Below are 230686 nucleotides of genomic sequence, written 5' to 3' on the forward strand. Positions count from 1 at the left end.
TCTATTCCGTTGAGCCGGTAATAATAATTGGTTTGCTGAAGGCTTGAAAAATTCAAAGCTGAAAATTCTACAGTAAAAAAATTTTCTTTGTAGGAAAGCCGTACAGGATTATTTTGATAAATTAAAGAATCGATCAGCAAAGGGTTATCAAAAATTTTAAAGCCTGTTATCTCTATTTTGGACTGTGAGTTACCCGGGTAATTTGTCCTTTCCGGTGGAAAGATAATTGCCTCAGAATATGTAAATGTAAGCCACTGGCTATCTTTCAACGGATAAAAATCAGCTGATTTAAAAGGGGAATTAATAAGCCCGCTTTCCATACGGTATGGAATAAATTTATTATCGCTGTAAATAAATTTATATAGATTGGATTCTGTAGTAAACCACACATAACCTGCAGCATCTTTCTTTATGGCGTAAATGTTGTTGGACGGCAGGCCATCAGCCACATTTATGTGCGAAAAATTTTTTGTTTTATTATTGAAAAAATTCAGGCCTCCGTTATTTGTACCTATCATCAGTGTACTGTCATTGTATTCTTCTATCCCTGTACAGATCTTTGCGGAAATACTCTTAGTATTATTTTTATCCGGCTGCCAGGTATTGATGTATACCATTTTTTTAAGATCAAATTCTTTAAAGCCAGCTTCAGTAGCTATCCAGCAATGTTGCGCTTTGTCAATAAACATATTAGTTACAGGCGCAGGTATTTTTAAGCTATCCTTACAGGAAAAAAAACGTTGCTGTTGCTTGTCCCATTTCGCTATCTCACCACTATGCAGCCCGAATAATATATTTCCGTTGTTGTCTTTCTTCATGCAGCGGATAGTGTATCCCTCCATTTCCGGTGGGTGTAATGTTTGTGTATTGCCAGTAAGTATATTATACACCAGTAAATAACCATGCTGGCATCCTATCCATAAGGTCTGTTCGTCAACCTGTTGAAAACTCCATATAAAATTCACTTCAGAAGGTCCTTTAAAAACTATGTTCTTTTTAAATTTAAGTTGTTGATCATACACAGCAATACCTCCACCCCAGGTACCGATATACATGTCTCCAGTAGAGGCTTGTATAAAACTTTCCAATTCAATTTTACTTATCGAAAGCGGATTATCTTCTTCGTGCCGGATGGATTTAAAATACTGCCGGTAAGGATTAAAGATGCTGATGCCTTTATCTGTACCTACCCATATATTCTGTTCCACATCCTGGAAAAGACTGAATATTTTAAAATTGTATTCAATTCCTTCGTTGTTTTTTTTACTGGAGATACAATAATCAAAATTATCTTTCCCCGGATTGTATCGTAATAATCCTGCTCCTTCTGTCCCTATCCAGATATTATGAGCATCGTCTTCCAGCATACAATCAATAAGGAGGCCTGCAACTGCGGTCTTATCTCCTTCTTCCCTTTTTTTTATAACTGATAAAGAATACGTGCTTACTTTTTTTGTGCTGTCATCATATTTGTATAATTTATCGGACCAGGTGGTAACCCAGATATTGTGCCTGCTATCGATCATCAGGTACCTTACCGAAGTATTTCTTGTTCCATAAAATAATGCCTGCAAAAGAGGATGGTAAGCGGGGTCAAAAGTACTTGACCAAACCGTCCTGTCTTTCCTGTTAAATAAATATAAGTCCCTGTAATTAGCTATCCATAAGTTGTTATTACGGCTATCTAAAGCAATGTAAGAACTTTGATAAGGGTTTGCGGCATGGGTATCCAGGTATCCGAAATTGAATTTTTTCTTGCTGGTATCCTTATAGTAAACTGAATTCTGTGAAACCAACCACTCCTGGTTATTTGATTCCCGATAGGAATTGAAGAGATGTGCAGAATCTTTTAATATCTTGTCAACATTATAAATATTAAAGCGGCTTTTCCCTAATTGCAATTTTTCGATGTAATTCTTATTTCTGATCCACAGCAGGTCATTTTTTTTATCAGCACTCATGTCAATGCCCTGGGTAAGCCCTTCGGCAGGATTACTAAGAGCCGCAGTGTAATTAATAAAACTCACACCATCATACCGCTGTAATCCATTGGTTGTAGCTATCCAGATAAAACCTTTTTTATCCTGTGTTACTGCAAGCACCTGTTTGTGTAATAATCCATCTGCTTCGCTGAGGTGACGAAAAGAATAACTAAAACTTTCCTGCGCCTTTGTTCTTGTTGTAATAGCAGCAATAAACCCAATCAATAAAATAAGGCGGCAATAGCTCATGTATTAAAGTTACTTATCGTTTTTGAACATATTGATTTTATAATTTTAATAGTAGTGTATCGTAAGGTAGCCAGGATATTGGAGTCAATACCTTTTAATTTGATATGGCCATGTATCCTGCCTTCATCCCCACTTATTTAAACCCTTGGCCAATGCAGACACAATAAAATCATTTCTTTTCATACGCCGTATATTATTTTAGTTTAGAAAAGTAATTATTGTTTTACAAACTTTATAGTTACTCTTCCTGTATTCCCAGTCAATTCCACCAGGTATATACCTGCAGCCAGGCGGCTTACATTGATCTCCTCTGTGTTTTTTACAATACTTTTTTGTTGCTGAAGTTTTCCTGTAACATCAATTATTCTTACAGTATGATAATTGTTCACGTCTTTAAGTATAATAAAATGGTTTGCTGGGTTTGGTGAAAGAGTAACCAATTGCGGTTTATCAAGTGTTACTTTAATAATATCACTATACTTCACCATACCATTAATATCAACCATTTTTAACCTGTAAAAAATAATATTGCCTGTGGCATTTACATCTGTTGATATATAGCTGTTCTGTACAGCATTATTTTTTGCAGGGATGCTGTAAAATCCATTAAAATTTCTGCCATCAATGCTTTTTTCAATTTCATAGTGTGAGAAATTTATTTCATTTGCTGTGATCCACAATAAACACACATCAGTATTGCATCTTGTTGCAGTAAAGCTTAACAGGTTTACCGGTAAAGGATTTAACAAGGTTGCAGAAGCTAAAGTAAATGGGCTAAAATTAGTAACTGCACCCAGTGATGTAATAGTACCGCTTGTATTAGTACCGGTAGTTTGGCTGTTGCCTTCATCTTTCCACAAACTTCCGTTCCATCTTGCTACTCTAAGATCGGGGATGTTATTTACTGTACCGCTGCGGCTGGCATCCCAGCTTAAAGTTACCGATACACTGGAGCTACCAACAGTTCTGTCCAGTATCCAGTATTCCGATGAAGACAAATGATTTAACGAAACATCTTTTAAACTGGTATTGTAGCCACTGCCAGAAGGATCAGTTGTAAAATACTGTGCCCGGAATGCATCAGTTAAATTTAAAGGAGCAGAAATGCTGATGGGTGCATATGCACCTGGTTTACCAACCGGAAATACAAATGCAGTATTGCCTATTTTAGTTACCGGCCCATCCAGGTAGCTGGCTGCGGAAGCGCCTGTTTGTGTAGCATTATTAGCAAAAGTGAGACTGTTGGTGGTACTACTGTAGATAATACCGCTGATAAAAGTTACGTTGCCGGATATGGTAACCGGATCATTCAAAGTAATTTTACCGGCGCCAGTTTTTTCAATTACGAGTTGCTCTACAACTATAGGTTGTGTACCCAGCTGTTCTATTATACTGTTTCCAGTGCATATAAATTTTATCTTACCAATTAAAATATTATTTGCAGAATTTATTGTAAAATTTTGGCAGTACTCATTAGTATTGGCTGAAGAACCCCCAATACCAATGTATATATCACCGTTAGTTCTGGTATAGGTTACATTGCCGTTATATTTATTGTGGTAATCAGATGAACCCGGATTATATGCATCAAATAATGCACTGTTAGCGTTATTTGAAAAGTTACAATCACCGGTAATGGTATTATTGCGCATGTCAGTATAGAAGCCTCCGTTATTACCGGCATCATCACCAATGGTAACATTGCCGGTAATAGCATTATTAAAAAACTGTGCAAAAAGATTGCTGTACCCTGTCACACTAAATGAGTTTACCAGGAGTGTATCTTTTTTTATATTAAACCCTTTCGAATTAAGTACATCAATATTACCTCCACCGGTTTGATTCATTATTTCATCCATGGCAAAAACATCAGGCGTTATGTAATGCGCTGTAATATTTACAGTACCGCTGATGATTGTTTTTCTATTGGTAAAATCAAAAAAATTGCCAAGATGTGTATCACCAGCAGTGTTATTAGTATAAGAAAAATTACCATTTATAACAGCACCGTAAGTAAATGCTTCCGTATAACCGGCAATAGTTCGGTTGATGGTAACGTTGCCATCAAACTGTGATGATGCACTATAACAGATCTGCACCGGGCCAGATCCGTCGCAATTAAAAACAACATTGCCTGTATAATGATTACCAGATTCATAAAGCGGGTAGCCTACAGCGTTTTTTGTTATGGTTACATTACCGGCAAATAAATTATTGGTAAAATAAGTACTGGCGTTGCCCAAAGGAATGGGATTGTTGCTGAAGTTAATTGTTCCTGTTATATCATTATTGGATGCCTGGCCATTTACATTACCCCTGTAACCCGTCATATTGAGGGAAGTTATTTTAAGGGTGTCTTTTTCCAAAAAAAATCCTGCAGTATTCTGAACAGTAATATTACCGCCTGTTGTTTGATTAATAATACGATGCATCTCGAAAAATGCGGTGGTTGTACCTGGAGAAGGATCAGTTGCTGCAACATTAACTGTGCCGGCAATACTGGTTTTTGCATTGTTATTTCCCATAAATATAATACTGCCTGTATTATCAGTAAATGTATAATCACCCGCAATATTACCCCCTCCATTACATACATGTGTCTCTCCTTTTACAGTACGGTTTACTGTAAGGTTTCCATTAAATTGAGAAGGAATAATATGTGAAATATCTACTACCAGCGTACCTGTGATATTATAAGTAACATCTCCGTTAAATTGATTAACTGTTCCTGCATCCCCGTCTAAAAAAGTATTGAAGCCGCTGATGTTAAAGATGATGGCATCATTAACGATATTGTTTTTAAAATAAGTGGTATAGCCATTGTTACCGGTAGCAATGTTGAGTACGATATCGGTAGCTGCATTACTGTTGTTAATAGTAGCGCCGGTAAAACGGACATCATAATTGCTGTTAATGGTAATGTTGAAACCGTTTACATCTATCTGGCTGCCTGCCTGCATATCAATAGATCTTACCAGAATATTATTGGTTAACACTGGATAATTTGTTGCTCCTGCAGGAATGGTGGCTATATCATTACTTCCCGGAACCGTTATAGGGTTCCAGTTGCTGGCAGTATTCCAGTTGGTGCCGGAACTGCCCGTCCAGGTTTGTGCATTTGCTGTAATACAAACTATCATTAGTAGGATGAAGAAATAAAAAAATTTCATTGGTTATAAATTAATTATTGCAATATTGAAACCTGTAGCTGTTGTTTTTAAAAAGAGCGGACCGCACGTACGTAGTATAGGCCTGGCCGGGAGTTGGCTGCTACCAACCCGAGTGCCATATCTTCCCGCCATGCGGTACTAATGGCATCTTCGCTGGATGCCCAGTACCTGTAATTGGCGAAACCTCCAATAGCGGCTTTGTTGAGGTATAATTTGTTCAATTCATCTTTGCTTGGAAGATACCAGTCGGTGTACCCGTTCAAACCCAGGTCGTAACAAAGCCGGGCAGCATAATTACCAGCACCGAACGCTGACACTATTTTATTGGTGTTATCATTGCCAGACCCAACGGACGTTTCCGTTCCGATTAAAGACACTGAGTTAGGCCCCCAGGTAACTGTAGTGCTTTGATCAGTTGTTGCTATTATTATTCCGTGTTGTATATTGGCATCAAAGCCAACGTCGCCGCTTTGTAAAATATAGGCCACTCGCCCACCCTGGAAGCTGTCGCCGATGGCGTGAACTATGGGGGTGTCTTTACTGTTCTTTTTACAACCTGCTGTAGCTGATAAAAATAACACCACTATCAGCGACAATGGTATTATTGATTTGTAGTTTTTCATTTAATTACTTTTATTGTTGTTTAATGATATATTATTTTTTCGCTTCCAATGCTGTCAATCTCTTCTCCAACGATTCAATTAGTTGTTGCTGATTTTGTATAGTTACCTGCTGTTCCTGCATAGCTTTTACCAGGGGAACCACAAATTCCGCATAGCGTATGGTATATAGTTGTTGCGCATTGGCTGGTTTAGTGTAACCGCTAAAGTTATACCCAGCTGCTTTAGCGGCTTTTTCTACTTCCTGAGCCAAAAAGCCAGTGTAGGTAATTTTTTCGCCGTCGTATTTTTCGGGGAAATTAACTGTATCTTTTGCGCCTGTTACTTCATTGATGGCGCTATTACTGATATGATAAGTTACAGGCCGGAGCTTTAAAATAAAATTGAGTCCTTTTACATCTTCCTGTACATTTTTTTTAATCCGTTCATCAGAAACCACCCCCCAGTTTACTTTACCACCAATAAAAGCGGTGCTGGCATTTCCGATGATGACCTGGTTAGAAGTACCATTTAAAAAACTGCCATCATTGCCAATACCGATGCTGTTATTTACATTAGGGGCACCTGTATTTGTACCAGAGGCGTACCCAATTCCTATATTATTGCTGCCGCCTGTATTATTAACAAGTGCCAGATGTCCTGTCGCTGTATTTCTTGAGCCATTGCTATTATCATGGAGTGCCGAAACACCAGTTGCAACATTAAAAGACCCATTGTTGTTTAAATACAACGCCGCATTACCGGTTGCGATATTAAAACTCCCGGTGCTGTTGGAATATAAAGTTACAGTGCCGTTAGCCGTGTTATTTGTTCCTATAGTATTGGAAGACAGTGACTGAAATCCTGCGGCTGTATTATCATTTCCTGTCGTATTAGCATTTAATGCATATGCGCCATTAGCTGTATTATTGTCTCCTGTTGTGTTCGAAGTAAGTGCATTACTTCCAGTAGCAGTACTGTAATTACCTATAGTATTATGAAAAAGTGCCTGAAATCCATTGGCTACATTAAAATTTCCGGTGGTATTGTATACTAGCGCTACACCTGAAGCAGTATTGTAACTACCAGCTGTATTTAACAACAATGATGACTGGCCTATGGCGGTATTATAACTACCGATGCTATTGTTAAGCAGAGACTGGAAGCCAGTTGCAGTGTTAAAGGTTCCTGTGGTATTAGCACGAAGTGCCCAAGTTCCAACAGCCGTATTATAAGAGCCGCTCAAATTACTAGAAAGAGCATCCGCTCCGTTCGCTGTATTTTGAAAACCTGTAGTATTGCTTCCCAACGCATAACTGCCAAGGGCTGAATTACTATATCCAGTGATATTATTCTGCAATGCATTGGCACCAGTGGCTGTATTTTCGGATCCTGTAGAATTAGATAAGGCGAGAAAGCCGCTGGCAGTATTAAAATTACCAGTTGTATTACTGGACAATGCCTGTTCTCCAAAACCGGTATTGTGAGTGCCTGTGGTAACGGATTCCCCTGCGCCGATTCCTAAAAAAATATTAGTATTAGTTGGATGTATTTCGCCCGCCCAAAGATTATTAATCCTGAAACGTAAAGGCTGGGCATCAGTGGTGCCAATAAACTGTGTTACCGGGTTGGTTGCCGAATTGCCATTGATGTTCCAGGCACTGGCAATACTGCCGGTTGCACCATTACAAATATATTTAGTAAGTACGGGATCAATTTCCGGGGCATCCAATATGCCATTACTATTGGCGTCAATACCATATTCCTGTTTTACGCCTCCTGTCGCACAAATGGCACCTGCAGGCTCTGTTGTTGTTTTTATTAAAGTATTTTTTCCGGGTATGCCTTGCTGACCAATTGGCCCGGTAGCGCCAACAGGTCCTATTGGTCCCGTTGAGCCTGGTACTCCCTGTATACCCTGCGGCCCTGTTGCGCCTGTTAAGCCGATTGGCCCTTGTGGACCAGTATTACCGGTTGGTCCTGCTGCCCCGGTGGGTATGGTAAGATTTAATATTTGTGAAGGGCTGGTACCCGTAATCGTTACATTTGCTGATGAGCCGGGAATTCCTGTTGTTACTGTTCCGACATTTAAAATATTCGCCGGGCCTGCAGGACCGGTTTTTCCATTTACAGCGTATAATGCATAAGGTACACTCAGCATTTCGGTGTTACCTAACAGGCTGAAGCTGTTGCCGCCTAAAGGATCGGCTTCCACTTTGATAAATTTTTTGCCCGTGCTCCAATCAATAGTGGCAAAGTTTCCTGTTGTACTTACTGCACCCGTGCCGCCAATAGCTGCAGTAAATAAGCCCAGCTGGTTGGTAGTGGTTTGCCTTACTTCACTATACACTACTGTTCCCGTAGCACTGCCATCTACAATAGATAAGCGTAATTTTATATTGGCATTGCCAATGCTTTGTCCCTGGCTGTTACGGGCCACCGCCTGGTAATTAAACTGGTTGGGTACCTGTGCCTTTACAAGGTTTAAGTAAAAAAAAGAAAACATAAAAAGGAACAATTGTTTCATAATGCCGTCATTTTTTATTGTAGCTGTAACTTTTTAGTTGCCGGTTAAAATGCTTTCCTGCAAATTCATTTTAAAATAATCTCCTTTAGATAATGCCGTATTACTGCTGTTCAATTTAAACACACCCTGGCCGCAAGGACCGATCAATGCATGCAGGTAAGCGTTATTTTTTATGCTAAAGCCAGGCTTGAGAACGATTTTTACTGGCGACCGATATTTAACTGAATTACCTAACGATCCGGGTATATCCTGGATACTCTCTACATTTCCGCCTGATTGATAAAAATTATTTCCCTGCGTAATACCGCTGAGTAAAAGCAGAGGGCCGCAATCTGCATAAAGATCGCTTTGCCATATACCACGGCCAAAAGTGCCGGCACGGATACTCCCGTCAATCTCATTAACAAACAGGTCTGCTACAGGTACAACCGGCAATCCATTGTAAAAAGGTACCCAGTCGTTCATTGCAAAGTCCATGAAATATACACCGATATCGGTTCCTATATAGGCATCTCCGTCGCTGGTATATTTAATGCAGTAAACCGGTAGGTTTGGTAATGATCCGGAGAAATTAGACCAGCCTGCCCCACCATTGGAGGAGTAGTAGACTTTCCTTGCCGAAGTGTAACCTCCAAATGTAACCCATATCTCATCTCCGTTATTAGGGCGGCTGCAGATATCTGTAATGGGCATAGCTACAGAAGCTCCCGGCCATCCAGGGGTACCGGAAATAGTAGTCCAGTTGTCTCCTTTATTATCGCTTCGCCATAAAGTGGTGTTACTTGCTGCGTACACACGGTCGGGTGTGTTGGCACTAACTGCCAGCCCGCCGGCCGGGCCGCCGTTAACAGAGGCCTGGTTTCCTTTATTAGCCCAGGTGGCACCATCATTATCGGTTCTGAATATTCCATTTGTAAAGCCGGCATAAATAACCTGGTCATTGGCAGGGTGTATGGCTACTGAAGGGTAAAAACCTGTTGCACCGGGTGGCGTTTTAGTAGCATTAAAAGGAGGACTGGTAGTGCCCTTGATCAGAAAGGTATTGATACTAAAATAGAAAGCATTGGTATTACCATTCAGGTAAGCGGATTCGTAGCCATCCCCACCCAACACCTGCTGGTATCCGCCTGCGTTATTGGTAGATTGAATAAGACCATTATCCTGTGCACCACCAAGAATTAAATTATTATTGCCATTAACACCTGTAAAATGATAGAACTGTGAATTTTGAATACCATTGAACAGGGAACTCCAGTTACCACCTTCATCTGTACTGCGGTAAACACCTCCGTCGCAGGCTGCATACAGCAGGTTATTTAAAGGATTGTATTGCAGTTCATGCACATCTGCATGAACAATGCCGGTTCCTACAACTGCAAATGCAGGTCCGCCAGTCAACGACCGTTGCAGGGTAACTTCACCCATTTGCACAATGTTACCATTGGCCGGACTTACCGCCAAGGCGGCCATATAAGACTGCGTAGGAGGAGCCGCCGCATTGACCAATGTAAAGGAAGTGCCATTATTATCAGACCTGTACAACAGGCTATGCACAGCATCTACTCCAAAGCTTACGTACAACCTGTTAGGAATGTTTGCAGTTACGGCCAATGCTGCCCTGCCACTACTGACAGGCACACTCGAAAAAGCGGTGTTGGGAACTGCCACAAACGGGTTGCCAAAATTGGTTGAAATATATACCCTTGAAGCAGTACATGCATATACGTAACTTGGCGGTCCTAATTCAACGTCATATACTGAAGTGATGCCAATCGTGGCATCTCTTGTCCAGGTTACACCATAGTCTGTACTCCTGTATAATCCGTCTGATGTACACGCAAAAAACCTGTTGTGAAAGTCTTGTGATTGCACCAGCTTAAAGCCATAAAACGTTGTGCCGGGTACAACAATATTGGATAATTTACTCCAACTTATCCCTCCATCAGTAGATTTTAAAACACCGATACTAGGACGTATATAACCAAAGGTTTCTACAAATCCGTTGATATTTGAATCGCCGTCCCCTGTAAGTACATATAGCGTATTGACATTATCACGGTCAACAACAATTCCCGAAACACCAATATTGGGAAGATAGCCATTCAATGCTCCCCAGTTGGCACCGCCATCAAGTGTACGCCATAACCCACCTGCAGGGGTACCCGCATATATTATATTAGGGTTAACAGGATCAAAAGCCAAACGGTCTACCCTGCCCACTCCGCTGGAAACTGAAAAGGGCCCTACTGGTGACCAGTAACCTGAATTAGAGGCAGGGCTGTTAGGCGTATTGAAATTACCAGGATTTCTTTGTACTGAATTTTGATGAACAGCTTCCCATGTTTTTTCTGAAATGTTTACTGCATGTCCCTGGTCATCAAGGTGTATACCCATATACCAGGCCCAGCGGTTCCATTTTTTAAACTGCGAGTATAATTTCTTATCAGTAGCATAATCTTTCTGTACATAATAATCAGTTATGGTTTTTACTACTTCTTCAAAACCGGATTTATTATTTAATGCAGTTTTCAATTCGGGGCTGATTGTCTGTTGTGCCATGCAACACATAAAAGCAACTATAAAACATATTGTTGTTACAATTTTCTTTTTCATCGTTGAAAATTTTTAGTGATTAAAAGAAAGTAGTATTAATGATCTGTGCCTGCGTTTTTTTTTAATGCATCAATTTCTTTTTGTTGCTGAATAATGTATAAGGTGAGTTCTTCTATTTTCTCCATCATTCTTTTTTGTATATCGCCTACATGTAAGCCTTTTTCTTCCACGTCTTTCGCCGAAGGGATATTGGGCAGGTGCTTATTTTGCTGAATGAATTTTTCTACTTCTGTTAAAGGAAGGAGTTTATATTTTTTATCAAACACATAATCGGCCCAGTTATTTTCTACCACCAGTTCATAAGCCCGTATGTTACCCACTACCGAAAGTTTATAGGTGGGGTTGTCTGTTCCTATTCCAACATTACCTGTTGCTTCTGCAACTAATATCCTGCTAAAACCGCCGCTAAAAATACGCATATTGGTAGCAGAGAAAGTTCCAATACCTGCAGAACTACCCCCCATCCTGGTAGCCAGTATATTGCCTCCTTCTCCTAAATGTGATATACCGTAGGCATTGTTTGTGGTTTGAACGGTAAGCCTGCCAAAGGGGGAAACGAAATTATCACCGATGATCACTTCACCTGTTGGTATTACCTGTATTCTGCCAAGTGCACCGGCTGTTAAGCGAAGTATATGTTCTGTTGCTGTTCCGATGGCTGCAGAAACGCCTCCGATAGTTTCCCTGGCAACAATTGAATCAGTTCCATTTCTTCCAATATGCATCCATCCGTTGGTGTTATATCCCGTTTCGATAGTTAATTTTGAGCCCGGGTTATTGGTGCCAATACCTACATTTCCCGTGTTATTGTTAAAAATAGCTGTTCCGTTGAGGTCCCAAAAACCAGTTGCTGCGCCGGCAGTGCCGTTACAAACGTATTGCGTGAGTGTAGCATTTATTTCAGCGGGGTCCAGTATACCATTGCCATCGGCATCAATTCCATATTCCTGTTTTACCCCACCATCGGCACAATTAGGCCCAGAAGGTTCTGCTGTTGTTTTTATCAATGTATTTTTTCCGGGTATACCCTGCGGTCCTGCGGGGCCGATAGCACCTGCAGGGCCTGTAGCGCCAATAGGTCCTGCTACTCCCTGTATACCCTGCGGACCTGTTGCACCTGTTAAGCCTATAGGGCCTTGCGGACCGGTAGCACCAGTTGGCCCTGCAGCCCCGGTTGGTATGGTTAAATTTAATGTTTGTGAAGGGCTGGTACCCGTAATTGTTACATTGGCTGCTGAGCCCGGTGTTCCGGTAGTTACTGTTCCAATATTTAAAATATTGGCAGGACCTGCAGGGCCAACTTTTCCATTTACTGCATATAATGCATAAGGTACACTCAGCATTTCGGTATTTCCCAGTATACTAAAGTTATTTCCTCCTAAAGGATCTGCTTCTACTTTTATAAATTTTTTGCCGGTACTCCAGTTAATTGTGGCAAAGTTGCCGGTAGTACTTACTGCACCTGGACCGCCAATGGCAGCAGTAAAAATACCGAGTTGATTAGTGATTACCTGCCTCACCTCACTATATACGTTAACCCCGGAAGCACTGCCATCTAAAATGGTTAACCGTAATCTTATATTAGCATTGCCAATACTTTCGCCTAAACTGTTACGAGCTACAGCCTGGTAGTTAAACTGGTTAGGTACCTGTGCTTTTATAGTATTTACAAAAGCAATTACAATAATGAAGCTAAATAATGATTTCATAGTTATTATTTTAAGGCGGTTAATTCGATTTCTGAATTGTGTAAATACATTTTTTTGCTTTACTGTTTCCGGCTTCCGTAAAAAATAATTGCAGGTAATATATGCCCGCCGCCAGCTTCATGATATTGTATTGCCTGGTGGTGAAAGTGATATAATCAAATTCATCCTGCTGTATTTGCCTGCCTGTTGCATCAAACAAAATAATTTTTGCACTGCCTGGTTTTAAAATACTTAGTTGCAGGGAAAAAATACCGGGATTGGGATTAGGATATACTTTTACTTCAGTATGGCTAAAGCATTCATAAACTGTATCTGCTATAAATGTCAGTGGCTGTATTATACCCTGCGTTATCAGCAAACCATTACTTTGCCAGCTTTGAACCATTGGCATTTCACCGATCGTGTAGCTGATCACAAATTTACCTGCCGTACCCTGGGATGAAGTAGTACATGATGTTTGCACACCGGGTACGTTTTGGCAGAATACATTTTGCCAATAGCACAACAGCATAATTACTACCAATACATATTTTTTCATGTCTAAAAATTATTGATGCAGGTACAAATTATTTGTAAATGGAGTTAGTAAAAACAGCCAATATGCAGACGGGGGTGTTTTCTGATTAAACGGGCATATACCTGTATATTTTTATCCTTATCACACAGTATAAAGGCTAAGAGGAAGGCTGGCAGGGAAGATGATTACTGTCAAAAAAAAAATTGTGCTGTATAAGATTCTATAGTCTAATACGAGGAAATAAATTAAATCATGGCGATAATCTTATTTTCTCAACTATGATTTATTTTTTAACTGATGGATAGTCTTACAATCATAAAATCAATCTTTTGAAAATAATACCGGGATGACAAGATTCGAACTTGGGCCAATTTTACCAGATCCCGTTATGATTTGTCAACAGCAACAATCAAAATGTGCTAAAGGATGAATGATACAAGGTTCTAGTTTAGCATATAAGAATCGTAACAATGAAAGGATTTTTCTCATATTTTGTTTCACCGAAAGAAATGGCGTAGTTAAATTATTGACATACAGGGATATAAGAAAGTAGTAAGGATCCAATCCGGATCGCAAAATCAGAATTAAGGTAATCTTCATCAGGATTACCTTTCTTTTTTTGTTACAAAACCTTACCATGAAGGATAAATTGCTTTCCCATTTTATCCATTGGCTTATTTCTCGGATAATTTGCTTTTTAGCGGACTGATTGCATACTCCGGTTTAGCTAACCTTTAGTAATTCACCTAACAATAATTTTTAAATCCTTTTTTTCGTTGGCTGAAATAAATAATGCAACAGCTGCTGTAACTTAAAACCTATATTCAATAGCGAGTACCACATAACGAGAGAATAATTTTATGCAACAATCAATAAAAAGTTGCATAAACCTTTGTGAAGATAATGAGTTGCAGTTAGTTGCATTTTTTAACGATGAATATAATTATTGTGTTGTCATTTTTTTTATAATAACAATTATAAAAGCTGAATTAAATTTCCTACTTTGGTTGTGGATTTACCAAAACTTTACGGTTAAGTAAACATGTCTATACTTTGAACAGTGATATGTTTCACCGTGACCAGATAAGATTTTTACTTGATTACTTTTACGATTGCTTATGAATAATGATGATAACTTGTGGCTGGGGCTAAGACAGGGCGATAAGGAAATGTTTTTAGCCTTATACAAAAAATACTACCATACTCTTTTATTTATCGGGCTTAAAGAAATGAAAGACGCCCAGCTGGTAAAAGATACCATACAGCAATTATTTTTATACTTGTGGGAAAAAAGGGAAACAATTCAGGAGGCCAACAATGTTAAATGTTACCTGGTTACTTCATTTTTAAGAAAGCTTACTTCTGATTGGAAAAAATCTAAACAATCAGGCGTACTGCAGGTGGTATGGAACAGTTATGCCGAAGATTCCCAACTCAATCCAGAGGAAAAACTAATCAGGAAAGACGAACAGAGCCATCTATTCAAACTATTAATGGATCGCATTAACGAACTCCCGAACCGGCAGAAGGAACTGATAGTGCTGAAATTTTACGAAGGCCTCAGCTACGAAGAAATTGTACAAAGAACCGGTTTATCCCACCGCACGGTATATAATAAAATTCACGAAGGATTAAAAAAACTGAAATTAGATATGGCAGCAAGCCAATATCCCCGTAGTGCCGCACTCCTGTCCCTGCTTACTCTTTTAGCAGCTGCGGCCACCATTGCCCCTGCCCGGTAACTATCAAAGTGGTTTTTTGTTGCCAGTTTAATACTAATCTCCCTGTTTAGAAAAAAAAATCAAAAATAACGGGTAAAAAATACCTGCTGCACACTCTGTTTTAAGATTGATACACTAATACTATATTATGAACGCTGATAAAATGAGCATCGAGGATCTGTTGTCTGACGAATCTTTTATTAATTACTGCAAAGGGATTTCTCCTGATGATATTACTTTTTGGGAGAATTATGTAAAAGTGAATCCCACCAGGAGCTTATTGGTGAACCATGCAAAAGAAAAATATATTCAATTGTTCAATGCCTTGGCATTGGCCGACCTGGAGGAGCAGGCTACCCGTTTAAAGAATAGCATCAGCGAAGGGGAAGTTGCTCCCGTTATTCAGATGGAACAGTTTGAAAAAGTAAAACAGCGGAGGATGTTGCCTTTGCTGTTTAAAATTTCAGCTGCAGCCATACTGATAGCTGGATTGTTTTTTGCTAGCCGTTATTTTGTTGCAGGCAAAAACAATGACATTAAGACCTATATGGCGGCTTATGGCGAAAGAAAGAATATTCAATTACCGGATGGGTCTATAGTAACCTTAAATGCCGGAAGCAATATTAAGATCAACGAAAAATTTGGAACAGCAACACGTGATGTTTACCTGGAAGGTGAAGCATTTTTTGAGGTAAAGCATGATACCAGCCACCCTTTTATTGTGCATACACCTGCAATGGACGTAAAAGCACTGGGTACAGCATTCAATGTAAAGGCTTACCTGAATGAAAAATCTACTGAAACATCTTTAATAAGAGGACTGGTAGAAGTAACACTTAAAGAAGACAATAACCTTAAGATGTTGCTTTATCCTAATCAGAAAATTGAATGGCGACACCCGAATGAAAATACAAATTCATCATTGGCAAAAAAAGTAACTGCTATAAATGTACCCGATAGCCTTAAGAAAAAGCTTGTGGTAACCCACAACGGCGATATTAAAGAAATAGCCTGGAAGGAAAACAAATTAATATTTGACGATGAGGATTTTGATGGCATTGCGGTATTACTGGAAAGATGGTACGGTGCAAAAATTAATTTCAAGGATAGTGTTATCAGAAATTACCGCTTTACAGGAATTTTTGAAAAGGAAGACCTGAATACAGTGCTTGATTATTTAAAAGAAGCCAGAAATTTTCACTATACCATTGAGAGAGGCGAAACATTAATAATAAACCTGTCAAAATAAAAATACAGGGAAGAATGCGGCAACATTCCCCCTGTACTAAAAACTTTGAAACACCTTTTATAAGAAAAAAGTGGTTTCTATTTTTTAATTAAAAACCAAAATAAAGGTATGAAAAAAAATCATGCTTACAGATGGAGTTTTGCACCTCCATCTTTAGCGAAGCTGCTTAAAATTATGAAACTAACCTCAATTCTGCTGTTTGCCTGCGCCATGATGGTACACGCCGGCGGGTTCTCCCAGGACGTGAAAGTAACCCTTTCGTTAAAAGGAGTAAAAATGACGACGTTTTTCAAAGCAATCGAAAAAGAAACCAAATACCGGTTTACGTTTTGCAATGACATTATTCCGGCAGGAAAGATTGTAACCGTAAATGCAAAAGAAACCCCGTTATTAGAGGTAATGGATGCCGTAATACTGCAAACCAGGCTTAAATACAGGTTTGATGAAACCTCTGGTGTTTTTATTATTTCAGAGAAAAGAGACCCGCTTTCAGATGCTGGCATAATGCGAACCATTACCGGTACAGTGACCCAGGAAGGTGGCGAGCCACTTGTTGGCGTGTCAGTGCAGGTAAAAGGCAATACCAAAACCACTACAACAGATAAAAATGGTGCATTCTCAATTGAAGTGGATGATAATGCAAAAGTGCTGGTATTTTCTTTTATAGGTATGGCTACACGGGAAGTAAATATTGATGGCAAAACAACCGTAACAGTAGCAATGTCTTTATTAAATAAGGCACTAAACGAAGTGGTGGTAGTAGGTTACGGTACACAAAAAAGAACTTTGGTAACCGGGGCGGTGTCCAGCGTTAACAGTAAAACACTGAATGAACTGCCTGCCTTATCCATTTCGCAGGCTTTGCAAGGCCGTATTGCCGGTTTACAGGTAACCAATAACGGTAGCCCGGGTACCGAACCTATTGTTCGTATCAGGGGTATCAGTTCCATCAGTTTTGCTTCGGATCCATTGTACGTAGTTGATGGTTTTCCTACAGGGGATCTTGCTGCCATTGATGTAAAAGATATTGAGTCTGTGGATGTATTGAAAGATGCTTCAGCTGCCGCAATATATGGTTCAAGGGCTACCAATGGTGTAATTATGATTACCACCAAGAAAGGTAAACGAAGTGGAAAAATAAGCGTAACCCTTGATTCGTACCTGGGTACACAGGAAGTTACTGAACGGCTTTCGCTGTTGAATACTGCGCAATTTATGCAATACGCAGTTGCTTACAGAGGTAGCCAGGTACCTCGCCTTACTGCACCGGATATTAACCAACCCATCTATGCAGGGGCAACACAAACCTACGGACAAACCAATACCGACTGGCAGGATGCGTATTTTAAAAAGGGAGCAATGAACCAACACAATATTGGTTTAAGCGGCGGTAATGACGTATCACGTTTTTATGCTTCTGCCGGTTATACCAACCAGGAAGGTACTGCGCCAGGTGTGGCTTATCAACGTTATAATTTCCGCATTAACTCCGATCATGTTATAAGCAAAATATTCACTTTTGGTGAAAATTTGTATGCCGCCTCCGGCGATCAGGCTTATGATAATAATGAAACCGGTTCCAGGACCAACCTGGTGAATGTTATAAGAATGATGCCACATATACCCGTTTATGACCCCACTTCTAATGGTGGTTACCGAGGTGTAGATGCTACTAAAGACGGGGGTGATCCAACTAACCCTGTAGAAGATGCCGCATTAAAAAATCCCGGTAACAGAACTACGGCAAAAATTTTAGGAACAGCATTCCTTGAAGTAAATCTTACAAAATGGCTTAAATACAGATCCACTTTCGGGATAGACTATGCCAGTAGTTTAAACTATCGTTTTGCACCGATTTTCAACGATAATGGGGCTATTGCCGGTTCAAGCGCTACACAGGCAACAGTTACCAATAACCGAAATATTTCCACTGTGCAATTATTTACGCAGCAATTGTCATTTGATAACACATTTGGCAATCACCACATAAATGCTATTGCAGTGTTTGAGGACCAGGGCCAAAAAACAAAGCAGGAAAATGCCAGTGGCAACCAGCCATCTAACGAACTGAGAACGTTAAATAACGCTACTAACGTTTCGGCACAAACGCTGATTGGAGAAAACACCCTACTATCTTACCTGGGCCGTTTGAACTATGATTATAAAAGCAAATACATGTTAAGTGTTGCTGTTAGACGTGACGGACTTTCAGTTTGGGCACCTGGTAAAAAATGGGCTACTTTCCCTTCTGCATCTGTAGGCTGGAGAATTGACCAGGAAGATTTTATCAGGAGCATGCCTGATATTTCAGAATTAAAATTAAGGGCCGGGTATGGCCTTACCGGCCTTAACGGCCAGGTACTGGGTAATACGCCGTGGTTAGTAAGTGTTGCTTCTAATAGTGCTTATTATCCATTTGGCGGATCAATTACCGGAGGTGCTGCCTCTTCAATACCAGGATTGGGAAATACCGACCTGGAATGGGAAAAAACCAAGCAGATCAATATCGGGTTAGATTTAGGGATACTTAAAAATAAGGTTACTCTTACTGCCGAATATTACCAGAGAAAAACTGACAACCTGATCTTAAGTGTTCCGCTTCCTCCTTCTTTTGGATACCTGACCAGCACAGTAAATCAAAATGTTGGCTCAATGAAAAACAGTGGCTTTGAAGTGCAATTGGGTTATAATGACAGGGAAGGCGCTCTTAAATGGTATGTTAGTACTAACCTGAGTTTTGTAACCAACCAGGTAACCCGTTTAGCCGAAGGCGTTAGTAATATTGAAGCAGGTGGTAATGCAGACTTTGGTTCTTATAATATTACCAATACCCAGGTTGGTCACCCTATCCAGGCTTTTTATGGCTGGGTTACTGAAGGTATTTTTCAAAACGCAGCAGATATCAGCAAGCATGCTAAACAAAATGCAGGTACTGCTCCCGGTGATATTATGTTTAAAGACCTGAACGGTGATGGGGTGATTGATCTTAATGACCGCCAGTTTTTAGGTAGTTTTATTCCTAAAGTAACTTATGCTTTTAACCTGGGGGGAAATTATAAGAATTTCGATGCATCGCTTTTCTTCCAGGGAGTACAGGGTAATAAAGTATTTAATGCCACCAGGGTAATTACTGAAGGTATGGTTCGTTTTTTCAATGCCGGTACACAGGTATTAGATGCCTGGACACCAACGCATACCAATACTAACATCCCACGTGCTATTTCTTCCGATCCCAATGAAAATGCACGCCCTTCAACAAGGTTTCTTGAAGATGGGTCATTTATGCGCCTGAAAAATATAATGATAGGTTACACTGTTCCTGTAAAATCTTTGAGTACTTACACCAAAGGAACAGTAAAGAGTTTGCGCATTTATGTATCAGGACAAAATATCCTGACGTTTACAAAATACACTGGTTATGATCCGGAGGTTGGTAACCGAACTCCTAATTCTTCATTAACCAATGGTATCGACTTTGCGGTGTATCCTCAACCTAAGTCATTCCAGGCAGGTATACAGGTTAATTTTTAATAGTATTGAAACTATAAGTTTTTATAAAATAAATATAATTGTTATGAAACAAAACATAAATAAAATAACTATAGCGGTGGCACTGGTATTTACCAGTATGCTAAGCTGTAATAAAAAACTGGATGTATTGGATAAAAATAATCCTACTACAGAAAGTTATTTTAAAACTGCATCGGAATTGCAGAATGGAGTAAATTCTGTTTACTCTATATTACGATCAGCGGAACTGGTTGGCAGAGAATGGTTTTTTACGCATGATATGAGAGGCGGGGAATGTGCTTCCGGTGGCTCACAGTTAGAAGCTCCAAGGGCAGAGCTACTCAAGCAGCCATCTCCTGCCCCGGCCAATGCAGTTATGTCTAATGTATGGTCTGGCTGTTATCAAATGATCAACAGGGCCAACCTGGTATTAGGAAAAGCACCGGCAATTACCGATAACATTGCACTTAGAGACCGTACAGTGGGAGAAGCCAAGTTTTTAAGAGGATGGGCTTATTTTGAACTGGTATCTCAATGGGGGGATGTTCCTCTGTATACCGAAACAGTTACTTCTGCTTCCGGTTTCAGAGGCAAGTCGCCTGCTGCAGATATTTATGCATTTATTATTAAAGATCTGAATGAGGCTGCTTTGGCATTACCTGCTACTTACAGCTCATCAGATAATGGCAGGGCTACAAGTGGTGCAGCCAATGCTTTGCTGGGCAGGGTGCTGATGCAAAAAGGCGATTATGCTGCAGCCAAAACTGCTTTGCTGAAAGTATATGGTAAATATTCACTTGCGGCAAATTATTCGTGGAATTTTGATGGTGATACTAAGGATGACAATAATATAACAGTAGCGACAGGCCATGAATTTAATGCTGAATCAATTTTTGAAGTGGTATTTGTTGACAAAGGTGATAACAATTTTAACTGGGGATATAATGGAGAAGGTTCTACCAGTCCTTTAAGTACAGTTCGCAACCAGGAGTATGGCATTACCTGGGGTAATGTAATTCCTTCTGACAGATACCTGAATGAATTTGAAAATAATGACCCAAGGTATAAGCTATCCATATACGAAGAAGGCGATAATATCCTTACCGGTGTTCCTTCGGGGCCATTAAAATTAACAGCAAGTATGATGAATATTGCCACCAGTATAAAAGGTGGAGTAACGCTGAAAAGATTTTTCCGTAAGTATAACATCTACGAATACGTGAATTCAGGTTTTCACCCGGGAGGTATCAATCAGCGAGTAATTCGTTATGCAGATGTATTGCTGATGCTTGCCGAATGTGAAGCAGAAGTAGGAACACCTGCACTGGCTGCAGGCTATATTAATGAAGTGCGTAGCCGCCCGGGGGTAGCAATGCCACCAGTTACAGCGGCAACTAAAAACGATGCGTTAAAAGCAGTAATGCATGAGAGGTCGGTTGAATTAGGTGCCGAAGAAGTATCGAGTATAGATAATTTGCGTTGGAGAAAGAAAGGGTATTTTCCTTCGCTGATACCAGAAAGGGTACCGGGCCAGGTTGACCTGTTTCCTATTCCGGCAATTGAAACATCTACAAATCCTTTAATAAAATAAGCAGCGTTGTTTTGGGTAAATAGGGGCTATTCCGGTAGCCTCTATTTTTTTGCCCACTTATTCAATGGCTGTTTTTAAAAGTATAACTTGTAAGCAGCATGAAAAAGCTTTTTACTTATTACACCTTTAGTGCTTTTTTGGGCACTATCTTTTTTTTGGTATCGTGTAAGCAGCAACAAAAAAACACTTTGTTTACTTCACTGCCTGCATCAGCATCGGGCATTACTTTCAGTAACGATATCCACGACAATGATTCTTCATACTCTTTCATCAATGAGTTTGGTTATATGGGGGGTGGTGTTGGTATTGGTGATTTTAATAATGACGGGCAGAAAGATATTTTTTTTACCGGCAACCAGGTAAGCTGCAGGTTGTACATTAATAAAGGCAATAACCAGTTTGATGATATTACTGAAAAAGGAGGCATTGGTACAAATGTTTGGTGTACCGGTGTAAGTATTGTTGATATCAACCAGGATGGTTATGATGATATCTATGTTTGTGTATTTGGCAAAGACCTGATGCACCGCTCAAAAAATTTGTTATTCATTAACCAGCACGACCTTACTTTTAAAGAAGAAGCCGAAACATACGGCCTGGCTGACACAGGCTTTTCAACACAGGCTGTTTTTTTTGATTATGATAAAGATGGCGACCTGGATATGTACCTTACCAACTACTTATTAACGTCAAACAATTCCAATACAATTTTCCCCCGTGATAAAAGCGGGCACTCCCCTGCCAATGACAAACTTTTAAGAAATGATGGAGACAGTGCTCACACAGGTCACCCTGTTTTTACAGATGTTTCAATGCAGGCAGGCATTAAAGAAGATGGGTATGGGCTTGGCGTAGCCGTTAGTGATTTTAATAATGATGGCTGGCCGGATATTTATGTTGCCAATGACTTTGTATCTAATGACGAACTATGGCAGAATAATCATGATGGTACATTTACCAATTGTATAGCCAAAGCAATTCAGCACCAATCTTATTCCAGCATGGGTGCCGATGCAGCAGATATTAATAATGATACACTAACAGATATTATTACCCTGGACATGCTGCCGGAAACCAACGAACGTAAAAAGACTTCGTTTTCGTTTATGAATTACGAACGTTATGAGTCGGAACGGGCAATGGGGTACGAACCGGAATTTATGCGCAACATGCTGCAGCTGAATAATGGTAACAGGGTAAAAGGTGATACCAGCGTTCCTTTTTTTAGTGAGATAGGAAGGCTAAGTGGTATACAAGCTACTGACTGGAGCTGGAGTGTATTGTTAGCAGATTTTAATAATGATGGCTGGAAAGACATGCATATTACTAATGGCATAGGAAGAGATTTTATTAATGCCGATTTTCTTGAATTCAGCAACAATATTTTCAACAGCGTACAAAGCAAAGAAGACCAGCAAAAGACGATCAGGAAAAAACTAGCTTCGTTAAAAAATGTAAATCTGCCCAATTATTTGTACCTCAATAACCAGGACCTCACTTTTACTGATGATTCAGAGAACGGCGGGATTAATGAGCCATCAATGTCAAATGGTGCTGCTTATGCCGATCTTGATAACGATGGCGACCTTGACCTGGTGGTGAACAATATTAATAAAGCAGCGTTTGTTTTTATCAATAATACCAATCAAAAAAACAAAACTTCTGCTACACATTATTTAAGCCTGCAGTTAAAAGGAGATAGTGTTAACCGGAAAGGATTTGGTTCAAAAGTATTGGTATACAATAACAGCAACGCTCAGTTGCAGGAAGAAAACCCGGTACGTGGATATTTTTCATCTGTTGATCAGCAGCTGGTTTTTGGATTAGGAAAAAATGACCATGCCGATTCATTGGTAATTGTATGGCCCGATGGAAAAAAGCAATCATTAAAAAATATAAAGACCGATACTACCCTTACTCTCTCATGGACAAATGCCGGCTTTAGCCTTGCTGCAAATAGTATTGAACCATCGTTGCTGTTTTCAGACATTACAGGATCTTCCGGCTTGTTATACAAACACCAGGATTTTCCATTTAACGATTATACCATTCAAAGATTACTGCCGCAAAAGTATTCGCAGCTTGGGCCATTCATTACCACTGGTGATATTAATAATGATGGAGCAACCGATTTTTTTATTGGTGGTGCATTTAATTTTTCCGGGCAATTGTTTACACAAAAAGCAGGACAAACATTTACTTCAAAAAACATTACCGATAGTATAAAGTTTGAAGAAGACCAGGATTGTATTTTGTTTGATGCCGATAAGGATGGAGATAGTGACCTGCTGATCACTGGTGGTGATATGCAATTTGAAGAAAATTCAGTTTATTATAAACCCCGTTTGTACACCAATGATGGCAAAGGCAATTTTAGTTTGCAGCCCTCTGCGATTCCTGATTCAATAAGAACCATTGCTGGTTGTGTAAGTGCCGGTGATTATGATGGCGATGGAGATCTTGATCTATTTATCGGTGGCAGAGTTTCAAAAAAATATCCTTTATCACCCAAAAGTTTTTTACTGCAAAATAACCATGGCGTTTTTACTGATGTAACAGCAAAAGTTTGTCCCGCTTTGCAAACACCCGGAATGATTACGGCTGCAGTATGGACAGATTTTGATAACGACGGGCAAACTGATCTCATCATTGCAGGCGAATGGATGCCGCTGAAATTTTTTAAGAACGATCATGGACATTTGGTTGATATCACAGCAAGTACCGGCCTTGTTCAAATGAATGGCATGTGGCGAAGTCTTATTGCAACTGATATTGATAACGATGGTGATATTGACCTTGTAGCCGGTAATCTCGGTTTAAATTGTGAGTACCGGGCAAGCCCGGCTGAACCTATGCAGTTATTTGCTACCGATTTAGATGGTAACGGAAGTGTGGACCCTTTTTTCTTCTATTATATAAAAGGCGAAGATGGTAATAAACATTCCTTTCCATCCATCAGCAGAAGTCGTTTTGCCGACCAGGTGCCCGCAATAAAAAAGCAATTCCTTTTAAATGAAGATTACGCACATGCTACATACCAGGATATTTTTAAAGGGAAAGCAACTGAAAATATTTTAAAGCTGTATTGTGATGAAACCCGTACTTGTTATTTTGAAAATACAGGTAAAGGGAAATTTATCAAGCATGTTTTGCCAATGGAAGCGCAATTTTCACCAGTAAATGCCATTATCTGCGACGATATAGATAATGATGGATTCAAAGACCTTGTACTGGCAGGTAATGAATACCAGGCAGAAGTAATGACTGGAAGATACGATGCTTCTTATGGTTGTTTTCTTAAAGGCAGCAGTAAAAAAATCTTTACCTCAGTTCCCCCGCTTACCAGTGGTTTTATTGTGAATGGCGATGTAAAAGATATGTCGCTTATTCGTTTGTTAAACGGAGAAAAAATATTGCTTGTTGCAGTAAACAATGATTCTTTAAAGGTATTCAGAATAAGTACTGCTTTAAAAAAGCCAAAATAAAATTATCAGTATCACTGCCTTTGGTCTGCAAAATGTAATAACAGCTTCTTGTTGATGAACAAGAAGCTGTTGTTTTTAAGTGCTCCCATTTTGTTCCTGGTGAGCCTTGCAGGAAAAGTTTCTGATCATTTTCCCTTTACACTAATTTTTAACTGTGTAAAAGAGTGAGGGGGAAAAGTACATGTAAGCTTATTGTTTTTAGTATCAATAGCTGTCTTTACCGGGATATACTCATTTTGTTTATCAAACGTAAATCCTTCCTGCAAATCTTTGCTGTTTATCAGGCTGGATTCGGCATTGCCGGCAAAGTCTCCCGAGGTATTGATAATATCAGCAGTAATAGCTTTATCCTTATGCCTGTTTACCACATTGATAAAAACAGTATTGGTTTCTTTAGAGTAAGTTGTGGTTACATCTAAATAAGGAATGCCTTTATATTTTTCTGTATTGAAAGTATCGCAATCCACATAAGTATCAACAGCACTGCCAAGGCAATTATTGGAGTATGCTTTAAAAATATAAAACAAAGGAGATTTAAACGTACCCTTTTTAGGATCACTGGATAATAAACCTGTTAGCATGGTGAAGTTGCCCATTTTTACCACATCGGCGTGCCGGATAAAAGAATTGAAAGATTGCGCCACAGGCAAAATGCTCATGAAATTACGTCCGAATGCGCCCCATTCATCCACAGAAAGATAAATAGGATTTTTAAAAGCCTGTGTATTGGAAACAGCTTCACTCATTCCCCGGAAATACACTTTGTATTTACGTCTTTGATTTACACCTTCCCAATAACTAAACCAATTATCAAATTCATCAAATGTTCTGATGCAATTGTTTTCATATTTATCGCTCTTCAGGAAGCATTCACTTTTTTCTTCGAGTGATGCATATTCAGATAAGTTTATTTTCATCCTGTTGTTTGGCATGACTTTAAATTTTTGTTGCAAAAAATTATTGTTTTCAAAAGGGGAAGAAGAAATAGTGATTGATTTGCTGAGTGGTTGAGTAAAGTAAATATAACTACTACCTTAAAATTTTGCAATACCCTAAACCGGGCATTACGCATGAGTTTGTTTGCACTTACTAGTGGATTTTATGAGCAACATAAGATAAGCATTATATAAAAGCGGCGATATTTAGAAGCTTTTGTATTTTTATGCAAATCTGTAATTTGATGGAGGTAAAAATTGAAGCTTCGTGGGCTGCTGTTTTAAAAAACGAGTTTACCAAACCGTATTTTGAGCAGGTGGTTACTTTTTTAAAAACAGAAAAAGCGGCAGGTAAAACAATCTATCCGCCGGGGGCACTTATTTTTAATGCCTTTAATCAAACACCATTTGATAAAGTTAAAGTGGTTATACTTGGCCAGGATCCTTATCATGGCCCCGGGCAGGCACATGGATTAAGTTTTTCTGTACCCAATGGTATTAAACCCCCTCCTTCTTTAGTAAATATCTTTAAAGAAATTCAAACCGATATTGGTATTGCCATGCCTCTGCAATATGGTAATCTTACCCGCTGGGCAGAGCAAGGTGTATTATTATTAAATGCAGCACTAACCGTAAGAGCAAACGAACCTTTTAGCCATGCTAAATTTGGTTGGGCCGATTTTACAGATGCGGTGATCCAGAAAATATCAGATGAAAAAACCGGGGTTATTTTTTTATTATGGGGAAAATTTGCACAGGAAAAACAAATACTGATTGACGAAACCAAACATTTTGTTTTAAAAGCTGCACACCCCTCTCCTTTTTCGGCTCATATGGGTTTTTTGGGGTGCAAACATTTTTCTAAAACCAACGACATCTTAGTTAAGCAAGGCCTTTCGCCAATTGATTGGAAATTATTAACTCCTTAATTTTTACATTAACATTTCATGAACATTCTTAAAAATATTTTCGCAAGATTTTTGGCACTGTGGGGTTTAGTAAGTTTTGTAATTACTTTTCTCATTTTCTTTCTGCCTTCTATGATGTCACACCTTTTTAAAGATGAAAAAAAAGGGCAGGCATTTTTTATCGCTGTATCCCGTTGGTGGATGAATATATGGTTAGTACTAGTAGGTTGCCCGGTTAGTGTAAAGGGAAAAGAGAATCTTAAGCCCGGGGAAAATTACATCGTTGTTTTTAACCACAATACCTTGCTTGATGTGCCTTTATCTGCCCCCTACGTTCCAGGGGCAAATAAAACCATTGCCAAAGCATCATTTGCTAAAGTCCCTTTATTCGGTTGGTTTTATAGTAAAGGCTCTATTTTAGTGGATAGAAAAAACGAACAAAGCCGTGTAAGAAGTTACGAAGCCATGAAGAATGTTTTAAAGAAAGGTATGCACATGTGCATCTATCCTGAAGGCACCCGTAACAGAACTGCGGAACCATTGAAACCGTTTTATGATGGCGCATTTAAATTAGCAACAGATACAAAAAAAGAAATCATACCCTGTATTATTATGGGTACAAAAAAAGCGATGCCGGTAAATAAATTCTTTTACCTGTTGCCTGTACCCTTGCGTATGCATTTTCTACCTGCCATTCCTTCAATTAATATTACTGCAAAAGAACTAAAAGAAAAAGTGTTTACTACTATGAAAGAATACTATGTGAAAGAAGTTTAGAGGTTTAGGGAAAAGTATGCGGTTGTAAATATTTTTAATAATATGCAATACTCAATTTTTAGTGTAAAGGGGAATTGTATTGAAGAGGGTTACTATCCAAAAGCAGTCCGGCTAAACTTTCTAAACTCTTCCCTCAAAACCATTTACAGATCGTAAAAATATCTTGTCCTGTTAATTTTCAGGTCTCTTAAAATACTTGATTTAGGACTGATGGTAATATTGAAAAAACGATATTTTCCTACTGGAGAAAGATTAATAGCCATTTGCCAGCAATGCATTTCTCTGGTGATATACATACTTACACCATTTATTTCTCCTGTAGTGATATTATAATACCCGCTACCACCCAGCTGCCATTTAGGGCTTAAATTCAGAGTGCCGGTAAAGCTTATATTTTGTGCAATATTTCCTTTGTAACCGCTATAATCAGCATTTAAAGACCTGAAATAAGTTAAGGCATAAGAAAAACTGATGCTCCATGGTATATTAAAATTAGCAAACTCCCCGGGATTCTTGCTGATATAAGAAGCTTCCTGCTGGTATTCATCTAATGGCATACCGGCATTATTGGCATTCTGCATATTCTGGTCGGTGGTATTAGGTAATTTTTCTTTCTTATCCCCTCCTTTAAAACTGGTTTGCAGGGCTATATTTCCACTGGTAAGTGTACCCAACGAAAAAGGCCTTTTTGTCCATACTAATTTATCAACAAAATCGCCCCTGCTATTGGTAACATAAGGCATGGTTGTTCCGCTGGCGGTGATACTGATTTTTTCAAAAAGATTGGTTCGTGCCTGTATACTGAATGGTGCCAGCTTAAATGAATCGGCTAAAAGATTATAGCTGCTATTGATACTGAACCCGTCAATTAAAGTAACTTTTTTTATTGCCGCTTCGCCGGTATCTTTTTTATTTTTCACTTTCATCTGGATATTATTATCTATTCCAAATGTAATAGCGCCAGATTTTCCTTCGCCAAATGCAGAAAAAATATTACCATCATAAATAGAAGGCCTGATGAAGTTTTTTCCTGTAGTATCGGTTTGTAACAGGTAATGGTCTTTAGCGTTCATATCGGGGTGATAACTAAAACCAAAGCTTGGCCTTATTTCATGCCGTATGGCTTGTACTTTACTGTTTTTACCAAAGCCGATCATACCAAATATCCTGGTAGAACCGGACACGCCAAATGACATTTCCCTTGCAGCATAAAACCCTTTGGTTATAGTGGTATCTACTTTTTTATCAGCAGCATTCCATTTACGAACAAACTTATTCTGGTACCAGTATTCCTGGTAACTAACGGAGGGGCCTATTTGCAATGGGCCCAATGGTGGTAATGATAAAGAGATAGGCACATTATGACTGGCACCCCATTGCAGTTTATCAATTAATTGTTTACCGATATTACTGGCGGTATCATAAAAATAAGTAAGGCTCTTGGCATTAGAGTTTAAGGCAATACCAAGGTTCTCGAACCATTTATAATTACCCACTGTTTCTTTACTTCTGAAAGGATACAGCGTATTTACATTAAAGGCAATATCGGGTAAATTGAGATTGATGAGCTTTTGTTCTGTATTCTGGTTGTGATTGGCACTGATGGTCAGGTTAAATGGTTTATCCTTCCACACTTTTGCATAAGTGATAGAAGAGTTCATCTGGTTTTGGAAATTCCTTTGCGGATTGTTGGGTATTGAAGCATTGAATTTACTGCTACCGGCATTTACACTGGCACTAAATGTTACCCCGGGCCTGGATTTTGTATCGGCCTGGTGCGACCAGGTAACATTAAAATTTCTGCCTCCGGCTTTATCAATATCCCTGAAGTGCTGAATATTAATATTAAAATTGCCCTGGTAATGATAACGCTTGTAATATCTCGGGCTTAAACTTGCCGTCCACCCCCCATAAGAATATATTGTGCCACGTACCACGGCATCCCAGTGATCACTTAATATTTTATAATACCCAAGCCCTTCCAATGCTAACCCCAACTGCTCGTTGGCAGTAAAACTAGGTTGTAATATTCCTGAATGCCTTCCTTTTGATAAAGGGAATATGCCGAATGGCAGCGATACCGGTATAGGAATACCCTCGATCTCGGGATGCACCGGCCCGGTGAAGGCCATCTTTTTGTTAATGAATTTAATACGGTTACTCACAAAAGAAAAATGTGGCGTATCTAAATTACAGGTTGTAAATCTTCCCCTGTAAGCATAAAAAACATCGGGACTTATTTTTTTAATTTTATCGGCATGTACAAACATTTCGTCCTGCTTGGTATAGGTACTTTTGGTTAACCCTTTGCCGGTCTTCATGTCTACTACGATGGTATCGCTAACCGATTTAAAATCGGCCTGCGTAAAAGTGGGCCACGAAATGACATTTCCATTACTGTCCTTTGTCAAATAGGCCCTCATCTTATTAGTTTTTTGGTCAAACTCAATATGTGGGGCTACTAATTCGTTATCTATATACTTAACCCTGGTTTCCTTGCCATATAAAATTATTTTATTGGTGGGTACATCCAGTACCATTGAGTCATCGGCATGATAACTTACGGGGGCATCAAGCGAGTCTTTGGAAGTTTTAAAGTTGATGGTATCAATTACAGTAACGATGGTATCAGGAAGTTGTTTTTTGATAAGATTACTATCGGGCTTTTTAACAGGCGGTGTATCAACAATGATCTGGGTACCAGCGTTGTTTAAAACAGCGTTGCTAGTTAAATAACTGTGAAAGTAAGGAGCATTAAAACTATTAGTACCTGCATACAGCGTTATACCTGCAAGCAGGAGTGCTGATGCCCATGTCAATATGTATTTTGCCTTACCTTTGTACAGATGGTTCATAATTTTGCAGGGCAAAAATAGCCATTATAACAGAATGAAATTGTGAATATTAATATAATTACTAACCCCCCGGATAAACCTTTTGTGTATGTTGAAAAACAAAGTGCCTGTTTTAGTTTGTATTGCTGCTTTCAATTTGTTAATATTATCTGATACCTTTTCGCAAAAAAAATTAACTACTATCATTGTTGATGCCGGCCATGGTGGTACAAAAGACCCCGGTGCTACCGGGCAATATGAAAACTCTTTACGCTCAAAAGAAAAAGATGTTACCCTTGCCATATCGCTTAAATTAATTGCAGAATTAAAAAAGCAAATGCCCGAATTAAATGTAAAACCTACCAGGACTACAGATATTTACCAGGATCCGAGAGAAAAAGCAAGGATTGCGAACGAGCTTGGCGGGCAATTATTTTTATGTATTCATGCTGATAGCGGCCCGTTAAAAACAGGTAGCCGCCAAATAGGAACCAGGGAAGAAACCCGTTATAAATACACTTACACCGGTAAAGGAAAAAAGAGAAAAAAAATACCTCACCCCTATACTGTAACAGTGCCTGTATATGAATATTTTAAAAAACCTTTGGAAAGAAGTGGCACGAGTGTATGGATATTTGCACCGCATAAAACGAGTGAAAAATTACAGGCCATTTTAGATGGAGGAGAAGATTTTGAAATTGAAACAGATACTACAGATGCCGCTTTAAACGATTTTGATTTTAAGAAAAGCCCAGAAGGAAGAGCGCTGGCACAGATCTATGCCGATCGTTTTCAATTAAGAAGTGATCGCCTGGCTACTTTTGTAAATGATGAAATAGAAAAAACAGGCCGCCGTGCATTGGGTGTAAGTCAGCGGCAGAAAGGGATCTGGGTTTTGCAGGCTACCAACATGCCTGCAATTTTAGTTGAAACAGGTTTTATTAACAATCCTGAGGATGAGCGCTATATCAATAGCGAAAAAGGCCAGCAGGAAATTGCAGAAGCCATTACAGCTGCGGTAAAACGTTACAAACAACAAATTGAAAATTCCAATAAACCAACTGCGGTTGCAGAAACAGCAAAACCCAAAGAAGAAAAAGAAGTAACTGCTGCATTTGAAAGCAGGCCTACAAAAGAAGCCAAAGTACTGCAGGTAAAAAGCGATAAAGTGAGAGTGGAATTATTTGATGATGGCGAAGTTGATGGCGATAATGTGTCGGTATATTTCAACAAAAACCTGGTTGTTAATAATAAAGCTTTAACTGCCAACGGCTATGTTTTTAATTTGGAACTGGTGCCTGGCAAAACCAATGAGCTGGTACTGTTTGCGGATAATTTGGGAACAATTCCTCCAAACACCGCCTTGATGGTAATTACCGATGGCACAAGCCGCTATGAAGTGAGGCTGGCTGCCGACCTGAAAAACAATGCTTCAATAAGGTTTGAATTTAAACAGCAGCATCCATAGATTTTATAAAATAACTTGCAGGTATATTAATTATATTTGACCAATATATCTAACTAACTACTATTATGAAAATTTCTAACGAAACCAAAATAGGTGTACTTACTGCCATAGCTATCACCATTATGATATTGGGTTTCAATTTTTTAAAGGGAAAGACTTTCTTTGGAAAGAGCCATACCTTTTTTGCAAAATATACCAATGTACAAGGCCTTGCCAACAGTAATCCTGTAATGATAAACGGGTTACAGGTTGGTACAGTGTATAGCATTACTACCGATAAAAACATGAAAGAGATACTGGTGAATATGACCCTCACCAAAGATGTGAATATCCCGGTAAATTCTTATGCCACTATCAGGAACAATCCCCTTGGCACCACTACTGTAGAAATAAGGCTGGGTGATGCAACACAATACCTGCCCATTAATGATACTATCAGAACTGAAAAAAGTGCCGGCATTTTAGACGAGGCTGTACAGGAGATCAGGCCGGTTTTGGGCCAGGTGAAAAATGCAGTAAAATCTCTTGATTCTGTTTTAATGACCCTTGCCGGAGTACTTGACCCCAATGCAAAAAACAATATCCGTGGCATTTTAGAAAACCTGAGTAAAACTACAGCAGGCTTAACCGTGTCATCTGCCTCTTTGCAAACATTGCTCAATACAGAAACAGGTGCTTTAGCAAAATCTTTAAATAACGTTAGTGCATTTACAGGTAACCTTGCTAACAACAATGAAAAGTTAAATGCTGTAATGACAAACCTGGATAAAACAACAACCAACCTTTCTAATTTAGACCTGGAGAAAACATTAAACACTTTGAACGGAACCATTGGCGAATTGAAATCTACTATTGGCAAGCTTAATACCAAAGATGGTACTGCAGGGTTAATGCTGAACGACACAAAACTATACAATAACCTTACCGCTACTGCCAATAAACTCAATTTGTTGCTGGATGATTTGAAAACAAATCCTAAAAGATACATCTCCTTTTCTGTGTTTGGAAAAAAATATAAAGGTGATGCACTTGTTGTTCCATTGCCAGACACCGTGAATGCCCCTTACACCAAACAAAAATAATTTTACCATTCTGTTATAAAATAATTTCATCAACTTGCGGCAGAATTAAATAATTAAGCATTGCAATTGAAATTTACTGTTACTCTTTTTATAGTATTATTAGCGTTTTGTGCTAAGCAATCCACTGCACAGCAAAAAATTATTGCCGCTCCACCGCAACCACAGGATACTGTACGGGTAATACAAATTGTAAAAGCAAGAAGTTTAAGAGAAAAAACAATCGACTCGGTAACTACCATTGAAACTGCCGCTGGTGATGCAGTAATAAAAGAAGGCCTCACCACCACTTATTGCGACAGTGTAGTGATCAACCGCAGAACCAATATTGTAGAAGCCTTTGGCAATATTCATATCAACGACAACGACAGCATTCACACGTACGCACAATCATTGCGATATGTAGGTGCCGACAGAATTGCCTACCTGAAAAAGAATGTAAAACTTACCGATAAAAAAGGCACGCTGTTAACAGATGAACTGGAATACAATTTAAGAACCGGTATTGCTACCTATAAAAATGGCGGTAAAGTAATTAACGGGCAAACTATATTAACCAGTAAAGAAGGTACATACATTGCCGAAACCAAAGACGTTTTCTTTAGAAAAGATGTTTATTTTAAAGATCCTAATAACACAATCACTACTGATAGCCTTCAGTATAATTTAAGAACCAACATTGCTACTTTTATTGCACCCACACATATTGTTGGTAAAGATGGAAGTATTACTGATACTAAAAGCGGTTCCTATAATTTAAGTACAGGCGAAGCAATATTTGACAAACGTACCACCTACCGTGATAGTACACATTCTATCTCAGGAGATCAAATGGCTTTTGATAAAAAGTCAGGACTGGTACAAATTTTTGGCAATGGCAAACTTGTTGATAGTGTAAACAAAGTGACTGTAATTGGCAATGAAATTTATTTAGATACTAAGAAGAATTCTTTTTTAGCCACAAGAAAACCTGTGATGATATTATACAGAGATGGCGATAGTACCTACATAGCAGGTGATACTTTGTTTAGCGGCTTAAGAAAATATGATAGCCTGGAAAGAAAAATTGCTATTGTAAAAGATACCCTCACAACAACAGCAGTAATCGCCAACGATTCAAGCAGCACAGCAGGTACCAACGTAAAAGCAGTAAACCTTAATTCAAAAGATACAGCCGTACGATATTTTTTAGCCTTTCATCACGTTCGTATTTTTAATGACAGCCTGCAGGCTGTAAGTGACAGCCTCCACTACTCTACTGCCGATTCTACTTTTAAACTGTTTGGACAACCATTGGTGTGGAATGGAAAAACCCAGGTTGCCGGTGATACTATTTATATGTACACTGAAAAACAAAAGCCGCAGCGCCTCTATGTTTTTTATAACAGCATTGTTATCAGCCAAACCGCCGACCAGTTATTTAACCAGATCGGTGGCAGGACATTGAATGGTTATTTTAAAGACGGCACCATAGATTACATCAGGGTGAAGGGATCGCCTGCAGAAAGTATTTTTTATCCGCAGGATGATGACAGTGCCTACACAGGCATGAACCGAAGCAGCGGCGATGTGATTGATATTTACTTTGTAAAAAAGGAATTGAACAAAGTAAAATTCATTAATAATGTAGATGGCATAATGTATCCTATCCGCCAGATACCCGCCGATAAAAAAACACTGCATAATTTTAAATGGCAGGATGCAAGAAGGCCAAAAAATAAATTGGAATTATTCGAGTAGGAATGCGGTTGCGACGCATTCTGAGCACGCCACAGGCGTGCTTTTACATTTACAAAATCCTTAACATCAAAATCCGCCTTCTGTTCGTTTAACAGCAAGTAATGCAATACACTGGCATCATTTTCGATTAACCTTTCAAAAAAAATCAGCCATGAAAAAGTTATTCTTGTTACTTGTTGTTGCCCTTGCTTTTTCCCTTAATACAAAAGCACAGGATGAAAGTTCCTCTTACAAAGATGCAATTGGTATACGTTTAGGTTCATCAGTACCTGCAATTAAAAACGGTATCACGTACAAACATTTTATCGGGAACAATGCTATTGAAGGAATTTTAAGTTTTGGAGATGGTGTGGGTATTTGCGGCCTGTACGAAATTCACAAACCATTGTCTACCGAAAACCTGCAATGGTTAATTGGTTTTGGTGGTTATGTTGGCTTTAATAATAGTTCCAGCAATGTGGGAGCTGCCGGCATTATCGGGTTAGATTATAAGTTTAACCAGATACCATTAAATCTTACATTAGACTGGAAACCGGAATTGAATATTATTTCTAAAGTTGGTTTTGAAGCAGCAGGTGTAGGCTTCTCTGCAAGGTTTACTTTTTAATTCCCCTCAACAATATGTTAAAAGAGACTGTTATATTTGACGGTCTCTTTTTGTTTATTTACATTACAGTAAATTAAAACTTATGAAAAAATATATACTCACCCTTATCATCTTTTTTTCAGGTTTTGCTGCAACTGCCCAGGATATCAATTTAACCGACTCTGTAATTTATTTTGGCAATAAACCTGTTGCCTATTATGTAAAAGAATTAAACCAAAGCAACCCTCATTACAACATTTATATAATTGGTTTAAATATGAAAATGCTTATTGCCGCACAGGTAGTAAAGTTTGATGCACCGGTAAGGGAGCTGAAACCTTTTTATTATTACGATGTGATTTTTGCCAATGAGAAAGACACTTTTGCTATTTACCATGAAGGGCAGGCATTTGCTGTTGAACTTGCATCTTTATTAAAACAATACAATTTATTAGACGGTAACAAGATCAATAAATATTCCCTGGCGAAATTTAAAAGGGATCATATTGGCAATGCCTCTTTGAAAGCAAAAATTAAAGAGTACGAAGATTACTTAGATGTAAACAGGTATTTTAATGAACAAACTGTAAGAGACCGTACCAAACCTGTAACTATTGTGAATGATAAGATTATTATGCAGGATGGAAAGAAGATCGGACTGGTGGTTACCAATATAAATAATACGAGTGGTGGTGTGAGCAATACTTATAAAAAAGTGCTTACAAAGGACAACACTGTTGCTGTTGAGATTGACACTAAAGACAGAGGCACGTCTAATAGTGCCAGTAACGAATACACGCAGATCATGTTACCTACTAACAGAATTGTGGATGCATCGCAGGTAATTATCGAGTCAAAAGACAGGAAAAGAAAACATTCCAATCCTCCTACATTGTATGAAATATCTGTTCCACTAAACCAATCTTCCAGGAACGAAGATCAGTTATGGTATGTTTGCCAATTGGTAGAAAACTATTTGCTGTAGTTTTATTTCAGCTTTGCCAGGGCTTCTTTAATTCTTGCCCATGCCCTTTCAATATTGGTCATGCTGTTGGCAAAAGAAAACCTTACACAATTAGGTTCGCCAAAAGCATCGCCCATTACAGAAGATACATGCGCTGTATTCAGCAAATACATGCTGAAGTCTGCAGCATTGGCAATGGTTTGCGTGCCATCCGATTTACCATAGTAATAGGAAACATCCGGAAAAATATAAAACGCACCTTCAGGTTCAAAACATTTAAACCCCGGAATATCTTTTATCAGTTCCAATACTTTTGATCTTCTCCTGGTAAACTCTTCCGTCATCTCTGCTGAAGGTTTTAAATTACCGGTAAGTGCAGCTACCGCTGCTTTTTGGGTGATTGAGCAAGTACCGCTGGTCAATTGTCCCTGTATCTTTTCACAAGCCTTTGCAATTTCCACATTGGCCGCAATATAACCCAGGCGCCAGCCCGTCATGGCGAAGCCTTTGCTTAAACCATTTACAAGAATGATGCGGTCTTTTAAATCGCTGAACTGTGCAATGCTTTCGTGGCCGCCTACAAAATTGATGTATTCGTAAATTTCGTCTGAAAGAATGATTACTTCAGGGTGTTTTCTGAACACTTCTGCAAGACCTTCTAATTCAGCCTTGCTGTAAACTGCACCTGAGGGGTTACAAGGAGAAGAAAACATGAATAATTTTGTCTTACTTGTAATAGCTGCTTCCAGTTGTGCAGGAGAACATTTGAAACCACTTTCAGGTGATGTTCTTATTTCTACCACTTTACCACCGGCCATTTTCACCAATTCAGAATAGGTAACCCAGTATGGTGTAGGAATCACTACTTCATCGCCATTATCAACCACCGCATAAATAGCATTGGCTAAACTTTGCTTGGCACCTGTTGAAGTAATTATATTTTCCGGCTTATAATCTAAATTATTATCTCTTTTCAGTTTGGTACAAACAGCTTCACGTAAATCTGCAAAGCCTGCAACAGGAGTGTAATGGCTCCAGTTATCGTTGATGGCTTTTATAGCTGCATCTTTAATGTGTTGCGGTGTATCAAAATCCGGTTCTCCCAGGCTGAGATCGATAACATCAATTCCGCTGGCTCTTAATTCCCTTCCCAATTTGGCCATTTTAAGGGTTTCTGGCTCGTTAAATCTGGTTAAAAGTGTTGATAGTTGCATATTTTGCAAAAGTAATTATAACTGGTTAAATAAAATCAATCAAATGCGATTATTGTTTAGAAATATTTTTTATTGTTTATCGTATATAAATTTAAAATCAGACAGGTCGGGCAAAAATTGCTTTGGCCTTTTTACTTCATAATTATAAATTATCTGTCCCAGGTTTTTCATAAAGGGAAGCCCGGTCGTTTTATAGTCGTACTTATCATCGTTTAAAGTACCATCGCTATTGCAATAAATTACAGCCGATAAAAAGAACTCCACTCCTTTATCATAATCTACTATGTATGCCACATCAAGCATATGACCGTAAGCATCGCCTGGCTTATTAAATATCCTGATATTGCCGGGCATAGCTTTAAGTGAAGCGGATGGATCTCCACCCAATAATAAAAATTTACAATAGGCAGGAAAATAAGTGAGTGTATCAGCACTGTAAGGGGGAAAAGTACTTTCTGTTGGAAGCTGGCTCATATATTTTAAAACAAATTTCCTGTCATCTTCTGTAATATTAAAACGCTGGCTTGCTGTAACTCTTTCCGGAAATACAAGACTTACCAGGATATTGTGCAGGTCTTCCAGGCTGATCCTGTTCTTTTTTGAAAAATCCATTGGCCCGTTTACAAGGTTACCTCCTCTATAAAAACTTTTCCCAAGGCTGTCATTTCTTACTGCATATTGTGACATATTATTTTGCAGTGGTTGCTGATATAAAATATTCCCTGTACCATCCAGGAACTTAATGGGGTTAGTTTGCCTGTTCGCCAATTCCGGCAATACAATATCAAGACGATGCAGTATTTGTACATCGTCATATCCTTTTTTATTCAATTTCTTATTAATGTATTCCTGTCCCAAAAATTCATACAACCGGTTAAAGGCATCGTTGTCGCTTACCATCAGTATTTTTTTTATATACTGGGCAATGGTGGGCTTACCATCAATGGTTGTAGGATCGTTGTACACGGCAGTTTGCTGGTTGTTCCCCACCTCTGTTATCATAGTGGTGTTCTTGTCTATGCCCTTATCTTTTAATTCGTTAAGCTTTTGTAATGCCAGTAGTGCAATGGGGAATTTAACTGTTGATGCCGGATAAAAATAATTAGCCGGGTTTACATTAAAATAATAATTCTTCAATGCCGGTACTCCGTTTGCCCCCCGGTTCACCTGTGTATAAATGATTTGCACATTCCAGTCTTTTTTGTGGATAAGAATACTATCAAAAAAAGCAGGGTACTGCATTAAAAGGTTGGTCAACTGCGAATCTGTTTTTGACAGATCAGGCATTACAGGAGCTGTGGGAGCCACAGGAGGTATTACGGCAACAGGTGGCATTTCTGCCTGAGTAACAACTTTTTTTGTGGGTGAGCAGGCGGCCAGAAAAAAGAGCAGAACTAAACCCCGGATACCACTATTTCGATACAACTGCATGTAATTGATTTAGGGTGCAAATTGAGCAAAATTCTAAAATTAACCAGCAGTAATTGTCAATCGGTTTTTCCCCTATCTTTGCACACTTCTAAAAATTGAAGAAATAGCTATTAAAAGTTTATCATTATGAAATTGAAAGGGCTGGTTTGGTTTTTTACCATTGCGTTGATTTTAATATCACTTTGGGAACTGTCGTACACATGGGTGGTACGTAACTATGAAAGTGGCGTTACAGAACAGGCTACTAAAATTGTAAAACGAACTTCGCCTGACCTTAAGGGCGACGAGCAGATTAAGGCAGCTGTAAAACATGTAAAAGACAGTATTTTAGAGTTTACCAAGGATAAAGAAATATTTCCGCTGATTGGTACAACCTATCAAAAGTGTAAAGAAAACGAATTGAACCTTGGCCTGGATCTTCAGGGTGGTTTAAGCGTAACGATGGATGTAAGCCTTGATGATTTAATAAAATCATTAAGCAATAATGCTAAAGACCTTACATTACTGAAAGCTATTCAAACAGCTAATGATCAAAAAGCAAATAGCGATGCAGATTTCATTACTTTATTTAAAAATGCTTTTGTTGCACAAAACGGTGGCGGTAAATTATCTTCTTTATTTGCAGGCCAGGGAAAAGAGGTAAAGATCTCTGATAATGACGACCAGGTGATCAGCAAATTATCTACCAGCGCCAAAGGTGCCATTAAAGAAACCTACAAAATATTATTAAAGCGTATTGATAAATTTGGTGTTGCACAACCTAATATCAGCCTTGATGAAAACAGGGGTGTAATTACTGTAGAACTTGCAGGTGTTGATAACCCGGATAGGGTTAAAAAACTTTTATCAGCATCAGCACATTTACAATTTTGGGAAGTATACCGTATAGATGAATTATACACTCCATTGGTAACTGCCGATCAGGCATTGCAGAATTATTTAAATGGTATTACTCCCGGTGACAGCACCAGTAAGGCAGACACAACCCTGGCTAAGAAAAATGCCAACCCTTTATTTAAAATATTCCAGATCATTCCTCCGCAAAAAGATAATAAGACCGGCGCAGAATCATTATCACCATCAATAGCAAATATTGACAAAAAAGATACCGGCCTTTTTTACAGGTATATCAATAGTGAGGTTGTAAAAAATGTGCTGCCGGCTAATTGCAAATTTTTATTGGGTGTAGAGGCAAAATCAGATAAAGGTGATGTTAGGTATTATCCTGTTTATGCAGTAAAAATGCTTCCCGGAAGCGACTTAGCTCCTATTGAAGGGGAATCAGTGGAAACTGCCAATTTTGATTACGATCAGAATGGCAAGCCTGGTGTTAATTTAAAAATGACCTCTTATGGTAAAGGCCTTTGGGCTAGTTTAACTAAAAAGAATGTTGGAAAGCCAATTGCAATTGCATTAGATGATATTGTTTATTCAGCGCCTAATGTAATTAACGCAATTGAAGATGGTGTTTCTATCATCTCAGGAAGTTTTACTCCTGATGATGCTACCGATCTTGCCACCACTTTAAAATCGGGTAAGGTTAGTGCGCCTGCTAAAATTGTTGCCAGTACAGAAGTTGGACCTACTTTGGGTGAAGCCTCAATTAAAGGCGGTATGCTGTCTTTCGCAATTGCGTTCCTGGTAATATTTATATTGATGCTGGTGTATTATAACACTGCAGGCTGGGTAGCTAACATTGCTTTAATATTAAACCTGTTATTTACCATTGGTTGCCTTACTGCTTTTGGTGCTACATTAACTGCAGCAGGTATTGCCGGTTTGGTACTTACCATTGGTATGGCGGTGGATACTAACGTAATTATTTTTGAGAGAATAAAAGAAGAACTTACCAAGGGTAAATCTTACCAGCAGGCCGTTATTGATGGTTATAAACGATCATTGGCCCCGGTACTGGATGCTCACGTAACCACTTTTTTAACTGCTGCTATTTTATTCTATTTTGGTTTAGGGCCTGTATTAGGTTTTGCTACAACACAAATGTTAGGTATCGTTCTTTCATTATTTTGTGGCATTTTGGTATCAAGGCTTGTTACTGAAGTATGGATGAACAAACAACGCCACTTTAACTATTTCACCGGTTTATCTAAACGTATATTTAAACATGCCAGCTTTAAATTTATCGAATACAGAAAAGTGGCTTACGGTATTTCAATTGTGATCTTGTTATTAGGTGTTGGTGCTTTTTTCAATGGTTTTCACGAAGGTGTGGAATTTAAAGGTGGTCGTAGCTATACCGTACAATTTCAACAGGACGTTAAAAATGACCAGATACAGGACGATCTTAAAGCGGCATTTGATGGCGACTTCCCTGTAATTAAAAAAGTGGGAGACAATCGTCATTTGAACATCACTACATCTTATTTATTAGGAAAAGAAAATACTGACAGCACCGTAAGGGCAAGGTTATACCAAGGCCTTAAAAAAGTATTGCCGGCTGATGTAACTTATGACCAGTTTATCAACCCGGATCCTGTAAAAGCTTCTATTCAAAGTTCAACCACCATTCAACCCAGTATATCGGATGATTTAAAGAGAGGCGCTGTTAAAGCAACTATTTTCGCCATCATTATCATCTTCATTTATATCTTCTTCCGTTTCCGCGACTGGAGGTATTCAATGGGTACTATTGTAGCATTGCTCCATGATGTGTTGGTTACTTTGGCCGTATTCTCTTTCTTTAAAAACATAGTACCATTCCCATTAGAAATTGACCAGCATTTTATTGCAGCTGTATTAACAGTAATTGGTTTTAGTATGAATGATACGGTGATTGTATTTGACCGTATCAGGGAATACAGCAAAGGAAGTAAAGCTGATCAGAAAGGTTCAATTATTAACCGTGCTATCAACGATACTTTAAGCCGTACCATCATGACATCATTAACTGTATTCTTAACCCTGTTGATCCTGTTCATCTTTGGTGGTGAGGTAACAAGAGGTTTTGCATTTGCTATGTTGATTGGTGTTATAACCGGTACCTATTCTTCTATCTTTGTTGCGGCACCAATATTGGTTGACTTTGCAAAAGACAAACCGTTAGGTGAAGCTGAAATTATCAGCAGCGATAAACCTGCAGTAAAAAAACCATAACCGATCTTATATTTAATACAAACCTGTTATCCAAAAAGATAACGGGTTTTTTTATTTATATAGGTAATATCGTTATTTTACAAACTTATAAAAACTGCTTATGATCATTTACGGAAATAAAGCTACCAAAACCGGGCACCAGAGTTTATTCAATTCAAAATGCAGCCATTGCGGTACCAAAGGCTCATTGGAGATGTACACTTTCAGCCGTTACTTCCATATTTTCTGGATACCAGTTTTTCCTTACCGAAAAGAAGCCGTAACACAATGCAATCATTGTAAACAAGTGTTGAAGAAAAAAGAATTTTCTGCAGACTTATTAAGTGATTACGAGGAGATGAAAGTAAATACCAAAACACCTTACTGGCAGTTTATAGGTTTGCTGTTGTTTATTTTTTTAATAATTGCAGTGGTGAATTCGATAAGAGAAGATAATAAAAGAGATATTGCTTACCTGACGACACCTAAAACAGGAGACATTTATGAAATTTATACGGTTGGCGAAGGCTATACTTTGTACAAAGTGAGTGATGTAAAAACCGATTCTGTTTATGTGATCTTTAATAAATACCAATCGAATAAAAAAAGCGGATTAAACCAATCTAAAATGACTGAAGCCGGTAGTTTTATTGAAGAAGAATACCTGCCGATAGCAAAAAAAGATTTACTTAAAATGAAAGATAAGGGTGAGATAGAAGGCGTAAGGAGAAGATAATATTCTTACACCGCAAAGCTTGTTCCGCAGCCACAGGTCTTACTGGCGTTAGGATTATTGAAAGTAAATCCCCTGGAATTTAAACCTCCCTGCCAATCTACTTCCATACCCATTAAATAAATGCCATGCGACTTTTCCATGATGCAGGAAATACCTTCCACTTCAAAGTTTTCATCCTTTTCCGTTTTAGTATCAAACCCTAATACATAGGTCATACCACTACATCCCCCACCCTTTACACCAATACGCAATTGTTGTGTGGCATCAAACCCTTCAGCATTCATCAAACGCTTAATTTCTTCCACTGCAGTTTTTGTAAGGGTTACAGGTGCCGTTATTGTAGTTTCCATTATTACACTTATTTGCACAAAGGTATAAACAATTTAAAAAAGGGCAACGCCGGTGTTTTTCGAAAACAGGAAATTTTACAGGGTGGGTCACTCCTTAAGAGTGGCTCACCCCGTAAAATTTCAAACAGAATGCGTTACTTTATTAAAGAGGCTCCGTCTATGTTTTGCATTAGGGTGGGTCACTCCTTAAGAGTGACCCACCCTGTAAAATTTCAGTTGAAGTGTACACTCTTATTGAAGAGACCTTGTATATGATTTGTATCGGGTGATCCACTCTTGAAGGGGTAACCTACCCAATACAAAACCAAAGTTCTTTTTACCTTATTTTTGTTATCTAAAACAGCTTTATGTATTTTTTGGAAGTTACTGCAACGGGTATACAAATTGCAGGCACATTTATGTTCTTTATTGCAATAGCATGGTTACTTGCTGAGTTTAATGGAATGAAGGAGTTATTAAAAGAGCGCCTGGGCTTAAATAATGAAACCATAAAATTACAATTGCAGGCTTATGAAAGATTGACGTTATATGCTGAAAGATCAGGTTTAAAAAACCTGGTCTCCCGTTTACATGCTGAAGATACCAGCGCCAGGCAAATGCAACTGGAATTGCTGCAAACTTTAAACAGCGAATACGAATACAATATCAGTCAGCAGATTTATGTAACACCCGAATTATGGAAAGCGATTACCAAGTTGCGTGACCAGAATATTTTTATCATTAACCAGGTGGCAGCAACCCTACCTGCTAATGCTTCTGCAATGGAGTTGAGTAAATTATTATTAGAATATTCCATGACCCCCAACGCAGAGATCAATAAAATTGTTTTAGAGGCACTACAATACGAAGCGAAAAAAATTTTATGATGTTATTCCGGTGCCAAGACGGCTCCGGGCCGTCAGACACCTTGAGTAATGCAGCAACGATAAAATAACGGGCCTGACGGTTGTAACCGTTCTATCCCTATAAAATATATTTATGACTGATGAAAAGAAAATAATTACAGATTCAGGCATTGAAATAAAACAGGTTTATTCAGCCGGGGATCTTACGATAGCCGCTAATGAATTGCCGGGAGCATTTCCATACACACGTGGCGTACAGCCGGATATGTACAGAGGCAAATTGTGGACGATGCGCCAGTATGCCGGATTTTCTACCGCAGAAGAAAGTAATAAACGTTATCATTATTTATTATCACAGGGTGTTAGTGGATTAAGTGTGGCTTTTGATCTGCCCACACAAATTGGTTACGACAGCGATCATCCATTAGCCGATGGAGAAGTAGGAAAAGTGGGTGTTGCCATTGATAGTTTAGAAGATATGGAAATACTTTTCCAGGGAATAAATTTAGAAGAAGTATCGAGTTCAATGACGATCAATGCAAGTGGTTTTATTTTACTGGCATTATATGTTGCACTGGCAAAAAAAACAGGCCGTGATCTTAAAAAAATTACCGGCACTATACAAAACGATATTTTAAAAGAATACGCAGCAAGAGGAACTTATATTTATCCGCCCAAAGCATCCATGCGTATTATTACCGATATTTTTGAATGGTGTGCTAAAGAAGTTCCCAAATGGAATACCATTTCTATTTCAGGTTATCATATCAGGGAAGCAGGCAGCACGGCAGTACAGGAAATTGCATTTACACTAAGTAATGGAAAAGCTTATGTAAAAGCCGCATTGGAAAAAGGTTTAGACATTAATGTTTTTGGCAAACGACTCTCCTTCTTCTTTAACGCCCATAATAATTTGTTTGAAGAAGTGGCCAAGTTCAGGGCTGCAAGAAGAATGTGGGCTACCATTATGAAAGACCTTGGTGCAACAGATCCAAAAGCCATGATGCTGCGCTTTCATACACAAACCGGCGGCAGTACATTAACCGCACAACAACCACAGAATAATATCAGCCGCGTAACCATACAAACCATTGCAGCGGTTTTGGGTGGTACACAATCTTTACATACTAACGGTTACGATGAGGCTTTAAGCTTGCCTACAGAGGAAGCTGCAAGAATTGCTTTACGTACACAACAGGTAGTAGCTTTTGAAAGCGGGGTGCCTGACACGGTTGATCCGCTTGCAGGAAGTTATTTTGTAGAATCATTGACCAATGAAGTAGAAGCAGCTGCTTTGCAATTAATAGAAAAAATAGATGCTATGGGTGGCAGTGTTGCTGCTATTGAAGAAGGTTTTATGCAAAATGAAATTGCAAAAAGTGCTTATGAATACCAGCGAAATATTGAAAGTGGCGAAAAAATAATTGTGGGTGTTAACAAGTTCCAGGTAGATGAAAAAAACACCACCCCGGTTTTCAGGATTGATGAAAGCATACAAAAATTACAAACCGATAAACTAAAAGCCTTAAGAGCAAAAAGAGACAATATAAAAGCTGCTGCCAGTTTAAAAACAATACATGAAAAAGCGTTAAGCGGAGAAAACCTGATGCCTGCAGTAGTAGAAGCTGTTGAAAACTATTGTACATTGGGAGAGATTGCTGATGAATTGAGAAAAGTATTTGGAGAATATAAATAACAAGGAAGTCAAGTTTTAGAAACTTGACTTCCTTACAAAAACTATTGGTAATGATCAAACTAAAACTACCTGCTTCACTCCTGCTGTTATTTTGTTGCGTAACAATTACTGCACAGGACATTTCAAAAACTATTGATGCAAAAGCAGTAGCTATTCAAACTAAATTAGTAGAATGGCGCAGGCACTTTCACGAACACCCCGAATTGGGTAACCGTGAATTTAAAACTGCCGCATACATTGTTGAACAATTAAAAGACCTTGGCCTTGAAATACAAACCGGTGTTGGAAAAACCGGTGTAATAGCAATTTTAAAAGGTGGAAAGCCAGGGCCCTGCATTGCATTAAGAGCAGACATTGATGCCTTACCAGTAAAAGAAAAAGTAAATATTCCCTTTGCATCAAAAGACAGTACAGACTATAACGGGCAAAGAGTGCCGGTTATGCATGCCTGTGGCCACGATGCACATACGGCCATGCTTATAGGCACAGCACGTGTGTTATCCACCATGAAAAAAGATATTGCGGGCACTATAAAATTTATTTTTCAACCTGCAGAAGAAGGACCACCTACTGGTGAAGAAGGAGGTGCTGCGCTGATGGTAAAAGAAGGAGCAATGGATAATCCTAAAGTGGATGTAATATTTGGCATGCATATCGAATCATGGATTCCTGCAGGAGATATTCAATACAAGTCAGGTTCATTCATGGCTTCTGCCGACAAGTTTACAGTGAAAGTGAAAGGCAAATCATCGCATGGTTCGCAGCCATGGCTGGGGGTTGATCCCATTGCAGTATCGGCAAATATCATCGAAGCATTTCAGCAAATAGTAAGCCGCCAAATGGACCTTACCAAAGCGCCTGTGGTAATAACGGTTGCAAAGTTCAACAGTGGTGTACGCTTTAATATTATTCCTGATGAAGCAATGATGGAAGGAACATTAAGAACATTAGACAGCAAGATGCGGACAGATGTACAGGAACGAATGAAATTTACTGCCGCTAAAATTGCCGAAGCTTCCAATGCAACAGTAGAAGTGAATTTTTATGAAAAAACATTGGTTACTTATAACACACCTTCTTTGGTAGAAAAAATGGTGTCTTCATTACAAACTGCGGCAGGAAAAGAAAATGTGCGTGCAATGGACTGGGTTACCGGCGCAGAAGATTTTAGTTATTTCGGAACCAAAGCACCTGCTTTCTTTTTTTATTTTGGAGGAATGCCAAGAGCTAATGATGCAAAGAATGCTCCGCCGCATCACACCAGTGAATTTTTGATTGACGACAGCCAGTTGTATGTTGGGGTAAAAACATTTTGCCAACTCGTATTTGATTATCCCAAGACAATGAAATAATGAATATTTGATAATGAATAATTAATATTTTTTTATGAGAAAATTACTTTTACTGATTGTTAGCTTTTACTGTTGCAGCGCAATGGCACAAAACAAAATGACTCCGGAATTACTTTGGAAATTAGGCAGGGTTTCGGGCCTGGGCATTTCTAAAGATGGGAAATATATTTTGTATGCTGTATCCACACCTAATGCAGATGAAAATAAAAGTTCAAGAAAAACTTACATGATACCCGTTGCCGGTGGTGATGCTATTATTGTAACTAATGCAGATAGTTTATTGAACAATGAAAAAATTTCTGCAGATGGCAAATACATGATCAGTGATGCAGAACAAAAAGTAAAACCAATTACCGGTGCTGATAATTATCCTGAATTAAAGAAATCCAATGTATACATTTTTGATAATTTAGATTATCGTCATTGGGATACTTATGAAGATGGAAAATTCAGTCATGTAATGGTAGCGCCAATGGTAAACGGCAAAGCAGGCGAAGCAAAAGACCTGATGCCCGGAGAACCTTATGATTGTCCGCAAAAACCTTTTGGCGGTGATGAAGATTATGTATGGAACCCCAATGGAAAAGAAATAGTGTATTGTACCAAGAAAGAATATGGTACTGCTTATGCTATCAGCAACAACACCGATCTGTATGCTTATAATATTGAAACCGGCAAAACAAAAAATCTTACTGAAGGAATGCCCGGGTATGACATTAATCCTTCTTTCAACCAGAAAGGAGAACTGGCATGGTTAAGTATGAAACGTGCCGGATATGAAGCGGATAAACAGGATATCATTGTATCTAATGGCATTACTAAAATGAATGTAACTGCACAAAGAGATGACATTCATGTGGAAGGTTATAAATGGAGTGCTGATGGCAGAAAATTATTTTTCTGGGCTCCTATAGACGGGACGCTGCAATTGTTTGAAGTAAGTTATCCGGGCCTCACTAAAATGATGCCCATCATTCGCCAGATCACCAAAGGAGACTTTGATGTTACTGGTATTGTTGGACAAACAGCTAACACATTAATTGTTTCAAGAACAGATATGAACCATGCCGCTGAATTATTTTCCGTTGATATCAACAGCGGAGCGATGAAACAACTGACGCATGTTAATGATGCTACTTATGCAACATTAAGCATGGGTAAAACAGAAAGGCGCATGATAAAAACCACCGATGGAAAAGATATGCTGGTATGGGTGATCTATCCCCCGGATTTTGATCCTGCTGAAAAATATCCTACGCTGTTATATTGCCAGGGCGGTCCGCAATCGGCACTCACACAATTCTATTCATTTCGTTGGAATTTTCAATTGATGGCAGCAAACGGCTATATTGTTGTAGCACCTAACCGTCGTGGTATGCCGGGCCATGGCACCAAATGGAACGAACAGATCAGTAAAGATTGGGGTGGGCAAGTGATGAATGATTACCTGAGTGCTATTGATGGTGTGAGTAAAGAAAAATACGTTGACAAAAATCGTTTGGGTTGCGTTGGTGCAAGTTATGGTGGCTATTCTGTATTTTATTTAGCCGGCATTCACAATAAACGTTTTAAAAGTTTCATTGCACATGATGGTGTTTTTGATTTCCGGAGCATGTATGGTACTACAGATGAAATGTGGTTTGAGAACTGGGATAAGGGTGGTCCTTATTGGGATAAAAATAATGCAGCAGCACAAAAAAGTTATACTAAATTCAACCCCAGTGATTTGGTTGCTACATGGAATACGCCTATCTTAATTTACCAGGGGGGAAAAGATTATCGTGTACCAATTGAACAGGGGCAACAGGCGTTCCAGGCGGCACAATTAAGAGGCATAAAAAGTAAATTTATCTTATTGCCCGATCAAAACCACTGGGTACTAACAGCACAGGATGCACTGGTTTGGCAGCATGAATTTTACAAATGGCTGGCAGAAACGCTGAAGTAATATAATTAATAATACAGCAACAGGTTGTATTAAATTTTAATCAGTTTTTAATACGGGGCAATAGTTGCCCCGTATTTTTTATAAAACAAAAACTGAATAATACCACTCATCCTAAAAATTTTTTAGCAGAACTGATTTAGAATATTTTCGTTGAAAGGAAAATCACTAAAACTGTTATGCATTTGGCTACATCTGTCCTATCAAACTATATTAATGAAATAGTAATCTCAATAGCCCTGGTTTTTATTATTTCATCCAGCCAGGCTCAAACTTCAATAAAAGGAAAAGTCCTCTACGAAAAAGATGGTAAACCTGCACCATTTGCATCGGTGAAACTAATCAACCGATCCAATGGTACCGTATCAGATACCGCAGGTAATTTTTCTTTACCGGTACGTAACTATAAACAAACGGATACAATATTGATTACTTCAGTAGGGTACGAAAATTTAAAATTACCGGTGCAACAAGCTATACGGTTACACGAATTTAAATTGCAGGAATCCCAAAAAGTAATGGAGTCAGTAGTAATACGCTCTTTTAGTAAAGAAGAAGTTGCAGGTGCTAAAAACGAAACTGTTGGCTATTACAGAAGCTGGAATACAGATAATACGGGCGGAGAAATCGGGCGTACTTTTTTACCCAATCATAAAGAATACCAGGTTGCGAAAGTAAGGTTTAAAGTGTACAATACTTACGACACCTGCCTGATACGAATTCACATAAGAGAAGTTAATAATTTTGGCGAGCCGGGGAAAGAGCTGCTCCAGGATTCTGTTGCACAGGTACTCAGCAGATCTTCATTAGCAGATAAAGCTTATGAATTTGATCTGAACAAATACAATGTAGTACTTAATAAGAAGAATATTTTTGTAAGCTTTGAAGTACTTAAAGGAGGACAAACAGATAATACTTCCAGGTCCTTATCCTTTATAGGCTCCGAAGAAGGAAGTTATTTATATAAATCCGGCGAAAAGGATTCCTGGCATTCTTCTGATGCTTATACCATTTACATGAAGCTGTTATTGAAGTATGATGATTAATATAAATTATCAATGTGCAAAATCCGCTTCAAAATTTCCTTTTATCCTTTCCATCGATGGATTAAAATAACCGAATTTTAAATCAGGGAATTCTTCTCTTATTAATTCCATCATTTGTTTTACGCCCATGCACTCCCCTGTTTCCGTTACACCAATTTTTCCTAAATACCAATCAGGGTCAATATTGAAGTTGCGCCATTGTATCATGCACAGGCCGGTTTCTTTGATAAGTTTGCGTAACGCTTCGTATTCTTCAATGCTATCCGTCATGCCGGGGAAAACGAAATAATTTATACTCGTCCAGGCGCCATAACTGCGGGCCACTTTCAAACTCTCTATCAGATCTTCAAAAACATAATTATTAGGGCGGTAATAAGGCGTGTAAATTTTTTCACGTGCAGAGTTGGTGCTGACACGAATGCTGTTCAATCCTGCTTCGCATAAAGCTTTAATGGCATCGGGCTTGCTGCCATTGGTATTGATATTGATGCTGCCTTTTTGTGTATGTTTTCTGATTTCAATAATTGATTCCCTTATTGTTTCCCACATCAGTAAAGGCTCTCCTTCGCAGCCCTGGCCAAAACTCACTAAAGGAAATGGCGCTGTTTCTAAATGTGGTACCGTAAACTCGGTAATTTCTTCTGCCGTAGGTTTAAAAGTTAAGCGGTCCTGTGTGCTTACAATAGTTTCGTCCTGTGGTTGAAAGCTGATGCAGCCAATGCAGTTGGCATTGCATGCAGGAGAAGTGGGTACCGGGCATTCCCATCTGCCTAAAGAAAAATTTCTTGCTGCCGGGCAGGTATATGTCATACAACAATTCTCCATCAGATGTTTTACCAGCCTGTTATGCGGATAAGCTTCTAATAAATTCGCAGCACCATCCTGTATCAGTTCATCATCATACCCTTCACATTCCTGGCGGATATCCTTTTCAATTCTAACTGCAGGCACGTAAAATTTATCATTGTGCCAACCGGCAGCAGTATAACAAAATAAAGGAAGTGTAGGTGCATCTTGTGCGGTTTCGTAAGCCGCCATGTATAAGCCTGTATGTGCAGGAGGAATAAATGCCGCAACAGCCCAGCCTTTTTCGCACAGGCGCATCTCCCCTGTTTCCACATCAATACCAATACCTTTACGGCCGGGTAATTCATACAAGTTGCCACCGGTGGGTAATTCAATCCAGTCTTCAGGATCAACGGGCACTGCATCCCAGCCGCTGCGGCCGGTTACATATAGAGATGTATCTTCAAAAATATTGCCTTCACCATCGGAGTAAAGAATAAAAGGACTAGTATTTAAAATCATAGTTATCGTTGTTCGATGGTTGTTGGTCGTTATGGCAACATTCGATCAACGAACAACCATCAACGGGCAACCATGTGTTTTTTGCAAAATTCGTCAATTTGGCCCAACTCATCAATTTTTAAATTTTCACGCAGGTTAAACTCTATTTTCTGGTTGCGGAGTGTTTCTATAAGAATACTGTGGTATTTTGGAATGATGGTTTTGATCTCATTCCAGCTGATCTCTGCATCTTTTATAAAATTAGGTACCGTAATGCCTGTCTGGCTGATATCAACTGCTTCTGAACGCATTACCCTCCACTCCCGGTAAAAAAGAAATAAATAGCCGGCGGTTGCAACAGCATGTATTATGCCATACCAATAATGCCCATCACCAAACAAAGTTACCGTGATACCAAAAAGCGTAAGCACTTCGCACAACCTGAAGATGAGATTTAGTTTTGGAGTTTCCACCAATAGTGAACCACCAAAAAATACCAAGATGAAAATATCTGCCGCAATTATCATTTGCGTATAACACAATACCGGGCTGGCATGGTGTACCTGCAGCACATGCAGGGCATTAATAAAAATAACTGATGCAGCAATAAAGTGAAGCACACGGGCACTACGTTTTAATAATTCAAAGGCAGGGTGTACTATTTGCAGGGAGTATTGGGTTGTTGGCATAACAGTAAGTTTTTTACTGGGATGCAGGAGTTTTAGAATTCCACAAAAAAAGATTTGTGATTTATGATGTGTGATTTGTGATTTCCAGTTGATGCAAGCAGAATTGATTGAATAAGGTTTCATCAATGCTGTAGCTTTCCAGGGTAATTTCTACTTGTATTAAATGATTATTTTTAAGATCGATAGAGAGTAAATGATCTTTTAAAACTACATTTTCTACCTCGGCCCAGTGGTACTGTTTTTTAAATAATGATTTGGAAACGGTAATATTATCTATGGTAAAAGCAGCCGTACTTTTCTTTTTTACAACCAGGTAACTAAAAGTAATTACTGCTATCACTACAATAGCAGGCAACCATGCTGATTGTAATGGCCAGAAAAAAGCCATTAGTGTAAACATTACCAGTTGGTAACTACGCAGTTTAAATTTATTTTTTAAAAAGTAGAATAACGCTGTTAGCAAAAGGAAGCCTGTAAAAATCCCGATAGCAAAATTCTTTTGTTGCTGGTTATTGGTATTAATGATAATTACTGATGCTGCTATTAAATGGAGAAAGTATAAGAACCAAAAAAAAGAATTGAACGCTTTTTGAGTAGTATCTTTTAAAATGAAAGTAAACTGCTGCATCAATACACCAAATTAACTATTAAAACAATTAACTATTCGCTGTCATCAGCATATTACACAACTTGAATAAACATCTTGCGCCCACATTTTCATCATACTCACTATGGCTTACACCAACTTCTACTAAATCGAAACCAATTAACCGGCGGCCGCTCTGTTTTATTTTTTTAAAGAGATAAAAAACCTGTTCGGTTTCAAAACCACCTTGTACCGGCGTGCCTGTATGCGGACATAGTTTTGGATCTAATCCATCAATATCAAAACTGATGTGCACATTTTGTGGCAGGTGATTAATGATCTCATCCGCAATCGTTTTCCAGTTTTCTCCTTCGTACTGGCGTTCCTTAATATTCTTATCAAAGTAAGTAATTATTCTTTCGCCGCTACTCACCATATAATCAAACTCTTCATCACAAAAATCCCTCACCCCAACCTGCACCAGTTTTTTCAATTGCGGAATTTCTTCCAGTGCATTGTACATTATAGAGGCATGAGAATATTTAAACCCTTCGTAGCCTTTTCTTAAGTCGCAATGGGCATCAATATGCAGAATGCCAAAATCGCCATGCTTTTCGCCAATGGCCTTGTAAAAACCAAATGGCGTGCTATGATCGCCGCCTAAAAGCCCTACCAGTTTTCCCTCATGCAACAATTCTTTGGTTTGCTCGTATACCCAGGTATTTAAAAAATTGCTCCCTTCATTGATTTCTTTAAGGGTTTTGCACATGAATTTATTTTCGGCTACTATTTCGCCCTGGGCAATGTAGTTAATGTATAATTCGGCTTCCTTACGCAGGTAATCACTCTTCATCAATACTTTCTTATCACAAGGCCTTAAATAGTACCCCTGTTTCCAGGCATCTCTGTAATCAGGATCAAACAGGTCTACCTGCAGGCTTGCATTTAATACATGCTCCGGCGCCCTTGCTGTACCTGCAATGTAACTTACTGTAACTTCCCACGGTACAGGTAAAATCACCAGTTTTGCATCTTCCTCAGGAAAAGGTAAACTGAATATATTATTGTTGGGATTGCCAACGGAATTGGGATCAAACTGAGAGAGATCGGTCATTTCTAATTTTTAAAAAGGTTTGCAAAGATAGTAGTAGTATAGGAAAATATTTAAGTTATCTAAAAATTGGGTTGATTTAAATTACATTGATCAAGAGCAGGATTAATCATCAGAATACTGATATAAGTCAGGTAAAGACACTCATTTTGATTGCAGTAACCTTAAAACCTGCTTAAAATCACCCAATAATAACGATAGCAGAACCGTTTTTGTTTTACCTTTGCCAATAAATTTAGAACTATGAAAAAAACACATATTTTCATACTGGTTGGAATTGCAGTTGCCATTGTTGCCCTTATTGTTTTTGGGTTCCCTTCGTCTGATTTTTCTACTTACGATACCATCAGTTCGGCAAAGGCTAAACAAGGCAAATATGTTCATTTGATTGCTAAACTGGATAAATCGCAGCCCATTCAATATGACCCTATTAAAGACCCTAATTATTTAAGTTTTAGCATTGTAGATAGTTTGGGTTCTCAAACAAAAGTAATTTACCATAACAGTAAACCTACCGAACTTGAACAAAGCGAAAGAGTGGTATTACAAGGCAAAATGCAGGGAGACGTATTTGAATGCAAGAGTATTACACTCAAATGTCCAAGTAAATATAAAGATGACAAAAAGCAATTAGAAAAAACGGTAACCAGCAGCGATGCTGAAACCCAGGCATACCCGGCTGTAACGAATAGTGCTTACCCGGCTAAAGATTCCACTGCTACAAAATAACTTTTTAGACTAGAGAAAAAACATTTATGCAATTTGAAGGTGAACACTTATTTCCAGGACAGATAGGACATTTTTTTGTGGTACTTGCTTTTGTGGCTTCAATAATTGCGACTATCGCTTATTTTAAAGCCAGCATTTTAAAAGACATTACTGAAAAACAATCCTGGATACGTTTTGCCAGAATTGCGTTTATCACACAAATAGTTTCTGCTTTTGTTATATTCTCTGTAATTTTTTACATCTGCTCACATCATTATTTCGAATACATGTATGCTTACAAGCATGCGTCTAAAGAATTAGAATCAAAATATTTACTGGCCTGTATCTGGGAAGGCCAGGAAGGTAGTTTTTTATTATGGACGATATGGCACAGCATTATCGGCCTCTTCATTATCATCAAAAGTAAAAAACCGTTGCTGCAAGGCTGGGAAGCACCAGTGATGACTGTAATAAGTTTTGCACAGTTTTTTCTGGGTATGATGATATTAGGTATTTATTTCTTTGGAATAAGGATTGGAAGCAGCCCTTTTACATTAACCCGAAATGAAATTGATGGCCCTGTTTTCGGCATGCCGAATTATCTGACATTTATTAAAGATGGCGTTGGCTTAAATGTATTACTCCGCAATTACTGGATGGTAATTCACCCGCCGGTTTTATTTTTAGGTTTTGCATCTACTATTATTCCTTTTGCATTTGCCTATGCAGGCATACAAACCAAACGCTTTGGCGATTGGGTAAAACCAGCCCTGCCATTTGCATTATTCTGTGCCTGTGTTTTAGGTGTTGGTATTATGATGGGCGGAAAATGGGCGTATGAATCTTTATCATTTGGAGGTTACTGGGCATGGGATCCGGTTGAAAATGCATCTCTTGTTCCCTGGTTAATTTTAATTGCAGGATTGCACACCATGGTTATTTATAAGGCTACCGGGCAATCTTTAAGAGCCAGTTATTTATTTGCCATTCTTTCTTTTGCATTTATTTTATATTCTACCTTTTTAACACGTACAGGTGTATTGGGCGATACTTCAGTGCATGCCTTTACAGATGCAGGTGCCGCTATCAATATTATGCTCATTGTTTTTATGGCAGCATTTACCGTTCCGGGCCTGGTATTATTCTTTAAAAACTATAACAAGATTCCATCTATTGAAAAAGAAGAAAGAACAGACTCCAGGGAATTCTGGATGTTTATTGGTTCTATAATTTTCTTTCTGTCTGCGATATTCATCAGCGCTAAAACATCAGTGCCTGTTTTTAATAAGATCTTCGGTACAAAAATTGCACCTCCGGAAGATGTTGAATTTTCCTACAACAAAGTAATGGTGCTGGTAGCTTTTATCATTGGTATTTTAACCGCTATCTCTCAATATTTTAAATACAAGAACACACCTTCTGCCTATATTTTAAAAAAGATTGCTGTGCCTACATTATTGGCAGCAGTTGTTACTGCAGCTTTGGCCATCTTCTATCCCATTACTTATTACAAACAAGGCGCAGGATTTTTAGGTGCCATTTATATTGCATTGTTTGCCGCCATTTACGCCATATTTGCAAACGCAATTTACATTTGGACAGGATTGAATGGCAAATTAAAAGCAGCCGGTGCTTCTGTAGCGCATTTGGGTTTTGCCATTATGTTATTGGGTATGCTGATTGCTTCGGGCAATAAAAAAACTATAAGTGATAATACCGTTACCGGTATCAATATTCCTTTTGGTAAAGAGAGTAAAGAAAACCCATTGGAAAATCTTACCATGCTAAGGGATGTACCTACAAGAATGCTTGATTACAGCGTAACTTATAGCGGCGACTCTTTAGGTAGTGAGACTGGAAGAATATTTCATAAATTAAAATTTGTAAAAAAAGATTCCAGCGAACAATTTGAATTAACTCCTGATGTATATGTGGGCAAAAATGAACTGAAGAGCAGTAACCCAGGCACCAAACGTTACCTTACCAAAGATATTTACACGTATATCTCCAGCATTAACCCTGATGGCAACAGGAATGATACTGCAAAATTTAAAATTAAAGAACTGGCTGTTGGTGATACGGCTTACTACAACAAAGGGTATATGATCCTGAACAAAGTAGTGAGCAACCCTGATAATGAAAGATTTCATTTTAAAACAACCGATGCCGCTATAATGGCCGATATTACTTTAGTGAATAAAGACGGCATGCACTATAAAGGTTATCCTGCTATACAGATAAATATAAACGGGCAGGATTCTTCAGCAATTAATATTGATGATACCGTTTATGCACAGAATTTATATTTACAATTTGCAGGCATTACCAACGACCGTAAAATAAAATTAGGTATTAAAGAGTCTGACAAGATAATCGACTTTATCACACTTAAAGCCTACCTCTTTCCGTATATCAATTTAGTTTGGCTGGGCCTTGTAATTATGGCCATTGGTTTAGTAATGAGTATGATTAAAAGAGCAAAACTTACACCATTGTATGCAGTGGCAATATTAGCATTTGTTATTGTGGCGCTGTCGTATATGTTTTTTGTGGCAGGGGGATAGGAAGCTGCAAGGGGAAAAGCCGCAAGGGAGAAGCGATTATAGCATGGTGTTTTTTGCTATGGAAAAAATTCATTGAAAAAGCTGCAAGGGAGAAGCATTCTATTATTGCATGGTGTTTTTTGTTACTGAAAGACTTTATTGAAGAAGTTACTAGAAGAAAGCCGCAAGAGAAAAACGAGTATTATATAACTTTATACAGCAAGTGATAAATAACAATTAAAAAGTAGCGAACCGCCCCTTGCAGCTTGCAACTACTCCCCTTCCTGTTCCCTTCACTCTGCCTCAATCCATGCGCCAACCACTACCTCATTTTCCACCTCTACATAAATATGTTCATCTAATGTGGTAGAAACAGAAAGGCCAACATAATCCACATCCACAGGAAATGTTTTGTGGGTACGTTCTACCAATGCCAGGGTTTGTATCTTTTTAGGATATTGTTCCAGCAAGGGTTTTAAGGCATACAGCATGGTTCTGCCACTGTTGGCCACATCATCTATCAGTATTATTACTTTATTATTAAAATCTATTGCAGCGCTTAAGGTAACTGCCGCAGGATGTTTTTTATCTATCTCCAATTCTATCACCAGTACTTCTCCTTTAAAATTAGCTTCCAGGTAATCGCTGATCTTTTTTGCAATCACTGTGCCATGGTCTTTAATACCAATTAATATCAGTTGTGGTTCATTATAATTGCGTTCGGCAATTTCCAAAGCCATGCGGCGCAATTTCTTTTCGGCCACTGTTGCATTTAAAATATAGTTCTTGCTATTGCTCACTGTATAAAAATTTAAAGATGGAAATTACCAACTATTGTACAATTAAACAATTAAAAGGGAATTGTGCCACAGATAAACTATTGTTTATTGCCTTTGGCAAAAAAGTTGCCACAGATTGCACAAATTACGCAGATAGGAAAATGCTGCTGCAAAATCTGTGCAACTAAACTCCTAAACCTCTAAACTCTAAACCAAAATAATTACCTTAGCAACCACAAACATTGCTTATGCATATTTTCTTTCAAATAGTTTTTGTTGCCTTTGCAGGCTTTGCCAGTTGGTTGTTTGCAAAAAACATCATGCAGATACGCCGCAATATTTTATTGGGTAAAGATGAAGACCTTTCTGATAATAAATCGTTACGCTGGAGAAACTTGTTGTTGCTGGCTCTGGGACAAAAAAAGATGTTTAAAAACCCACTGGTGGCAGTAATGCACCTGGTGATCTATGCCGGCTTTATCATCATCAATATTGAAGTACTGGAAATTATTTTAGATGGTATCCTCGGTACACATCGTTTGTTCTTTCCTTTCTTTGGTGGTTTTTACACTTTCCTCATTAATTTTTTTGAAATACTGGCAGTTGGTGTATTATCGGTTTGTATTATTTTTTTAGTAAGAAGAAATATCATCAAACTGAAACGCTTCATCAGTAATGACCTGGATGGATGGCCACGCAGTGATGCCAATTATATTTTATTGACCGAAATTATTTTAATGACGCTCTTCCTCACCATGAATGGTGCAGACAGGGCTTTGCAATTACTGGGTAGCGAACATTATCATGATACAGGTAATTTTATTTTTTCGGGCATGATTGCTCCTATCTTCAGCGGCATGAGCGAAAGCAGTTTAATTATTATTGAAAGAAGCTGCTGGTGGTTACACATCATTGGTATTTTAGCTTTCTTAAATTATTTGCCTTACAGCAAGCACCTGCACATTATGCTGGCATTCCCCAATGCATATTATGCAAGGCTGAATGTGCAAGGCAAAATACATAACATGCAAAATGTACAAAATGAAGTAAAGTATATGATGCAACCTGAGCTTGCTCCTGCAGGCGATGCGCCACCACAGAAATTTGGTGCTAAAGATATCTTTGACCTGAGCTGGAAAAATTTACTGGATGCTTACAGTTGTACTGAATGCGGAAGATGCAGTGCAGCCTGCCCTGCTAATCAAACAGGCAAATTATTAAGTCCACGAAAAATAATGATGAGCGCCCGTGACCGCCTGGAAGCAGTTGGCAAGAACATTAACACTAATGGCGAATACAAAGATGATGGCAAACAATTACTGAACGATTATATTACCGTAGAAGAATTGCGTGCCTGCACCACCTGCAATGCCTGCGTGGAAGAATGCCCTGTATCTATCTCTCCTTTGGATATTATTATCGAACTGCGCCGTTCTTTAATTATGGAAGACAGTAATGCACCACAGGAATGGAATGGCATGTTCAGTAATATTGAAAATAATTTTGCGCCCTGGAAATTCAGTCCTGATGACAGGGATAAATGGGTGGAGGAAATGAAATGAGTTTTGAATAAAAAACTGCTGACATGACCATCATTACCTGGAATTGCAATATGGCTTTCAGAAAAAAAGCCGCAATCATTTTGCAGTACCAGCCCGACATTATAGTGATACAGGAATGCGAACATCCTGATAAATTAAAATTCAACGATGATATCCCGAAACCAAAAAGTATATTATGGATCGGTGAAAATAAAAACAAAGGGTTGGGTATATTTTCTTATTCTGATTTTAAATTAAAACTACACAAGAGTTATAATCCCGACTTAAAACTTATTGCACCTGTCAGCATTTCCAATGGAAAAATAAAATTTATGCTGCATGCTATCTGGGCCAATAATCCCGGGGATAAAGATGGCCAATACGTAACACAGGTATGGAAAGCTTTAAAACAGTACAGCAAGATCATAAAGAAAAAAAATACTATCCTTATCGGAGATTTTAACAGCAATACCATTTGGGACAGGCCCCGTCGGGAAGGCAACCATTCCACTGTTGTGCAACATTTAGCGGCAAAAAATATTCACAGTGTGTACCACAAATATTTTATGCAGGAACAGGGTAAAGAATCGCATCCCACGCATTATCTATACCGGCACCAAAACAAACCTTATCACCTGGATTATTGTTTCGTTTCGGGTGATATGCTGAACAATTTACAATCAGTTGAAATAGGCAAGTATGATTTTTGGAAACAATACAGTGATCATGTTCCTGTAATTATTCATTTCTCTGAAGAAGAAAATAAGCAGCTTTAAGCTTTGAGCACTTTCAACTTACAATTACTTTTATGCAGAAGCACCAGGAGTTTTGTATATTTATAAGCCAGCACAAAATCACATTCTGTATTAAAAATTCTCAAAATGATCTTAAAAGAATTCCTTCCCGATCCGGCATTCAGAGATTTTGTACGGTGGTACAGGATCGTTCATTTTGAATTTGATAAAAATGCGGCGCAGCCTTTTAAAGCTTTTCCACCAAAACCTGAAGTATGTTTACATTTTTTTCTACGTGAAGGCGAAGCGGTGGCATTATTGAACAGCCCTAAAAAAGACCACCAGTTTCCAATGGTATTAACGGGCCAGCAAACATCCGTAATGAATCGCTATTCGGGCAGGAACTTCTTAAATTTCCAGGTAGTGTTTCAACCCACAGGCTTACATCTTTTAACAGGCATTCCCGCTGAAGAACTAACTAATAAATATATTGATGCCACTACTGTTTTACCTGGCAATATTCGTTTTACCTATGATGCTTTGCAACATGCAACCAATTATGCAGCAATGCTGTTAATTGCAGACAGCTATATTGCTGAGCTTGTAAAAAAACAAAAAAAACAGGTACATCTTTTAGACGCTGTAAGCAAGCTAATGTTGCGTAACGACAGTAACGGTACGCTAGATTGGCTGGCTAAGGAAAGTTGCCTTTGTACAAAGCAATTCAAAAGAAAATTTAATGAACGTACAGGTGTGAACCCAAAAACCTATGCCAGGATCGTCAGGTTCACTAAAGCATTCAATACTAAAAATGCTTTCCCGCAATTTGACTGGTTGAGAATAGCATTGGAATGTGGTTATTTTGATTACCAGCACCTGGTAAAAGACTATAAAGATTTTACCGGGTTAACACCGGTTGAATTGCATTTACTGGAAAATAATTCTCCTGAAAGCAGGCTGGGCCTTACCGGCGAACTGTATAAAAACCGTCATAGTATGCAGGCATTATAAAAAGTCCTTTTTTTACCACCGCTTACCATAGTATACGTTTTAGCTTTGTATAACACAACAAACTTTTATGAAACGTATCATCAGCTTATTCATCTTAATTTTCAGCATGACAACAAATAGTTTTTCGCAATCCGGGAGCAAAACATATATTCTTGTTCACGGCGCATGGTATGGTGGCTGGTGCTGGTATAAAGTAGTGCCACTTTTACAAGCCAAAGGATACCATGTTATAGCGGTTGACCTGCCTGGCTATGGCAATGATACAACTGCTGCTGCATCTGTTACACTTAATGATTATGTACAAAAAGTTGCTGCTGCAGCTAATACCGTAAAAGATAAAGTTGTGCTTGTAGGACATTCCATGGGCGGAGCTGTTATTTCCCAGGCTGCTGAATTATTAGGCCCCGACAAAGTGGAGAAGCTCGTATTTCTTGATGCCTTCTTTTTAAGGAACGGCGAGTCCATATTTGCGCAGGTAGCCCAAATAAATGAAGCAGGAAAAACCGTAACAGATTTTAAAGTGGAACATCCGGCATCAGAATACCTTATTTTTTCTGACGATAAAAAGACCGCATTAATGAATCCCCTGATGATCAAGGAGGTTTTTTGCCACGATTGCTCCGCTGCTGATATTGCTTTGGCCCAGGAAAAACTCCGGTGGCAACCCGTAGCCTGTCTTGCAACTCCAATAAATGTAACGGATAGCCGCTATGGGGCAATCCCTAAATATTATATCCGCTGCACAAAATCCAGGGACCTGGACCGGAGAAGCATTTTACACAATATGCCTTGTAAAAAGATATATGAACTTCCCAGCAGCCACTCTGTATTTTTTTCTATGCCAGAAAAACTGGTGGCAATTTTAGCAGAGATATACTAACTCCGTTTTATTACATATTGCAGCAGTGACCCTGTGGTAAACTGCTGCAAATAATTTTTATTGTTTAATAAAACTGTCCAGTACACTTTCATCTTCTTTTACTACAGACAGGTAGTATATTCCATTTGCAATGGTTATTAATATTAAGTTGAACCCTATTGCTACCACTGGCTATACTTTTTGTTTGCATTGTAAATATTTATTGTGGGGAGTTGTAAAAAATTACAGACCGCAATGAATTGTTTACTTATTAAAAAACTTACTTAAACAGGAGAATGTTAGATATATTTACTGCACCAAAGTGAGTAATTATATTTAAAGAAATAAATTGAATTGCCAGTTAAAAGAAAAAAAATAGTTATAGCATCGCTGATAACCGTATCAGCTCTAGCCATCCTTTATTATTTTTTCACCCACTATCCGGTCGGTACTTTTAAGTATGTAAAACAAAATGACCAGGACCTTGATATTGAAATAAAGATCACTGAAAATTTGGACGGCTTTATTGATATTGATTATAACATGGATGTAAAAATAGGGTTCAATGGAAAATATTACACTAAATACTACAGCACAAGTGGTGATGAAGTTACTTTTCAGTTGTTAAACAATAAAGGCAAAAAGTATATTCTTATTTTCGACAACCTGAAAGACTATTGCAAATGTGAGGATGGTAGTTGCGGTGATTTTTTCAGCACCCTTGAAACATCTTATATGCATCCGGAAAATGGAAAAGACACTTTATATTTTACTAACTATGCAGACTCCATCAAAGGTGACACATTAAGCAGCATACTCTTTACAAACCTCAGGTTCATGAAAATGAAATGATCCATTTTACTATCTTATCTTTAACTACCCGGGAACAATTTTACCGATGCAGCAACTTTTATCTCATATAAAAAACTACGCTCCTTTAAGTGAGGCAGCACAAAGTGCATTGGAAGATTGTTTTGAAATGATGACCTTATCAAAAAATGAATTCTTACTTACGCAAGGCCAGGTATGCAGGCATTTATATTTTGTAGAAAAAGGAGCTTTAAGAGGGTTTTATAATTCAGATGGCAAAGAAGTTACCCATTGGTTTGGCTTTGAAAAAGACTTTGTTACTTCCTTTCACAGTTTTACTACGCATGAACCGGCAGTAGAAAATATCCAGTTACTGGAGGGCAGTATTTTATGGTCCATTTCTAAAGAGACATTAACTGTTTTATTTAACGAGTATCACGAAATTGAGAGGTTAATGCGGATAGCTTACGAAAAATATTATATCCGGCTGGAAGAACGTTTTGTAAATGCCCAGTTTAAAACCGCCAGCGAACGTTACGAGAATTTATTATCGCAAACTCCCCATATTATAGAAAGAGTGCCTCTGGGCTATATCGCTTCTTATCTTGGCATCAGCCAGGAAACACTGAGCAGGATAAGGAGCAAGTTTTAACATTTGCAATTCCCGTTTTTGATTAATGTCAAAAATTACCTTAAGCAATGCCAATAGTTTTGTTGCATAAAAAAATCATTATGGAACAAAAACAAATTCAACCGCCTTCAGCAGCTTTTATTGCAGCATCATGGCTGGCCTTATTTATTGGTGTAATTGCATTTAATACCGGCTTATGGAATGCTGGTATGCAGCTTAATGAAAAAGGGTATTACTTCACTGTACTGATGTTTGGCTTATTTGCTGCTATCTCCGTACAAAAAGCTGTACGTGACCAACTGGAAGGCATTCCCGTAACTAACCTTTATTACGGTATAGCCTGGTTCTCTACCCTGCTTTCTATTGTATTACTCGCCGTAGGTTTATGGAATGCCGAACTGGAAAAAAGTGAAAAAGGGTTTTATGCCATGTCTTTTGTATTGAGTTTGTTTGCAGCAATAGCAGTGCAAAAAAATACAAGGGATATGAAAGCATCCAAACCAACTGAATTATTTTAATAAATCAACTACAAAATAAAAAAAGCTGTTTCAAAAAATGAAACAGCTTTTTAAGTGCTCTATAAAATAATTATTCATCAAAGTATTCTACTCCTTCTGCATTAACATAACCTGTCTTTCCTGTTGCAGTAGTTTTTACCAGCAAATAGTTACCGCCTCTTATGGACCTCACCTCGCTGTATTTTGGAGCAATGAATTTTTTATCCAGGTAATAATAGCCCTTGGTATTATCTGCACCGGTTAACACAAAACCACGATTCTCATCATACACAATGTCAGAAAAATTAGCGTTAATAATATCCTGTTGATTGGCATCTTTTAATTTAGTCATGCCATCTTTCGATTCAATGAAATATGCAGTACCGCTTCTTGGAACAATGTACGATAGCTTTGCCTGTTCCACAGGTATAAAAGCCGTACCGTTACCACTAAACATACCATGCATATTATTTTTTGATGCCAGCAGGGCCGTACTTCCATTAACCTCTATTTTTTTTATGGAATCATATTCAAATGGCACCAACACATCAAAAGTATTATTGATTAAACCATAGTGATTGTTTTTTAAACCAATATAATAGGTATGCTCATCCCCCGCTAATTTATAATCATCTGTAATTTTATCATACACATTGGAATTAGCCCCCAGGCTATATTCCTTTTGCCTGGTAATAGTAACCAATTCCTCATTATTTCCCGGCCTGTTTTCATTAATAGCCGGGCATTTAGACATTACCAATCCTTTTGTATCAATACACACTTCAGCTCCATTGGGTTTTAATGAAGCTCCTGCAAATAAAACGGTGTCTTTATTTTTTGTAAGCTTGCCCCCTGCGGTATGTTTTCCCTTATCATCAAAATAACCATAGGTAAATGGCTTGGCAGAATAGAATTTAAATGGTATCACCAGTTTACCCGCTTTGTTAATATAGCCATATTTGTTACCTTTTTTAACCACAGCATACCCTGCAACAAACCAGTTGGTTTCATTATAGGTGGGTTTAATGGCAATACTCTTGTCGGGGTTGGCATAGCCCCATAAATCACCATGACGGTAGGGTATTAAAGAAGGATCGAATTGCTGTGAAAAAGCTGTAAATGTTGCAGCAGTTAAAATAGCTGCAATTAAGAATCGTAGTTTCATAATGCTTGTTTTTTAACTAGTAGGCAAATTCCTCTCCAAAGTAACAACAAACGCTAAAAAAGCAGTAATTGTATAAGTATAAAAGTTTTTAAAGATTTTCGAATTTAAAATAATCATTGTTTAAAATCAATGCAATCGGTTGTATAAAGCTTAAAAGCCTGTTTGATATTTATTCATTTCGTTAGAATAAAACAAATTACAAAATAACCGATGTTTGTAAAACAGAGTTTAATTTATAATTTCAATAGAGTTTTTGCCGCTTTAAATACATATTCTATAACCCCATATTTAACCTACTTATGAAAATTGGTGTTCCAAAGGAAATTAAGAACAACGAGAGTCGTGTGGGCATAACCCCGGCTGGCGTATTTGAACTGGTAAAAAACAGCCATACTGTTTACGTGCAGGCAGGCGCCGGTGAGGGCAGCGGTTTTACAGATGAAGATTACACTACTGCAGGTGCCACGCTCATTTCCTCAAATATTGAAGTATATGGCCTTAGTGAAATGATTGTGAAAGTGAAGGAACCGGTACAGGAAGAATATGCATTGATAAAAGAAGACCAGGTTTTATTTACATACTTTCACTTTGCATCAAGTAAAGAACTTACACAAGCCATGATCAGCAGCAAAGCCGTTTGCATTGCTTACGAAACCGTTGAAGACGAAGATGGTACGCTGCCTTTGTTAACCCCCATGTCCGAAGTAGCAGGCAGAATGGCCATTCAGCAAGGCGCAAAATATTTAGAAAAGCCAATCAAAGGAAAAGGCATATTACTGGGCGGTGTGCCTGGTGTGCCTCCCGGAAGAGTATTAGTTTTAGGCGCAGGTGTTGTTGGGTACCAGGCGGCAAAAATGGCTGCAGGCCTGGGCGCTCATGTTACCATTTTAGATATCAATATGAAAAGGCTGCGTTATGTAAATGATGTAATGCCCAGCCATGTGGTAACCGAATTTTCAAGCGAATACAATATCAGGCGGCATATTAAAACCCATGATCTTATTGTTGGCGCTGTTTTGGTAACCGGCGGTAAGGCTCCTAAATTAATTACAAGAAGCATGTTGAAAGAAATGCACCCGGGAACTGTGATGGTAGATGTAGCTGTTGACCAGGGTGGTTGCTTTGAAACCACTAAACCCACCACACACGAACATCCCACTTATATCATTGATGATGTGGTACATTATTGCGTTACCAATATGCCTGGTGCTGTGCCCTATACATCCACATTAGCATTAACGAATGTTACTTTACCCTATGTACTCAAAATTGCAGGCATGGGCTGGCAAAAAGCATGCGAACTAAATAAGGATCTTAAGAAAGGGTTGAACATTGTTAATGGCAACATTGTTCACGAAGGTATTCCGAAGCCATAGTTTATTTTGTTCCTATCAACTGCCCTTTGGCTATAATACCTTCGGTACTGCTTATACGATAAGTATACATACCTGATGGCAGATTACCTGTCTTGATTTGTGTGGAACTGCCAGAGATCTTTTTGGTAAATGCCAGTCTTCCATTACCATCAAACAATTCTATCCATAAGTTTTGCGAAGCAGGTTGTTTGGCAAATGTTATTACCAGGTAGTTATTAAACGGATTGGGATAAACACTAACTGCCACAAGTTTATCATTAATGTTTTTTGCAGTCAACATCAAAGGCATAGCAGCCATTGCCGGCGCTTGTATTGTTGAGGTAAATGAAGATGAATTTAAAACCAGGGTTTGTAATACCAGCTTAATTCCCTGGCCTTGCAAAGGCAATTGTTTTTCCACCACCAATGGTTTTAGTTCTGTTCCTTTTTCTTCTGCGGATAGTTTATCCAATTGCACAACCCGTATATCATCATCATCCCACATACCACTGTTATTAATGCAGTAAGCCAAAACAGTACCATCCCCATTTAAGCAGGGTTGCAGGCTTGCCTTGGTTACATTTATTTCGGCCGGTAATTCATTGGCTAATTTAAATGCACTGTTTTTATCTGCACGTTTAAAACAATACAGCTTTTCTGTTTGATCGGCAGGATTTTTAAGGCTACAATAATAGGTCAGGCCATCTTTGCCCAGTTGCCCGGGGCCAACCACTTTATTATCCGGCACAATTAGTCTTTCTTTCCTGGTAAAAATACCGGCAGCATTTTTTACATACCGTATTGTACCATCCGATTTTATAGTCTTAGTATCATTATCGCCTGTGCAATCAATAACCATTAATTCACTGCCATCGGCAGATATGCCGGGAGCAAATAACCTGCGGTCTTTCAGTTCTTCAATCACTTTTGGTGTACTGAAATTTTCTGTAACACTTTTTCTTGTAGCAATATATAAAGTATAACCTTCCAGGGTCAGTATCATGGTAAGTTCATCGGCTGTAAGTGATACGGCATAATATTTATTTTCTAAAGAAGGAAAAGCTTTATGCGGTGCTTCAAATGGTTGGTCTACCGATGAACGCCGGGAAAAATAAATATTCCCATGACCGCCATCCCGGTTAGAATTAAAATATAAGCGTAAACCATCTGAAGATATCCATGGATAGGCATCGCATTTATCAGCGATATTTATAGCTTTGGTTTGTGCGAATTCCGGCTTTGGTGTTTTACTACTTTCATTTTTTATTAAAACATCGCTGAGAATGTCTTTCTCAACTTTTGAATCTACCTTGGCAAAGTTTGTACTATCTGCCGCTTCGTCCACTCTTATTGATAAACAATGCGGCGCAACTGTCCTTAGTTTTGTTGAAGAACGTTTAGTGGCGGTCCGCTGGGCAGAAGTTTCTGTTGTAATGGCTGCTAAAAGAAAAAAACAAATGGCGAGGGTGGAAAGTTTGCTCATATTATTTCAGTTAAGTGGTTGTTACAAAATACAAAGCCAGATCAAAATAAATTGTTAATTGTCTCCCGGCAATTGGTAAGATTCAACAATCACTGTTTTTGCATAAATATTTTTTATTTTACTACCGCCAACATACAAGCCCTGGTTAAGCCTCTGCAATAAATTTATTACCTTCGCCCACTTTAATTAAACAGCAATACCATGAGCTTTGAAAGGGAACTACAGAAAAGGAGTAACAATATTTGCGAATTGTGTGGTTCTGACGATGCCAGCATCGATTTTCCTGTCCCCTTCAGCCCGGGTAACAAGTTAGAACATCATATATGGATATGCCCTGCCTGTAACACCCAGATGGAAAATATTGAAACTGCAGATGCCAATCACTGGCGTTGCCTGAATGACAGCATCTGGAGTGAGGTACCGGCAGTTAAAGTAGTTTCGTGGCGCATGCTGCATAAATTAAAGCAACTGGATTGGGTGCAGGATCTTTTAGACATTGCTTATTTAGACGACGAAACCCTGGAATGGGCCAAGGCTTCCGGCGATGATGCCAACCCCGATGACCTGGTAAAACATATAGATTGTTTTGGAGCCGTATTGCAGAACGGAGATAATGTGGTGCTTACAAAAACCCTCAATGTAAAAGGAGCCACATTCAATGCCCCGGTGGGTACCATAGTACGTAAGATACATTTAGTGGCCGACAATGCAGAACAGATTGAAGGCAGAGTAAATGGTTCGATGATTGTGATATTGACGAAATATGTGAAAAAATCCAGCAACTGATAGTAAAAACCATTTCATCCCTATACAGCAGCAGTGGAGCAGCCTCAATTACAACATAAACTTTACGGGCTTGATCATCTTCGTGCCCTTGCCATACTGCTGGTTTTTGTTTTTCATTATGGTATTATCTTTCCATCTCCGCAATGGGTAACCAGTATTGGAAAATTTGGCTGGACTGGGGTTGACCTGTTTTTTGTATTGAGTGGCTATTTAATTGCATCGCAGTTATTTTTAAAAATTTCGCAGGATAAAAAAATATCTTTCCCCGAATTTTTTACCAAACGCTTTTTTAGAATTATTCCTGCCTACCTGGTTGTGGTAGCCATTTATTTTTTATTGCCTTCATTCAGAGAAAGAGAAGCCCCTGCCCCGCTTTGGAAATACCTGACCTTTACACAAAACATCGGGCTCGACATTAGTAAGCAGGGGACTTTTTCGCATGCATGGTCGCTTTGTATAGAGGAACAATTTTATTTATTGCTTCCCCTGATATTGATAGCACTGGTTTATTTTAAAGCGATAAAAAAAGGGTATTGGTTGCTGTTGTTTTTATTTTTTGCAGGTATTGCAGTAAGGCTTTATTGCTGGCACTCACTTGTAGCTCCGTTTATTGACGATGATAATTTTACAATCCATTGGTACAAGTGGCTGTATTACCCTACTTTCTCCCGGCTTGATGGATTATTGATTGGTGTTTCAATTGCAGCGATGCTGCAGTTCAGGCCGGAATTTAAAGAACGGGTGCAGCAAAACGGCAACTTTTTTTTATTAGCAGGTATGCTCATTTTTGCAATAGCTTATTTTGTATGCGGCAATGAAGAATCATTCGGCGCATCAGTTTTTGGTTTTCCGTTGGTGGACCTTGGTTTCGGATGTATTGTTTTGGGAGCTGTTTGCCGCAATAGTATTTTATATACTTTAAAATCTAAAGCCACCTCAACCATTGCCACCTTATCTTATGCATTATATTTAACGCATAAAATAACTATTCATTTAACGCAGCAATATTTTTCCTCATTACATATTGCAAAAGACAGCACCATTATGTTTTTCATCTGCATTATAACATCGTTGCTGGTTGCACTATTGATGAATAAGTTAATTGAAAAACCTTTTTTAAAGCTTCGTGAAAAAATATTACGTCCGGCAACAACGCTTAATTCTCAGCCCAGTTCACTTTAATGTTATGTTTTGCAGCATATAATTTTCCTGCTGCAATAAGTTTATTGTAGAGTGATTGATATTGTGCAAAATATTTTTCGTTTATAGCTTTAGCTTGTTGCTGCAGCTGCTCCTTTGCTACGCCATTATCAAACGCTGTTGCCAATTGTGTATATTCGGTTTTATACACCGGTATTACCAGGTTGTATAAGGCGATTGAACTTTGCAAAATATCTCTGGCATCTTCTGTTTCCTTTAAACTTTTTACCTTTTTGTACTCTTCTTCTACAAATTGGATCTTCTGGTTAAGTTCTTTCAATCTTTTACCGGGAACCGCCTGGCCTTTCTCATCCATTTTTGCTGAAGGAGATTCCATTTGCCTTAATTGTCCTTCTCCGGCAAAACCACTAAGCATATTACTGTTTAAAACAGCCCTGTCAAAATAGTTTTCGGGTGTTGCTGTATTGCAGGCCGCAAAGAAAAGGCTGCAAAAAATAACAGCCACTGATACGATGTATTTTTTCATTGTATTTATTTGCCGGCGAAAATAGCCGGAAGTGAACCGAAAGAAAAGTAACAGTTTGCAAACGGTGCTTATATTTTATTAATCGGTTAAAATTTTATACCCGTTTTGTTTATGTAATGGCATAAAAAACTGCATCGTACCAATTACAAACACCAACTAATGATAAAACACTCCAGGCTCGTTAAAGCACTCACCCTTTTTAGTTTTATATTTTTAATCACTGCTTTTTTATTATACCGTACCGGCAGTTTTGAAACTTACCTGTCAGGTAAGGGCTCCGATCTTCAAACAAGTCATAATGGTGGCACTATCAAGCCAGCCAGACTGGATTCCCTATTACCATCAACTATGGATTCATCAGAAAGATTAATGATGTACTCTTCCAAGTCGATGGTACTGGTAGATAAAAAAATAAACCTATTTGATAGCATAATAAAAAAGAAGAAAAAATTTCCTGAATGGGCAACACCTCCTGTAATTATGAGTAGTTCAAAATCAGGAATGATATTTACACCTAAGGAAACGAAGCTTGCGATTGATACCCCAAAATTTGATATCAAAAAATTTAAACGACTCAAAAACTAAGCCATGTCATTTTTAAATTTGTTACTGGCAACAGGTGCCAGTTTATTATTTTTAGTGTTGGTATTTATTCCAATGGAAAAAGTATTTCCTGCAAAGCCCGGGCAAAAAATATTCCGCAAACATTGGGTATTAGACCTCTGTTATTTTTTGGGGCAATACTTAGTGTGGAGTGGTTTGGTTTTAACCTTGCTGAATTATTTCAGCTTTTGGTTAGATGATATCATTGATCCTAATTTCAGGACATTGATACAGAAACAACCTTTGTGGCTGCAATCTGTTGAAGTATTATTCCTGAGTGATATTTTAATTTACTGGGCACATCGCCTGCAGCATAAAGTAGATTTTTTATGGCGCTTTCATAAAGTGCACCACAGCGCCGAACATTTAGATTGGCTGGCAGCACATCGTGAACATCCGCTCGATTCTATTTACACCGTGGGCCTGATCAACCTGCCTGCTTTTATTATGGGGTTTCAGCTAGAAGCATTGTCTGCAATTGTTGCTTTCCGTGGCATATGGGCTATTTATATTCACTCTAATGTAAGATTACCACTAGGGCCATTAAAAATATTGATCGGTTCGCCTGAATTGCATCACTGGCACCACGACATAGAAAGAGATGCAGGCAATTACGCCAACATTTCTCCAATAATGGATAAACTGTTCGGCACTTATGTATGCCCGCCACAGGAGCCTGATGAATTCGGGATAAAAGAAAATTTTCCGAAAAATTATATCGGGCAATTATTAAAGCCGGTACTACCCGATGTGGTGTGGAAAAAAATTGTGCTTAAGAAAAATGACACCCGATCTTTGAATAAATAAAATAATGATCGTTAAAAACCCAGGCGTTTATAACTACAAAATAAAAATGAAATTTACTTTTACCATATTCTTCGTATTCATAAGTTTGTTTTCATTCTCCCAATCCGGAAAGATAAAACTTGATCTCACCATTGCAGATACTAATAAACCCTACTCTTTAGAAATATACGTCAATAAAAAGCTAACAACTATAAAAAGAACAACTGTAACTAAAAGCGGCACTTATACTATCAATGAACTTGAAGAGGGATATTATAACCTGAAGTTATTTTCATTTAATTCAACTGCCCGTAGCTTAAAAATTGACAGTCTATATGTCAACAAGGGCTCGGCCATAAATCTTACTGTAACATACCCTCTACCCTGCAAGTATAATTATCCAAAAGACTATATTCCAAAATGCCCTTATAATCATGTTGATAAGATTGTAAGAATATTATATGGCAAGCCTGGCAAGGAAATGATTAACAAGGCTCAAAAAGGCGAGATTCATTTAGGTGGTTGCATGGTTTCTGACTGCGACCCCCATTTTTATTGTACCATTCATAAACTGGAATTATAAAGTAGCGGAATTCATTATTCTTCAAACCATTCATTGTGCTGTTCCTGCACCCGTATAAATGTAGTGCGTTTGGTCAATTCTTTTAAATAAGACGCCCCAACATAAGTGCAGGTGGAACGTAAGCCTCCTAATATATCCAGTATCGTTTCTGTTACCGGCCCACGGTAAGGCATCTTAATGGTCTTACCTTCTGACGCCCTGTATTCTGCAACGCCACCGGCATATTTATTCATGGCTGTTTCCGAACTCATGCCGTAAAATAATTTGAATTGTTTGCCATGTTCATCTTCCACTAATTCGCCTCCACTTTCTGAATGGCCGGCCAGCATGCCACCCAGCATTACAAAATCGGCACCGCCGCCAAATGCTTTGGCAATATCACCAGGTACTTTACAACCTCCATCAGAAATAATTTGTCCACCTAAACCATGCGCTGCATCCGCACATTCAATAATAGCAGATAACTGCGGGTAGCCCACACCGGTCTTAACACGTGTGGTACAAACAGAACCGGGGCCAATACCTACTTTAATAATATCTGCCCCCGACAATAATAACTCTTCTACCATCTCTCCTGTAACCACATTGCCGGCAATAATTATTTTATCAGGATAAGTTTCTCTTGCCCATTTTACAAAACCCACAAAGTGTTCGGAGTAACCATTAGCTACATCAATACAAATAAAACGCAGCGACGGACAAGCTGTAATGACCTGGTGTAATTTTTCAGCGTCTGCTTTTGCTGTGCCAGTACTTACACAGATATAATTTATTATTTCCTTTGGCGACGATTGTATAAATGTTTTCCATTGCTCCACGCTATAATGTTTATGCACTGCTGTTATCAGCTGATGTTGTGCCAGTACCGCAGCCATTTCAAAAGTACCTACCGTATCCATATTGGCAGCAATGATGGGAATTCCCTCCCACTGGTTACCGCCATGCCTGAAATGAAATTTCCTGGCCAAAGAAACTTCTGCACGTGATTTAAGTGTTGAACGTTTTGGGCGAATCATCACATCTTTAAAACCAAGTTTGATATCATTTTCTATACGCATGCTTTAAAAATTTACAACTGGTAAGTTAAACAAATCATCAGAATATATGCGCAGGTATTTCCCGGTTCATGCATTACCTGCTACCTGTTTCTGAATAATTTGAATTCTGAAAATACTTTTGCCAAAGTGAAAACCAGTAAATTTTACTTAGGAAAACTACGGCTTTTGCTGTTTATTTTTAAACATCGGGCTAATCTTCCCAATGTGGCAAAATATTTGCTCCTGTTTGTCTGCAACCGCCTTATCCAATATCTATGACAAGAACTACTAGCCCCATTAGATTTGTTTTGTCGTTATTCTTTTTCCTGTTAAGTCTTCAACCCATGGCGCAGCCGAATAGCTGGCTGCCCCGTGGCGTTGGTGGTGGTGGCAGCATGTTCTATCCTACTATTAATCCTGCTAATGATAACGAGTTTTATGTAACCTGTGATATGAGCCAGCTCTTTCACAGTACAGATTATGGCGCTACTTACACACAAGTACCATTTACAAAATTACAGACCGGCAATATTTCTACCTATGAATTTACCAGCAACAGTAACACGGCATACTGTATTGCAAATGATGGCAACATTAATTATGCTGTACGCACTGTAGATGGTGGCAGCACCTGGAATGCAGTACCCGGCAATCCTCTGGCAGGCGAAGATGTATATGCGTTTAAAGCAGATTACAACAACCCCGGCCGTGTTATTATTGGTTATTACGGTGCGCTGTATATTTCCAATGATTACGGGGTAACTTTTTCATTGATAAAAAATGCAGCAAACAGCGGCGCAGGCATAACTGTTGCCGGAGTATTTTTTGATGGCAGCAATATTTATATTGGTACCAATGAAGGTATTTTATATTCTTCTGATGGCGGCAGTTCATTCTCATTTCTTGCTACCACAGGTATGCCTGCTGCAGAAACTATTTTTTCTTTTGCCGGGGCAAAGGTTGGTGCAGTAACAAGATTTTTTTGCGTTACTGCAAATACAACAGACATATACAACGGCATTTTTCCATGGGATTATTATGGTTTTGCTAAAGGAGTATATGCCTTAGATGCCGGTACAAATGTGTGGACACCAAAAATGACAGGCATCACCATTGCCAGCGATTTTGTGATGTATGTGAGCATGGCAAAAAATAATATCAACACCGTTTATCTTGGTGGCAGTGATGATAATACCGGCGGTAACTTAGTAATGAAAACAACTAACGCCGGCACATCCTGGAGCAAGGTATTTATAACTGCGAATAACCAAAATATAAAAACGGGCTGGTCGGGCCAGGGCGGCGACAGAGGCTGGGGCTACGGAGAAACCTGCTTTGGAATTAGTGTGGCGCCTAATAATGCCAATAAAGTTTTATTTGGCGATTTTGGTTTTGTACATAAAACCAGCGATGGTGGTACCACCTGGCAACAGGCTTATGTAAATGCAGCAGATGAACATCCGGCCAATGCCCCCACTCCACCCAAACAGTATTACAGAAGTGTTGGATTAGAAAATACTACATCATGGCAGGTGTACTGGCAGGACGCCAATAACATGTTCAGCGCATTTTCTGATATCAATGGTATAAGAAGTACCAATGGCGGCGTAAGCTGGAGTTTTGATTTTACGGGGCATACCGCCAACAGTATGTACCGCATTGCAAAACATGCAAGCAACAGCACTATGTTTGCAGGCACATCAGGCATACATGATATGTACCAGAGCACAAGATTGCAGGATGCTGTTTTAGATGTTACCGATGCAGGAGGTAAAATAATTTACTCTACCAACAATGGCGCTGCATGGCAATTGCTGCATTTATTTAACCACCCGGTATTTTGGGTGGCCACAGATCCGAATAATATAAATCGTATGTACGCCAGCGTTATACACTATGGTGCAGGTGCAGGGCAAGGAGGTATATGGATGACGAATGACCTGAACAACCTGGCCGGTTCTGCATGGACTAAACTGGCAAACCCGCCACGTACAGAAGGGCACCCCGCAAGTATTGTGGTGTTGAATGATGGCAAGATGGTGTGTACGTATTCGGGCAGAAGAAATCCGGGTGGTGCGTTTACTGCAAGCTCAGGTGTGTTTATTTACGATCCTGTTGGTAATACCTGGACGGATGTTTCTCATGCGGATATGCAATACTGGACAAAAGATATTATCATCGATCCTTCTGATCCCACACAAAACACCTGGTACGTTTGCGTATTCAGTGGCTGGGGCGGCGCACCTAATGGCAGAGGAGGATTGTTCAGAACCACTAACCGTGGCGCATCATGGACAAAATTGACCGGTACACAATTCGACAGGGTGACTTCCATTACTTTTAACCCTGCGCAATTAACACAGGCTTATCTGACAACAGAAACCCAAGGGCTTTGGCTGAGTAATAACATAAATGCAACAACACCAACATGGTCATTGGTAACTGCGTATCCCTTCCGCCAACCGGAAAGAGTTTTCTTCAATCCATTTAATTCAAATGAGATATGGGTGAGTAGTTTTGGCAATGGTTTAAAAATGGGTTTACTCAGCGGTCCGCTTCCAATAAAATTATTGTCTTTTAATGGCAATCGAAATAATACTATCAGTCAATTGCAATGGCTTACTGCTAATCAAAGCAGTGGCGATAAATTTGAAATTGAAAGAAGCAGTAACGGTATTCAGTTCAGTAAGATTGGGACTGTGAACGGCAGCAGCAATACACAATATTATTTTACAGACACAATAACAGCAACAGTGCTGTATTACCGTCTTAAAATGATTGCGGCAAACGGGGCTGTCACTTACAGTAATACAATTTTATTTAAAGACAGCACCACGCTGCAAAATGATATTGTATTGCTGAGAAATCCTATAAGAAATAATAGTATCGAATTAAAAATAACCAGCACCACTGCAGATAAGCTACAATTGCTGGTAACCGACGTAAGCGGTAAAAAAATACTCTTGCAGGATATAATGGTTATACAGGGCGTAAATCAGCTGAACGTTCCATTACCTGCAATCATAGCGAAAGGAATTTATACGATGCAGGTGTTTGGCACGAGTACTGCAAAATCATTCCGCTTGCTGCATTAATAAAAACGTACAGCAAAACTTCTGCTAAAGCCTTACAGAAGGTTTATATTTGCATCCACAACTACTTCAGATGGATGCGACACCCGTGGATATAGCAACAAAATTCAGTGACTCCTGGATAGAAACAGTGCAATTTTATAATGGCCTGATTGATGATGATCCTGGTTTTGACCGGCTTATTCCTTTAACCATTTTTATTCATCAATTAAAAAGAAAAGGTGCTGATAAATTTTTCAGGTTAGGAAATTCTATGCAGGACCTTATCTTTTCCCGTTCAATTGAACCTGGACTACGGCCGGAACAAAAATTTGTTGCCGTGCAGGCCATACGCAATTCATTTGTGGTTTCTTTAAGAGAGGGCAAAAAATTGCACAAGGAATATACCATTAAAGACCTGGAAGATGACAGGCTAACAGATTTGCTACAGGTTTTAAAAGATACTGAGATCAATTGATTGTATTGAAAGATAAAATACTCCTGTTCTACTCAATCACAATCTTTTTTAAATAAAATCCTGCTGCATCAACTACAGGGGGAAATGTACTTTTAATTTTCAGCTTTTTTAGTTTTATCATCATATGCGCTGTTCCTGCGTCGGTTAATATATCAATCGGTAATTCCATCGGCAGGTTTTTAAACTGTACCGTGTATTCATTATACCCCGTACGTGAAATAGCAATATCCAGTTTTTCAGTAGTACGTAAATAAAAATCAAATAAAGGTTTCAGTTCTTTTTCAGATGCTCTACTAAAGAGTTGCTCCACGTCATCAGTAGTAACAAAGTGGTTGTACGTGTAGCTGGTATCCGTAGCCAGTTTTTTTAATGTTGGGAAAAATATTTCATCGCCGATCACATGCCTTAACGTATGCATAAAAAATGCACCCTTGGTATAAATATCACCAGTATAAGTATCGGCTGTATTCACTGCGTCTCCCTGTACTATTGGTTTTCTATTGGCAATACTTGATCTAAAAAGATTGATCACCGAATCATAAGCACGCTCTCCCGCTACTTCCCTGAAGAACAATGCTTCGGCATAAGTATTAATTCCCTCCTGTATCCACATATGCGCCCAGTCTTTATTGGTAACTTTGTTAGCCCACCACTCGTGGCCAAACTCGTGATAGAGATTATCTGAGTAATCCTGCCCGTTTACATTTTTATAAGTAAACCTGTCACCGTAAGAGATCATTGTCTGATGTTCCATACCAGGATTGGGTACATACACAATACCCATTTTTTCTTTTATCCATGGATACTCACCAAAATATTTTTCTAAAATATGGCAATCTCTTGAACGTATCTCCAATACATGAGCAGCTTTTGCAGTATCTGCTTCTAATACATAAAACTGTATGGGTACTTTATTGCCATTAACTGTTGTATAGGTACTGCTGTAAATTTTGTATTTAGCTATATTAAAAAGGATACAATAATTGCTGATGGTATAATTCGTTTTCCAGTGAAAGGTTTGCTTATTATTTTTTGGTTTACTAACCGACTGTAACAAACCCGGCCCTGCCACAGTAAGCCCTGCAGGAACGGTGATGATAAGGTCAGCTCCTTCATTAGGTTCATCACTGGGATGATCTTTACAGGGATAATACACTTTGCCGCCTTCCAGCTGGCAGTTAATAGCCACCCATGGATTACCATTGGTATCTTTAGTAAAAGTAAAACCACCTTTCCACGGAGGACGAACTGCGATGGGAGGTTTTCCGCCGTACTCAATTTTAATTTTTTGTTTACTGGCATTAAAACCATTGTTACTGGTAATATAAATATAATCTCCCTGCTGAAAGAAATTGGCATTGCTATTATTCACACTTATTTTTTTCACTTTTAAAAAGTGTACCAGGTCAAATAAAAGGGTATCCGTTTTATGGCTTAACAGCAGGTCAATTTCGGTATACCCATCAATTGATTGCTGATCGATATTCACATCCAGCGACAGTGTATAATGCCTGATATCCATGATAGCCTGCAATGGATTGAGTTTGCCTCCTGAACTCATATAACTGATATCCATTTTTTGCGCCTGTAAATGAATACTGAAAAATAAAAGGAATACGACCCGGAGGGAAAGTTTGTATTTCATGATTAGTAAGTTAAGGTTGGTGATTCAAGTTAGTGAAATAGTTTTAAATTCGCAACCGCCTGCAAATACGCTTTGAAATGGCAACACTGTTATTAAATAATTGTCAAAATACAAACATCACTTATTTAATTCCTGTATCTTAACAGTGCAAAAAATACTTTGTATGAAACAGGAAATAATAAATCTCTACGACGAATATACTCACAAGCCTCTTAGCCGTAGTGATTTTATAAAAAAGCTGGTACTGATTACCGGTAGTACTGCTGCAGCTATGTCAATATTGCCATTGATTGAAGTAAGCTATGCAAATGCTGCGGTAACTAACCAGGATGACCTGTTTACTGAAACGATATCTTACCCGGGTGTACCCGGCACCATGCAAGCCTACGTAGCAAGGCCTAAAGCAGAAAAGAAATATGCTGCTGTTATTATCATTCACGAAAACCGTGGATTGAATGCACATATTGAAGATGTGGCAAGGCGGGCAGCAAAAGCAGGCTACCTGGCCATTGCACCAAATGCATTATCTGCCGCAGGCGCTTTACCTGCCAATGAAGACGAAGCCAGGACAAAATTCCAGGAACTAAAACCGGAAAATAATTTAAAAAATTTCATGAACGTTTTTGATTACCTGGCAACAAGAAAGGACTTTAATGGCAATACCGGCTGCGTGGGATTTTGCTGGGGAGGCGGCATGGCCAATACGCTGGCTGTAAATGTAGCTTCATTAAAAGCCGCTGTGGCATTTTACGGTAAGCAACCTGCAACAGAAGATGTGAGTAAGATAAAAGCAGCCATCCAGCTGCATTATGCCGGCCTTGATGAAAGAGTGAATGCAGGCACAGCTGCATATGAAGAAGCATTGAAGAAGAATAATATCACCTACGAGATATATCAATACGAAGGCGTTAACCATGCTTTTCACAATGATACAGCCCCTGCCCGTTATAATGAAGCAGCAGCTAAATTAGCCTGGCAGCGAACATTGGATTTTTTTGGCAAACACCTTAAGTAAAATTACATCCCTTATTAATTAGTGTAATTGTATCATTTGCATTTACTACTGCGTACATTTTCCATTTCCTAATTCCGATTTTCTTTTTTATTTTGTTTGTCTTAACCAAAACTTGTAAAATGAAAAAAACAATCGTGGCTTCCCTAGTTGGTGGCATTATCATTTTTGCATGGCAGTTCCTTACATGGGGAGCGCTTAACCTTCACCAGGCACAACAGCAATATACGCCCAAGCAAGACAGCATACTGACTTACCTGGGTACGCAGTTCAACGAAGACGGGGCTTATATGATGCCTACGTTTGCACCTAATACTCCCAGGGAGGAAATGGAAAAACAAATGAAAACCATGGAAGGGAAACCATGGGCACAGGTTGTATATCATAAAAGTATGCCGGGCATGAGTCATATGTTTATGAATATGGGGCGCAGCCTGCTGATTGATATACTGGTAGTATGGTTACTTTGCTGGCTATTGGCAAAAATACCATCGCCGTCCTTTAGTACTATATTTTTGGGCAGTTTGGGAACAGGGTTAATTGTTTTCTTTAATATCCCTTACACCATGCATATCTGGTATGGCAGTTTCGACCTGATGGCACACTTTACAGATGCCCTGGTATCATGGGGCGTCACAGGCCTGTGGCTGGGCTGGTGGTTAAGAAGAGCAAAATAAATTCAAAAAAAAATTGTCATAAAAAAAACCGTCTCATCAAAAGATAAGACGGTTTTTTTAGCATAGGAATACCCTATTATTCCAATACAAATTTTACAGGCAATGTAAACCTGGTCTTAACATTTTTACCCTTCAGTTGTCCCGGATTCCACACCGGCATTTTATTTATCACACGCAGAGCTTCCGTTTCCAATCCATATCCCAATGGCTGTCCTACTACCTGCGGACTGGTAAGCTTGCCTGTTTCATCCACCACAAAACTCAATTCCACCGTTCCTTCAACACCATTTGCACTTGCATCTTCAGGATATTCTAAATTTTTATTGAAAAATTTCTGCAATTCCTTATTGCCACCCGGATAAGAAGGAAACACTTCTGTATTAGTATATACGCCAGCGTTATCCACTTCCATTTTAGCGCCGGCAACTGCTGCAGGCGGAGGTAATATGGTTACTTTTCCCTTTAAACCTTTTTTTGCAGGATTAGGTTTTGCCATGCCTGTTTTATTATTGGCAGTGCTATCCATCCCAATCATTTTTGAAGTATCCGGTGCTGCGGCAGATGGTGTTGCTACTGTTGATGATGTTGTGTCTTCCGGTGTTGTTGAAGCACTCTTATTATAATCATCACTATTGCAACTTAAAATAGTAGTGCCTAAAATAATTGCTGTACTCCATAATCGTAAGCTAAAAAAACTTTTATTTGTCATAATTTTTTATTTATTGGTGAGTATATTTATTAAGCGCTAAATCTTAACGTATTCAATAACCTTATTTTCATAAAAGCACATTCAATGGCATACAATTGAAATGTAATTATTGCTTTAAGATTTTTAACAGGAAGATTTTCTGCTAAAACAGCTTCATAAAATTTGTTGAAATAAGTTTCGCAGGTACTGCACAGCGCCACTATCTCACTACCCTTTGCATTATCAGCCTGTTCCTGTATATTCAATTCTATTTTTCTCCAGAGCTGATCGGTATCTTCTACCGGAACTGTGATATTACAATGCTGCAACTGGTCGTTAATTTCTTTTGCATACTGCTTACTTTCCAGTGCCACAGCCATCATCGCCGTTTTAAGGTTACTGCAATCAATTTCTTCAGCAATGGCATCAAAGCCTTTGTTTACCTGGCATAGAAATGACACCAGGCTTTGCAATTTATTTTGCAACATTTGATTTATAGTAGCAATCATATACTTTTGATTTATAGCAATTCTTTAAATTCCTGTGTTGGTTTTACCATTGAACTCTTTTATAGTATTTAAAACTGTGGTGATGCCATTGGCCTGCTGTAACAATAGTATTTTAACTTCATCATTATCCTGCAACTGTTGCAAGGCCAGCGTATAATTTTCAAGTGCCGCTTCTTCTCCTTTAATGCAGGCATCTATCACGGCTTCTTTCTGCCCGAATTTAAACGCTGCTTTTAAATGCATCCAGCTACGGTGCAAAAGACTCAGCGTAAACTGATCAATTGGAGAAGTGGCACCAGACTGGCGCAGCAGTTGCTGCAGTTCTTTACTGTACCTGCCCCGCTGGTAACCAAAACTTTCCAGCAATACTGATAATACTTCATCCTTTATTTTTTCTGCCGCTTTTAAATATACCCTCTTGGTATCTTCCAGTATAGCTATAAGATGGTAGATGGGCTCGCTGTTATTTTGATTGATATTTACCATAATTATGTTTTTTATTGCAGATATAATGCAAGACTAAATCATGTAACCGATTATAAATCTACCTGACTTACTGGTATAAAAAATCTTTACCGTAGTTTATTTGCTGTAATCTGTGAATGATGTAACCTTTAATAAAAATTGTGTAAAATATTTGCCTTTAAAAGGGCTTTTAGCTGAAAATAAAAATGCTTTGAGTCAAAAAAAAATTATGCTAATATGCTCACTTCATTATTTTTACAGTAATGGAAAACATAGCGATCATCATCCTCTTATTATTTGGCATTGTATTTTTAGGCTTACTAAGCAACAAGTACAAATTCCCCTTACCTATTGCATTGGTACTGGGCGGCGTTTGCATCAGCATCATACCCGGCTTACCGGTAATTGCATTAAGCCCCGAAGTGGTATTCATTATTTTTTTACCGCCCCTGCTCTATGCCTCTGCATGGAATACCAGCTGGCACGAATTTAAAGCTAACCTGCGGCCAATAAGCTTAGCCGCAATAGGGTTGGTTATTTTTACCACTGCACTTGTGGCAATGGCAGCTCATTGGCTTATTGCTGATCTGAGCTGGCCTGCTGCATTTCTTATCGGTGCTATTGTCTCGCCCCCGGATGCGGTGGCTGCTACTTCTGTTACCAAGGGTTTAGGCTTAAACCCAAGAATGATAACGATACTGGAAGGTGAAAGTTTAGTAAATGATGCCAGTGGCCTGGTTGCGTATAAATATGCATTAACAGCCATTACTGCAGGCAATTTTATTTTATGGAAAGCAGGACTTAATTTTTTAATGGTGGCGGCGGCAGGCATTGCTATCGGGCTTGCAATAGGTTATATCATGTATATCATTCATAAAAAATTTGTTTGCGATTCGGTGATAGAAGTAACACTTACTTTCTTAGCACCCTTTGCTTCTTATTTACTGGCCGAACAATTTCATTTCTCCGGCGTGCTGGCTGTAGTTACTACAGGCCTGTATCTTTCTTTCCGTTCAAGTGAAATATTCAGTAACCAAAGCCGCATTATGGCTTACTCTGTTTGGGAAGTAGTGATATTTATTTTAAACGGGCTTGTATTTGTACTCATCGGCTTACAATTACGCAGCGTAATGCAGGGCATTGGTGATTACCCGGTTAGCGCATTGGTATTGTACGGACTGGTAATAAGTTTTGTAGTGATCATTGTTCGTTTTATATGGGTGATTCCTGCAGCTTTGCTGCCTCGCTTTTTAAGTAAACGCATAAGAGAAAAAGAAGCTTTTGATCCCCGAAATATGGTGGTGTTTGGATGGGCTGGCATGCGTGGCGTGGTATCGATGGCTGCAGCTTTAGCTATACCACTCACCTTACCTGATGGCAGCGCATTTCCTCATCGTAACCTCATCATTTATCTTTCTTTTTGTGTAATATTATCAACATTGGTATTGTTAGGCTTAACATTACCATGGATCATTCGTAAAATGAAAATTGAACCTTACTCGGCTGTAGCGCAGGAATATGAAGTACGCACACAGGTTGCCACTAATATCATTACGCATATCGAAGAAAACCTGTCGCTGCTGCAGGACGAATTACTACACAATATTAAAAGTAAATACGAGGTAAAATACAACCGCCTGCAAAGAACCGACCTGCCCGCCAATTATTTTGGTAAAGGAAAAACGTTGGCTGGCAATGTGTTTAATGAATTTACCAAATTGCAAATCGATCTTATTGGTATGGAAAGGCAAACACTGGAAAAGATGCATCGCTCAGGAGAAGCCAGTGAAGAAGTGTTGCGTAAGATAGAACGTGAACTGGATCTTGAAGAAACAAGGTTGCAAATGGAAATGTATGGTGGCTAAAAGGATACTCTATTTTTGCTGTGCTAATATTTTTTGCAGGTGTAGTATATAATCAGGGTTTTCGGTTATCCCGTTATGCCCCTGCCCTGCAAGCGTTATTAAAGTGTCTTGTTGTTTAAATTTTGTTTTTAGTTTTACTGACGAGCCGTAATAAATAACTTCATCTGCATCGCCATGAAAAATCACCACCGGCATTTTGCAACCGGTAATATATTCATCGGTATCAAATTTATATTTTAAAATAAGAGTGGGAATTAAAGGATATGTATGCCGCATCATATCAGTTAAACTATAGTAAGGAGCCTGTAAAATTAATAACTCCGGACCATTGGTTGACGCTAATTTTGCAGCGGGACCAGTGCCGATTGAATACCCCAATACAATAATTTTATCTTCCTTGTATAAATGTTTGATAGTATCATAAGCTGTTTGTACATCTTTAAATATTTGTTCCTGTCCGTTAATAGAGCCTTCACTTTTGCCATACCCCCTGTAGTCCAGCATAAAAACATCATACTTTAAACTGGTATAGGTTTTTGCTACGTCTCCCCAGGAATTTAATGCTCCTGCATTGCCATGTAAATAAAAAATCAATCCTTTAGAACTATCTGTTGTAAACAACAATCCATTTAATTTTTTACTGTCTTTTGTTATGATGTTAAGTTCTTTAAAGTTCTGATCAAAACTAAACCGGTATTGCGGATCTAATTTTTCCGGAAAGAAGATTAATTTTTCCTGGAGGAAGTACAGGAGGACGCAGATAGCAATGTAAAGAACGGCAAGTATTTTTAATATTTTCCAAATGTTTTTTTTCATTGAATAAAGGCTGTACTATTTTTTAATTATTATAAACTTCAGGTATGCTTAGTTAAATTGCAATTATTCTTCCATATAAAATTTTTCGTCAGTCCTCTTAAACACTACCTTCGATTCTATGGTGTAAAAGAAATCCAGCATATCATTGGTGATCACAGAAGGGAGCATTGATTTTAAATACTTTCTTTCTTTATTAAAATAGAAAATTAAAGTGACCACCACTCCGTCGCAACATTGAACGGAATTCCATCTTAATGTTTCTAGCTGGCAATTTTGTAGCAGCAATAAAAAAAACTGGTAGGTAGAATCAGGCATTTTCCCTATAAAATGCCCACTTTTTGCAGCTTCCGTAGCAAATCCCCCAAGCTTATATTTCACAGTGCGATCCGGATCAATTTCAATATCAATCAACGGGCACGAGCCAAAGCATTCAGAGCTATGAAAAAAAACTTTGCCTACTTTCAGATCTTTTGAGATCCAATACTGCTTCTTTACAAACCTGATTGTACCTCTGTTTAAAAAGAATTTTTTAGAAAAATCAGAGACAGGCATTACTGTTAATACTGAATCATTACAATTTAATATTTTAAAATCAAATTTATCTGTGTATAATACATTGTAGTTAGTGCGTGAGGAATAATATTGCCTGCGAAAACTAATGGCCTTTTTTGTAACCACTAAATTAGAAAAATCTTCTCCCCGCTGCATTAAATTTTCTAACCTGCCAGAAGTATCTTCAATTACCATTATCTCCTGGTCGGCAGAATACCAGGTACCCTTTAGCTGATTATGTTGTGCTAAAAGTGGAACATAAAAAAGTAAAAGAAAAAATGCAATAAGCAAGTATTTCATTGCCGGCTTATAAGTTTAGTAATTAAAAACGGAATGTTGATGATTAACCTATCCATTTCAGTTTTCGTTACTGAATCACCTCATCTTCACCCTTGGATCCACCACGCCATACAATACATCAGCAACAATATTGATAGCAATAAAAATACAGGCACTTAACAACACCGAACCCATTACAACAGGGTAATCCAATTTCTCCAATGCGTCTACTGTTATTTTGCCGATGCCTTTCCAGCCAAAAATATATTCTACAAAAAAAGCACCTGCCAATAATTCTGCAAACCATCCGGTGATAGCGGTGATCACAGGATTAAGTGCATTACGTAAAGCATGTTTAAAAATAACAGTGCGTTTGCTAAGGCCTTTTGCATAAGCCGTGCGGATATAATCCTGGTTCAAAACATCAAGCATAGCGCTTCGGGTGAGTTGAGTGATGATAGCAAGCGGCCTTATACCTAATGTGAATGCAGGCAGGATAAGATTTTTAAGCGTAATATATTTTTCACCGGTTACTTCGTCTATTTCAAACCAGCTGCCCGTTAAATTTAAACCGGTATAATCATGCAGCACCACGCCAAAGAAATAGGCAATAATAATGGCCATAAAGAATGAAGGTGCTGATATACCGGTAATGCTGGCAAACACTGCACTACTATCCAGCCAGGTACCTCGTTTAACTGCGGCTACTACTCCCAGTAAGACACCGATGATGGTAGCAAATAACATAGCTGCAAATGCCAGCAACAAAGTACCGGGCAATGCTTCCATTAATAACTGCCCTACTGCTTTTTTAGTTTGGTAACTGCGGCGCAGGTAAGGCATTTTTAAACCGAATTTATTTTCGCCACCAATAAAAAAACCTTTCAATTCTTTTTTATCAATATCGGCTTGTGTATGTAAACAGATGGGTGATACGTCGTTGAGGTATAAAACCAATTGCTTCCATTTGGGTTGATCCAGGTACAGATCTTTACGGATATTATCCATGGTTTTTTTATCGCCGCTTTGTCCTACTATCATTCTTGCTGGATCACCAAAGCCCTGGAACATGATGAATACAAGGAGTACCACGCCGAGTAGCACAAGAAGGGAATAAAATATTTTCTTCAGGATGTAAAACACGCCGTTAATGAATAATTAATGATTTCTGCTGATTAGTTCTATTCTCTTGTTGTTATGCTTTGCAAGAAAAATGTTCAATAATCAATGCTCAATTTTCAATATTCAGGTTTGTAAAACCTGACACAGCATTGGTTTTGCTTACAATTTTTACTTCTGTTTAATTTATTACTGCTGGTCATACTATTTATTTGTCATGCCTTTAAAGCCGCCTAAATGAGTTATACTTTTAAAATCCACCCAACTTTTTTTATCAAGTATCACTGGTCCTTGCATTAAAAATAATGCAGGATTGGTTCTGGCTGCAGTTTTAATGGCAGTACCATCGCAGCTGAATACAGGCACACCCACAGGGTCACGACCGAAATTCAGCATCTCATTCATTTCTTTGCGTTGCGCTGTAATTACATACAGCGGTTTACTTTTATCCCTTGTTGCTAAAAATGAAATAGTAGCACTCCATTCTGCATCGCCGGGAAATTCTTTTATGAACAATAAATAGTATTCGCCTGTTTGGTTCAGGATATTCTCTGTTGTATCATTACCGCTTTCGGTGGTAAAAGTAAAATCATTAATGAGTGGCGTATTATTTTTTCCTTTTTGAATAAGTACTTCTTTTCTTTCAACAAACTTCCAGGTGCTATCAGGTAACCCGGTTACTTTAAATTCTTTTTTCTCGCCGTTTTTTTCGTACATAAAACTGTACTCGTATTTATCCTGTACTGCATCGGCAGGCATTTTACGCAGTTCAATAATATTGTTGCCTATTTTATAGGGCAGGCAATCTTTTACCGGCAAATGCTTTAACACATAAAACTGCAACCACAAAACAGCAATTAAAGAAAGTAAGACAATAATTGACCCTGTAATTGTTTTAAATAAAGGCTGAATATATTTTTGCCCAACCAGGATACAAATGATCAGTATGGTAAGTATAATATCTTTGCTAAAAGTTTGTATGGGTGTAAGCGGAATGCAATCGCCAAAACAACCGCAGGCTCTTATCTTGCCACTGAACAAAACAAAGCTGGTTAAAAAAGTAAAGAATAAAGTGAGTAATAATAATAACCAGGTAGTAAGTTTTTTCTGCCAGCCAATTAGTAATGCCACACCCAACACCACTTCCAAAGCAATCATAAAAACAGAAAAGCCGGTAGCGTATTTATGCAACCAGTCCATCAGTGATTTAAAGTAGCCATCCGCCGCCCATACTTCAAAAAATTCCTGCATTTTATAAGCCAGCCCTAATGGGTCAATAGCTTTTACCAGGCCGGAGAAAATAAATAATGCGCCTACTAAAATCCTGGATATGCTTACAGTTACTTTCATTTTCAACTTTAATTAATTAAAAAAATATTGCCTTTGGCAGGTTGAACGTCTGCCACAGATGGCACAGATTTTTATGGACTTTCATTTGTATTGTATTATCCCTGCCCATTCGTGTAATCACTGCAAAAATACATTTGCTGCAATGAAGTAAATTTTATGCACTATGAACTTCTTCCTCTATCAATATCAATGCAAACACTGCGTAATTAATAATGTCGTAAAAATTAGCATCAATACCTTCGCTGATAATGGTTTGCCCTTTGTTGGCAATAATTTGTTTGATGCGTAATATTTTTGCCAGTACCAGGTCTACAAAACTTTCCTTGCTCATCTCCCGCCATGCTTCACCATAATCGTGGTTTTTATCCAGCATTAATTTTTTTGCGGTAGTAATTTTTTCATCGTAGAGCTGCTCTACTTTTGCCACCGGCAATTCTTCCAGTTCATCATCTTTAATATCTAATTGTATCAAACCAATGATACCGTAATTCAATATACCTTTAAATTCACTGATGATGTCATCACCAATTTTCTGTTCGCCTTTTTCCTGTATGGTGCGTATGCGTTTTGCTTTAATATAGATCTGGTCGGCAACAGAAATAATCCGGTATACTCTCCATGAAGTACCATAATCTTTGGTCTTCTTTAAAAATATCTCCCGGCAGCCTTGTACTGCGCTATCGTATTGCTGATTGGTGTTACTCATTATTTCCCTGCCTTTTTAATAGTTGATTTTGGTTTAACAGCCGGTACAGTTTTTTTAGCCGGTGCTTTAACCGGTTTTTTTACAATTGCTTTTGTATCTTTTGCCTTAGCAGCTTTAGTTGCGGCTACTTCTCCTTCAGTGCCTGCGGCAAATATTTCCATATCAAAAACTAAAATATCATCTGGTTTAATATCCGGGCCTCTGCCTTCTTTTCCATAACCTAATGATGAAGGAATATAAATGGTTGCCTTAGTACCTCTTTTCATTTCCTTAATGGCATCAGGCCAGCCTAAAATGATACCAGACAACTGGCCAACATTTACATCATAAGGCTGCACATGTTGAAATTTAGGATCGGTATTGGAATCAAAAACTTTTCCGCCATTAAAGGTTTTACCAGTATAGTTAACTGACGCAATATCTGCTGCGGTAATATTTTTTCCGGTCCCTTCTTTTTTAATTACAACATAAGTTCCCCATTTGCCCTTAATGGCACTTAGTTTATTTTTTGCCAGGTAAGCCTCAATTAATTTACTGTCGCTTTCAATTTGCGGCGCACTTTCCAGCAACGTTTTTTGCAACTGCTCCTCTGCTTTTTTATTAGCTATTTCCTCTGCAAGGGGAATATGGATTTTCTGTGCACTATCCACCTGATCTTTGGTGTTGTATACATTTACAATTCTATAGTACTGATAAATGTAAGTACCCTTTTGCATAAATGGCGCCGCCTGCCCTTTGGCAATAATACCATCAGTAGCAACTTTTAAAATGATACTATCTCCGTTATTAATGTTAAGAAATATTTCTTTAAACGGAGCCGGAAAAGTTGCGGTATCATATAATCCGTATTGTGGCATTGCATCTTCGTAAGTACTGAATAATACACTATCCATATATTTTGCCACTACGCTTAATTCCATATAATTTCCGTTAACCAGTTTATCAGTTTTGCCAGAAGGAATAATCTTATATTCAGAGCCGTCTGAAGCTCTTTGGTAAACAGTAGTATCGGGATTAGTTTGTGCAAGGGTATTTACTGCTATGCCGGTAAACAGTAAAAAAAAGAACGCTTTTGTCATTTAATTTTTTGAAGTTTGTGTATCTGTTATAAACATCAAAAATAATTGAATTACGCCAATGTTCACATTAAACTGTAAGGGTAAATTATTAATGCTGGATTCGCCTGTGGTAATGGGCATTATTAATGCTACGCCCGATTCATTTTACAAAGGCAATATTAACGAGGATATGATAGTACTGGCAGCAAAGATGCTTGCAGATGGTGCCACTATTCTTGATATTGGTGGACAAAGCACCAAACCGGGCAGCGAAAGAATTACGGCTGAGGAAGAATTGAACAGGGTTATCCCGGTGATAGAAGCCATCAGCAAAAAATTTCCCGGGGCTATCATTTCCATTGATACTTACAGTAGTACGGTTGCCCATGCAGCAGTAGAAGCAGGCGCAGCCATCGTTAACGATGTAAGCGCAGGCAATATGGATATTCAGATGCTGCCCACGGTTGCAGGATTAGGCGTGCCTTATGTGTGTATGCACATGCAAGGCACACCGGAAAGTATGCAAAAAGATCCTCAGTATAGTGACGTGACCAGAGAAGTGCTTGATTTCTTTATTGCTAAAATACACCAATGCAAAAAAGAAGGCATCGCCGATATTATTATCGATCCCGGTTTTGGTTTTGGTAAAACCACTGCACATAATTTTGCTTTACTAAAAAAGATGTCGGTTTTGCGACAGCTGAACCTGCCAATACTAGCGGGTATTTCCAGGAAGGGTACCATTTACAAAACATTAGGTATTACTGCTGCCGACGCCCTTAACGGCACTACGGCTTTAAATACAATAGCATTGATGAACGGAGCGTCGATACTCAGGGTGCATGATGTAAAGGAAGCCATGCAAGCCATCACACTTTTTAATGCATACAAAAAAGCGCCCTGATAGTCAGGGCGCTTGTAATATTTTTACCTGTTGTTATTATTTCTTAGGAGCAGGTGCTGCAGTATTCTTTTGCGTTTTCTGAATACTGTCCATCATTTTTTGTTGCGCTTCCATTTGTTGTTTTTGCATAGCTTGTTGTTTAGCCTGCAATGCTTCTTCATTCATCACGTCAACCACTTCCATATCAAAAACTAAAATATCGCCTGGTTTAATATCCGGACCTCTGCCTTCTTTACCATAACCTAAAGCAGAAGGGATATAGATAGTAGCCTTTGTACCTCTCTTCATTTGTGCAATGGCATCAAACCAACCTAAAATAAGGCCGCTTAATTGTCCCATGTTTACATCATAAGCACCTATATGTTTAAATTTAGGATCGGTATTAGAATCAAATACTTTGCTGCTGTCGAATGTTTTACCGGTGTAGTTAATAGATGCAGTTTCTGAAGTGGTGATCTTTTCACCTGTGCCTTCGTTTTGTACAGCTATATAAGTACCCCATTTGGTTTTAGTTGCTTTAATATTGTTTTTAGCAAGATACTCTTCAATTACTTTGTCATCTTTTTCAATATCAGCCTTGCTTTCACCGATCATTTTTTCTACCTGCTCCAGTTGTTTTTTATAGCCTCTTTCCCTCGCTACTTTCAGGTGGGTTTTCTGTGCACTATCTACCTGTTCTTTTGTAGTATATGAATTGGTTATAGTGTAATACTGGTAAATAAACTGTCCTTTTTTCATGTAAGCAGGAGGTGTTTGTCCCGGCTGTGCCTGGCTTTTTGCCAATATACTATCAGTTGGTATTCTTAATATAATGCTATCTCCTACATGAATATTTTTAAATACCTCTTTAAATGGCATTGGAAAATTTGCCGTATCGTATAAGCCATATTGAGGCATGCCCTCTTCAATGGTACTGAATAAAACAGTGTCTATACTGGCATCTTTATATTTAGCCAAAACATTCAGCTCCATAAAATTTCCGGTTAATAATTTAGCCCCTTTTGTAACGCTGATCACTTTATACTCAGAACCGTCTTTATTTTTTTTAAACGGTGTTGTACACGACGCTAATGCAATAACGCAAATAACCGCTGCATTAAGAAATTGTTTCATTGTTTAATGGTATTATGTTTTTTAAAATTGATAACTACTTAATTGGGCTACATTCTCTTTCATAGCCTGTTTAAATTTTGCCACTACTTCTTCTAATGGCTCTTTATTAAAACCACCGGCTGCATTAAAATGACCGCCGCCGTTAAAATATTTTCTTGCAAAAGTATTTACATCAAAGCCGCCTTTGCTGCGGAAAGAACTTTTACGTTCTTCGCCCCTGTCTATAATTACTGCGGCCAATTTAATTCCTTTGATACTTAACGGGTAGTTAACGATACCTTCTGTATCTCCCGTACGCATGTCGTATTTCACCAGGTCCGTTTGTGGAATGGCAATCAACGCTGTATTGTACTCATAAAATATTTCCATCCTGTTTAATAATACATTGCCGATAAACCTGAAACGGTTCTCTAAAAAATTATCAAACAATTCTTCATGAACATGGCTATGCTCTAATCCCCTGTCTTTAAGATGAGCCACCATTTTATGTACACTGGCTGTTGTAGAAGGAAAACGGAAAGAACCCGTATCCGTCATGGTGCCGGCATAAATACATTCTGCAATCTCCGGGGTTATTTTGTCTTCATTACCCGAAGTCATTATAAAATCATAGATCATTTCACAGGTAGAGCTTTTGCCTGTATCACTGATGCCATAAGCAAATACTTCGGTTTGTGGCTCACGGTGATGGTCGATCAGTATCCGCTGTGCTTTTGCCGCCATTAATTTTTCCTCCATTCTTTTAGTACGGCTAAGCGTATTAAAATCCAGGCAGAATATCCAGTCGGCCTCTGCTATGGCAATATTTGCTTTTTCATTGGGGGATTCAAAATCCAGCACGGTTTTACTTCCCGGCATCCAGCTTAAAAAAGTAGCCCAGTTAGTAGGTGATATCACTGTTACCTGGTGACCGAATTGATTTAAAAAATGGTACAATGCTAAAGAAGAACCCATTGCATCGGCATCAGGTTTTTGGTGAGTGGTGATCACCACTTTTTTAGGTTGGCCAAGCAACGGGAATATATCTTGTATGGGCTGCATAAATGAGGCGCAAAAGTAGGGGAAATAGCTGATTTTTGATTTCTGATTTTAGATTTTGGATTTTTTTGAGCCCGCTATACTGTAATATTGGCCCAAACGCCACATAAATCATAAATCCTGAATCAAAAATCTACAATCCTTTCCTATCTTTGCGGCCTAAAAAATCGAACCAATGAGTAACAGAACATTCACAATGATCAAGCCAGATGCCACTGCCAAAGGAAATACCGGGGCAATTTTACAAATGATAAACGCAGCTGGTTTTAGAATTGTAGCTATGAAAACAACGCACCTGAGCGCAGCAAAAGCAGGCGAATTTTATGCCGTGCATGCAGAAAGGCCTTTTTATGGCGAATTAGTGGAATTTATGAGCCGTGGGCCAATCACTGCCGCTATTTTAGAAAAAGATAATGCAGTGGAAGATTTCCGTAAGCTGATAGGCGCTACTAATCCTGCTAATGCAGAGGAAGGTACTATCCGTAAACTATACGCAGCTTCTATAGGCGAAAACGCGGTACATGGCAGTGATAGTGACGAGAATGCAAGAATAGAAGGAGACTTCTTTTTCAGCAAACTGGAACAATTTTAATATCACTCTTGCTTAATACATTGGCCGTTGAAAATTCAACGGCTTTTTATTGTACTAAATGAAAAGCCCCCCGAAAAATCAGGGGGCTGTTTCTTAACTAAAAGCACAAACAAACTAAGATTAGGGTAAAATCAGTGTATACTTATTAATAACGCAAAAGTTTGGAGTATATTGCATTTGTAATTGATATGACAACCACACTCACAATAATCAGGTACCGCAAACGCTTTGTCTTTTTTGCCTTTCTGGCCATGGTATTTTTTCGTTTTCCTTTATGGTTTAATAAAAGAAGCCGTTTTTGGAAATTAATGGGCAGTGGCAAAAACGGCACATTTGATAAAAAGCCCGACTTTCAGCAATGGGCTATCCTCTCTGTATCTAACATAAGATTTAAAGAAGTACAATTAAAGCATTATAAACCAGACCTGTTATTAAGAAAACTGTACGGGCCGTTTATAAGTGGCTGGATAAACCTGTTTAACTGCGAAACCATTACTTACCTGCTCGATTCAATTGAAGGGCACGGCTTGTGGGACGGGAAACAGGTATTTGGCGACCTGCCCAATAAATCTGATTATGAAGGCCAGATCGCTATACTCACAAGGGCAACTATTCGCCTGTCACGCCTGAAAGAATTCTGGAAAAATGTAGACGGTGTTGCTTCTAAAATGAATGGAGCCAATGGCTTTATTACTTCATATGGTATAGGTGAAATTCCCTGGGTAAAGCAAGCTACGTTTAGCGTTTGGGAAAGTAAGGCGTCTATGAAAGCGTTTGCCTATCAAAGTAAAGAACACCAGGAAGTAATACAAAAGACCCGTAAAGAAGACTGGTATAGCGAAGATATGTTTGTACGTTTTAAAATTACCGGCTGTGTAGGCACAGTTAACGGCTCCAATCCCTTAAAAGGAATATTGTAATTTTGGATACCACGGCTATCTGCTGAAACCAGATCAGAATCAGAAAAGATAACCTGTAATGATCCTTAAAAAATACTGCAACATAATGAGACTTATTTATAGCACCCTGATACTTTTTTTTATTTCATTCGCCGGCACAGCGCAAAAAAGAAATGCCTATCCCGATTCTATCGTCGCTTATCAAAAAAATTACACTACAACACATGAAGTGGTAAAAGGGAATGATAAAAAATTCTTCCGCTTCTTTCCTGCCGATAAAAAGTTTTTAGTACAATGCCGCTTTCAGAGATCAACTGATAGCAGCGTTGTAAGAATGAACACTTCCGGCAAAACCATTCCTCAAAAGGATTATTTCCGTTATGGTAAATTAATTTTCAAACTGCATGATACTGCATTGCAGTTAACCGTTTATCAATCCAGGTCATTAAGGCAAAATCCGCAATACAAAGATTATTTATTTATCCCTTTTACTGATATTACTACAGGTGAAGAAACTTATGGCAGCGGCCGTTATATCGACATTTTAACTACTGATATCAAAAACAATACAGTAACTATAGATTTTAATAAAGCTTACAATCCTTATTGCGCTTACAGCGAGGGCTACAACTGCCCTATCCCGCCGGCAGAGAATTATTTACCCGTTGCAGTTAAGGCCGGCGAAAAAACTTTTGCCAAACCAGTTGCACATTAAAGTAAACCGGCTATTTTTTACATGCAATACCAAAAAACTTTCAGGCATTATCTTTCGCTGGTATTATTATTTACGCCTGCCTTGCTTTTTGGTGTTTTACTTTTTTTATTCAGAAAGGAACCTGCACTCAGCACCAGTTCTCAATTTCCCTTTTTGCCATGGCAGTTTTTTGTGATCGCATTTTTCGGGATCATTGCCACCATTGGCGGCGTATTAGACTGGCAATTCCACCGGGATCCTTTACAATTAAAGATCCCTAAAAAAGAAAGAGATGCAGAGGCAAAGGCTTTGGGCCTTGGCGGCCTTCCGATGTTTGTTATAATGTGGATAGCTATGTTAAGTACTAAACCTGCAAATTTTCTTATCCCGATTTTAGTAGTGCTTATTTATACAGTGGCAGCCATTTGCTATGATGAATTTGTTTTCCATATCAAAAGGTGTGGCAGAAAGGAAACTATTTATCACAGGATGTTGGTTTTTGGTAATGGCATTGCATGGCTGGCATGGTTTCATTTTATTTATTACAAATGAAGTACAGGCAATTATTAGCGCAAAGTAAAATTTGCCTGGATAAAAACCCAGTTTACGTTGATGCTCCTGTCAACATTCATATATTTTCATCAGGGGCAAAATGGATGGCTGACCAATTAAATACAACTGCCACAAAACCTTTTGACAACACTATAAATTTTGGATTGTACGGTACTTTAAAATATGGTGTTTGCATACTGGCATTTATTGCCGCAGTTTTTTTATTATGGCACATCAATATTTTTTTGCTGCCGCTGGCGGTATTGGTATTTTATTTTTTTGAAGTACACTTTTTATTTTTGTTTCCTTTGTTGCTTGATAACATACAACAACCGCTGCTTAAAAGTATCAGCCTTAGTTACACCGTCGGAATAATTAGGTGTATGACAATAGTTATTCCAATCAGTATTTTTATGCTGGCTGGCTTACTGAATATAAAAAGCCCCTTTAAAAACTGGCATACCGGAAGCCTTGCAATTTTAATCTGGTATAAAAATGATATTAGAAACCGGCTATAACAGTTCTTTCGAGATCCGTCACGAGCAATACAGTATTTCATCCGGTGTAAATTTTACTGTACTCTACCTTTCTGATTTTCATTTCAACAAATTCAGCGCACCTGTTACACAAAAAATAATTACAACAGTAAATGAATTGCGCCCTGATATTATCCTTTTAGGTGGTGATTATGTAGATACCAAAAAAGGTTTGGTATATTTAAATATATTATTGCAATCATTTGCACAGCATAAAAATGTTTTTGCCGTAGCTGGCAATCATGATTATTATTTCGGGCTAAACAAAATAAAAGAAACTATGACCAGCAATGCTATCAACTGGATTGAAAAAGATACGATACGCTTTAAATTGAACAACCATTCCATACAGATTGATGGCAACAAACCTTGTATCAAAAAAAGCGATGCTGATTTTGCTATTTTATGTTTGCACAAACCTATCAACATAAAAAACTTTGCCAGCAATTACCATTTAAGCTTTGCAGGACATTTGCATGGCGGCCAGTTTGTTTTTTGGCAAACATCAAAAGGGCTTTATCCGGGTAAATTATTTTATAAATGGAATATACTTAAAGCAACAATTGCCGGCTGTGCTTATTTTATCAGCAAAGGTTTAGGTGATACATTACCGGTAAGGTTTAATTGCCCCAAAGACATGATATTTGTACAGGTAAATAATAATACCCTGTTGTAATTTTTTTTAAATAAATTTTTAAATTATGCGACCCGTTTTTTCCATTACTCTCGCTGCCGTTTATGCGCTTACTATACGCTTATTATTTGGTTTTTTTGGTGAGATCACGGGCATTATGAGTATTGGCCTGCTGGTACTTTCGCCATTTGTTGTTGGGTACCTTACTGTGATACTTTTACCTAAGCGTAAAATCCTTAGCCAATCCGCTGCTTTTTTTCTACCCTGGCTTACCAGCCTCCTGATACTTGTAGTTACTATTTTCCTGGATATTGAAGGCAGTATTTGCTGGATCATGATATTCCCGCTTTTTGCAATTTTTGCCGGTTTAGGCGGTTTAATAGCACAGGGCAGGAGAAAACGTAAATCGGATATAGAAGACCTTGAAAATTACGACGAATGGACCAAGCCCGATAGTTTAAAAATATCAGTGCTTATCCTTTTTCCTTTTGTATTTGGCATTGTGGAAGGCGACCGCTCTTTAAGCAAAAAAGAAATGGTGATCACTAAATCGGTTGTGATTAATGCTACACCCGCTGCAGTGTGGAAAGCATTGGGCTCAATAAATGAAATTGCCGCTGCGGAAAAACATGCTTCCTTTTCAGGCATGCTGGGTTTTCCTTCTCATTTACGTACAACTTTAGATACGCTTGCAGTAGGCGGCACAAGAATGGCATATTATGAAAAGGGTTTGTACTTTACTGAAACCATCCGCAAATGTGAACCAGAAAAATTACTGGTACTGGATATTAAAACAGATCCCCTGAAAATTCCACCAACAGTAATGGACGAACATATTGTAATTGGCGGCAAACATGTGGATATATTGCAGGACGTTTACACGCTGGAACAATTGCCTGATGGTACTTCCCGTTTAACTTTATCCAGTCGTTTTTTTATTAACACCCCATTCAACTGGTATGCCGGCATCTGGGCTGATTATTTAATGAGTGATATATTACATGAAGAATTGAACCTTATAAAGGCAAGAGCTGCAAAACTATAACCTTAAGATCTTTATGCTGTAAATGTAACGAAATATAATTTCAATATACCTGGTTTTACAATCCTGCTCCCATCATCGATTGCTGATGTTTCATCTTATTTAAAGAGGGGTCTAACTCAATGGCTTTATCGCACATGGCCTGGCCTTTATCTTTTTGTCCTTTTTTTTGAAAACACATACCTGCCTGGTATAAGGCTTTGGCATCTTTCATATCCAGTTCCATCAGCTTCTGGCAGAACTCTAATGATTTGTCGTACAATTTCTGATCGTAATAAGCTTGCGCAATATCCCTTAAAATATCTTTGTTACCCGGTTTTTTTGCCATGATATCCAGCAAAATTTTTTCACCTTTTTCAAACTCACCTGCATAGATATACGAATAACCCAGGTTCTCATTAAAATCGTTGCTTTGCGGAAAACCATTGGCAGCCGCTTTATTAAAAGCTATTATAGCACTTTTAAAATTATTATTGTTGTAATAGAGTAATCCCAGTTCATGCAGCCACACATTTTTGGAAGTATCTAAAAGAACAGCTTTCTCGTAATAAGTAATGGCCTTCTTTTCCATTTCCATTTCCAGGTAAGTGCGCCCAAGTGTATACATTACTTCTGCATCATTTGGCGTTTTGGTAATCAGTGGCAATAAAGCTTTTTCTGCCTTGGCATAATCTTCCTGCTGAAAGTAACTGATGGCAATTACTTTGTCGGCATTGGCACAGTCTTTACATTTTTGTGCATAGGTTACTGCTTTTGCATATTGACGGTAACTGAAATACAAATTCATCAATTCATTTATAGCCACATTGTTTTCCGGTTCCAGTTCGTTGGCATTTGTAAAATTGGTAATGGCTGCATCTGTTTTCCTCATTTCGAGGTTTGCATATCCATTATCGATATAAGCTGCGGTATACCTGGCATTAAACTTAATTGCTTTATCAAAATTTTTAGAAGCTGCTAGATACCTTTGGGCTGTTTTTTCTTCCACGCCCTTTTGATAAAAATAAGTTGCGCTGTCGGTAGTTTGAGAAAATGATTGTAAAGAGGATAACAATACAATAGTTGTTAGTGCGTTTTTCATATTAAGTTTAATCAAAAATTATTCCACTATTTCAATACTACTGCTGCTAACGCAGGAAGATGCACATTTATTTCATACAACCCGGTCTTTTTATCCACTAAATGTAATCCTATTTCGGGGTTGTAGGTATCCCCTGTTCCCCAGTACTTTTTACTGTCACTGTTAAATATTTCTTTCCACTCCGATTTGCCATGTACATTGATCTTCCAGTTGGTACGTACCACCGGTGTCATATTCAGTATTACCAGCACATCATCCTTCTTTTTCTTCCCTTTACGGCGGAATACGATCACCGATTCCTGCCGGTGATTCAGGTCAATCCATTCAAAACCGGCTGCATCAAATTGCAGTTCGTGCAAAGCCGGTTCGTTTTTATATAAATGGCACAGGTCTTTTACACATTCCTTCATCATACGGTGTGGATCAAATTGCAACAGTTCCCAATCCAGTTCGCTCTTATAATTCCATTCTGTGGTTTGTGCAAATTCGTTCCCCATAAACAACAATTTTGCTCCTGGGTGCATAAACATATAAGCATACAACAAACGAAGGTTCGCAAATTTTTGCCATTCATCTCCCGGCATTTTATATATCATCGGGCTTTTGCCATGTACTACTTCATCGTGGCTTAGCGGCAGCATAAAATTTTCATCAAAATAATACATCATGCTAAAGGTGAACTTATTCTGATGATGCGGCCTGAACAAAGGATCGAACTTAAAATAATCCAGTGTATCATGCATCCAGCCCATCATCCATTTCATACCAAAACCTAAACCACCTTCAGTAGTGGGTTTACTTATTTTTGGCCAATCGGTGGCTTCTTCTGCAATAGTCTGCACATCCGGAAAATCCCTGTAAATGGTTTCATTAAGATGTTTGATAAATTCTATGGCTTCGATGTTACCATTGCTGCCAAAAATATTGGGCTCCCACTCCCCTTCTTTCCTGGAATAATCCAATCGCAAAATTGAACTCACGGCGTCTACCCTTATACCATCAATATGAAATTTGTCAAACCAATATCTTGCCCCGCTTATTAAAAATGATTTTACTTCACCCCTGCTGTAATTAAAAATATAGCTGTTCCAGTCGGGATGAAAACCTTTACGCATATCAGCATACTCGTAAGTATGTGTACCATCAAACATAAACAACCCGTGTGCATCATAAGGAAAATGAGAAGGTACCCAATCCAATATCACACCAATATCTGCCTGGTGAAAAGCGTTTACCATTGCCATAAAATCTTCGGGTGTGCCAAAACGTGATGTAGGCGCAAAATAACCCGTACCCTGGTACCCCCAGCTACCATCAAAAGGATGTTCCATCACGGGCATTAATTCCACGTGTGTAAACCCCATCTCTTTTACATAAGGCACCAGGCGTGCAGTTATCTGTTCGTAACTGTTTAAACTTTCTTCGTCATTTTTTACCGGCCGCATCCAGCTGGCTAAATTCACTTCATATACACTCCATGCCGAATTAAGGGAATTATTTTTCTTTCTTTTTTTCATCCACGCAGCATCAGTCCAGTTATCGGCCATATTCCAGGCAATAGATGCGGTATTTGGCCTTACTTCCCAATAGTTGGCATAAGGATCACCTTTATCTAATTGTACACCCTTGTACCCGATAATGCGGTATTTATAGGCTTGCCCCTTTTTATAGTGAGGGATAAATCCCTCCCAGATACCGGAACTATCGAGGCGCACAAATAACTGATGTGCAACCGGGTTCCATTCATTAAAATCGCCAATTACACTTACCAATGTGGCATTAGGTGCCCAAACGGAAAAGTAAAATCCATCTGTATTCAATACATTACAATGATGGCTGCCGAATTTAGTATAGGCATTATATAATGTACCGTTTTGATAGTTTCGGATATCCTCGTCTGTAAACAAGGAATAATTCCACACTGGTTTTGTACTGTCTACAAAGTGCTTTTCCTCGTATTTGGTTACTCTTTCCACTTTTTTTGTTGTTTTCTTTTTTGCCGCTGATGATTGTGATGTTGCCATTTATGGAAATAGGTTGATAATGAATCCCTGATATAACGATTTTTGCTTTAACGTAAATTTAAGATTTGTAATCAAGGAAATTACAATTATTATTACGACCTTTAACTAAGAATTTAGTTATCGCCATAAAAAACAAAACCCATTCCCTGTTTATGCTCAAACTACCTGCACTGCTTATTGGCTTACTTTGCCTTTCAGCAGCCACTTTTGGTCAAACTATTACTGTATCCGGTAGTTTGAAGGACAATACCGAAAAAAAATCTGTAAAAAATGCCGTTGTCGCACTGGTAAGACAAAAAGATTCTGTTTTGTATAAATTTACCAGAACCGACGCAGAAGGAAATTTTGCCATTAAAAATGTAAAGCCCGGCAATTACACTTTATTAACCACTCACCCCTTGTACGCCGATTATGTAGACAGTCTTACTATTAAAGACGCTGAAACGAAGCTCGGCAGCATCGGCCTTATCAATAAAAGCAAATTATTGCAGGAAGTAATTGTAAAAAGCGGAAGCCCTATCCGCATAAAAGGTGATACTACTATATATACAGCCGATAGTTTTAAAGTAAAAGATGGTGCCAGTGTAGAAGAGCTGCTACGTAAAATGCCTGGCTTCCAGGTGGGAAAAGACGGACAACTTAAAGCACAGGGTGAAACCGTAAAAAATGTATTGGTAGATGGCGAGGAATTTTTTGGAAGCGATCCAGGTATGGCTTTAAAAAACCTGCAGGCAAATACTGTACAGGAAGTGCAGGTGTATGATAAAAAAAGCGACCAGGCAACTTTTACCGGTATTGATGATGGAATAAAAGAAAAAACGGTGAACCTGAAATTAAAAAACAGTAAAAAACAAGGGTATTTTGGCAAGATAGAAGCAGGCGGTGGATTACCCGATAACTACAGCAACAGTGCTATGCTGAATGCTTTTAAAGATAAAAGAAAACTGAGTGCCTTTGGTTTTATGAGTAATACCGGCAAAACTGATCTTGGCTGGCAGGATTCCGAAAAATTTGGTGGCGGAGAAATGGATGGTATGGTAAGTGGTATGGACGATGATGGCAATACCTGGTATAGTTATAACAGTAACAATAATAATAATGGTATACCCAAAAACTGGAATGGCGGTATTCACTACAGCAATAAATACATGGGCGACAGCCTTAACATCAATGGCAGTTACCGTTATGCAAAAGTGTATACTCCCGGCGGTACACAAACATTCAGTAAGACTTATTTACCTGATACCAGTTGGTTAAATAACAGCAGGTCAACTTCTTTTAACAACAGCCAGAAACATACGATGAACTTTACGCTGGAACGTAAATTAGATAGTAATAACACCATCAAATTTGTGAACAGGGGCGGCATCAGCCATACCGAATCCAGCAGTAATTATTACGAAGAAAGTTTAACCAATCAAAACAATTTTATTAATAACAGCACCCGTAAAACCAGTACTAAGAGCGATGCACAAAATTACCAGGGTACATTAAGCTGGAATCATAAATTTAAAAAAGCCAGGCGTACCTTTTCTGCCAATGCCGATGTTAATATTAATAATACTGATAGTAAAACATTTTTATACTCCCTTAATAATTATTACAAAGGGTCTGTAATATCGCAAAGAGATACTACTGACCAGGAAACGATAAACAAAGCCGATTCAAAAACATTTACTGCTAACATGGCTTATACTGAGCCGCTGAATAAATATTTATCATTGGGTATCAATTCCAGTACTGCTATTAACAATAGCAGCAACAACAGAGATGTGATGAAAAATGATGGCGTTGGTAATTATGCCAACAGAGTAGATTCATTAAGTAATAATTTTGATTACAATCGTTTTGTGCAACGTAATGGATTATCATTAAGAATAGTAAAAAAGAAATTCCAGGGTGGCATTGGAGCTGCTCTGGCCTTTAATAGTTTTAAACAAAATAATATTTCCAAAGGCATTAAACAGAATTATGATTTTACTACGTTCTTTCCCAATGCCAATTTCAACATTAAAATGAAAGGCAATAAAAACTTACGGTTGAATTATAACGGGAATGCGCAGGCTCCTTCACTACAACAATTACAACCTTTAACTGATAACAGCAACCCATTAAGTGTGGTAATTGGCAACCCCGACCTGAAACAATCTTTTACCAATAACTTTTCCGGAGGATTGCAATGGTATAAACCGCTCAGTGATAATGCGCTTTGGAGTTATTTTAGTTATAGTACTACCAGCAATGCATTTTCACAATACAACCGTATTGATTCGTTAGGCCGCAATGTTTACCAGACTGTAAATGTAAATGGCAATAAAAATTTTAATTTAAATGCTGATTATAATTTTTCTGTAGGTAAAGGCAAGAAAAAAATTGGTTTAGGTTTCGGGCCTAATATAGAATTTAACCGGAACATAGATTTTGTAAACGGTATAAAAAACATCAATAATAGCACTACCTACAGTATGAGTATCAGCATGAATAAATATGTAGAGAATAAATTTGATTTTTATGTTTCGCCGAGAGTAGCTTACAGCCGTTCCACTTCTTCCATTAACAGCAGCAGTAATACTAACTTCTGGATGTTTACCGGCTGGGCACAAGGTTCAATATATTTAAAGAAGAACCTTTCGATAAATACCAACGCTAATTTTAATTTCCGACAGAAAGATCCAAGGTTCCCTCAAAATAATAACTATACCAAATGGAATGCGGACATAAAAAAGTATGTGTACAAAAAAGAGATCAGCGTTAAGCTCGGCCTTAATGATATACTTAACCAAAACCGTGGTTACGAAAGAAATTTCAGTACCTATAAATTTACAGAGAGTTATTATAATACACTTAAAAGATATTGGTTAGTGACCCTTACATGGGAATTTACTCACAATAAAAAACAAGCTGCTGCAGCTGCCCCGGCTCCTGCTACTGCTCAACCTATAATAAAATAATTATGAAAAAGATATTATTTTTTACTGCTGCTCTGCTCACTGTTTTTAGTTTTACGAGTAACGCACAGCAGTTTATTGATAAAGCCACTATTGAGTTCCAGGTTACAGTTAATAACCATAAAAGCTTTGATGCTTGGTTCGATAACAATGAAAATGAAACCAGCTGGCAGGAAAATTACAAAAGTAATGTGGCTAAATACACCATATCGTATTACGATTACACTTTTAGCAACAACAAAAGCATTTACACTTTTAACCACCTCGACGAAAAAAATAAAACCCAAAGGGATAATGATGTGTATTACGAAGGCAATACCTGGTATTATGATTTTAATGCCGGCACCAGTGCCTTCAACAGGAATTTCTGGGGAGATGATTTTAATTTCACCGATAGCATAAAAGAAATCAACTGGAAACTTGTACCCACCGAAAGCCGCATAATTGCAGGCTTCAATTGCAGAAAAGCATACACAGTGTTATTTGACAGCGTTTATGTATTTGCGTTTTATACTGATGAAATAACCATCAGCGGTGGGCCCGTGGGCATGCATGGTTTACCGGGTATGATACTAGGTGTAACCGTACCCCGTATGTACAGCAGCTGGGTAGCTACCAAAGTAAATGTTGCAGGTGTTGATGAAAGCAAAATAGTTAACCCTGCCGGTAAAAAAAGCAAGACCAAAGATGAAATGCTGAAAAAATTCATGAAAAAAGCCGAAGAGGATGGCAAGTGGATGCAGCGGAATATCTGGAATTTATTTTTATAAAAAAAGCCGTCCCCAACTTGTTGGGGACGGCTTTTTTATATCCTTATTGCTACATTATTTCAACAACTCTAACACAACTGTCTGGTAAGTTCCCAAATTAAACTCCTTTAGTTCGCTTTCGGTTTTAGTAAGTACGTCTTTATATTTTGTAAAGCCGGTTGTTCTTTCTGCAAATTTTTCAAAAGAAATCTTCTTGTCGGTTTTACTGGTATTCATTACTATCATTACTGTTTGTTTATTGTCGTAGCGGAAATAAACGTATACACCATCTTCGGGAACATACTGCATCATTTTTCCTGTGGTTAATGCAGAAGAAGTTTTGCGAAAGTTTGCTAATGTTGCCAGGTGTTGATAAATAGCCTGGTCGGTTTGTGTTCTGCCTGCAATAGTAAATTTATTAATCGCATCATTCTTCCAGCCACCGGGGAAATCTAACCGTACATAACCATCATTAGGGCTGGTAGTTCCGGTTGTGGCAAGTTCATCACCATAATAGGTTTGCGGAATACCCCTGCTGGTTAACAACCATGACAATGAAGACTTGTATTTATCAAGATTCTCTCCCACTACAGAATAGAATCTGGCCATATCATGATTGTCTAAAAAGATAACATTACGTGTTGGATCTTTGTACACGAAATCCTGTGCCAGGGTAGTGTACAAATTATTTACCCCATCCGTCCAGCCAAAATCTTTTGTCATTGCATCGGTTATACCCCACAATGTTTGAAAATCTGTACAAGCCTGTAAATTGCTTTTAAAAGGAATATTGTAATTGTTTTGTACAAAATAACTTTGATTTGGCACACCATGATACCAGGTTTCGCCAAAAATAGTAAGCTGCGGATATTCATCCATTAATGCTTTATTGCAACGGTTCATAAATTCTAAATCGTTGTAGGCATAAGTATCAATACGCCAGCCATCAATACCAAAATTTTCTACCGTCCAGATTGCATGTTCAATTAAAAAATTAGCTACGTAAGGATTGTTTTGATTTAGATCGGGCATTTGTTTAGTAAACCATCCGTCGGTCATTTGCTTCACATCTTTTTTACTGGCATAGGGATCAAAAATCACCTGGTCCTTATAAGTGGTGTTGGTATAAGTATCCCATTGATGTAACCAGTCTTTCATAGGCTGATCCTGTACAGTAATATGATATAAGCCAACATGATTGTACACCGCATCCTGTATGATCTTCATACCTTTTGCATGCGTGGCATCAATTAATTCCTGGTAAGCTTTTTCTCCTCCTAATCTTCTGTCGATGGTATAATGATCGGTAAAAGCGTAGCCATGTTCTGTGCGATTGGGCATATCATTTTCTAAAACTGGGTTTAACCATATGGTAGTTACACCTAGTTGTTCTAAATAATCAAGATGATTTTGTATGCCTTTAAAATCGCCACCATGACGATTGAAAACAGTATCTCTTCGTAATGACTGATCCCTCATACCTGGAATCCTGTCATTACTTTCATCGCCATTACTGAAACGATCAGGCAGAATGAGATAAATAAAATCTTTAGATGTAACACCTTGTGCAAAATCTTTACCCAAATTTTTACGCCTTGGTTTTAATTCATACTCCAGCGTAATATCTTTTACAAACGGGAAAGTAAATTTGCATGGTTTTGCAGTAGCATCAATAACTAAATCTAAAAAAACATAGTTGGGATTTTCAACACGATTAATAGCCACCAGGTTTACACCTTTTGCCAGCTTTGTACCTTTAGGCCCCATTTTTATCATAGGAAAATGATCGGCTATTTTATCGCCGTGTATCATCACCTGTATCTTATTCATCTTCATGCCCACCCACCAGTTGGTGGGGTAAAATTTATAGGCATCATTCGATTGACCGAAACTGAATGCAGCAACACATATGCAACAGATAGTAAATAAAATCTTTTTCATTAATCACTTTTTTTTTCCTCTTTTATAAAAAAGTAACAAATGGCAGATGCAATGATCATCAGCACGCCACCAGAAGTTACCGCCGAAAGCATATTGTTATTAAAAACGTATTTCATCAGACTGGGATAAATAAATACCGCAATGATCTCCGGCAATACAATAAAAAAATTGAATATCCCCATGTAAATTCCCACTTTGCCTTTTGGCAATACTCCACTAAGCATGGCGTAGGGCATGCTCAAAATACTTGCCCATGCAATACCTACTCCCGTCATGCTGCCATATAAAAAATATTTATTGCTAACGAATGAAACACTGATTAAACCAACTGCACCAGCTAAAAGACAAATACTATGTGTTAGCCTTCTTCCTAATTTATTGGCAATGAAAGGAAGGATAAAGGAAAAACAAAAAGTTACAATACTGTAATAGGCTAAAGTGAGCCCTGCAAAATCTTTCCCGTCTCCAAAAGCCTGGTCGGTATTACTGGTGGCACCGAATATTTTATACGCTACACAAAGGGAATAATAAAACCACATTAAAAATAAGCCTGGCCAAGTAAAAAATTGCACCAATGAAATGATCTTCATTTTTTGTGGCATATTTTTTATAGCAGAAAATATTTCGGAGACGCCACTTCCGCTGTGCTTTTTTTCTTCCAGTTCTTCTGCAGTAGGTGGATATTCTTTTGTAGTTATTACTGAATACAACACTGCAGCTAAAAAGAAGAAAGCTCCTATGTAAAATGAAAACTTGACATTTTCAGCTATCACTCCTTTTACACTCATATTATTGACACTAAAAACATTTCTCAAAACCCACGGCAAAGATGAAGCTACTGTGCCGCCCAGCCCGATCATTAACCCTTGCATTACAAAACCTCTGTTTACCTGGCTATCTGGTAATTTATCCACTACATAAGCACGGAAAGGTTCCATCGCCACGTTCCCGAAAACATCCAATACCCATAATAAACCTGCGGCCATCCACAAAGCACTGCTATGCGGCATAATCAATAAAGCAATAGAACTTAATAATGCCCCAAGCAAAAAGTAAGGCCTTCTCCTGCCCCAGGTAGGATGCCAGGTGCGATCACTTAAATAACCAATCAAAGGTTGAACTATTAAACCTGTTAGAGGCGCTGCTAAAAACAAATAGGGAATCTTATCGGCATCTGCGCCAAGATTATCATAAATTACCCCCATATTAGCTCTCTGTAAATCCCACCCAAACTGGATTCCAAAAAAACCAACGCTCATATTAATGATCTCTGATAAGGGAAGTTTAGGTTTGATTCCTTTATAAAGGCCTTCACCTGGGGTGTTTATAGACATAGCAATCGTTTAATTTTTATCGTTAATTGTGTACAAAATACACATTATTTAAATTACCACAAAAAAAACATTCGCTGGGGGGCGAATGTTTTGATATGGTACTCATCTTTTTTATTGTAACTCTATATTACAAAACCGTCGGGTAAAACCGCTCCTTTTTTCAACACCACAATACCATCTTTTACCACGTACAAAGAATGATCGGCATCGGGTAAATGCGGCCCCCCATTGATACGCACATCATTACCTATACGACAGTTTTTATCAATGATCACATTTTTGATATAGCACCTGTCTCCGATGCCCAGTTTTGGCATGCTCCGTTCCGCATTATGAGTTATTTCGGCAAGTGTTTCGTAATAATCGCTACCCATCATATAACAACTTACAATGGTACTGCCCTGGCCAATGCGGCTGCGGATACCCACCACACTATTCTCAACACGGCTGGCATTGATAATGCAACCTTCTGCAATTAATGTACGCTCCAGCGTGGTGCCACTTATTTTTGCAGGTGGCAGCATACGTGCCCTGCTGTATACCACATTCTTATTATCAAATAAATTGAATAAAGGAATTTCTAAGGTTAATGCAAGATTGGCTTCAAAGAAAGAATAGATATTCCCGATATCTGTCCAGTACCCTTCATACTGGTAACTGATCACTTTATGTTTATCAATAGAAGATGGAATGATCTCTTTACCAAAATCAGTGGCATCTTTTTTATCTTTTTCTAAAAGGTCGAATAACAATTTTCTGTTGAAAATATAAATCCCCATCGATGCCAGGTAATTACGGCCCTGGTATTGCATATCTGCACCGGTATCGCTTACCCATTCCGGTAATAGTTCTTTTTTAGGCTTTTCTATAAACGAAGTGATCAGGTTTTCTTCATTGGCTTTAAGAATACCAAATTCAGGCGCTTCTCTTTCTCCAACAGGAATGGTAGCAATGGTGATATCAGCGCCCTGAGCAGCATGATTATCGATCATAGCGCCAAAATCCATTTGGTATAACTGGTCACCACTTAAAATCAATACATATTCAAAATCGTTGTTACCAATATGTTTTAAAGATTGACGCACCGCATCGGCAGTTCCCTGGAACCAGCCTAAACTATCCGGCGTTTGCTCAGCTGCAAGGATATCCACAAAGCCTTTGCTGAATGCACTGAACTGGTAGGTATTCTTGATATGCTTGTTCAGCGAAGCAGAATTGTATTGCGTTAATACAAACATCCTGTTGATGCTGGAATTAATACAATTGGAAATGGGAATATCCACCAAACGGTATTTACCTGCAATTGGTACAGCAGGTTTACTACGTGTTGAGGTTAAAGGGTAAAGGCGGGAGCCGGCACCACCTCCAAGAATAACTGCGACTACAGATTTAGCGTCCATAACTATAATTAATTAATAATGAAATAAAGAATAATTAATAATGAAATACACTACCTGGATTTGGATGTTTTAATACTTGCAGTTAACATCTTTACCAACTCAATGCAATCGTTATTAAGAGAATTAAACATTTTGGTTTGAAGGTAATCAGTTTTATGCAATAATCTTAACCAATACCTTGTCTCGTTTGCTTCTTTCAACGAAATAGTAAGTTTGCCAGTGAAATCTTTTTTTGAACTTCCATATTCACTTTCCATAATCAACGCTCCAATGGCTGTTCCACTTCTTACTATTTGTTTTGAAAGAATGTATTCGCCAAATTCTTTTTTTTAATATTGGTGCAATCTTACAATTCTAACGGCAAAATCAAAGCTCTTGTCAGCTAAAACATTAGTCTTCATAAATTAGAATTTTGGTAATGAAATTAAGGAATTAATCATTATTCATTAACCAATTATTCATTCTACAAAATTGCCTCGTACAACTGAATATACCGTCCTGCACTAACTTCCCATCCATTATCTATCTGCATCATTTTTTTTCTTAATGCGGTCATTTTCTTCTTATCACCATACAATTCCGTAGCCCTGTAGATAGAATACGTAATATCTCCTACAGTAGCATCATTAAATCGTATACCAAAGCCTCCCGGATCACCAAAATCTGTTACCGTATCTTTCAGGCCTCCCGTACTTCTCACCACGGGCATGGTACCATAACGCAATGCATACATCTGATTAAGGCCGCAAGGCTCTACCCTGCTGGGCATTAATAAAAAATCTGCGCCGGCATACATTTGATGCGCCAGCTTTTCATTATATCCAATCTGGGAGTTATAAAAACCCATCAAACTGCTACGCATGTTTTCTAAATGGTACTCTACTACCGGATCGCCACTGCCCAGGATAAGAAAATTCATCCGGCCATTAATATGATACACCGAATCATTAATCGCTTGTGGCAATAACTCTGCCGCCTTTTCTCCCACCAATCTTCCAATAAAAATAAACAGCGGCTTTTCTATATCCAATCCAAAATCATCGCACAGTTTTTTCTTATTTAGTTTTTTTCCTGCCTCCACATCTTTTACCGAAAAATTATCCAGTATATAAGTATCTGTTGCAGGATCCCAAACAGCATTATCAATGCCATTTAAAATGCCCACACATTTCCCCTTCTCATATTCAAACAAACTTTCTAATCCGTTGGCATTAAATTTTAACTCTTCCATGTAACTCGGGCTAACTGTGGTTACTCTCATAGCACATTTAATTCCTGATGCTAATGGATTGATCGTATCATCCCAATCCAGTTTACCCCATTGAAAACTATCATAGGCGGGCAAATAGTTGTATTTGTCCCAACCCATCCAGCCCTGGTATTGGGCATTATGAATAGTGAGTACTGTTGGTATTGTTGCCAGATGACGATAAGCAAAACAATGCTGCATCATAAAAGGAATAAGCCCTGTATGATGATCATGTACATGCACCACATCCGGGTGATGTTGCCACCTGCTTACCCAATCTACTACAGCAATCTGAAAAGCAGTATACCTTTCGGAATCATCATCATAACCATAAATCTTTTCCCGGTTAAAAATGCCGAATATATCCACGCAATACAAATCAAAGCCCAGTTTGTTTGTTCTTTCTTTAATAATAGTATAATCAAAGTAATACTGCCCCATTACAAAAGAGCCCTTGTGTACGGTATCCCATTCATTTTCCAGCAAGAACTTGGTACGGTGCATAGGCATCACCACTTTGGCAATATGTCCCAGGTCATTTTGATATTTAGGTAATGCGCCGGCCACATCTGCAAGGCCGCCGGCTTTGGCGTAAGGGTAACATTCTGCTGTTACGTGAAGTATTTCCATCATTAGCAATTGAATAATCTTATTACAATTTAGGAACTTTTGATTGATTTATCCAAATAATAAAAATAATAATCTACTATTTGATTGCTACTATTTTATCCAGATAGATTACACAAAATGTAAAGTATGTATTTATAACACAATGAAAATTTTTCTCCGTCGCCAAATTATTCTATTTTCAACCACTCAAAACAAAACGATATGCCAACTGAACAAAAAGATTTGATTACACCTGCAGCAATTACAGATACCAGCAAAACAAAATGGAGCCAGTTTGGCACTCTTGTCAGCGTATTTTTCTTCTGGGGATTTGTTGCTGCCAGCAATGATGTGCTGATTCCTGTATTTAAAGAAAAACTGCACCTTAACCAGGTGAAAGCGCAAATGGTATCCTTTGCATTTTATGTAGCATATTCTGTTGGTGCCCTGATTTATTTTGGTATCAGTAAAATGTTGAAGCAAGATCTGCTGAATAAGATCGGTTATAAAAATGGCATCAGCATAGGTTTGATCATTTCTGCAATTGGTACATTATTATTTATACCAGCAGCAAGTACAGAATCTTTTCCTTTATTTATTTCTGGCTTATTTATTATTGGCTTAGGATTTTCTTTACAACAAACAGCGGCAAATCCGCTAGCGATTAATATGGGCAGTGCCAGTACCGGTTCGCAACGCTTAAGCATGGCTGGTGGAGTAAATAATTTTGGTACCACCATTGGCCCATTGATTGTTAAACTGGCCATCTTTGGAACGGTTTCAACCGTAATGGTAAGTTCTTTAAGTTCTGTAAAAACACCTTACTTAATTTTAGGTGCGGCTTTTTTAATAGTAGCTGCAATATTTTATTTTTCTGCAGTACCCAATCAATTAGTTAGTAATACCGAAGAATTAGCGGAATCAAAATCTACATGGATTGACAGAGGTTCTCCATTTAAATATCCACAATTAGTATTGGGCATGCTGGCCATTTTTGTATACGTAGGTGTGGAAGTAAGTACGGCTGCTAACCTGCCGGAATTTATGAAACAAAAATTAGGCACACCAACAAGTGGCACTGCACCTTATATTTCTTTGTTTTGGGCAAGTTTAATGATTGGCCGCTGGACATCATCTGCAGGTGCATTTGGTTTTTCTGAAGGCACTAAAAAAGTATTACAGTTTTTAATGCCCTATTTAGCTTTTGGTGTTTACTTATTAGTTAATGCTATTGCAAAAACCGATATGCAGCCTTTTTATGTTTATGCCCTGGTTATTATAGCCTTAATTGCTGCCAATTTTTTAAGTATGGGTAACCCTGCAAGGCAATTACTGATTTTCAGCATATGCGGAATCATTGCTTTACTGGTAGCTATTTTTTCTCCTGATTATAATATCAGTGTTTGGGCCATTTGCAGCGTAGGTTTATTTTGTTCTACATTATGGCCTTGTATTTTTACTTTAGCAATTTCTGGTTTGGGAAAACATACCAGCGAAGGCTCTAACTTTTTAATTTTCATGATTTGTGGTGGCGGTGTAATTAGTGTGCTGCAAGGTTATTTATCTGCTGATCATATTTTAGGCATCAGCTTCTCGTATTTTGTAGGGATAGCCTGCTTTGCATATTTAGCCTACTATGCCATAAAATCTAAAAGCGATCTTAAAGGCCAGGGCATTGACCTTGATGAGCTAAGTAAAGTAAAAGGTGGTGGGCACTAAGGTTCTGTTAATTATTAAGTAACGCATAAAGAAGTCAAGTCTTTAAGACTTGACTTCTTTTGATAAGCAAACTTGATTAATATAACCTGTGACATATTTTGAAATAAAAATTATTATTTATTCATAACTTTATCAGTCCCTCAAATTTTTGGGGACTGATTTTTAAATTTGCTATATGCCTACAGCTTTAGAACAATTAGTAATAGGAATTGATATTGGTGGTACCGGTACCAAGTTTGGTATTGTAGACCGTGATGGAAATGTTTTATTCAGCAGTGAGATATCCACTAAAAAACATGCAACGGTTGAAAGTTTTATTGATGATTTATACATTGCACTTTCCGAATTAATTGAACGCTCCGGCGGAAGAGGGCGCATTAAAGGCATTGGTGTTGGTGCACCCAACGGTAATTTTTATACCGGCACCATTGAATACGCTCCTAACCTTCCATGGAAAGGCATTATTGCGTTAGCAGAATTATTAGAAGCGAAATTTAAACTCCCGGTTACCTTAACCAACGATGCCAATGCCGCTGCCATTGGAGAAATGATGTATGGTGCTGCTAAAGGCATGAAGGATTTTATCATGATCACTTTGGGCACCGGTGTGGGCAGTGGTATTGTTGCCAACGGCCAATTAATTTATGGACATGATGGCTTTGCCGGCGAATTAGGGCATACCATTGTGATACCCGACGGACGTTTTCATAAAGGCACAGGAAAAAAAGGCCCGCTGGAAGCTTATGCCTCGGCAACGGGTGTACGATTAACAGCCATTGAATTGTTAGCGAAATCAACTGAGCCCAGTTTGCTGAGGGATGTGCCTGAAGACCAGTTAGATTCTAAAGCTGTTTATGAAGCCGCTATACAAGGGGATAAAGTGGCGTTGGAAATTTTTGAATTTACCGGAAAAATACTGGGCCTTTCATTAGCCAATGCAATAATGTTCAGCAGCCCCGAAGCCATTGTTTTATTTGGTGGTTTAACCAAGGCCGGCGATTTAATTTTAAAACCTACCAAACAACATATGGAAGAGAACCTGATACAGGTGTTCCAGAACAAAGTGAAAATTCTGGTGAGCCATTTAAAAGAATCTGATGCGGCGATATTGGGGGCCAGTGCGTTGGCTTGGGAGAAGTAAAAGAAATTACTGATACACTTTAATGAAGATCATACAGCTTAGATTTTTTCTTCTACTGATTTTTATTACGTTGGCAAAATCATCGTTCTGCCAGGCAGATAATACATTTTACATTTTAGATACTGCTGATTCAAAATACTATAATCAGCGTTTTTACGACTATTACAATGATTCGGTTATAAGAGCTAAAGTTTTTTACAATGGCGACGAATCTAAAATTCATTACGAATTTATAAGAGTAAACATTAACAAGTATTATTGTATTGAGTATACAGCTGATGGCAAAAAAATAAATGAAGGTATTGCAATAAAAGATAGTCATCCCTTCGATTCTTTACCCATCAATATTTATGACTCCAATGGTAACAATTTTGCAACTAAGTATTCCAGGAGCTTTAAATTTACCAAAGACGAATTCTGGTATGAGAATATTGACAGCTTGAGTAGCTATAATTATGGCAAATACAAAAATGGCATCAGAGATAGTATTTGGCAGATAGTTAAAGACTGGAATATCGAATCCGAGGTTTACTACAACAATGGTAAATTGATCAAGGAAGAAAAAGTAAATCTTGCAGGAACAGGTGATATAAAAATCAAAAAGTTATTGGAAAGAAAGTGGAATTTGTATGATGGTTTTCATTCAGATACTTTACGGTTTTTACCCGGTGAAATTTTAAAAGCCGACATGCAGTATCTGCAATTCAATAACAATGGAACATTAACAGGACGCATTTATGGAGGAGTAGAAATAAGCCCCATTATCAAAGGCAGTTGGGAATTAACTGATAACAATAAAAAAATAAAACTGGTTATCAAAGGCAAGCCTGGCATTGCAAAAATTATATACATCAGTAAATACGGACTTACTTTCTCTTTTGAGGAACTTTAATTACAAACACTGCCGGCACCGGACGCTCCCCTACTTTATCACTGGGTGTTATCGTTTCTTTTCCATTAATGAGCATACAACTGCTACCGCCCCCATCTAAGTTTAATGCTTCTGTACAGCCAAGGTCTTTTAATAATTGTGCTTCCTGCGTAAGTGTAGCACCTTCTGCAATACCGGGAAATCTTCCTTGTATCACCATTACAATCAAACGGCCATCGTTTGTATAACCCATACAGGTTCGGGGATGTTTATCTTCAATGGCTTTGCCGGTGAATTTTAATTCTTCTTCATTGGTAATTTTTATTTCACCGTTTTGTAATAGTACAGGGCCTCCGCCAACAGCGGTTTTCATTTTCCACTTTTTCAAATAAGTATTAAATTTGTCTCCGTGCCTGGCTGCTGCTTCATTTGATACCCAAATAACATTTTTAGAATCAAAGTAAGCAGGAAATGATAGAGATGAGTCTTTGTATGACGGCACTACCAATTGCCGTGCATACGCAACCAATTTCAGAGAATCTGTATACAACCACGCCACATCAACATTCCTTTTTTTATCAATCCCAATAGCGCTTCCTAAAGGATGCTTATATTGAAAAGTATCTTTCCCTTTCATTGGAATGGTATGCGTATTAAAAGCAGCCATCTTTCCATCTTTAATTACCACATTCAAACTGCGGTTGGTTTCATAGCTAAAGAAAGTACAATTGACAACCAGCAAGGGTTGCTTGTTCTTTGCATAAAATTGTAATGGCGTTATTCGCCTGTCATGCGATGTATCTGCAGTAAAACTTAAATGCTTGTCTTTCAATTTTGCTTCTGCATAATAAGCAATGCATGGTTTACCATCTAAACTGTCAGTGGATTTGTATACATGAAAATTATCAGGCAATAGCTGAAACGCACTGTCTACATTTACCCATTTCTGCTGTGCTGACAACATAGTAGCATTGAACAAAAAGAATAACAATACAATAAAAACCTTTTTCATTTTTATAGATGGTTTTAAGAATATATCAATTCACTCCTCCTTTTCTCCAACTCACTCCATTTTGGTATAACTGCGAAATTAATCACAGTACAATTGCAGTATAAAAATACCATTTAACCAACTTATCTAACAATTAAAATTAAAAGTCATGAAACTTAAAACAACCTCACTTGTACTGGCATTAAGCCTTTTTGTTGCAGTAGCAAATGCTCAAACTAATGCACCCGAAGGTTATACCAAAGCAACCGTTACGCTGGCCAATGGCACTTTGCAACCAGGATTTATAAAAGATAATATTAAAAAGTCTGCTTCTGTAATTTTTACAGATGAAAGCGGCAGCAATAAAAAAGTATACGAAGGCAGCGATATCAATGGCATAACAATCGATGCTATCAGCTTTATCTGCATCAATGGCGATTTTTTCAAAACCATCTGCACCGGTAAACTTTGTTTTTTACAAAAAGCAAGTAATGCTTCAGGCAAAGCATCTTACAATGGTACAGAAGCTGTGTTTAATAATGGTACCGAAGGAAAAATTGGCGACTACTTTGTTTATGCCGATAAAAAATTAAAACTGATCAATAAAAAAACTGTTGAGTCCTTCATCAGCAATGACCTTACCGGTTGCAGTACAGCTATTGAAAAAGCAAAAACTATTAATGGCGATATATCCAAATTGCAGGAAGCAGTTGATATTTATAACAGCTATTCCGTAAAATAATTTTTAACCAACACTTATGAAGAAAGTATTTTTTTTAAGCATACTCTTTTTTTCCTTTCTCATCATTAAAGCACAGGATGCTGCATTTACACAAACCATAAAAGGTGTGGTGCTGGATGAACAATCTGGTAATGTGTTACAAAATATTACCGTATCAGTTGAATCATTGCATTTAAATGTGATCACAGATGAAAAAGGAAATTTTAAATTGGCTAATGTACCGGTCGGAAGACAAAATATAAAGATCAGCGCAATTGGTTATGAAGATGTTGTAGTGCCAAATATAGAAGTAACATCATCCAAAGAAGTTGTATTAGAAATAAAGCTGAAGGAAAGAGTAAAAAGACTAGATGAAGTAAAAGTGATATCGGGCAGATCAAAATTAAAAGCATTAAATGAAGCGGCTATCGTTAGCGCCAGGCAGTTAAGTACTGATGAAGCTTTTCGGTATTCAGGTACCCGTAGCGACCCCAGCCGCATGGCGCAAAACTTTGCCGGCGTAAGTGGCGGCAATGATGCCAGGAACGATATCATCATCCGTGGCAACTCCCCTGCAGGTGTATTGTGGCGTATGGATGGTATTGATATTCCTAATCCCAATCACTTCAGTACATTGGGTTCTACCGGTGGGCCGGTAAGTATTTTAAACATCAACACTTTAAAGAATTCCGATTTTTTAACCAGTGCTTTTCCATCGCAATACGGTAATGCTTTAGCTGGTGTGTTTGATTTAAAAATGCGTAATGGCAATAACGAAAAAAATGAGTTCCTGGGGCAAATGGGTTTTAATGGGTTTGAATTTGGCGCAGAAGGTCCGTTGAATAAAAAAACAAAAGCATCCTACCTGGTAGACTATCGTTATTCTATGGTGGCTACATTGCAAAACCTTGGCTTAAATTTTGGCACCGGCTCTGCCACACCTTATTACCAGGATGGCACTTTTAAAATTAATCTACCTACAAAAAAACTGGGTACGTTTAGTTTGTTTGGCCTGGGAGGAGAAAGCCATATTCATTTTTTACCGGAAAGCCAGGGCAAGGATAATTTATATTCTTCCAATGATGGCAGTATCAGAGACCGGGATTTCAAATCGTTGACTGGTGTATTGGGTTTATCCAACACTTATTTTTTTAACAGCACTGCATCAGGTAAAACAACCTTTGCTGTGTCAGGATTATCATCAAAATATTCCGAAACTATTGTAGACGGCAACAAACCAAATACATTGGCATATTATAAAAAGAATGAACAAATAAAATATTCTGCCGGTTACACTTTCAACAAAAAATTTAATTCCCGTAACCAGTTAACTACAGGTTTTACAGCAGACATTAATCAATTAAAATTAAGGCAGGATTATATTAAAGACGGTGACTCTGTACTGATAACATTGGTAAACAGCAACCAAACCGCAACGCTGTTAAAAACCTTTATCAATTTCGGGCATCGCTTTACAGATAAACTATCTACTAATCTTGGGCTGTATTACCAGCAGTTTACTTTTAACAATACACAAAGCATTGAACCGAGATGGAATATCAAATACCAGTTTAAACAAAACCAGGCTGTTTCATTTGGCGTCGGATTGCATAGTCAAACGCAACCACTGGAAGTATATTTCTATCAATCAAAAAATAATTCCGGGCAAACTGAATTCACTAATAAAAACCTGGATTTTGTAAAAAGTGTGCATGGCGTTCTCGGTTATGATATCAGCTTTTCAAAACAGTTCCGCTTAAAATCCGAAATATATGGGCAATATATTTATAATGCCGCAGTAGAAAAAACAGCCAGCAGTTTCAGTATGTTAAACTCCGGTGCCGATTTCGCCTTTCCTGATAAAACCAACCTGGTAAATAATGGTAAAGGTTATAATTATGGTATAGAATTAACGCTGGAACATTTTTTACACAAAGGTTTTTACTGGCTGTTCACCACATCTGTTTTTCAATCGCAATACAAAGGCAGTGATAATGTATGGCGCAATACCGCCTTCAACAGTAATTTTGTGATCAACGCTTTAGGTGGAAAAGAATTTAAATTAAATAATAAAACCACTTTTGGTATTGACAGTAAAATAACGGTCACCGGCGGGCAGCGTTACACACCATTCAATATTACAGCTTCGCAAAATGCCGGTTATGTTATTTATAAAGAGGATGAAGCATACAGCCAGCAGTTGAATACTTACATTCGCTGGGATTTAAAATTCTCTTATATCCGCAACCTTAAAAAAGTTACACAAAAATGGTATGTAGATCTGCAAAACCTTACCGGCAGGGAAAATATTTATATCAGAACCTTAAATCCAAAAACAGGAGGGGTAAACCAGATCAACCAGATAGGATTTTTTCCCAATATAAATTACCAGATCACCTTTTGATTTGATTAACTTTACGCTATGCGGAAAACAAATTGCAGGATAGGATTTAACGACGGCATGCTGATGGTTATCGGCATTCCGTTGTTAAGTTTTATCATCCCGATTGTTTTTTTTAACTGTCGGTTTAACAGGTCACCATTTTTAACCTGGGATAAATATTTTACAACAATGATGATCACTACCGTTATCTGGTTAGGTAACCGGTACATTATGATTTACAGCCGTAAAAAATATTCAATTTTTGATGAAGTAAGAAAACGTATTATATTTCAATCGCTGCTGATGTTTATTTTTACTGTTACTGCAAATACCGTTGTCGGTATTTTTACCAAAGAAATTTTTGCAGATGAGCATGCTGCATATTTCAGTGAAACAGATATACTCATACACTCCAATTCTGCAGCTTTATTTTGTACTATAATGATCATCGCTATTTATGAGAGTATTTATTTTATGCATGAACTGCGCCATTCAGTAGAAGAAACAGAAAAATTAAAAAGAGAAAATCTTGCCGCTCAGTTAAATGCATTACGCTCCCAGGTAAATCCTCACTTTCTGTTTAATAATTTAAACACCCTTAGTTCTTTAATTCCGGAAAGCCCTGATCATGCAGTGGATTTTGTGCAACAATTATCAAAAGTATACCGGCATATATTAGAGGTGAAAGATGAAAAAAGCATTTCTTTAAAAGATGAACTGGAAGTATTGAATGCTTACACCTTTTTATTAAAGACCCGTTTTGATAAAAACCTGCAGGTAAACATCAACATTCCGCAAGAAAAATTACAAAAGAAAATTGTACCACTTTCGCTGCAGATATTAATGGAGAATGCTATCAAACACAATATTGTTTCGTCAGACAAACCATTGCATATAGATGTGTTTACAGAGAATGGCAGCCTGGTGATCAGCAATAACCTGCAAATGAAAAACCAGGTAAATGAATCCACCGGTATTGGCTTAGAAAATATCCGCAACCGGTATAAACTACTGAGCGATGCACCGGTAAAAGTTACAGAGAACGAAACTAATTTTACTGTTTCCATTCCACTGATCGATAATTAATTTATGAAAGTTGTAATTATTGAAGACGAAACTCCTGCAGCCAACCGGCTTTCAAAATTATTGCTGAATTTCAGTGATGAAGTGGAGATCATCCATAAAGCAGACAGCATAGAGTCCAGTGTGCGTTATTTATCTGCTGCACAGAATATCGACCTGATATTTATGGATATTCAATTAGCCGACGGATTGAGCTTTGATATTTTTGAGAAAGTAAAAATCACCACACCCGTTATCTTCACCACGGCATTTGATCAATACACTTTAAAAGCATTTAAAGTAAACAGCATCGATTATTTATTAAAGCCTATCGATGAAAATGAGCTATATAAATCGCTGGAAAAATACCAACAACTCTATCCTAAAACAGCAAACAATTTTTCTGATAAAATTTTAAAGCTGATGCAGGATATGAATGCCATAAAATATAAAGAACGCTTACTGATAAAACGTGGACAGCAACTGAGTTATTTAAAAACCGAAAGTACGGCATATTGTTTTGCTGATGGAAAATTATGTTACGCTGTAGATTTTAATGGCACTAAATTTTTATTAGAAAGTAACCTGTCGCAATTAGAAGAACAATTGCAGCCCGATAATTTTTATCGCATCAACAGGCATTTGTTAGTAAATATTGAAGCAGTAAAAAAAGTACACACCTGGTTAGGCGGGAGATTGAAACTGGAAATTTGCCCGCCAACAACTGCAGAAACCATAGTAAGCAGGGAGAGAGTAAACGGGTTTAAGGAATGGCTGGGAAGGTAATCTGATAATTGATAATTTTTTAATGGATAATGAATAATGTTCTTAATTTGAAATAGCTTTCATTAATCTTAGTACCCAATTATTCATTATCTCATTAGCAATTATTCATTACTGAAATTATCCATTATTCTTTTCTCCCTCCCACTTATTTCTTCCCCAACCTTTAATCACATGTTTTTCGCTATGGTAAGAGGAACGAACCAATGGACCGCTTTCTACATAATCAAAACCTAAATTATAGCCTATCTCCCTATATTCAGCAAATTCATCAGGATGAACAAAACGGGCAACAGGCAAATGTTTTTTTGTTGGCTGTAAGTATTGGCCAATAGTCACCACATCAACATTGCTGGCGTACAGGTCTTTTAAAGTTTGTATTACTTCTTCTTTCTCCTCTCCTAATCCTAACATGATACCGCTTTTGGTACGCATGCCACCCTCCTTTAAGATCTTTAAAGTTTCCATACTTTGCCAGTATTTGGCTTGAATACGCACCTGTTTGGTCAAGCGTTCTGTAGTTTCAATATTATGGCTCACCACTTCGGGTGCAGCATCAATAATGCGTTGTATATTTTCTTTCTCTGCTTTAAAATCAGGGATCAACGTTTCTAAAGTAGTCTGAGGGTTTAAAGCTTTTACTGCTTTAATAGTATTGAACCAGATAATGCTGCCGCCATCTTTCAATTCATCTCTGTCAACTGAAGTAATTACAGCATGTTTTACTTTCATCAGGTTAATGGCTTCTGCCACACGTTGCGGTTCGTCCCAATCCACTTCTAGCGGCCTTCCGGTGGCTACATTGCAAAAACCACAACTCCTGGTACAAATATTTCCCAGTATCATGAATGTAGCAGTTCCTTCGCCCCAGCACTCGCCCATATTAGGGCAATTGCCGCTTTCGCAAATGGTATGCAGTTTATGTTTGTCTACTAAATTTCTAACATGTTTATATTCTTCTCCAATAGGTAATTTAACCCTTAACCAGTTTGGCTTTTTAGGTTGCTGCTCTACTGTTCCATCTATTACCGGTAATTCAATCATTTGATTTATGATTTATGATTTCAGATATATGATTTGCGCAACCTGATACCGGTGTTGCAAATTCCTCAATCCTGAAAATTTACTAATGAACTGCAAAGGTAAGAAGTAAAGAATTAAAATAGTACTGTACTGTGGGGTAGTAAATATAGTAGCCAAGATGGCATAATACAATATATCACCATCGCTAGTCCCTTTTTAATCTCAGCTAAAGTTTCCTTTCAGGAGTTAGCAGGCTTTATTTCCTCTTCCCAAACATTAAAGCAAAATACGCCGAAAAGAAAAATTGCTTTTCCTTGGTATACAGCATCTGGGGAATTTTTTTGGAATAAAACTCGGCAGTTACACCTACTTCAATGGCACTTACCAGTTCGTTTAATTTTCCGTAATCAAAACGCACTGCAGGCTTAACATAAACACCCGGGGTTAGTTTTAAATGATTCCAGCCGGTACCAAAGTTGGGGCCTGATGCTGAAATATCGTTATATGCTCCAACAAATAATAAACTATCCGGTGAGTCATATTTCACAAAAGTTCTTGTTCCATTCTTATCTACTTCCACTTCATAAGGTCTCAGAAAGCCAAGCGTTAATCCGCCACCCAGGTTACCAGTGACACTTACGCCATTTTTATTGCTTTTATTTCCCAATAATATTTGTTGTTGTACACCTAATTTAACGGGATAAAAAAAGTTGAGCTTACCATAAATAAAAGGCGCAGAAAAATTTGCCAGGCTCGTCAGTTTTTCTTCTTTTTGATGTTTACGCTCGCTTATTTCAAACTGGTACAACATTGCTTTCTTAATTGATTTGGCCCTGCCGATTTCAAAAAAAGCACCATAGCCATCACTGGTAAGTTTTACGCCATAGGCAGTTTGCTTTTTATAAGCGATCACACCCTCCTCTTCTTGCTTGATCAAGGCATCAATACGTTTACGTTTTTCTTCTTTTTTGGCTTTTTTGGTATTTTCTTTTCCCTGTGCAAAAAGGCCTGTTGAAAAAGATAATACCGCCAATATAAATAGTAATTTTTTCATGTGCATGTTTTACTTACGTAAATTTATGTAAAAATAGCTTGTAGTTGGTAAAGATGATACTTTTGACAAAATAACCGCTGCATTTAACAAAAATTAAAACATAAAATAGCAGAGGCCGCTCAATTACACCTGGTAATAAAGAGAGGGCTTCGCTACCCGGCACCCTTCGCCTGCTGCCCTCCTGTGAATGGGTATAAATTACGGGAAATTTTGCCTTGCGGAATGAAATCCCTTTTTTAAGTTTTATAGCAGCTGCTACCATTTGTTTTTAAAAATCAAGCTTTGGATTGTATAAAGAATGAATAGGGTTTGAATTAATATAAACATTACAAACATGATAGCAAACCAAATGCTTATTCCATCATATTGCTGAAATGCCTCCCAGCTTGAGTAATCATAATACCGTCGTGGTTTCATTGGAGATGCTTTCCATAATGGTACAAAGAAATGACAGACAAAGAAAAATATCAATAATAAAACAGTAACAATTACATGAACTGTCAATATTTTTTTATTCCCGCTTTTTCTTGCGCTTAATGAGAAATGGCAGAGATACAATATCCAGCAAAACAACAATACTGCTATGCCGAAGTGAAAAGTGCTAATTACAAAGTAAGTATCATATAAGTGAAAATCAAACGTAGTGCCAGGGAAACAAAATTTTTGAACCACTAATAAAATAATGGGTACTATCAACAACCAATTCTCTATTCTTAAAATACTTTTCATACCTGATTGTCAATTACTAATTACTTTTCACTTCTTCCACCTGCAATTCCTCCCATGGGGTGGTGCCATCTTTTTCTCTTTTAAAAACAAGGTCATTACCCGACAAAATGACAATTTCGGCCGTGGTATAAATTTTGCAATCATCCATCAAATGCCCGCCAATAGTTTTACCGGTGCTGTCGCTGATGCTGATATGTATATGTGAACCATTAACAGAAACTGTTCCCGTTAAACTTACAATTTCAAAATGCCCGCTGTCGCTGCTGCCGTTGGGCTGATTGGCAAAACGGATATTATAATTGGTGAGGCTGCCCACACAGGTGCTGATCCAGCCGGCTTTAATTTGTTTTTCAGTAACCAGCTTTTGTATTTCCCGTTTCAGGTCTTGTCCGGGTTTTAAGCGAAAAGCATACACTTTTACAGATTCCATTGGTGGTTGATTTTTATGCTGGCATGAAGATAAGCCATAGAATAAGAAGCTTATAATGCAAAGTTTTAAAAAACCATATTGAGCAATACAATGCCGTAAGAAAGTTGAGGAAAGTACAATTAATGATCTCATACAATTTAAATCGGGTTTTGTTAAACTTAATTGAACGCCAATTGTTTTGCAAACTAACTAAAATAACTTTGCGTATATTAAACAAACAAAAAATGATGTTCAGATCAATATTTCTTTCGTTCCTGGTTTTTACAGGATTATATTCCTGCGCACAAAAAGATAATAATACAACAACAAAAATGGAGAATAAAAAAATGACAACAACTAACAATTCAGCTACGATAGACACGGCAACTTTTGGCACTGGTTGCTTCTGGTGTACCGAAGCCATTTTTCAACAATTAGAAGGTGTGGTAAGCGTAACCAGTGGCTACAGCGGCGGCACCGTGGTAAACCCCACTTACGAAGAAGTATGCAGCAAAACCACCGGCCATGCAGAATGCCTGAACGTGGTGTATGATTCTTCAAAGATCACCTATGATGAATTGCTGGAAATTTTCTGGCAGGTACATGACCCTACGACTTTAAACAGGCAGGGGGCCGATGTTGGCCCGCAATACCGCAGTGCAATTTTTTATCACAATGAAGAACAAAAAGCTAAAGCAGAAAAATACAAAGCCGAATTAGATAAAAGTGGTGCATGGGATAACCCGATTGTAACTACCTTGGAAAAATTTGAAGTGTTTTATCCTGCAGAAGCCTATCATCAGAATTATTACAACAATAATAGCAACCAGGGTTATTGCCAGTTTGTAATAAGGCCTAAATTGGAAAAATTTGAGAAAGTGTTTAAGAATAAATTGAAGAAACATTAAAGAGAATACTCAATAATCAATGTACAATGTTCAATGTTCAATTGAAACGCATAGTATAATACTCTGAAATTTCTGCTGAGTAGATAACCCTGAGAGAACTGCGTTTTCATTGAACATTGAATATTGAGCGTTGAACATTGAACATTTGTATTTTCATACTTTTGCTATCCAATAACTCACTCTATCCGCATTTTCCGCAACTCCAATAAATTTAAACTGTTTGGTGGAAAATTTTTTATGTTGGTATGCACTAAGTGAATCGCCATATCGTACCACAGCGGTACCACAGGTGCGTCTTCAATGATCAGTCTGTCCATTTGCTGATAGAGCGTATACCGCAGGCTATCATTCTTTTCTGATAAAGCTTTTTCGTACAACAGATCATAAGCTGCATTTTTGTAGCGGGTATAATTAGGCGGCGCAGGATTTTTACTATAGAAAACACTCAGATAATTTTCTGCATCAGGATAATCAGCTATCCAGCTGCCACGAAAAAATAAGGCTTGCGATTTTGAAGTTTGTTCCAGCAACAAACTTTTCTGCACCACTTCCACTTCAATATTAATTCCAATTTGTCGCAGTTCGTTGGCAATATAACTTCCTAAATCACCATAAATGGGAATAGTGAGTAATTTTATTGCAGGTAAATTTTTACCGTCTGCGTAACCGGCTTCTGCCAGTAATTGTTTGGCTTTGGCTACATTGTATTGATAACCTTTTACATTTACTGAATCAAAAGAAGGTAAACCGCAGGGTACAAAACCACTCTCAGCTGCAATGCCAATAGAATTACGTAAATACAACATCATCTTTCTCCTGTCGAAACCATAATTGATCGCTTGTCTTATTTTCTGCAAATGCAAAGGAGAATTTTTTACCAAAGGATTTTGTTCATCTACCAAAATGCCTAAGTATTCTATATTGAGATAAGGTTGCTTTTGCAATTCAATTTTACCTTCCCATATTTTTTTCAGATTACCTGTTTTAGTAAGCACTTCATCTTTAAAAGAAGGATCGATATCGTCTATAAAATCCAAACGGCCCTGCTGAAATTCTAAAAACTCTGTCGCCTTGCTATCATAAAAAGAAACTTTAATGCCATCGATATGCGGCAATCGTTTTCCTTCTGCATCTTTTTCAAAATAGTTGGGGTTTTTCTTCAACACTAATGCCTGCCCTTCTTCCCAGGCAACAAAACTAAATGGGCCACTGCCCACAGGATGACGGCGAAAATCGTTGCCATATTTTACTACTGCTTCTTTGGGTACAACGGAACAATACTGCATACTTAAAATACCAAGTATGGATTGAAATGGCCGGATCAGTTTTAATTGAAATGTAGTATCGTCAATGGCTTTAAAGCCATCAACAGAATCAACCCTGTTGTTAAATATCCATGCACCCGGACTGGCCGTATTCTTATCCACAATTCTTTTAAAACTGTACTCCACATCATGTGCAGTTAATTTTCTGCCTTTGTTATTTGTAAAGCAGGCATCGTCTGCAAAAAATACATCATCTCTTAAATTAAAAGTAAAAATTAAATTATCAGGAGATATCGTCCAGCTTTTTGCCAACGATGGTGCCAGTTGCATGGTGCTGTCAATTTCCACCAAAGTATTGTACAGCTGGTGTACGCTCCACATCACTTGTTTATTTTTCGCAAAAGCCGGATCAAGTGAAGCCAGGCCGCTGCTTTCGTTGTAGTGAAATATTTTTTTGTTAGCATGCTCATGTGAATTACAGGAGAATGCAAAAATGGATAATATGATAATGGATAATGGATAATTTTTTATAACTGCAAATGTATTCTTCCGGGTAAATCTGTGCAATCTGTGGCGACCTTCATTTTCGCCGAAGGCAAATATTTTTGATTTTCTTGTTATGGCAATTATTGATGAACGGAATTGTTTTACAGGCATAGTTCAATATATTCGTCATAAATTTAGACAATCAAAAATAAACCTGCCAAAAAGATGTTGCCTCTAAAAAAAATCATTGCCGTTTTCGCTACATTATTCATTATCTCATTATCCATTATTCATTTACAGGCACAGCCTTTAAAAAAGATGGCGGCCTTTACGCATGCAGATACATTGCGTGGCACTTATGGCCCTTCAAGAGATTGGTGGGATGTGTTGAAATATGACCTGCATGTGAAATTTAATATTGTGGATAGCACGATAAGCGGACAAAATGTAATGAGTTTTAAAGTATTGAACACCTCATTAGAAATACCAAATGGTAACCATGGACTTGCACAGAAACGAATGCAGATTGATTTACAGGAACCCATGATATTAGATGGCGTCTCAATTATTTCTCACATAAGATCAAGTTCTCAAACTCAAACTGCTATAAAATATGCAGCTGAAGAAATAAAATTTACAAGAGATGGGAATGCATATTTTATTGATTGGAGTAAGCAAAATTTAAAGAAAGGTGAGATCTATACTATAAATATTTTCTACCACGGCAAACCCCGTATTGCCCGTCGTCCACCATGGGATGGAGGATTGATCTGGAAAAAAAGTAAAGATGGCAGCCCCTGGGTGAGCATTGCCTGCCAGGGCCTTGGTGCAAGTGTATGGTATCCGTGTAAAGATCATCAAACAGATGAACCTGATAGTGCAGAGATGCATATTACCTGCCCGGATAGTTTGATGTGCGTAGGCAATGGCCGCTATCGTGGTAAAATAAATAATGGTGACGGTACGGCTACTTACGACTGGGCAGTTACAGAACCGATCAACAATTATAATATCATTCCATACATTGGCAAGTACACGCATTTTAGTGAAGTGTACAAAGGTGAAAAAGGCGACCTGGATATGGATTATTGGGTATTGCAGGAAAACCTTGAAAAAGCCAAAGTACATTTTGCCGATGCCCCAAGAATGATCAAAGCATTTGAACATTGGTTTGGCCCCTATCCTTTTTATGCCGATGGTTATAAATTGGTAGATGCACCGCATTTGGGAATGGAACACCAGAGTGCCACGGCTTATGGTAACGGTTATCAGAATGGCTATTTGGGCAGAGATCAAAGCGGCACCGGTTGGGGATTGAAATGGGACTTTATAATTATACATGAAAGCGGCCACGAATGGTTTGCCAATAATATCACCAGTAAAGATATTGCCGATATGTGGGTACATGAAGGCTTTACCAACTACAGCGAAACCTTGTTCACCGATTTTTGGTATGGTAAAGAAGCAGGCAATGCGTATTGTATTGGTACAAGAAGAGGTATCAGGAATGATATCCCCATCATTGGCCCCTACAATGTAAACCAGGAGGGCAGTGGTGATATGTATCCTAAAAGCGGTAACATGCTGCATAGCATCCGCCAGGTAATTAATGATGATGAAAAATTCAGGATGATATTAAGAGGATTGAATAAAACTTTCTATCATCAAACAGTTACCACAAAACAGATAGAAGATTATGTGAGCAAACAAAGCAAGATCGATTTCAGTAAAGTATTTGACCAGTATTTGCGTACTACCATGATTCCGGTATTGCAATATAAAATTGAAGGCAATAAAGTTTCTTATCGTTATGATAGTGTGGTAACGGGTTTTAATTTACCACTTAAAGTTTCTTTTGGTAAGGAAGATAAAAGTGAGCAATGGATAAAACCAACCGCCACATGGCAGACCTTGAGTTTAGCTGATTGGTACGATAAGAAAACCTTTGTGGTGAATCCGAATTTTTATGTGAAGAGCAGGAAAGTAGAATAGAGAAATTCCACGGAGATGCACTGAGAAGACACGGAGATACACTAAGTTTCTCTGTGCATCTCTGAGGTTCCTTTGTGTATCTCTGTGGCACAAAATAAAAAAGCCAATAACCACATAGCAAACATTAAGTGGCGAGGAAGGTGGAGTAGAGAAATTACACGGAGATGCGCTGAGAATACACAGAGTATCACAAAGCTCTCCGTGAATCTCTGAGATTCCTTTGTGTATCTCCGTGGCACAAAATAAAAAAGGGAGCCTCTCAGCTCCCTTCTAATTTTCATAGCAAATAATTTACTGCTGCGTCACCCTGCCTCCGCTAATATATTTTCTGTTGTAATAATCTTCATCCAGGCTGCTGATGGTTACACCACCATGTACACTGCTGTGTACAAAATACCCATTGGCTAAATAAACACCTACATGGCTCACCCCACCTCTTGTATTAAAGAACACCAGGTCGCCTTCGGTTAAATTTTCTCTTTCTACTTTGTCACAAATGGCATACTGATCTTTTGCAGTCCTGGGCATATTCAATCCATAAGTTTCATTCAGTAATGCACCGGTAAAAGCACTGCAGTCAATTCCTTTTTTGCTGGTGCCTCCGTAACGGTAGCGGGTTGCCCACCAATCTTCAATTACAGTGTATAATTTAGTGTTTGTGATCAGTTCCACATCCACATCCATTAACTGGGCATATTTAAATTGTAACGCGGTACAGCTTTCAATAAAAGTACCGGAAGTAGCAGCAGTTTTTTTATAAGTAAGCTTTGTAACTGTAGCAGGTGCAGGCTTAACTGCAGGCTTGGTTGCCCAAACATCAGGTTCGGCGGTAGACTGGGCGTCACGCTTTATTTCAATGCCTTCAATAAATTGTACGGATTTTTTTTGTGGCCCCACAAACTTCACTGAATTAACAGCGGTTTGGGCTTTAACGGATATTGATGTTCCTGAAAATATGCCAGCGGCAACAGAAACAAAAAATAAGTGTTTCATACGTAAACTTTTGGTTTAAGCGTATGTACGACTTAATCTTGTGTTCTTTGGTCGTCTGATTCTTCTTTAATTACGCTGTTTATCTAATCTGATCTTTAAACCTTGTCCTACAAACTAATTAATAAATAAATTTTTTCTCTAATGCTTGGCAAAGGTACGCCCCATTACCGGGATATACAAGCTTTTCAGGCATTTTTATCGGTTTTAATTAGTTAACGTATTGACAGTAAAATAATTGCAGCGCAAATCCTTTTTAACAAATTCATTGTTATCATTGGGTAAATTACAAGTAAAAGCCGATGCCAGCAGCGTTTCAAAGGTGGCAGGAGAAAATCCGGCAGCATCATTTACTGCTTTTATCTACGCCAATACTCATTTTTTGTAAAACCGTTTCCTCGTTATTGTACTTGAAATAAATATAAATGCCTTTATAAGCAAGGCGGAAGTTATGCTCCATATAGCTTTCTGATGAGGTATAATCCTTCAGTTTTTCACGAAGTGTCTTCCAGTCAAGGTTGCTGGAGATCTTTACTTTTTCAACCTCCATTTTTCCCGCAAAAAAGCCCTTAGGCGATACGGCGTTGGTATCCCCCGCTGATATGTAAAACTGTACTTCGGATAATATTCCTGAGGGCAATTTATCATCATTTTTTTCAAAAAGAACGATGCCCAAATTATCGTAAGTGTAAGTGGTATTGTAACCAGGCCTTTTGCGTTCTGCCATGCCCAGGGTTACGCTTGCCACATCCTTGCGCCACCCTTCACTTATAACAGCTTTATTGATGGTGAATTTGCCTGCTTTTATTATTACTGATATTTTATCTGCCGCAGGCTGGGCAAATATTGCAGTAACAGTAAAGAGAAAAAGTATGGTGCTAAGTAATTGTTTCATAATATGGTCGTTTGATATCAAAAATAATCTTTACTGCAGCCGTTGAAATACCCACCAGTTGGTATATTTAAACCGATGCATTTGTTTGTGGAAAAAACAGCACCCGTGAACAGTTTTAATGAACGATATTTGTATTTCAACCATCATAAAATTTTAGAAATTAAAACCGATAAAAAGCGTTTTTGCTTATTGCTAAATTTAAGGTTGACTGATAAAACATATAATCTTTAAAACTAAGTTCTCCGCCGCGGAGACAGGGGTATGAAATTTTCTCACTTACACGTACACACACAATTTTCTTTATTAGATGGCGCTGCCTCTATTAAGAATCTATATAAAAAAGCCATTGCAGATGGTATGCCTGCATTGGCCATCAGCGATCACGGTAATATGTTTGGTGCTTTTGAATTTGTAAAAGAAGCCCACAATCATAAAAATGCAGATGGCTCACTTAAAGTAAAGCCGGTTGTAGGTTGCGAATTTTATATTACTACCGACAGGCATCGCAAAACATTCAGCAAAGAAGAAAAAGATCCACGGCACCACCAGATCCTGTTAGCTAAAAATGAGCAGGGGTATAAAAATTTGGTGAAGCTTACATCGCTGGGATATATTGAAGGCATGTATTCCAAATATCCACGTATTGATAAAGAGCTCATTCATAAATATCACGAAGGATTAATTGCCACCACCTGTTGCCTGGGTGCATTAGTACCGCAAACCATTTTAAAACATGGCGAAGAAGAAGGCGAGAATGAATTTAAATGGTGGTTGAATATTTTTCAGCAGGACTATTATATTGAGTTGCAACGCCACGGCATTCCTGACCAGGAAAAAGTAAATGCCATTCTATTAAAGTTTGCAAAAAAATACAACGTAAAAGTTATTGCCAGCAACGATAGCCACTACGTTGACCAGAGTGATTTTAATGCCCACGATATTTTATTGTGCATTAACACCGGCGAAAAGCAGGCCACTCCTGCCAACCGTGAATTCAGTGACGATGATGTATCCATAAAAAACAAACGCTTTGGTTTTCCTAACGATCAGTTTTACCTGAAGAACACTGCAGAGATGATAAAAGTGTTTGAAGATCTGCCGGAAGCGATCGACAACACCAATGAAGTGGTGGATAAAATTGATGTGCTCAATTTAAAGAAAGAAATTCTACTACCCTTTTTTGAAGTGCCTGCCAACTACAAATCGCAGGATGATTATTTAGAGCATTTAACCTGGAGCGGTGCAAAAGAACGCTACAAAATTCTTACTCCTGAAAGTGAAGAGCGTTTGCAGTTTGAATTAGGCGTCATCAGAAAAATGGGCTTTGCCGGTTACTTTTTAATTGTAAGTGATTTCATTAAACACGGCAGGGATATTGGTGTGTTCATCGGGCCGGGCCGTGGATCTGCAGCAGGTAGTGCGGTGGCGTATTGCATTGGCATCACCAATATTGACCCGATAAAATACAATTTGCTATTCGAAAGATTTTTGAACCCTGAGCGTAAGAGCATGCCGGATATTGATACGGACTTTGATGATGATGGCAGGCAAAAAGTAATTGATTATGTGGTGCAGAAATATGGCAAGAACCAGGTGGCACAAATTATCACTTATGGTACCATGGCAGCTAAAAGTAGTATTGCCGATGTATCAAGAGTAATGGATCTTCCTTTACCAGAAAGCCGTATTCTCACCAAATTAATTCCGGAAAGGCCAGGCATTAATTTAAAAAGATTATTACATGCGCCATTCACCATCAAGGAAGCAAAAGCAGGAGAAAAATCTTTAGAAGAAAAAGAAGCTTTGCAACCTGATGACCTGGATAATGTAAAACAACTAAGGGCCATTTATGCTGGCAACGACCTGCGGAGCACTATACTGCACGAAGCTGAAATTTTAGAAGGTTCTGTGCGTAACACGGGTATACATGCATCAGCGATCATCATTGCGCCAAAAGACCTTACTGAATTATTACCTGTTGCAACATCAAAAGAATCTGAATTATGGTTAACACAAATTGAGGGTAATTCTATTGAGGAAGCCGGCGTAATTAAGATGGACTTTTTAGGATTGAGAACATTGAGTATTCTAAAAACAGGCCTGTCTCTTATCAAACAGAATCATGGCGTTTCTATCGACATTGATTATATCCCTCTGGATGATGAAAAAGCATACGCATTATATCAAAGAGGCGATACCAATGGTACCTTCCAGTTTGAAAGTGCCGGTATGCAGAAATACCTGCGTGAACTGAAGCCGGATAAATTTGACGATCTGATTGCAATGAACGCCTTGTATCGTCCGGGGCCAATGAGTTATATCCCTGATTATATCGATCGTAAGCATGGCAAAAAACAGGTAGAGTATGATCTGCCTGATATGGAAGAACACCTGAAAGAAACCTATGGTATTACAGTGTACCAGGAACAGGTAATGTTATTGTCGCAAAAGTTAGCCGGTTTCAGTAAAGGTGATGCGGATGTATTGCGTAAAGCGATGGGTAAAAAACAAATTGCGGTGCTGGATAAAATGAAAGCACAGTTTATTGCCGGTGCTACCGCCAAGGGACACCCTGAAGATAAATTAAATAAGATCTGGACGGATTGGGAGGCGTTTGCCCAATATGCATTCAATAAATCGCATAGTACGTGTTATGCTTTTGTAGCTTATCAAACGGCTTATTTAAAAGCCCACTACCCCAGTGAATATATGGCGGCAGTGTTGAATCATGCAGGCAGTATTGAAAAGATCACTTTCTTTATGGAAGAATGTAAACGCATGGGATTAACTGTTCTGGGCCCCGATATTAATGAAAGCCAGAATGGTTTTGCTGTAAATAAAAAAGGGGAAATACGTTTTGGTTTCAGCGGATTAAAAGGTGTGGGTGAAAAAGCTATTGAAGATATTATTATTGAAAGAGATAAACATGGTGCTTTCAAAAGCATTTTCGATCTGGCAAAAAGATGCAACAGCAAATCGGTAAATAAAAAATCGATGGAAAGTTTAGCCTATAGCGGCGCTTTTGATTGCTTTACAGATGTGATACGTGCACAATATTTTTATGCCGCACCGGGTGATGTTAGTGGCCTGGAAAAGATTGTTAAGTTTGGCAACGTTTTTCAATCGCAGGCCGCCAGTACCACCAACACTTTGTTTGGTGATTTAGCTATGCCTGAAATTATGCCTCCTAAATTATCTGTTTGTGAACCGTGGCCATTGGTACAGCAACTGGATTATGAAAAAGAAGTTACCGGGATGTATATCAGCGGGCATCCTTTAGATAATTATAAGTTTGAATTAAAGCATTACAATATCACTTCGCTGGCAGATTATGTGGAGTTTAAAAATTCAGTGAACAGTAATCCTAATCCTGCAAAACAATTTCGTGTGGCGGGCTTGGTAATTGATGCGGCACACCGCCTTACTAAAACGGGTAAAAACTTTGGTATATTAACGATAGAAGATTTTAGCGGCAAGGCGGAGTTTATGTTATGGAGCGAAGATTATGTGAAGTACCAGAATTATTTAGAAAAAGGAATGATTGTTTTGGTAGAAGGCGGTTTTAAACAACGCTACAACAGCAACGAATATCAATTTGCATTAAGTAAAATCCATTTATTGGAAACAGTGAAAACAGCACTCACCAAACAGGTTGTGATTGATGTACAGCCGCAATTTGTAAATGCCGATTTCATCAATTTCATTGATCAGAATATTAAAGCAAATCCCGGTAAAACATCTATTAAATTCAATGTAAAGGATTTACGCAATAATCATAAAGTGGGTATGTACAGTTTAGAAAAAGGCTTTACCATGAACGATGAGATGGCCGTATTTTTAAACGGTAATGTAGATGTGGAAGTGAGTGTGGTGACGGCTTAGGTGCCCCGTAGGTGTCCGACGGCTTGAAGCCGTCATGACACCTGAAACATTTTCGAAATTAGAAAATAATTGATGCCGCAGTGGCATAGTACTACTTGCAAATTGGCACATTAACACTATGTGGATATGTCATAACAGCACATTAACAGGATTGGACTTAAATTTGTCCTCTCTCTATAAAATTTAAACAAAAATATATTATGGCACACGAATTCACAGATGCAAACTTTAAGACAGACGTTTTAGACAGCGATAAATTAACCGTTATTGATTTTTGGGCAGAATGGTGCGGTCCATGCCGTGCAATAGGCCCGGTAATTGAAGAATTATCAAAAGAATACGAAGGCAAGGTAAACATTGGTAAAGTAAATGTTGACCACAATCCCCAGGTTTCTATGAACTACGGTATCACCAGCATTCCTGCAATCCTTTTTGTAAAAGGCGGACAGGTGGTTGATAAGTTAGTAGGCGCACAACCAAAAGCCAACTTTGTAAAAAAGATAGAAGCTTTAAAGTAATCTATTACAGTTATATAATTAAAGCCCTTACATTTTTGTGAGGGCTTTCTTGTACATTGAAATTGTATTTCGATTACTATGCCGAAATGAAATTTCAGCGTACCAGGTACAACCAAAAGCAAGCTTTGTAAAAAGACAGAAACTTAGAAGTAATCAACTACAGTTATAAAATTAAAGCCCTCGCATTTTTGTGAGGGCTTTCTTGTACATTGAAATTATATTTCGATCAATGTGCCGAAATGAAATTTCAGCGTACCGGGTACAACCAAAAACAAACTTTGTAAAAAGACAGAAACTTAGAAGTAATCAACTACAGTTATACAATTAAAGCCCTTACATTTTTGTAAGGGCTTTCTTGTACATTGAAATTATATTTCGATCAATGTGCCGAAATGAAATTTCAGCGTACCAAATACAGGCAAAAGCAAGCTTTGTAAAACACAGAAGCTTTAAAATAATTGTTACAGGTTGGCTTTAATAAAAATTCCCTCAACAAGCTGAGGAGATTTTTTATCTTAATGCGTTACATTTTGTATTTCCTGCGGATTGTGTTTGTGTTTAAATAAAACTAAAAATAAAACCCCTACTACTAATGCATAAGCACCAAAAGCCAGCCATATGTGATACCAGTCTTTAGTACTATCAGCAGCTGTAAAATATTTTTGTATAATAAATCCACTTACAGAACTTCCCAACACTGCACCTACTCCATTTGTCATCATCATAAAAAGCCCTTGTGCACTGGCTCTTATTTTCGGATCGCTCTGTGTTTCTACAAAAAGAGAACCAGAGATATTGAAAAAATCAAATGCCATACCATATACAATACAAGATAAAACGATCATCCAAAGTCCATTGCCCGGATTACCATAAGCAAACAGGCCAAACCTGAGTACCCAGGCAAACATACTAAACAACATTACCTGCTTAATACCAAATCTTCTTAAGAAAAAAGGGATGGCAAGAATAAATAATGTTTCAGATATCTGGGAAATCGACATAATAATAGCAGGATATTTTACCGCTATTGCATCTTTATAAGCAGGCACTTTAGCAAAGTCATGTAAAAAAGTATCCCCGTAGGCATTGGTCAATTGTAATGCCGCACCTAATAACATGGAAAAGATAAAGAACATCGCCATTTTTTTATTTTTAAACAGCGTAAAAGAAGTGAGGCCCATAGCATCAACAAAAGATTGGTTTTGTTTACCGGTAAGTTGCGGCGGACATTTAGGAAGTGTGAAAGAATATATTCCTAAAAATAATGATGCTGCCGAAGCCACATAAAACTGGCTGGCAGAAGTTTCAAAACCTAACAGGCTTACAACCCATAGCGCTGCAATAAAACCAATTGTTCCCCATACCCTGATTGGCGGATAATCTTTCACTACATCCTTGCCATTATTTTTCAACGAGGTATAGGCTACTGCAATTGCCAATGCAATGGTAGGCATATAAAAAATCATGTTCAGCAATATTACCCAAAAGAAAGTGGTGGGGTCTGTCACCATTGGCAACGTAAAAAGAACCACTGCACCACAAATATGGCAAATGCCATATAATTTCTCTGCATTAATAAATTTATCTGCAATGATGCCCATTATTGAAGGCATAAAAAGAGAAGCAATACCCATTGTAGAAAAGATCACGCCAAACTTATCCCCTGCCCAATGCTTATTCTGGAACCAGTAAGCACCAATTGTTATTAGCCAGGAACCCCAAACAAAGAATTGCAAAAAATTCATCACCGTAAGACGAAACTTAATACTCATGCCTATTTTAGTTTAGACTTGGAAGATATACATTTATTCTGAAACGACATGGCTACACCCGCTTGAATTTAAGGTAGTGGCATACGGTTAAAAAAGCGTAGTATCCAGCCAAAATACACCTTGAGATTATAACTATTCCTTTTAAAAAATAATGTTACAACTTCTATTATCGTCGTAAATTTGCAAAAAAATTCCAATGAGCACTTCAATAGATATTTTAATCAGTTCGGTTACAGATAAAGCTTTACAAAGCATTGCACAAAAAGTAAAAGATGGTGTAAGAATCACCGATGAAGAATGCCTGGTGCTTTTTGAAAAAGGGAGCCTTGCCTTTGTGGGTGCCCTGGCCAATTTTATCAGGGAGAAACTACATGGTGATAAAACATATTTCAATCGCAACTTTCATATTGAGCCTACCAATGTATGTGTATTCAGTTGCAAATTCTGCAGTTACAGCCGCTTGTATGCAAATAAGGAAGAAGGTTGGGAACTGAGTATTGAACAAATGCTGGACATTGTAAAGACCTACGACGGTAAACCCATTACCGAGGTTCATATTGTGGGCGGAGTGCATCCTAAAATGAATATGGATTATTTTATTGAGCTGATGCAAAAGATAAAAGCCCATCGCCCCGGATTGCACGTAAAAGCATTTACAGCAGTTGAACTGGATTACATGTTCCGCAAGGCAAAACTCTCTACTGCCGAAGGCATGAAGAAATTGCATGATGCAGGACTGGATAGTTTACCTGGTGGCGGTGCCGAAATTTTTCATCCTGAAATAAGAGAACAGATCAGTGCTGATAAAGTAAATGCTGACGGCTGGTTAGCTATTCATGAAGAAGCGCATAAATTAGGTATGCACAGTAATGCTACCATGTTATACGGACATATTGAAAAATACGAACACCGTATTGACCATATGAGGAGACTGCGTGAGCTGCAGGATAAAACAAAAGGTTTCAACACTTTTATTCCATTAAAGTTCCGCAACCATGATAATGACATGAGCCATGTACCTGAAAACACTATTACAGAAGACATGAGGCTGTATGCCATCGCAAGAATTTATTTAGATAATTTTCCTCACCTTAAAGCTTACTGGCCAATGCTGGGCAGGCAGAATGCACAATTGAGTTTAAGTTTTGGTGTAAATGATATTGATGGCACTATCGACGATAGTACAAAAATTTATAGCATGGCGGGTAGCGAAGAGCAGACACCAAAGATGAGTACTGCCGAATTAGTTACTCTTATTAAACAAGTAAAAAGACAACCTGTAGAAAGAGACACTTTATATAATGTAGTGAAAGATTTCAGCAATGTTGTTTTTGCTGATGCAGAAAATTTGGCCCATTTAAATTGATGCATTTTTCATTTCCATTTAACCGGAGATGATCAACAAAGAATTGTTGATACGCTTAAAACTTAATAAATAAAATAGTGATAAGGGTAAAAATGACAACAAATAAAACAACACAGGCAATCACTAAAAATGAAATGGTTCTCATATAGTTGGATTTTCCTTTTATTTGCCAAAAACCATACCAACAGCGGGTTTTGTTGATAATAATACCTTGTATTTGTCAACAATTTTTATAGAAACCCTGCGTTGATTCTGGCTACTACTAATTATGCCGGGCAAGCAATCTACCGGGTAATTTTTATGTTTCAGAATAACGAGACTGCAAACGTATTGGGTTATTGTACCATTAAAAAAATAAAGGGCACTTTACTTTATTTGCAGAAGTATTGTATTTATTATTAAACGCCTTGTAAGAAAGTGTAACTTCAAAAGCTCCCCTGTACTGCGATGCTGATTTTAATTTACTGGAGTTTACGTCGTACGACATTCCTAAACTGTAATCATAATAATCCAGTTTTACCACGGGCATAAACGCATCTTTCCAACGATAAAATACACCTCCCGAAATACTTATTTTCTGTTCTTCATCGTATTGTACCAGGTCATGATTAAGCATAAAACCTCCCTGACCCTGCCTGGCTCCTCCCTGCATAAAATAATCCAGGTACATGATAAGGCGGTTCTCATCGCTTAATGGTGCTGCAAAGCCTCCATTAACTACCCATTTTTTATTCAGTATAATATCATTTTGTTTTTGAAAAGCCACTTTAGGTTCTGTAAAATGAAACAGGCCAACACCGATATAATACCTTGTATTTTCTCCTGCCACACTACTGAAACAAAGCCCTGCGGTTCCATCCCAGTATGTAAGTTTGGTACTGCTAAAAGTTTGTTTGGTTGGATTGGAAGTGCTATAGGAACCATTCACATACTGGTCATCAAAAGTTAAACGGGAAGGGTCAAACCTTTGCATTACAGGGCCTCCCATGATGCCTGCAGATAAATAAGTATTCTTATCGCCCAACGATTTGTGGTAATTAAATACAGGAAAAGCCTGTGTGCGGCTTAATTTAGAATCACCTGCAATATCATTAGACAACTGTACCCCGTAAGTAAAAAAATCATTCGAATTTTCTCCTATCGGTTTTTTAAATTCAGCACCAAGGCCAAACGTTCTGTAAGGCACGGTTACACTTTGCCATTGATTTCTGTATGCCGATGTTATCCTGATATCACCGGAAAAGATTCCGGCTAATGAAGGATTTCTTAATAGTGGCAAATCGTAAAACTGGGAAAAATTTATATCCTGTGCGCCGGCAAACTTTGCCAGCAGCATAACTACTAACAGCAGGAATATTTTTTTAGCGGGCTTCATAGGTTATAAAATTATTTAAGTATAGTAATATTTCCTTTATACGTGTAAGGTATTCCGTTATCGCAGAATATCTCTGCAGTATATACAAACACATCTGGCGTTGCTGGTACTCCCCTCACCTTTCCATCCCATCCGTATTTAGGATCGTTAGGATAAAAATTCGCTTTTTCAAATACCACTTCTCCCCAACGGTTAAATATCCTGAACGATTTAACGGTAATTCCACTTCCTCTCACCATCAATATATCATTCAGGCCATCATTGTCCGGGGTAAAGGCATTAGGTATATACACCTGTGCACTTTTACAAATGGAATTGATAAAGATCGTGTCAGAAGCAACACATCCGAAAGTATTGGTGACCTGAACTGTATAGAAAGAATTGTTCTTCACTATTGTAGAAGGTGAAGGGCAATCACTGCAACTCAATTCTGAAGCTGGTGTCCATTCCCATTTAATGATAGGACCATTTTGTGTAACACCGTTAAGCGTTAAATGTGTACCGGTTGCTAAAGTTCTGTCGGGGCCAATATTTACTTTTGGCTTAGGCCCTACCGTTATTAACACATACCCGGTATCGGTAAAGCAATTATGCCCATCAAAACCTATTACCTGGTAACGTATGGTTGCAGAAGGCTTTGCCGATGGATTTGCAGTGTTCAGTCCACTTAAATTAGTTGGCGGCGACCAAATATAGCTGTTGGCATTTGACGCCAGCATGCTGGTGCTTTCACCAATACATAAAGTATCATCAGGTGAAACTTTCATCTTAAATGGTTTGATCACATTTAATACCACTGAATCGTATGCAAAGCAACCAAAAGAACTGGTTCCTTTAACCTTGTACACGATTGAATCAATGGGTTTAGCAACCGGGTTAGCGCAGGTAGAACAGGTAAGATGATCTACAGGCGTCCAGGTATATTGAGCAGCACCAGTGGCATTTAACTGTACTGATTTACCCAGGCAAACAACGGCATCGGTAGTTGCATCAACAGCTGGTGTTGGATTAATAGTGATAGTAAATGTTTTTGCAGTGCCCGGACAATTTGAAGATGCCGGCACTACGGTAATTGTTGCAGTAATGGGCTGAGCCGTATTATTAACTGCTGTAAAAGAAGCAATGTTTCCTGTGCCGGAAGCTGGTATACCGATCAAAGGATTACTGTTTGTCCAGCTATAGACTGCACCTGCAACGGTACCTGTAAAATTGATAGCATTTATTGTTGCACCGTTACATACTGCCTGGTTAGCAGGTTGTGCAACATTTGGTGTAGGGTTAGCTGTTATGGTAAATGTTTTTACCGGAGCAGCACAACCATTGGCATTTCCTTTTACAGTAATAGTAGCCGTGGCAACTGAAGAACCGTTACTTAAGGCCTGGAATGATGGAATATTGCCTGTACCACTAGCCGCAAGGCCAATTAAAGGATAAGTATTGGTCCAGGTATACACTGTTCCTGCAACAGACCCTGTAAAGTTTATTGGTGTTGTAAAATTACCTGTACATAAATCCTGGTCTGCAGGTTTTACAATATCCGGTATTGGGTTAACAACAATGGTAAATGTTTTTGGCATACCGGGACAACCATTGAAAGTTGGTGTTACAGTAATGGTAGCTGTATTTACAGTTGCGCCATTGCTGCTTGCTGCAAATGAAGGAATATTTCCTGTACCACTTGCTGCCAAACCTATAGAAGGATTATTATTGGTCCAGTTATAAACAGCACCGCTCACAGCACCGGTAAAGTTTATGGGTGTGGTGTTACTGTTATCACACAATGCCTGGTCTGTTGGTTGTGCAACATCAGGTGTAGGGTTCACTGTTATATTGAATGTTTTTGATGGCGCTGCACAGCCGTTGCCGGATGCTGTTACTGTGATAGTGGCGGTAGTTGTGGCACTGCCATTGCTTAAAGCCTGGAACGATGCTATATTCCCTGTTCCGTTTGCTGCCAAACCAATTACAGTATTGGAGTTCGTCCATGTATATAATGTACCTGCAACAGGACCGGTAAAGTTTATTGGTGCGGTAAAGTTGCCGCTACACAATGCCTGGTCTGCCGGTTGCACTACGTCGGGCATTGGATTAACAGTGATCGTAAATGTTTTTGGTGTACCGGGACATCCATTGAACGTTGGTGTTACTGTAATGGTTGCAGTATTGATTGTTGCTCCATTACTGCTTGCGGTAAACGAAGGAATATTACCTGTACCATTTGCCGCCAAACCTATTGAAGTATTGCTATTGGTCCAGCTATAAGTAGCGCCTGTTACTGCACCGGTAAAATTAATTGGTGCAGTATTGCTGTTATCACACAAAGATTGGTCTGTTGGTTGTACAACATCAGGTGTTGGATTAACAGTTATGCTGAATGTTTTTGATGGAGCAGCGCAACCATTGGCTGATGCTGTTACGGTAATAGTAGCTGTTGCGGCGGATGCTCCATTACTGAAAGCCTGGAACGACGCAATATTTCCTGTTCCATTTGCTGCTAAACCAATTACCGTATTCGTATTTGTCCATGCATATAATGTTCCAGCAACCGGCCCGGTAAAATTTATGGGTGCGGTAAAGTTGCCACTGCATAATGCCTGGTCTGCAGGTTGTACCACATCCGGCATTGGTTTAACTGTAATAGTAAATGTTTTAGGCGTGCCGGGGCAGCCATTGAACATTGGTGTTACTGTGATAGTTGCTGTATTGATTGTTGCTCCGTTACTGCTTGCAGTAAATGACGGAATATTTCCGGTACCACTTGCAGCTAAGCCAATTGAAGTATTATTATTCGTCCAGTTGTAGGTTGCTCCTGGTACTGCACCGGTAAAATTAATTGCCGTGGTATTGCTGTTATCGCATAGTGTTTGGTCAGTTGGTTGTACAACATCCGGTGTAGGATTAACAGTAATAACAAATGATTTAGGAGGTGCGGTACAGCCGCCTATTGATGGCGTTACTGTAATGGTAGCCGTAGCAACATTAGCGCCATTGCTTGATGCAGCAAAAGATGCAATATTACCTGTACCATTGGCAGCTAAACCAATTATGGTATTGGTATTCGTCCATGAATATAAAGTTCCGGCAACGGGCCCGTTGAAATTTATTGCTGCTGTAAAATTACCACTGCACAATTGCTGGTCTGCTGGTTGCGCTACATCTGGCATTGGGTTAACCGTGATCGTAAATGTTTTTGGCGTACCGGGACAACCATTGAACATTGGTGTTACAGTAATAGTAGCAGTATTAATTGTTGCACCGTTACTATTTGCAGTAAACGATGGAATATTTCCAGTACCGCTTGCTGCCAAACCTATTGAAGGATTATTATTCGTCCAATTGTAAACAGTACCATTTACAGCACCGCTGAATGTAATAGCTGTTGTATTGCTATTATCGCATAAAGCCTGGTCTGCAGGTTGAACTACGTTTGGCGTTGGTTCTACAGTAATAACAAATGTTTTAGATGGAGCTGCACAACCATTGATTGATGCCGTTACAGTGATAGTGGCATTAGCTACTGAATTGCCATTAGCTGATGCCTGGAATGATGCAATATTACCTGTACCATTGGCTGCCAGCCCGATTATGGGTGCAGTATTGGTCCAGCTATAGAGCGTTCCTGCAACAGGACCGGTAAAGTTAATTGCCGATGTAAAATTACCGCTACACAATTGTTGATCTGCAGGTTGTGCTACATCAGGCATTGGATTAACCGTGATCGTAAATATTTTAGCCGCACCCGGGCAACCATTTACCAATGGTGTAACGGTAATAGTAGCTGAGTTTACAGTGGCCCCATTACTGTTTCCAATAAACGAAGGGATATTTCCAACCCCGCTTGCAGCCAGGCCAATGGTTGTGTTGTTATTGGTCCATTGATAGGTTGTTCCTGCAACAGTACCACTGAATGTTATTGCTGCAGTAACGCTGTTATTACATAATGTCTGATCTGCAGGCTGTGCTACATTTGGCGTTGGGTGAACTGTGATTAGAAATGTTTTAAACGGTCCCGGGCAGCCATTAGCCGTTGGTGTTACCCTGATAGTAGCATTGGCTACAGAGTTACCATTGCTTGAAGCCATGAATGATGCAATATTTCCTGTTCCGCTTGCTGCAAGGCCAATTAAAGGATAAGTGTTGGTCCAGTTATAAATTGTACCTGGCACGGCTCCCGAAAAATTTATGGCGGCTGCAAAATCACCATTACACAATACCTGGTTAGGCGGCTGCACCACATCTGGTGTGGGATGAATAGTTATGGTATGCACAGCTGTATCAGCACAACCATTTACCGTTGCAGTGATCAATTGTAAAGTATAGGTTCCTGCTGTGGTAAAATTAATGGTGATATTGGCAGATGAACCGCTTGCACCATTAGAACATGTCCAATGATAAAAACTGATGGCATCAACTGATTGTACCACGCTTGTAAATGTAACCGGCACCGACTGGCATTCAGCAGTATCACCAACAATAGATACCACCGGCGCATCATTTACTTTTACATAAATTGGTTTTACAATATTATCGTTACAGCCACTTGCGCCGGCAATAGACAGCCGAACATTATAAGTACCTGTAGTGGTATAAGTATGGTTTACATTAATGCCACTGCCCGTGGTGCCATCGCCAAAATCCCATGTACGTGATGTTATTCCAAAATAGGAATGAGATGTATCAGTGAAATTAAGCGTTGTGCTGCCGCAAACTTTTACCTGGTTATTAATAAACCCCGGATCAAGTATTTCTATTTTAATAGTATCGGTAATGGGTACCGGCGTTTGGCACCCCCCTGTAGAATGTATAATAAGAGATGGAATGTATATACCCGGTGTAAGATAGGTATGTGATACCGTATCCTGTGTAGTATGCAAAATTGTACCATCGCCAAAATTCCAGAATAAACTATCTGCATTACTGGTGATAGCATTGAACTGAACCGTTTGGCTGCCACAAAAATTACCACCGTTAAAGGAAAAACTTCCTGCCGGCTGCACTACAGATACCAGTTTCATCACACTACCGATACATCCGCCTGGCAGTACAACATTTAGTTTTACAATATAGCTTCCCGGCAATGCATAAGTATGTGTTACCGTGTCTCCGGTACCGGTAGTACCATCCCCGAAATCCCATATTGCAGAAGTTGATGGTACATCACGATTGTAAAAAGTAAAAGTATGTGGAGCACAAAGCCCCAGGGTATCAGACAGATCAAAATGGGCTTTAAACTCTCCCGTAATTTTTACAGGTATCGTATCTAAACAACCGAAGTTGTTGAAAGGAACCATTTCCAGCCAGATAGTAGTATTGATGGTTGGCCCCGGGTTTAATACTGCATTTTGCCCGGTTGCTAATAATGTAGTGAAGGCAGAATCCCACCAGTTATAAAACTGAAAGCCGGGAGGAGCAGTTAAATGAGTGATATGAGGTGGCGCACAATCGTAGTCCATCTCAATTGATTGTCCGCATGGTTTTTCCACATCAATATAAGAATATCCCCAATGTCCTCTTCTTACACAATCCGCATTCTTAAACTCGAGATACATGGTTTTACCGGCATAACCACGAAGGCTTAAAAACACTGTTGACCATGGTTTATAGATAACACCGGTATCAACAGTAGAACGTGTGAAGCCGGGGAGGTTTGCTGTGGAAACATATTCAAAAGATGCACAATCAACATAAGCATTCGCAGCAGAGTCAAACACATTTACCTGGAACCTTGGCTGAGACCACAGCGTATGACCAGGATCTTCAAACACAACTGCATAATCATACTTAATAGAAAAATTAGAATCATTTGCCGGCACCCTTATCACATAAGTAGCCCCTTCTGCTTCTGCTCCAATCTGGGTATTACCCAGTCTTAACGCAAAATTACTCCCGTCGGGAGGATTAGTTGGAAACAAACCGTAAGGATCAATGGCTGATGGCGTAACCCTGTTATAAAGTGTATGACGATTAGGTGTTGGGGGCGATGGAGTTAATGTGATCACATTAGTAGTACCAACAGAATCCACATGGCCTAAATAGCACTGCCAGTTAAAAAACGAGCCGTATTCAAAATCGATATTCTCAGGACAAACAGTGATAGCACTGGTTAAAGAGCTTGAAGAAGGATGATAAGGAACGGCATTAGTAATCGCTATATTACTTTGTTCCTTGTTAAATATAATTTCTCCATTCACATTTATTGTTCCATACCTGCCATTCTTTTCAATTTTTGCAATGCCATTTTTATAACCGTAAAAAACAGTGATATCAAGTGCTTTCACTACCTGCGCTTTGGTATTTACTAACCACCATCTTTTATTACCAAAAACGCCGGTTATAGTTTCAGTAAAGTCATACACGATATCATACATAAAAGGTATGATCACTTTTCCCGATTCATCAATAAAACCCCATTTATTATTTTTTTGCACCGCAGCAAGATGGTTGTTGAAATTTCTTGCCCCATCAAATTCAAGCGGATTGACAAGTGTACCAGCTTTATTGATAAAAGAGAATTTATTGTTTTTCAACACCCGGGCAAAACCATTTACAAATGATTCCTGCTCGTCCCAGGTAAGTTTTTGGGATGCCTGAACTTTAACGGAAGACGACTCCTGTGCGGAGATGTTTAAATTAAAAGTGATCAGTAAGACGGATAAAAGTACATATTTACTCATAGGCTTTGGCTTCTAATTAAAATTAATTTTGATGCCTGGTTGAGAGGATTTTAAAAGGTAAGCTGATAACGCAGCAGCGGTTTTTTTATTTTTTAAATCAGGGGGATTTTTGTGAAAACTTTAAGGAATAGTGTTTATGCGCAGGGATTACAGTAAAATTACGGGCACCCCTATTGTTTAAATCATGACAATAAGATTACTTCGATTCTAAAGACAGGGAAAAATCTGTCGGGCATATGTATGCGTATAATGTATACTACAGTTTTACAGCCTGCTTTCTGAAATTGCACCTGGTTGCACCCCTCTCACAAGATTAAATTTCAGGTAGAAATACGGTTGTAAACTTTTAAAGCAACCGGTACATTTGTTGTAATGCTTCCGGCTTTTGTTCTTATTGCAGTGCATTGCTGTAGTGACTATATTTCATTGTGATCAAAGGCAATGCAGTGTAAAAGCATCAGCAACATATTCACAAAGAATACTCATTAATTTATTTGTCATTGTAAAACCTTACTCATGTACGATCCCAATCTTTCCAAACTGCTGGCTCAAATGAGCGAACTAACCTACGTGCAATATAACAATGGTGTACCTCCGGCAAATAACGGTGCTGTTACGCTGCCCGCCGGTTTTACACAAACGGCGTCCTTTACAGCACCAGAAATTGACATTAATAAATTATGGCCCCATTATACAAATGTTGACTGGCAGAATATTACCGGCAGACAGGAAGTTGCGGCAATGAATCTGCAGTTACAAGAAGTATATTTTGGTTTTGCAGCAACATCTGCCCAATATAATATTATTGCACTCAGAGGCACTCAATCAGCATTTGAGTGGCTGCTTGATGCCAACATTCCACAGGTGCCGGTACCTTTAGTATGGTATAATAATGGGAAATTTCAATTGGCAAAAGTACACCTCGGCTTTGCTATTTTTTATACTTTACTTATAGAGCAGATCCTGGATGCCTTCAATAAATTTAATAACTCCCTGCCCTGCCTGGTTACGGGCCATAGCCTGGGTGCGGCACTAGCCACAATGGTAGCTCCATCGTTAAAGATCGCCAATATTGGCTGCAATGTGGAGATGTACAATTATGCCAGCCCCAGGGTTGGCAATGTTGCCTTTGCAGGGGCTTATAGTGCACTCGTTTCCGATAGTTACCGCATAGTTAACCTGGGAGACCTTATACCTATGTTACCTCCTACCAATGTTATCGGTCTTACTTATGCCGACGTTCCCACCGAATGGTCATTCCTCAATCAAACAGGTAATATAGCTGGTAATCATGCGCTGATAGGTACAGATAATTATACGGATGCTGTAAATGCAGCAGTGCCTACTAACGCACCACGTACTTATCCCGTAACTGGTTTGTGATAAACTAAAATTTTATTCCTTGGTCGGTGTCTCCACCGACCAAGGAATAAAAAACCTGTTAAGCACTTATCATGCTTAACAGGTTACAAATAATTATACAGGCTTAAAACAATTCCGGTTGCTGATCATCTTTTCCCTGCGGTTTCTCCCACTCCATTTCTACTGATTTAGAATATTCGGTAAGCTTTGCCCCTACTGCTTTCCAACCCATTACCTCCACCAGTTTTACTACTTTAAATTTGGCTTTGCGTACCATCTGGCCACGGCCGCTTTGTACAACTAAAATGGGTTCTGCATCGGTACTTACCATTTCCAGGCGATTATCTTTTCCTTCTTTAATAAAGAAGAATTTGCTGTGGAGTGTGGTGGTCTCTATTTTAAAACGTTTGATATTGTACTGCAACTTTTCATTATCTAAATACACTGCAGTTACAATTTTATCCGGGTTAAATTTTTCTATCATCAGCACTTTTTCAGGATCAAAACGCTGGGTCAGTTCCTGGTCGGTTATTTCGTAGTTGCCATCGTTATACACCACCAGCAGCCTGTCTTCTGCGTCAAATTTGCCCAAGTAATCTCCTTTTTCTTCAGTACTTAACCTGCCGAATTTATTATCGAACCATAATTTTTTAGCATCTAAAGTTGATTTACCTGCCTCTTTGAATTTTACAGATTTAATCGGATATTTTGTAACAATATTTCCAATACTGCCACGCCCTTTTATTTCCTGTTCTTCAAAATAAAAATCAAACTCTTTAATTCTTGCACTGCAATTAGGGCTTAAGACTATTTTCACCACTTCTGCTTCGCCATTGGCATTGGCAGTAAAATAATGCACCCTGCTTTTTTCTGCTCCCTTGGTCAAATCATATTCTTTATCTCTTGTTATTCCGGATACATTAAACCTTTTGGCAAAACTTACACCAGTCTTTCCGTCAACATAGATCATATTGTAAGTAGTGCGTTCATCATTCTTTTGAAAAACGGCCACATGCAAAATATCTTTTCCTATAAACACTTTATCGGAGACTTTTACCACTTTCATGACACCGCCTTTTGTAAATGCAATAATATCATCAAGGTCGCTCACTTCTGCAATTAACTCATCTTTCTTTAAACCGGTTCCTATAAAACCATCAGCACGGTTTACATATATTTTCGTGTTGGCAATAGCTACTGATTTTATCTGTATGGTATCAAATTCTTTTATTTCTGTTTTTCTTTCTCTGCCTTTACCATATTTTTTCAGCAGGTTTTCGTAATATGCAACGGCAAAATCAGTAAGATTAGCAATATCTTGTTTCACCTGTTTAATATCTGCTTCTAACCCTTTTATCTGTTCATTCAATTCATCAATATCCAAACGGTAAATACGGCGAACAGGTTTTTCTGTAAGCTTTACAATATCGTCTCTTGTAATCTCCCTCTTCAGTTGTTTTTTAAATGGACCAAAAGCAGTATCTATTGCAGTCAGTACCTTCTCCCAGGTTTCATGTTTCTTTTCTAACTCCTTATAAATTTTTTCTTCGAAGAATATTTTTTCCAATGAAGTGTAATGCCATTTTTCCTGTAACTCTCCTAGTTTTATCTGCAGCTCTTTCAGCAACAGGTCCCTGGTATTATCTGTAGCTATCTGTAATAATTCTTTTACGCCTAAAAATTGTGGCTTGTCTTTTACAATAACACAGCAATTGGGGGAAATACTAACTTCACAATCGGTAAAAGCATACAGTGCATCGATAGTAATATCAGGAGAAATGCCCGGCGCCAGCTCGATGATAATTTCAACTGCAGCTGCTGTATGGTCGGTAACTTTTTTAATTTTTATTTTGCCGGCATCGTTAGCTTTTACAATGCTTTCCATCAGTTGTGTGGTGGTAACACCATATGGCACACTTCTTATCACTAATGTTTTCTTATCCTGTTCTTCAATAATGGCACGTACCCTTACTTTACCTCCACGCTTACCATCATTATAAGCACTGGCATCCATAGTGCCTCCGGTTTGAAAGTCAGGTAGTATCTCAAACCTTTTGCCCCTCAGGTATTTTATTGACGCTTCAATTAATTCGCAAAAATTATGGGGTAAAATTTTTGTTGCTAAACCCACAGCAATACCTTCTGCACCTTGTGCCAGCAACAACGGAAATTTCATTGGTAATGTTACCGGCTCATTTTTTCTGCCATCATAGCTTAATGCCCAATCCGTAGTCTTTGCATTAAAGGCAACTTCCAAAGCAAACTTGCTCAGCCTTGCTTCAATATAACGTGGTGCTGCAGCATCATCACCTGTTCTCACATCACCCCAGTTACCCTGCGTTTCAATCAGCAGATCTTTTTGCCCAAGGTTTACCAATGCATCACCAATACTGGCATCACCATGCGGATGATATTGCATACTCTGCCCGATGATGTTGGCTACTTTATTAAAACGGCCATCATCCATTTCTTTCATTGCATGCAGAATGCGACGTTGCACGGGTTTCAATCCGTCTTCAATTGCAGGCACTGCCCTTTCCAATATTACATAACTGGCATAATCTAAAAACCAGGTTTTGTACTGGCCGCCAATGCCGGAATCTGTGTGGATGTAGTCTTCTTTATTTGCTTTAGCCATATCATTTAATACAAATGTTCAATAATCAATTTTCAACATTCAATGCTCAAGTTTTAGCAGTCTTATTCTTTTTGGCTGTATCAATACTTTTAGCAATGATGGCAATTAATTCTTCTGTCTCTTTATAAATATCAATTAATTTTGAAACAGGTTTAATTAATTCTTTTCTTCTTATAACTTTTAAAGCAGTTCGGCATTCTTTCAATTCTTTTAAGACAATACCTAGTTTATGAATGAAATCATTCCGGCTTTCCGCAGCCTGAGTTTCGCCATAATTAAATGTAGGAGAGTGACAGGATTTTATTAATTGTCCCGCTATATAGTTTCCACTCCTGGTATTTGGTAAAGCCTCTACCACATCAATCATTCTACACGTAAACTCAACAAACCGATCTTCTAAATCATATTTTTTATTATCCATTTTATAAAGTTGGCAATTCACTTTTAAAATAAGGTTAGTTATTACTAAAATGCATTTACACTTGAAAATTGAACATTAAAAATTGATCATTGAGCATTTGCCTTCGCTTTCACTTCAAAGTCTTTCATATTCGCCACCTTCCCCTGCACATCAAACATTTCCTGTGCAATCATCACTTTTAAACGCCACAGTAAATACGCATCACCAGTAGTGTGTTTGGCTTTACTTAAAAAATGATGAATAACTTTTGCAGCTTTCTGCCAATCACCGGTTACCTGTTTTTTTAATTCCGCATCATAAAAATCATAATCCACCTGCGTTAATTTTTTGCCGCCTTCCAATAAACGTACGCCTTTGTTTTCGTTGCAGAGTCTTGTCCATTCATCTGGGTCTACCTCAAATTCACTTAAAGTAATTTCACGTGCTAATTTTTTAGCCTTTAAAAATTCTTTGGCCGGAATTTCGCTGATCCAGTTGGGATAAAAAATATGTCCTTTTTCATTGATAAAAGGAAGGTTATTGAGGTAGAGAATAAAAACCCTGCCCTGGAATTCCTGCATATATTTCAGCAACCAGTAGTAACCGCTCACATCATGTTTATTTTGCGCTGCCCATATCCAGATGATCTCATTTTCATTTCGACGCATAGTGCCCACTAATTCAGCAGCAGTTTTATAATCGTCTACTTCCCCATCGGTTACTTTACTTTCATAGTCTCCGCCGGCAAGTACCTGCTGCCACCATTGTTTACGTTCTTCAATACCTTCGCCTACATAAATATTATTCAGCGGACCAACAGCGTAATCATCTTTTATTTGTACAATTTCTCCTTGCAAACTTTCGTCTAATTCTATTGCTTGCTGCAATACTTTTACATCGGGCTCATTAAAAACAATATGTATCATTATAGCTTTTCTTTTTAATAATTTTGTTGTGGTGTAATCAGATAATACACACAGGTGGTAAAATAATTACGGATGTATTTTATTTTACTAATCAATTTGTTTTGCACTTTAGGTTTCCAGCCAAATTTGTATTCGTAAATAGGATTGATAAGATAGTGGGTCTTATTCACTATTTTATAGCCTGTTTGCTGTACAATCTTTTCAAACCGTTCAATAGAAATTCCGGTTTCTTTTATTTCCACCATTTCCTGTACATTTTCTTTGCCTGCTTTTAGTATAATCCTGTACAAACCCATCGGCAACAAATGAAAGTAAGGCAGCTTGCTTAAAAAACGGCCACGCATTATTTGCTGGTGCCCGCCAAAAGGCATTTGCCAGGGCGGAAAGCCAAAAAATATAACCCCATCTGCATTTAAAAATGTTTTCATCCAGGCAATTAATTTTGATTGATCATGAATATGCTCAATAACATCTTTTAAAATAATGATATCAAATTTGCCTTTGAACTCTTCTGCTACATTTACTTTATAAACATCTTTTGATAAAAAGGATATTTTATTATTTGCCAATTCATCCTGCATCCATTCTCTTGCCATTACTAAACGTGGTTCATCTAACTCCACACCTACTCCCACACAACCCCTTTCTGTAAATGCTTTTAAAACGCCTGCTTCTCCGCATCCAATTTCCAAAACCCTTGTTCCCGGTGTAACAGCTTTATATTGCTCAATGAAAGGAATTACATATTTACGGGTGTTTTCCACCTGTATATCAAAATACCTTTTTCTGTCACCGTGAAATTCAAACATTCCCTGTTATATTTTTTCTTCTACAAGATCTAATTCAATCTGTAAGTTATCAATAATAAACTCCTGCCTGGAGGGGGTGTTTTTTCCCATATAATATTCCAGCAACTGCTGAATATGAGTTTCGGGCAACAACATTACGGGTTGCAGGCGCATATCGTTACTTATAAATTTCGCAAATTCTTCGGGGCTTATTTCTCCCAATCCTTTAAATCTTGTTATCTCCGGCTTACTACCTAATTTTTTTACGGCTGCTTGTTTTTCTGTTTCATCGTAACAATAAATAGTTTCCTGTTTATTTCTTACCCGGAACAAAGGTGTTTCTAAAATATACACATGCCCGTTCTTCACCAGGTCCGGAAAAAATTGCAGGAAGAATGTCATCAGCAGTAAGCGGATATGCAAACCATCCACATCGGCATCTGTTGCAAATACAATATTATTAAAGCGTAAATTCTCATACCCTTCTTCAATATTTAAAGCATGTTGCAATAAGTTGAATTCCTCATTTTCGTACACCACTTTTTTAGTAAGTCCAAAACAGTTCAACGGTTTACCACGCAAACTGAATACGGCTTGTGTGTTAACATTTCTTGCCTTGGTAATACTTCCGCTTGCACTATCACCTTCGGTAATAAAAATGGTGCTCTCTTTTTGCTTTTCTAAAATATTATCTTTGTCTTTTCCGGTAGCTTCATCATTGTAATGAAACTTACAATCCCTTAATTTTTTATTGTGCAGGTTGGCTTTCTTGGCTCTTTCGTTGGCTAATTTTCTAATACCGGATAATTCTTTTCTTTCTCTTTCGTTTTGTTCAATACGTTTTTTCAACGCTTCTGCAGTAGCAGGATTGCGGTGTAAAAAATTATCGAGTTCTTTAATTAAAAAATCGCCTACAAAATTTCTCATGCTTGGCCCGTTCTCATACACATTCAATGAACCGAGTTTAGTTTTGGTCTGGCTTTCAAAAACAGGCTCCTGCACACGTACGCTTATTGCGGCACAAATACTGCCACGTATATCAGCCGCATCATAATCTTTTTTATAAAACTCACGGATGGTTTTTATATAACCTTCCCTGAATGCTGCTAAATGCGTTCCACCTTGTGTGGTAAATTGTCCGTTTACAAAACTGTAGTATTCCTCACCATAAGTACCTTCGTGTGTAATGGCTACTTCAATATCTTCTCCTTTTAAATGAATGATGGGGTAGCGAATTTCATCAACATTCGTCTTACGTTGTAATAGATCCAGTAACCCGTTTTTACTTACATAACGTTTGCCATTTAAATTCATCACCAACCCTGCATTCAGGTAACAGTAATTCCAGAATTGGTTATCCAAATATTCCTGTACAAAATGAAAGTTTTTAAAAATAGTTTCATCAGGAACAAAAGTTACAAACGTACCATTATCTTCTTTGCTTGTTGTTTCCTTATGTTCTTTTACTAATACGCCTCTTTCAAATTCAGCCGTTTTTTCCTTACCCTCACGATAAGCTGTTACTTTAAAATAATGACTCAATGCATTCACCGCTTTTGTACCCACACCATTCAGGCCCACACTTTTCTGAAATGCTTTGCTGTCGTATTTGGCACCGGTATTTATTTTGCTTACCACATCTACCACTTTGCCCAAAGGAATTCCACGTCCATAATCTCTTACGGTAATTGTTTTGCCATCAATATTCACATCCACATGTTTACCATAGCCCATGGTATGTTCATCAATGCAGTTATCCACCACTTCTTTCAGTAAAACATAAATACCATCATCGGGGCTGCTGCCATCGCCCAATTTACCAATGTACATACCGGGGCGAAGGCGGATATGCTCTTTCCAGTCGAGGCTTTTGATGGAATCCTCTGTATAATCAAATAAGTCTTTTTCTGCCATTTCTATGCTATTTCAGCCTGCGAATATAGCGGAATGAAGGCATTTTACCGGACATAGAATTATCCACATGCAACAAATAAATGTGAGAAAAAATAAAATTATCTAGCTTTATCATAAATAGGAAAAATGAATCTAGACCTTTCGGGAAAAACGGCCCTGGTTTGCGGCAGCACACAGGGCCTGGGATACGCCACAGCAGCAGAATTGGCCTTACTGGGCTGCAATATTATTTTGTTTGCAAGAAATAAGGAAAAGCTGATTGATGCCACCGCTTCACTTGCCAAAAAAGATAATCAAAAGCATAATTACCTGGTAGCCGATTTTACTGATACAACTGCGGTTAAAAATGTTATTGCAGATTTCGTAAAAACCAATACCATTCATATCCTGATCAATAATACCGGTGGGCCGGCGGGTGGACCGGCGCTGAACGCCACTACAGATGAATTTATACAGGCATTTAATAACCACCTCATCAATAATCACCATTTAACGCAGGCCGTAGTGCCGGGTATGAAAGCGGCAGGCTTTGGCAGAATTGTAAATATAATTTCCACCTCGGTTAAAATTCCGCTGGCCGGTTTGGGCGTAAGCAATACCATTCGTGGTGCTGTAGCCAGCTGGGCAAAAACACTGGCTACCGAACTGGGGCCATTTGGTATTACGGTAAATAATGTATTGCCCGGTTTTACCAAAACCAGCAGGGCTGATTATGTTATTGGCAAAAAAGCCAAAGACACGGGTAAAACTGAAGAACAGATTTTAGCCGAACTGGTGGCTGAAATACCTGCCGGAAGAATCGGGCAGCCGGAAGAATTTGGCGCAGCGGTTGCATTTTTATGCTCACCAGCTGCGGCATACATCAATGGAATAAATGTACCGGTGGACGGCGGCAGGTTAGGTTGTTTATAAATTAATTAACAATGCAACCGGTTACAAAAAAAAGATGTCTGTATTAACCTGCGGGAAATGTTGAAATCAATTTTAAAAAAGCAATTCAAATTTCCTTTTCTTTGAACAATTATTAAAAACAAAAAAATCATTAACAATGAAACTAACTAAAGTAGTGATGGGGGTTGTAGTAGCAGCCACCTTATCCTTTGCAAGCTGCAAACCAAAAGATGGAGACATTAAAGAAAAAGTTGAGGCTGCGATTAAAGCAGACCCAATGTTAACGGGTGCTGTTGCCGACGTAAAAGATGGCGTGGTAACCATTACCGGCGAAATGAAAGACAGTGCCTGTAAAGCATTGTGCGAAAAAACAATTGGTGCTATTAAAGATGTAAAGCAGGTTGTTAACAACTGTACATTTACCCCTCCACCACCGCCACCTGCACCACCTGCTTCTTTAACTACAGTTTTGGATGCAGCCACTCAGCAAAAAGTAAAAGATGGTTTAAAAGACATCAAAGGTGTTACGGTAACATTTGATGGCGAAAAAGCTATACTTGCAGGTGATGTAAGCAAGGCAGACAGGATGAAAATTATGCAAATGTTAGCTTCTGCAAAAGTAAAATCTGACGTAAGCAAATTAATGGACAAGAAATAATTTCAATCACAAACTAAAAAACAAACAAAATGGCATTACAAGATAAATATGCTGAATTGATACAAGCTGCAACTACGGCTGGTGTTGAAAATTTAGCCGTAGCAGAAAAAGATGGTGTACTACATGTTAGTGGCACTGCAAAAAGCACAGCTGATTATGATGCACTTTGGGCGCTATACAATAAAATTGACCCCAATATGGCCAGTGGCGACCTGATGATGAATGTTGATATTAAAGCAGATGCAGGTGCTCAATTAAAAGTAACTACCGACTCTACCAATCTTAACATCAGAAGTACGCCAAGTACTGATGGTGAAATTGTAGGTAAAGCAGCACATGACGAAGTGGTTACATTAGTTGAAAAAACTGACGACAGCTGGTGGAAAATTAAAACCGCTGACGGTGAAGAAGGTTATGCATATGCACAATACCTTTCTCCGATGTAATAAAGTGATCAGACGTCAAGACGGTTGTAACCGTCAGACGCCTAAAATAAAAAAGCCATTCTTGAAAGAGGATGGCTTTTTGTATATAGTTTAAGTAAGTTTGCATCATGAAAACTATACTACGATTTCTATACAGCTTCTCTTTAAGTTTATTCATTTGTTCCTGTACTGCACAAACAACCACCAATTTAAGTGCTGATGAATTTGAAAAAGGAATTACAAAAGATTCCATACAAATCCTTGATGTGAGAACGCCTGGAGAATACTCGTCAGGTCATATTAAAAATACACTCTTAGCCAACTGGAACGACCCGAAAGAATTTGACCGCAGAGTAGCATTTATTGATAAAAATAAACCTGTGTTTGTGTATTGCCTTGCAGGTGGCAGAAGCGCTGCTGCAGCTGAAAAAATGAGGTCCATAGGTTTTACAAAAGTATACGAATTAAAAGGTGGCATTAATGCCTGGAAAGCGGCTAATAAAAACCTGGAAGGTGCTACCACCACAAAACAAATGAGCATTGCAGAATTCAATACTGCCATCAATTCATCAAAAACTGTATTGGTAGATTTTGGTGCCACCTGGTGCCCGCCATGCAAAACAATGGAGCCGGTCCTACAAAGCCTTCAAAAAAATAATGCCGGAAAATTTACATTGCTAAAAGTAGATGGCGGAAATGACCAAACCATTTTAAAGCAATACCAGGTAACTGCATTGCCGGTGTTCATTGTATTTAAAAATGGTAAAGAAGTGTGGAGAAAAGATGGTGTTGCAGAAGAGAAAGAAATAGCAGCACATCTTTAGGTATCAGCACGGTTGTAACCGTCAGATACCTACATGCCACAGGATTAACCTGTCTGACGGTTACAACCGTGGTTAATCCTGTGCATTGGCTTTTACAAAATCACTTACTAAATAAGCAATCAATTTTCCCGTACTATCATCCTTTCTGCCATCCGCTAATTGTGTGGCACCTTCACAAATATGCAGGTACGCTACTTTAGCATCGGTAGCAGCAAAATTAATATACTGCCTGGCCTGCAAAGCACTGATACCACTTGGGGTTGCTGCACTACTCAATACGTTTTCAATGCAATCCAAATCCAGCTCTATGCCCGTAGGATTGTCTTCGGTAAAACCGGTAGCATGCGCTACAGCTTGTATAAAATTCTTTCTTTCATGAATAAAAATTTCTTCAAAAGTGATATAATCGATAAAAGGATTATTATGAATATCCATTAAAACACTTTGCGAAATATTATTTTCATGTACGCCAATCATGCAATATTTACCCAGGTAACCATCTTCCTCTGCATATTTAAAACCATTGCCACTATGCCGGCCTTCTGTTGGAGAATAATCTGTATGTGCATCTAAGTTTACACAATTAATTTGTGCTAAAGGAATGCTACCTGCTTTCAGCAACCCTTTGGCCACTCCTTTAATGATAGGATATGCATTATTATGGCCGCCGCCAATAACGATGGGTATTTTTTTACTGGCAGCAATTACCTTCAGCATATTTTCCACTTCTTCGTCAATAATATTTACGGCATGGCGGTAAGCTTCTATCAATTCATCAGGATTGTAAGCATAACTGTCAATTAAAAACTTGATGTCCCCAAAATCAAAATGACCGAGTAATAAAATATTATCTCCCGGTAAAAAATCATTACTCTTATTATTTAAAAAAGAAGACAAAAAAGAAAGCCATGCTGTGGTGGTGCCACCTGTTCCATAGTTTGCCCTTACACCAATATCTTCGGGAATACCAATCAGCACATATTTGGCAGGCGATTGCTGCAATACTTCAGGCCACTCGCCATCAGTTTTCAGATATTGTAGCCGCTCTCCCACTTTGGTTTCAAAGCGTCGTACTTTGGTGAGCGACAAAATATCTTCTTTGGTGTAAAACTTAAAATGTTTCATTAAGGGAAGTTAAAGAAATTATTATTATTTCTTATTACTATCAATGATATCATTTAATCTTTGCTGGTCAAATCCCGGCTTCTTACGATAAACTGCTATAAGAGAATCTGCTTGTACAGAATTCCCTTTTCCCAACTCAAAAGAAATATTTTCAATATATGCCCTTTGAAAATCGGGCATATTATTCAATAACCTTTTTATACACAGGATACTGCTGTCTTTTTGCCCTAATAGCTTATAGGAAAGAAACCGGTGATAATCGAGCAAAGGATCTTTATTTATCTGCACATCAAGGGCATTTACAGCTGCCAGCATTTTTACATAATCCTGGTGCATATAATAGCCATCTATCATCATGAGATTCATGCTTCTTTCGTTTGGAAAATTATCCCTGAATTCTTTCAGCGCCTCATCGTATTCCGCAAGAGATAAACCTTCAGAAACGTATACATTCAGCAATAACACCATTTTTGTTTTCCTAAGGTATTGAGGCAACGAATTATAAATAACTTTTGCTTCTGAACTTTTACCCTTTTGATAAAGCGTTTTGATTTCATTTATTTTTTTTAACCCCTCCTCCTCCTGGCCAACATTATGTAGTGTAGCAAAATACATCTGATGCATTGTTTCAGAAAGCATTTCTCCTGTAGAATACATGTAACCATCCGCAATCTTACACTTATCACCTGCCATTACCAGTTCAAAATCCTGGTAGTTAAGCCCGGCATCTTTTTCCCTGAAAAACCGAAAGATAATATGATATACATGGTTTGTCTCGTAACATTTAATAAAAGTATACTTATCCCCATCATTAAAAGTTTCCACAATCTTGCTCCCAAGTTTTAATGTTTCCATTACACCGTTACCAAATCCTCTTGCATCACTTGTTTTTGGCAATGCCATTCTTTTAATGAATTCTTTTTTATCAATAGCATCATCTAAAAACCCGCTGTTTCTTTTATTAATGGTAAGCTCAATTTCTTTGGCAAACGCTATTGCATCTTCTTTAGTTACCAATTTGGCAGGGCGGCTGCAACCAGCGGCCACTAACAACACTACCAATAAAAGTTGCACATATTTTATAGTACCCGTAATCCCCATAGATTTTTTTCAACAAGATAATAAAATATATTCCCTTTTGGCAATGCTTTCTTTTCAATAGAAAAAATGTAGCTTCATAAAAAATTGCTTATGCGCTGGTTAAAAATATTATTGTACATAATTGGCATTTTAATTATCGTGTATTTATTCGGGCCTCGTCCGGAAACACCTAAATACACTACCTCGCTACCTTTAATGCCCGCTATAAACGAACTGGATAAATTTGTTGCTGCCAATGAAGCTAAGCACAAACTAAAACCTGATAACGAAGCAAGAATTGTATGGGCCAATGACAGCCTGAAACAAAAAACTGAATATGCTATTGTGTATTTACATGGCTTTTCTGCTTCGCAGGAAGAAGGTGATCCGGTACACCGTAATATTGCGAAAACATTTGGCTGCAATTTATACCTGTCAAGATTAGCTGAACATGGTATTGATACCTCCGAACAGTTAGTGAACCTTACTGCAGATAATTATTGGGAAAGCGTAAAAGAGGCTTTTGCCATTGGTAAAAAACTAGGTAACAAAGTTATAGTGATGGGCACCAGTACAGGTGCAACGCAGGCCATACAATTAGCCGCCACTTATCCCAATGAAATTGCCGGACTGATTTTATACTCTCCTAATATTGCTATCAATGATAAAAATGCCTGGTTGCTTAATGACCATTGGGGATTACAAATAGCAAGGCTGGTTAAAGGCTGTAATTACAACGACCCTGACGATAAGCGTTCTATTTACAAACAATACTGGAATAAACCTTACCGCCTTGAAGCCTTAGTAACATTGGAAGAAATGCTGGAAACCACCATGAATAAAGACAATTACAGCAAGGTAAAACAACCCGTATTGATGCTCTATTATTATAAAGATGAACAAAACCAGGACAAAGTGGTAAAAGTAAGCGCTATGAAAGAAATGTTTGAAGCATTAGCTACCGACTCTCTGCATAAAAAAGCAGTAGCCATACCTGATGCAGGAAATCATGTTATTGCATCACCAATAAAATCAGGCGATGTGATAAGTGTGGAAAATGAAACGAAAAAATTTTTAGAAGAAGTGATGCAAATGAAAGCCGTAAAATAACTTTTCGTTTCTCTTGCAAACAGTGCCATGTTAACTACAGTAAAAAATATTTTAAAAAAGTTAAGGCTGTTTAATCAGCTTAAATACTCTGGCATTGGTAACCTGTATTATAAATGGTTTAACCGGCCACAACATAAAGCAGCCCTGAAAGAGCTGGCATTTTATCAATCGTTTTTACCATCGTGTAAACTAATATTCGATATTGGTGCCAATGATGGACACAAGACTATTGTTTTTAAAAAACTTGCCGGCAAAGTAGTGGCCTGCGATCCTGATCCTCACAATATTGAAATACTTGGTATTCGTTTTGGTAACAGCAAAAATGTTACCATAGAACCATTTGCAATAACGGATTATATTGGAGAATGCAACTTTTACATTCAGCAACCCGGCTCTCCATTAAACAGTGTTAACCCGCAATGGAAAACAATACTGGAAGAAGATAATAACAACAGGTGGATTGAACCTGTAAAATTTTCAGAAGTAATACTGAAAGCAAAAACCACAACCCTTGATACATTAATAACTAAACATGGTATACCTGATTTTATAAAGATTGATGTAGAAGGCAATGAACAAAACGTTTTAAAAGGGCTATCACATACAGTAAACTATATTTCTTTTGAAGTATTGTTACCTGAATTTTTGAATGAGGCTACAGAGTGCCTGAATTTATTATTGAGTATAAATAAAAACTATCACTTTAATTATTCTGTAGATGAAACCACTATGTTACAGGAGTTTTTAAACTACGATAATTTTACAAGCTTACTGCATACACTTACTATTCCTCATTTAGAAATAATTGCGGCAATAAAATAAGTTTGTTATTACAATCCGCTGCAACGCTATTCGCTATTTATTTTTTTTAGCTACAGAAAATAAAATACTGCTGTATCTGCTATAGAACTGCAAACGTTTATGTACAAAAAAAGAAAGCAGCAGGTTATATAAAAAAATACTTGACCAGGAAACTGCTATTGCTGCTTTCAGTCCGTACAAAGGAATAAGTACCGCATTTGCAATAGCTTCCACAATAAGAATGATCAGTAATGCATAAAAAGAAAAACGTTCATTGCCTGATGCTTTTAAAACAAGATTGGATGAGCCAAAAAGAGAATTGAAAATTGGTGCGCTGCAAAGAATAAGAAGCAGTATATACATTTCAGGTGAGGCAACAGCAAAACTTTGCAGGTAGAAATAACCAATTGCCGATACACCTAAAAAACAAAGTACTGCCAATAACAGAATTGTTTTTGCAGAATTTTTAAACAGTTTTTTTGCTTCTTCAATATTTTTGTTACCAAAATAATGGGCAAATTTTTGTGGCAGGAAATAATTAAATAAAACATCTGGCACAAAAACAAGATCTGAAATACGCAACAATATCTGGTACCGGGCTGCATCTTCATTTTTAGTAAAAAAGCCCAAAAACAGTAATTCCATACGGGTAAAAATATTGTACCCCAGGTATATGCACATAAAATAAAAACATTTGCTTAACCACTTTTCTGTTGCCATAGCTGCTGATGGTTCAAGGTGAAAATTTTTCCTGTAAACTTTTATGGCAAAGAAAAAAAGGCAGATAGTAATACCGGCAAATACCAACAGATTAATGTCATATAAAGCAGATAAAGACAATTGTACTTTGTATTTATAATACCAGAGTATTACGATAAACAGCACCAGCGGTTTTAAAAAATCTTCCAGCCATTGCACTTTGGTAACCCAATGAAATATTTTTAAAAAAGATCTTAGCAATACCAGTGCAGTAAATAAAAAAATAAGTAATAAAAATGCCGGCACCTGGTCTGCTTCTAAAAAATCCAATGCGCTTTTATTGTAGTTGGCAAGCCATAAAATCAATAGTGTAAAAACAGTGTACAGCACGATGAATGTTGCAATGGCCTTTTTAAGTATGTAAGCAGTTGTTATCTTGCCCGAACTATTTTTAGGTAGCTGAGGTATTTTCTGCATCAGGTAACCATCCCATCCAAAAGTGAGCAAAGTACTGATCAGGGATACCCAGCTGACAAAAACTGTGTATTTTCCGTATTGAGTGAGGCCGATTAACCTGATAAGGTAGATGTTGGAGACATATACTAAAACCAGCCCGATTGCCCATACAAAAAATGTTTTACTTAGCTTTGACAACTCAACAGTGTTATCAAAATAATTTTTACGTATGGTTGTAAATAATTTTATCATTCTTTGTACTTGCAGCAATTAAAATTAATGAAACTACTACCAGTAAAAAAAAGAAAGATTGCAATACTTTTTACCGCAGGCCTGGGAGATGCATTGCTTTATATCCCCTTGTTGAAAGAATTAAAGAAAAAACAATTTCATGTTACCGGTATTTTTTATTCCAGGTACAAAAATGATTGTTTATTTGATGATACGCTGCTGAACGTTAAAGTACACATCAATTCAAAATTATCATTGCTTATGTACGTGTTGACGAGGCTGAAACATTTCGCCAATATTTACATAAATCATACTGGTGGTGGAAAGATCATTACTACAGCGGCGAAAATATGTGGCAAACGCACAACCAAAACAAATGCTTTTACAAAAAAACTGGTGCCAGGCAAAAGAAATAAGAAAGTCGTTTTAAATTTTACTGATGCAGAACAAAACCTGCATTTATTATATAGTTCTCAAAATGCAGCAATAAAACAAATCAGCGATTATTTCCTGCCTCATCCGGTAATACAATCCCAATTGGTAAAAAAATATATAGCAAATCAACGAGGACCATACTTTATAGTGCAGGTCTCTGCAGGTAACAATGCCACGCCTTATAAAAACTGGCCGGTTAAGCACTGGCTTACGCTGATGAATATGTTATGCAAATCGCACAAAACAATTGATTTCATCATTTTAGGAGATGCTACAGAAACGGAATACATCAAAGCTTTTAATGACCCCGGATTTACTAATTGCAAAGTGTTGATAGGAAAAACTTCTGTAGAAGAAGCATTTAACTTAGTGGCCCACAGCAATGGCTATATTGGTTTAGATAGCGGCATTATGCACATGGCTGTAACATTGCAGAAAAAAACAGTCTCAATTTTTGGTGCCAGCAGCGAAACATTATACGGTTACTCTTTTTTAGATAGCACCAATCACAAAGTAATTATCAGCGATATTAACTGCAGGCCTTGCTCTGGCTGGATAAATGCCAATACAACCAGGGTTTCCGATCCGATGCAATGCCCCGACTTTGCCTGCCTCAGTACAATCGATCCCCTTTTTGTTTATAACCAGGTGAACGCACATTTTCACCTTTAGGTTTTAGTTTGCAATTTCTCTACCAGGTTCTTTATATGTAGAAAACCACAAGCAGCCTAAAAAAGCACTCCAGGCAAAATAATTGATCCGCATTAAAGCAAAGTCGAGCACAACAAAAAGTATAAAAGCACCTATTAATAATTTATCAAACCGTTTTGTAAAAAAACCAATAACAAAAATCAGTTCAGCAAGTGTGGCACTTAAATACAGCGTGTAAGAAAGTAGATTATGGTTAGACAGGTAATAAACACAACGGGAGAACCAGTCACCGGGGGCCACAGTTATATAAGGCGCATGTTGACGGATAAGAATGGCGCTCATTTCCTCCATATTAAAAATCCCTCCTCCACGTATTTTCCAAAGCCCGGCCGAAAAAAATATCAGTAAAAAAACATACCGCATGCAATGCAAGGCATAATAAAATCCTTTATCAGTACGTAAGGCAAAAATCAATGGAATTATCATCCAGCCTGTAAAACCTTCCACACTTAACATCCCCAGCGAAGTAATCAACAATGCATATACAAGATTAACTAAGCCTGTAATTATTGCTACCGGATATTGCCATTTATTTCTCTTACTGCTTAAAACTAATAATAAAAGGGGTAATACATAATAAACAATATCAAATGACAACTGCAACCAACTGCTTTTAATCACTGCATTTTGAATGCCTGTAACAAATAAAATATTCTGGGTAAAATCCAAACGGTTAATAAAAAAAACCGGTTTAAGCTGGTGCAACAATAAACCATGAAAAAGAAGCCAGCAATAGCTTATAGTAAAACAAAAAAAATAAAAAAGAATAAACCTTTTTCTATGGGATTGATTAAGGAACAATGCAGGTAAGTTTAAAAGGTGTATCAATAGCCGCTAATACTCCGTTTTGCCATACATAATGCTGCTCGTATACTTTAAGTGATGTTACAGGCACTCCTGCGATGGCTTTAATTTTTTCTTTATACCAGTTGGTAAATGTGGTGTCAGCAATTGCCGGGTTAAATTTATCATGCTGCATAAATGAGGCAAGCCCTGTGTACCCTACATATTTTTTCATTGTAGCATACACTTCTGCATTAACAGTTTTATATTTTTGATATCGTTCAATATATATCTGTATAACATCCCTCTCCGTAAATGAAATTGCTGCATTGTTTATCATTTTATCATTAGCAACCACTGTATAAACGGTTTGAGTATCTTTTAAATAAAATTTACCCGCAAACATGCCATACTCAAAAACCGGTGTTGCCACCAAACCCCATTTATAATTTATAAAAAGAAATGAAATTACAAAGGCAATAAAAACAAAAAACATCACCTTACTATACCGGTATAATTTTTTTATGAACATAAAAGTTCAACTGAGTTAAGTAGTATCAAAGTTAAGACTATTTGATATGCTCTGCTTTTTTTATCCGACTAAAAATTATCCTTAAATTACAGCATTCAAAATAAACAACATGGCACTCCTTCGTAAATTAAACACCAAAGCTAAAACAGCTATCAACACCGGTTTTGGAGTAAATGCATCAGATTATGGCGGCCGGTTTTTAAATAAAAACGGGCAGCCCAATATTCAAAAAAAAGGTATTGGTTTACTGGAAAGGATAAGCTGGTATCATTCTTTGCTTTCGCTTCCCAGGTGGAAATTTTTACTTACACTATTTACTTTCTTTATTGTAGCTAATTTTATTTTTGCCTGTGTGTATTATTTTGTTGGCGTAAACCATTTAGTGGGGCTGAATACAGGTTCTGAATTAGAAAAATTTGGTGAAGCTTTTTTCTTCAGCGCACAAACTTTTACTACAGTTGGTTATGGAAGAATAAGCCCATCCGGATACCTTGCCAGCACTATTGCGGCATTTGAAGCATTGATTGGGTTATTGAGTTTCGCCATTGCCACCGGCTTATTTTATGGAAGATTCAGTAAGCCTACAGCCTATCTTAAATTTTCAGGCAATGCTATCATTGCGCCATTTAAAGAAGGTACTGCACTAATGTTACGCATTGCTCCTTTTAAAAACACCACACTAACCGATGCTGAAGCTAAAGTAACTTTGGGTATGTCTGTAGAAGAAAATGGAAAAGTTGCCAATAAATTTTTTCCCTTGCTGTTAGAATACGATCATGTAAATGCACTCACACTAAGCTGGACTATTGTTCACCCCATTACAGAAGACAGCCCTATCTATGGTTATAGTAAAGAAGATTTTGAAAACACCCGGGGCGAATTAATGATCTTTATAAAAGCGTTTGACGATATGTTCAGCAATACCGTTGTGGCACGCAGTTCTTACACTTTTAAAGAAATTGTATTTGGTGCCAGGTTCAATCCTATGTATTATCGCAACGAAGAAGCTAACAACACTGTTTTAGATATAGAAAAATTAAACAGCTTTACCGAAGTAGCTATTGCTGAGAAAAGCCAGGTATCCGGTAAAGCTGTTAGCTGATTACAGTTCTGATTATTATTTTAATCCATTAATGATGGCCGCAAATTCTGCAGCAATTAATGAAGCGCCGCCTACTAAGCCTCCATCAACATCTGGTTTGCCAAATATTTCTTTTGCATTACTCGCTTTTACACTTCCTCCATATAAAATAGAAATGCTGTCGGCAACAGTATTGCCATACTGAGCAGCTAATACGCTACGGATATGTGCATGCATTTCCTGCGCCTGTCCACTGGTAGCAGTTTTGCCGGTACCGATTGCCCAGATGGGTTCGTAAGCAATTATAAAACCTGTTAATTGTTCTGCTGTTAAATGAAATAAACTTTCTTTAAGCTGTGTTTCTACATAACTGTTTTGTGTATCCACTTCTCTGATAGCTAAAGGCTCGCCGCAACAAAAAACCGGTACCATCCCATTTTCAAAACAGATATTTACTTTTTCGGCAAGCATGGCATTGCTTTCACTAAAATATTCACGACGTTCGCTATGGCCTAATACCACATATTGTATACCAATACTTTTCAGCATCTCTGCACTTACTTCACCTGTATAAGCTCCGCTTTTTTTGTTATTGCAGTTTTGCGCTGCCACAAAAACATTTTTCTTACCGGCTAATTTATTTTTTATGGAAATTAAATAAGGAAAAGGCACTGCAAAAATTGCAAGTTGGTTTTCTGTTAGTTCGTGTGGTGTACTTAATAATTCGTCAATTAGTGTTTCGCCCTGTTGAAGAGTCAGATTCATTTTCCAGTTGGCTGCTGCAATTTGTTTACGCATTGATGTTGGTTTAATTTTTTTTGTAAATATCCGTCAAAATTTTTGTTTCTTTTTCAGTAATTGAAAAGCCTTTTAATTGCTTCCATTTATTGATGTCTTCTAAAGCATTATTTAATTTATATTTTGTAATACCATCGCAACCCCAGCTAAAATGCTCAATGTATTTTGGTGTAAGCCCTTGTGCAAACACATTACTGCAAATACCCACTACAGTTCCGGTGTTAAAAGAAGTATTGATAGCGGCTTTAGAATAATCTCCCATTAATAAACCGCCTTTATTTCCTGCACTCATCTCTTTTTTATCAGCATGTACCCAGTATTTCACTTCACCACAATTATTTTTGATATTGCTGTTGCTGGTTCCTGCGCCAAGGTTACACCACTCTCCTATAACACTATCGCCTAAATATCCATCGTGGGCTTTATTGCTGTAAGCCATTAACACAGAATTTTTTATTTCTCCTCCAACCAGGCAATAAGGGCCAATAGTAGTAGCGCCATAAAATTTACTGCCCATTTTTGCAAGGCTGCCTTCGCACATCGCAAACGGCCCCCTCACCATGCAGCCTTCCATCAGTTCTGCATTCTTACCAATATAAATGGGACCTGCAGAGGCATTTAAAATGCAATGCTCCACTTTTGCTCCAGGTTCTAAAAATATCTGGGAAGGGTTAATGAGCTTGTTGGTTTTTGAAATGGGTTTACTTTTTCTTTTAGCAGTGATCAATTTAAAATCTTCTCTTATGGCCCAATCATTCAATTGAAATATCTGCCAGGGATAATGTAATACTTTTAAACTTTCGTCATGCTCCACCGAACGGCTGATCTTTATTTTATGGAGGCCCTGTACTTCTTTTTCAGAAAATTTATAAGCAATACCGCCTTCATCTTTCACCGACAAAAATTCACCCTGTTGTAATTTTTTTATTTTGTTGATGATAGCCATTGTTGGTAATACATTGGCATGTACCATCAGGTAAATGTCTTTACCTATATTCTTATCAATTTTTACTGAATGCTCATCATCAAGATAATAACCTTCCCATTTGTCGAACGAAGGCAGTTTCAGCAGCTTTTCCCATTTTTCCCTGATAGTTAAAATGCCAACACGGATATCCTGGATATGCCGGGTAAGTGTGAACGGATGAAGATTTTTTGGTTTGCAATATTCTTCGGTGAAAATTATCTTTTGCATATTGTAAAACTACTAAGAAGCAATGAAAAATAGTCCTGCAGATAAGAGCACCGCATTTATAATGATAATTCGCCTGCGGCGAATCCTTTTTTGCCACAGATTGCACAGATTTCACAGATTAGCATTTTCTTCTGTGGAATTTGTATAATCTGTGGCCACCTCACGGCAAAAAAAATCCCCCCGGAGAACCGAAGGGACTTAAAGTATAGCCATGAAAAACAAACTTCAAATAAAGATAATGATCTTTACCAATTATTTTGCCTTCTTTTCGTAACGTTTTTTGAACTTATCAATACGACCTGCAGTATCAACCAATACGTTTTTACCGGTATAAAAAGGATGAGAAGTATTTGAAATCTCCAGTTTAATCACCGGATATTCGTTTCCATCTTCCCATTTTACTGTTTCTTTACTGTATGCTGTTGAGCGGCTTAAAAATGAAGTGCCATTGCTCATGTCTTTGAAAACTACTGTTTTGTAAGTTTCCGGATGAATTCCTTTTTTCATAATTTTTCTGTTTTGCTATACGGATTTTGCCGTATAATACTTTTGTTAGGATGCAAATTTACTAAAAAAATGGGAATTATACGATTTCTGTTTAATTTTTCAGTGTTACAACATTTAAAACCTGCAACTTTTAGCTGGTGTTCGCTCTTAAAACATCGGGTTGCTTAACTTTTCATATTCACCACTGCCAAAGCTATACCCAGGTTCCAGCCCTTGCTTGCCTGTATAACTTCTTGTAAATCATCTATTTTTTTACCTGTTACCCTGATAATATCGTCCATTATGGCTGCCTGTACTTTGTAACCACTGTCTTTTATCAGTTTTACTATCTTTTTGGCATCTTCCTGTTTTATACCATTTCTTACCACCACTTCCTGTCGCACTACTTTACCACTCTGATGCGGCTCTTTACTAAAATCATACACTTCTGCTGCCAACCCCTGTTTCATGCTTCGGCTGATCATTACATCCCTTATTTGCCCGAGCTTCATTTCACTTTCGGCTTCCAGGCTCACCTTAAATTCCTTTTTATTCAATTCAATCACCACCGGGCTGCCTTTAAAATCAAACCTATTGGTAATTTCCTTACTTACAGTGTTGATGGCATTATCTAAGGTCTGCAGATCTACTTTACTTGAAAAATCAAAAGATGGCATAGCAATTATTTTTTTCAAAAGTACTAAAAAAGTTGAAGGTTGAAAGTTGAAAGTTAAAAGCATTGTCCAACCTTTTAACACCGCTTTCAACTTTCAACCTTCAACTTATTAATTGGCTCCTTTCACCCTGCTTTGCTCATCTCCTGCCCCACCAGACTTCCTGCTTTTTACACCTTTTAATGGTTTACCAAAGCGGTAGCTCAGGCTTAAAGTAACCACCCGGCTATCTCTTTGCTGACTAAAGCTTGCATCTGTACTTTGGATATTGATCTCTCCATGCGGAGTCATTGTTTTAAAGATGTCACGTACATTTAATTTTATTGTGCCTTTCTTTTTTAATACTTGTTTTTGTACACCAGCATTTAATTGACCTAATGAATGAATTAAAATCTGTGCTTCAATACCCTTGGTGCGGTAAAAGCCCGACAATTCAGCACTCCAGCCATTTTTAAAAGTAAACTGGTTGTTCATGTTCACAGTAAATGTTGTGGCATCTACATTTACCTGGCCCGAGGTAAATTCCCCTTTGTAGCTGCTGTAATTCAATTCGCCATAAGGTATAAACATCCACCATTTTGTTACCGGTACTTGTGCGCTTACAGATAAGCTGGCATTGTCAGAACTACCATAATTTCTGTGCGTAACCACAATGGCGTTACCGTTAGGTTCAAATACTTCGGTAAATAAAGCTTTTGTATGGGTGTAATTAACCGAGGTAGTTAAAAAATCCTTGTAGGTATGTGATGCTTCTAAAGTATTGGCAATAGAAGGTTGTAAAAACGGGTTACCCTGCTCGTAAGTATAATTATCAATGAAGAAAAGGAATGGGTTCAGGTCTTCATAATCGGGACGCCTGATCCTGCGGCCATAAGAAAATGACAATTGGTTTTTATCATTCGCTTTGTAGCTTACAAACACATTCGGGAATAAGCCTGTGTAACTATTTTTAAAAGATGAATCAGTGTGTAATGGATTACCAAACTGGTTGCCGCTGTTATTGGTATTTTCCATTCTTAAGCCGGCTTGCAGGCCCCATTTTTTTATTTCTTTAGATACATTAACATAGGCGGCATTAATGTTTTCCTTGTATTGAAAACGGTTGGTCTTTGAAAGATCCACCACTTTATTGCCTCCAACCATGTTAAAATAACCCGCAGTATTATCTGTATTTACATAACCAGATTTAATGCCTGTTTCTAATTTAATACCTCTTTTAAGATTCTGGTTGTAGTCCGCTTTAAAAGTGTAGATATTTACATCTGTAGGCAGATCTCCTACTAAATTATCGCCACCTGTACGCTGCCAGTTATCAGAATAATAGTTGTTTAAAAGATCCATTGTTTTACCCGATCTGTAACTTACATAATCCGCATCCATTGTTAATTCCCTTCCGGTTGAATCGAATGTATGGCGGTAATTAAAGTTGAGAGAACCATTTTTCCATGGGCCATCTTCATTATTTTGTGCAACAGCTATTGAATCTAAAGTTTTTACACCATCGTAGAAATAGGTAGTATTTAAACCATCCTGGCCATGGGATGCATTGAAGCCTGTTGCAACAAAACCAATCGTTGTTTTTTTAGATGCATAAAAATCCACCCCTATTTTACCATTGTAATTTTCATTTGTACGGTACATTAAAGCATCCTGTTCAAATATCCTGTCTATACTGCCGGTTGAATTTTTAAATTTCCTCAAGATGTACAGGTCCTGGTAATTTTTATCGAAACTGGCACTGAAATTACTGAACACATTAAACTTTCCGTTGCGGTAATTGAGGTTAATGCTGTTATTATTTCTTGCATAAAAACCCTGGCCGTAAGAAGTGTTGGCGCTACCATTAAAACCCTTTTGCTTGTTCTTTTTAGTTTTGATATTGATAATACCTGCCGTACCTGAAGCATCATACTTTGCAGAAGGGTTAGTCATTATTTCAATCTGGTCTAAATTACCAGATGGCATTGTTCTCAATAAATTGGTAAGATCCGCTCCTGTTAAATAAGCAGGTTTACCATCAATCATAATAGTAACGCCTGCTTTTCCTTTTAGGCTCACATTACCATCTTTATCTACTGTTACACCGGGGCTTTTTTCCAGCACTTCCAAAGCTGTAGTACCTGCATTTGAAATAGCGGCATCTACATTTACAATAGTGCGGTCGATCTTTCTTTCAATAAACGGCTTTTTAGATACAACGGTAACTCCAGCCAGGCTTTTATCCTGCGGAACCAACTGCAATACACCAACACTAACCGTTGGCTGCTCAGCTGAAATTGTAAACACTTTACTGTAGGTTTTGGAATGGCCAACGGAAGTAGCCAGTACTAAATAAGATCCATCCTTTACATTTTCAATAATAAAATTGCCTTCCTTGTCGGTAATGGCAACTTTAATCAAACCGGAATCTTTTGCTTTTAAAAGAGAAACTGAAGCGGCATCGATGATCTTTTGTTGTCCGCCGTCTTTAATGCTGCCGGTGATTTTGCCGGCTGTGTTTGTTTGGGCTTGGCTGCACATAGCAATAGTGCTTGCAACCAAAAGGTTGAAAAATTTTTTCATGACTATACTTTTTTGTTTTTAATTCCGGTGGCTAATCCGGAACGGCTATTAATAATTGCAGTTATATACTTTGATAACTACTTCACAAAAGTAGGTACTTTGTTTTGCATAGTACATTGTTTTATACTGAACGGCAAAATAAGTGGATAATCGGTATAAAACGTAAAATGAAAAGAAAACAGCTACTAAACTGTTACGGTGGAGCAATAGAAATAGTTACAACCACATATTATTAGTGGTAAACAGGTATTAATGAATAATGTAATTGGATTAGATCAACTTTCGGCCGCCTTTGATTTTTTTGATTGTATAATAATAAGCACCAGGCCCGAAATAAAAAGCAGTAAGGATATTATTTCAGCCTGTGTAGGACGTAATCCAAATATAGGAATGGTATTATTTACCCGTATTTTTTCTACAGCAAATCTCTCTAAACCGTTTAATACCAAATAAATGCCAAATATTATCCCTGGTGTTTTTATGCGTTTCCTGATGCTCCATAAGAAAAGGAAAAGCAAACTACAGGCAATTGTTTCATATAAGGGTGTAGGGAAAACCGGCACAGGCAACATTCTGTTGTGTTCATCATCGTCTCCGGCTATTTTCACTCCATCATCATTTACATTTTTGGGATAGCTGTAGGCAAATAACCAATCAGGTAAGAAAGAATTGTTCTTATAATAAATATGAGATACCTTTTCTAAAGAACTGAAAATCCTTCCATTATATTGATTTGCATCAGGCATTTTCCCGGTAAGGAAATAGGTAGAGTCTTTCTTCAGGACTTCCATAAATTCACCTTCTTTAGCCAACCTGACCTTTCCGTTAGCTTCAGCAACATAAGCACTATTGTAAACACCCCAATCGCCATCGCCTGCCACCTGGCAGCCAATTCTTCCAACTGCGTAAGCAATCATTAAAGCCGGTGCGGCAGAATCAACAAGGTGTATCAGCTTAATTCCTCTTTTGGTTGCATACCAAGAAATGGCAATTGCCGCAACAATTAAACCTCCATAAAAAGTAAGGCCGCTTTGCGAAAACAATCTTCCTATCGGATCTTTTACAAATTCATCCCAGTTTTCAAAATTATCAAACAACTTGGCACCCAAAATACCAAAGAGCAATCCAAGGATAATGATATCTCCCACCCTGTCATGCGGCCATATTCTTACATTGCGGCGTTCGGGTTCCTTTAGTTTTTGCTTATTTTTCTCGTACCATTTTAATCCGGCTAATAGTAAACCTATTGCCAGGCCACCAAGGATATTGCCTTGTTTAGAAAAAACATAATCCTGCGGATTCACATCATCGGGACGGCTAAAAATGAGCCCCAGCACCTTAAACCCAAAAATAAAACCTATCAGCCCATTAATCAACAACTCCAAAAATGAAGCAGGTTTTCCCACCGTAATCATCTCTTCCCTAGGCGATAACAAGCCTAACTTCTCTTTTCGCTTTAACTCACTTGTAAGCACTATAGCTGCCACAATAAAAGCTACAGCTACCATCAGGCCGAATGTATGTAAGATTCCAAGTCCTTGCCATTTTACTCCAAACCAGTCTTTAAAAACGTAGTATAAATCGGGATACATCCTATTTTTGATTTATGATTTTAGATTTCAGATTTTTATAAGCCGGAAAGCTATTAAAAATTTTACCTGCTTATATATTGCAAGATATTGAATAAAGCGATGAAAAAGTTAATGACTTCATCTTCCTTTTGTACATTGAAATTGTATTTCGATACATTTACCCAGTACATTGAAATTATATTCTGATACATCAAATCAATAAAAAATCCTCCCGCAAAACAGGAGGATGTATTTTACTAACCCATCTTTACTTAGTTGCAATGTTGCTCAAAAGCCCCGATAAGGTTTTCGGCAATCATTTGTGCGCTTCTTCCTTCAATCATATGTCTTTCTATAAAATGTACCAACTGGCCATTTTTAAAAAGAGCAATAGATGGAGAAGATGGAGGATAAGGTAACAGGTGTTCCCTGATCTTTTTTACTGCGTCAACATCAAAACCTGCAAAACTTGTGGCCAGGTGATCTGGCTTTTTAGTACTGTTGTGCACTGCCATTAAAACGCCTGGTCTTGCTGTACCGGCACTGCAGCCACAAACAGAATTGATTACTACTAAAGTTGTGCCCTCATCATTTATAGTCTGTTCAACTTCTGCCGAAGTAGTCATTTCAGAAAAGCCATTTTCTGTAAGCTCTTCTTTCATTGGTATTACAATTTCTTCTGGATACATGTGTAATAAATTTTTAGGAACACAAAATTACTGACTTAAAACAATTAAGAAATCATTTTTCTCCACTTAGTGTTTACCATATCTGGAATATTATCTTGAGCAAAACAGGCAATTATGTCATGCTTAAAATAAAAAATAAGACACTTTGTCTGCAAAAATTCAGCATTACAGAAATTTAGGCATAAAAAAACGATTGGAATATAATTTGAAGACTTATTGGTGTAAGCAAATTTTTAAAAACTAAAATTATATAACCATGACACTCGTAAAAACAAACAACCCATTTGCAAAATCTTTCGACGGATTAATGAACGACATTTTTAATGAATTGCCTTCAACATTTGGTAAAACTGTAAGGCAGGATGTATTTGGTTTTCCACCGGTAAATATTGTTGAGAAAAATGATCATTACCATTTGCAGGTTGCTGCTCCGGGTTTTGATAAAAGCGATTTCAATATTAAACTGGAAGGTGAGACATTAACTATCAGTGCCGAAAAGAAAGAACAAACCAAATCTGAAACTGATAAGGTGATCCGTTCAGAATTCAGTGCAAAAACTTTTAAACGCAGTTTTACTTTAGATGAAAAGATTGATGCTGCAAACATAAGTGCTAAGTATGAGAATGGCATTTTACATGTTGGTCTTCCTAAAAAAGAAGAAGTAAAAGCGGTTACAAAAGAAATTAATATTCAGTAAGAGTTTTCATAAGCATACAGTTGGTTTTGATTATTCCCTGCTATTCTTAGCAGGGAATTTTGGTTTAGCCACCTGCCTTCCTGCAGGCAGGTTACACAGATTTTCACAGATTAAAACCAATTTATGCGGTGTAAAAATGGGTATGCTTATAAAAGAGTTATACATTACCCTCCCTTTGCTTTCTCTTTTCCATCCAATCCACTTCTTTATTAGTAGTAAATGCCTGTATAATTGCCATAAGAAAAAGTGTGGCAATATTACCGGCTAAAAAAAGCAAGGTAAAGCTCCAGTAACCATCGCTCCCAAAAGCAGCTTTATTAAAATAGCGGATGTAATCGTTCAATAATACTACCAGGCTTAATAAAAAACCTATTGTAAATATTGCCCGGGAAATAAGTTTTACCGGTATAGAAGGATGCTTTGCGGTTCTTTTAAAAAAAATATAATATACACTTGCAAAAATGGCTGCAGGAAGAGACATGATCAATAACTCGTAGATGATATCTGTAGGCCTGGATGAAATAATTTTTGAAAATCCCCAGAATACTCCCACCAGCGATGCAATTATTACAGGCACAGAAAGAAACAATAAAAATATCAGGAAATATAATTTCGAATATTTTATAAACCGGTCTTCCATTATTTTATTTTATCGGGTTTACTGATAAGTGAGTCAGGCAATTTTTTATAGGCAGAATCAATAGCATAAGTTGAATGTTTAAGGCTTTCGTCAACACGTTTAAATTCATTTAAAATGCTCTCCTGCCGCTGATGTGCCTGATCTGCTGATTTTTTCATATTGATTATTACTGAAACAACCAACCCTGTTGCTGCCACCACTACAAAGATGATTAACCCTTTTGACATGAGTATTGTTTAAAAATAACTCAAATTAGTTTTAGGGGTTAGGGTCAATAATGTTTCATACATCAGCTTCACTGTATTTTCAATGTCATCTTTGTGCAACATTTCCACCGTGGTGTGCATATAGCGTAAAGGGATAGAAATTAAAACTGAAGGGCAACCATCGTTAGCGTATGCAAATGCATCGGTATCTGTACCTGTGCTTCTGCTAACGGTATGCAATTGCACAGGAATTTTATTTTTTCCGGCAACAGTTTGTACCAGGTCTAATAATTTATTGTGCACGGCAGGCCCGAAAGTTAAAGAAGGTCCTTTACCGCAAACCGTATCACCCTGTATGATCTTACTGATCATCGGTGTTGAAGTATCATGCGTTACGTCAGTAATAATAGCCACATCGGGTTTTATTCTCCGTGCAATCATTTCGGCACCACGAAGGCCGATTTCTTCCTGCACAGCATTTACAATGTATAAACCAAAAGGCAGTTTCTTTTTATTTTGTTTCAGTAATCTTGCTACTTCTGCAATCATAAAACCACCTACACGGTTATCAAAAGCCCTGCCTATTAAAAAATCGTAATGCAGTTCTTCGTAACCATCTTCGTATGTGGCAACAGCACCAATATGTATACCCAGGTCTTCCACCTCTTTTTTAGTTCTTGCACCGCAATCTAAAAAGAGATTATCCACTTTAGGCTGAGGTTCCTTTGCCTCGGGATTTTGCATACGGGTATGAATGGCAGGCCAGCCAAACACTGCTTTTACAGCTCCTTTTTTACCATGTATCAGCACCCTCATTGATGGTGCAATCTGGTGATCCACACCGCCATTGCGTTTTAAATAGATCAATCCTTCGGGGGAAATATAATTTACAAACCAGCTTATTTCATCGGCATGCGCTTCTATTACTACTTTAAATGGCGCATCAGGATTAATTACCCCAACTGCTGTTCCATAAGGATCTGTGAAAAAAGTATCTGTAAATGGTTTTACATACTCCAGCCACATCTTTTGTCCGCTGCTTTCAAAACCCGTGGGAGAAGGATTATTGATATAATTTTTAAGAAATGTATAGGATTCTTCTGTTAAAATACTTTTGGTCTTTTTTGCTTTAGCCATTTTAGTTTATTTATAAAAAGCAAAATAACTAAATACTTGCCACATAAGTTGCCAAAGCCGAAAATAACATCAACCCATCTACCCCAAAATAATAAAAAATATAGCCTTGCTTTTTAAGAGAGAAAAAGTAAACAACAGCTGTAACTACGCCTGTAACCAATAAAGCTATTATCTGCATGGGTTCATCATAATAAACTCTTAAAACTATGCCGTTAATAATATAAGCAATAAATATTGCGGCCATTATATATTGAACTGTTTTGGGTTTTATAACAGTGGTTAAACTCTGTAATCCCCGTATTTTGTCAACCCCTGTATCTCTTGCATCAAAAATGATACATAACATCAGCATAAAAAGAAATCTGTTATTAAAGAGCATTATCAGTGTAATATCATTACCTGTTGGATTTTGTTTATAAGGAATGTATACTGTTACAAATGACCATGTGAGTGCCAGTAAAAAAGTTTTAAGTAACCCTGCTTTGCGTGCAATGAGAAATACTTTGAAAGGTAATAGCGGAATGGTATAAAGTGCCGTAAGCAACAATCCTACAATTATTACAGGCCATAGTTTAGTAAGATAGAACAGTGAATAAATCAATCCTATGCTACCGATAGCCATAACAATTGCATTGCTGTAATATTGTTGCAGAAAAATTTTTATCGGGCGCCTGGAAAAACTGTAACCACTTAAAAGCCAGTATAGATTATAACTGCTTATAGTAGAAAAAAAGATAAAGGCATACAAATACCCCGTTAAATTAATGTGCAGCAACAGGGCTGTTTGATAACACAATGCCACAGCGCAAATGGCAATAAAAATAGAATGAGATAAAATGAAGTGAAATAACTTCATTATTGTACAATATAATAAACCGGGGCTCCGGTTATAATAACGTTACTTTTATTTTTTGCAAAATCCTTTATATAAACCTCAAAATACAAGGTATCCACCCTTGGCCTTGTGGTTACCCCCGGCTTGCCTCCCAATACATTGAATAAATTAACGTCTATATCTGCTTTAAAATTAGCCTGTGCAGCTGTTTTTAAATCTGGTAAAAAAGATGAATCAATTTTATTGTTGATAAGATTCTTTACATAGATCTTTGAAGTATCTGAGCCGGCTTTAAAGCCCAGGTCACCTTCTGCATCAGTAACATTAATTGTTAGTACAGGGGCTATATCTTTCTGAAAGGCTGTATAAGAGGATAACCAGGCATTTGGTTTTACAGATTTAAAACTGATTTGCGGAACTGTTGTAAATTTATCTTTTTTACAGCCAACAAAAACCATAACAAGCATAGCAACTAATAGTGTATATCGCATCTTTGTATATTATTACTCAAATTTACAGATAGAAATTGAAACATCCCGTTAAAAATATTGACCTCGACAAAAGGGTTTTTGCTGCCTCTGAACACAACTTTACAGAGCTGGCACTGGAATTATTTCAATTTCAATACGGCAATAACGAAGTCTACCGCAAATACTGTGATCTGCTGAAGATTGCACCAGAAACTATTACTACACTCAGGCAGATTCCTTTTTTACCAATATCATTTTTTAAATCGCACCAGATTACTACAACTGCATTTGAACCGGAAGTTGTTTTTGAAAGTAGCGGAACCACTGGTACTGTAAACAGCAGGCATTATATTAAAGATGTGCAACTGTATAAAAAAAGCTTTTCTGCAGGCTTTGAAAAGTTTTACGGGGCACCGGAAAACAAATGCATCTTAGGACTTTTACCCTCATATTTAGAGAGAAATAATTCTTCCCTGGTTTTTATGGTAGACGAACTGATAAAAAAAAGCAACAGCAGTTTAAGCGGTTTTTACCTGTACGACCTGGAGAAATTACACCGCACACTTTTACACAACGAAATTTTAAAACAACCTACTTTATTAATTGGAGTTACTTATGCTTTACTTGATTTTGCAGAGCAATATCCGATGCAATTACGCAATACCATTGTTATGGAAACCGGCGGTATGAAAGGACGGCGGGAGGAAGCAACAAGACAGGAAGTGCATCAACTGTTACAAAAAAATTCAGGTACAAGCCTTGTGCACTCAGAGTATGGGATGACAGAATTATTATCACAGGCTTATTCTAAAGGTGATGGAATTTTTCATTGCCCGGCATGGATGAAAGTAGTAATTCGTGAAGAAGATGATCCTTTTGCAATACATTTAAGCAGTGATATAAAAGAAAAGCCCGTGTCAGGAGCACTCAACATTATCGACCTTGCTAATGTTTACAGTTGCTGCTTTATTGCCACCAGCGATGTAGGCCGTTTATATAGCAATGGAAGTTTTGAAGTTTTGGGCAGAATGGATAATAGTGATATAAGAGGATGTAGTTTGATGGCTTTATAATTTTTTATTTACAAAATTTAAAATAGCAACCATCCCAAAATAAAAAACCTCAACTAATGCTGAGGTTTTTTGTGAACTGGCTGGGACTCGAACCCAGGGCCCATACATTAAAAGTGTATTGCTCTACCAACTGAGCTACCAATTCATCCTTATTAAAAACTACAGTTAAATTTATATTTCCCAGAGGCCCTCCCGATTTGAAATCGGGATGCTCTACCAACTGAGCTACCAATTCTCCTGTCCCTTTTTTAATTGGGAGTGCAAAAATAGGGTAAAAACATATTGCAGCAAATTTTTTACGCAAACTTTTTCAACATTTAAATTTGATTTTCAACATTTTGTTTGTTTTCACCCCGATAACTCACTTATTTTTGCCTATAATTATTTTATGAGTACATTTTTTCAAAATAAAGTAGTAGCCATTACCGGCGGAAGTGATGGTATTGGAAAAGCATTAGTGGATGCATTAATAAGTATGGGCGCAAAAGTGGCCACCTGCAGCCGTAACCAGGATAAATTATATGACCTGCAGGTAAAGCACTCCGGTTTGCCTTTACATACATTAGTAGCTGATGTAAGTAACCTGAATGATTGTAAAAACTTCATCAATTCTACCATTGCTACTTTCGGAGGCATTGATATACTTATCAATAATGCCGGGATAAATATCAGGGGTGTGTTGCAGGACATAGAGATTGAAGCAGTTGAAAAAGTAATGGATATTAATTTTTACGGAACGCTTTATTGTACCAAGCTGGCATTAAATTCAATCATAGAAAGAAAAGGGGCCATTGTTGGTGTTTCATCTGTTGCAGGATACAGGGGCCTTCCGGGAAGAAGCGGCTACTCGGCAAGCAAATTTGCAATGACTGGTTTTTTAGAATCCTTACGTACTGAATTAATGGATTCGGGTGTACAGGTAATGTGGGTTTGCCCGGGTTTTACAAAATCAAACATACGTCACGTGCCATTGATAAGTAAAGGCAAGCTGGTAGAAGTAAGTACAGCGCACGAAGAAAAAATGATGAGCTCGGAAGAATGTGCCGAAAAAATTATCAAAGCAATTGAAAAACGCAAACGAACTTTAGTATTTACTTTTTCTGATAAACGCACTGTTTTACTCAATAAAATTTTTCCATCCCTGACTGATAAATTAGTGAAGAAATTCTTTTTTAAAGATGGAGGACTTGTACGGTAGCTGGTCTAGGGTTTAGAGACCGTACATTATTAATTAATCATTACTCAATTATTCATTATCATAAATGCCATTACTAACCCTAACATCTGATATTGGCCAACAGGATTTTTTAGTTGGCGCAATAAAGGGGCAGCTATTGCAGACCAATAATGAATTTACAATAGTAGATATTACCCATCACCTCTCTCCCTTTAATTATCCGCAGGCAGCGTATGTATGCCGCAATGCGATTAAAAATTTTCCGGCAGGCAGCTTTCATTTAGTATTGGTGAATTTATTTGATGCCAAACCCGAGCACATGTTGCTGGCTGAACATAATGGCCATTTTATTGGTTGCGCCGATAATGGCTTATTGACTATGATACTGGAAGAAGTGCCCCAAAAAGTAGTGGCATTAGCGCTGGATAAAACAGAACAAAAAAATACCATTTATTGTACCAGGATATTTGCACAGGCCTTTACCCAATTACAGTTAGGCCAGGGCCTGGAAGAAATGGGCGACAGCAGTATACCAATACAAGTAAAAAATCCGTTAAAACCGATGCTGGGCAATAATTGGATTGAAGGACAAATTATATTTATAGATAATTTTGAGAACGTGATCGTTAATATTACCAAAGAAGACTTTGAAGAACAACGCAAAGGCAGAAGTTTTAAAATTGTTTTTAAACGAGATGAAGTGATTGACAAAGTAAGCGAAACCTATGCAGATGTATCAGAAGGTGAAAAACTGGCCTTATTTAATTCTGCCGGTTACCTGGAAATTGCCATTAATAAAGGTAATGCTGCAGGTTTGTTTGGCTTACAAGGGTATTCGGAAAAACAACAGCAGCATCAGTATATGAGTAACAGGATATTTTATCAAACTGTGAAAGTATATTTTGAATAAGTGATGCAACATGCTGATATACAAAACCTGATAACTAAAAACTATTGCTTTTCCCGGAATTACAAACTTGACCTTTTTAAAAAACATATCGCCTGACCAAACTACTGATAAAGAACTGGTAACAGCTTTTAAAGAAAGCGGTGATACCAACTATTTGAGCACACTTTACCAGCGTTATATGGACCTGGTATTTGGTGTTTGCCTGAAGTACTTTAAAGATGCCGAAAGGTGTAAGGATGCTGTGATGGATATTTATGAGGAGCTAAATACTAAACTAAAGCAACATGAGGTGGATAATTTTAAAGGCTGGTTACACGTTTTAGCCCGAAATTACTGCCTGATGCAGCTTAGAAGCCCCCGTAATATGAAAACCACGGAATTTAATGCGGATTTTATGCAATCAGCGGAAAATACGCATCTGAATGGCGAAGTGTTGGAAAAAGAGAGCAATTTTGTTAAATTGGAACAGTGTTTGGATACTTTGACAGAAGAGCAAAAGCAAAGCGTGCAACTATTTTATTTAGAGAACAAATGTTATAACGAAATTGCTGCTATTACGGGGTACGACTGGAATAAAGTAAGAAGTTATATCCAAAATGGCAGAAGAAATTTGAAATTATGTATGGACGAAAAGGGACTGGAGTTATAGTTTAGGGGTTTAGATGTTTAGGGTTTGAGAGAACGTTAAATTTAAGAACTCTTCAACTCACAACTGACGATTCACGACTCACCATTAACAATGGACAATAAAGAAAACGATATTATTTACACCGCAGCAGATATTGCACAATACCTGGATGGCAAGCTTTCGCCTTTGCAAATGCATGCCATGGAAAAAGCTGCACTGGATGATCCTTTTTTGGCAGAAGCCATGGAAGGTTATGAATCTGTGCCACAGGAAGATTGGGCAGCTCAACTTGCCGGATTAAAGAATGATTTTGGCAGGGAGAAAAACCAGGCCAAAGTAATTGCAATGCCGGTAAGGCGTAAGAATAATTGGTGGAAGGTAGCTGCGGCAGTATTATTTTTAGGCACTACAGGTTCTATAGCTTACCTGCTGTTGAATAAAGAAGAGAAACAGACTATTGCAAAAAACATACAGCCGCAGGCTGAAAAAGAAAAAGTTGTTGCAGACACCAATGCATTTAAAAATTTACCCGAAACTTCATCAGAAAATGCAACTGCTGTAGCAAAGAACGAAGCAAAACAAATTACTTCAGCGAGCAATCAATACACTGTTATTGACAAAACTGCTGCAAAAAAAGAAACAATACAAGCTGACAGTCTTTTTGTTTACAGGCCTGCTAAAAAATCTCCAATCATTGACCTGAAACCAGATGGCGTTGCAAGTGTAGATAATGATGCTATTAAAGACAGGAGCCCCCTTCCTCCTGCCACTGCACCTTCAGTAAATTATAGTAATAACGCTAACGAAAAACAAACTGAAGAAACAGCTAAATATTTCAACAGCAATATTGCTAAAAACGGAATATCAACACAGGCGCAATATGAAAAAGGCCGGCAGGCTCTGGTTGATAAGGAAACTTCAGGTTACTTAAAAAGAGAAGCTCCGCTTAACAAGAGTTTTGCAGCACAGGTTGTAGGTGCGGATAACAGCCCTTTGCCTTTTGCTAACATCAGCATTAAAAGTGAGAATTTTGGTACTTATGCAGATGCGAAAGGTAATTTCAGATTAGTATCATCCGATTCCCTGCTTGTTGTAGAAGTAAAAGCTGCCGGTTATCAGCCACGTTTTTATACTTTGCAAAGTTTTGTACAGCAAAATAAAATTGTTTTGGCAGAAGAAGATGCAGCATCAAGATATAAAGCAGTTGTGGGAAACAGTTCAACCGCAAAAGCTAAAACATCACGTAGAGCTACTTTGGTAAGAGATTCTTTAATAAATGTAGAGCCGGCTGACGGATGGGATAATTATAACACCTACGTTAATAATAATATTGAAATACCCGATGACATAACGAAAAAAGATATTCACGGGCAGGTAGAACTTTCTTTTGATGTAAAATCAAATGGTACCATCACCAATATTAAAGTAGATAAATCTCTTTGTGATAACTGCGATGAAGTTGCCAAACGCCTTATTGAACAAGGCCCGCAATGGAAAGTAAAAAAAGGCAAAAAGGGTAAAGGTAAAGTTACCGTGCAGTTTTAGTTTTTTTGGGCCATCATTTTCGTTCCCGTTTTATTGTCATTCCATTACTTTTATAGCCTGAAATTTTATGTATGAATAAAACAATACTGCTGTGTATTGTGATGCTAAACAGTATGCTTCAAACATCAGCACAGGTAAAAATGCCGGAGCCTGCTCCATTGCAAACCATAAAACAAAGTTTTGGTATGGGTGCAATTGAATTGATATACAGCAGGCCTAACTTAACAAAGGGCCGCAAAATATACGGCGATCTTGTACCTTATAACAAACTGTGGCGTACCGGTGCTAATGCTGCTACCAAAATAATTTTTACTGATGCGGTGGAGTTAAGCGGAAAAAAGGTAGATAGCGGCACTTATGTTTTATATACCATCCCCGGGCTGGATAGCTGGGAGATAATACTAAACAAGGGATTGAATAACTGGGGCATTGAAGGATATAAAGAAAATGAAGATGTGGCCCGCTTTAGAATTGAACCCGTGAAAATGAAGGCGAATATTGAAACTTTAACCATGCAGTTTCTGAATATCAAACCAGAAAGTTGTGAGTTACATATCATGTGGTCAAAAACAGCCATCGTAATTCCAATAACTACAAATATTAAAGACAGGTTGAGGGTACAGATTGAAAAAGGGATGCAAACAGAAAATAAACCTTACTGGCAGGCTGCACAATTTTACAATGAATATGATCATAACCAGGTGAAGGCTTTAGATAATTGTAACAAGGCCATTACAGCAAACAACAAAGCATTCTGGATATATCTATACAAAGCAAAAATTCAAAAAGAAATGGGCGATAAGGCTGGCGCAAAAGTAAGTGCTCAAAAATCGCTTGAACTGGCAAAGGATGCAAAGAATGAAGATTATATAAAAATGAATGAAGAATTATTAAGAAAACTGAAATAAAGAATTATAAAAGATAAAGAAAAAGCACTGCATTATTGTGGTGCTTTTTCTTTTAACAGCGGTTGCAATAAAGCGCTTAATATAATTACAAACAAAGCGCCAATTACATTTAGCCATAAAAATGAAATGATATCCATCTTATAAATAAGAATAACAAGCAATTCTGAAATAATGGCGGCATAAAAAACCGCATTGCCTTTTACAAACTTTAACCAAAAGGCTACCAAAAACACACCTAATATTACGCCATAGAAAAGCGAACCAATAATATTAACTGCTTCAATTAAACTATTGCCGATATTATAGGCAAACATAGAAATGATAATAGAAAATATACCCCACCCTAATGTGTACCATTGCGATATTTTATAATCTTCCAGTTCCGTTTCTTTTTTTACAAAGAATTTTTTGTGAAAATCTATTACGGTACATGCCGCCAGCGAATTGAGCGCTGCAGCAATGCTACCCCATGCTGCTAAAAAAATTATGGCAAAGATCAAGCCTATTAATCCAACTGGTAAGTTTTCTTTTACAAACCAGAGAAAAACATAATTGGTATCATTAGGTTTTTGATCGGGCAAAGCTCTTTCCATTACGCCTTTAAAAGTTTTTCTTATAACATTGGCCTCTTTAGTATTCTTCTGTTCAAATGCTTTACTGTATTGCAACTCCAGCATATTTAAAGAATCTTTCTTCACCGTTTGCTTTGCCTGTTGCAAGGTTACGGCATCAAAATAAACCGGCCCTTTATTATATTGGTAAAAAGAAAATATCAATATGCCGATCAGTAAGATAAAAAACTGCATCGGCACTTTTACCAATCCATTAATTAATAAACCCTTCCTGCTTTCTTTTATATTTTTTGCCGTTAAGTACCTTCCCACCTGGCTATGATCAGTTCCAAAATAACTGAGTGCTAAAAAGAAACCGCCGATCAATCCGCTCCAGATATTGTATTTATCTTTCCAATCAAACCCTTTATTAGTAAACCCTGTGGTAATGATATTCATTTTGCCGCTTTGCCCGCCTACTTTTAAAGCATCGGTAAAGCCGACCGCATCCGGCAATAATTTGACTGCTAAATACCCCGTTATAAACAATGCCACAAACACAATGATCATTTGCAGCTTCTGCGTATAGGCTACCGCTTTAGCACCACCACTCATGGTGTAAATGATAAGCATCCCCCCCATTACCAGGTTGGTGTAATAAATATTCCAGCCCATTAAGGAACTTAATACCAATGAAGGGGCAAAAATGCTTACACCGGTACTTAATCCCCTTGACAATAAAAATAAAGCAGAAGTGAATGTTCTTGTTTTTACATCAAACCGATGCTCTAAAAATTCGTAGGCTGTAAATACTTTTAATTTGCTGAATACCGGAACAAAGAAAATGGCGATGACGATCATGGCAAGAGGCAGGCCAAAATAATATTGTACAAAACGCATCCCATCGCTGTAAGCCTGTCCGGGGCCGGTTAAAAAAGTAATAGCGCTTGCCTGCGTCCCCATAATGCTTAGCAAAACCAAATACCAGGGCAAGCTTCTGTTACTGAGAAAATAACCTTCTAAATTTTTTGTTGTACGGCTTTTGTAAATACCATAAACAATGATGGAAGTGAGTGTAATGATCAATATGGCCCAATCTATACGACTCATGAAAAGTACTTGGTGATGAAAAAGAAAAAAATGATCTGCACAAGCAAAAATAACAGCACACCAAAATACCATTTGCGCCAGTATGATTTTTCGTTTTTCATTTTTTTAACAAGCATTTGTTTTTATCGGGTGAGTCACCCCAGAAGGGTGGCTCACCCAGACTAGTTGCCGCTTAAATTTTTACCGGGTGAGCCACTCTTTAAGGAGTGACCCACCCTATTATTACTTGATATACTTCACTCTTTTATTTGCAATCAGGTTAGCAAACAACCTGTATGCACCGGGAACGCCTGCAGGCAATTCCCGGAAGAAAACCAATCCTGTATACACAAATCTTCCTTTACCATAGTTGGCAATAATTAAACTACCATCCTGTTCATTTTCCCCCGGATCTTTCATACTCAGTATTCTTCTGTAAGCGGTATCAATATTTTCTGCATTGTAAATACTGCGTTCCTGTATCCAGCCTTCAAAATCTTTATCGGTTATTTTATTGGGATAGTTTAACGCTTTATGATCGGGAATTAAAAAATTTACTTTGGCTTCTTCATCTGTAATCCGGTTACGGCTGATGGTAAAAGGATAAGGTGCAATTTTCGCTCTTACCGGACCAATTTGGTTGCTGGTATTATACTGAGTAAATAATACGCCGCCTTCTTTTACATACTGCATTAATGCATCGTATACATTGTTCATCCACTCGTTGGTATTATAAGTCCTTACGCCTGTAACAATCACATCAAACTGGCGAAGATTAGCAGCTGTCATATCGCTCTGTTTCAATGTTACTACTTTATATCCCATTTGCTCTAGTGCTTCCGGAATTTTATCTCCGGCACCGGGAATATAGCCTGCGTAATTGCCAACAGTTTTCAGATCAAACATTTTGGCAGTAAATACTGTCGGGCGGGTATATGCAATTGAAGGAATGTGATCATAATTTATATTCTGAAGTTGCAAATAAGGTTTTTTATCAAACTTATAAGGAATTTCTTCATGAATAAATACACCTTTAGTCAAGTCATTACCCAGGCTATCGAATAAAATATATGGATCCCAGTTCACACTAGTTTGTATTCTTACTGTTTGATTTTTGGAAAGCAATGTATCTATATCAGTACCTAAAACTTTTCCTTCCGAGTTTATAATATACTTTTTAAACCGGTTATCATCTCTATAAGATTTTATTTCCCATTTGTTGCTTGCACCATGATTTATGGAAAGTTGCGGAATAGAGCTGACAGAGAATGCAGGAATAATATTTACAGGTTGATAGATCTCTCCTTTAACAGGATCAGTATATTTATAATAAACAGGTTTTGTAAATACAAATTCTTTCCCTTCAACCATCATACTAAAATTTACACTTAAAGGATCATTTTCTCCCTTACCAATTAACTGCTGTTCGCTAACATTAAAACTTCCTTTATCTTTTTGATTCTCCAACCAGTAAGGTTGTGTAAGCTTTGTATCCGGTTCTATAAACCAGGTATAATTTCTAGTAGCATTCATATTTTTCTTCAGCTGGTCAAAGATTAAATATGTTGTATCAATCTGAACATCGGCACTTAAAATATTGGCACCACTCCGGTTATTTACAGTTAAAGTAACTTTTAAACTATCGCCTTGCACCGCATATTGCGTATTGGCAACGGCTTCCATAAATAAACCACTGCAGTTCTCAATTATTTTTTTTATTTCGGCTTGCTTTAATGTTTTCCAGTAAGGATCATTTATCTTATCAAGGTCGGTATAAAGTTTTACTAAAGCGGCATCAGATTTTTCCGGGTGCTGTACATCATAGTTTTTAAAAATATCGTTGATCGTATTTTCAATATTTTCTTTTGTTACCCGTGACCAACTCAGGTCTATGCCATCCATCAGATCATTTACAGGAGCAGCACCTTTTATCGTTTTAAAATATTCAATCACACTTCCTCTTTGTGCAGGCACACCAAAGCCCTGGCTTTTATGCATGCTACGACTGGTAGCCGCAATCTCACCATAGCTTTTTCCCAATATCGGATTATAATCGCCGCATTCTAATTTAAACTGATCATCCCTTTGTGTATTGGTGGTACCGAAATTAAATGTATTCCATAGTAACCGTTTGGCCTGCCATATGCTTACGTATTTTAATTGCTCCGGAAATTTTGTAGGGTCTGCCGCTGCATCAAATGCTTCGCCGGCTAATATTGCTGATGCAGTATGATGGCCATGGCCACCCTCGCCGGTTGTGGGAAACCTTGTAATGATCACATCGGGTTTAAATTTTCTTATTACCCAAACCACATCACTTAAAATTTTATCGTGGCCCCATATGCGTAAGGCCTCTTCAGGACTTTTACTAAACCCGAAATCAAAAGCACGACTGAAAAATTGTTCTGCACCATCAACTCTCCTGGCAGCTAATAGTTCCTGTGTGCGTATCAAGCCCAGGTCAACCCCCTGCTCGTCACCAATTAAATTTTGTCCGCCATCACCTCTTGTTAAACTTAAATAACCGGTGCGGTATAATTTTTCATTAGCCAAGTAAGCCAGCAATCTTGTATTCTCATCATCAGGATGTGCCGCAATGTATAATACAGAACCTAATACATTGAGTTTTTTTAACTGCAATAATATTTCGGAAGAGGTGTATGACCTGGGCGTTTGTGATTTTACTTCGCAAAAAGAAAGCACAAGAAAAAAGAATACAATTTTTTTACGCAAACCGAAATTTGCCATAGCGGCAAGGGAACACAGCATTTTATTTTTCATATTAGAATTCTATTCTTTTTATTTAAAGTCTTGAACTGTACGTTTTGATGTTGCATGCCGAAAATTTGTTTCGGCAAAATGTATCGAAATAAAATTTCAATGTACTAAACTACTGCCCAACTAAGAACACAGCATTTGCAAACAGTAATTTTCCATTCTCCCAAAAACTTCTGAATATGGGATCGTCGGCAAAAAATACAATGCTGCCTCTTCCAAGATCCTGCACACCCAGCACCGTACCATCTTTTAATTTATCTTTTAACCGGCTACCTACAAAACCTGCTACCTGGTTATCTTTTTTTATCACTCCCACATTCCAGCCATCTTTCATAAATTCATACAGGTCGCCATTTTGTTTTAGTGTAAAATAATTATCGGTATAGCCAAATGCCAAAGGGTGAGAGTCGTCTAATGTTACTTTATAAATAGACCCGGGAATAAAATCTGCTATGCTTTCTCTTTCCCTGTTTTCAAAACGTTTTACATCAGCATATAAATTTTTGTCATCCTTTTTATCATCTTTCTTTTCATCGTCGTCTTTCTTTAATTTAAAACCCCAGTCTGCTTTTGCCATTTGGGATGCACCGTTTTCCATGGCAATTATTTTACCCCCTTGCTGCACCCAGTTCTTTATTTCTGCTGCAGCATCTTTATCTGCAAAAAATTTATAGTTACCATCGGGCAAGATCAATACATCCATATTTTTTAATGCCGCACCGTTTATCTCATCTGCATTAATTAATGTTATAGGATAATCCAATTGTTGTTCAAACAAATGCCACACTTCTCCTGCCCCGCCGGAATTTACGCCTTTGCCGGTAAGCATAGCCACATTGGGCTTTTTGATGAAATGTACTTTTTCGCTTCCGAAATCAAACCCCGTTTCCATAAAACCACTGGCAACGGATGTTACTGCAGCATTGTATTTTTTTGATAATTCCATCAATGCAGCCAGTTTATCTTCATTCCCTTTTTTTAGAACAATCAAGGCCCCTTTTTTAAATGCCTTACCGCCATAGGTAAAATCTTTTTCAGCAAAACGCAATTTTATTTTTTCGTTTAATAAAGCAACCAGAAGCCTGGCATCTTCAAAAGAAGCATAATTAATAAGATATCCATAAGCATTTGCAGCAACGGTTGTAGCAGCAGGTTGTCCTGCATAAATACCGGTGGCTATTTTTTCTCTTACTGCATAAGTCTGCACTCCATAAACATAAGGTAAACTCCAGGCGGTGATATCATAAGTAACAGAATCAACAAGTTTAGATTTGGGCTCAAACAAAACTTTTATCAATGTAGATTTTGGTTGATACGCAGAAACAGCAATTCCATTAACAGCAGTAAATACTTCTTCTTTACCTGTTGAATAATTATACCCTTTAATTGCTGTTGTGCTGATACTACCGTATTTAATACCGTTCACATCAAAGAAATTTTGGAGTGGTTTTAATTTATTGGCATTGGTTTCAGTAATGATATACGTTTTGTAGTCTCCAACACCATTATTTTTAGCATCATCAAAAAACTTTTTAAACTCACTAACCAAACGACTATTGTACACAGATGCAATTTCAAGTGTACTCATACTGGTAGTAAAATGATGAGCAATCCTGTCTTTTAATGTAAGCGTGTCTCCATCCGACTTTAAAGCAGCAGCACCACCACCGGGTCCCCCTGCCTGCTCGTATGTCATACCAATAGCACCGTTGTATATTGGATACGTATCTCCGTATGCAGGATAAAACAAATCGAATATTTCTTTGGTAAAATACAACCAGCCATTAGCATCAAAATATTTGGCGTGATTTTTTCCGATAGTGTATTGAAAGTTTCTTTGCCATTGTGTGATCACTTCATGAAAAGGTTCTGCCGCCGGTGCAAAATAATAAGGGCTGTTAACACCCTGCTCGTGAAAATCGCAATGTATCTGCGGCATCCAGTCATTATATTTTTTTACACGGCCCTGTGTTTCTATTTGTGTTTGCCAGGCCCAGTCACGGTTGAGATCAAAATTATAATGATTGGTTCTTCCACCCGGCCATGGTTCACTGTGTTCCCTTGCATCAGTATTCGGGTCCGCTTTTTTACCAGACACTTGCGTAAACCAGTTTACATAGCGGTCACGTCCGTCGGGGTTTAAGCAGGGATCAATAATAACCACGGTATTCTTTAACCATTCTTTGGTTTGTGCGTTATTGGGATTCAATAATTCATACAATGTTTTCATCGCTACTTCTGAAGAGCTGGTTTCATTGCCATGTACATTATAACTCAGCCATACAATAGTTGGAGCACTTACGTCTCCGGGTTTATCATTCAACATGCCGGTAAGGCGTAAATTGTTTTTCCTGATCTCTTCCAGTTTTGTAAAATTTTCTGGTGATGCCACAAAAGCCAGTAATAAAGGACGGCCTTCGTTAGTACTGCCATATTGCTCCAGCTTCATCATTTTGGGCATTGCCAATGCTGCCTGCTGAAAATAATTTACAATTTTATAATGCGGTGTATATTTATCGCCCAATTGATAACCCAAAAACTGATCAGGGCTTTTTAGTTCTTGTGAAAAAGAGGTGTAACTTGAAAACAATATCGTTAAAAGAACAAAAAGGTTTTTCTTCATATAATGTAAACTTTTATCGGGCTGATTTTTTTAAATAATGCTGGAAATATGAAATTAAAGAGAACGTTACTGTCAATGGCTGCGATTTTTTTAGTGCTGCAAAGTACGGCACAAATTAATCCATATAATTACCACTCACAAAAAAAAGTAACCGCTACAAAGGGGGCTGTAGTTTCTGCTCACCCATTGGCCAGTAAAGTTGGTGTAACTATTTTACAACAGGGTGGAAATGCAGTTGATGCGGCTGTTGCCACACAGCTGGCATTAGCCGTGGTATATCCCGGTGCCGGTAATATTGGTGGTGGCGGTTTTTTGGTAGCGCATTTAAACAACGGGAAGAATATAGCGATAGATTACAGGGAAAAAGCGCCGGCCAGGGCATCGAGAGATATGTATCTTGACAGTGCAGGAAATCCGCAATTGAATTTATCACAGGATGGCCACCTGGCATCGGGGGTACCAGGGACTATTGCTGGCATATTTGCATCATATAAATATGCATCACTGCCCTTTGCAAAATTAATTCAACCTGCAATTGATCTTGCAGAAAAAGGTTATGCCATTACTGCTGCCGAAGCTGCATCACTTAATAATTTAAAAGAAGAATTTATACAATTAAATTCCACCGCTCCAGTGTTTGTTAAACAACAACGATGGAAAGCGGGAGATACATTGATACAAAAAGACCTGGCCAAAACTTTAGAACGCATCAGGGATAACGGGCAAAGCGGATTTTATGAAGGAGAAACTGCCCGATTAATAGTTGATGAAATGCATAAAGCCAATGGCATTATCAGTTATGAAGATCTTAAAAACTACCAGGCTAAAGAAAGAGTGGCCGATGTTTTTGACTATAAAGGCAACACCATTGTTACCATGCCATTGCCCAGCAGCGGCGGCATTATACTGCAGCAAATGATGGGCATGATAGCCAATAGAAATATTGCGGCCATGAAATTTCAAACCTTACAGAGTGTGCAGTTAATGACGGAAGTGGAACGCAGGGCTTATGCCGACCGTGCTGAATTTTTAGGTGACCCTGATTTTGTAAAAGTGCCGGTAAAGAAATTAGCCAGTAAAGATTACCTGGCCCAAAGAATGAAAGATTATGCCCCATCAAAAGCAGGTAGCAGCGCAGTAACAAAAGCAGGCATTATTAAAGAGAGCGAAGAGACAACACATTTAAGTGTGGCAGATAACAAGGGCAATGTAGTTTCTATTACTACTACTTTAAATGGTGGTTACGGCAGCCGTACCGTTGTAAGTGGTGCAGGCTTTTTATTGAATAACGAAATGGATGATTTTAGTGTAAAGCCCGGCGTGCCTAATATGTATGGTGCTGTAGGTAACGAAAAAAACGCCATTGCCCCAGGCAAAAGAATGCTGAGTAGTATGACGCCAACCATTGTGCTGAAAAATAATAAACCTTACCTGGTAGTGGGTACTCCGGGTGGCACCACCATTCCTACCAGTGTATTTCAAACATTGGTGAATATTTTAGAGTTTGGAATGAGCGTGGAAGATGCTGTAAACAAACCCAAATTTCATCACCAGTGGTTACCCGATGAAATTAGAATTGAAAAAGATTTTGATGCAGCTGTAAAAAAACAACTGGAAGCTATGGGCTATAAAGTTGTTGTAAAAGGGCAGATAGGAAGAACTGAAGTGATACAAATAAATGGCAAACAAATTATTGCTGTAGGTGATAAGAGAGGTGATGATGATGCGGAAGGTTTTGCCCCTATGCCCTGAAGGGGAAAATGGAGAAAATAAAAGCGAAATTTTATTTATTAATCAATATTATCAAAATGATTGACGACCTGATCTCTAATAATTTTGTTGAGAATATAAATAAAGGCGTTATAAAAAAGGCCTTTAATCTTTCAAAAATTGTTTTAAGTTTTACGGTCATTTATGCTATTGTAGAACTATATAATTGGTATGACCCCATTATTAATTCAATGAAACTTGGCAAGTTATCCAATATTGAATATTATACTTACAGATTCTTACCTGTTATAGATGTTATTCTCATGAGCTCGAGTATTATAAGCTGGTCATACTGTGTTAAGGCCAACAAACTTATTAATCTTTCTTTTGAAAAAAACGACGCTGATTGTTTTAATGTTGGGTATAAATATTTTTACAGATCAGGAAAAATAACATTTACTATATACCTTATTGGAATTACCAGTTTACTTACAAGGTATTTTTTAAAATAACTTTATGACCATCGAATCAATTTTTCTCCAATCTGCAATCAAACGCCTTAGTTATTACAAAGAATTAGGCGATAAAACATTTGTACAATTAAACGATGCCGGTTTTCATTTTCAACCCAACGATGCCAGCAACAGCATTGCTATTATCATTCAACATGTGGCAGGCAACATGCTTAGCCGCTGGACCGATTTTTTAACTACCGACGGTGAAAAAGACTGGCGCAACCGGGATACAGAATTTGAGGAACAACACCTGGATAAAGATGCATTAATTGCATTTTGGGAAAGAGGCTGGCAATGTTGTTTAGGCGCATTAAATGCATTAACAGCAGATGACCTGCTTAAAACCATTTATATCCGTGGTGAAGGCTTGCTGGTAGCAGATGCCATTAACCGTCAACTGGCACATTATCCCTATCATGTAGGGCAGATCGTTTACATTGGCAAGATAGTTGCCGGCAATAATTGGAACAATCTTTCCATTGCTAAAGGGCAATCCACACAATTCAACAACCAAATGAACAAAAAGGGCTAAAATGCAACCTTTAAGAAACTATTCACTACTCTTACTAAAACTGTACATTTGCACCCAATAAAAAAACGCATGAAAGGAATCATTACTATCTTAGCCACATTATTAATTATTACTGTTACTAAAGCACAGGTAAGGGTGGCGGCAAAGGCCGGCTGGAATTATTCAACCGCTAAAGCAATGTATTCCGGCGTAAAACAACCTACTGATTTTACTTTTGGTTTTGGTGCCGGTGTGTATGCAAAAATCCCTTTTGAAGGCGTTTTAAATTTCGCCCCTTCCGTAATGGTCAATAAAAGAGGATTTATTGTGAAACCATTAACAGGCACCAATAAAACTGAGCAGTACAGTATCACTTATCTTGACATCATCCCCTCTTTCAGTTTCGATTTCCCTCACAAAAGCAACTCTTTTGCCTTTGCCATTGGTCCCGATTTTGGCTTTACCAATTTTGGAAAGCTAAAGGCAACTGACAACAGCAATGTTACCACTACCCAAAAACTAAAATTCGGTTACGGCCAATTTGGTTGGTTCGACCTGGGACTCAATGCCAGCGTGAGTTATCACATGAAAAAAATATTTGTTGAGGCTGGTTATTTGTACGGCCTGGCAAGCATTAACAACAATGAAGAAATTGACCAGCGCAATATCCGCAACCGCATGATCAGCCTTAACCTGGGCTTTTATATCAGGTAGTTTCTTTTCAGGGCTCTTTTGTCACAACGGTTATTAGCAAAATCCGCTTTTACAGAGATAAACCTTATGTTTACTTCTTATCTAAATAAACTATAAAGTTTGGTATTGAATTTGCCTGTAACAGGCGAAACATTATTTTTGTAATAATAGTATAATACCCTGAGCAAAAGCCTTAACATATTAAAATGGATTTCGCTTACACTGCTTTTTTGGCTGGTGCTGGGCATAATGACTTTTTTTATTTACAATGAGAATAAATGGTTATTTTATCTTTTACTCATTGGCTGGGGCACAGCCTGGGCTTTTGTGTTTAAAAAAACTAAACATAAGTCGGCATTTTTTATTTCCTTTCTTCTCTTTTTGACCTGTGTTTGGGGAATCATCAATATGACTTCTTTTCAAAATTTTCTGGCTACAAGAATTGCTGGTACACTTTCTCAAAACCTAAAGACTAAAGTCTCTGTAAAACATGTGGACTTTTCTTTTTTTAATAAAATGCTTCTTGAAGGGGTAACAGTAGAAGACAGAAAAAAAGATACTTTACTTTATGCAGGCGTTGCTAAAGTAAATATTACCGACTGGTTTTTTATTAAAGACAAAGCCACTTTAAAATATATAGGCTTAAAAGATGTTTCCGTAAATCTTAAACGTACTGATTCTGTATGGAACTACCAGTTCCTGGTAGATTATTTTTCCTCTCCTAAAGACCCGAATGCCGCTCCAAAAAAAGGGATAGCCATTGATTTTAAGACAATGGAACTTGAAAACGTGAAGTTTAATAAAATAGATAAATGGGTGGGACAGGATCTTATTGTGGCAGTAAAAAAAATGACCGTAGAAGCAGATACTGTTGATCTTTCAAAAAACAAGCTTTCATTTAAGGATATCAATTTAGATAACCCGGTTTTCTTCCAGAGTAATTATACAGGCAACCGGCCAGAGGTATCAACACCGGCAAATAATACGGTAAATATTACAGTGCCTGCCCAATACAAATGGAATAATGACGGCTGGCAAATTGATGTACACCAACTCCATATCAACAATGGTAGTTTTCAAAACGAAAAAGAAACGATTAGGGCGCCTTTTACCGACGACAGGTTTGATGCCCAGCACCTGGTATTTGCTGCTATTAACGGCAATTTGAAAAATATTCATTTTGCAAAAGATACACTTGTAGCAAACATCAGCCTGTCTACAAAAGAAAGAAGCGGATTTGAATTAAAAAAACTTATTGCCGATCTTAAGTTCACTCCCGATATTATGGAATTTAAAAACCTGGATCTGGCTACAACTAAAAGCAGGTTGGGTAATTATTATGCTATGAGTTATGATAGTTTTAATGAAAGCATGAGTGATTTTATTCATAGTGTAACCCTTGAAGGAAAATTTGACAACAGCGTAATACATAGTGATGATATTGCTTTTTTTGCACCTGCATTAAAAACATGGAACCGCAGTTTTGATATTAAGGGCAATGCAAAAGGCACAATCGATAACCTGGTGGCAAAAAACATGCTGATCAAAAGCGGTAATACTGCGGTAGATGGAGATATAGCATTGAGAGGGCTGCCAGATCTGAAGAATACATTCATCGACTTTAAATCCAACGACCTGGTAACTAATTATGCTGATCTTATTACAATTATTCCGGCATTAAAAGATGTAACTCAGCCCAAATTAAGTAAACTGGGTAATATCAAGTTCAAGGGTAATTTTACAGGTTTTATCAATGATTTTGTTACTTATGGAAATATCAATACTAACCTGGGCAATATAATTGCTGATATCAACATGAAACTGCCCGACAATAAGCCCGCTACTTATTCTGGAAAAATATCTTCTTCAGGTTTTAACCTGGGGCAATTTATAAACACTACCACTTTAGGGAATATTGCATTAGATGGCAATATAGTTGGTAGTGGTTTTACATTAAAAGATCTGAATGCAAATTTTAAAGGTAATGTTCACCAGGTTGAATTCTCCGGATATAATTATAAGAACATTACCCTGGATGGCAATTTTGAAAAACAGGTATTTACCGGTCATGGTGCTGTAGATGACCCCAACCTGGCCATTGAAAGTTTTGACGGCTCTGCAAGTCTTGCAGGTAAGGAAGCTGCTTTTAATTTTGATGCGGTATTAAAAAAATCAAATTTAAAACCATTGGGTTTTACTAAAGAAGACTTTGCATTGGATGGTCATTTTAACCTGAACTTTACGGGTAGTAATATTGATAATTTTTTGGGCACTGCAAAAGTATACAGTGCAACATTGCTGCATAACAATACCAAATTATCTTTTGATTCACTGGCATTAAATTCATTTTATGCCGATGGCAAAAAACATCTTTCCCTTAAATCTAACGAAGTGGAAGCTTATGTAAACGGTAATTTTAAGATACTGGAATTGCCCGATGCCTTTAAAGTATTTTTAAGCCGTTACTATCCTGCTTATATCACCAAACCAAAATATAATGTAAGCGACCAGGATTTTGATTTTATTATTAAAACAAAAGAAGTTGATGAATATGTGCAATTGCTGGATGGCAAACTGAAAGGTTTTAACAACGCCACTTTCAGCGGTAACCTGAAGCTGGCGCAAAATGAATTGAACATTAATGCCAACATACCCGAATTTGAATATGATAAAAAAATATTCAATTCAGTTATGCTGGAAAGTAAAGGAAACCTTGATACGCTAAACACCCGGATAACAACCGGTGATATTGTTTTAAATGACAGCCTGCATTTTCCCGGTACCAATCTTTCTATAAAATCAAATAACGATGTTTCTTCTATTCAGCTAAAAACAAGTGCCAGTAAAACATTAAGTGAAGCTGAACTGAATGCCACTGTACAAACTTTAACCGATGGTGTAAGAATTCACTTCTCCCCTTCTTCCTTCATTCTTAATGATAAAAAATGGCGGCTGGAAAAAGATGGGGAACTAACGATACGCAAAGCTTTTATTGATGCAAGTGAAGTAAAATTTATACAGGAGAACCAGGAGATCACTTTTTCTACCGAAATGGATGATGTAACTGATAAGACCAATGTGGTAGCCAAACTAAAAAAAGTTAATATTGATGATTTTGCTCCTTTCTTTTTAAAAAAACCAAGGCCTGAAGGAATGCTAACCGGAACTATTACACTAAGAGACCCTTTTGGCAAACCAACTGTAGAATATGATGCCCTTGCCGAGAACCTGGTTGTAGATAATAAAGAGATTGGCAATACCACATTAAAAGGTGATGTAAATACCACAACAGGCCTTGTAAGATTTAAAGCTGATGCCAATAGCAAATTGTACAAATTTCATGTTGACGGCAATTACAATTACAAAGACTCTTCTGACAAACAAATGACTGTTGATGCCGTGGCAGAACATTTTGATATCAGTTTACTGGATAATTACCTGGGTTCTGTTTTCACCAATATGAAAGGAGATGCAGTAGGCCCTTTAAAAATAACCGGTGGCCCCAATAACAGGTCTTTTACAGGAAGTGTAACCGTAACTGACGGTTCTTTTAAAGTGATCTATACACAATGCAAATACAATTTTACAAACACACCAATTGTTTTCAATCCTGGTGAAATTGATTTTGGCAATATATATTTGACCGATACACTTGGCAACACAGGCACATTAAGTGGAAAATTGTACCATAAATTTTTTGATGATTTTGAATTTGATAACATCAAATTTAATACAGGTAAAATGCTGTTGCTGAATACAACGCAAAAAGATAACAGCCAGTTTTACGGAAAAGTAATTGGTAATGCAACCATGACATTGAATGGCGACATTACTGATATGAAGATGAAAATAAGTGGAAAGCCTTCAACATCACTATCAGATTCAAACCATATTTACCTTCCCATAGGTGCAGGAAAAGAAGCCAGCGTAATTGATTACATCGAATTTGTTCAGTTTGGTACCGAAATGCAGGATGTAAGAAATAAGCAGGGTACAAATATTTCCGTAGATATGGATCTCGTTGCAAACCCTGCCTGTAAAATAGATGTAATATTGGATGAAGCTACAGGAGATATTATTAAAGGCAGCGGCACCGGCAATTTAAATATTACTGTTGGCAGCAAAGAACCGTTAACAATGAGAGGCAGGTACAATATTACCGAGGGGGAATATAAATTTAACTTTCAAACCTTTATACAAAAATATTTTTCTATCACCAATGGTTCTTCAATTACGTGGAATGGAGATCCTTACGAGGCCTTAATAAATATTAATGCGGAATACCTTGCGCCTAATGTTGATTTAAGCAGCCTTGCTACAAGCAGTGGTAAGTTTAATCAAAAATCAGATATCAGCATTGTATCACATCTTACCAATACCTTAAAAGCTCCGGTGATAGATTTTGAATTTGTTATCCCTAAAGAAAAACAAAACGATCGTACCAGCGATCCGGTTGTATTGGAGAATCTTAAAAAGCTGGCCAAAGACCCTAACGAGAGAAACCGCCAGGTAGCTTCCTTATTGCTTTTTAATTCCTTTATCAATGATGGAACCAATAGCGGATTTGGTGCTTCTATAAACCAGTTTTTATCTGGTACTGTAGGCCAGGTAATTTCGGGATTTTTAAATAACCAGTTGACTAAAGTTTTTCAAAAGCTATTTAAAGATCCTACTTTAACGCCTTACTTAAGTTTCAATTCAAATTATAATCTTACCAGTAAGGAGTTGATCAATGCACTGGAAGCATCGGGTAATTTCGGATTTAAAAAAGAATACTTCAACGGCAGGCTGATTGTTTCTTTAGGGGGAAATATCGACTATAATAATCCCTACATCCTGCAGGCGAGAAATACCAACGTGTTGCTTACACCGGACATAACGGTTGAATACATTTTAACTGCCGATGGCAAACTTCGTGTAGTAGGCTTTAACAGAACCAGCGTGGATGTTACATTAGGTCAGCGTAACAGAACGGGTGTACGTCTCTCCTATCAAAAAGAATTTGATAAAAAACAAAATACCAATCCAAAGAAAAGAGAGAAAAAACCAGTTATAAAAACAGCACCATAATTAGCCGTTCAAAATATTGTGGCCCAGCTTGTCTTTTTTAGTTTGTAAATATTTTTCGTTGTGTGGATTAGATTTTATTTCAATTGGCACATTATCAACTACCTCTAAGCCATACCCTAAAAGCCCGGCACGCTTGCGTGGGTTATTACTCATCAGCCTCATTTTACTAACTCCCATATGCCTCAGAATTTGTGCCCCTACACCATAATCTCTTTCGTCCATTCCAAAACCCAGTTCCAGGTTAGCTTCTACTGTGTCACGGCCCTGCTCCTGTAATTTATAGGCTTTTAATTTATTCAACAATCCAATACCACGGCCTTCCTGGTTCATGTACAATATTAAACCCTTGCCTTCCTCTTCAATCATTTTCATAGCATGATGTAACTGATCACCACAATCACACCTTAATGAGCCCAATATATCGCCGGTCATACAACTGCTGTGTACCCTTACCAAAATGGGTTCATCTTTTTCCCAGTTACCTTTCTTTAACGCCATATGAATTTCGCCGGTGTTTAATTGCTTAAACGCAACCAGCTCAAAAGCTCCGTATTTGGTTGGTAATTGCACACTCACTTCTTCCTCAATAAGTGTTTCGGTTTTTAAACGGTATTCAATTAAATCTTTAATGGAGATCAGCTTCAGGTCAAATTTCTTTGCTATTTCCAGTAATTCCGGCACCCTTGCCATAGAACCATCTTCATTCATAATTTCAACCAAAACACCGGCGGGATAAAAGCCTGCCAATTGCGCCATATCAATAGTAGCTTCTGTATGACCCGTACGGCGTAAAACACCTCCTTTTTTTGCTCTTAAAGGAAAGATATGCCCGGGCCTCCCCAAATCTTCGGGTTTAGTAGAGGGATTTATCAATGCCTGTACAGTTTTTGCCCTGTCGTGAGCAGAAATACCTGTAGTGCAACCGTTTCCAAGCAGGTCTACACTAACCGTAAAAGCAGTTTCGTGAAGCGAAGTATTATCCACTACCATCGGGGGCAGCAATAATTCATTACACCTTTCTTCAATCAATGGTGCACATATAAGCCCACGTCCATGGGTACTCATAAAGTTTATCATTTCAGGGGTTACAGATTCTGCCGCCCCGATAAAGTCTCCTTCATTTTCACGGTCTTCATCATCAACCACAATTATTAATTTTCCCTTTTTTATATCTTCAATGGCACTTTCAATACTATCCAGCATATTTTTATTTTATACTGCAAAGGTAATAAGGTTTACACTTGATATGGTTTTACCGCTATTTTGAATTTGGGAATATTTTACCCGATACATAATAGTAAATTAAGTAATGCATTTAATGTTGCCGTTTAAACTTTGATAATCATTAAATACATAATAAAATAGCAGCCATTTACCGTAAAGCAGCAAATAGAAGCATATAGTTGCCCTAGAATTTGTTAATAAAAGTTGGCTCAAATTCGCCAATTATTTAGTTTCTTTGCCACCGTAAAAACAAACTATTATGAGAATCAAGAAAATTGTACGTTTACTAACTGTACTATTGGCTTTTCCCTTTGCTTTAGCTGCCCAGGTTACTACCGGTAGCATCAGCGGAAGCGTTAAAGATGCAAAAGGTGCTGATTTAACCGGGGCTACCATCGAAGTACTTCATGAACCTTCAGGAACCCTTTACAGAGGCACTTCTGGTAAAAACGGGGTATTTAACATTCCCAGCTTAAGAGTTGGCGGACCATACAAGGTGACTATAAGTTTTGTAGGTTTTAAACCGGAAGTAATTACTGATGTAAACGTTCAATTGGGCGAGGCTTCTAAAATAAATGTGACTTTAACCGATGCTAATTCCAGTTTAAAGGAAGTGATAGTAGCAGGTACAGCAAGAAAAGGTTCCCTGATCTCTAAAGACAGAAAAGGAACTTCTACTAATATCAACAGAAGGTTAATTGCCGCTTTACCTACACTTTCAAGAAATATTACTGATTTCACCAAATTAACACCACAGGCAAGCGGAACTTCATTTGCCGGCCAGGATAACCGTTTTATCAACCTGACTGTGGATGGTTCTATCTTTAATAACTCTTTTGGTTTACAGGCATTGCCCGGTAGCCAAACCAGTGCTTCTCCTATTTCGGTAGATGCAATTGAAGAAATACAGGTGAATGTATCGCCTTACAGCGTAAAAGATGCAGGTTTTACCGGTGCAAGTATCAATGCTGTTACACGTAGCGGTACCAATACTTTCCATGGTTCTGCTTTCTATAATAACCGTAACCAGAGCTTAGTAGGTACTAAAGCAGGTTCTGATGGTAAAACGCCTGTTACCATTGCTAATTTTGATGTAAAACAATTTGGTTTCAGCCTTGGCGGACCAATCATCAAAAACAAATTGTTCTTCTTTGCTAACTACGAAAATGAAAAAAGAAACGATCCGGGAACAGCTTTTGTATCAGATAATGGCAGCAACACCGGCCAAACCAACGTTTCAAGAGTTAAAAAAACTGACCTTGATGCTTTATCCAGTTTCTTAAATACCAATTTTGGATACGATCCGGGTAAATATGAAGGCTATGATTTCATCACTAAAAGCTACAAGATCTTAGCTAAAATTGACTGGAATATCAGCAACAAAAATAAGTTCAGTGTACGTTTTAACTCATTAAGATCTTTCAAAGATATCGGCTCAAGCTCTTCAGGCGTATTGGGCGGTTCAAGGGTAAGTAATTTAAATACCATGAACTATTCTAATAACAACTACGAGATCAACAATGATATCTATTCACTGATTGGCCAGTTAAATACACGTATCAGCAATAAGATCTCTAATGAATTGATCTTTGGCTGGACAGCGAACAGGGATTACAGAGCTGTTAAAGGAAAACTTTTCCCATTAGTTGACATCTTAGATGGTACCACTGCCGATAGAAACTATATCTCTTTTGGTGCTGAACCATTTACTCCAAACAATAAATTGTTTACTGATACCTGGCAGGCTTCTGACAACATCACTTTCTACAATGGTAAACACACCACATCTGCCGGTGCAAACTTTGAATCATTCAAATTCTTTAACCAGTTTACTCCACAGATACAGGGACAATTTATTTTTAAAAGCCTTGCAGATTTTTATACTTCTGCCAATGCTTACCTTGCTAACAACAACATGGCCACAAACCCTGTTCAGTTAAGGAGGTACATTTTAGGTTTTAGTAACCTTGCAGGTAATGAAGTATGGAATGCTATTACACAAGCAAAGAACATAGGTGCATACATACAGGATGAATGGCAGATTGAAGACAAACTGAATATCACTTATGGTGTTCGTTTTGATGTACCATTCTTTACCTCTAATGCGGTTTACAATCCACAGGTTGCAGGCTATAGTTTTGTTGATGAGAATGGTAACCCTACCAAATTGAGTACTTCTCAATTACCATCTGCAAAATTAATGATCAACCCAAGGTTTGGTTTTAACTACGATCTTAAAGGTGATAAGAAAACTCAATTGCGTGGAGGTTTAGGTTTATTCTCAGGCCGTCCTGCATTTGTATTTGTAAGTAATGCAGTTGGTAACAACGGTATGCAGGCAGGACAAATAAGCCAGGATAATACTGTGGCTTATCCTTTCAGCCCTAATATTAACCGTAATGTTCCTACTCCTAACCCAGGTTCACCGGCACCAAGTTATAATATCGCACCTATTGAAAAGAATTTCCGCTTTCCGCAGGTATTCAGAACCAATATGGCTGTAGATCAAAAAATAATTGGTGGTATTGTGGGTTCTGCTGAATTTTTATTTACACAGAGCTTAAGCAATATTTTTTATTATAATGCTAACCAGAAAGTACCCACCACTACATTTGCAGGTCCGGATAAACGCCCTAAGTTTGCCGGTAGTGCAGCTGCTGTAAGAATCAACTCTAATGTAAATGATGCCACTGTATTAGCCAGCCGTCCTTACGGTTCTAACACCAGTGTAACACTTAAATTAGAACAACCTTTACAAAAAGGATTAAGCTGGATGATTGCTTATAACTTTGGCCGTACCAAAGATTATTCAAGTGCAAGTACTATTGCTTTCAGCAGCTTTACCTCTACCAGAACAGTTAATGGTAACAACTTGCCTGATAACTCTTTTAGTGATAACGATACAAGACACCGTGTAATCGGTAATGTTACCTACAGAAAAGAATTTGCTAAAGCCGCTGCTTTACAGATCTCATTATATGGACAATCTCAAAGCCAGGGCAGATTTGGTTTTGGTTATTCTAATGATATGAATGGAGACGGTATCAGCGGTAACGATCTGATGTACATACCTAAAGATCAGAGTGAAATGAATTTTGATGCTATTACCGGTACTACACCATTTACTGTACAGCAACAAAAAGATGCTTTTGAAGCATATATTCAGAACAACTCTTACTTAAAAAATCACAGGGGCCAGGTAGCTCAGAGAAATGGTGTTTTGCAACCAATGCTTTCAAGATTTGATCTTTCTGCAATGGTGGAAATATTCAAAAACTTTGGTAAACAAAGACACACTATTCAGTTCAGAGCTGACATCTTTAACATCGGTAACATGATCGATCACAAATGGGGTGTTGCATATGTAACCAATACTACTTCTCCATTAGCATATTCAAGAGTAGATGCAAACGGAGTTCCTTACTTTAAAATGAATGTGGTAAACAACAGTTTAACATATGAAACTTACAGAAAAGGAACATCAATTGCTGATGTATGGCAGGGCCAGTTAGGTATTCGCTATATCTTTTAAAAAATATAAAAGTATTACAACAAAAAGCCCCGAAAATTTTCGGGGCTTTTTATATATTTTAAGCAGAAGATCAATCCAATAGTTCTTTATTAAAGTAACCCCAACCCCATTTTAAAAAATACGGAAAGGCATTTGCCCATGTAGGTACATCATGCCTGCCTTCCTGCAATTCAAGGTATTTAATATCGGTTTCCCTGCTATACCCTTTCGCCTCCAGGTCATCAATTAAACTTAGTGCATCGTCAATAGAATCTATTATTCCATTATTATTTCTATCTGCAGTTTCATCCTGCGTACCCACTTCAAAAAAGAATTTTAACCAGGGAGCATACACCCCCTCTTTTATTTGCCGGTGCATAATACGATCAGTATCTTCATTAAAATCAGCATCGTCCTGGTCTTTATCTCTCCACCACAATGATCCGCTAAAAACACCTACCCTTCTGAATTCCTGTGAATTATTCCAAACAATATCCAGGGCACTTAAGCCACCCAAAGAAAAACCTGCGTACGATTTTTCTTTAAAAGATTGTATACCATAAGTTGTACGTATAAATGGCAATAATTCTTCAAAAACAAAACGGGTATATAAAGCTGCCTTGGCACCACGGCCTTTATAGTCTAAAATTTTTGCAGTGCCATATTCATTTTTTCTATCCGAAGAACAATGAATACCCACGCAAAATAATGGCTGCATATCATTAGTGCTGTATAGCGTATCCAATATACTTTCAAAATTCATCGTTACCAGGTCCTGCCCATCATTGATGAGTAAAAGGCTGAGTGCAGCAGTATCCTCAATTTGATGGGGTAAGTAACAATCAACTTTTACTTCTCTAACTAAAAATTCGGATTGCAGTACATGATTTTCAACAATAACACTTGCAGCTCTTTCTTTGTCCATAGTTTCAAAATTAAGGAAAGAAGACGAAAACAAATGTATGATGTATGATTTCAGATTTATGGTTTCAGATATCCGACATCATAAATCCCAAATGAAACAATATTTGTTTTATTGGCGGCGAAAAAATATATTTGAATACGGCTCAATACATTTATTCAAAAAATAAAACTAACTGTTATGAAGAAAATAGGCATGCTCTTCGGAAAAGAAAGAAGTTTTCCCATGGCTTTTATAGATAGGGTAAACAGCAAAAAAATTGATGGCATTATTGCCGAACCAGTATACATTGATAAGGTAATGCAGGGCGAGCCCAGTGGTTATGCAGTTATCTTCGACAGGATAAGCCAGGACGTTCCTTTTTACAGGGCCTATTTAAAAAATGCGGCACTCTGTGGCACTACTGTAATTAACAACCCATTTTGGTGGAGTGCCGATGAGAAATTTTTCAATAATTGCCTAGCCACAAAAATTGGTGTCCCGGTTCCAAAAACAGTTATACTGCCCAGTAAGGATTTGCCAACTGATACATCTGATGAATCTTTCAGCAACTTAGCCTACCCGTTAGATTGGGAAGGTATTTTTAAATACATTGGTTTTCCGGCATACATGAAACCTTTTGCAGGCGGCGGCTGGAAAAGTGTATATCAATTGAACAGCATTGAAGAATTTTTTGAAAAGCATGCCGAAACAGAACAGCTGGTAATGATGCTACAGGAAGAGATTAAATTTGACGAATATTATCGTTGCTATTGTATTGGCGGCAAATATGTACGCATTATGCCGTATGAACCACGTAATCCGCATGCGCTACGCTATGTAGCCGATTTTAAACCATCGCCAGAAAGATACAAACTGATGGAAGATATTGTATTGCGTATCTGTCATTACTTAGGCTACGATTTTAATACCGTTGAATTGGCCATTCGTGATGGCGTACCTTATGCTATTGATTTTTGCAACCCTGCACCTGATGCAGAAGTAACCAGTGTAGGACAGGAAAATTTTGACTGGGTAGTGGAAACGGCTGCCAATTATGCTATAGAAAAAGCAATGGAACATAAAGACGATATGGATAATTTAACATGGGGCACATATATCACCAACAGTTCTTCTAAAAAGAAACTGTATTGATGCATGAAGAACTATTTAACGATAGTACACCAGGATTTAAGTGAAGAGTTTGTAGAAGAACCGGAAAGCCCCTATGGGTTTACTTATGCTGATTATCTTACCTGGAATTTTAAAGAAAGAATTGAACTGATAAGGGGTAAGATTTTTAAGATGAGCCCGGCGCCGAGTTTTAATCATCAAAAAATACAGGCTAATATTTTTGTTCCATTCCATAACTTTTTAAAAGGGAAACCTTGTATAACCGTTACTGCTCCCATTGATGTGAGGTTAAAAGGCAAACCATTCAGAAAGAAAAAATTAAGAGATGACGAAATCACTACTGTAGTTCAGCCTGATATTATTGTGGTTTGTGACGAAGATAAACTGAAAGATAACCGCAGTATAGACGGTGCTCCGGAATTGATAGTAGAAGTATTAAGCCCCGGAAATACAAGAGTAGAAACGAAATATAAATTTGACCTGTATGAAGAGAATGGTGTGCTTGAATACTGGTTAGTATACCCTGAGTACAAACAGATTCATGTATTTCTGCTGGATGAAAATGAAAAATATGGCAGGCCCCTGATTTACGAAGCCAACGAAAACATTTCTTCTTCAGTCTTAAAAGGATTAAGTATACCGATGAATGAAATTTTTAAACTTTAATTAAATTACAACATGGCAAATCTTTCATACAAACATTTTACACTTGGTGTTGAAGAAGAATATATGGTGATAGACCCTGTAACAAGGGAATTGAAAAGCCATCAGCAAAAAATTGTACAGGAAGGGCAAAAAGTTATTAAAGACAAAGTAAAAGCCGAAATGCACCAGGCCGTGGTTGAGGTAGGCACTGATATTTGTGCCGATGTGGACGAAGCTTTTATGGATGTGAGTACACTCCGTAAAACAATCAGTGGCATTGCCGGCGACCTTGGTTTATGGATCGGCGCATCGGGCACTCACCCCTTTAGCCATTGGGAAAGCCAGTTAATAACCGACCATGCCCGCTACAACGAAATTGTAAATGAATTACAGGAAGCTGCCCGTAGCAATTTAATTTTTGGTTTGCATGTACACGTAGGTATGGAAACCCGTGAAATGGCTATTCACATAGCCAACAGTGCCCGGTATTTTTTACCCCATATTTATGCATTAAGTACCAACTCTCCTTTTTGGGAGGGCCGGTTAACCGGTTACAAATCTTTCCGTACCAAAGTATTTGATAAGTTTCCCCGTACGGGTATCCCCGATTTTTTTGAAAGCATTGAAGCATATGATAACTATGTAAAGCTGCTGATAAAAACCAATTGCATTGATAATGCTAAAAAAATATGGTGGGACCTCAGGGTGCATCCTTTCTTTAATACGGTGGAATTCAGAATCTGTGATATCCCGATGACGGTGCAGGAAACGATTTCTATCGCCGCCTTGTTCCAGGGTATTTGTGCCAAATTATATAAACTCCGCATGCAGAACCTGAATTTTATGATGTATAGCAGGGCTTTATTGAATGAAAATAAATGGCGTGCCAGCCGCTATGGTATTGATGGCAGCCTGATTGATTTTGGTAAAGAAAGTGAAGTGAATACCAGGGTTTTACTATACGAATTACTGGATTTTATAGATGATGTGGTACCTCACCTGGGTAGCCGCCATGCGGTAAACAATGTGCATAAAATGATGGAACAAGGTACTGGTGCCGACAGGCAGCTAAAAGTATATGAAGAAAGCAAGAACCTGGTGAATGTGGTGGATTATATTCACGATAGTTTTCTATCAGGATTATAATTACTCCCAAAAAAAAAGAGATTACCGGTTAGATAATCTCTTTTTTTTTGTGTGACCGCGTTAGGATTCAAACCTAAAACCTTCTGATCCGTAGTCAGATGCTCTATTCAGTTGAGCTACGCAGCCATTATTAATTCGGGCTGCAAATATAGCCAGATTAACGTTTCAGACCAAACATTTATTCTACATAAATCACAGCAAATTCCTTTTACAAATGATTTGCTGCCTTAAACACAGGCATAAAAGCAACCAGTTTTATTATTTACGCTCAACACTGTCCGGTAAAATTTTAGCCAATAAGCCGGAAACCCCTATACCAGGCACCGGCATTTGTGATCCCTGTATTGCAAGTACATTATTGGTGTTTCTTTTACATAAATAATATCAAAGACTGCTGTAGTACCATCACTGTTGTTCTTTTTTAATAAAGTTACCTTGTGCAGCTACAAAATATAGCTACACCCCTCGCCGGTAGATATATCCCTTATTTTTTGCAGGTAATTTATTTCATAAACAGTTGCCTTTCCAGGTATTTTAAATCTTTTGGATTATAATACTTGGCATACCATTTTATTTTTTCAGTATTATCATACAAATTCATTTCTTCTTCTGTTGCATCTTCATCTACCAGTTTATTTAACCAATGAAAATGATCAATCAGCCTGAAGGCTTCAATGGCAAATGCAGTTACCACATCCTTATCTCTTATTTCAATTAAATTATCGCCATTATTCTGCTCGGGAGTATAGGCAAGGTTACTGCTGCCGCAATACACAACAGGGTCGGCCCCTTTAAAATCAACTACCACAAATTTATGGTGAATACTATGCCCAAGGCCCGGCACTTTAATAATGTCTTTAAATGGAGGCCGTAGCTTTGTGGCAATATTCAATCCCGATATACGGATACCTGTTTTACGCCCCGGTTTGTAAAGCTGCATCCCTTCTCTCACATCGGTAATTCCTGCTGTAAATATTGTACTTGATTTTACCTGTTCCTTCAAGGCATCTAAAATGCCACTCTTGCTATCGTCTTTCATTACCGCAAACAAAACATCGCTTTCGGCATTTAAAATTTTCTCATTAATAGCTTTAAAAAAAGTATCTACCGTTTTTGCTTTATGAGGCGAAAACCTGATGGTCATATCCGGCAATCCCGTTTGATTAACTACATAATCAGCAGCTGCAAGTGCCGAGTTTTTAAACGTTCCCATATTAGCATCGCCAAAAGAAGCATCAAATACATCGGCATATTTTTGCGCCACTGTTGGATTATTGAAAATAACAACATGGTTAGCATTTACATAGAGGCCGTTGGTTGCAAAATTTGTTGAACCTGTTAACACTTTAACAGCTTTTGCTGCGGCATTATTTTTTCTTTGTATAAATATTTTAGAATGTGCCTGGCTTGTAAAGTGTCCCCTGTAAATATCGCTGTCACCGGTTGCTACAGCCCTGAAAGCATCTTCAAATTTATTCTCGTAAGAGCCGTCTTTTTTATGATCGGGATAGTTATCCAGTATAATTTTTGCCCTGCCCTCTTTTGCAAGTTGCAACAACTTTTCTACAATAAAAGGCTCATTTAAATCATAGGCAAAAACATCAATCTTTATGGTTTTGTCGTCGATAACTTCTTTAAGAAATTCAACTATTCTTTGCCTGGTTTGCCAGCCAAGGTATTCATGAATTTCTTTGTAAGAAAATGAAACATCTTCTTTTTGGCCGGTAGCAAAGTTCATTCGTTTAACTACGCCGGCTTCCTGCTCAATATCAAAAGTGAGGTCTGTGGCATTGGGACGCAGGTTTAATTTATTACCAAAGCGTATGGCAAATGCCTGCGAAGAAATAAAAGACCTTGTAAAGCCCACCTGTATATCGCCGTCTTTAAACGGGCTTACATCAATGGTAACGCTTACGGTGGCTTTTGGGTCAGGTGCCAATAGCTTTCCGTTTACAAGATAACGGGGAGTTACCTCATAAGTATAATCGCCGTAATAAATATCCTCTACATGCTCGATGGTTGATGGTACATGTATCCACCTGAATTTTTGAATAGGCGAAAACTCTGATGCAAGAACCTGGTTTGGAAAATCAGGCTTTTTATGCAGTTTGATTTCTTTTTTAAACTTCATCTGATTGTAAACATTAAAAGGCCTGCCATTGGCATTTCCTTTAATTGTAAATCCTGCGAAATTTTCTTTAAGGCTTTTATCCAGGTCAAAAGCCAAAAGTGTCATAGCATCTCCTTTGTATGCATATACACTTACCCCTTTTTTTGAAGCGAACTTTTCCATAATAATTTGGTTTAGGTTTACTGATAATTACACAGCTATCTTAATAACAGCTCTGAAATATCGTTTTGTTTTTTCAGATTTACAACGGTGTTTTCACTGTATTTCCAGTAAGGGGTAAGCTGCAAGCACCTGATTTAATTCATCAAAAATTTCATCCGTTTTATCGCCAAACAATGGTTACACCTGCTACTATTTTCGTGTATATAAAGACGATACCTTTCTGCTTCTTTTTTGTTTTACCAATACCAACAGGCTTTTCACCTGTAAACAGTACAATCATCTGCAGGGTCCGTATTGGTTTGGAGCTCCATTTAAATTGACCTGATTTTTGTTTTGACTTAGCCAGCCGCAGCCCCACCGAATCAGTTCAGCGTTTATTTTATCACGAGCAGGTTGTCCGGGGTTTGGGCTCAAGAAAAGAGTTATTTCTATTGCAAAATAGCAAATATATTTTTACAGTGTACAGGTATTATCCCCTGTTTTGCATTTAAATATTGGAGTTATTATGGTAAGACATTTGAAATTTTATGGTATTATTTTAACCAGGCCGTAGGTTTATTAGTATTCCCCTTTTAGCTTTTTTCTTTTACCGTAATTACATTGGCATTGTAATCAAATACCATACACCTCGTTCAAACATATCGATTACAAATTAAAAGCCGCTTGCCAATAATAACAACTTACGTGTTTAACGCAAAACACCAGAAAAATACCGTGTTTCTACGGTTGCACAAATCAAAAAAAATGTCAATCTTTAGAAATTACAGGGATAGTTCCGGCTCTCCCACTCTACTACCCATCTGAAAATTTCTACCTCTTGCCACTATTTCATGTTGTTTGATTCAGCTGATGATGAAGTGTACTCTTCTTTTAAAATAATTATTAACCATTAACTAATTTTTTATGAACACTTTCCTGGAAACCGGTATCTCCTTAGTGCTTATTTTTTTTATTTTCAGCATCATCACCTATGTAATACAGGAGTTGATAGCTGTGAATATGAAGTACAGAGGTAAGATGCTGTGGAAATCAATGTCGCAATTAATGGATGGTTTTGTATTGGAAGGCCGTATGAAATTAATGAAGCCTGTACCGGCGGGTAAACCTGCCACTACCAATACCGATGATTTTTATGGTCATGCAGAAATTAAAAGCCTGCAGAAAAATTTAAACCGCTTGCCTAATTATATACCGGCAGCCAATTTTGCCCTGGCCATAATGGACCTGGTTGCTCAAAAAGCTCCAACCAAAGCAGGCGTATTATTTACTGACTTCCAGGCCGGGCTGCAATCATTTGTAAACAGCAACGGCGATTTATATAAGGTATTAAAAAACCTGGCGGATACATCCGCAAATGTTCAGGAGTTGCAAAAAAAGATAGAAGACTGGTTTAATAATTATATGCATCGTGTAACAGGTTGGTACGAATCGCATACCGTAGTATCTGTGCGGCTTATAGCTGTGGCAATAACACTGATCTTTAATATCAATGTTATTAAACTGGCCAAAATTATTTATAGCGACGGGAAGTTACGCAACAGTATGGTAGCAATGTCGGAAACTGTGGTAGACAATTCTAAACCCATTACACAGTTTTATACCACCACCTTTGAAAAAGAAAATGCCGATAAAACTGCAGCCTTTAAAGCAAGGATAGACAGTGCTAAAGGCGAAGAAAAAAAGAGTATTGAAAACGAAAGAGATTCTGTAATGGCGGCACTGGCAAAAAATTATACTCAAAAAAATATTGCTGCTATACAATCACTCACCAGCAGTTTAGACACTACAGGTTTACCATTGGGCTGGAAGAGCAACACGTTTTGTAAGGAGATAACAGGTAAAAAAGGCAGCAGTGCTATAATTAATTTTTTGCTGATGCTGGCAGGTTGGCTCATTGGTGCCGGCTGTATTTCCATGGGCGCACCGTTCTGGTTTGATATGCTGAATAAACTGGTGAATGTAAGACGAAGCGGCGTGAAGCCCGGAAAATAACCACGCCCTAAAAAAACCTGTTACATTAATCAACCTAACTTTTAAATATGAGCGAATTAACGAACGACAATAGTATTGCAACCGAAAAAATAAAACCACCTATCATCAATTGCCATACGCATATTTTTACAGGTGATCATGTGGCGCCTTTGCTGGGCAGATCGATCATAGCATGGCCACTATACTACCTGGTTAATTTTAAGTGGGTCTTTTATTTTTTTAGAAAGTATTACAAGAAATCGGATACAGAGAGATTTGATGGGGCTGACAATTTAAAGGCCCGAAACAAACTTGAGCGGGAAAGAAAGTTTAAAAAAACTATTGTTGTATACATTTTATATAACATCGTTGGTATCTACCTCACGCTGCAATCGCTGGATATACTTTGCCACTGGATATTTTCTGTGCCTGAAAACCCGGGCTGGTTTATAAAGCTCTTGCAAAGTTTGCATGATTTTTTACACCGCATATTCCTTTTGTTAGACAGAAAAGAGTTATGGGTACAGGTTATCTTTCTTTCCCTGGTGGTGTTATTTTACAAGTCTGGTCGCAACCTCCTTTGGGCTTTTGCAAAAATGACCATTTCGGTACTGAAAAAAATACCTGGCAAAAAAACAAAAGAACTTTTTGAGCGGTACCTTACTATTGGGCGTTTTGCTTTTCATACAACACAAGGCAGTACATTAGGAGACCTGGAAGGGCAATATCCCGATACCACGGGTTTTGTAATTCTTCCCATGGACATGGAATTTATGGAAGCATGTAAACCAGCAAAAACCTATAGGGAGCAGATGCAGGAATTAGCTGAACTAAAAGCAAAAAAAGACAACATCTATCCTTTTGTTTTTGCAGACCCACGCAGAATTGAAAAAGAAGGCAAAGATTATTTTGATTATACTGTGGTAAATGGAAAAGTGGTACTTGAAAAATGTTTCATCAAAGATTATATTGAAGGGCATACTTTAAAAATAAAAACTAAAAAAGGTGAGGAACTTCGGTTGGTTAAATTCAGCGGATTTAAAATCTACCCTGCTTTGGGTTATTATCCTTTTCACCCCTTGCTGTTACCACTATGGAAATATGCTGAACAGGAAGGCCTGCCCATACTTACTCATTGTGTAAGAGGCCCGATGTACTATCGTGGCAATAAAAAACGGGATTGGGACTATCATCCTGTCTTCCAGGAATTAATACAACCTGTTTCACCTGGCGCTGTAGTAACAGCAGCTGACTTTACAAATCTGCTGTTGCCGCAAATAAAGAATGATGAGTTTACCGCCAACTTTACGCATCCTATGAATTTTCTCTGCTTACTTAAAAAGGAATTCTTTGTAAAAGCTGCAGAGATCGCTTATTCAGAAGCTGACGATATCACAAAGAAAAAACTGCAAGACCTTTTTGGATTTACACCTGCCGACGGTACCACTGCTGCTACTGTTACCTCATGTTTAGAAAACCTGAAAATATATTTGGGCCACTATGGTGGCGGAGATGAATGGTTTCGTTATTTTGAAAAAGACCGGTTCAATCACAGTGCTCAATTGGCAGCAAGGCCGGATTTTGGAATCGATTTTCTTTTCTTACTTAAAAACGGACAATCAACCACTAAACGCTCATTAGGTAAACCTGAACAACTCTGGAAATACACCGACTGGTATTCTATCATCAGCAGTATGATGCTGCAGCATAAAAATGTATATGCAGACATCAGTTATATCCTGCATGATGATGCGGCTATTTTACCGCTGCTTAAACAAACATTGCAAAATAAAAACCTGAGAGAAAAAGTGCTGTACGGAACCGATTTTTTTGTGGTGCGTAATCATAAAAGCGATAAGAATATGCTGGCAGATATGATGGGTGGATTAGAGGTTGATGACTTTGATCAGATAGCAAGAGTTAACCCAAGAAAATTTTTAAACCTTCCCTGATCGAAATAAAAACTCATTATCTAGTTACAATAATTTTTTTGTATGACAAAACCCCGCTACCGTTGCCTGAGAGGCTATACCATTGACCCGGGCTTTTCCACCCGGCTTGATACAATGATCATAAACGAATCTATTTATAAAATAAAATGGGAAGATCTGCAACCTGGCCCAATTGGCGAATACATTGAAGTGATTGACTTTGATCCGGTCAATTTTTGCTTTTACGATCCCGTGGTACTTGATTCAAAAGAAGTGCTGGCAATAAATGGCTTAAAACCCAGTGAAGGGGAAGCAAAATTTCATCAACAGTTTGTATACGCTATTATTATGCAAACCATTGAAAATTTTGAAAAGGCATTAGGCAGAAAAATCATCTGGCGTTCCAGTCTCAAATGGAAAAATGGAAAATCAGATGAAACACAAGAATATGTACACAAACTAAGGGTATACCCTCATGCAATGATGGATGCGAATGCATTTTACACTTCCGAAAAAGTAGCATTGCTTTTTGGCTATTTCCAGGCGGCAAATACGATTCAGGGTTCCAATTTTCCCGGAGGTGCTGTATTTACCTGTTTATCGCCGGATATTGTAGCACATGAAACTACGCATGCTATCCTTGATAGTATGCATCCAAGGTACATGGAAAATACCAACCCGGATGTGCCTGCTTTTCATGAAGCCTTTGCCGATATTGTTGCGTTGCTGCAGCGCTTTGGTAACACTCCTTTACTTGAACACCAGATACAACAGACCAGGGGGCGGCTGGATGAATATAGTGTAATGGGTGAATTGGCTACCCAATTTGGACAGGCATTGGAAACAGGCAGAGGCGCTTTGCGGAGTGCAATTGGAGGCTACGATAAAAAAACAGGCAAGTGGAAAAAGACAGATCCAAATCCTGCTGCCTATCAAAATACTTTTGAAGCTCATGACCGTGGGGCAATCCTGGTAGCTACTATTTTTGAAGCTTTTATGCGACTTTATAATTTCCGGGTACAGGATCTGTTGCGTATAGCAACACAGGGCTCGGGTATTTTGCCACAAGGGTCTATCCATCCTGACCTGGTAAAAAGACTTGCTGCTGAAGCATCTGATATTTCATTGCACCTGCTTTCCATCTGTATCAGGGCAATAGATTACTGTCCGCCTATTGATATAACGTTTGGGGATTACCTGCAGGCATTGATAACAGCAGACACCGATCTGAGTCCTGAGGACAATAATGGCTATAGGGTAGCACTGATAGATGCTTTCAGAGCATGGGGTATTTTTCCGGAAAGAAAAAAAACTTTATCAGAACGAAGTTTACTTTGGTCAGCTCCGGAATTTCAGGACAGGAAGGATAAAGCGACTAACCTGATGATCGAATTTATAAAAGAAGATGTACGTAAAATAAGCCGTCTCACAGATCGTCAAGAGATAGCTGTAGAATATAAAGAATTGCAACGAAGACTTCATCAATTACTGGTTAGCCCTGTTGTTGCAGCACGAAAGCAATGGGCTGCCAGCAAGCTAACTAAAAAAGATTGGGATTTATTTTTAAACAAAATAGGAATTGAAAAAAACAGTAAGCCCTACAGCATAATTTATAATGGCGAAAAACTTGAATTTGCTGCAAGCCCTAAGATAGAAGTGCATAATGTAAAACATGCATTTCGCCTGGGTAGAGAAAACAGGCAACTGGAACAGGTGATCATCAGCCTTACACAAACACACCGGGTTGAAAATGGTGAATACAAAGGTTTTAAATTCAGGAGTGGCTGTACTATGGTAGTAAACTTATTGAATAATGAAATGAATGTTGAATATATCATCCGGAAAAGATTTGATAAAGATAAAAGACTGCTGAGGCAGGCCGACTACCAGCTAGGTATAGGTGCCAGTACCACGATGCCCATATCGAGTTATGATGATCCCCGGGATAGTTTTACATTGAATTTCCAAAACCTTCACCTCCACTAACATTAAAAAGAATACAAAATGGCAATATCTGTAAATATTAAAATGTACCGCATCGGCGAACTGGGCGATTGTTTTCTGCTGCGTTTTAAAAACGACAATGAAATAACGCATGTATTGATCGACTGTGGCTCTTACTGGAATAATAATAGTTCGATAGCACGATTGAAAGAAATTGCAGCAGATATCAAAAAACAGGTAGAAGGTCATAAACTAGATATCATTGTTGGCACCCACCAGCATAATGATCACTTATCGGGGTTTATACATGCAAACAGTATTTTTAAATCTATAAAACCAGAACAAATCTGGCTCTCCTGGTTAGATGATCCCAGTCCCGATAATAAGAAAGGTAGAAAAATAGGTGAGGATTACAATAATTATCTAAACAGCTTACGACATATCAGTAAGGAGCTGACTAAAAGCTTTTATAATGATGTTGATGATAAAATAAAACAACGTGTAAAGAGCATGCTCGGTTTTTATGGCGTTAGCAATAATGACAGGGTAAACGCAAAAACTAATAAGCTTCCTGCTGAGTTGCCGGCTCTTGCCAGGGAGGCCTTGCAGCAAATGGGGAAAAAAGATCCGCAATATCTTTCACCAGGTGATGTGTTTAACCTGCCTGGTATTTCAAATGGTGCTATAAAAGTATATGTACTTGGCCCACCTAAAGAAGAAGAATTCCTGTATAAAAAAGAGCCCAGGAAAGATGAAACTTTTGACCACAAACTAGGAGTTAATAGTGCAAACGCAGATAAACTGCTAATGGCCATGAAAAAAATAACTGGTAGCGAACATGAAGAAAATGATGAAGACCCGTTTCCATTTGACGAACTTTATGACCCACCGGCAAATTTTGATAAATATAAAATAGTAGAAACTGCTTACAACAAAGACGAATGGCGGCAAATACAGACAGACTGGATCAACCAGGCAGAACAACTGGCTTTGTGGCTGGATGGCTTTACCAATAACAGCAGTCTTGTGCTGGCATTTGAAATAGTAAAGACCAAGAAAGTTTTATTGTTTGCTGCAGATGCGCAGGCTGGCAACTGGCGTTCCTGGAAAGAAATAAAATGGAAAAAAATGCCACCGGATTTTAACTGGCTTACTTTGATGAAGAATACGGTGTTATATAAAACGGGCCATCATGGAAGCCATAACTCCACCCTGGCTGAAGCCCTGAATAATATGACCCATAAGGAACTGGTGGTAATGATACCCGTAGAAAAATCAGACCCGATGGTGAACTTTGGAAAGGGATGGCAAATGCCTGCAGTAAACCTTTACAGCGAATTAAAAAAAAGGAGCCAGAACAGGATCATCCGCATGGATGAGGGGATTGCAAAAGCTGCTGAATGGGATAAGCTGCCCAATAAACCTTCTATAAATGACCTGTATTGTGAGTACGAAGTTAAAGAGTGATGAAAACGATAACGGGTTAACAAAGTAATATTTTTCTCATCGAAAAATTCTACCTGGCTGAGGTTTAATTCTTCTTATATACTCTAACGTAATCCACTTCAAATTTTTGAGGGAAAGAAGTTTGCGATGGGTCTCCGCCATTAATGCCACCCATTGCTAAATTCAGCAGCATATAGTGTGGTTGTTTAAACGGATTAAAATTGCTGCCATCTTTATTTACCAACAGATCCAGGTTAGTTTTATTCAGCAATTGATCATCACAATACAAAGCAATATATTCTTCTGTCCAATCCATTCGCCATATATGAAATTGGTTAGCCCATGCAGCGCCACCCAATGAATCAGTTTTAAAAGTATTGCTGTACCATTGGGCTTTACCATTATTACCCAGGCAAGCGATGTTGGCTAATAATTTACCGCGATAATATTCCATAATATCAATCTCCCCGTTACCAGGCCAGCCTTTATCTACGCCCAACGTCCACCATGCAGGCCACATACCTTTGCTGATATCTACTCTTGCACGCAATTCAAAGCGGCCGTATTGCCATTGTTGTTTACCCCTGGTTAAAATACAGGAAGAAGTGTAGTCGATGTTTTGTCTTTTCTTTCTCCAGTCATTAGTGCCTTCTGCATAACGTGGATTAGGTTTCTGCTCCTTCTTTGCTTCAATCACCAAAAAACCATTGCTGCAATTTGCATTTTCAGGCTGATACCATTGCAATTCTTCATTGCGAACAAAACCATTTTCATAATTCCAGTTGCTGGTATCAGGCCTGCCGTTTTTATTAAACTCATCTGCCCACACTAATGTATAGCCATCTTTACCGGAAGCTGCTTTATTAGTTACTGCAAGATGATGATTACAGGAACTGATGGCGCAGGCTGATAAAATTATTATTAAAATGCTATACCGTAATTGCATTATTATTTATCCGGAGGTTTATTGGTGTAAGTATCTTTTTTATGAACGAGATGATGCCCGGCAACTAAATTAAGCAACAATATGCATAGTTGAAAAAAGGAATTAAACGCCTCAGAAGGCATCTTTTATGTTTTAACTAAAGAGCCTGTTGAATTACCATAGAAATAAAATTATAAAAAATAGAATTGCGAAACCTTAATTTAGCAGCTTAAAAATTTATGACCAGTAAAACAATGCAAACATTAAACATAACAACAGAACGCCTCATCATAAGAAATCTGAAACCGGCTGACCTTAATGATTTTCATATCTACCGTTCCAACCCGGAAGTAACAAAATACCAGGGTTTTGACGTAATGACTATTGAACAAGCCAGCCAATTTATAGAGGAACAAAAAGACAAACAGTTTGGAAACGCAGGGGAATGGGTGCAATATGCTATTGAAAATAAAGAAACAAAAAAGCTGGTGGGTGATTGTGCTATCAAGCTGGATGAACACAACACTGATATTGCTGAGATTGGAATTACTATTTCGCACCTGAGCCAGAAAAATGGTTATGCCAGGGAAGTACTGTCAGGCATTTTGGATTTTTTATTTAATGAAATTAATATTCACAGGGTTGTAGAAACTGTGGATGCTGAAAATACCGCTTCTATAAACTTATTGAAAAGTGTTGGCTTTAGAGAAGAAGGACATTTTATTGAAAATATTTTTTTTAAAGGTAGTTGGGGTAGCGAATTTCAATACGCCATGTTAAAACGGGAATGGGACAGTAAACATGCCGCTACTGATTCAAAATAAATTCCTTGCTTAGTTCATCATATACCGCCAGGTAACTATTAGACTTACCGTCAGCATCAAATATTTTTTCCCAGGTACTTAGTGGTTCCCATATGCAAGTGCCTTTTCCTTTTCCGTTGGGCAATTCAAAAGCAATCTTGTTCACTTCTTTTTTAAGTGCAGAATATTCTACCACAATAATATCTTTATTATACCGGCGCACCAAGTCGTTTAAATTATCACGCAAGTCATCTACTGAGCCATGCCATTTGGGATAATACGATTCGCCTATTACATCAAATAACACTCCCCTTGCAATCATATTGTCCATAAAATTTACAGATTCGTAATTCTGTCCACCTAAAGCCACATGCAACATGATCACAACATTTACATCAACAGATTTTACTGCTGCAATACCGGCACTGATCAATTGTGCAGTACCATCAATATTGGCCACATTACCATCGGGCCATACAATGCCATGATTGATCTCGTTACCTACCTGTACCATGTCGGGTGTTGTGCCCTGTGCCTTTAATTCTTCCATTACTTTTTTAGTATAATCAAAAAGCGCTTTTTTCAATTCGGAAAATGACAGCTCTTTCCATGCAGCAGGTTTGTATTGTTTACCAGGATCGGCCCAGTAATCGCTGTAATGAAAGTCCAGCAAAAATTTCATGCCGGCTGCTTTTATTCGCTTCGCCATTTGTTTGGTATGTTCCAGGTCGCAAAATCCTTTTTTTGGAGAATAGCCACTATCATTTGCAGGATCATTAAAAATGCGAAGGCGTACATAATTAAAACCATGTTCTTTTATAATTTGTATCGCATCTTTTTCCACACCCTTGTCAGAAAATTTTATTCCCCTTGCTTCCAGTTGTGGCAAAAAAGAAATATCAGCACCTAACATTTTGCCAGTTGTTCTTGGCTTAGCTGCTTCTCCTTTCAATTCGTAAGTTTTATCAATATTTACAGCCTCATTTTTTTCAGGAGCTACAGAAATAATATCAGTTGAGCCAGTATATAAACCCGTTGCTTTGGCTTCAAATTTTATCACATCTGATTTTGTACCTGACTGAACAATCACCTGGCATTTACCATTGAACAATGTTCTTTGCCATGCGCCATCCACACATTTATCGGGTTCGTGGCTGCTGGGATCACCATTGCCCACGCCAATAATCCTGGCATCGCCTTTTAAATAAAATTTAATAAGATTATCTGCATCAGGCACTTCACGGCCTTCCTTATCTACTACACTTATGTTTATAATTGTTGCATCTTTACCATCGGCAAGCACGGTTGTTTTGTACGGTGTAACCACCACTTCAGTTGGCTGCCCGGTAGTTTCCACCTGTGCGGTAAGTTTTTTCCCTTTTTTATATGCAACGGCTTCTAACTTGCCCGGTTCGTAATTCACCGTCCACATTAAATGGCTGTTGCGTGGCATATCTTTTTTTCCTAAACTTTTTCCATTTAAAAACAATTCCACATTATCTGCATTACTGTTTACCCAAACATCAATGGGTTGGCCACGCTTATCACGCCAGTTCCAATGCGGAGATATGTGCAACACATCTTTATCTGTCCACCAGCTTTGATAATAGTAATAAATATTTTTTGGAAAGCCGCACATATCCATAATACCAAAATGCGAATTGATATTAGGCCATTTATACGGGGTTGGTTCACCACGGTAATCAAAACCCGTCCATACAAAACCACCGAGCCAGTAATCGTTGGGTGCTGCCAGTTTCCACCATGTTTCTGCAGTACTTGCCCACCATGGGGCAGTAATATCCTGGTCAGGTAAATAAGCTCTTATACTATCTTTTTCCAGGATGCCCCTTGTGGTAACTGTACTTCCCATTTCGGTTCCCAATATGGGCTGACCGGGATGATCTTTATGATAATCTTCCACTGCAAACTGGCGGTAATTAAAACCACGTACCGGGATAACTTCATTAACACCACGAAAAACATTTGCCACATCAGCTGCGTATGTACATGTACGTGATGGATCTAATAATCTTTGTTTTGCAATTAATGTTTGTGCAATTCTCTTACCATTAGTTTGCGTATGAATCCATCCTTCTTCGTTGCCGATGCTCCAGATAAAAACAGAAGCCCGGCTCCTGTCTCTTTTTATCAATTTCTCAAATTGATTCATATACTCCGTACCACTGTTAAGCAACCTGTTCTCATCCAGTACCAACATGCCTAAGCTATCACATGCGTCTAATAATTCAGGCGTTGGCGCATTATGACTGGTGCGGTAGGCATTAACGCCCATGTTCTTTAATAAATTAATCCTGTAATAATGAAGGTAATCAGGTTGTGCACTGCCTACTCCTGCATGGTCCTGGTGGTTATTGGTGCCCTGTATCTTTACATGATTACCGTTCAGGAAAACGCCATTGGGCTTTATTTCGATAGTACGTATACCAAACTTTATTTTTTTTGTATCGATGATATTTCCGTTTTGTTTTACTTCCACTACAACCCTGTACAGGTAAGGATTATCCAGCGACCATAAAGTTGGTGCATTGATGGCAATAGTTTGCTTCGCCAGTTTTTCCTCGCTGGTAGCTGCGGTAATGGTTTGCTCTTTTGCGGTGCCTACTTTTTTCCCGGCCCTGTCGGTTAAATAAGTATTGATGGAATATTGACTTGTTGCTTCCGTTTCGTTAGCCACCGTGGTTTCAACAGTTACAGTGGCTTTATTATTGGCAACAGTGGAGTAAGCAAAAATGCCATCCGATACAATATGTGTATTGGAATATTTATTCAGCCACACATGCCTGTAGATACCTGCGCCTTCGTAAAACCAGCCTTCATATTGAGTAGCATCCACTCTTACAGCAATTACGTTTTCTTTGTCATAGTTAATAAAGTCTGTTATATCGTAATTCACTCCCAGGTAACCACTTTTATTATTGCCCAGGTAAAAACCGTTGACCCAGATATTGGCATCACGGAAAATACCATCAAACTGCAATTGAAAGCGCTGACCCGAATCTGATTTGGCAACCATAAAATGTTTGCGGTACCAGCCAATGCTTGTTGCCGGAAACAGGCCGCCCACAGGTTTATAACCGTGTGATTCCAGGTCAAAATTATCGATATAAGAAAAAGGCAGTTCCACAGCCCAGTCATGCGGCAGATCAAGTGTTCGCCATGCACTGTCTTTAAAACGAAGTTCAATTGCTGTACCCGGTGCAGCACCCGATTTTGAAAAAATGGTACGTAAGCCGTAGTTAAAATCTTTTTCGGGATTAGCTGCATTACCAAATGCAAATTTCCAATCGTTATCAAAACTGATATGCTGCCTTTGCTGTGCTGCAGCTGACAATATGGTGCATAGAAATGTGATTGCTGCGATAAGATATTGTTTTACTTTTTGCATAGTACCATTGATTATTTCTATTATCAATCAGATTTATTCAGCTTTCTTTATTTAAATGCGTCCATAGCAGCAGTCGGCTTTCCTGAGTTATCAAAAGCGCCAAGCGTATATCCCTGCCAGTTATTATAAGCTTCCGGTTCCCAATATAAAACACCTAATCCCATATTGCCGGACACAGATGCTGTTTTAGCTATGATATCTGTTAAAAAAGAATTACAAACCGATGCATTGTCCCAGCTCATGCCCACTTCCACCACCATTACTTCCTTACCATAACGGGTTACCATATCATTCATATTGGTAAGGCATTGTGTATTATATGATGCCCAGTTAGATGCAGTTGGATATAAAGACATGCCGATAACATCATACTTTGCGCCATTGGCTTTTAACCCGTCAAACATCCACCTGAATAAACTATTATCATACCCGTTTGAAATATGTACAATTACTTTTGCGGTTGCAAAAACAGATTTTACTGCATCATATCCTGCATTAACCAATTGTGTAAAATTGCTCATGCTTACGGATGCTTTTCCTTCCGGCCACAACATGCCATCATTAGTTTCGTTACCCACCTGTACCCATTCGGGTGTTACACCATTGTTCTTTAATTGTGTAAGCACATCAACAGTGTGACTGGCTACGGAAGTTTTAAGAGTAGCTAAATCCTGTGTTGCCCATGCCGTTGGTTTGGTTTGTTTACCGGGATCAGCCCAGGAATCGCTGTAATGAAAATCGATCATGATACGCAGCCCTGCATTTTTTGCACGTACAGCTTTTGCTACCACATCTGCTGCGTTATTATATGCCGGAGATGGGTTTACCCACACACGCAGGCGAACGGTATTCATCCCAAGAGATTTCATTAAAGCAAAGCATTCCTGTTGTGTGCCCGTTGCATTATAAAACTTAACACCGGCTGCTTCCATTTGTGTAACCCAACTGATATCAGCTCCTTTTACAAACCCGGAAGGTAAAGGTGTTGGCGGATTAGTGCCACCGCCATTATTATCACTCTTTTTTTTACAAGACAATCCTGCAAAAAATATAAGCGCTAAAACAAAAAATTTTTTCATTGTAATTATTTATTGGATAGTGTACGTATAATTTCCAGCTATATCAAGATACATTTTATGTTTGCACCATTACATTTTTACCGGCACCGGTGTTGCCGCCGGTGTGGCCATTGGTACTCCATTAACGATTACATTCTCAAATTTCAATCCTTTCATTTCACTTAATTCCAATGTGGCACTTTTAAGTTGTACATCAACGTTCTTTAAAATAATTTCTCCAAACTCTGTATCAGGGTTACCCTGAATTTTTCCAAGCGAACTATTACCTGTTCCTTTTACATTGGTGATCGTTATATTTCGCACTACAGATTTAGGAGGTAATTGCCCCTTAAGATCAAAGTACTGCGACCATGGAGCAATATTAAATATTACACCGCCATTTTCCATAGTAATATCTTTTAAACTGATGTTTTCATATTGCTGAGGTGTATCCGGCCTTAGTTTTAAACGCAGCACAGTAGGCTTACGTGTAATGCAACGTTCTACATTCACATCACGTACAATAGTGGCTTCGCTGCCGCAGGTAACAATACCGCCACCAGCTTCAAAAACGCAATCGAGAATATGAATGCGTTCTACCGGCGGACTATCTTTATCCTGCATGGCGAAAGGGCCTTTTGTTCCCTTCAATGCAATACAATCATCTCCAACGGAAAAGAAACATTTACTGATAGTAATATCCTGGCAACAATCCACATCAATACCATCGGAGCTGGGCGCATTGTTTGGTTTGGTGCCACTCAATGCAGTAAAGCGGCAATTCTCTACCGTAAGATCCTGGCACTTGTACAAATGCAGGTTCCAGAAACCGGAGTTTTTATAATTAATGCCACTTATTTTTACATCCGTTGAATTTTGCAGCAGAGTAAGCCGTGGACGAGGAACACCCAGGTTGGTTGTTTTTTTATCAATATCACGTTTATCGTAAAATTCTTTCCAGAAAGGCTGGCCGCTTCCATCCAATGTACCTGTACCGGTTATACGAAGATGATCAACTTTATCACCATTTAAAAGTGCAGCCGGCCATTCTTCAAAATGGCCTTCAATACGGGTCATCAATTTGGGATAGTCATTGATATCAGTAGAGCCTTTCAGCACTCCTCCTTCCTGAATTTCCAGGTTAACCCCGGGTTTCAAAAAAATAGAGCCGCTTAAAAATTCTCCTTTAGGAATTACAACAGTACCACCTTTTTTAGCACACTCATCAATTACTGCCTGTATGGCTTTTGTATTAAGGGTATTGCCACCGGCAACAGCACCATAAGCTGAAATATCATAGCGCTTATCTTTTATAACAGGCGTTTTTTTTGTTGTTGATGTACTTGATTTTTCTCCCGTACAATCAACTGAAGCAACAATAAAAAAAGACAGGAAGCATATCGAAATGGCGAAATTATTTTTCATATAGAACATGTAATGTGATCTGAAATAGCAGGTTTATATTTAAAGATGAGATAACACAATCGTAATTATAAGGTTCGCAAACGCTGAACAAAACTAAGCCTATTTAAAATACCATTTACTGGGGGCAGGACAGTAAATAACTGTTGCTTTTTAAGGTTGCCAACCTTTTTAAAAATGTAGCTTCCTTAAAAAATGTAATGCTGCACCCACCTGCCGTATCCATTCTCTTGTTATCAGCTCGTGGCCGGAGTAAGTGGGATGAATACCGTCCCATATCCAGTAATCGGCTGCAGCACGGCTAACAGCAGCATTAAATATTTTTTGCAGTGGCACAAAAACAGTTTTGTATTCTTTTGCAAGCCGGGCAACTACTATTTGTCTTTTTTGCATATCCTCATTCCAGGCTGTCCAGTTATCCTTTACCCTTCCTACAGGCATTATAAAAGGTTCGCAGAGCACCAATATACAACCGGGCAGTTGTGTACGGGTTTGATCCAGCAATGAACGATACACTTCTTCATATTTTTCTACCGTAACAATATTCTGTTGCTTTACTACAGAGTCGGTATCATTAACACCAATAAGAATGCTGAGCACATCTGGTTTAAGATCGAGCGTATCAGTTTGCCAGCGTTGTTGCAGATCGGTAATTTTATTGCCGCTGATACCCCTGTTGTAAAATTGATTCGCCTGCTCCGGAAAACTTGCTCCTGTCCTGCTTGCAATGCTGAATGCATAACCGTGGCCAAGGATATGATTAGGGTCTTTATTTCTGCCACGGTTGCCATCAGTGATGGAATCTCCCTGGAATAAAAAATTCAGCTGATCTTTTTTAGCTGCTTTTTCAAGATTTGCATCAGCGAGAGCCTGCATAGCAGTAAAACCAGTTGAAGCAATACCTGCTAAAGCAGTCTTTTTAATAAAGTCTCTTCTTGAATTTTGCTGCATGTTGATTGAATTATAGTATGCCGTAAAGCCAACTTTTTTTTAACAGCACCCTTGTACCGGCATTTAATTTACAGCAATATACAATGCAAAATTATACTATACACCGCTTGTTGTTGTAAAACTCACCAAAGCTCAAAACATGGCTCCACAGCGGCCAGAGCAGTACAGGCTGCATGGTTAAAACGGCCAGTGCTGCCTCAAATGCAGTTGTGTGTACATGTGAATAAGTTCATTTTAAATAATATAAAGATTAATTTATTATTGTACAATGAGAGAAGCCCTAAAACATGTTTTCAGCCAGCAAATTACCCTGGAAGATAATAGCCAGTTCTATTATACTGTAAAGCCGTACGAGCTTACTAATGCATTGGGCAATGTAATTGCTGTTTTACAGGAATACACTTTTACAAAGAAAGAAGAACATGATCCACTCACCTGCAGGTTGTATAAAACCAAAGAAGGCAACTGGTACGATATTGAAGAAGCAAAAATTCTTGCAGAAAAAAGTGTATTGAGAATGTTGAAATCTGCTATTGATATGAAAGAAGGTAATGTAATTGAGAATCGTTAATTGTTTTTTGTTTGCTTATCTCTTTTTACAATACCCCGATTACTGGTTTTTTAATTGTGCTGTAATCATTCCATTTTTATTAACCCCAATCAAAGGTTTCTGTTTTTCCATTCAGCTTCCATTTATTTGGAAATGCATTTTCCAACCAGTCTAATGGTTCACCCACGGGTAAAGTTTGCGATGCCAGTTTGAAACAATTTTTAATAACTTCTTTTTGAATTGCACCGGTTGCATCCGGTTGTGCAGAAATAAATAATGGTGTACCGCTCTTCGCCACTAATTCCATCCACTGTTTATTCTTTTCCCAGGGCACTTTTGTAGTCAGGCCTACACAATCGCCATCAGCGGCATAAAATATACCTTGTTGAATGCCCCGGAATGCCAGGGTATTCACGCCCATTTTTTTTGTTCTTGCCCATTCATTACCCGATGTATCATCTCCTACCCGATTTAATTCAAATAACCCTGCAGACAAATGACTGAATGTATTGCAGCCTATAATGTACATCTTACCGGCTGCTTCACGAATTGTTTTATACAATTGCAATACAATTTCTGCATTGGTTTTAGAAGTATCATTCATACTCCAGTTGCCGGTAGTAATAGCGCCATTTTTCAACATTTCAAAACCCCACCGGCCAAAAAGATCAAATGAAGTATAATCGAATTTCACTAATTCATATCCCCATTCATGGTATAACTTAAAATCATTTTTTACTCTTTCCAGGTTTTCAGGAATAGAAGGGTCTAATACAGGATTATTTTCTTCTCTTCCTTTTATCAACGGCAACATCAATGATTTGGCATCTTTGTAACTACCACACAAAGGCCTCGTCCACAGGCCTGCCCGCATGCCAATTGTTTTTATTTTTTGCGCCAGTTTTCCCATGTCGGGGAAATGATCATCCGGTGTGTTCATATTATCACCCCAGCAACAATCATCAGGATTGGATGGCGGCCCCTTGAACCAACCTGAATCAATTACTGAAAAGGGCCGGTTGCTTAAGCCATCTGCTAATGGTGCCATCAATTCTGTATGTTCAATAATTAATTTTTCAGAATTATTGCCATAGGTGAAATACCAGTCGTTAATACCATATACCGGTTGTTCAGGCATTCTTACTTTTGCACAAAGCAGTTTCATAAAACGCCTTGCCATTTGAAAAGCCGTTTCACCTGCATTATTTTTAAGTGTAACAATTTCTGCAGCCAGTAATTTCCTGTTGCCTAATTGTACACCGTTGCCGCCTGAACGGGTATCTAATACCAGGTTTAAAGTATCATTGGTAATTTGCCAGGAACAAAAAGATGCTGTACCTGTTTTTACACCAAAGCCGTTGGTATTTTTTTCATTATGTTCTAAAAAATACCATGGCAATATTTCTGTGGCCATTGGCGAATGCCAGGATGCATCGCCATAAGTTCTTTCCCAATGATCGTTTAAAATTTTAGAAGAAGGTGTAACCGGGGTTTTCCATTGTAATGTAACAGCACTTAATTGTACACCAGGTGCTTCAATACTAATTGCAATACTATTGCCCGTGCTTTTTAAACTAACTACAAGGTTGTGATAAGTCCATTGTTGTTTTCCTTTTCCGGTAAGCGTAACTGTTGCCCCATTTACAATTGCAATTACTGCATCAGGGAAATTGATCAGTGGTGCTTGTGGTTCACCACGCAATGCAAGTAAAGGATCACTGATGAGTATGGCGGCTAATGATAAGCCGGAAGTGTGTAGAAAATGACGTCGGTTCATAATGGCAGTTAACAATCTTTCAGTAATACTGAAAGATAATTTACATTATTGAAAATACAATGACCTTACGACAAACAAAAGCCTCAATGACTGAGGCTTTTTAAATTATATTTCCACCATTGCTTTTATAACGCCGGTTGCCGGATGAAGCCAGCTTTCAAAATTATTTTTTACTTCTTCAAATTGTACCCGGTGTGTAATATAAGTAGCAGGATTTACCAACCCGTTTTTCATAGATGCTACCACGTGTTCAAAATCGGCACGGGTGGCATTACGGCTGCTCATTAATGTACTTTCTCTTTTATGAAATTCAGGATGATTAAAACTGATATCGCCTTTTTGTAAACCGATCAATACATACCTTCCACCATGGCCTAAATATTGAAACGCATTGTTGATGGCTTTTAAACTTCCTGTTGCATCAATCACCACGGTAGGCATATCACCATTAGTGATCAATTTTAATTTTTCCAAAGCATCTTCTGATGCAGGATTGATGGTGAAACCGACTTTTAATTTTTCTTTGCAAAAAGAAAGCCGGTTATCATTAATATCCATGGCAATTACTTTGCCTCCTGCAATTCCTGCAAACTCCATGGTTCCTAAACCAATTGGCCCTGCACCAATCACCAATACAAATTCTCCTGCTGCTACTCCTGCCCTTCGTACGCCATGTGCGCCAATAGCCAATGGCTCCACCAATGCCAGTTCATCAAAACTCAGTCCTTCGCCATGTACTAAAGCATAGGATGGCACGGTTAAATATTCCCTCATGCCACCATCAATATGTACACCGCAAACTTTTATACTGGCGCAGCAATTAGGTTTTCCCATCCTGCAGGCAATACATTCGCCGCAATAAAAATAAGGAATGAAAGTGACCGCTTCTCCCACAGTAAAACCTTCAGCATCGGTCGTTGCAATTTCGGCTGCTAACTCATGCCCCAATATTCTCGGGTAACTGAAGAACGGTTGTGTACCTTCAAAAGCATGCAGGTCGGTACCGCAAATACCAATACGTTTTATTTTAAGCAATGTTTCGCCTGCACCTGCAACAGGCGCTGTGGTATCTGCATAATCAAACTGGTGCGGTGTAGTGCAAATAAGTGTTTTCATTTTTTATTTTTTGTTACTGCATTTTACATGGTCAGACAAGGGCGTCAGACCATGTAAAATGCAGCAGCGTTATTACCAAAGAAATCTTCCTGTTCATTTACAGTAAAAGAAGCAAAATATTCCTCTACAATATTCAACATTTTTTTATAGGATGCTGCTACCAAACAAACCGGCCAGTCGCTGCCATACATAATTCGTTTTGTACCGAAAGCTTCCACCACCACATCAAGGTAAGGTGTAAATTGTTCTTTTTTCCAATGCAGGTAATTGGCTTCGGTAACCATACCACTTATTTTACAATACACATTGGGGTATTCTGCCATTTTTCTCATGGCTTGTTTCCATTCACCGATCAAACCTGATTTAATATATGGTTTGGCAATATGATCGATCACAAATTTTTGTTCTGGAAATTGTTGTACCAATGTTATCGCCGCAGGCAAATGTTTGGGAAAGATGAGTATGTCGTAAGTAAAATCAAATTCTTTTAATGCTGCAATACCCCGTATAAAATTTTGCTGCAACATAAACTCCGGTGCTTCGCCCTGCAGCACATGGCGAAAACCTTTTATGCCTGCAAACTGTTTGTAGTAAGCTAAACGTTCTTTAATATTTTCTGCACGCAGGTCTACCCATCCTACAACGCCTTTAATAAAATTATTTTCTTTTTGCAAGCGCAGCAGAAAATCAGTTTCTGCTTCTGTCTGATCTGCCTGCACAGCAATGCAACCATCAAAATTATTTTTTTGCAGAACAGGTGCCAGGTGTGCAGGTAAAAAATCTTTTCGTATCACTGCCATAGCATCATCAATCCAATCATGCTTCACTGGTTCATATTGCCAGAAGTGCTGATGACTATCAATTCTTAGCATATGCCACACAAGTTTGTTTACTTGTTCCTAAACCATCAATACCCAGTTCCACCACATCGCCAGCTTTTAAATACACAGGCGGATTAAAACCCAAACCAACACCAGCAGGCGTACCGGTTGAAATTATATCGCCTGGTAATAAAGTCATGAACCGGCTGATATAAGAAACTAAAAAAGGAATATTAAAAATAAGGTCATCGGTATTACTATCCTGCATTA

General features: G+C 38.1%; 178 protein-coding genes and 2 tRNA genes (2 of these 180 cut by a window edge). 91 read left to right on the forward strand and 89 right to left on the reverse strand.

Annotated elements, in window-relative coordinates; translation table 11 throughout:
* The 7 genes from ACQ334_RS14525 to ACQ334_RS14555 all read right to left on the reverse strand — a co-directional run.
* Window positions 1-2231, reverse strand: partial view of a two-component regulator propeller domain-containing protein gene (locus ACQ334_RS14525; protein ID WP_430988960.1) — the 5' portion only. The gene continues 1465 nt to the left of window position 1, outside the view; 2231 of the gene's 3696 nt are visible here — the first part of the coding sequence; it begins with the start codon at window positions 2229-2231; its stop codon lies off the left edge, out of view.
* 215 nt (window positions 2232-2446) lie between these two features.
* Window positions 2447-5401 (reverse strand): T9SS type A sorting domain-containing protein, encoded by a 2955-nt coding sequence (locus ACQ334_RS14530; protein WP_430988961.1) that lies wholly within the window; start codon window positions 5399-5401, stop codon window positions 2447-2449.
* Window positions 5402-5448: 47 nt separating this feature from the next.
* A complete protein-coding gene (locus tag ACQ334_RS14535) occupies window positions 5449-6024 on the reverse strand; it encodes a DUF1566 domain-containing protein (RefSeq protein WP_430988962.1) in 576 nt (191 codons plus the stop codon).
* A 31-nt stretch (window positions 6025-6055) separates the two neighbouring features.
* Window positions 6056-8527, reverse strand: coding sequence for a DUF7151 family protein (locus ACQ334_RS14540; protein WP_430988963.1), 2472 nt, complete (start codon window positions 8525-8527; stop codon window positions 6056-6058).
* 33 nt (window positions 8528-8560) lie between these two features.
* Complete coding sequence (locus tag ACQ334_RS14545) at window positions 8561-11140, reverse strand: 3-coathanger stack domain-containing protein (RefSeq protein ID WP_430988964.1); 2580 nt, start codon at window positions 11138-11140, stop codon at window positions 8561-8563.
* A 35-nt stretch (window positions 11141-11175) separates the two neighbouring features.
* Window positions 11176-12849: a DUF7151 family protein gene (locus ACQ334_RS14550; protein WP_430988965.1), complete on the reverse strand. Its 1674-nt coding sequence runs from the start codon at window positions 12847-12849 to the stop codon at window positions 11176-11178.
* Window positions 12850-12868: 19 nt separating this feature from the next.
* The gene (locus ACQ334_RS14555) at window positions 12869-13387 is read right to left on the reverse strand and encodes a T9SS type A sorting domain-containing protein (RefSeq protein ID WP_430988966.1); all 519 of its coding nucleotides are present in this window, start codon (window positions 13385-13387) and stop codon (window positions 12869-12871) included.
* 1097 nt (window positions 13388-14484) lie between these two features.
* On the opposite strand from ACQ334_RS14555, the gene ACQ334_RS14560 reads away from it, so the two are divergent.
* The 5 genes from ACQ334_RS14560 (at window position 14485) to ACQ334_RS14580 (ending at window position 24922) form a co-directional block, all read left to right on the forward strand.
* On the forward strand, window positions 14485-15108 hold the full coding sequence (locus ACQ334_RS14560; RefSeq protein WP_430988967.1) for an RNA polymerase sigma factor: 624 nt from the start codon (window positions 14485-14487) through the stop codon (window positions 15106-15108).
* Between the two features lie 127 nt (window positions 15109-15235).
* A complete protein-coding gene (locus ACQ334_RS14565) occupies window positions 15236-16336 on the forward strand; it encodes a FecR family protein (RefSeq protein ID WP_430988968.1) in 1101 nt (366 codons plus the stop codon).
* 108 nt (window positions 16337-16444) lie between these two features.
* Window positions 16445-19867 carry a SusC/RagA family TonB-linked outer membrane protein gene (locus ACQ334_RS14570; RefSeq protein ID WP_430988969.1) on the forward strand — a complete coding sequence of 1141 codons (3423 nt, stop codon included), beginning with the start codon at window positions 16445-16447 and terminating at the stop codon, window positions 19865-19867.
* 43 nt (window positions 19868-19910) lie between these two features.
* Entirely contained in the window at window positions 19911-21437 is a 1527-nt protein-coding gene (locus ACQ334_RS14575) for a RagB/SusD family nutrient uptake outer membrane protein (RefSeq protein ID WP_430988970.1), read from the forward strand.
* 98 nt (window positions 21438-21535) lie between these two features.
* Window positions 21536-24922, forward strand: a complete 3387-nt coding sequence (locus tag ACQ334_RS14580) for a VCBS repeat-containing protein (RefSeq protein ID WP_430988971.1) — start codon at window positions 21536-21538, stop codon at window positions 24920-24922.
* Window positions 24923-25047: 125 nt separating this feature from the next.
* Here ACQ334_RS14580 and ACQ334_RS14585 read toward each other — a convergent pair whose 3' ends face one another.
* Window positions 25048-25854 (reverse strand): alpha-L-arabinofuranosidase C-terminal domain-containing protein, encoded by an 807-nt coding sequence (locus ACQ334_RS14585; RefSeq protein WP_430988972.1) that lies wholly within the window; start codon window positions 25852-25854, stop codon window positions 25048-25050.
* A 248-nt stretch (window positions 25855-26102) separates the two neighbouring features.
* On the opposite strand from ACQ334_RS14585, the gene ung reads away from it, so the two are divergent.
* Both ung and ACQ334_RS14595 read left to right on the forward strand, forming a co-directional pair.
* Complete coding sequence (gene ung, locus ACQ334_RS14590) at window positions 26103-26786, forward strand: uracil-DNA glycosylase (RefSeq protein WP_430988973.1); 684 nt, start codon at window positions 26103-26105, stop codon at window positions 26784-26786.
* 18 nt (window positions 26787-26804) lie between these two features.
* A complete protein-coding gene (locus ACQ334_RS14595) occupies window positions 26805-27542 on the forward strand; it encodes a lysophospholipid acyltransferase family protein (protein ID WP_430988974.1) in 738 nt (245 codons plus the stop codon).
* 143 nt (window positions 27543-27685) lie between these two features.
* Here the strand turns inward: ACQ334_RS14595 and ACQ334_RS14600 are convergent, their stop codons facing one another.
* The gene (locus tag ACQ334_RS14600; RefSeq protein ID WP_430988975.1) at window positions 27686-30397 is read right to left on the reverse strand and encodes a putative LPS assembly protein LptD; all 2712 of its coding nucleotides are present in this window, start codon (window positions 30395-30397) and stop codon (window positions 27686-27688) included.
* A gap of 88 nt (window positions 30398-30485) precedes the next feature.
* Between ACQ334_RS14600 and ACQ334_RS14605 the strand changes: the two genes are divergently transcribed.
* The 5 genes from ACQ334_RS14605 (at window position 30486) to ACQ334_RS14625 (ending at window position 36234) form a co-directional block, all read left to right on the forward strand.
* Window positions 30486-31844 (forward strand): N-acetylmuramoyl-L-alanine amidase family protein, encoded by a 1359-nt coding sequence (locus tag ACQ334_RS14605; RefSeq protein ID WP_430988976.1) that lies wholly within the window; start codon window positions 30486-30488, stop codon window positions 31842-31844.
* Between the two features lie 65 nt (window positions 31845-31909).
* Window positions 31910-32926, forward strand: coding sequence for an MlaD family protein (locus ACQ334_RS14610; protein WP_430988977.1), 1017 nt, complete (start codon window positions 31910-31912; stop codon window positions 32924-32926).
* A gap of 60 nt (window positions 32927-32986) precedes the next feature.
* Window positions 32987-34663, forward strand: coding sequence for an OstA-like protein (locus tag ACQ334_RS14615; protein WP_430988978.1), 1677 nt, complete (start codon window positions 32987-32989; stop codon window positions 34661-34663).
* A 151-nt stretch (window positions 34664-34814) separates the two neighbouring features.
* A complete protein-coding gene (locus ACQ334_RS14620) occupies window positions 34815-35270 on the forward strand; it encodes a hypothetical protein (protein WP_430988979.1) in 456 nt (151 codons plus the stop codon).
* Window positions 35271-35352: 82 nt separating this feature from the next.
* Window positions 35353-36234 (forward strand): hypothetical protein, encoded by an 882-nt coding sequence (locus ACQ334_RS14625; protein WP_430988980.1) that lies wholly within the window; start codon window positions 35353-35355, stop codon window positions 36232-36234.
* A gap of 2 nt (window positions 36235-36236) precedes the next feature.
* Here ACQ334_RS14625 and ACQ334_RS14630 read toward each other — a convergent pair whose 3' ends face one another.
* Window positions 36237-37376 carry a pyridoxal phosphate-dependent aminotransferase gene (locus tag ACQ334_RS14630; RefSeq protein ID WP_430988981.1) on the reverse strand — a complete coding sequence of 380 codons (1140 nt, stop codon included), beginning with the start codon at window positions 37374-37376 and terminating at the stop codon, window positions 36237-36239.
* A 120-nt stretch (window positions 37377-37496) separates the two neighbouring features.
* Window positions 37497-38858 (reverse strand): serine hydrolase, encoded by a 1362-nt coding sequence (locus ACQ334_RS14635; RefSeq protein WP_430988982.1) that lies wholly within the window; start codon window positions 38856-38858, stop codon window positions 37497-37499.
* 126 nt (window positions 38859-38984) lie between these two features.
* Here ACQ334_RS14635 and secDF point away from each other — a divergent pair, with 126 nt between their 5' ends.
* Together secDF and ACQ334_RS14645 are read left to right on the forward strand one after the other, a co-directional pair.
* Entirely contained in the window at window positions 38985-41969 is a 2985-nt protein-coding gene (secDF, locus tag ACQ334_RS14640; protein WP_430988983.1) for a protein translocase subunit SecDF, read from the forward strand.
* A 100-nt stretch (window positions 41970-42069) separates the two neighbouring features.
* On the forward strand, window positions 42070-42684 hold the full coding sequence (locus tag ACQ334_RS14645) for a zinc-ribbon domain-containing protein (RefSeq protein WP_430988984.1): 615 nt from the start codon (window positions 42070-42072) through the stop codon (window positions 42682-42684).
* A gap of 5 nt (window positions 42685-42689) precedes the next feature.
* Here the strand turns inward: ACQ334_RS14645 and ACQ334_RS14650 are convergent, their stop codons facing one another.
* Window positions 42690-43034 carry a HesB/IscA family protein gene (locus ACQ334_RS14650; protein WP_430988985.1) on the reverse strand — a complete coding sequence of 115 codons (345 nt, stop codon included), beginning with the start codon at window positions 43032-43034 and terminating at the stop codon, window positions 42690-42692.
* A gap of 347 nt (window positions 43035-43381) precedes the next feature.
* Between ACQ334_RS14650 and ACQ334_RS14655 the strand changes: the two genes are divergently transcribed.
* The 5 genes from ACQ334_RS14655 to ACQ334_RS14675 all read left to right on the forward strand — a co-directional run bounded on the left by ACQ334_RS14655 (window position 43382) and on the right by ACQ334_RS14675 (window position 49918).
* Complete coding sequence (locus tag ACQ334_RS14655; protein ID WP_430988986.1) at window positions 43382-43900, forward strand: hypothetical protein; 519 nt, start codon at window positions 43382-43384, stop codon at window positions 43898-43900.
* A 112-nt stretch (window positions 43901-44012) separates the two neighbouring features.
* On the forward strand, window positions 44013-45575 hold the full coding sequence (locus ACQ334_RS14660) for an acyl-CoA mutase large subunit family protein (RefSeq protein WP_430988987.1): 1563 nt from the start codon (window positions 44013-44015) through the stop codon (window positions 45573-45575).
* A 50-nt stretch (window positions 45576-45625) separates the two neighbouring features.
* Window positions 45626-46927 carry an amidohydrolase gene (locus ACQ334_RS14665; RefSeq protein WP_430988988.1) on the forward strand — a complete coding sequence of 434 codons (1302 nt, stop codon included), beginning with the start codon at window positions 45626-45628 and terminating at the stop codon, window positions 46925-46927.
* 34 nt (window positions 46928-46961) lie between these two features.
* Window positions 46962-48875 carry a S9 family peptidase gene (locus ACQ334_RS14670; protein ID WP_430988989.1) on the forward strand — a complete coding sequence of 638 codons (1914 nt, stop codon included), beginning with the start codon at window positions 46962-46964 and terminating at the stop codon, window positions 48873-48875.
* A gap of 182 nt (window positions 48876-49057) precedes the next feature.
* Window positions 49058-49918, forward strand: coding sequence for a carboxypeptidase-like regulatory domain-containing protein (locus ACQ334_RS14675; protein ID WP_430988990.1), 861 nt, complete (start codon window positions 49058-49060; stop codon window positions 49916-49918).
* A 9-nt stretch (window positions 49919-49927) separates the two neighbouring features.
* Here the strand turns inward: ACQ334_RS14675 and ACQ334_RS14680 are convergent, their stop codons facing one another.
* The 4 genes from ACQ334_RS14680 to ACQ334_RS14695 form a co-directional block, all read right to left on the reverse strand.
* Entirely contained in the window at window positions 49928-51226 is a 1299-nt protein-coding gene (locus ACQ334_RS14680; protein ID WP_430988991.1) for a radical SAM protein, read from the reverse strand.
* 59 nt (window positions 51227-51285) lie between these two features.
* A complete protein-coding gene (locus ACQ334_RS14685; protein WP_430988992.1) occupies window positions 51286-51894 on the reverse strand; it encodes a hypothetical protein in 609 nt (202 codons plus the stop codon).
* A gap of 61 nt (window positions 51895-51955) precedes the next feature.
* Window positions 51956-52522: a hypothetical protein gene (locus ACQ334_RS14690; RefSeq protein WP_430988993.1), complete on the reverse strand. Its 567-nt coding sequence runs from the start codon at window positions 52520-52522 to the stop codon at window positions 51956-51958.
* A gap of 28 nt (window positions 52523-52550) precedes the next feature.
* A complete protein-coding gene (locus ACQ334_RS14695; protein WP_430988994.1) occupies window positions 52551-53594 on the reverse strand; it encodes an agmatinase family protein in 1044 nt (347 codons plus the stop codon).
* Between the two features lie 240 nt (window positions 53595-53834).
* Here ACQ334_RS14695 and ACQ334_RS14700 point away from each other — a divergent pair, with 240 nt between their 5' ends.
* Both ACQ334_RS14700 and ccsA read left to right on the forward strand, forming a co-directional pair.
* Window positions 53835-54320: a cytochrome c maturation protein CcmE gene (locus ACQ334_RS14700; RefSeq protein WP_430988995.1), complete on the forward strand. Its 486-nt coding sequence runs from the start codon at window positions 53835-53837 to the stop codon at window positions 54318-54320.
* A gap of 26 nt (window positions 54321-54346) precedes the next feature.
* A complete protein-coding gene (gene ccsA, locus ACQ334_RS14705; protein WP_430988996.1) occupies window positions 54347-56863 on the forward strand; it encodes a cytochrome c biogenesis protein CcsA in 2517 nt (838 codons plus the stop codon).
* 272 nt (window positions 56864-57135) lie between these two features.
* On the opposite strand, the gene ACQ334_RS14710 is transcribed toward ccsA, so the two are convergent.
* Window positions 57136-57642 (reverse strand): phosphoribosyltransferase family protein, encoded by a 507-nt coding sequence (locus ACQ334_RS14710; protein WP_430988997.1) that lies wholly within the window; start codon window positions 57640-57642, stop codon window positions 57136-57138.
* Between the two features lie 227 nt (window positions 57643-57869).
* On the opposite strand from ACQ334_RS14710, the gene ACQ334_RS14715 reads away from it, so the two are divergent.
* From ACQ334_RS14715 to yiaA, 7 genes are all read left to right on the forward strand, one after another.
* Window positions 57870-59183, forward strand: coding sequence for a 4Fe-4S dicluster domain-containing protein (locus ACQ334_RS14715; protein ID WP_430988998.1), 1314 nt, complete (start codon window positions 57870-57872; stop codon window positions 59181-59183).
* Between the two features lie 23 nt (window positions 59184-59206).
* The gene (locus ACQ334_RS14720) at window positions 59207-59938 is read left to right on the forward strand and encodes an endonuclease/exonuclease/phosphatase family protein (RefSeq protein ID WP_430988999.1); all 732 of its coding nucleotides are present in this window, start codon (window positions 59207-59209) and stop codon (window positions 59936-59938) included.
* 105 nt (window positions 59939-60043) lie between these two features.
* Window positions 60044-60907, forward strand: coding sequence for a helix-turn-helix domain-containing protein (locus ACQ334_RS14725; RefSeq protein WP_430989000.1), 864 nt, complete (start codon window positions 60044-60046; stop codon window positions 60905-60907).
* A gap of 67 nt (window positions 60908-60974) precedes the next feature.
* On the forward strand, window positions 60975-61787 hold the full coding sequence (locus tag ACQ334_RS14730) for an alpha/beta hydrolase (protein WP_430989001.1): 813 nt from the start codon (window positions 60975-60977) through the stop codon (window positions 61785-61787).
* Window positions 61788-62120: 333 nt separating this feature from the next.
* Entirely contained in the window at window positions 62121-62618 is a 498-nt protein-coding gene (locus ACQ334_RS14735; RefSeq protein ID WP_430989002.1) for a hypothetical protein, read from the forward strand.
* Between the two features lie 46 nt (window positions 62619-62664).
* On the forward strand, window positions 62665-63228 hold the full coding sequence (locus ACQ334_RS14740; protein WP_430989003.1) for a Crp/Fnr family transcriptional regulator: 564 nt from the start codon (window positions 62665-62667) through the stop codon (window positions 63226-63228).
* Between the two features lie 80 nt (window positions 63229-63308).
* Entirely contained in the window at window positions 63309-63725 is a 417-nt protein-coding gene (gene yiaA, locus ACQ334_RS14745; RefSeq protein WP_430989004.1) for an inner membrane protein YiaA, read from the forward strand.
* 70 nt (window positions 63726-63795) lie between these two features.
* Here the strand turns inward: yiaA and ACQ334_RS14750 are convergent, their stop codons facing one another.
* Complete coding sequence (locus tag ACQ334_RS14750; RefSeq protein ID WP_430989005.1) at window positions 63796-64869, reverse strand: WG repeat-containing protein; 1074 nt, start codon at window positions 64867-64869, stop codon at window positions 63796-63798.
* A 299-nt stretch (window positions 64870-65168) separates the two neighbouring features.
* Between ACQ334_RS14750 and ald the strand changes: the two genes are divergently transcribed.
* On the forward strand, window positions 65169-66245 hold the full coding sequence (gene ald / locus ACQ334_RS14755) for an alanine dehydrogenase (RefSeq protein ID WP_430989006.1): 1077 nt from the start codon (window positions 65169-65171) through the stop codon (window positions 66243-66245).
* 1 nt (window position 66246) lies between these two features.
* Here ald and ACQ334_RS14760 read toward each other — a convergent pair whose 3' ends face one another.
* The gene (locus ACQ334_RS14760) at window positions 66247-67707 is read right to left on the reverse strand and encodes a T9SS type A sorting domain-containing protein (RefSeq protein WP_430989007.1); all 1461 of its coding nucleotides are present in this window, start codon (window positions 67705-67707) and stop codon (window positions 66247-66249) included.
* A gap of 201 nt (window positions 67708-67908) precedes the next feature.
* On the opposite strand from ACQ334_RS14760, the gene ACQ334_RS14765 reads away from it, so the two are divergent.
* Both ACQ334_RS14765 and ACQ334_RS14770 read left to right on the forward strand, forming a co-directional pair.
* A complete protein-coding gene (locus tag ACQ334_RS14765; RefSeq protein ID WP_430989008.1) occupies window positions 67909-68493 on the forward strand; it encodes a PhnA domain-containing protein in 585 nt (194 codons plus the stop codon).
* Between the two features lie 33 nt (window positions 68494-68526).
* Window positions 68527-69675, forward strand: coding sequence for an acyltransferase family protein (locus ACQ334_RS14770; RefSeq protein WP_430989009.1), 1149 nt, complete (start codon window positions 68527-68529; stop codon window positions 69673-69675).
* On the opposite strand, the gene ACQ334_RS14775 is transcribed toward ACQ334_RS14770, so the two are convergent.
* Window positions 69650-70180, reverse strand: coding sequence for a hypothetical protein (locus ACQ334_RS14775; protein WP_430989010.1), 531 nt, complete (start codon window positions 70178-70180; stop codon window positions 69650-69652). The two genes, ACQ334_RS14770 and ACQ334_RS14775, sit on opposite strands and share 26 nt — an antisense overlap.
* A gap of 159 nt (window positions 70181-70339) precedes the next feature.
* Here ACQ334_RS14775 and ACQ334_RS14780 point away from each other — a divergent pair, with 159 nt between their 5' ends.
* The 3 genes from ACQ334_RS14780 to ACQ334_RS14790 are packed head-to-tail and all read left to right on the forward strand — an operon-like array spanning window position 70340 to window position 72152.
* Window positions 70340-70765 carry a hypothetical protein gene (locus ACQ334_RS14780; protein ID WP_430989011.1) on the forward strand — a complete coding sequence of 142 codons (426 nt, stop codon included), beginning with the start codon at window positions 70340-70342 and terminating at the stop codon, window positions 70763-70765.
* 3 nt (window positions 70766-70768) lie between these two features.
* Entirely contained in the window at window positions 70769-71590 is an 822-nt protein-coding gene (locus tag ACQ334_RS14785; RefSeq protein WP_430989012.1) for a sterol desaturase family protein, read from the forward strand.
* Window positions 71591-71636: 46 nt separating this feature from the next.
* A complete protein-coding gene (locus ACQ334_RS14790) occupies window positions 71637-72152 on the forward strand; it encodes a hypothetical protein (protein WP_430989013.1) in 516 nt (171 codons plus the stop codon).
* Between the two features lie 14 nt (window positions 72153-72166).
* Here ACQ334_RS14790 and ACQ334_RS14795 read toward each other — a convergent pair whose 3' ends face one another.
* The gene (locus ACQ334_RS14795) at window positions 72167-73210 is read right to left on the reverse strand and encodes a GMP reductase (protein WP_430989014.1); all 1044 of its coding nucleotides are present in this window, start codon (window positions 73208-73210) and stop codon (window positions 72167-72169) included.
* Window positions 73211-73464: 254 nt separating this feature from the next.
* On the opposite strand from ACQ334_RS14795, the gene ACQ334_RS14800 reads away from it, so the two are divergent.
* Both ACQ334_RS14800 and ACQ334_RS14805 read left to right on the forward strand, forming a co-directional pair.
* Window positions 73465-76284, forward strand: a complete 2820-nt coding sequence (locus ACQ334_RS14800; protein WP_430989015.1) for a hypothetical protein — start codon at window positions 73465-73467, stop codon at window positions 76282-76284.
* Window positions 76285-76354: 70 nt separating this feature from the next.
* Window positions 76355-76738: a hypothetical protein gene (locus ACQ334_RS14805; protein ID WP_430989016.1), complete on the forward strand. Its 384-nt coding sequence runs from the start codon at window positions 76355-76357 to the stop codon at window positions 76736-76738.
* Window positions 76739-76766: 28 nt separating this feature from the next.
* Here the strand turns inward: ACQ334_RS14805 and ACQ334_RS14810 are convergent, their stop codons facing one another.
* Complete coding sequence (locus ACQ334_RS14810; protein WP_430989017.1) at window positions 76767-78383, reverse strand: M1 family metallopeptidase; 1617 nt, start codon at window positions 78381-78383, stop codon at window positions 76767-76769.
* Between the two features lie 163 nt (window positions 78384-78546).
* Here ACQ334_RS14810 and ACQ334_RS14815 point away from each other — a divergent pair, with 163 nt between their 5' ends.
* Window positions 78547-79398 carry a dienelactone hydrolase family protein gene (locus ACQ334_RS14815; protein WP_430989018.1) on the forward strand — a complete coding sequence of 284 codons (852 nt, stop codon included), beginning with the start codon at window positions 78547-78549 and terminating at the stop codon, window positions 79396-79398.
* Between the two features lie 119 nt (window positions 79399-79517).
* Window positions 79518-80072: a hypothetical protein gene (locus tag ACQ334_RS14820; protein ID WP_430989019.1), complete on the forward strand. Its 555-nt coding sequence runs from the start codon at window positions 79518-79520 to the stop codon at window positions 80070-80072.
* A 76-nt stretch (window positions 80073-80148) separates the two neighbouring features.
* On the opposite strand, the gene ACQ334_RS14825 is transcribed toward ACQ334_RS14820, so the two are convergent.
* Genes ACQ334_RS14825 through ACQ334_RS14835 form a run of 3 tightly spaced genes read right to left on the reverse strand, consistent with a single transcriptional unit; the run spans window position 80149 to window position 81755 of the window.
* Window positions 80149-80781 carry an energy transducer TonB gene (locus ACQ334_RS14825; protein ID WP_430989020.1) on the reverse strand — a complete coding sequence of 211 codons (633 nt, stop codon included), beginning with the start codon at window positions 80779-80781 and terminating at the stop codon, window positions 80149-80151.
* Window positions 80782-80810: 29 nt separating this feature from the next.
* The gene (locus ACQ334_RS14830) at window positions 80811-81269 is read right to left on the reverse strand and encodes a hypothetical protein (RefSeq protein WP_430989021.1); all 459 of its coding nucleotides are present in this window, start codon (window positions 81267-81269) and stop codon (window positions 80811-80813) included.
* A 24-nt stretch (window positions 81270-81293) separates the two neighbouring features.
* A complete protein-coding gene (locus ACQ334_RS14835; RefSeq protein ID WP_430989022.1) occupies window positions 81294-81755 on the reverse strand; it encodes a PA2169 family four-helix-bundle protein in 462 nt (153 codons plus the stop codon).
* A gap of 242 nt (window positions 81756-81997) precedes the next feature.
* Between ACQ334_RS14835 and ACQ334_RS14840 the strand changes: the two genes are divergently transcribed.
* Window positions 81998-83599, forward strand: coding sequence for a Na+/H+ antiporter (locus ACQ334_RS14840; protein ID WP_430989023.1), 1602 nt, complete (start codon window positions 81998-82000; stop codon window positions 83597-83599).
* 9 nt (window positions 83600-83608) lie between these two features.
* Here the strand turns inward: ACQ334_RS14840 and ACQ334_RS14845 are convergent, their stop codons facing one another.
* The 6 genes from ACQ334_RS14845 to ACQ334_RS14870 all read right to left on the reverse strand — a co-directional run bounded on the left by ACQ334_RS14845 (window position 83609) and on the right by ACQ334_RS14870 (window position 89500).
* Window positions 83609-84415, reverse strand: coding sequence for an alpha/beta hydrolase (locus tag ACQ334_RS14845; RefSeq protein ID WP_430989024.1), 807 nt, complete (start codon window positions 84413-84415; stop codon window positions 83609-83611).
* A 63-nt stretch (window positions 84416-84478) separates the two neighbouring features.
* Window positions 84479-85267 carry a DUF6438 domain-containing protein gene (locus ACQ334_RS14850; RefSeq protein ID WP_430989025.1) on the reverse strand — a complete coding sequence of 263 codons (789 nt, stop codon included), beginning with the start codon at window positions 85265-85267 and terminating at the stop codon, window positions 84479-84481.
* Window positions 85268-85342: 75 nt separating this feature from the next.
* Complete coding sequence (locus ACQ334_RS14855) at window positions 85343-86389, reverse strand: ABC transporter permease (protein WP_430989026.1); 1047 nt, start codon at window positions 86387-86389, stop codon at window positions 85343-85345.
* A gap of 180 nt (window positions 86390-86569) precedes the next feature.
* On the reverse strand, window positions 86570-87715 hold the full coding sequence (locus tag ACQ334_RS14860; RefSeq protein WP_430989027.1) for a BT_3928 family protein: 1146 nt from the start codon (window positions 87713-87715) through the stop codon (window positions 86570-86572).
* A gap of 154 nt (window positions 87716-87869) precedes the next feature.
* Window positions 87870-88421, reverse strand: a complete 552-nt coding sequence (locus ACQ334_RS14865; protein ID WP_430989028.1) for a DUF1599 domain-containing protein — start codon at window positions 88419-88421, stop codon at window positions 87870-87872.
* Window positions 88421-89500, reverse strand: coding sequence for an FKBP-type peptidyl-prolyl cis-trans isomerase (locus ACQ334_RS14870; protein WP_430989029.1), 1080 nt, complete (start codon window positions 89498-89500; stop codon window positions 88421-88423). The genes ACQ334_RS14865 and ACQ334_RS14870 overlap by 1 nt, the downstream gene beginning before the upstream one ends.
* Before the next feature lie 58 nt (window positions 89501-89558).
* Here ACQ334_RS14870 and folP point away from each other — a divergent pair, with 58 nt between their 5' ends.
* Window positions 89559-90383: a dihydropteroate synthase gene (gene folP, locus ACQ334_RS14875; RefSeq protein ID WP_430989030.1), complete on the forward strand. Its 825-nt coding sequence runs from the start codon at window positions 89559-89561 to the stop codon at window positions 90381-90383.
* A gap of 36 nt (window positions 90384-90419) precedes the next feature.
* On the opposite strand, the gene ACQ334_RS14880 is transcribed toward folP, so the two are convergent.
* Together ACQ334_RS14880 and ACQ334_RS14885 are read right to left on the reverse strand one after the other, a co-directional pair.
* Window positions 90420-91496 (reverse strand): FKBP-type peptidyl-prolyl cis-trans isomerase, encoded by a 1077-nt coding sequence (locus tag ACQ334_RS14880; RefSeq protein WP_430989031.1) that lies wholly within the window; start codon window positions 91494-91496, stop codon window positions 90420-90422.
* A 21-nt stretch (window positions 91497-91517) separates the two neighbouring features.
* The gene (locus ACQ334_RS14885) at window positions 91518-92537 is read right to left on the reverse strand and encodes a DHH family phosphoesterase (RefSeq protein WP_430989032.1); all 1020 of its coding nucleotides are present in this window, start codon (window positions 92535-92537) and stop codon (window positions 91518-91520) included.
* A gap of 172 nt (window positions 92538-92709) precedes the next feature.
* On the opposite strand from ACQ334_RS14885, the gene ACQ334_RS14890 reads away from it, so the two are divergent.
* The 7 genes from ACQ334_RS14890 (at window position 92710) to ACQ334_RS14920 (ending at window position 97486) form a co-directional block, all read left to right on the forward strand.
* Window positions 92710-93126: a nucleoside-diphosphate kinase gene (locus ACQ334_RS14890; RefSeq protein ID WP_430989033.1), complete on the forward strand. Its 417-nt coding sequence runs from the start codon at window positions 92710-92712 to the stop codon at window positions 93124-93126.
* Between the two features lie 161 nt (window positions 93127-93287).
* Window positions 93288-94046 carry a DUF3291 domain-containing protein gene (locus tag ACQ334_RS14895; RefSeq protein ID WP_430989034.1) on the forward strand — a complete coding sequence of 253 codons (759 nt, stop codon included), beginning with the start codon at window positions 93288-93290 and terminating at the stop codon, window positions 94044-94046.
* Window positions 94047-94131: 85 nt separating this feature from the next.
* Window positions 94132-94740 (forward strand): DUF1684 domain-containing protein, encoded by a 609-nt coding sequence (locus ACQ334_RS14900; RefSeq protein ID WP_430989035.1) that lies wholly within the window; start codon window positions 94132-94134, stop codon window positions 94738-94740.
* Between the two features lie 21 nt (window positions 94741-94761).
* Entirely contained in the window at window positions 94762-95271 is a 510-nt protein-coding gene (locus ACQ334_RS14905) for a hypothetical protein (protein WP_430989036.1), read from the forward strand.
* Window positions 95268-95789, forward strand: coding sequence for a hypothetical protein (locus ACQ334_RS14910; protein ID WP_430989037.1), 522 nt, complete (start codon window positions 95268-95270; stop codon window positions 95787-95789). The genes ACQ334_RS14905 and ACQ334_RS14910 overlap by 4 nt, the downstream gene beginning before the upstream one ends.
* A complete protein-coding gene (locus ACQ334_RS14915) occupies window positions 95767-96483 on the forward strand; it encodes a metallophosphoesterase (protein ID WP_430989038.1) in 717 nt (238 codons plus the stop codon). The genes ACQ334_RS14910 and ACQ334_RS14915 overlap by 23 nt, the downstream gene beginning before the upstream one ends.
* 25 nt (window positions 96484-96508) lie before the next feature.
* Complete coding sequence (locus tag ACQ334_RS14920; RefSeq protein ID WP_430989039.1) at window positions 96509-97486, forward strand: SRPBCC family protein; 978 nt, start codon at window positions 96509-96511, stop codon at window positions 97484-97486.
* A gap of 55 nt (window positions 97487-97541) precedes the next feature.
* On the opposite strand, the gene ACQ334_RS14925 is transcribed toward ACQ334_RS14920, so the two are convergent.
* Window positions 97542-98564 (reverse strand): tetratricopeptide repeat protein, encoded by a 1023-nt coding sequence (locus tag ACQ334_RS14925; RefSeq protein ID WP_430989040.1) that lies wholly within the window; start codon window positions 98562-98564, stop codon window positions 97542-97544.
* A 26-nt stretch (window positions 98565-98590) separates the two neighbouring features.
* Window positions 98591-100588, reverse strand: coding sequence for a 1,4-alpha-glucan branching protein GlgB (glgB, locus tag ACQ334_RS14930; RefSeq protein WP_430989041.1), 1998 nt, complete (start codon window positions 100586-100588; stop codon window positions 98591-98593).
* Between the two features lie 152 nt (window positions 100589-100740).
* Between glgB and ACQ334_RS14935 the strand changes: the two genes are divergently transcribed.
* Both ACQ334_RS14935 and ACQ334_RS14940 read left to right on the forward strand, forming a co-directional pair.
* Window positions 100741-103539 carry an outer membrane beta-barrel protein gene (locus tag ACQ334_RS14935; protein WP_430989042.1) on the forward strand — a complete coding sequence of 933 codons (2799 nt, stop codon included), beginning with the start codon at window positions 100741-100743 and terminating at the stop codon, window positions 103537-103539.
* Window positions 103540-103541: 2 nt separating this feature from the next.
* Window positions 103542-104306: a GLPGLI family protein gene (locus tag ACQ334_RS14940; protein WP_430989043.1), complete on the forward strand. Its 765-nt coding sequence runs from the start codon at window positions 103542-103544 to the stop codon at window positions 104304-104306.
* A gap of 54 nt (window positions 104307-104360) precedes the next feature.
* Here ACQ334_RS14940 and ACQ334_RS14945 read toward each other — a convergent pair whose 3' ends face one another.
* The 5 genes from ACQ334_RS14945 to ACQ334_RS14965 all read right to left on the reverse strand — a co-directional run bounded on the left by ACQ334_RS14945 (window position 104361) and on the right by ACQ334_RS14965 (window position 110842).
* Window positions 104361-106226 (reverse strand): alpha-amylase family glycosyl hydrolase, encoded by a 1866-nt coding sequence (locus tag ACQ334_RS14945; protein WP_430989044.1) that lies wholly within the window; start codon window positions 106224-106226, stop codon window positions 104361-104363.
* Window positions 106226-107560 (reverse strand): MFS transporter, encoded by a 1335-nt coding sequence (locus ACQ334_RS14950; protein WP_430989045.1) that lies wholly within the window; start codon window positions 107558-107560, stop codon window positions 106226-106228. The genes ACQ334_RS14945 and ACQ334_RS14950 overlap by 1 nt, the downstream gene beginning before the upstream one ends.
* 122 nt (window positions 107561-107682) lie before the next feature.
* The gene (locus ACQ334_RS14955) at window positions 107683-108960 is read right to left on the reverse strand and encodes a glucose-1-phosphate adenylyltransferase (protein WP_430989046.1); all 1278 of its coding nucleotides are present in this window, start codon (window positions 108958-108960) and stop codon (window positions 107683-107685) included.
* A 50-nt stretch (window positions 108961-109010) separates the two neighbouring features.
* Window positions 109011-109268, reverse strand: a complete 258-nt coding sequence (locus tag ACQ334_RS14960; RefSeq protein ID WP_430989286.1) for a four helix bundle protein — start codon at window positions 109266-109268, stop codon at window positions 109011-109013.
* Window positions 109269-109423: 155 nt separating this feature from the next.
* A complete protein-coding gene (locus ACQ334_RS14965) occupies window positions 109424-110842 on the reverse strand; it encodes a glycogen synthase (RefSeq protein ID WP_430989047.1) in 1419 nt (472 codons plus the stop codon).
* Window positions 110843-111040: 198 nt separating this feature from the next.
* On the opposite strand from ACQ334_RS14965, the gene ACQ334_RS14970 reads away from it, so the two are divergent.
* The 3 genes from ACQ334_RS14970 to ACQ334_RS14980 all read left to right on the forward strand — a co-directional run bounded on the left by ACQ334_RS14970 (window position 111041) and on the right by ACQ334_RS14980 (window position 114570).
* The gene (locus ACQ334_RS14970) at window positions 111041-112537 is read left to right on the forward strand and encodes an MFS transporter (RefSeq protein ID WP_430989048.1); all 1497 of its coding nucleotides are present in this window, start codon (window positions 111041-111043) and stop codon (window positions 112535-112537) included.
* Between the two features lie 175 nt (window positions 112538-112712).
* Entirely contained in the window at window positions 112713-113678 is a 966-nt protein-coding gene (locus ACQ334_RS14975) for an ROK family protein (RefSeq protein ID WP_430989049.1), read from the forward strand.
* A gap of 70 nt (window positions 113679-113748) precedes the next feature.
* Window positions 113749-114570, forward strand: coding sequence for a hypothetical protein (locus ACQ334_RS14980; RefSeq protein WP_430989050.1), 822 nt, complete (start codon window positions 113749-113751; stop codon window positions 114568-114570).
* On the opposite strand, the gene ACQ334_RS14985 is transcribed toward ACQ334_RS14980, so the two are convergent.
* The gene (locus tag ACQ334_RS14985; RefSeq protein WP_430989051.1) at window positions 114545-115561 is read right to left on the reverse strand and encodes a phosphodiester glycosidase family protein; all 1017 of its coding nucleotides are present in this window, start codon (window positions 115559-115561) and stop codon (window positions 114545-114547) included. The genes ACQ334_RS14980 and ACQ334_RS14985 overlap by 26 nt on opposite strands.
* A 148-nt stretch (window positions 115562-115709) precedes the next feature.
* Between ACQ334_RS14985 and ACQ334_RS14990 the strand changes: the two genes are divergently transcribed.
* From ACQ334_RS14990 to ACQ334_RS15005, 4 genes are read left to right on the forward strand one after another with little or no spacing between them, the layout of a single operon-like run.
* A complete protein-coding gene (locus ACQ334_RS14990; protein WP_430989052.1) occupies window positions 115710-116282 on the forward strand; it encodes a hypothetical protein in 573 nt (190 codons plus the stop codon).
* Between the two features lie 16 nt (window positions 116283-116298).
* On the forward strand, window positions 116299-118665 hold the full coding sequence (locus tag ACQ334_RS14995; RefSeq protein ID WP_430989053.1) for a TonB-dependent receptor: 2367 nt from the start codon (window positions 116299-116301) through the stop codon (window positions 118663-118665).
* Between the two features lie 18 nt (window positions 118666-118683).
* Window positions 118684-119730, forward strand: coding sequence for a sensor histidine kinase (locus ACQ334_RS15000; RefSeq protein WP_430989054.1), 1047 nt, complete (start codon window positions 118684-118686; stop codon window positions 119728-119730).
* A 3-nt stretch (window positions 119731-119733) separates the two neighbouring features.
* Entirely contained in the window at window positions 119734-120492 is a 759-nt protein-coding gene (locus ACQ334_RS15005; RefSeq protein WP_430989055.1) for a LytR/AlgR family response regulator transcription factor, read from the forward strand.
* Between the two features lie 117 nt (window positions 120493-120609).
* Here ACQ334_RS15005 and lipA read toward each other — a convergent pair whose 3' ends face one another.
* The 3 genes from lipA to ACQ334_RS15020 form a co-directional block, all read right to left on the reverse strand.
* Entirely contained in the window at window positions 120610-121533 is a 924-nt protein-coding gene (gene lipA, locus ACQ334_RS15010; RefSeq protein ID WP_430989056.1) for a lipoyl synthase, read from the reverse strand.
* 235 nt (window positions 121534-121768) lie between these two features.
* Window positions 121769-122566, reverse strand: a complete 798-nt coding sequence (locus tag ACQ334_RS15015; RefSeq protein ID WP_430989057.1) for a hypothetical protein — start codon at window positions 122564-122566, stop codon at window positions 121769-121771.
* 745 nt (window positions 122567-123311) lie between these two features.
* A complete protein-coding gene (locus tag ACQ334_RS15020; RefSeq protein ID WP_430989058.1) occupies window positions 123312-123725 on the reverse strand; it encodes a PPC domain-containing DNA-binding protein in 414 nt (137 codons plus the stop codon).
* Window positions 123726-123949: 224 nt separating this feature from the next.
* Between ACQ334_RS15020 and msrA the strand changes: the two genes are divergently transcribed.
* Complete coding sequence (msrA, locus tag ACQ334_RS15025; RefSeq protein WP_430989059.1) at window positions 123950-124612, forward strand: peptide-methionine (S)-S-oxide reductase MsrA; 663 nt, start codon at window positions 123950-123952, stop codon at window positions 124610-124612.
* Between the two features lie 176 nt (window positions 124613-124788).
* Here the strand turns inward: msrA and ACQ334_RS15030 are convergent, their stop codons facing one another.
* The gene (locus ACQ334_RS15030; RefSeq protein ID WP_430989060.1) at window positions 124789-126534 is read right to left on the reverse strand and encodes an ABC transporter substrate-binding protein; all 1746 of its coding nucleotides are present in this window, start codon (window positions 126532-126534) and stop codon (window positions 124789-124791) included.
* 54 nt (window positions 126535-126588) lie between these two features.
* Between ACQ334_RS15030 and ACQ334_RS15035 the strand changes: the two genes are divergently transcribed.
* On the forward strand, window positions 126589-128355 hold the full coding sequence (locus ACQ334_RS15035; RefSeq protein WP_430989061.1) for a M1 family metallopeptidase: 1767 nt from the start codon (window positions 126589-126591) through the stop codon (window positions 128353-128355).
* Between the two features lie 291 nt (window positions 128356-128646).
* Here ACQ334_RS15035 and ACQ334_RS15040 read toward each other — a convergent pair whose 3' ends face one another.
* Complete coding sequence (locus ACQ334_RS15040; RefSeq protein WP_430989062.1) at window positions 128647-129348, reverse strand: C40 family peptidase; 702 nt, start codon at window positions 129346-129348, stop codon at window positions 128647-128649.
* 343 nt (window positions 129349-129691) lie between these two features.
* A complete protein-coding gene (locus tag ACQ334_RS15045) occupies window positions 129692-130240 on the reverse strand; it encodes a hypothetical protein (RefSeq protein WP_430989063.1) in 549 nt (182 codons plus the stop codon).
* Between the two features lie 261 nt (window positions 130241-130501).
* On the opposite strand from ACQ334_RS15045, the gene dnaE reads away from it, so the two are divergent.
* On the forward strand, window positions 130502-134122 hold the full coding sequence (gene dnaE, locus ACQ334_RS15050) for a DNA polymerase III subunit alpha (RefSeq protein ID WP_430989064.1): 3621 nt from the start codon (window positions 130502-130504) through the stop codon (window positions 134120-134122).
* A gap of 200 nt (window positions 134123-134322) precedes the next feature.
* The gene (trxA, locus tag ACQ334_RS15055; RefSeq protein WP_430989065.1) at window positions 134323-134640 is read left to right on the forward strand and encodes a thioredoxin; all 318 of its coding nucleotides are present in this window, start codon (window positions 134323-134325) and stop codon (window positions 134638-134640) included.
* A gap of 515 nt (window positions 134641-135155) precedes the next feature.
* Here the strand turns inward: trxA and ACQ334_RS15060 are convergent.
* Window positions 135156-136412, reverse strand: coding sequence for a nucleoside permease (locus tag ACQ334_RS15060; protein ID WP_430989066.1), 1257 nt, complete (start codon window positions 136410-136412; stop codon window positions 135156-135158).
* Window positions 136413-136608: 196 nt separating this feature from the next.
* Here ACQ334_RS15060 and mqnE point away from each other — a divergent pair, with 196 nt between their 5' ends.
* Entirely contained in the window at window positions 136609-137778 is a 1170-nt protein-coding gene (gene mqnE, locus ACQ334_RS15065) for an aminofutalosine synthase MqnE (protein ID WP_430989067.1), read from the forward strand.
* A gap of 346 nt (window positions 137779-138124) precedes the next feature.
* On the opposite strand, the gene ACQ334_RS15070 is transcribed toward mqnE, so the two are convergent.
* Window positions 138125-139153 carry a PorP/SprF family type IX secretion system membrane protein gene (locus tag ACQ334_RS15070; protein WP_430989068.1) on the reverse strand — a complete coding sequence of 343 codons (1029 nt, stop codon included), beginning with the start codon at window positions 139151-139153 and terminating at the stop codon, window positions 138125-138127.
* Window positions 139154-139164: 11 nt separating this feature from the next.
* On the reverse strand, window positions 139165-145827 hold the full coding sequence (locus ACQ334_RS15075) for a PKD domain-containing protein (protein ID WP_430989069.1): 6663 nt from the start codon (window positions 145825-145827) through the stop codon (window positions 139165-139167).
* A gap of 516 nt (window positions 145828-146343) precedes the next feature.
* Between ACQ334_RS15075 and ACQ334_RS15080 the strand changes: the two genes are divergently transcribed.
* Window positions 146344-147210 carry a lipase family protein gene (locus tag ACQ334_RS15080; RefSeq protein ID WP_430989070.1) on the forward strand — a complete coding sequence of 289 codons (867 nt, stop codon included), beginning with the start codon at window positions 146344-146346 and terminating at the stop codon, window positions 147208-147210.
* Window positions 147211-147313: 103 nt separating this feature from the next.
* Here ACQ334_RS15080 and ACQ334_RS15085 read toward each other — a convergent pair whose 3' ends face one another.
* The 5 genes from ACQ334_RS15085 to ACQ334_RS15105 all read right to left on the reverse strand — a co-directional run bounded on the left by ACQ334_RS15085 (window position 147314) and on the right by ACQ334_RS15105 (window position 153855).
* Window positions 147314-149827: a DNA gyrase/topoisomerase IV subunit A gene (locus tag ACQ334_RS15085; protein ID WP_430989071.1), complete on the reverse strand. Its 2514-nt coding sequence runs from the start codon at window positions 149825-149827 to the stop codon at window positions 147314-147316.
* A gap of 46 nt (window positions 149828-149873) precedes the next feature.
* On the reverse strand, window positions 149874-150248 hold the full coding sequence (locus tag ACQ334_RS15090; RefSeq protein WP_430989072.1) for a four helix bundle protein: 375 nt from the start codon (window positions 150246-150248) through the stop codon (window positions 149874-149876).
* An 86-nt stretch (window positions 150249-150334) separates the two neighbouring features.
* A complete protein-coding gene (locus tag ACQ334_RS15095; protein WP_430989073.1) occupies window positions 150335-151153 on the reverse strand; it encodes a DUF1835 domain-containing protein in 819 nt (272 codons plus the stop codon).
* A gap of 14 nt (window positions 151154-151167) precedes the next feature.
* Window positions 151168-151962 carry a class I SAM-dependent methyltransferase gene (locus ACQ334_RS15100; RefSeq protein ID WP_430989074.1) on the reverse strand — a complete coding sequence of 265 codons (795 nt, stop codon included), beginning with the start codon at window positions 151960-151962 and terminating at the stop codon, window positions 151168-151170.
* A gap of 6 nt (window positions 151963-151968) precedes the next feature.
* Window positions 151969-153855, reverse strand: a complete 1887-nt coding sequence (locus ACQ334_RS15105; protein WP_430989075.1) for a DNA topoisomerase IV subunit B — start codon at window positions 153853-153855, stop codon at window positions 151969-151971.
* 126 nt (window positions 153856-153981) lie between these two features.
* On the opposite strand from ACQ334_RS15105, the gene ACQ334_RS15110 reads away from it, so the two are divergent.
* From ACQ334_RS15110 to ACQ334_RS15125, 4 genes are all read left to right on the forward strand, one after another.
* Window positions 153982-154767 (forward strand): SDR family oxidoreductase, encoded by a 786-nt coding sequence (locus ACQ334_RS15110; RefSeq protein WP_430989076.1) that lies wholly within the window; start codon window positions 153982-153984, stop codon window positions 154765-154767.
* A 136-nt stretch (window positions 154768-154903) separates the two neighbouring features.
* Window positions 154904-155404, forward strand: coding sequence for a BON domain-containing protein (locus tag ACQ334_RS15115; RefSeq protein ID WP_430989077.1), 501 nt, complete (start codon window positions 154904-154906; stop codon window positions 155402-155404).
* A 29-nt stretch (window positions 155405-155433) separates the two neighbouring features.
* Window positions 155434-155850: an SH3 domain-containing protein gene (locus ACQ334_RS15120; RefSeq protein WP_430989078.1), complete on the forward strand. Its 417-nt coding sequence runs from the start codon at window positions 155434-155436 to the stop codon at window positions 155848-155850.
* A gap of 107 nt (window positions 155851-155957) precedes the next feature.
* Window positions 155958-156653 carry a thioredoxin domain-containing protein gene (locus tag ACQ334_RS15125; RefSeq protein WP_430989079.1) on the forward strand — a complete coding sequence of 232 codons (696 nt, stop codon included), beginning with the start codon at window positions 155958-155960 and terminating at the stop codon, window positions 156651-156653.
* A 72-nt stretch (window positions 156654-156725) separates the two neighbouring features.
* Here ACQ334_RS15125 and ACQ334_RS15130 read toward each other — a convergent pair whose 3' ends face one another.
* The gene (locus ACQ334_RS15130) at window positions 156726-157778 is read right to left on the reverse strand and encodes a formimidoylglutamase (RefSeq protein ID WP_430989080.1); all 1053 of its coding nucleotides are present in this window, start codon (window positions 157776-157778) and stop codon (window positions 156726-156728) included.
* A gap of 24 nt (window positions 157779-157802) precedes the next feature.
* Window positions 157803-158879, reverse strand: a complete 1077-nt coding sequence (locus ACQ334_RS15135; RefSeq protein WP_430989081.1) for a hypothetical protein — start codon at window positions 158877-158879, stop codon at window positions 157803-157805.
* Between the two features lie 90 nt (window positions 158880-158969).
* Here ACQ334_RS15135 and ACQ334_RS15140 point away from each other — a divergent pair, with 90 nt between their 5' ends.
* Window positions 158970-159968: an alpha/beta hydrolase gene (locus tag ACQ334_RS15140; protein ID WP_430989082.1), complete on the forward strand. Its 999-nt coding sequence runs from the start codon at window positions 158970-158972 to the stop codon at window positions 159966-159968.
* Between the two features lie 27 nt (window positions 159969-159995).
* On the forward strand, window positions 159996-160790 hold the full coding sequence (locus ACQ334_RS15145) for an FkbM family methyltransferase (RefSeq protein WP_430989083.1): 795 nt from the start codon (window positions 159996-159998) through the stop codon (window positions 160788-160790).
* A 33-nt stretch (window positions 160791-160823) separates the two neighbouring features.
* Here ACQ334_RS15145 and ACQ334_RS15150 read toward each other — a convergent pair whose 3' ends face one another.
* Window positions 160824-162176, reverse strand: a complete 1353-nt coding sequence (locus ACQ334_RS15150; RefSeq protein ID WP_430989084.1) for a lipopolysaccharide biosynthesis protein — start codon at window positions 162174-162176, stop codon at window positions 160824-160826.
* A 27-nt stretch (window positions 162177-162203) separates the two neighbouring features.
* Between ACQ334_RS15150 and ACQ334_RS15155 the strand changes: the two genes are divergently transcribed.
* Complete coding sequence (locus ACQ334_RS15155) at window positions 162204-163262, forward strand: glycosyltransferase family 9 protein (RefSeq protein ID WP_430989085.1); 1059 nt, start codon at window positions 162204-162206, stop codon at window positions 163260-163262.
* A 3-nt stretch (window positions 163263-163265) separates the two neighbouring features.
* On the opposite strand, the gene ACQ334_RS15160 is transcribed toward ACQ334_RS15155, so the two are convergent.
* Both ACQ334_RS15160 and ACQ334_RS15165 read right to left on the reverse strand, forming a co-directional pair.
* Window positions 163266-163970: a hypothetical protein gene (locus ACQ334_RS15160; protein WP_430989086.1), complete on the reverse strand. Its 705-nt coding sequence runs from the start codon at window positions 163968-163970 to the stop codon at window positions 163266-163268.
* A 121-nt stretch (window positions 163971-164091) separates the two neighbouring features.
* Window positions 164092-164616, reverse strand: a complete 525-nt coding sequence (locus ACQ334_RS15165) for a hypothetical protein (RefSeq protein ID WP_430989087.1) — start codon at window positions 164614-164616, stop codon at window positions 164092-164094.
* Window positions 164617-164725: 109 nt separating this feature from the next.
* Between ACQ334_RS15165 and ACQ334_RS15170 the strand changes: the two genes are divergently transcribed.
* Window positions 164726-165718, forward strand: coding sequence for an ion channel (locus tag ACQ334_RS15170; protein WP_430989088.1), 993 nt, complete (start codon window positions 164726-164728; stop codon window positions 165716-165718).
* 15 nt (window positions 165719-165733) lie between these two features.
* On the opposite strand, the gene tpiA is transcribed toward ACQ334_RS15170, so the two are convergent.
* The 7 genes from tpiA to ACQ334_RS15205 form a co-directional block, all read right to left on the reverse strand.
* Complete coding sequence (gene tpiA, locus ACQ334_RS15175; RefSeq protein ID WP_430989089.1) at window positions 165734-166495, reverse strand: triose-phosphate isomerase; 762 nt, start codon at window positions 166493-166495, stop codon at window positions 165734-165736.
* 10 nt (window positions 166496-166505) lie between these two features.
* Window positions 166506-167690, reverse strand: a complete 1185-nt coding sequence (locus ACQ334_RS15180; RefSeq protein WP_430989090.1) for a putative sugar nucleotidyl transferase — start codon at window positions 167688-167690, stop codon at window positions 166506-166508.
* A 252-nt stretch (window positions 167691-167942) separates the two neighbouring features.
* Window positions 167943-168197 carry a type B 50S ribosomal protein L31 gene (locus tag ACQ334_RS15185; RefSeq protein WP_430989091.1) on the reverse strand — a complete coding sequence of 85 codons (255 nt, stop codon included), beginning with the start codon at window positions 168195-168197 and terminating at the stop codon, window positions 167943-167945.
* 164 nt (window positions 168198-168361) lie between these two features.
* On the reverse strand, window positions 168362-168871 hold the full coding sequence (locus ACQ334_RS15190) for a YajQ family cyclic di-GMP-binding protein (RefSeq protein ID WP_430989092.1): 510 nt from the start codon (window positions 168869-168871) through the stop codon (window positions 168362-168364).
* Window positions 168872-168961: 90 nt separating this feature from the next.
* Window positions 168962-171412: a TonB-dependent receptor domain-containing protein gene (locus tag ACQ334_RS15195; protein ID WP_430989093.1), complete on the reverse strand. Its 2451-nt coding sequence runs from the start codon at window positions 171410-171412 to the stop codon at window positions 168962-168964.
* Between the two features lie 275 nt (window positions 171413-171687).
* Complete coding sequence (locus ACQ334_RS15200; RefSeq protein ID WP_430989094.1) at window positions 171688-173004, reverse strand: prolipoprotein diacylglyceryl transferase; 1317 nt, start codon at window positions 173002-173004, stop codon at window positions 171688-171690.
* 251 nt (window positions 173005-173255) lie between these two features.
* Window positions 173256-173672 carry a BrxA/BrxB family bacilliredoxin gene (locus ACQ334_RS15205; protein ID WP_430989095.1) on the reverse strand — a complete coding sequence of 139 codons (417 nt, stop codon included), beginning with the start codon at window positions 173670-173672 and terminating at the stop codon, window positions 173256-173258.
* 256 nt (window positions 173673-173928) lie between these two features.
* Here ACQ334_RS15205 and ACQ334_RS15210 point away from each other — a divergent pair, with 256 nt between their 5' ends.
* Entirely contained in the window at window positions 173929-174369 is a 441-nt protein-coding gene (locus tag ACQ334_RS15210; RefSeq protein WP_430989096.1) for an Hsp20/alpha crystallin family protein, read from the forward strand.
* Between the two features lie 157 nt (window positions 174370-174526).
* On the opposite strand, the gene ACQ334_RS15215 is transcribed toward ACQ334_RS15210, so the two are convergent.
* The 5 genes from ACQ334_RS15215 to ACQ334_RS15235 are packed head-to-tail and all read right to left on the reverse strand — an operon-like array spanning window position 174527 to window position 177678.
* Window positions 174527-175009, reverse strand: a complete 483-nt coding sequence (locus ACQ334_RS15215) for a hypothetical protein (protein WP_430989097.1) — start codon at window positions 175007-175009, stop codon at window positions 174527-174529.
* Window positions 175009-175236: a hypothetical protein gene (locus tag ACQ334_RS15220; RefSeq protein WP_430989098.1), complete on the reverse strand. Its 228-nt coding sequence runs from the start codon at window positions 175234-175236 to the stop codon at window positions 175009-175011. The genes ACQ334_RS15215 and ACQ334_RS15220 overlap by 1 nt, the downstream gene beginning before the upstream one ends.
* 9 nt (window positions 175237-175245) lie before the next feature.
* Window positions 175246-176352 carry a M42 family metallopeptidase gene (locus ACQ334_RS15225; protein ID WP_430989099.1) on the reverse strand — a complete coding sequence of 369 codons (1107 nt, stop codon included), beginning with the start codon at window positions 176350-176352 and terminating at the stop codon, window positions 175246-175248.
* Between the two features lie 28 nt (window positions 176353-176380).
* A complete protein-coding gene (locus ACQ334_RS15230) occupies window positions 176381-177208 on the reverse strand; it encodes a hypothetical protein (protein ID WP_430989100.1) in 828 nt (275 codons plus the stop codon).
* Window positions 177208-177678, reverse strand: coding sequence for a hypothetical protein (locus tag ACQ334_RS15235; protein WP_430989101.1), 471 nt, complete (start codon window positions 177676-177678; stop codon window positions 177208-177210). Before ACQ334_RS15235 ends, ACQ334_RS15230 begins: the two co-directional genes overlap by 1 nt.
* A 35-nt stretch (window positions 177679-177713) precedes the next feature.
* Between ACQ334_RS15235 and ACQ334_RS15240 the strand changes: the two genes are divergently transcribed.
* Window positions 177714-178730, forward strand: a complete 1017-nt coding sequence (locus ACQ334_RS15240) for an acyl transferase (RefSeq protein WP_430989102.1) — start codon at window positions 177714-177716, stop codon at window positions 178728-178730.
* Window positions 178731-178802: 72 nt separating this feature from the next.
* Here the strand turns inward: ACQ334_RS15240 and ACQ334_RS15245 are convergent.
* Window positions 178803-178875, reverse strand: a tRNA-Lys gene (locus tag ACQ334_RS15245).
* Window positions 178876-179118: 243 nt separating this feature from the next.
* Here ACQ334_RS15245 and ACQ334_RS15250 point away from each other — a divergent pair.
* From ACQ334_RS15250 to ACQ334_RS15270, 5 genes are all read left to right on the forward strand, one after another.
* On the forward strand, window positions 179119-179928 hold the full coding sequence (locus ACQ334_RS15250; protein ID WP_430989103.1) for an SDR family oxidoreductase: 810 nt from the start codon (window positions 179119-179121) through the stop codon (window positions 179926-179928).
* A gap of 64 nt (window positions 179929-179992) precedes the next feature.
* Window positions 179993-180817 carry an SAM hydrolase/SAM-dependent halogenase family protein gene (locus ACQ334_RS15255; protein WP_430989104.1) on the forward strand — a complete coding sequence of 275 codons (825 nt, stop codon included), beginning with the start codon at window positions 179993-179995 and terminating at the stop codon, window positions 180815-180817.
* A 67-nt stretch (window positions 180818-180884) separates the two neighbouring features.
* Window positions 180885-181466 (forward strand): RNA polymerase sigma factor, encoded by a 582-nt coding sequence (locus ACQ334_RS15260; RefSeq protein ID WP_430989105.1) that lies wholly within the window; start codon window positions 180885-180887, stop codon window positions 181464-181466.
* A gap of 90 nt (window positions 181467-181556) precedes the next feature.
* A complete protein-coding gene (locus ACQ334_RS15265; RefSeq protein ID WP_430989106.1) occupies window positions 181557-182990 on the forward strand; it encodes a carboxypeptidase-like regulatory domain-containing protein in 1434 nt (477 codons plus the stop codon).
* A gap of 71 nt (window positions 182991-183061) precedes the next feature.
* A complete protein-coding gene (locus tag ACQ334_RS15270) occupies window positions 183062-183898 on the forward strand; it encodes a DUF2911 domain-containing protein (RefSeq protein WP_430989107.1) in 837 nt (278 codons plus the stop codon).
* A 32-nt stretch (window positions 183899-183930) separates the two neighbouring features.
* Here the strand turns inward: ACQ334_RS15270 and ACQ334_RS15275 are convergent, their stop codons facing one another.
* The 3 genes from ACQ334_RS15275 to ACQ334_RS15285 form a co-directional block, all read right to left on the reverse strand.
* Complete coding sequence (locus ACQ334_RS15275; RefSeq protein ID WP_430989108.1) at window positions 183931-185559, reverse strand: sodium:solute symporter; 1629 nt, start codon at window positions 185557-185559, stop codon at window positions 183931-183933.
* A gap of 222 nt (window positions 185560-185781) precedes the next feature.
* Complete coding sequence (locus ACQ334_RS15280; RefSeq protein WP_430989109.1) at window positions 185782-188319, reverse strand: PIG-L family deacetylase; 2538 nt, start codon at window positions 188317-188319, stop codon at window positions 185782-185784.
* A gap of 109 nt (window positions 188320-188428) precedes the next feature.
* Window positions 188429-190939 (reverse strand): M14 metallopeptidase family protein, encoded by a 2511-nt coding sequence (locus ACQ334_RS15285; RefSeq protein WP_430989110.1) that lies wholly within the window; start codon window positions 190937-190939, stop codon window positions 188429-188431.
* Between the two features lie 75 nt (window positions 190940-191014).
* Between ACQ334_RS15285 and ggt the strand changes: the two genes are divergently transcribed.
* From ggt to ACQ334_RS15305, 4 genes are all read left to right on the forward strand, one after another.
* Window positions 191015-192691, forward strand: a complete 1677-nt coding sequence (gene ggt, locus ACQ334_RS15290) for a gamma-glutamyltransferase (protein WP_430989111.1) — start codon at window positions 191015-191017, stop codon at window positions 192689-192691.
* A gap of 474 nt (window positions 192692-193165) precedes the next feature.
* The gene (locus tag ACQ334_RS15295; RefSeq protein ID WP_430989112.1) at window positions 193166-193696 is read left to right on the forward strand and encodes a DUF1572 family protein; all 531 of its coding nucleotides are present in this window, start codon (window positions 193166-193168) and stop codon (window positions 193694-193696) included.
* Window positions 193697-193765: 69 nt separating this feature from the next.
* Window positions 193766-194389 (forward strand): porin family protein, encoded by a 624-nt coding sequence (locus tag ACQ334_RS15300; protein ID WP_430989113.1) that lies wholly within the window; start codon window positions 193766-193768, stop codon window positions 194387-194389.
* Between the two features lie 387 nt (window positions 194390-194776).
* Window positions 194777-199438, forward strand: a complete 4662-nt coding sequence (locus ACQ334_RS15305; RefSeq protein ID WP_430989114.1) for a translocation/assembly module TamB domain-containing protein — start codon at window positions 194777-194779, stop codon at window positions 199436-199438.
* Here the strand turns inward: ACQ334_RS15305 and ACQ334_RS15310 are convergent, their stop codons facing one another.
* Window positions 199439-200641, reverse strand: coding sequence for a bifunctional 3,4-dihydroxy-2-butanone-4-phosphate synthase/GTP cyclohydrolase II (locus ACQ334_RS15310; protein WP_430989115.1), 1203 nt, complete (start codon window positions 200639-200641; stop codon window positions 199439-199441).
* 280 nt (window positions 200642-200921) lie between these two features.
* Between ACQ334_RS15310 and ACQ334_RS15315 the strand changes: the two genes are divergently transcribed.
* Window positions 200922-204194: a TonB-dependent receptor gene (locus ACQ334_RS15315; protein ID WP_430989116.1), complete on the forward strand. Its 3273-nt coding sequence runs from the start codon at window positions 200922-200924 to the stop codon at window positions 204192-204194.
* Between the two features lie 70 nt (window positions 204195-204264).
* Here ACQ334_RS15315 and ACQ334_RS15320 read toward each other — a convergent pair whose 3' ends face one another.
* Window positions 204265-205098, reverse strand: a complete 834-nt coding sequence (locus ACQ334_RS15320) for an alpha/beta hydrolase (protein WP_430989117.1) — start codon at window positions 205096-205098, stop codon at window positions 204265-204267.
* A 177-nt stretch (window positions 205099-205275) separates the two neighbouring features.
* On the opposite strand from ACQ334_RS15320, the gene ACQ334_RS15325 reads away from it, so the two are divergent.
* Genes ACQ334_RS15325 through ACQ334_RS15335 form a run of 3 tightly spaced genes read left to right on the forward strand, consistent with a single transcriptional unit; the run spans window position 205276 to window position 207999 of the window.
* Complete coding sequence (locus ACQ334_RS15325; protein WP_430989118.1) at window positions 205276-206229, forward strand: ATP-grasp domain-containing protein; 954 nt, start codon at window positions 205276-205278, stop codon at window positions 206227-206229.
* A gap of 3 nt (window positions 206230-206232) precedes the next feature.
* Entirely contained in the window at window positions 206233-206874 is a 642-nt protein-coding gene (locus ACQ334_RS15330) for a Uma2 family endonuclease (RefSeq protein ID WP_430989119.1), read from the forward strand.
* A gap of 12 nt (window positions 206875-206886) precedes the next feature.
* Window positions 206887-207999: a carboxylate-amine ligase gene (locus ACQ334_RS15335; protein WP_430989120.1), complete on the forward strand. Its 1113-nt coding sequence runs from the start codon at window positions 206887-206889 to the stop codon at window positions 207997-207999.
* A gap of 52 nt (window positions 208000-208051) precedes the next feature.
* Here the strand turns inward: ACQ334_RS15335 and ACQ334_RS15340 are convergent.
* Both ACQ334_RS15340 and ACQ334_RS15345 read right to left on the reverse strand, forming a co-directional pair.
* Window positions 208052-208125 (reverse strand) — tRNA-Arg (locus ACQ334_RS15340).
* 376 nt (window positions 208126-208501) lie between these two features.
* Window positions 208502-210292, reverse strand: coding sequence for a phospholipase D-like domain-containing protein (locus ACQ334_RS15345; RefSeq protein ID WP_430989121.1), 1791 nt, complete (start codon window positions 210290-210292; stop codon window positions 208502-208504).
* Window positions 210293-211195: 903 nt separating this feature from the next.
* Between ACQ334_RS15345 and ACQ334_RS15350 the strand changes: the two genes are divergently transcribed.
* The 4 genes from ACQ334_RS15350 to ACQ334_RS15365 are packed head-to-tail and all read left to right on the forward strand — an operon-like array spanning window position 211196 to window position 217605.
* Entirely contained in the window at window positions 211196-212284 is a 1089-nt protein-coding gene (locus ACQ334_RS15350) for a hypothetical protein (RefSeq protein ID WP_430989122.1), read from the forward strand.
* 47 nt (window positions 212285-212331) lie between these two features.
* Window positions 212332-214215, forward strand: a complete 1884-nt coding sequence (locus ACQ334_RS15355) for a hypothetical protein (protein WP_430989123.1) — start codon at window positions 212332-212334, stop codon at window positions 214213-214215.
* 42 nt (window positions 214216-214257) lie between these two features.
* Entirely contained in the window at window positions 214258-216180 is a 1923-nt protein-coding gene (locus ACQ334_RS15360; protein ID WP_430989124.1) for a hypothetical protein, read from the forward strand.
* An 18-nt stretch (window positions 216181-216198) separates the two neighbouring features.
* Window positions 216199-217605 carry a hypothetical protein gene (locus tag ACQ334_RS15365; protein ID WP_430989125.1) on the forward strand — a complete coding sequence of 469 codons (1407 nt, stop codon included), beginning with the start codon at window positions 216199-216201 and terminating at the stop codon, window positions 217603-217605.
* A 64-nt stretch (window positions 217606-217669) separates the two neighbouring features.
* Here the strand turns inward: ACQ334_RS15365 and ACQ334_RS15370 are convergent, their stop codons facing one another.
* Complete coding sequence (locus ACQ334_RS15370; protein WP_430989126.1) at window positions 217670-218530, reverse strand: glycoside hydrolase family 16 protein; 861 nt, start codon at window positions 218528-218530, stop codon at window positions 217670-217672.
* Between the two features lie 218 nt (window positions 218531-218748).
* Between ACQ334_RS15370 and ACQ334_RS15375 the strand changes: the two genes are divergently transcribed.
* Window positions 218749-219333 carry a GNAT family N-acetyltransferase gene (locus tag ACQ334_RS15375; RefSeq protein ID WP_430989127.1) on the forward strand — a complete coding sequence of 195 codons (585 nt, stop codon included), beginning with the start codon at window positions 218749-218751 and terminating at the stop codon, window positions 219331-219333.
* On the opposite strand, the gene galA is transcribed toward ACQ334_RS15375, so the two are convergent.
* The 4 genes from galA to ACQ334_RS15395 all read right to left on the reverse strand — a co-directional run bounded on the left by galA (window position 219317) and on the right by ACQ334_RS15395 (window position 226152).
* Window positions 219317-222721 carry a beta-galactosidase GalA gene (gene galA / locus ACQ334_RS15380; protein WP_430989128.1) on the reverse strand — a complete coding sequence of 1135 codons (3405 nt, stop codon included), beginning with the start codon at window positions 222719-222721 and terminating at the stop codon, window positions 219317-219319. The genes ACQ334_RS15375 and galA overlap by 17 nt on opposite strands.
* A 47-nt stretch (window positions 222722-222768) precedes the next feature.
* A complete protein-coding gene (locus ACQ334_RS15385; RefSeq protein WP_430989129.1) occupies window positions 222769-223800 on the reverse strand; it encodes a glycoside hydrolase family 53 protein in 1032 nt (343 codons plus the stop codon).
* Between the two features lie 69 nt (window positions 223801-223869).
* Complete coding sequence (locus ACQ334_RS15390) at window positions 223870-225204, reverse strand: glycoside hydrolase family 28 protein (protein ID WP_430989130.1); 1335 nt, start codon at window positions 225202-225204, stop codon at window positions 223870-223872.
* A gap of 168 nt (window positions 225205-225372) precedes the next feature.
* Window positions 225373-226152, reverse strand: coding sequence for an SGNH/GDSL hydrolase family protein (locus ACQ334_RS15395; RefSeq protein ID WP_430989131.1), 780 nt, complete (start codon window positions 226150-226152; stop codon window positions 225373-225375).
* Between the two features lie 268 nt (window positions 226153-226420).
* On the opposite strand from ACQ334_RS15395, the gene ACQ334_RS15400 reads away from it, so the two are divergent.
* Entirely contained in the window at window positions 226421-226723 is a 303-nt protein-coding gene (locus tag ACQ334_RS15400; RefSeq protein ID WP_430989132.1) for a hypothetical protein, read from the forward strand.
* 79 nt (window positions 226724-226802) lie between these two features.
* Here ACQ334_RS15400 and ACQ334_RS15405 read toward each other — a convergent pair whose 3' ends face one another.
* The 4 genes from ACQ334_RS15405 to ACQ334_RS15420 all read right to left on the reverse strand — a co-directional run.
* Complete coding sequence (locus tag ACQ334_RS15405) at window positions 226803-228479, reverse strand: hypothetical protein (RefSeq protein WP_430989133.1); 1677 nt, start codon at window positions 228477-228479, stop codon at window positions 226803-226805.
* A 105-nt stretch (window positions 228480-228584) separates the two neighbouring features.
* A complete protein-coding gene (locus ACQ334_RS15410; RefSeq protein ID WP_430989134.1) occupies window positions 228585-229595 on the reverse strand; it encodes a zinc-binding alcohol dehydrogenase family protein in 1011 nt (336 codons plus the stop codon).
* A gap of 44 nt (window positions 229596-229639) precedes the next feature.
* The gene (locus ACQ334_RS15415; protein ID WP_430989135.1) at window positions 229640-230467 is read right to left on the reverse strand and encodes an amidohydrolase family protein; all 828 of its coding nucleotides are present in this window, start codon (window positions 230465-230467) and stop codon (window positions 229640-229642) included.
* Window positions 230454-230686, reverse strand: partial view of a fumarylacetoacetate hydrolase family protein gene (locus ACQ334_RS15420; RefSeq protein WP_430989136.1) — the final stretch only. 625 nt of this gene lie beyond the right edge of the window; 233 of the gene's 858 nt are visible here — the last part of the coding sequence; its start codon lies beyond the right edge, outside the window; its stop codon occupies window positions 230454-230456. Before ACQ334_RS15420 ends, ACQ334_RS15415 begins: the two co-directional genes overlap by 14 nt.

The organism is Ferruginibacter sp. SUN106, from assembly GCF_050611765.1.
GTDB lineage: Bacteria > Bacteroidota > Bacteroidia > Chitinophagales > Chitinophagaceae > Ferruginibacter.

Coding starts and splice junctions, on each gene's coding strand:
- ACQ334_RS14610 (WP_430988977.1), top strand. CDS start 31,910: ATGAAAATTTCTAACGAAACCAAAATAGGTGTACTTACTGCCATAGCT.
- ACQ334_RS15185 (WP_430989091.1), bottom strand. CDS start 168,197: ATGAAAAAAGGAATTCATCCGGAAACTTACAAAACAGTAGTTTTCAAA.
- ACQ334_RS14730 (WP_430989001.1), top strand. CDS start 60,975: ATGAAACGTATCATCAGCTTATTCATCTTAATTTTCAGCATGACAACA.
- ACQ334_RS15005 (WP_430989055.1), top strand. CDS start 119,734: ATGAAAGTTGTAATTATTGAAGACGAAACTCCTGCAGCCAACCGGCTT.
- ACQ334_RS14820 (WP_430989019.1), top strand. CDS start 79,518: ATGAAAAAAACAATCGTGGCTTCCCTAGTTGGTGGCATTATCATTTTT.
- mqnE (WP_430989067.1), top strand. CDS start 136,609: ATGAGCACTTCAATAGATATTTTAATCAGTTCGGTTACAGATAAAGCT.
- ACQ334_RS14840 (WP_430989023.1), top strand. CDS start 81,998: ATGGAAAACATAGCGATCATCATCCTCTTATTATTTGGCATTGTATTT.
- ACQ334_RS15180 (WP_430989090.1), bottom strand. CDS start 167,690: ATGCAAAAGATAATTTTCACCGAAGAATATTGCAAACCAAAAAATCTT.
- ACQ334_RS15095 (WP_430989073.1), bottom strand. CDS start 151,153: ATGATACATATTGTTTTTAATGAGCCCGATGTAAAAGTATTGCAGCAA.
- ACQ334_RS15035 (WP_430989061.1), top strand. CDS start 126,589: ATGTTGCCTCTAAAAAAAATCATTGCCGTTTTCGCTACATTATTCATT.
- ACQ334_RS15085 (WP_430989071.1), bottom strand. CDS start 149,827: ATGGCTAAAGCAAATAAAGAAGACTACATCCACACAGATTCCGGCATT.
- tpiA (WP_430989089.1), bottom strand. CDS start 166,495: ATGCGTAAACAAATTGCAGCAGCCAACTGGAAAATGAATCTGACTCTT.
- ACQ334_RS15220 (WP_430989098.1), bottom strand. CDS start 175,236: ATGTCAAAAGGGTTAATCATCTTTGTAGTGGTGGCAGCAACAGGGTTG.
- ACQ334_RS15040 (WP_430989062.1), bottom strand. CDS start 129,348: ATGAAACACTTATTTTTTGTTTCTGTTGCCGCTGGCATATTTTCAGGA.
- ACQ334_RS15390 (WP_430989130.1), bottom strand. CDS start 225,204: ATGAAAAATAATTTCGCCATTTCGATATGCTTCCTGTCTTTTTTTATT.
- ACQ334_RS14830 (WP_430989021.1), bottom strand. CDS start 81,269: ATGATTGCTACTATAAATCAAATGTTGCAAAATAAATTGCAAAGCCTG.
- ACQ334_RS14870 (WP_430989029.1), bottom strand. CDS start 89,500: ATGACAAAAGCGTTCTTTTTTTTACTGTTTACCGGCATAGCAGTAAAT.
- ACQ334_RS14535 (WP_430988962.1), bottom strand. CDS start 6,024: ATGAAAAACTACAAATCAATAATACCATTGTCGCTGATAGTGGTGTTA.
- ACQ334_RS14845 (WP_430989024.1), bottom strand. CDS start 84,415: ATGAAAAAAAACATTTGGAAAATATTAAAAATACTTGCCGTTCTTTAC.
- ACQ334_RS15235 (WP_430989101.1), bottom strand. CDS start 177,678: ATGCGATATACACTATTAGTTGCTATGCTTGTTATGGTTTTTGTTGGC.
- ACQ334_RS15195 (WP_430989093.1), bottom strand. CDS start 171,412: ATGAAAAAATTTTTCAACCTTTTGGTTGCAAGCACTATTGCTATGTGC.
- ACQ334_RS14720 (WP_430988999.1), top strand. CDS start 59,207: ATGACCATCATTACCTGGAATTGCAATATGGCTTTCAGAAAAAAAGCC.
- ACQ334_RS15020 (WP_430989058.1), bottom strand. CDS start 123,725: ATGGAATCTGTAAAAGTGTATGCTTTTCGCTTAAAACCCGGACAAGAC.
- ACQ334_RS15150 (WP_430989084.1), bottom strand. CDS start 162,176: ATGATAAAATTATTTACAACCATACGTAAAAATTATTTTGATAACACT.
- ACQ334_RS15075 (WP_430989069.1), bottom strand. CDS start 145,827: ATGAGTAAATATGTACTTTTATCCGTCTTACTGATCACTTTTAATTTA.
- ald (WP_430989006.1), top strand. CDS start 65,169: ATGAAAATTGGTGTTCCAAAGGAAATTAAGAACAACGAGAGTCGTGTG.
- ACQ334_RS14680 (WP_430988991.1), bottom strand. CDS start 51,226: ATGATTTTAAATACTAGTCCTTTTATTCTTTACTCCGATGGTGAAGGC.
- ACQ334_RS15045 (WP_430989063.1), bottom strand. CDS start 130,240: ATGAAACAATTACTTAGCACCATACTTTTTCTCTTTACTGTTACTGCA.
- msrA (WP_430989059.1), top strand. CDS start 123,950: ATGATGTTCAGATCAATATTTCTTTCGTTCCTGGTTTTTACAGGATTA.
- ACQ334_RS14955 (WP_430989046.1), bottom strand. CDS start 108,960: ATGGACGCTAAATCTGTAGTCGCAGTTATTCTTGGAGGTGGTGCCGGC.
- ACQ334_RS14905 (WP_430989036.1), top strand. CDS start 94,762: ATGCAATACCAAAAAACTTTCAGGCATTATCTTTCGCTGGTATTATTA.
- ACQ334_RS14695 (WP_430988994.1), bottom strand. CDS start 53,594: ATGACCGATCTCTCTCAGTTTGATCCCAATTCCGTTGGCAATCCCAAC.
- ACQ334_RS14565 (WP_430988968.1), top strand. CDS start 15,236: ATGAACGCTGATAAAATGAGCATCGAGGATCTGTTGTCTGACGAATCT.
- ACQ334_RS15210 (WP_430989096.1), top strand. CDS start 173,929: ATGACACTCGTAAAAACAAACAACCCATTTGCAAAATCTTTCGACGGA.
- ACQ334_RS14700 (WP_430988995.1), top strand. CDS start 53,835: ATGAAAAAAACACATATTTTCATACTGGTTGGAATTGCAGTTGCCATT.
- ACQ334_RS14540 (WP_430988963.1), bottom strand. CDS start 8,527: ATGAAACAATTGTTCCTTTTTATGTTTTCTTTTTTTTACTTAAACCTT.
- ACQ334_RS15165 (WP_430989087.1), bottom strand. CDS start 164,616: ATGTTCATAAAAAAATTATACCGGTATAGTAAGGTGATGTTTTTTGTT.
- ACQ334_RS14655 (WP_430988986.1), top strand. CDS start 43,382: ATGTATTTTTTGGAAGTTACTGCAACGGGTATACAAATTGCAGGCACA.
- ACQ334_RS14650 (WP_430988985.1), bottom strand. CDS start 43,034: ATGGAAACTACAATAACGGCACCTGTAACCCTTACAAAAACTGCAGTG.
- ACQ334_RS14530 (WP_430988961.1), bottom strand. CDS start 5,401: ATGAAATTTTTTTATTTCTTCATCCTACTAATGATAGTTTGTATTACA.
- ACQ334_RS15385 (WP_430989129.1), bottom strand. CDS start 223,800: ATGAAAAAATTTTTTGTTTTAGCGCTTATATTTTTTGCAGGATTGTCT.
- ACQ334_RS15130 (WP_430989080.1), bottom strand. CDS start 157,778: ATGAAACATTTTAAGTTTTACACCAAAGAAGATATTTTGTCGCTCACC.
- ACQ334_RS14575 (WP_430988970.1), top strand. CDS start 19,911: ATGAAACAAAACATAAATAAAATAACTATAGCGGTGGCACTGGTATTT.
- ACQ334_RS15360 (WP_430989124.1), top strand. CDS start 214,258: ATGACAAAACCCCGCTACCGTTGCCTGAGAGGCTATACCATTGACCCG.
- ACQ334_RS14570 (WP_430988969.1), top strand. CDS start 16,445: ATGAAAAAAAATCATGCTTACAGATGGAGTTTTGCACCTCCATCTTTA.
- dnaE (WP_430989064.1), top strand. CDS start 130,502: ATGAAATTTTCTCACTTACACGTACACACACAATTTTCTTTATTAGAT.
- ACQ334_RS15135 (WP_430989081.1), bottom strand. CDS start 158,879: ATGGGGATTACGGGTACTATAAAATATGTGCAACTTTTATTGGTAGTG.
- ACQ334_RS14975 (WP_430989049.1), top strand. CDS start 112,713: ATGCCTACAGCTTTAGAACAATTAGTAATAGGAATTGATATTGGTGGT.
- ACQ334_RS14555 (WP_430988966.1), bottom strand. CDS start 13,387: ATGAAAAAATATGTATTGGTAGTAATTATGCTGTTGTGCTATTGGCAA.
- ACQ334_RS14775 (WP_430989010.1), bottom strand. CDS start 70,180: ATGAAAAAATACATCGTATCAGTGGCTGTTATTTTTTGCAGCCTTTTC.
- ACQ334_RS15395 (WP_430989131.1), bottom strand. CDS start 226,152: ATGCAGCAAAATTCAAGAAGAGACTTTATTAAAAAGACTGCTTTAGCA.
- ACQ334_RS14550 (WP_430988965.1), bottom strand. CDS start 12,849: ATGAAATCATTATTTAGCTTCATTATTGTAATTGCTTTTGTAAATACT.
- ACQ334_RS14545 (WP_430988964.1), bottom strand. CDS start 11,140: ATGAAAAAGAAAATTGTAACAACAATATGTTTTATAGTTGCTTTTATG.
- ACQ334_RS14760 (WP_430989007.1), bottom strand. CDS start 67,707: ATGAGCAAACTTTCCACCCTCGCCATTTGTTTTTTTCTTTTAGCAGCC.
- ACQ334_RS14715 (WP_430988998.1), top strand. CDS start 57,870: ATGCATATTTTCTTTCAAATAGTTTTTGTTGCCTTTGCAGGCTTTGCC.
- ACQ334_RS14800 (WP_430989015.1), top strand. CDS start 73,465: ATGACAAGAACTACTAGCCCCATTAGATTTGTTTTGTCGTTATTCTTT.
- ACQ334_RS14985 (WP_430989051.1), bottom strand. CDS start 115,561: ATGAAAAAGGTTTTTATTGTATTGTTATTCTTTTTGTTCAATGCTACT.
- ACQ334_RS15375 (WP_430989127.1), top strand. CDS start 218,749: ATGACCAGTAAAACAATGCAAACATTAAACATAACAACAGAACGCCTC.
- ung (WP_430988973.1), top strand. CDS start 26,103: ATGGAGGTAAAAATTGAAGCTTCGTGGGCTGCTGTTTTAAAAAACGAG.
- ACQ334_RS15205 (WP_430989095.1), bottom strand. CDS start 173,672: ATGTATCCAGAAGAAATTGTAATACCAATGAAAGAAGAGCTTACAGAA.
- ACQ334_RS14900 (WP_430989035.1), top strand. CDS start 94,132: ATGAGACTTATTTATAGCACCCTGATACTTTTTTTTATTTCATTCGCC.
- ACQ334_RS14815 (WP_430989018.1), top strand. CDS start 78,547: ATGAAACAGGAAATAATAAATCTCTACGACGAATATACTCACAAGCCT.
- ACQ334_RS14965 (WP_430989047.1), bottom strand. CDS start 110,842: ATGATGGAAATACTTCACGTAACAGCAGAATGTTACCCTTACGCCAAA.
- ACQ334_RS15325 (WP_430989118.1), top strand. CDS start 205,276: ATGAAGAAAATAGGCATGCTCTTCGGAAAAGAAAGAAGTTTTCCCATG.
- ACQ334_RS14885 (WP_430989032.1), bottom strand. CDS start 92,537: ATGCAGCCCATACAAGATATATTCCCGTTGCTTGGCCAACCTAAAAAA.
- ACQ334_RS15225 (WP_430989099.1), bottom strand. CDS start 176,352: ATGGCTAAAGCAAAAAAGACCAAAAGTATTTTAACAGAAGAATCCTAT.
- ACQ334_RS15140 (WP_430989082.1), top strand. CDS start 158,970: ATGCGCTGGTTAAAAATATTATTGTACATAATTGGCATTTTAATTATC.
- ACQ334_RS15145 (WP_430989083.1), top strand. CDS start 159,996: ATGTTAACTACAGTAAAAAATATTTTAAAAAAGTTAAGGCTGTTTAAT.
- ACQ334_RS15270 (WP_430989107.1), top strand. CDS start 183,062: ATGAATAAAACAATACTGCTGTGTATTGTGATGCTAAACAGTATGCTT.
- ACQ334_RS15105 (WP_430989075.1), bottom strand. CDS start 153,855: ATGGCAGAAAAAGACTTATTTGATTATACAGAGGATTCCATCAAAAGC.
- ACQ334_RS15370 (WP_430989126.1), bottom strand. CDS start 218,530: ATGCAATTACGGTATAGCATTTTAATAATAATTTTATCAGCCTGCGCC.
- ACQ334_RS15090 (WP_430989072.1), bottom strand. CDS start 150,248: ATGGATAATAAAAAATATGATTTAGAAGATCGGTTTGTTGAGTTTACG.
- ACQ334_RS15280 (WP_430989109.1), bottom strand. CDS start 188,319: ATGAAAAATAAAATGCTGTGTTCCCTTGCCGCTATGGCAAATTTCGGT.
- ACQ334_RS15285 (WP_430989110.1), bottom strand. CDS start 190,939: ATGAAGAAAAACCTTTTTGTTCTTTTAACGATATTGTTTTCAAGTTAC.
- yiaA (WP_430989004.1), top strand. CDS start 63,309: ATGGAACAAAAACAAATTCAACCGCCTTCAGCAGCTTTTATTGCAGCA.
- ACQ334_RS15295 (WP_430989112.1), top strand. CDS start 193,166: ATGACCATCGAATCAATTTTTCTCCAATCTGCAATCAAACGCCTTAGT.
- ACQ334_RS14970 (WP_430989048.1), top strand. CDS start 111,041: ATGCCAACTGAACAAAAAGATTTGATTACACCTGCAGCAATTACAGAT.
- ACQ334_RS15155 (WP_430989085.1), top strand. CDS start 162,204: ATGAAACTACTACCAGTAAAAAAAAGAAAGATTGCAATACTTTTTACC.
- ACQ334_RS14860 (WP_430989027.1), bottom strand. CDS start 87,715: ATGAAAGTAACTGTAAGCATATCCAGGATTTTAGTAGGCGCATTATTT.
- ACQ334_RS15365 (WP_430989125.1), top strand. CDS start 216,199: ATGGCAATATCTGTAAATATTAAAATGTACCGCATCGGCGAACTGGGC.
- ACQ334_RS15310 (WP_430989115.1), bottom strand. CDS start 200,641: ATGCTGGATAGTATTGAAAGTGCCATTGAAGATATAAAAAAGGGAAAA.
- ACQ334_RS14765 (WP_430989008.1), top strand. CDS start 67,909: ATGAGCTTTGAAAGGGAACTACAGAAAAGGAGTAACAATATTTGCGAA.
- ACQ334_RS14580 (WP_430988971.1), top strand. CDS start 21,536: ATGAAAAAGCTTTTTACTTATTACACCTTTAGTGCTTTTTTGGGCACT.
- ACQ334_RS15015 (WP_430989057.1), bottom strand. CDS start 122,566: ATGAAAAAATTACTATTTATATTGGCGGTATTATCTTTTTCAACAGGC.
- ACQ334_RS15320 (WP_430989117.1), bottom strand. CDS start 205,098: ATGGACAAAGAAAGAGCTGCAAGTGTTATTGTTGAAAATCATGTACTG.
- ACQ334_RS15060 (WP_430989066.1), bottom strand. CDS start 136,412: ATGAGTATTAAGTTTCGTCTTACGGTGATGAATTTTTTGCAATTCTTT.
- lipA (WP_430989056.1), bottom strand. CDS start 121,533: ATGATTGAATTACCGGTAATAGATGGAACAGTAGAGCAGCAACCTAAA.
- ACQ334_RS15100 (WP_430989074.1), bottom strand. CDS start 151,962: ATGTTTGAATTTCACGGTGACAGAAAAAGGTATTTTGATATACAGGTG.
- ACQ334_RS15335 (WP_430989120.1), top strand. CDS start 206,887: ATGGCAAATCTTTCATACAAACATTTTACACTTGGTGTTGAAGAAGAA.
- ggt (WP_430989111.1), top strand. CDS start 191,015: ATGGCTGCGATTTTTTTAGTGCTGCAAAGTACGGCACAAATTAATCCA.
- ACQ334_RS14560 (WP_430988967.1), top strand. CDS start 14,485: ATGAATAATGATGATAACTTGTGGCTGGGGCTAAGACAGGGCGATAAG.
- ACQ334_RS14890 (WP_430989033.1), top strand. CDS start 92,710: ATGAGTAACAGAACATTCACAATGATCAAGCCAGATGCCACTGCCAAA.
- ACQ334_RS14795 (WP_430989014.1), bottom strand. CDS start 73,210: ATGCGTATAGAAAATGATATCAAACTTGGTTTTAAAGATGTGATGATT.
- ACQ334_RS14660 (WP_430988987.1), top strand. CDS start 44,013: ATGACTGATGAAAAGAAAATAATTACAGATTCAGGCATTGAAATAAAA.
- ACQ334_RS15415 (WP_430989135.1), bottom strand. CDS start 230,467: ATGCTAAGAATTGATAGTCATCAGCACTTCTGGCAATATGAACCAGTG.
- ACQ334_RS14835 (WP_430989022.1), bottom strand. CDS start 81,755: ATGGTAAATATCAATCAAAATAACAGCGAGCCCATCTACCATCTTATA.
- ACQ334_RS15315 (WP_430989116.1), top strand. CDS start 200,922: ATGAGAATCAAGAAAATTGTACGTTTACTAACTGTACTATTGGCTTTT.
- ACQ334_RS15110 (WP_430989076.1), top strand. CDS start 153,982: ATGAATCTAGACCTTTCGGGAAAAACGGCCCTGGTTTGCGGCAGCACA.
- ACQ334_RS14645 (WP_430988984.1), top strand. CDS start 42,070: ATGATCATTTACGGAAATAAAGCTACCAAAACCGGGCACCAGAGTTTA.
- ACQ334_RS15305 (WP_430989114.1), top strand. CDS start 194,777: ATGACTTCTTTTCAAAATTTTCTGGCTACAAGAATTGCTGGTACACTT.
- ACQ334_RS15350 (WP_430989122.1), top strand. CDS start 211,196: ATGAACACTTTCCTGGAAACCGGTATCTCCTTAGTGCTTATTTTTTTT.
- ACQ334_RS15400 (WP_430989132.1), top strand. CDS start 226,421: ATGAGAGAAGCCCTAAAACATGTTTTCAGCCAGCAAATTACCCTGGAA.
- ACQ334_RS14950 (WP_430989045.1), bottom strand. CDS start 107,560: ATGTCTATAAACACCCCAGGTGAAGGCCTTTATAAAGGAATCAAACCT.
- ACQ334_RS15115 (WP_430989077.1), top strand. CDS start 154,904: ATGAAACTAACTAAAGTAGTGATGGGGGTTGTAGTAGCAGCCACCTTA.
- ACQ334_RS14910 (WP_430989037.1), top strand. CDS start 95,268: ATGAAGTACAGGCAATTATTAGCGCAAAGTAAAATTTGCCTGGATAAA.
- ACQ334_RS14990 (WP_430989052.1), top strand. CDS start 115,710: ATGAAACTTAAAACAACCTCACTTGTACTGGCATTAAGCCTTTTTGTT.
- ACQ334_RS15070 (WP_430989068.1), bottom strand. CDS start 139,153: ATGAAGCCCGCTAAAAAAATATTCCTGCTGTTAGTAGTTATGCTGCTG.
- ACQ334_RS14740 (WP_430989003.1), top strand. CDS start 62,665: ATGCAGCAACTTTTATCTCATATAAAAAACTACGCTCCTTTAAGTGAG.
- ACQ334_RS14670 (WP_430988989.1), top strand. CDS start 46,962: ATGAGAAAATTACTTTTACTGATTGTTAGCTTTTACTGTTGCAGCGCA.
- ACQ334_RS14690 (WP_430988993.1), bottom strand. CDS start 52,522: ATGCAGCAGTTTACTTTCATTTTAAAAGATACTACTCAAAAAGCGTTC.
- ACQ334_RS15000 (WP_430989054.1), top strand. CDS start 118,684: ATGCGGAAAACAAATTGCAGGATAGGATTTAACGACGGCATGCTGATG.
- ACQ334_RS14595 (WP_430988974.1), top strand. CDS start 26,805: ATGAACATTCTTAAAAATATTTTCGCAAGATTTTTGGCACTGTGGGGT.
- ACQ334_RS14605 (WP_430988976.1), top strand. CDS start 30,486: ATGTTGAAAAACAAAGTGCCTGTTTTAGTTTGTATTGCTGCTTTCAAT.
- ACQ334_RS14665 (WP_430988988.1), top strand. CDS start 45,626: ATGATCAAACTAAAACTACCTGCTTCACTCCTGCTGTTATTTTGTTGC.
- glgB (WP_430989041.1), bottom strand. CDS start 100,588: ATGGCAACATCACAATCATCAGCGGCAAAAAAGAAAACAACAAAAAAA.
- ACQ334_RS15200 (WP_430989094.1), bottom strand. CDS start 173,004: ATGTATCCCGATTTATACTACGTTTTTAAAGACTGGTTTGGAGTAAAA.
- galA (WP_430989128.1), bottom strand. CDS start 222,721: ATGCAAAAAGTAAAACAATATCTTATCGCAGCAATCACATTTCTATGC.
- ACQ334_RS14635 (WP_430988982.1), bottom strand. CDS start 38,858: ATGCAGTTGTATCGAAATAGTGGTATCCGGGGTTTAGTTCTGCTCTTT.
- ACQ334_RS14935 (WP_430989042.1), top strand. CDS start 100,741: ATGCTCAAACTACCTGCACTGCTTATTGGCTTACTTTGCCTTTCAGCA.
- ACQ334_RS15170 (WP_430989088.1), top strand. CDS start 164,726: ATGGCACTCCTTCGTAAATTAAACACCAAAGCTAAAACAGCTATCAAC.
- ACQ334_RS14630 (WP_430988981.1), bottom strand. CDS start 37,376: ATGGCCAAATTGGGAAGGGAATTAAGAGCCAGCGGAATTGATGTTATC.
- ACQ334_RS14620 (WP_430988979.1), top strand. CDS start 34,815: ATGAAAAAGTTATTCTTGTTACTTGTTGTTGCCCTTGCTTTTTCCCTT.
- ACQ334_RS14810 (WP_430989017.1), bottom strand. CDS start 78,383: ATGAAATACAAACTTTCCCTCCGGGTCGTATTCCTTTTATTTTTCAGT.
- ACQ334_RS15230 (WP_430989100.1), bottom strand. CDS start 177,208: ATGAAGTTATTTCACTTCATTTTATCTCATTCTATTTTTATTGCCATT.
- ACQ334_RS14725 (WP_430989000.1), top strand. CDS start 60,044: ATGATCTTAAAAGAATTCCTTCCCGATCCGGCATTCAGAGATTTTGTA.
- ACQ334_RS14850 (WP_430989025.1), bottom strand. CDS start 85,267: ATGAAATACTTGCTTATTGCATTTTTTCTTTTACTTTTTTATGTTCCA.
- ACQ334_RS14925 (WP_430989040.1), bottom strand. CDS start 98,564: ATGAAAAACGCACTAACAACTATTGTATTGTTATCCTCTTTACAATCA.
- ACQ334_RS14750 (WP_430989005.1), bottom strand. CDS start 64,869: ATGAAACTACGATTCTTAATTGCAGCTATTTTAACTGCTGCAACATTT.
- ACQ334_RS15275 (WP_430989108.1), bottom strand. CDS start 185,559: ATGAGTCGTATAGATTGGGCCATATTGATCATTACACTCACTTCCATC.
- ACQ334_RS15125 (WP_430989079.1), top strand. CDS start 155,958: ATGAAAACTATACTACGATTTCTATACAGCTTCTCTTTAAGTTTATTC.
- ACQ334_RS14805 (WP_430989016.1), top strand. CDS start 76,355: ATGGATGCGACACCCGTGGATATAGCAACAAAATTCAGTGACTCCTGG.
- ACQ334_RS14995 (WP_430989053.1), top strand. CDS start 116,299: ATGAAGAAAGTATTTTTTTTAAGCATACTCTTTTTTTCCTTTCTCATC.
- ccsA (WP_430988996.1), top strand. CDS start 54,347: ATGCAATTTGAAGGTGAACACTTATTTCCAGGACAGATAGGACATTTT.
- ACQ334_RS14600 (WP_430988975.1), bottom strand. CDS start 30,397: ATGAACCATCTGTACAAAGGTAAGGCAAAATACATATTGACATGGGCA.
- ACQ334_RS15215 (WP_430989097.1), bottom strand. CDS start 175,009: ATGGAAGACCGGTTTATAAAATATTCGAAATTATATTTCCTGATATTT.
- ACQ334_RS15405 (WP_430989133.1), bottom strand. CDS start 228,479: ATGAACCGACGTCATTTTCTACACACTTCCGGCTTATCATTAGCCGCC.
- ACQ334_RS14825 (WP_430989020.1), bottom strand. CDS start 80,781: ATGACAAATAAAAGTTTTTTTAGCTTACGATTATGGAGTACAGCAATT.
- ACQ334_RS14625 (WP_430988980.1), top strand. CDS start 35,353: ATGAAAAAATATATACTCACCCTTATCATCTTTTTTTCAGGTTTTGCT.
- ACQ334_RS15080 (WP_430989070.1), top strand. CDS start 146,344: ATGTACGATCCCAATCTTTCCAAACTGCTGGCTCAAATGAGCGAACTA.
- ACQ334_RS14915 (WP_430989038.1), top strand. CDS start 95,767: ATGATATTAGAAACCGGCTATAACAGTTCTTTCGAGATCCGTCACGAG.
- ACQ334_RS14785 (WP_430989012.1), top strand. CDS start 70,769: ATGTCATTTTTAAATTTGTTACTGGCAACAGGTGCCAGTTTATTATTT.
- ACQ334_RS14920 (WP_430989039.1), top strand. CDS start 96,509: ATGCGACCCGTTTTTTCCATTACTCTCGCTGCCGTTTATGCGCTTACT.
- ACQ334_RS15030 (WP_430989060.1), bottom strand. CDS start 126,534: ATGCCTGTAAAACAATTCCGTTCATCAATAATTGCCATAACAAGAAAA.
- ACQ334_RS14790 (WP_430989013.1), top strand. CDS start 71,637: ATGAAATTTACTTTTACCATATTCTTCGTATTCATAAGTTTGTTTTCA.
- ACQ334_RS15410 (WP_430989134.1), bottom strand. CDS start 229,595: ATGAAAACACTTATTTGCACTACACCGCACCAGTTTGATTATGCAGAT.
- ACQ334_RS15355 (WP_430989123.1), top strand. CDS start 212,332: ATGAGCGAATTAACGAACGACAATAGTATTGCAACCGAAAAAATAAAA.
- ACQ334_RS14865 (WP_430989028.1), bottom strand. CDS start 88,421: ATGAGTAACACCAATCAGCAATACGATAGCGCAGTACAAGGCTGCCGG.
- ACQ334_RS15345 (WP_430989121.1), bottom strand. CDS start 210,292: ATGGAAAAGTTCGCTTCAAAAAAAGGGGTAAGTGTATATGCATACAAA.
- ACQ334_RS15250 (WP_430989103.1), top strand. CDS start 179,119: ATGAGTACATTTTTTCAAAATAAAGTAGTAGCCATTACCGGCGGAAGT.
- trxA (WP_430989065.1), top strand. CDS start 134,323: ATGGCACACGAATTCACAGATGCAAACTTTAAGACAGACGTTTTAGAC.
- ACQ334_RS15255 (WP_430989104.1), top strand. CDS start 179,993: ATGCCATTACTAACCCTAACATCTGATATTGGCCAACAGGATTTTTTA.
- ACQ334_RS14585 (WP_430988972.1), bottom strand. CDS start 25,854: ATGCCAAACAACAGGATGAAAATAAACTTATCTGAATATGCATCACTC.
- ACQ334_RS15330 (WP_430989119.1), top strand. CDS start 206,233: ATGAAGAACTATTTAACGATAGTACACCAGGATTTAAGTGAAGAGTTT.
- ACQ334_RS15120 (WP_430989078.1), top strand. CDS start 155,434: ATGGCATTACAAGATAAATATGCTGAATTGATACAAGCTGCAACTACG.
- secDF (WP_430988983.1), top strand. CDS start 38,985: ATGAAATTGAAAGGGCTGGTTTGGTTTTTTACCATTGCGTTGATTTTA.
- folP (WP_430989030.1), top strand. CDS start 89,559: ATGTTCACATTAAACTGTAAGGGTAAATTATTAATGCTGGATTCGCCT.
- ACQ334_RS15300 (WP_430989113.1), top strand. CDS start 193,766: ATGAAAGGAATCATTACTATCTTAGCCACATTATTAATTATTACTGTT.
- ACQ334_RS14945 (WP_430989044.1), bottom strand. CDS start 106,226: ATGAAAAAGATTTTATTTACTATCTGTTGCATATGTGTTGCTGCATTC.
- ACQ334_RS14880 (WP_430989031.1), bottom strand. CDS start 91,496: ATGAAACAATTTCTTAATGCAGCGGTTATTTGCGTTATTGCATTAGCG.
- ACQ334_RS15265 (WP_430989106.1), top strand. CDS start 181,557: ATGGACAATAAAGAAAACGATATTATTTACACCGCAGCAGATATTGCA.
- ACQ334_RS14685 (WP_430988992.1), bottom strand. CDS start 51,894: ATGCCAACAACCCAATACTCCCTGCAAATAGTACACCCTGCCTTTGAA.
- ACQ334_RS14940 (WP_430989043.1), top strand. CDS start 103,542: ATGAAAAAGATATTATTTTTTACTGCTGCTCTGCTCACTGTTTTTAGT.
- ACQ334_RS14780 (WP_430989011.1), top strand. CDS start 70,340: ATGATAAAACACTCCAGGCTCGTTAAAGCACTCACCCTTTTTAGTTTT.